The organism is Bacteroidia bacterium (assembly GCA_033391075.1).
Taxonomy (GTDB): domain Bacteria; phylum Bacteroidota; class Bacteroidia; order J057; family J057; genus JAWPMV01.
In genome coordinates, this window is record JAWPMV010000001.1 from 2535790 (window position 1) to 2766475 (window position 230686).

The following is a 230686-nucleotide window of genomic DNA, read 5'->3' on the forward strand; positions in this document are numbered from 1 at the left end:
TAAATTTCTTTCTGGATCCGGGGAGATTTGATGTGTATCATTTCTTTGGGATAAAAGCTTCGGCTGGAGAAGGATTGATGGCTACTTTTGGAAAAGATGGTTATCGTGGAATTTGGAATTATTTAGCTCGGCAGCCCCTGGGGATTCTCTTTTTACTATTTGGAGTGCTGCTAATCAATGGGATAAAGTTTCTCGGGCTTTTGGCTTTCCCTTTTCAGAAAGAAATTCCCCTTAGGTCCCGGCTTTATATTTGGCTTCCTGTGATTTACCTCGCAGCTGTAACTGGAGTCATGGGAGCTTCAAGATTTTCGCTTCCTGTTTTTTTCTTTTTGCTGCTTATGCTTGTCCCTTTTATTGAAAAGTTGCACTCCCTTTATTTGAAGATCAGATCCCAGTAAAAAGAAGGTTTAGAGAGTTCTTTTCGGATATCGAGATTCTCAAACATCATGGTAAACATGGTTCTGAGAGAAGGATTTCGATTGGCTTTGTTGACGATGAAATTGAATAACCAGGGGAAGCGCACCAGTTTTTGCATTTTGTAGCTTAGGTCCAGTTCTTTACCCAGGCGTCTATATACTTCCGCATCATACTTCTGGAAAAAGGAAGAAGATTGATCCTGATCGCTGATCGATTTCTGAGCCCATTCTGCTGCAAATATTCCACTCATCATGGCATTGCTGATACCTTCTCCCGTGAAAGGGTCAATTAAAGAGGCCGCATCTCCCACCAACATATAATTATCTCCTGATATCTTTCTCTTTTTTGAGCCCAGAGGTAATCCAAATCCTTTGATGGAATCCACCATTTCAGCATCCTCAAAGCGCTCTTTGAGATGAGGGTGATTTTCTATTAGTTCATGGAGTTTGCTTTTGAGATTGATCTTGTGTTTGCTCACATGTTCACTGAGCATACCCAGACCCACATTAGCCATATCTTTGTCCAGGGGAAAAATCCATAAGTAGCCGGGAAGTAAATCCTTGAGGTAATGGAGTTCAATGAAGTTTTCTTCATTAAAACCTTTGACTCCCTTATAATAAGCCCGGATTCCTGCGCTATGATGCTTTTTATCCATCTTCTCGTCCGCGAGGAGCTTGCTCAATCTGGACTGAGCACCATCAGCTGCAATTACGATCTTGGCCTGGATATCCTCTTTTCCATTTGATAAGCAAATCTTTCCTGATTCACGTCGAGCTTCCTGGACTTTGAAGTTCTGTTTAATTTGGATATTCTTTTTCTCCTGAATCAATTTGAAGAGAAAACTATCAAACGCTATTCTTTTACTGATGAAACCAGGGGACCTGCTTTCTGCAGTTCGCTTGCTATAGAAAGGTATATCCAGGGCTCTTTTATTCGGGGCAAAGAAGCGAATGCCCCAGGTATCCAGTTTCTCCGAAAATTGATAAAGGGATTCTTTGTAGGAAGGATCAATCATTCTCAATGCGTCCAGCACCTTGCCGCTTAAGGCATCGCCACAAATTTTATCTCGGGGGAAAACATCCTTTTCAAGCAGGATTACGGACAAATCTGTCTCAGCCAATTTAAGGGCTGCTGCTACACCGCCCGGACCGGCTCCTGCAATTGCAACATCAAATTCTTTGGTCATCATTGTTTGAGCACCCAGGCTTGTATACCGGTTTTCTTGCGAAAATCTTTGGCTGCATCACTTGCAAGCTCTTTCGCAGAATAATTGCCAGCACTCACTCTGAAACCTCCTTGTTCATTAGGAAGTACCTTGGTATCATAGCCATCTTTTGAAAGCTCGCGGGCTTTCTTTTGCGCAGATCGATCATTTTGATAACTGCCAACGATAACATGATAGGATTGGGTTTCCAGGGCTCGATTGAGGGCCATTTCCGGAAGCCGGGCATTGCTTGGGTTTTTTTGTTTGCTTTCTTTGCTTGCCAATTGCCTTTGAGGCGCCTGGTTAATTTTATTCGTGTCCGCTTTCTTAAGGGGAGTATCAGGGCTTTCTTCTATGCTTTTTTCCCTGTATACATAAAAAGTGGGATCAACAGCTGTTCTTTTTCTGGGTACATAATAAAAGGAACTGGGTCGTTTTCTTTTCTCCTGTACAGCTGGAGGATTTGAAGCCAGATCCGGAGATTCTAAGGGAATGTCTGCCCATTCATCTTCCAACAAATCTGCATCTTCAAATACCATGATGCTACCGGTATAGCAGGCGACCCAGATGAGTTTGCTTACCGGGTCGAAGGTAATACCAATAGGTTTTTCATGGGTTTTGATATCTTCCAGAACTACCATGCTGTCTGTGGCAACTTTACTCAATTTATCGTCTTCATAATTGACGACATAGAGGTAGTTGGAATTTCCGGAAAGGGTAATGCTCCGGGCTTCTTTACCTGTATTTATTTTTTTTACCAATTCTCTTTTAACCAGATCAATTTTTGCTACTTCTCCCTCTCTACTCAAGCTTACATATAAAAAGCGGTCTGAGGGGTCAAGTATAAGATGTCTGGGCGTCTTTCCATAAGCATCCATCCAGTTCATGGAATAGTCCAGCAGGTTCAGTACTGCAATCTCATCTTCTCCCATAATACTGATATAGGCGAAACTGGATTTTGAATCAATGGCTATACCTCTGGGGTATTTCCCCAGTTTGATCCTGCGTAACTCTTCTTCGGTTTCCAGGTCAATAACACTTAAATCCCCACTGCACCAATTAGAAACCAAGAGGATTTTTCCATTGGGACTAACTGACAGAAACTTTGGTACAGAACCCACCTCTATCATGGATTCTATTTCTAGGGACTGGGTATTTATTTTGTAAATAAAGCTGGGGTCGTAGGTCTCACTGATGACGCAATTATCCTGTCCGGGATTGTTATATCCGGGTCCATACATTTTGTAATTGCTGACATAGGCATAAACTCCTTCTTTATCGAATGCAACTTCTACGGGAGAACCTTTGAGACTGGAGGGTAAGTCTTCCTGCCCCAATTTTTTGGGATTGACCTGATCTCTGATGGTTTTCAGAAGAGTATAGTTTCGGTCATAAACTGTAATGCTATGACGATACATCATGTTTTGGGCGAAAAATCTCCCATTGCCTGAATACACAATAGATTTTGGCCGGATGTTTCCTCTAATGATTTTCTTAAGCTGGAGACTTTGGCTCAATTCGGTTTCTTGCTGATCACTCCAATCCTGAGGAACTGGTACAAAGCCCCCGATAAAAAATATCAATAGTGCAGCTAAAAGAATCCGATATAAGTACATGCAGCGTTTCGTGGAACAAGATTATGGTATGCAAGTTACGAAATAAACAAGGAAAAGGCGTGAATAATTTCACGCCTTATTCCTACAATAGGTACTATTTCATGGGCTTTGTTTGGGTTTCATCAATTTGCTTTTAAACACTAAGCAATTCGCAGGGATTAAACATCCTGCACCTATTCAACCATTCAAAAAAATCTAATTTATTAATTGATCAAGATCGAGGATCGATGGATTTGATTTATCGATCTTGTAAATGACATGGGCATAAATTTCAGCCTCCTCACGTGAAGTGTAATTTCCCAGTACCAATTTATAAACAGGAATCTGGTTCACTTCCTCGGCAAAGACCCACATATTTCCTTTCCACACCCGTTGGAAGCGACTGACCATTTGACGGAGCTGCTTATAGCTGGTGTAGCTTCCAATCAGTAAGCCCAGAGACTGATCTGCTTCTCTTGCTTGCTGTTTATTCATGAGACTATACTCATGCATACCCGGCACATCAAGGTGTAAGAGGGATTGTCCTCGGCTTACTTGCCTTAAAGGAGCCGCTTTGACAGCTTCTTTTACTTCTTGCCCACGTGAGACTGAGTTGTTTGTTGACTTTGTTTGGGTTTGGGACCGACTTACTGAAACAGCAGGCATATTTGGGATCACCTCGCTTTGATTCGAAGCAGCAGGAGCGGCCGCAATAAGAGAGGGGATTTCTACCGTTTCTACCTGTCTTTCGGCAATAAACTTTTCATGCTTCTCCAATATACTTCTGAGGGAAGCTGAAGCTGCAAAACCCTGTACTTTTCCTATCAAATTACCTTCAGGGGTAAAAACCAGGGTAGTGGGAAGTTTGAATACCTGGTGTTTTTGCACCAATTGAGCATCTTTCTTCCCGGAAAATACATTTACTCGACCTACTTGATAGTGTTGGGCCAGATACTTGCGTACCTGTTTATTCGCCCAAGTCTTTCTGAGCATCTTCCGATGTTCCTTGGAGTTGTGTTTAAAAAGGTAAATAAGGAAGGGTTGTTGCTTGCTTGAAGCAATTGCCTGGATCTCCTGGAATGATCCATCTTTAAAAGGCAGGGATTGTCCGCTTGAAAGAACGGTCAGGACAATCGTAAAGAGAGCAAAGAGCGATAAGGTTTTACGAACCATAGAGCTAGGGGTAAAGGTGATAATTGTTTGGTTAACAAAAGCGTAAATGAAACAAAAGCAATTTGTCTTCGACTGAATACTATTCTTCGCACTCAGTCTAACAGGTTAATTCAAGAATGCGCGTTTAAAAACTAAAAAATTAATGACCCCAATCGTGTTTACATGATTATAACTTTATCTATATCGAATTTATTTAAAATCCGACATAATTCCTCCAAATAAAACTTAAAACTTCCTGGCTTTTCCTGTCAATTCCTGCTAATTCCTTACATCAGACCCTTCACGCATACTATTTAGGGCGATTTTTTGCTCAGAATCGTCGTTTTTGACCATTTGCGCAGCTTTTTCGGCAATCATGATAACAGCAGCATTCGTGTTACCTGATATGATTTGTGGCATGATAGAAGCATCTGCAATTCTTATTCCCTCTAAGCCCCTGATTCTCAGCTTGGCGTCAACTACCGACTCTGCTTTATTCCCCATTTTACAAGTACCCACAGGATGGTAGCAACTTTGAACATGCTCGAGTATATGTTTCTTTAAATCTTCGTCGCTTTTATAGGTTTCCGGAAAGGCTAATCGCTTGCGGTTTTGCGAAAATGCCTGGCTAAAGAACAAATCCCGCGCTATCCGTGCTCCTTCTAACATGGTGTCGAAGTCTTTTTTCTCTTCAAAATAGCGTGGGTCTATCTTTGGGGCTGCAAATGGATCATTTGAGTATAGACGAATTTCCCCTTTGCTTTCAGGACGAAGCAGGGTAGGGAAGATGCTACAGCCATCCAGATTTTTCGGAATAGAATCATAATCGTGCATGTCAGTACCAAATGCAGGGCTAAAATGTAGCTGCAAGTCTGGTCGGTCAAGTTCTGGCTGAGTTTTTAAAAAGGCATTGGCTTCTAATGGACCGGAAGCAAGGGGACCTTTTTTGAATAGCAAATATTTCAGGTAGTTTTTTAGGGATTCCTGGGTATTAAGAGAGGACCCTTTGGGTCGAGCAATTATTCCCATTCCTAAAATGAGGTGATCCTGCAAATTTTGTCCTATTCCGGGCAGTTTGTGATGTAGGGGGATACCATGCTTTTTCAGTTCCTCTTCGGGTCCGATTCCGGAAAGCATCAGGAGTTGAGGGGAGGCGAAAGCACCTGCAGAGAGAATTACCTCTTCATTGGCATATGCCCGTTTTTGCTTCTTTTTTTTGTGCAAAAATTCGATGCCTTTGACTTTCTTTCCTTCCAGTATCAGAGCACTGGCATGAGCATGGGTTATAACCGTTAGGTTGGGTCGAGATAAAACGGGTTTGAGATAAGCACTGGCTGTACTCCATCTACGCCCGTTTTTGATAGTGAACTGAAGAAAACCATAACCTTCCTGTTTTTCTCCATTAAAGTCATCATTTGCCTTTAATCCATATTCTTTGCAGGCATCCAGAAAAACGCCACCTAAGGGAGATTGATAGGCGGGATTACTGCCAACATAAAGGGGACCTTCTTTGCCATGATAGTTATCTAAATGTTCGGCATTGGATTCTGCTTTTCGAAAAAAAGGAAGTACTTCTTCATACGCCCATCCTTGATTTCCCATGGCAGCCCAATCATCATAATCGAGGGCATTCCCCCGGATGTAAGCCATCGCATTCGTAGAACTTGATCCTCCAAGTACTTTTCCCCGAGGCTGAAACATGCGACGATTGTTTACATGCTGTTGAGGGACTGTTTCAAAGGCCCAGTCTACTTTAGAGCGATGCAATTTTATGTATGCACTGGGTACATGGATCTCAAACTTTTGATCCTTTCCTCCTGCCTCCAGTAATAATACCTTTGCCTGAGGATCTTCAGATAGTCGATTAGCAAGTACACAACCCGCGGAGCCAGCCCCAACGATTATATAATCAAATGTCATCTAATTCTTTAACTTCTGCTCTGGGTAGAAATGTTTGGAAAATATATGCGAAGATCATTACCGTGAAACATCCCAAAGGAGTATACCAAAGGAAAGCCAGGGCTTTAGGCTGGAAGAAATACATATAAAGTATGATACACTCAGCCAGAATCGCCGCATAAAAAACAGCTGTTCCCTGTATCCTTTTCATAAAAAAGGCAACCATGAAAATCCCCAGGATGGTACCATATACCAAAGAGCCCAGGATATTTACTGCCTGTATGAGGTTTTCAAGTTGATCGGCAAATAGAGAGAAACCTATAGCATATACGCCCCACATAATGGTAAGCCCTTTGGAGGCATTGAGATAATGATTGTCATCCTTGTCTTTCACCAACATGCGTTTATATATATCGACCACGGAAGTTGTGCCCAATGCATTCAGTTCTGAGGAAGTGGAAGACATAGAAGCAGCCAGAATCATGGCGATAAGGAGACCGACTACCCCTACAGGTAGATGATCCAGGATAAAGGTGAGGAAAATTCTATCTGAATCTCGCTTCAAATTATCTTTGAGTTCCTGGATATTTGACTCCGCTTCTTTTAGTTGAAGGCTGTCGACACTATTTGCCAATTGAGACTCAAGAATATATGCTTCTGCTTCTTCGTATTTTGTAATAGATTCACCTGCATTCAGCATTTCTGCTTTTGCAATCAGAATCTTTGCTTTCTCCCGCACTTCACTCAGGTTCTCATCCAGGGATTGAGCCTCTGCTTGCTTTTGCTCAACTGCAGCCTGATCATTATTATCAAGCGCCTCATCCCAGGCTTGTAGGGCATCCCTTTGTCTGGCATGAATAGCCGCATAGGTATTTTCAAGCTGCTTATAAGTATCTGCATACTGGCTATTCTGGACAATTGTCGTAGAAGTCTTATTGAAGTTTATAGGAGGACGTTCAAATTGATAGAAAACAAAGAGCAATACTCCCACTAAGAGGATAAGAAATTGCATAGGTACTTTCACCAAACCATTGAGGAGCAATCCCATCCTGCTTTCGGTAATGGATTTACCTCCCAGATAGCGTTGAACCTGAGATTGGTCTGTGCCGAAATAGGAAAGCATGAGGAAAGTTCCTGCCAGAATCCCTGACCAGACATTATATCGGTTTTCTAAATCAAAATTGAAATCAATGACCTCCATTTTGCCCATTTTCCCCGCAATGCCCAAAGCATTGGAGAAGGAAATATTTTCTGGCAGTTTGAGGACCAGCATCACACCGGCGATCACCATCCCAGCCAGAATCACACCCATTTGGAGTTTCTGGGTTTGGCTAACGGCCTGCGTCCCTCCTAATACAGTATAAGTAGTTACAACTACTCCTATCAATACACAGGCCCAGGTCGTATCCCAGGGAAGGACAGTGGAAAGGATAAGGGCTGGAGCATATATAGTAAATCCAGCTGCAAGACCCCTTTGAATCAGGAATAAGATAGCTGCAACCCCTCTTGTTTTAAGATCAAAGCGTTTCTCCAGAAATTCATAGGCCGTAAATACCTTTAATCTATGATAGAGAGGAATGGCAACAATAGATAATACTACTGCAGCAATCGGCAGCCCAAAGTAGAACTGCACAAAACCCATCCCATCATCATATCCCTGACCGGGCGTTGAAAGGAAGGTGATCGCACTTGCCTGGGTAGCCATGATGGATAGACCAATGGTCCACCATTTCATGCTTTTATTGGCGAGTACATAATCACTGAGATTGCTGGCTCCCCAGCTTTTCCAAATGCCATATGCTACGATAAAGAAGGTCGTTGCCCCCAATACCATCCAGTCGATCCAACTCATGCGTAGTGATTACTAAACAGGTAAAACAAAACGATCAGAACTACCAGTTCGGCGATCACAAAAATGTATAGACTTTTCCAGGTCTTGAAAAAAGGAAGAACTTTCCTCAATTCTTCATCCTGGTTTTCTTCGGGCTTAGACATGTTTTTCTTTTTAGATTATCGGCTCTTTTTACCGAGGGAGATCAGGTTGGCAATAAGCCTGTATGCACCGGGTACACCTGCGGGCAATTCTCTGAACCAGGAAATACCGGAATAGATCATATAACCCTCTCCGTATTTAGCAACCAGGAGAGAGCCTTGCTTAGGCGTTTCTCCTTTATCATTCATTTCCAATAAAGCTGCGTATTCTTCTCCCCATTCATTTGGGAAGTAAAGACCTCTTTCTTGTATCCATCCATCAAAATCCTTTTCAGTGATCTTATTGGGGAAATTGAGGGCCGGATGCTCAGGTAGCAACACTTTCACTGGTGCATCTTCCTGACTCACGCGATCCCGGGAAACTTTTAGTTCGTATGGTCCGGGAGTGAGGGCTGGGCCTCTTCGGGAGGTCGTATTATACTGGACAAGATAAGTACCTCCTTCTTTCACATATTCAAGGATTCTTTCTTCCAGAAAGGGCATTCGCTTGTTGGTATTGTAAACCCGAATTCCCGCAATCACAGCATCATACTGCCTTAGATTATCAAGGGTTACTTTATCATCTTCGAGGATATCTACCTGATATCCAATCTGCTCCAGGCTGACGGGTACCTCATCTCCTGATCCCATTACGTAAGCGATCTTGTTTCCTCTTTTCTCAATATTTACCTGTACCAGTTTCGCCTCAGCTCTTGGGAAGAGCATTTGAGTGGGAATATGATTGTATTCAATACTTTGTAATCCATAGGAGCTTTTTTCTCCATCTATTTCAGCTATCACAGAAAGTGTGCTTACACTTTGCTGAGCCGGAGGACTTACCAGTACCTCTACTATTTTTTCATCCCCATCTTTTTCAAATTCCAACTTCACAACTGGAGGACTAAAACTCCAACCATCTGCCGCCTGAAAACTAATTTCCGCTTGCTGCTTTCCTCCTTGAGATTTGACCAGCATTTTCACCTTCTGCTGCTTTTGGTTAGCAAAGAGATAGACTTTCTCGGCCAAATTGATGGTTACTTTAGGGGTAATCACAAAGGGGCGAAAAAGCTCGCCTATGCCTGGATCAGCATATCTATGGATAGCAGGAATTTCAAAGGGAATCTGCACTCCATCAAAATCAAAGGTAAAAACGGCTGTGAGTGCGGGTGGATTTTCTGGCAATCCGATCAGTTCCTGATTTTTAACCTGAAAAACTCCCTGACTTTCTTTTTCTACCAACCAATAAGGCTGACTTACAGGTAGGCCTTTAAGGTCAAGGGTCTCGTTTATCGTTTCCATTTTTGCATTCGCCTGAAGCTCTTTACCGGCTTCAAACTTAAGCTCTCTGGATGGAAATTCAGTTGAAAGCCATTTGATGGGGAAATTTCCTCTCCTTAAAGCTGAAATTGCAAAATCAGCTTCAGAATCTTTAGCTGCAAAAGGTTTTTTCGAACCTGCTTCAAACCATAGTCCTGAGCAATAAATAATGAGGCTTTTCAATTCCTTCATTTTTACTTCGACCCAGGGATCCTTGAGCTTTTGCATTTCGGTATATGCCTCCAATAAATGAGGCAAAATGGCAGAAGGATCTTCTGCCTGGAATTCTTTATAAGCTTTGGCAAGTAACTGAGCTAGTTTTCCCGAACCCTTTACACGTTCCCAGGAAACATCTACACCCTCCATTGCTTCCTTCTCCGCTTTTTCTCCATGCTCAAGGTCCAGAAATTGCAAAAGGCTTCCTCTCCATTTCAGGGTTCCAAAGGCCTGACATTTATGCATACTGCGGGCTTCTGCTGCAATTTCCCCATAGCTTTTCCCCAACAAAGGATCATAAGCTCCAACGTCAAGTCCGAGGTATTTGGCTTTTTCTTCTTCACTGGGCTCTCCCCTCCATGAATAGGTGTTCCAAAACAATCGCTTAGGTTGCCAGGGTTCAACAAACTTCAGTTGCTCAGGATAGGCTTTAGGATCATTGGATAATTCAAATGCTTCTTCAGCTAATAAATGAGAACTGGTATGATGACCATGACCGCCTCCTCCTTTGTCCATGCCGGGGAAACGGGTTACGATGATATCTGGTCTGAATTTACGGATTGCCCAAACCACATCAGCGAGTACTTTTTCTTTATCCCAAAACTTCAGGGTTTCATCTGGCGTTTTGGAATAGCCAAAATCATAGGCTCGGCTAAACATCTGCTCTCCGCCATCAGTACGTCTGGCCTGGAGCAATTCCTGAGTTCTTAAAATGCCCAGCGCAAATCCTTTTTCATTTCCAAGTAGATTTTGACCTCCATCTCCTCTGGTTAAAGATAGATAGGCAGTTCGGTAGCCTTTCCCTTTGGCATAATAAGCTATGAGGCGGGTATTTTCGTCATCCGGATGTGCAGCGATATATAATACACTGCCCAGAATTTGAAGCTTCTTTAATGCATGTTGGATTTCAGAAGCGCTCTTTGGAGGTAAAGGATCCTGTGCCTTTAGCCCTTGATTTGGAGATAGGATAAAAAGCAGGCAAAGGCAAAGCGCAACTACCGTATATTTCATGTTTTGATGTTTAGGATCAGATGATTGATGTTCGACCTTCGAATATAAACAAGAAAAATTAATTCGCATCCACGATTCGTCGATAATCTTCATCCGTATCGACGTCCCATCCAGCTTCTTCACAAGGGATGAGGATACTTTCTTTTTGGTATTTCTTTAAGATATATTTTGCGCCTGCTTTTCCTTCCAGTTGCAAAATCTCCTGAAAATAAATTTGGGGTATCACTGCAGGGACGCCTACGGACTTTTGATATAGGCTTGTGATTAACTTTTGATTCTCCTTGAATGAATCAAGGAGTTGCTGGTAATGAGACAGGGGAATCAGGGGTTGATCACTCAGGCAGATCAGGACTCCATCAACCTCTTTTTCCAGAGAATTTATTCCTGCAATCAAACTGCTTGACATTCCTTCTTTCCATTTGGGGTTCTCTACGATTCGGGTGTTGATTTGCGTATCCTTGATATGCTGGGATATTTTTTCGAATCTTGCCCCCAATACGGTTATGGGCTTGGAAATTCCCGCTTTTTCAAGTTTATCTATAAGTTGCTGAATAAAAGACTTATTCTTGTATTTTAGCAATTGCTTGGCTCTTCCCAATCTGCTAGAACTGCCTGCTGCCAATATGATCGCCGATATTTTCATGAATATTTAGGGTCTTTGTTTGGGATTATTGTCAAATAAATGCCTAATTTTTGGATTCCAAAAATAGATCTAAACTACATAAACCAGCGTACTAACGCTTTATTATCCTAATCTTACATTTAACCAAAGCCGATTCAAATGAAAAAAATTACTCTTATTTTTTCTTTATTGTTTGTTATACTAAATGTCCAGGGACAGAAACTCTGGAAGGGGGGACAAATTGATTATACACCTCAAAACTTTAAGCAAACTACTTCTACAGCTGAGTTAAATTCTCTTAAAGGCAATATCAAGAATATAGATAGAAGTCTGAATATTGAGAAAACAATAGACTGTAGTACGGATACTTCTTTATTCCCATTATTTAAGGCTACAAGTCTTGGACTGGATGGAATTAGCAATGCTACTAATAGATTTGCAACTGCTTTGCAGAGATATTCTATCCCGCAAGGGGGATCAGCGGTAGTTAATGGATTTGATTTCTATGCATTTTTTGTTTTCGATTCAACGAATGCGTCTCAAATTTCAACTACAGTAAATGCTAATATCTATGCCTCTAATGATGGAGGGGCTCCCAACTATACCAATCCCTTGGCGACTGTTACGGTAACGGTAGATACTGCGGGAACCAATGACCCAAGTGGAAGCATTGCCTTGGCTGATACAAGGTATACAGCTGTTTTCCCAACTCCAGTTGCGGTTACCGACACCTTCTACATTGAAATTGAAGTTACTAACAATGACTTGATAGGACTTTTTAGAAATAATCTAACCGAAAACAATATTGCCGGTGATGGCCGTGGCTTTGAAGATGGCTGGGTAGTATTTGTTACTGCACAAGGAGCTGTACTAACTCCGGCAACCAATATTACTGCTAATAATGGAGCAGTTGTTTGGGATGTAGATTACCTATTGCACCCTTATATAGAATATAGCATCAGTCCTGCTTTCGAGCTCAATGATGCATCTTGTCTCGCACATGGAGAAGCGGCTATTTTTGATAACCAAAGCTCCATTATGACAGGCAATCCCTACTACAATGTTTTCGCTGCAGATGCGCTGATAAATGGTGCTCCTGATTCGACCTGGTTGTGGATTCAGAACAATGTCGATCAAAATAGCCCAACCACCTGGGGTACCCGGGATTATGTGACTGTTTATAACTCCCCACTTACCGAAGCTTTTCCAAGATTAGAGGTTTTTGAGCTGGGATATAGCCGACTATGTCAGGATAGTGCAGTGAACAGGTATGATTCCGGTCCTTTGTCATCAGCAGACTTCTCATTTTCGGTTGATACAAACCAAACGGTCATGTTTACCAATAATTCTACCGGTACTACTTTTGAATGGGATTTTGGGGATGGAAATACCTCAACAGATGTAGTTCCAACACATACCTATGCGGACGGTGGTACTTACATGGTACAACTGGTTGCCAGCCAAAACAATGGTCCTTGTTCTGATACTTTGGTACAAGAAGTAAACGTTGCTACGACTAATATTCAGGACGATCTTCTAAACGCACAGGTAATTGTATTCCCGAATCCTAGTAATGGAGTATTCTTATTGGATATAAACCTGGATAGCCCTGAAGAAGTAAGGATTGAAGTTCGTAATATGATCGGACAAACCGTTTTCGAATCTCCGGCCAGAAATATGCAGGCTGGTGAAATTCAGTTAAATCTGGAAGGACATCAAAGCGGTATTTATCTTATGACCCTTTGGGCCAATGACAGACAGATTACGCGAAAACTTTCCTTGAATAAATAGCAGGAGATTTGCATAATAAAAAAGAGGGACAGATAATTTCTGTCCCTCTTTTTTAATTCCTATGATTAGAAGCTCCACCTCAATCGGATATATCCGCTACTTGCTGCATGCCCATATCCTAAAGTAGGGGCGCTTGCAAATACACTTTGCGCAATCAAATCCAGGTCCCAATTCTCGACGATAGAATAGGTGAGGGTAGGGACAAGGATTGTCAAATCATTATCAGGCGCATAAATCGTAACCATGCTAAAGGTCATCAGGGGATTTATTTGTCCTGATCCCTGACCGGCAAAAGTCCAGGTGGAGGGGAATAGATTCTTGGCCGAAGGAAGTGCCGTGAATAGGTTGGACTGTCCTCCTAATGCATTGGCCCTTTTCGCATTGCTATTATAGAGAATCCCTCCCGTGATATAAATCCCATTATCAAAGGAATAGTCAGCTCCCAGGGAGAAGTTAAGCGAGGAGATAGAATCTGTTGAAGGGGATAAAGGAATGAAGGCAGTTCCTTCCCCTTTAAATCCTACATTCTTTATACTACCTGCCCATCCTCCTCCAAGTGCAAGGTCGCCTCTGAAATAACCTGCCAGAGCCTGAAAGTCATAACCTTTGATATTGAATTTATATAATGCTGCGGCCGTCGAATTTGAAAGAGTATCATCTGGTGCCCAGGCCAATTCCATACTAGAAACTGCTCCTGTATAATACTGAAAACGAATGGCATCACTACCTGGCCTTTCTTCATAATCAAAATCCAGGAAATTCAAGGCATTGAAAAGATCATTGGGATTCCAAAAGGTATTGATTCCCCAGTTGATCCTTTGCCGTCCTACCCTCAACTCCCATTTTTCTGCAGCATAATTGACATATGCTCTGTCAAAAATAGTATGTAAGAGCAAGTCTTTACTATCAGCCCATCGGATAGACAAATCCAATAAGCCAATTTCCGGATCGATTTGATCTCCAAAGCTTGGATCCAACTTTACTTGCTCCCCCCAAAATAAACGATTTCTTGCTTCAACAGCTATGGTCCAGGAATCATTTGCATAATATTTCAGATTCAAACGATTGTGAAAAAAGCTATTTGTCAAGGGGAAAGTGCCTGTCGTATCTCCTCCAGCAAATGTGGCTATTTGTAAATATTTCACATAGCCGCCCAACTGCCATTTACTTTCTTCTTCCTGTGAGAAGCCTGATGTAGATGACAGATTTAGGCAGAGAAATACAAACAGAAACTTGCGGAAAAGGGCGCTAGTTTTTGTGTTCATCAGAAACGATTTTTCCGTCTTCGAGCGTTACGACTCTTTTGGCTCTATCGATTACCCGCTGATCATGGGTTGAGAATACGAAGGTGATGTTTTCTTTCTCATTTAACTCTGCCATGATATCCAGCAATTGGGTGGTCGACTGAGAATCCAGGTTAGCGGTTGGTTCATCTGCCAGGACAAATTTAGGTTTGGATGCCAAAGCGCGTGCAACTGCTACCCTTTGCTGTTGCCCCCCTGAAAGCTGGTTCGGACGGGTATTGATTTTATCTCCCAGTCCAACGGCATGTAGTAATTCCTCTGTTCTTTGCTCTCGTTCAGCTTTAGATCTTTTCTGCATGAGCATTACGAACTCGACATTCTCTTTGGCTGTCAAAACGGGGATCAAATTATAGGCCTGGAATACAAAACCGATATTTTGAAGACGAAAGTCAATCATTTGATTTTGACTCAGAGAGGATATGTCAATTGCATCAACAAGGATATTTCCAGAACTGGGTTGATCCAGACCGCCGATGATGTTGAGTAGGGTTGTTTTTCCAGAACCGGAAGGCCCAACAATGGCAGTGAATTCTCCTTCTGATATCTGAAGGTCAACTCCATTGACCGCATGAACAGGAACTACTCCTTCATATACTTTATGTAGATCGCGGGTTTCTATAATATTCATTGTCTTTTTTGTTAAAGGTTAAATGGCCCGAACTGCTTCGGATGGATTGAGTTGAAGGGCTTTGTAAGCCGGATAGATGGCTGAAAGCAAAGCGGTAAGGATCACCATAATGATGATTTCCTGATAGGAGCTGGTCGGTAGTTCAGGATAAACTATACTACTGAATCCAAATTGCTCGGAACCTTCTGTAAAGACTCCCATATCAATCCCTTTTTCGCCAAAATAGGTAATCAGTCCCCAGCCGGTAAGTAAACCTACCGGAGCACCAACGAAAGTCAGGAAGACCGTTTCCAGCATGATCATGGAGAAAATTTTCAACTTATTCATCCCCACTGACATGAGCATACCTAGTTCACGGGTCCTTTCCAAAACAGCCATAAGCATTGTATTTATAATGCCAAATGCCAAAGCCAATAAAATGATAAACATGACTATGCGGCTACTTGCAGCTATGGTTTCTGCAAAGAATTGGATGTCAGGTGCAATGTCGCTCCAGGTCTCGACTTTTACCCCCTCATTACCGGCTATTGCAGGCAAAGCATTCACCTTGCTCAACTTGTCCTCTATGAATTCCTTTCTATCATCAGTAATCAGGGCAATTTCATGGATTTCTCCCGGTATCTCCAGAATATGATCCACATCCTGTTTACGGATAAAAACCTGAGCTTCTTCCAATAAAGAATTGGCAGTTTTATAAACCCCGACAACCTTTACTCTTAAGGATGAAATTTCATTGCTGGCAGTTTGAAAGCGAAATACAAGCCTTCGTCTGAAATTGTAACTGTCTTCTCCATTTTCATCTGTTATTTTTACCCCAATCTTCTCTGCCAGTTTTCGTCCGACAACTATTCCGACTGACCTTCCTTCCTTAAAATAATCTCCAGCGACCATTCGCTCTTTAAGTAAGGTTAGTTCAGCTTCTTCTTCTGGATTTATACCGATCAATTCTACGCCAAAGTTGCCTTTGCTACTTTCCAGCATTGCAGGGATAAGAATCCTGCCACTGATTGATTTAACATAGGGTTCTTTCGCAAGTGCCTCAAAAACCTGAGGCCCGTTTTCCATTATAAATTTGGTTTCACCTCCTTTTTCGTATTGTGGGTGGTGAAGTTGTATATGAGAGATTTGAGTTTGGATGATGTCGCGCGTACGGCTTTCTAGTATCCCGAATTGGAGGGAAACCATGAAAACGCCAGACACCAGGCCAATAGCAATCGCTAAGCCTACGATGCCGCTTCTGAGCGGATTTCTCCAAACATTCCTCCAGGCTATTAATGGTATCATAAGTGGATAGTTAGGTTCGCATGGCTTTAATAGGATCCAGACGAAGTAATTGAAGAATAGGGTAAATGCTAATGAGGAGAGTAATGATTAAAACCACCAGAGCCTGAGAGGCAATAACGCCCATATCCAAAGCTGTTGGAATGATGGGAGCGATGTTAAATGCTTCATAAGCTTTGGCTGCTTCTCCTTCAAAGGTGATGGGATTGATTTGGAAATAGGTAATAATAGGTATCGCCGCTACAAATCCGGCGATTACTCCCAGGATAGCCATGATAACCATCTCCAGGGTCAGCAATTGGGCTAACTTCCCTTTTTTCATGCCTATTGCTGTCATTACCCCAAATTCATACTGACGCTCATTGATCATCATTAGCGCTGTACCAAATATCCCGAATCCGATAATCACATAAAGGATGGCCATGAATAAATATCCACCTGCCCTGTCTCCTTCAATCATCTTGATGAGATCAGGACTTAGTTCTGTCCAGGGCATAACTTCATATGCTTCGCTATCCAATTCTGCCTTCAATGCCTGAGCGACACTTTCAGATTGCTTGGGATTCTCAACATTGATCGCATAGGAAGTCAGGCGCTCATGTGCGACAAACATTTCTTGGGCCTCTTTAAGAGGAAGAAACATGATCCGCTTGTTGAGCAAAGGGCTGGCGTATTTAACAATCCCAATAATAGGATAGATTTCATTAGCAGAAACCCCATGATATCCCTGTCCCAGAAGAATCAGACTATCACCTACACCCACTTTCAACTTCTCTGCAATTCCCTGGGCGATCATTAAGCCCCGATCATCAGAAGTCAGGTATCTTCCTTCTACAACTTTCTCTGCAAGATTAGTTAATTGATCCTCTTGTTCCGGTTCCGTCCCAACTATTTGGGCGATGTGAGTCTTTTCTCCCGAGGAAATTAACAAGGCAGATTCAATACGGGGAGTAGCAACCGTAACTCGCTGTTCTTCGGAGAGTGCGGTCTTGATCAACTCAATGTCTTCGAAGCTATTGTCCAGTTTTTGTTCATCCCAGTATCCATTTTGATGAATCTGGATATAACCGGAATAAAAACTCACGGCATTCTTGATCATCTCATTGTAACTCCCTTCTTGTAGAGAGCGCATGAAGGTAGACAAGATTACCGCTACAAATATGGAGGCTGTGGTAATCAATGTGCGCCTTTTATTTCGCCAAAGATTACGCCATGCCAATTTTAATAACATGTGTATAGATTATGTGGTTTTGTGAATCGATAGTAGTGAATGCGAATTAACGCACACGTTTCATATTCTGGACGCTGAAAAAGTTTTCAGAAATACCGGTATCAAATTCAATGTTCTGATATTCGATCACAGTTTTATGGCCTTCATCTTCGACAGGAAGCATTTCCAGTTTGGTCGCAAAGGTTTTTCCTCCCAATGTTTTGATATTGGAAGCGACCATAACATTTATCAGGTAGTCGTCTTCGTCATAAAACTCATTTCTCAAGGTGAGATAGTCTTGCTTATCCACCCAAACATAAACTTTGCTCCAAACTACTGCAGCATCATCATGCGGGATCATCTCGATCTTCCAACAAGGACGATCGCCAATGGTTGAATCTCCCAAGACTTTGAGGTCGTAATCCCTTATTAGAGAAGCTTCTCTTACCAGGTCATCATTGGTGAAATCAGAGCCCATCCAGGATTGGGACATCATAGAAGGTGGGAGCTTGATGGTTCTCTCAATGCGAGGCATCCAGTTCCATACTTCCTTTACCCTTTTCAAGGTAACAGTTCCCAAATCTCTTTTTGGAGCTGTAACCAGCATGATGGCATAGTCATCTCCCTTGGACCAACTTTTCATACTCATCGTTCGAGACCAGCTTGGTCTGACAATGGTCATGGTCATTTCCGCTTTAGAACTGGTCGCTCCTCTGCGGACTTCTTCTGCTTTGGTGATGATGTCAACCGCGGATTGAGCCTGTACTTTCCCAAAAGAAAGCAATAAAGCGGCGATAAGAATAGTGAATATGTGAAATTTCATTATTAGAATGTTTTAGTTTCTACTTACAGTACTTTTTTATCAAGTGCTCTTTCAGATCATCCAGGGGCAATTCTTCTCCCAGCACCAGATATTGCATGCCGATCCCGTCAAGGGCAGCAGATATAGTAATAGCTTCTTCTTTTGGATCTTCTGCCCCCAAATCTTCCAGCAGCATAGTCATCAAAGGTAGAGTACCCTTGTACCTTGCCAGGATTATATCCTTCAGTTTGGGGAAATCTTCCATTTGCATTGCCAGACTTACCATTAATTTTGAATGATGTTTTTGGGTGCGAAAATAGTCGAATGAAAAATCTATCAGAAATTTGAAGCGATCCTTTGAGTTTGTCAGTCGCCCCATTTTTTCAATAATTACATCTCCCTGCTTCATTTCTTCAAAGACAATTTGATTCATCAAGTCCTCCTTGTCGGCAAAGTAATTATATATCAGGCCTTTAGATACGCCAGCCAATTTTCGGATTTGTTCGATGGAAGTATTGTGAAAGCCACGACTTGCAAAAAGTTCAAGAGCGGCCTCCAGAATCTTGCTTCGACTCTGTTGCCGGATGACTTCATTTTGTGCAGGAGATTTGGGACTCATATATTTTTGGGTGACCGGTCAGTCAATTATACGGGCCAATTTAGGAAAAAGATATAATTAGGGCTAATTTCAAGTCTCGGATTTTTGAAAAATGCTCCTATAAGCTTGTGAAGAAAGATTTTTTAATAAAAATAGTGCTGGGATTCTCACTTCTCTGGGCGCTTTCCTCCTGTTTTCAGGTAAGGAATGTGGAACCTCCGGGCATTGTGAGTTCGGATTGGATAAGTCCTACTGACTATGAAATTCTTTTGCAAAACCTCCAGCGATCAGTGGGTAATACCAATGTTCAGAATTACCTCCGCTGCTTTAATAATGATTCCTTGAGGTTTACTCCTGCTGCCTCTCTTTTCAATGATAATGAACCGATCTGGTTGGCCTGGTCCATACAGGATGAACAGGCTTATTTTGATAACATGATTCAGAATCTTACAGTTTCGACTGGAAATTCTTTGGTTTTGAGAGAGACAGAATTGCAGAATGTTGATGCTGATTCTCTGACCTATGTGGGAGAATATACCCTGAGAATCAATCACCGGGATACCACTTTGACCACCTTGTTCAAGGGACAAATACAATTATTGATTAAATTGAACGAGTTTAACGAATGGGAGATCAGCCGTTGGCAGGACATTGAATTGATCCAGGACAGCAGTTGGAGCCAGTTAAAATTAAGCTTTGTTCAATAAGATGCAGAAGTTCAGGAAATTCCTCATCCTCATAAGCGCGCTAAGCAGCATAGCTGTTGGCCTGGGGAGTTGTAATCCTTTTGCACCTGCTTATGATCCGGAAGGTCTTGCCAATGTAAATCTTCTGGGAGATCCCACCAATATTGATGGATATTTCCGCTTATTCAAAAACGCTTATGAACTAAGAGATACCTCCTTATATGGTACTCTCTTTGACGCGGACTTTATTTTTGCTTATTACGATCCTGACTTGGGACAGGAAATCCAGTGGGATCGAGATACCGAATTGTCAACTTCCTTCAATCTCTTTCAGTCTGTCATACAGATCAACCTGGATTGGAATTATTATACACAACTGGATACCACCGAAGTAGAAGCTGCCATTATCAGGAATTTCAACCTGAATATTGAGCAGGATGAGCAGAATGTTTTTTCGGGTTCAGGTAGAGCCAGGTTCAAATTACGTCGGGAATCTGTAGGAGATGCCTGGCGCGCATATTTTTGGTTTGATGACTCAGACTTTTAGTTCCCGCCTAAGGCAAAATATTAAAGAATTAGGCCCATTTATGGGGACCTGCTTGCTATATGCATTCGCTCTTGGGGGCTTGCTTATGGCTATGGGTTATTACGACAGTTTTTTATACCTAAATGCCATTCGAACCCCATTTTTGGATGCCTTTATGCCTCACTTTACCCATCTGGGGGAAGGGGTTACGATTGCTATGATCTTTGCATTTTTGATTTTTAATAGAGATCGGGCACTGGTCAATACCCTTATCGTGGCTTTACTGCTGCTGGGCATAGTCTTATGGAGTTTAAAGCAATTTGTATTTGTCGGATGGAATAGGCCCCCCAAGGTTTTTGAAAACCTTACTGATATATACTACATCAGTTTGGGAGGAGAAAAATATAAAAGCTTTCCTTCGGGCCACAGTTCAGCCGTTTGGATGATGATGAGTTTTATGGCTTTTTATCTTCGGGATAGTAAGAAAATCTGGCAGTTTCTGGCAGCAATCATAGCCATCTCAGTAGCTTATTCCCGGGTATATATCGGCGTTCATTTTCCCGGAGACATATTGGCAGGAAGCTTTATTGGAGTCGGATTAGGTTTGCTAAGTATTAGCTTTCATTATCCTCGTATGCAGCTTAGAGAAAGGGAAGGTAGATTAAACCAGGGATACAGAAGCATTGCCTTACAAGGATTTATGGTATTTCTACTTGTAGGAAGTTTAATCCGCATGTACCAGGACTATTACATCTGATGCTAGAATTACTGTTGGAATGGGACCTTGAGTTGTTTCAGCTTATCAACTCCGCAAATCATCCTTTTTGGGATGAACTCATGTTTTACATAAGTGAAAGATTGACCTGGATTCCCGCCTATCTTTTCTGTCTGTATTGGGTAATAAAAAAAGAAAATGCCAAAGGCATACTGCTATTTTTTATAGCCATTGCATTACTCATCGCTTTTGCGGATCAATTTACCTCCGGTTTTATGAAACCTTATTTTCAAAGGTTTCGGCCATGTAGAGCAGAGGCAGCCCTGGATTTTGCCGTGCATATTGTTCATGGTCATTGTGGAGGAAAGTTTGGCTTCGCTTCTTCACATGCAGCAAATTTCTTTGCTTTGGCGAGCTTTCTGTCCTATTATTTTGCCAAAAGAAAAATCAGCATTATCCTCTTCAGTTGTGCAGCAATTGTTGCCTTTAGCCGCGTTTATTTGGGTGTCCATTATCCCGGAGATGTCTTGGTAGGTGCCCTGATAGGCATGCTGGGAGGATTTTTGATTTCCCGCTTACATCTTTTCGCAAAAGATAAAGCCTTCAATCAAAAGATTGAAGGCTCCCATCAGCATGGCAAAAGCCATTAAAGAAAGTAAATTATAGTATCTCGTAATCTACTTGGCCATAGTAAGCTCCGCAATGAAAGACTCAGTCTTCATGCGAGGGCCATACTTACGGCTTGTACTCTTTAAGTGTACTTCAGCGCGAAAAGGCCTAGCGTTAGAGTAAATAATTACTTCCGTCATCTTATTTTCATCCACTGCAACAAAGTGCTGAACGTCTTTTGAGTTGAAAGCTTTGTAGACTTCTCCTTTGCCTTCAAGATAGGATAAACAGCCATTCAGCGCATCCTGGGCATCTTTTAGGCTGGCATAGGATCTTTTATCTTCTACAGCATATAGCTTGTCGGTCTTGAAATAATATTTTATTTCATTGATAGAATCAATTTTACTGCTGAGGATCTCGCCATCCATTTTTTCTACAAGTTCCAGGTAATCTCGGGTCTGAAGAAAGGAGTCAACCCTGGTCGAATTCTGCCCAAAATCTAGAAATAGGACATTTTGCCCGAATGTAGCCAGGGAGCAGAGCAAGAATGTAATCAGAAAAGCAAACTTCATATGGTAGATTTACAAGAATGAGGCCATTTATATATTTAGACGGTTTATTAATTTTTTGTAAATTACGCTTGTTCGTACTAGTTTAAAATCAACAATATCCTTAATTCTTACTTATGCCTCTTAAGGGGCTGGAAAGGCATTTGCTACAATTCCTGAAATTCAATTTCAAATTCTAAAAACAGATTGTACTTTTGCGCTTTCGTAATCGTTTGAAATATAAATGGCTAAAACCACAAAATACATCTTCGTTACTGGAGGCGTAACTTCTTCACTGGGCAAAGGCATCCTCGCTGCCTCTCTCGCCAAACTCCTTCAATTGAGAGGCTATAGTGCGACCATCCAAAAATTTGATCCCTACATCAATATTGATCCCGGCACCCTGAATCCCTACGAACATGGGGAGTGCTATGTGACCAATGATGGGGCCGAGACTGACCTGGATTTGGGACACTATGAGCGTTTTCTCAATGTTCCGACCTCACAGGCAAATAATGTGACTACCGGAAGGATTTATGAAACAGTAATTCGCAGGGAAAGAATGGGGGAGTATGGAGGAAAAACTGTACAGGTAATTCCGCATATTACCAATGAAATCAAAAGGAGATTTGCCCTCATTAATGATGAAAGTAAGTGGGATATCGTCTTAACAGAAATTGGAGGTACAGTAGGAGACATTGAGTCATTGCCTTACATAGAAGCTTTGCGCCAGTTTCGATACGATCATGGCCCTGAAAATTGCCTGGTTATTCACCTCACCCTGGTTCCCTATCTGGCAGCGGCAGGAGAACTTAAAACCAAGCCAACTCAGCATTCTGTGAAAAGTTTACTTCAGAGTGGTGTTCAGCCTGATATCCTGGTTTGCAGAAGCGAAAGAAAGATTCCGGTGGAGGTGAGAAATAAAGTAGCGCGTTTTTGTAATGTGGAACCAGAAGCGGTCATTGAAAATATCAATGCAAGCACCATCTACGAAGTACCTTTTCTTTTGCATAAAGAAAAACTGGATAAGGTAGTGCTAAAGAGACTGGGGCTTACCAATAAGAAAAAACCGGATTTTAGCTATTGGAAGAATTTCGTCAGCAAATTGAAGAATCCTTCTGATGAAGTACATATCGGTCTGGTAGGAAAATATGTAGAATTGCATGATGCCTACTTATCTATCGCCGAATCTCTGATCATTGCAGGTTCAGAATTCGAACTGGAGGTGAAAATCCACTGGATTCATTCCGAAGATATAACCGAAGTAAATTGCCCGAGATTGTTGGGTGCTCTTGATGGCGTTTTGGTAGCTCCCGGATTTGGAGAAAGGGGGATAGAAGGGAAAATTGAAGCCGTGAAGTTTGTGCGAGAGCAAAATATCCCTTTCTATGGGATTTGTCTTGGGATGCAAATGGCAGTCATTGAATATGGTCGCAATATAATGGGGATCAAATCTGCGAATAGTACCGAATTTGCTCCCGATACAAAAGCACCGGTGATTTCTCTTATGGAGGAACAGAAGAAAGTGAGTCAATTGGGAGGAACTATGCGTTTGGGAGCTTACGATTGTAAAGTAGAGGAGGGGAGTCTCGCTCACCAGGCATACGGGAAAGACTTGGTCCACGAAAGACATAGACACCGCTACGAATTCAATAATGATTATAAAGGGAAGTATGAGAAAAAAGGCATGTTGATGAGCGGGGTCAATCCCGATACAGGCCTTGTTGAGATGATCGAATTACCCGAGCATCGCTATTTTCTGGGATCACAATTTCATCCAGAATATAAAAGTACCGTTGAATCTCCGCATCCGCTTTTCCTTTCCTTCGTGAATGCTGCTTATCAGTACAAATTGGAGAAAGCCAAGCAAAGTGAAGTGGTAAGTAGCGACTAAGTGAATTTCTCATTGCATTCTCGCAGAATCAAAAAATAGTATGTACCTTTGTCCCCTGATTTTGGAGAGAAATTTAGGTCTGATAAAGTTTTGTAATTTTTCCAATATACACACGACTAATAGGCCTGAGAATTAAATATACTCATGGATAAAAATGCGATTACGGGATTGGTGTTGATGACGTTGTTGACAATAGTGTATTTCACCTATTTTGCACCCAAACCCCCTCCACCAGAAGAAAATACCTCTACGGAAAGTCAGACAGAGCTGGTCGAAGAGGCTGATATGACGGAAAGTCCGACAGAATCAGTACCAGAACTCGATGCAGTTGCTCAGGATTCCATTAAGAAAGCCCAGAAGCTTGGCAAATTTGGATCATTCTACCAACTGACTGAAGGAGAGGCAAAAAATATCGAAATCAAGACGGATAAATTTGATCTTGGGGTCAATAGCAAAGGAGGAGCCATTAACTCGGCTTATCTGAATGATTACAAAACATTCGACTCCCTGCCTTTACCCATGATTGATCCGAATCTGCCCAATAACTTCGATTTCTCCTTTTACAATGACAATAAGGTTATAGCCAGTTCTGATCTTTACTTTCAGGCCTCTAAAAGTAAAATCAATCTTACAGGATCTGATTCTACTAAATTGGTTCTGACTGCAAAAGTTGATGACAACAAATCGCTGGAGCAGATTTACACCTTTTACGGCGATCGGTATGATATCGGCTATGAGATTCGGATGAAAGGCTTAAAGGATGGACTGGGAAATATCTCTTATTTCGATATCAACTGGACCAATACCCTGCCGAAGACAGAGCTTTCTGTAGAAAATATGCGCCAGAAAACCTTCTTTGCTTATAAAGAAGGCAATAGCGTAGAGAAAGCAACTGCATCAGATGAAATTACCGAAGAGGCCATTAAAAATGGATTTGACTGGCTGGCATATAAGAGTCAGTTCTTTTCTATGGTTCTGATTGGAGAAAAACCTTTCCGTTCTGGTAAAGTAAAAATGGGAACGCCTCCCGTGGATGATGTAAACCGCATCATGGAGTCCAAGGTGAAAGTTGATATTCCTCGTTCAGATGATATCAGCAATAGCTTCCGGATATACATGGGACCCAATGAGTACGCTACCCTCACCTCCTATGATATGGGACTGGAGAAGCAAATGGACCTCGGATGGTGGGTAATCAGTTATATCAATGTAGGTACTACCTATATTTTCAAATTTCTTGAGAAATATATCTCGAATTACGGGATCATTATTATCATTCTGGCCCTTATCATTCGTACCATGGTATTGCCGCTCACCTATAAGAGCTACAAGTCCATGGCGAAAATGCGGGTGCTGAATGCGACTCCGGAAATGAAGGCTTTGGATGAAAAGCACAAAGATGATCCTCAGAAGTTGCAAATGGCCAAAATGGGCATTTATAAGGAAATGGGAGTGAGTATGTTTGGAGGCTGTCTACCCATGCTATTATCTTATCCCTTTCTGATTGCCCTGTTTTTCTTCTTCCCGCAATCGGTAGAGTTGAGGCAACAATCCTTCCTTTGGGCCAATGACCTTTCCACTTACGATAGCATCTTTAACTTCGGTTTTAGTATTCCTGCATATGGAGATCACATCAGTCTCTTTACCCTGCTGATGGCGATATCGACTTTCGTTTATACTTTCTACCAACAAAAATCTCAACCGACAGCAGGTGCCAATCCAGCCATGAAGTACATCGCTTACTTTATGCCTATTGTCCTCCTGATCTTCCTGAACAACTATGCTTCAGGTCTGAGTTTGTATTACCTTACTTCCAACATCATTTCAATTTCTCAAACCCTTCTGATCCGCCGTACGATCAATGATGAAGATCTGCTAGCACAGATGAGAAATACCCAAAAGCAAATGAAAGGCAAGAAAGGGAAAAAGAAATCCAAAAGCCGTTTGGAAAAATGGGTAGAAGGGCAGCAAAAGAAGCAGCAGGATATGATGAAAGACCGCAAAAAAGCTGCAGGTCCTAACAGAAGAAGCAAAAGAAAATAGGTCTTAAATAAGATCCATAGGAGTCTTTATGAGGAGAGGGGTTTCAGAAATGAATCCTTCTCCATATAAAGCTCCCGCTCTATGACCCATATCCCGGGCACGAGCTTCCAGAAAATCCCAGAATCCCTTGCTGGAAATGTAGGTTTGTGGCTCATCCCTTTTACTTTCCGGATCAAAAAATTGGGAACCAAAAGCCTTGATAGCTGTACATTTTCCCTCCCAATAGGGCGTAATATCAACGACGAAGTCAGGTTCGAGGGCATGATCCTGGATATAGAAACAAAATCTTTTGGGTCGCCAGGCTGCTTGTTGCTCTCCATCCATCTCAGTTTTAATCATGCGAAGCCCACTGTAGAAAATAGCATCACGAACGAGTTTGGAAGCTCTTCCATGATCGGGATGCCGATCCTGAGGGGCATTTGCGATTACCAGTTCTGGCTGATACTTTCTGACCATGCGAATGATTTCCTTTTGATGGGCTTCATCCTGGACAAAAAAACCATCACGAAATCCCAAATTCTCTCTTGCACTCAATCCCATGAGCTTGCTGGCCGCTGCTGCTTCTTCCATCCTGAGTTCAACCGTCCCTCTCGATCCCAGGTCTCCTTTAGTTAAATCAATTACTCCAACTTTGTAGCCATTATCTATCAATTTGAGGATAGTTCCTGAACAGCCTAATTCTGCATCATCAGGATGTGCAGCAAATACCAGTACATCTAATTTCATGAGGGATTATTTAATATTTCCTATCAGTAGTTTCTCATTGTAAAGCAACCTTTCTCCTGAGGCATCTTGAACAATATGTTGCCAAATATACAAGCCTGACTGAATATTAGCCGGAATATCGAACTGAAACTTGTCAGAATAGGGCTCGAATGAGCGATATTCATGGATGAGGGCTCCTTTGAGGTCTAATAAGCGAGCCTCGTAAGAGATAACATTCAGTATAGGGTCTATGTTCAAATAGAGTTTTTGGGAGTTTAGGGGATTGGGATAAAGCCTGATAGAAGAAGGGAAGCTTTCTCTTAAGCTAAGGACTACTTCCGAGGTATTGAAAAACTCAGGTCGGATCATGAGGCTACCTCCCAAATTAAAGTTTTTCCATACTCCTGCAGAATCATAATAGCATTTGGCGTCATTGTCATAACTCAGGTCATAGCCGATTCCTATAGGTAATGTATTGAGTTGCTGAATACCTACCCATATCGTACCATCTACCGGGACATTGCTATTAAGGGGAAAGCGCACATAGGTATTTGACTCATCTCCATAAGTAACCTTCATGTCATTTACCTGTTCGAAGAGAATCGAGTCTGGATGAGGAAAGCTCCAGATTCTAAATCGGAAACTCCTTCCTTCCATATAATCTATGGCATTATTGACAGGATTGAAGTTCAGGGTAGGAACGAAACTGATCCAGACTGCAGAAATCGAATCTGCTTGATCCAGATTTACCTCAACTCCCATTCCCAATGGACGATTCAAGCCCAATCCCATGTCAGCTTCTCCATCATCATAAGCCAAAATGGAATCGACCCGAAAACTTTCTCTAAATACATTGTTTTCAGAGCGGTCATCTGAGCTATTGCTATTAACCTCGAGCTGCAGGACAGAAGGAGCGGCCAAGCTTTGGTTGGCAAAAGAGCTGAAATTAATGATGCTATTGCTATTGCTATTGGCTCCCAGACTAAGGTTCTCAGTCTGGCTGAAGGGAGGGGTCAAGGGCGTACTCAGGAAGATCTCAGAGAGGTTTGCATCGACATTTATATTTCCATTTCCAGTACCTACATTACTTATCTCTACATCAAAGCCCAGGCTATTGCCTCCCGATTGCTGAAAATGCTTTAAGGGTACTGCAGAAAAGGGGGCGAAAGGAGAACTTCTCAGGCCAACTGCAGATTGATCGTTTAATCCCAGAGAAGAGCCATTTCTATTAGGGGCCATGTAGACATAATCCAGATGCCAAACGTCAATCGCTCCGTTTAAGGAACCCTTATTCTCAAAAGCAATTTGAAATTCCTCTACAAACCATTGAACACGATTGACAGGAATACTTACATATTGAAAATCTTCATTTCCCCCTGCACGACTATAAACCAGAAACGTATCGCTGGGGGTAAGGAATGATACCCGAAAGGAATCCGTCGCTTCCGGACTTTCGCCTAATCCACCTGCCTGTAAATAAAAGGACAGAAAGATTCCACTCGAAGCAGTAAAGCCACGTAAATCAAGGTAGTGCGTCAAAAGAAGGTCCGCTTTACCGAAAGCCAGAGATCGAATCTCATAGGGACTGCCGTCTGAATTTCGTCCATCAAAAATCAAACTCCCTCTGGAAGGGGGATTAATGGCTGCATTTCTGACTCGATCCGGAATTCCTCGACCTTCCATCTTGGGATCATACCACAGGGCAGGATCCGGCTTTTTACTTTCCGAAGAAAAATCATCGAAAAAAGGCTGGCCGGCTGAAAAACTTAAGGTGTCTGGTCCATCCATCCGACTTTGGATGGGAGCCCTGTCTGGCCTGATCTCTGCCCGATGATTAAGGTCATTAACCAGTACAGGTATTGATTGTGCGAATAAACCGTTGACAAGAAAAAGGGGCAGAATAAAGAGGCGTATAGCCTTTTGCAGGTATAAGGTCATGTCTTTTAGGCTCTGGTAAGGCGCTAAAATAGGAAAAATAGATGGCGGGAAAAACGCTAAATATTTCCCTCTCTCAGAAATGTAAAATGAGGGCTGTTTTATTGGTTTATTTGAATCGCATCATTGAAGAGGAAATAGACCATCAACATCAATACGATCACCATACCTATCTGCTGTGCGATCAGCCTGACTTTTACTGAGGGCTCTTTTCGAGTTACGGCTTCAATAAGGAGAAATACTACATGCCCTCCATCAAGTGCCGGAATCGGGAGGATGTTGATAAAGGCCAATACCATACTCAACATACCCGTCAAATGAATAAAGCCTTCGATGCCCTGGTTTCTGAAAATCTCTAGATAAACTTTGGCAATTTGTATAGGCCCCATGACTGATTTCGAAACTTCGACGCCGGGATTGGTCAGGTTTTTAAAACCCTGGATATTATCCGATAATCCACCAAAGGCCATTTTCGCGCCAGGACCAAATGATTCGAAAAATCCATATTCCAGGGTGTCCAGTTTAAAGAGGCTTTCCAGGGGAGCACTCAAAACACCCAGAATGGGAAGAGAATCCGTTTTTATGATGAAATCCAGGGTATCTGCCCCTCTAGTTACTTTGACCGGAATTTCTGCGAAAGTTTTGTCTTTCATAAAACCGCTTATCTCCCGGAAATAAGTAATAGGAATCGTATCCAGTTGGATGATTTTATCTCCACTTCTCAGACCTGCCGTATGAGCAGGAGAAGGAATACCTGTATCCTCTGGACTAAATTTCATGACTTCTTTTACCTCAACTACAGAAGGGTAGCCCAGGTCAAAAATACTTCGGGAGTATTCCTTGTCATTATAATAGTTCTGGATCGTAGGGGGAACATCTATACGGATGATCTTTCCATCTCTTTTTACTTCGAAATAAGCATCATCTGAAATGATGTTTCCACCATCTCTGTACTCATTGAAGTAGGGGAGGGCTTCCCCTTTGAAAGAAACCAATGAGTCTCCTGATTTAAATCCTATTAAGCTTCCTATGCTTTGCTTCTCACCTTCTCTTACTTCAATTCCATAGCGCACTTCTTCTATGGGCAAAAGGAGATCTCCATAGAAAAACTTGATCATGGAGAAAATGAAGATTCCCAGGAGAATATTCATGATTACCCCTCCAGTCATCACAATCAGTCTCTGCCAAACGGGCTTGGAACGAAATTCATAAGGTTGAGGTTCTGATCCGAGGTAATCGGTATCAAAGGATTCATCGATGATTCCGGAAATTTTCACATATCCTCCCAAAGGAGTTGCACCGATTTGATATTCTGTTTCTCCTTTGGTGAAACTGAACAGTTTAGGCGGGAAACCGATAGAAAAGGTTTCCACTCGCATACCAAAAGCTTTCGCTGTCAGGAAGTGTCCCAGTTCATGTACGGTAACAAGTATACTGATTGCAATCAGGATCAATCCAATCGCACTAAGAATATCCAGAACCAGCTGCATATTGCCAGTTAGGAAACCCAGTAATAGAGCTACCAGGATGATCCCACCGATGATCCCAAGACGCTGAAAGCTTTTATTTCTATTTGAACTCATATAATAAACTGCTCAATTCCCGTAAAAATAACACACACCTTTAGACAAACGAAATATATTCCTTACTTGTTTGGTAAGCGAAAGGAGGATTCATCACTTTTTAGTTTTTCCAATCGGCTACTTTCTCTCAACATCCATTGATCCAGAACTACCATAGCTGCCATAGATTCAACGATGGGTACTGCCCGGGGAACTACACAGGGATCATGCCTTCCTTTTCCTTTCAGGGTGATTTCTTCTCCTTCAGAATTGATGCTTTGTTGGTCTTGCATGATGGTGGAGGTTGGCTTAAAGGCTACTCGAAAGTAGATATCTTGTCCATTACTGATACCTCCTTGTATTCCTCCGGAAAAATTGGTGCGGGTTTTTACTCGATTGTTTTCGGTATAAAACACATCATTATGCTCGGAACCCCTCAATTCTGTACCCGCGAAACCAGAGCCAAACTCAAAACCCTTTACAGCATTGATACTTATCATAGCCGCACTGAGCTGAGAGGAGAGTTTATTATAAATCGGTTCTCCTACACCTGGCGGGATACCCCTTAACCTGCATTTTATCACCCCTCCGACTGAATCTCCTTCTTTTCTAATCTGATCAACGAATTGATACATCTTTTCAGCCATCTCAGCATCGGGACAGCGAACCGCCTTCTGAAAATCCGTTTCCAGTTTTATTGTATCTGGCTCTCCTTCATATTTGAGTTGGTGTATACTTTGTACCCATGCCTCAATTTTAACCTCGGCGAGCTGGTTCAGAACCTGTTTAGCTACAGCACCCCCGATAACTCTGGCAATCGTTTCCCTGGCTGAGGACCTGCCTCCGCCTTTATGATCTCTAGTGCCATATTTGGCGAGATAGGTATAATCACTATGAGAGGGGCGAAAAGCAAAACTCAGATGATCATAATCTGCCGAGCGCACGTTCTCATTGGGAACAAAAAATCCCAGCGGAGTTCCGGTAGTTACATTTCCCACATGTCCGGAAAGCAATTTGAAGGTATCGGATTCTTTCCTTTGGGTAGTGATGCGTGAGGTGCCAGGCTTGCGGCGATCCAGTTCAGACTGAATGAATTCAAGATCCAATTCTACACCTGCCGGACAGCCATCAATGACCACCCCAATTCCTTCACCATGGGATTCCCCAAAGCTGGTGATTTTGTAGAGCGTACCAAATGTGTTGGACATAGTTTCGTCTTATCCCTTACTTATTCCATTTCTTAAACCAGGAAGCCATTTTCATGCGGATTACTCCGAAGATTGCTTCCTTAAATATACCGGGGGACATTTTGGACTCACCCATGGTTCGATCCCTGAAAATAATGGGAACTTCCTTGATTTTGAATCCGTATTTCCAGGCCCTAAATTTCATTTCGATCTGAAATGCATAGCCTACAAATTTTATGGGCTGGGAAAGCACTTTTTCAAGTACTTCTCTTTTGTAACATTTAAATCCTGCGGTTGTATCACGGATGGGCATACCTGTAATGGTCCTCACATAGGCACTGGCATAATAACTCATCAGTACCCTTCCCATGGGCCAGTTTACTACATTCACTCCATTGACATAACGTGAGCCTATAGCCATATCAAAACCCTCTTCCTCACAGGCCTTCAACAAAGAAGGCAGGCTCCTGGGATTGTGGCTAAAGTCTGCATCCATCTCAAAGATATAATCATACTCTCGCTCAATGGCCCAGTTGAAGCCAAACAGATAGGCAGTTCCGAGTCCTTCTTTTCCCCCTCGCTCATGGATAAAAAGCCTTCCTGCGTATTTATCCTCCATCAATTTTTTTACTACCTGGGCAGTACCATCAGGCGAATTATCCTCGACAATAAGCATATGGGCTTTGGGCAAAGCCTCCATCGCCTTGTTGATCAAGGATTCTATATTTTCCAATTCATTGTAGGTTGGTACAATGACCAGATATTTCACCATACTATCTCCACTTGCCATATTGAGGGACAAAGAAATGGAAACCTTTTTTGTATTCAAAGGAAAAAAACGGGAATAGGCTTTCTCAGGCAATTATTTGCGCTATTCTTTTTGTTTCCCAATAAAAAACTTCGGTACTTGCCGCGCAAATTGAAAAAAGCTATGGCACATAAACTACTAGAAGGAAAAACCGGAATCATTTTTGGCGCCCTTGATGAACTTTCGATTGCATGGAAAGTTGCAGAAAAAGCCAAGGAGGAAGGAGCCAACTTTATCCTGACAAACTATGCGCTCGCCCTGCGTATGGGAAAAATCAACGAATTGGCGGAAAAGACCGGTGCTGAAGTTGTTACAGCTGATGCTACCAATATGGAAGACATCAATGCTTTGCTGGATGTAGCAGAGCAGAAATATGGAAAGATCGACTTCGTTCTCCATTCTATCGGTATGTCTCCCAATGTCCGTAAAAAAAGACCATATACTGATTTGAACTATGACTGGCTGCATAAGACTTATGATATTTCAGCTATGTCTTTCCACAAAATTCTTCAGGCGCTCTACAAAAGAGATATGATGAATGAGTGGGGATCAGTATTGGCCCTTAGCTATATGGCCGCTCAAAGAACTTTTAGCGAGTACAATGATATGGCTGAAGCAAAAGCTATTTTGGAGTCTGTCGCTCGTTCTTTTGGTTATTTCTATGGCAAAGAGAAAAAAGTGCGCGTAAATACGATCTCTCAATCTCCAACTCCTACTACTGCAGGCAAAGGTGTTGCAGGTTTCGACAAAATGTTGAGCTATGGAAACAAAATGTCTCCTTTAGGCAATGCAACGGCTGAAGAATGTGCGGATTACTGCGTAATGATGTTCTCTGACTACACACGTAAAGTAACCATGCAGAATCTCTTCCATGATGGTGGATTTTCTATGGTAGGTATTTCCGGAGATATTCTGGAAGACTTTAATGGATAAGAATAAAAGGAAGAACAAGGAACAAGGAACAAGGAATGGAGAAGTAAGAAGTAGGGCTCCTTCTGCATGCTTTTCAAGCTTGTGATTTCTTTCTCGAAAAATATACATAGATTTATCAGGCTTCGGTCCCTAATGGCCGAAGCCTTTTTTTATGCGATTGATTTATTTTCTCATCCTCCTAGGACTTCCCTCGATACTATGTGGGCAGCGACTTCCTTTGTCAACAGAATCTGACTCCGCCTTGTTTTATTATGACCTTGCCTGGGATTGCGTCTTGAATAAAGGAGATTATACCGGATCTGAAAAAGCATTTCGGAAAATGGCCGACTTTGATCCTGACTTTTTGGTAGGGAAAAGTCTCTTGGGCAGGATTAGTACAAAAGCCTCAGAGCAAAGGCGGATGTATGATGAAATCGAAAGAGACCGAGGCGGATTAGCTGCTGATGAAGACAAATTGCTGGATGTATTCCAGGCTTTATTGATGATTAGGATTTTGAGGAATGAGGCTCCTGATAAGGCACCCGCTCAGGTAAAGTTTGCTTTGGAGATGGGAAAGGATAATCTGGGGTATTTGGGAAAAAAGTATCCTGGCGAGTTTTGGTACCAGGCGGAGTTCATCGAAAGTGTCAATTATATAGATGGTCCTCAGGCTGCATTGGATAGTTTGGAAAGCCTTAATCAAGAACCTTTGATTCCATTTCTGATGGGATACAAAGCTTCTCTTCTCATGAAAACGGGTGGCAAGGAGGCTGCAATGAAATTGAGCGATCAGCTTTTTCTGATTTATCCGGATGGCAATATCCCCAAGCCTTTTATGGTAAAAGCAGATTTGTATGAGCAAATGGGAGAGAAAGAGCTGGCAAAAGCTTTTCTTGAGAAAGCCCTGAAACTAGATCCAGGAAATATTGACGGGCAAAGGATGAAGAAAAGACTGGAAGGGGAATAATCGGTTCCGGGGTAAATTAAAAAGCAGCAGTCTTATCGGAGATTGATTTATGCATGGCTTATCTCGTGGAGAGATCAAGCAGTTAGAATTTTTCTTAAGACAAGATTTCTCGGCACACAGTCCTTCTCGCATCCAAGCCTCAAAATGACTAAAATTATTTCAATAAATCCTCGAGATCACTGGCTTCAAGGGATTTATATACTTCCTCATCTACTTGTATAATATCATCCGAAAGCTTGGCCTTCTTTCTCTGTAGATTGAGAATCTTCTCCTCAATGCTATCACGCGTGATGAATTTATAATAGAAGACCGTTCGCGTCTGGCCGATTCTGTGAGATCGGTCAATCGCCTGATTTTCTACTGCCGGGTTCCACCAGGGATCGAGAATGAATACATAATCAGCCGCTGTAAGATTAAGGCCAACGCCTCCTGCCTTTAAACTGATCAGGAATACTTTTATATCCTTGTCATTCTGGAAAGTATCTACGGGGGTCTGGCGGTCTTTGGTGCCTCCATCCAGGTAGTTGTACTTGATCCCTTCTTTATCCAGGTCATTGCGGAGGAGGGTGAGTACTTTTACAAACTGAGAAAAGATCAGCACTTTGGAGCGCTTTTTCCCAAGGATCTGCTTCAGCAATCTTTTTACTTCCTGGTATTTACCTGAATTTTCCAGCTCAAATTTTTCCGGCTCAATGATTCGGGGGTGTATCGCGATCTGACGAAGCTTCTGAAGTCCAGCCAGGATATTGAGTTTATTCTTTTTCCAGGCTCCTTGCGTAATAAGATCCATGAGGTAGTTTCTGTAGGAACTACGCGTGTCTTCATAGAAATCTTTTTGCTCATCGGTCATCTCACAATAATGGAGCTTCTCGATACGTGGAGGCAATTCCTTCTCAACCTGGTGCTTCCTTCTTCTCAGGATATACGGATAGATGATACGGCTCAGTTTTGCTGATTGCTTGGTATCAAAATTCTTCTCAATCGGCTGCACATAAAATTTCTTGAAGAAATTATCTGAGCCCAATAAACCCGGATTGAGGAAAGACATTTGAGACCAAATATCCATGACAGTATTTTCTATAGGCGTACCAGATAGAGAAAGCCTATGCTTGGCTACCAGTTTGCGTACTGCCTTGGCCGTTTTGGATTCTGGATTTTTGATATTCTGGCTTTCGTCGAGGATGATGTAGTTGAAAGGAAAAGTCGCCAGTAATTTGATGTCTTGCCTTACCAAACCATAAGTAGTCAGGATTAGGTCATAATCAGCGAATGTTCCTGCATCCTTGGGACGATTGATGCCCGTATGTGTAAATATTTTAAGAGATGGTGTGAATTTTTTTGCTTCGTTTGCCCAGTTGGGAATCAGAGAAGTCGGGAGGACAATTAAAGAAGGGGTGTCTATTCCATCTTCTTTTTCTTTTAACAGGAGACTTAAAGTTTGAAGGGTCTTTCCCAATCCCATATCATCCGCCAGGATGCCGCCCATATTGTGGGCCTTCATAAAATGGAGCCAATTATAGCCTGCTTCCTGATAGCTACGGAGTTTCGCTTTCAATCCTCTGGGAGTCGGAATTTCGGGGATGCCTTCTGTGTTTTTTATGCTATCAAGCATCTTGGAGTGGCCATTGTTTCCTTTTGAAGGGAAATTTAGCAAAGGGGCCTGGTATTTTTTGATTTTCAGGCTTCCCCCATCAGATTCATCCACTTCAGAAACTTCCAACAGATGACGATAATCCGAAAACCAGTGTTCCGGCAAAATAGCAATGCTGTCATCCGGCAATTTGTACTCTCGATTTCCTTTGAGAATATGGCCCCTGAACTTTATGAAAGGGATTTCAAATTTGCCAATTCGAACGATAGCTTTTATATCAAACCAGTCCCCTGATTCCTGGGTTTTAAGTTCTATCTGAGGAATATCCAGGCTAATTTGATAGGAGGGATTTTCCTGTATAATGTTTACCCCTTTGTCCCGGATGAAATCTGCATGCTCAGAAAACCAGGAAAGGGCCTTGTCTTTTTGAATATATTCCCAGGGGCTAAGGCTATTTTTATTTGGGGTGAATTGCTCAAAAAACTCCAGCATTTCTTTTTCCTGCTGGCATTTTCGTTCAATCCGGAAGAATCGGTATTCTTCCCCGTTTTTTTCCATGATGGACTTTACCTTGCCTTCACTTTCCAAAGGAATGCAGTGTTGACCATATTTTACTTCACGCAAAAAGGAAAAACTGGAAGCATCATACTCTTTTACCTTAAGGATAAATTCCGGATCATAGCGGAGGGTCTTTATTTCAAACCCCTTTGCATAAACATCATATTTCTCAATGATCTGGGTAATAAATTTCCGGTAATATTCCTCTTCTTTTTCTTTGGGGATAGCAATAAAGTCCTTTCTGAGGAAAGGTCTCAATTTCTTTCCATCTACATGCTTTTTGAAGGTAAACAACTCATGATTGAGAAGCATCCAGGCAGGCTCAAGGCAGAGAAGAGCAGCTCCCGTTTTCTGGAACTTCACGATCTCTCCATTGAGTTTTACGGTAGGATAGTAGCGGGTGAAATTTTCTTTTTTGCGAAAGTGAAAGAGAGCGGTTGCTTGCTCATCGAGTATGGTAATTTTTTGCTTGGCTGGATATCCATCATTTCCCATTTCAAAGAGGGCCTTTCCTTTGCATAAAGGAAGAATCCTGGCCATCCTTCTTTGAATGAAATTGGTAACGAGTTTTTTCGCCTGTCCTTCAAATTTTTTAGAAAAAAATTCCAGTTCGTTTCGGGGATCCCCTCCAAATTTCTTTACAATAGCTTTGGGAGTCATTTCTGAAATGAGCTTGACAAGCTCTTTGTCATCCTCATCCAACTCTTGCGAGAATTCGGCTATATTGTGGGGGTATAATCCCTGATGAACAAAACTCAGCTCTCCACTGGGAAGGATTTGAACCACATGCGCTGTCATCAGGTATCCCAAATACTCATGGTGGTAAGTAGAGTATACCGGGCAGAAGGGAAGTGTGGCGTCAACGAGGTGCATGGATGTTCAGAAAATACTTTTAATTTTCCCTAATTCGTTTCTCTTAGAAAAAAAGGCAAGATCAAATGTAATAAGAATTTAGATCACGGATAAAAAAATATTAAAAAAAACGTCATTTCTTTGAGAAAAAAATGCCGAAAACCGTAAAATTTCATCAAATAAGAAAATATGAAGCACTTTGTCGCTATAATCCTCATTTTCAGTGCCTTTCAGCTACAAGCACAGATTACCATTGATAATAATGATATGCCCAGTCCTGGTTATTGGGCGAGATTGAGCGTTGCTGATACGGTCTTTCAGCCTGATTTGCAGACAGTTGGGGCAAACCTAAACTGGGATTTCACCGGAATGAATGCTGTTACCCAAAGGAAGGACACCTTTGGCAGTGTTAATGACATTCCTATCCTGATCAGATTGCTGTTTTTAAGTTCTAATCTTGTTAGAATTCAGGAAACTCCTGATTCTTTGGGAGGAATAGCCCTGAGTGAAGGCTATCAGTTTTTTAGAAAAACAAATTCCCGATATGAAAATAATGGTCTGGGGGGAACGATAAATGGAATACCTTTCGGACTATCTAACAATCCTGACGATATCATCTATCGTTTTCCCTTGAACTACCAGGACGTTGATTCTTCAGAGTCATTGGCTCAATTGAATATTCCTGGAGTATTTTATATAGAACGAAGCGTGAAAAGATGGAATGAAGTTGATGCCTGGGGGCAACTGGAAACGCCCTATGGTACCTTCAATACCTTGCGCGTTAAAACCACGATTCAGGAATCAGATTCTATCGCTGCAGATACGATTTCCTTCCGTATCAATGTGCCCACGAGAAGAGAATACAAATGGCTGGCTAAGGAAGAGAAAATTCCCATCATGACGGTGAATACGATACTAGTTGGGGGGAATGAAGTTCCTGCCGGTATTCAATATGTGGATTCCCTGCGAAATACTGGTGGGACGACTGCTGTCGCTGAGGAGCTAAGCTCTATTGCCAAGATGTATCCCAATCCCACTTCAGACCTGCTTAATCTGGAAATCCTGGAGCAATTGGGAGAAGATGCTCGAATCGAAGTATATGACCTGAGAGGGCAAAAATTGATGGATCAAAACCTGGTTTACGGAATCAATCAGCTTATGCTGGGAAATATGCCCAGGGGCATTTATCACCTTCGGATCATCAGTAAAAAGAAAAGTTATACGGGTTCTTTATTAAGGCGATAAGCACTAAAAGGGAACACTGCTATCTCCGCCTCCACCTCCGCTAGCCGGATCATTCATTTTAGAAGGCAGGGTAATGGTGTTTCCTCCACCTGCATCCATACCAAAGGCATCAAAATCAGAAGTGCCTCCCTGTGTCCAGTCTCCGAACTTACCGTACTTGCCGATAAATTGCATATCGACATTTCCTGTAGGGCCATTTCTTTGTTTGGCTATGATAAGCTCAGCCTTTCCTAAGGTTGAGTTGCCTTCATCATCTGTTTCAAAGCCATAATACTCTGGACGATAGAGGAACATAACGATATCCGCATCCTGCTCAATAGATCCAGATTCCCTCAAGTCACTCAATACCGGGCGTTTGTCTCCTCCCCGGCTTTCCACAGCACGACTCAACTGAGAAAGTGCGATCACACAGACATCCAGTTCTTTTGCCAATTCTTTCAGAGATCGCGAAATGGCTGCAATCTCCTGTTCACGATTACCTCCTTTATTTGAAGGTCCGGTCATCAACTGCAAATAGTCAATGATGACCATGCTGATATTTTTCTCAGCCTTAAGTCTTCGGCATTTGGCTCTAAGGTCCCAAATGGAGAGGGCAGGGGTATCATCAATAAATATTTCGGTCTTACTCAAAGATCCGATTCGAGTAATCAGCTGCTTCCACTCATAATCTTCCAGGCGACCGGTACGAACCTTTTGGGCATCGAGCTCTGCTTCTGAAACAATCAAACGTTGGGTCAACTGAACAGCCGCCATCTCCAGTGAGAAGAAAGCTACGGCTTCTCCAAAACGAAGGGAAGCATTTCTGGCCAGGGTAAGGGTGAAAGCAGTTTTACCCATTGCAGGTCTTGCTGCAATGATTACGAGGTCAGTCTTGTTGAAACCAGCCGTCATTTTATCCAGCTCAACAATACCGGATGGAATACCGGTAACACTGCTGTCTTTTCCCCTCATTTCCTCAAGGCGCTCCAAGGTCTTCATCACCAATTCAGGCATCCCAAGGTAATTTCTCCTCAAGTTGGTTTCAGAAATTTCGAAGAGAGATTGCTCGGTTTGATCCAATAAATCAAACACATCCGTGGTTTCATTGTAGGCATCCTTTACTACCTGATCTGAAACGATGATAAGCTGCCGAAGAATAAATTTCTCAGCGATTACACGAGCATGGTATTCAATATTGGCCGCAGAGGCTACCCGCGAGGTCAATTCTGTAAGATAAAAGGCACCTCCGGCTTCCTGTAGTTTGCCTTCTTTTTTTAAGGCATTTTTGACTGTAAGGATATCAATGGGCTCTGAATTCTGAAAAAGGGCAAGAATCTGCTCAAAAATGACCTGGTTGGCATCTTTATAGAACATATTGGGCTTGAGGATATCCATGATCCGGTGCAGGGCATCCTTTTCCAACAATAGGGCTCCCAACACAGCTTCTTCCATATCCAGAGACTGGGGAGGTAGTTTTCCACCTAAAGGAGAAGTAGAAAGGCTTTGGACCTTACCTTGTGCAGTATTTGGGTTACTGTACTTGCTCGGAGTACGCTTGCTGTTCTCAGCCATAGAGGAATCTATGTTAGATGTTTATTCCAGGACAAAAGGGCTCAAATATACGAAAAGGAATATTCGACAAACAATCCTTTTTCCTGAACGGTTGCTGCATATTTTTATTCTATTACGCATTTTTAAGCAGTCCTCTTTTTTTCCACAAATATTGACTTTGGCATAAGCCGCCTAGCATAAGGAAATTAAGTTCGAAGGAGATTTATTCACAGTAATTCACAAGTCTGGGGAAAGAATGTGGATAAGTATTGGATAAGTATTCTTCTTTCGCCCCCACTCAATCTGCGTGAACGGGAATTTCCTGCTTGCGCTTTATATTGTAGTAAAGATAAGAATATTAGCGAAAGCGAGCTAAATTTATTTACATGTACCCCTAAAAGACAGGCATTATTTTAAGCACTCATTTCGTATATTTGCCTGCCTGTTTTTAAAAAGAGGAAACACTATGTTTAACTTTTTCAATAAGAAAGAAAATAAGGATAAGCTCGACAAGGGCCTGGAGAAGACCAAGGTCGGCTTGATGGGAAGACTTAATCGTGCGATCCTGGGTAAATCCAAAGTCGATGAAGAGGTCCTGGATGAGCTGGAAGAGGTCTTGATTGCGAGTGATGTGGGGGTGAAAACTACAGTTCGAATCATCGAACGTATTGAAAGCCGGGTTTCTGATGATAAGTATACCAGTGCAAAAGAACTGGATTATATCCTGAAAGATGAAATAGAAAAACTAATTCTGGAAAACCATCCGGAAAGTCTCAACTATTTTGAAATACCTGAGATCAGGAATGAAGGCCAAAAGCAGCCCTACGTGATCATGGTGGTGGGAGTAAATGGTGTGGGCAAGACAACCACAATCGGCAAACTGGCGCACAGATGGAGAGATCAGGGGAAATCGGTCTTGATGGGTGCTGCAGATACCTTCCGTGCCGCCGCAGTTGATCAATTGAAACTATGGGCAGATAGAGTAGGAGCTGATTTTTATTCGAAAGGAATGAATACTGATCCTGCCGCTGTAGCCTATGAGTCGGTAAGGGAAGGCCTGAATAAAAATTCAGATGTAATCATCGTGGATACTGCCGGGCGATTACATACAAAGAGGGGCTTGATGGATGAGCTCTCAAAAATCAAGCGAAGTATGGACAAAGTTATGCCCGGAGCACCACATGAGGTCCTCTTGGTTCTGGATGCAAGTACCGGGCAGAATGCGATTATACAAGCAGAAAAATTTACAGAAGCCACAGACGTAACCTCTTTAGCCTTGACCAAACTTGATGGGACTGCAAAAGGAGGAGTAGTCATTGGTGTTTCGGATCGATTCAAAATACCGGTGAAGTTTATTGGAGTGGGAGAAGGAATGGATGATCTCCAGACTTTTGACCCCAAGGAGTTTATTGATTCTATGTTTGAGCTAAAATCCTGATTGAATGGTCAATAACCTTCCCAAATATAAAAAGCGACAACAAGACAAGATCAATGTGATCACCCTGGGTTGTTCCAAAAATCTGGTAGATTCAGAGGTGCTTCTCTCTCAATTGCATGGCAATGGGATGAGTGCTACCCATGAAGCCGAACAGAGTGATGCAAATGTAGTCGTAATTAATACCTGTGGTTTTATAGATAAAGCCAAAGAAGAATCGGTTAATACGATTTTGGATTATGTGGGTCGAAAAGAAGCAGGTGAGATTGAAAAGGTGGTCGTAACGGGTTGCTTGTCTCAAAGATATAAGGATGACCTTAAAGAGGAGATTCCCGAGGTAGATGCCTGGTTTGGTACACAAGACATGCCGGACCTGGTAAATGAACTGGGCGCTGATTTCAAAAAAGAATTGGTCGGGGAAAGAAATACCAGCACTGATTCTCATTATGCCTATTTGAAAATCGCGGAAGGTTGTAACAGGCCTTGTAGCTTTTGCGCCATTCCCTTGATGCGAGGAAAGCATAATTCCAGGAGTATTGAGTTTTTGGTGAAAGAAGCTGAATTTCTGGTAGCCAAAGGAGTAAAGGAACTGATGTTGATTGCACAGGACCTGACTTATTATGGCATAGACTTGTATGGCGAAAGAAAGCTTAATGAACTGTTACTTGCCTTATGTGAGGTAAAGGGACTAGCGTGGATTCGACTCCATTATGCTTACCCCAGTGGCTTTCCAGTAGAAATTCTTCCTACCATTCGAGAACAAGCAAAGATTTGCAACTACCTGGATATGCCTTTGCAGCATATTTCAGATCCGGTTCTCAAGACTATGCGTCGAGGGATCAATTCCAAAAGAACGCGGGATCTGGTGAAGAGAATCCGGGAAGAAGTTCCAGGACTTGCCTTGAGAACTACCTTGTTGGTTGGACATCCGGGAGAGAGTGAAGAGGACCATCAGGAATTGCTGAAGTTCGTTGAAGAAGCCAGATTTGATCGCCTGGGGGTCTTTACCTATTCTCATGAGGAAAACACCCATGCCGGAGATAAATACGAAGATCTCATCGATGAGGAAACCAAAGAACGGCGAATGGAAGAGGTAATGGAGCTTCAGCAAGGAATTTCTCTGGAAATAAATCGTGGTTATGTAGGCAAAACCTATAAAACCATAATAGATAGAAAGGAATCCGGTTATTATATTGGCAGAACGGAATTTGATTCGCCTGAAGTAGATAATGAAGTCATCGTCCATACAGAAAAAGAACTGGAGATAGGCGCATTCTATCAGGTGGAAATCCAGGATGCCATGGAATATGACCTGATCGGCAAAGTCCTTAGCTAAGACCCCCTTCTCTATGAGAAAATTGCTGCTTTTTATCCTACTTGCTTGCACCTTATTTCAGACTCGGGCACAATCCCCATGGGATTGCGCGGTGAAAAAGGGCCTGGACCTGGGCAGTAATACCCGCCTTTTTCTGGCATACAAATCCAGTTCAAACGCAAACAAAGTATTTAAAGCAGATATACGTTTCCGCCCTAAAGGAAAATACCGGGATTTTCTTCGTAAAGAAACCCGTCTGGAAACCCGGGGAGATAAAATATTTGTTTTACCCTTTAGCCTGCCAAAAGGAGAATATGAGGTAGACATTAGTATTGAAGATGTCGAGCTGGGAAATATGTACCACGTCACCCCTGATGAGGTGTATAAGTGCAGAGAGCAGGAGATCAATATCTCAGATATCTACCTTTCCTATAATCCTTCTGCAGAAAGGGCTTTCGAACAACCACTGGTAAATCTAAGCCTTGATAAAGACAAAGAACAGCTATATTATTTTATTGAACTGCAAACAGCTCGCGCATATTCCAACCTAAACATCAGTGCCTTCCTCTTTAAGGATAAGAATTCTGGAAAACTCAATCTCGAACAAATGGATACCTTTGAATCTATTTATGAGACGAGCCAGAACCTGAGTATGTATAAATTACAACAGGCTCAAATATCGGATATGCTGGAAGTAGGCGACCTCGAACCGGGAGAATACTTGCTGAGTGTGGAGGTTTTTAATGGAGCTACGCGTTTGGGAGGAGTTGATTCTCGCTTTGTGATAGGCGGAGATATCAAAGAACTCATGCGTCAAAGGGGCTATATAGATGATGCCATTCTCATGATGGAATATATTTTGCCCATAGAAGAATTGGAAGCCCTCCTGGACAATCCGGATTATGAAGCAAAAAAGGTAGCTTTTGATAAAATCTGGTTAGAGTTATATGGAGAGGAAGCTGATATTATGATGGAAGAATATTACTCCGCTGTAATTACGGCCAATCAATTATACAATGAGGATCTTCCCGGCAGAAAAGGCTGGCAATCAGACCGGGGGAAGATTTTTATTGAATACGGACAGCCAGAGATTAAAAATGTGACTATCAGGGGAAAAGAATATCAAAGATGGATTTATGCCAAGTGGTCTCTATCTTTTTTATTCGAAAAACGCAACCAAGGATATTACCTCATCGAATAAGAAGGGAATGATCGATACTTTTAAAACCTATTTTCAGCGGCACTTTGCTTTTGATAGTCTTTTTGATAGCAAGGAATCGGGCAAGGCTGCAGAGGCCCCTGAAAAATACGGGCTCAACAAGAGCAAGCAGTTTTTTCTATACTTTCTGAGAGTTTCCCCTTTCCTGTGTGGATTGGGTTTTGGTTTGTCTTTTCTGGAGGCATTTGAAACCAATCATCTGTTTACCCTTGATATTTTTGGTTATCCCCTTATCCTCAATTTCGCCGGAATCCTTAAAATTATCTGCGTAAGTGGATTGATCGGTTTTGGAACCAACTATATTGCAATCAAAATGCTCTTCAGGCCGGTGATCAAAAGACCCATTCTGGGGCAAGGACTTATACCCGCACAAAAAGACCGGATTATCTATACCCTGGCACAAGGAATTTACCGACATGTGCTCAATCAGGATTTGATTCGGAAAAGGGTGGAGGAGACAGGATTGGTGAAAAAAGTCAATAGCCTGGTCATGGATGGAGCCGTGGGACTTTTGCAGGATGATGAATTAAGAGAACACATCAAAAGTATCATCGTCGAATCGATGAATGAATATGCAGAAAGAGAGGATGTGAGAAAGGAAATTGCCGAGATGATCGATACCCGTCTAGAGCAAAACCTGGATAAGGGCCTTAAAAAATTCTTACTGCAGACCTATAAAAAATATAACAAAGAGGATTATGAGGAGGTTATTGAGAAAATAGTGAAAGATCTTCCCCAATTGGCATTGGAAGTAATTGAGAAGCTGGAGGACCAATTGGACCGTGCTGCCGCATATATTAGAAAGGAAAAGGAAGAGACCGCGGAGAAGATTATGGACCTCTTTATAGATCTTTTAAATAAATTGGACATCACCGATCTACTGGCCAAGCAAATGGCTCACTTTAATGAAGCAGAATTAGAGCGCTTGGTCTGGGAGTCGACAAATGAACAATTAAGATATATACAATATTTGGGTACAATATTGGGAATGCTGGGAGGATTGCTGATATGGGCACCTGAATTAATGATTACGGTATATGCCCTCTTGATCGGCATCATCGCAGGCCTTGATTCCCTGCTCTTTAGAATTGCTACTAAGTAAAGGCTTTTGAAAACTCCTACACCAAACATCAAGGCAGATTATCTGTCAGGCGCGGATCTCATACGCCCCTTTATCAATTATCCCCTGAATAAACTGGATTTTAAGCAGGTAGTTGCTGATAAATCCAGGGATGATATTGATAGAGCCCTTTTGCAAGAGGTCCTCAAAGAGCAATATAAAGACTTTGAGCCTTCTGAAAAGACGCAGAGAAACCTTGATATCCTTCATAAGGAAAATACCTATACCGTTACAACCGGACATCAACTGGTTTTATTTGCGGGCCCTCTTTATACTACCTATAAAGTCTTAAGCACGGTTAAACTGGCTGAGCATATCAGCAAAGAAGTTGATGAAGTGGAGGTTGTGCCGGTTTTCTGGATACATACCGAAGACCATGATTTTGAAGAGATCAACCATTATTACAGCAGCTTTTCTCAAAAAAATAGCTATCCAGCCAAATTTCAAAGCCTGGTGGGAAATCATGTTCTGAGCGAGGAAATCGAAGCAATTGTTCCCTCCCAGTTCGAAGGCAAATTAAAAGAAGCATATAAAGCCGGCCTTTCTATGAAAGAAGCCTATCGGCGTTTCGTCTTCGAATTGTTTGATGCCTATGGAGTCCTCATTCTGGATGCGAGCGACGAAAGACTGAAGGCTCGCTTTCAACGGGTTCTCAAACTGGAATTGGGGCAATCCAAATCTTTCACCGAAATCAATAAGACTTCCACCCAATTGGCAGGCCTGGGATATCCGCTACAGATCAATCCTCGCGAGATCAACCTTTTTTACATGGATGATAAGGGCAGGGACCGGATCGTGGCTGAGAACGGACATTATGAAGTCCTGAATCGGGACTTAAGATTCCAGCCCGATGAGATGGATAAACTGATTCAGGAAAATCCGGATCGCTTTAGTCCCAATGTAAGTCTGCGGCCACTCTATCAGGAAATGATTCTGCCCAATTTAGCCTACTTTGGAGGTTGGGGAGAAATCCGGTACTGGGTTCAGTTGAAAGGAGCTTTTGATGCTTTCGGAGTAAACTTTCCCTGTGTGCTGCCACGCATGTCAGCAACTTTTGCCACCGCAGATCAGGAAAAAAGATTAGAGGAACTTGGATTGTCGCTGGCTGATATGCTGAAAAGCAGTCAGGAATTGTATAAGATTCGCACTGCAGACCAATGGGATAGCAGGGAGTTTGAAAAACTTCAGGACCAGATCCTGGAACAAATCAATGCCTACAAAATTCATATTGAAGGCCAACTTTCAGAGACCCTGGCTCGCTCAGCAGAAGCCCTCAAAGTCAAAAGTCAGAAATACCTGAAAAATATGCGAAAAAAGGCGGAACGCGTCATTCGCCATAAATATCCCAAAGCCTATAAAGAGATAGATCAATTAAAGTCCGAAATACAGCCAGACGGTTGGGTACAGGAAAGGATTTTGAGTTTAGCTTCTCTCGAAGGGATCATGAGTCCCAAAGATTTTGTGGAATTTGCCTACCAAAAATGTGATCCCTTAAATTTTGATCACCAATTTTGGATTTTGGGCTAAAATCTGTCCATCTTTCGTGTATGAAAAAGAATCCAGGCGCCAAAAAGACTCCCAAGAAAAAAAGTATTGCCCTCACAGAAGATGATCCCTGGTTAGAACCTTACCTGGATGATATTCTTGCCCGGCGCAAAAGGTGCAGAGATCGCCAGGAAGAAATTACCAAAACCTATGGATCTATGCGTGCCTTTTCGAAAGGGCATGAATACTTTGGGATCAATTATGATGCAAAGGCCCAAGGTTGGTGGTATAGAGAATGGGCGCCTGCTGCCGAGAGATTATCTCTGGTAGGAGATTTTAATGAATGGGATAAAGAAGCCCATATATTAGAAAAGAAAGAAGGAGGAATTTGGGAAATATTTTTACCCAAAGAAGTCCTCAAGCACAAAGATAAGCTCAAGGTCCACATCACAGCGGCAAATGGTTCACACGACCGTATGCCAGCCTATATCAAAAGAGCGGTCCAGGACCCCAATACCTATGACTTTGCCGGTCAGATTTGGGAGCCTGAAAAGGAATTCAAATGGACAGACAAGAAGTTTAAAGTGGATCGTTCCAAGGCTCCTATGATCTATGAGTGTCATACAGGAATGGCGCAGGAAAAAGAAGGTGTCGGTAGCTGGAAAGAGTTCGAAGAAAATATTCTTCCGCGCATCAAAAAACTGGGATACAATGCGATCCAGATGATGGCTGTTCAAGAGCATCCTTATTATGGATCTTTCGGCTATCATGTTTCCAATTTCTTTGCACCTTCATCTCGATTTGGAACACCCGAAGACTTAAAATCTCTGATCAATACAGCTCATAAAATGGGTATTGCCGTAATTATGGATATTGTCCATTCACATGCGGTTAAAAACTTTGCCGAAGGGCTCAACGAACTGGATGGCTCAGATGATCATTATTTTCATTCGGGAGGAAGGGGAGAGCACGAAGGTTGGGATTCCAAACTATTCAATTATGGAAAAGAAGAAGTTCAACGCTTCCTCCTTTCCAATGTTGCCTATTGGCTGGAGGAGTTTCATTTTGATGGCTTCCGTTTTGATGGAGTTACTTCCATCCTCTATTTCCATCATGGGGAGCATGTGAGTTTTGATCATTACGACAAATATTTCAAAGAAGGAGCAGAATGGGATGCTATCACCTATTTGCAATTGGCCAATGAACTCATCCATGAAATCCGTCCAGATGGGATCAGTATAGCCGAAGATATGAGCGGCATGCCAGGTGCCTGCAGGACAGTGGAGGAAGGAGGCCTGGGCTTTGATTTTCGCCTGGCTATGGGCATACCAGATTACTGGATTAAAATCCTTAAACATAAGCAGGACGAGGAGTGGAACATAGAGGAGATGTGGCATACCCTCAACAATCGGAGGTATAAAGAAGCCAATATCGCCTATGCCGAATCCCATGACCAGGCCCTGGTAGGAGATAAGACCCTGGCCTTTTGGCTCATGGACAAAGAAATGTATTGGCATATGAGGGTGGATGATCAGCATCCCGTCATTGACAGAGGGATAGCTCTTCATAAACTCATTCGCATATTCACAGCTACCCTGGGCGGAGAAGGCTATCTCAATTTCATCGGAAATGAATTTGGCCATCCGGAATGGATCGACTTTCCCCGAGAAGGAAATGATTGGAGCTATAAATATGCTCGCCGGCAGTGGTCATTGCTAGATAGAGAGGATTTGAAATACCAATTCCTCAACAATTTCGATGCAGCCATGTTGCGTCTGCTTTCGGAAAATGATGTCCTATCTGCTTTGCCTGCCGCTCAATTGAATATGGATGAAAACAATAAGGTGATCATCTTCGAAAGGAATAACCTCATTTTTGTTTTCAATTTTAGCACCTCAGCTTCTGTCCCAGACTATAAATTCTTTGTTCCAAAAGCAGGGAAATATAAAATTGTGCTGAATTCTGATAATAAGGACTTTGGCGGATTTGAGCGGATAGATGAAGCAGTGGAATTCTTTACTGTGGAGGATGAGCACGGCAGTAATCAGCTAAGCATTTATACGCCTAGCAGAACGGTATTGGTGTTTAAGAAAGAGGAATAGAAGTAAGAACAAGGAACAAGGAATGGAAAAGGTAGAAGTGATTATTATCAGATTTCTTCTCCAATCTGCACTCCTTGTTCCTTATTCTGCAATCAGTTCCCCTGTTTCTCCCGATAAATCAGCAATAAGTCTTTCGCAGAAAGTCCCTTTTTTACATCAGCATATCTTTTCCGCAATACTTCTTCAGCAACTCCTTCAATCGGCTGATCAGGATATCCATGTTCCTGCAGGTAATGCACAAGCTTCAATACCTTAAGTCCATTAAACCATTTAAAAAATCGTTTGACAAAAGAAGCTTCATCTCTGACATGCTTCATCATTTCCTCTACATTTGCCTCAAAATCCTGTTCCTGTAAAAAAGTCCTCATCACATCTTCTATCACTGGAGCCTTTCTCCTGTATAAGTCAGGAACCTGATCAATGAAAGATTTGAGTAAATCAAAAATTCTTGGATCATAGGCCGGATAGCTTTTTCTTTCTCCTTCCATCCATTTTATGATTGCCTTTCCTGTACCAAAGGGCACATGATCTGCCGGTCTGGGCGAGGGAAATACACTTGTTGCATTGCATTCGCTAAGCTTGCCATCTACTATATATTTCATCAGGAAGTAAAAATCTTCTCCTGCTTTCCGTCGATTCATTCCATTTTGTTTTTCATAAGCCGATGAACGAACAGCCATAGACGAGCCTATAGTATGAAAGGCATATGGATGACCGGCATATCGGAGTCCTTCGATATAATACCGTAGGAAAAGTTCATAATAGATAATGCCCCGATACACATCCGCTTCAAACTCATTTCCTGAAAGGGGATGTTCAAAGTAAATGGAGCAAGCTTCTGATTTTGGCTTGTTTTGAAAATGTCGATATACCGCTTCGATATAATTCTCCGCTACCGCTGAGTCGGCATCCAGGCAAAGAATAATCCCCTCTTTTTCTTCTGCCAGTTCAAATCTTCCAACAGCCTCGTCCATCCCGATTTTTCGAGCCAGCCCAACTCCTGCATGTTTCTTTGGCAAATCTTCCTTTTTTAGCAAAAAGTAGGAATGGCTTTTCTTTCCGCTTTTGATCCATTGCTCAAACTCCTTTTCCGTTTGCTGATTGAGAGCCAAAACGGCATCGGAAGCATGCTCACCTGCATTCAAAACAATTATGACTTCAGTTTCGAAGTTCTGTTTGGGGTTCTTTTCCAAAGAATTTAAGGTATCCAAAAGCCCCTTTTCTGCATAACAAGGGATAACGATCACGACTTTTAGCCCCTTTTTTGGTGCTTTTTTTAGCACTTGCTTACAAAAGCTGTGTTTTTGCAAGTAAGTTTGGCCTGAGAAAATGGTCATATGCTTGCTTATTTAGACTTGCAAAAGTAACTTGCGCTGATTTTAAAACACACTGATTATAAGATAAATTATCTAATGGCTAAAGCTAATATCAATACTGGCAAAGTTTCTCAGGTTATCGGACCGGTAATCGACGTGGAATTTTCAGCTGAAGGCTCCACACTTCCTAGAATTCTCAATGCCCTTGAGATCAAAAGAGATAGCGGTATGCTTGTGCTAGAAGTACAGCAGCACCTTGGAGAGAACAGAGTAAGAGCCATTGCCATGGACTCTACTGATGGGATTGAAAGAGGAATGGAAGTTGTTGACAGAGGACAGACCATTACTGTTCCTGTAGGTGATTCTATTCGTGGGCGTCTGTTCAACGTAACAGGTACTCCTATCGATGGTCTTAAAGATCCTGAAGCAGAGACTGAATATTCCATTCACGGTTCGGCTCCAGCTTTCGAAGAGTTAACAGTAAATCCTGAAGTACTTTATACAGGTATCAAAGTAATTGACCTGCTTGCTCCTTACCTCAAAGGAGGAAAGATTGGTCTCTTCGGTGGTGCCGGTGTAGGAAAAACAGTATTGATTCAGGAGTTGATCAACAACATTGCACTTGCTCACGACGGACTTTCTGTATTTGCAGGAGTAGGGGAAAGAACTCGTGAAGGAAACGATATCCTTCGTGAGATGATTGAAGCAAAGGTAATTAAGTACGGAGAGAAATTCGAGCATAGCATGGAAGAAGGAGGTTGGGACCTCGATGCGGTTGATTACAAAGAGATGCTTGATTCCAAACTCACCATGGTATTCGGTCAGATGAACGAACCTCCTGGTGCACGTGCTCGTGTTGCATTGACAGGATTGACCATTGCAGAATACTATCGTGATGGAAACAAGGAAGATGCTAGAGGCCGTGATGTACTTTTCTTTATTGACAATATTTTCCGCTTTACTCAGGCTGGTTCTGAGGTGTCTGCACTTCTTGGACGTATGCCTTCTGCGGTAGGATATCAGCCTACGCTGGCATCTGAAATGGGTGCGATGCAGGAGCGTATTACTTCTACCAAGCGTGGATCTATTACCTCTATCCAGGCCATCTATGTACCTGCGGATGACTATACCGATCCAGCACCGGCAACTACCTTTGCCCACCTGGATGCAACTACCAACCTTTCGCGTGCGCTTTCCGCTATTGGTATCTACCCTGCGGTGGATCCATTGGATTCTTCTTCTCGTATCCTGCAGCCTGATGTAGTAGGCCAGGAGCACTATGACTGTGCACAGAGAGTTATCCAGATTCTTCAGAAGTACAAAGAACTTCAGGATATCATTGCGATTCTTGGGATGGACGAACTTTCTGATGAGGATAAGCTTTCGGTTGAAAGAGCACGTAAAGTTCAGCGTTTCCTTTCTCAGCCATTCTTCGTTGCAGAGCAGTTTACCGGTACTCCGGGACAATTCGTTTCTATCGAAGATACCATCCGTGGTTTCAATATGATCATTGATGGAGAGCTCGATCACCTGCCAGAAAATGCCTTCTATCTTAAAGGAGGAATCAACATGGTGATAGAAGATGGAGAAAAAATGATCGCATAAGTAAGATTTCAGGTAAAAATTTAGTAATATATGGCAAGTTTCGAGCTAGAGATCGTTACACCTGAAAGTAAAATCTTCAGTGGATCTGTTGAAAGTGTACAAGTACCGGGCTCTATGGGCAGTTTTCAGGTTCTTGTAAATCACGCTCCGATCATCTCTACTTTATCAAAAGGTAAAGTGAAGGTTGTAACAGAATCCGGAGAAAAACTGGATTATAATACAGAAGATGGCGTAATTGAAGTTTTAAACAACAAGGCCATCATTCTTGTTGAAAGATTATCAGAAGAATAAGATCAATGTATCTATAAAGAAACTGTGTTTGTTTGTTGTAAAAGGGCCGGCCTGCATGGGCTGGCTTTTTCCTTTATATAGGTATAATATTTTTCATGTAAGAAAAAACAAGATTTTTAGCATTTGGGCGTTTGTATAGGGTAGGTTAAAGGTGAATTACCTCCTGTTGTTATTTCAATCCATCTTTTCCTTCAAGACATTACGAACTCAAACCCAAACTGCTTATGGAAAAGCTATACTCCAGCCTTTTTTCCAAGCTATGCGCGCCTATTTTCTTGCTTCTGTTTTCCACGCTTTCTATTCAGGATGTTTATGCTACCCATGGAATGGGGGCAGACATTACTTTCTCTTGCGTAGCTCCCAATATTTATGATGTCAAGTTGACCTTTTTCAGGGACTGCTCCGGGATTGTACCCAATCCGCAGGAGATTTTAGAATACAGTTCTGTAAGTTGTGGAGTAACTGCCACAATAAATCTCACCCAGCCTGTTGGTAGCGTCATCGATGTGACGCCCATCTGTCCTTCGGCTGTGAGTAAATGTGATGACCCCGCTTCAGGGGTTTTTGGTTTTCAACAATACACCTATACCGGCAGAATAACATTGCCCACGGGCTGTGGCAATGACTGGCAATTGGGCTGGTCTAATTGTTGTCGAAATTTTGCTATTACTACCTTAGTTACTCCCGGTAATCAGGATATGTATGTTTCCGCTAGCCTGGATAATACCCTGAGCCCCTGTAACAATAGTCCGATATTCAATAATATACCTACTCCTATTGTCTGTGTAAATCAACCCGTGATCTATAATCATGGGGTTACCGATCCAGATGGAGATAGCCTGGTATTCTCATTGACTTCCTGTGCGCAGGGTGCAGGTGTCCCCGTCAATTATGATCCCACCTTTAATGCAACAATCCCTTTACTGACTTCAGGAGGTGTAAGCATTGATCCCATGACCGGGCAATTGACATTTACTCCAAACACCGAACAAATAGGGGTCATTTGTGTACTGGTAGAAGAATATCGAAATGGAGTTAAGATCGGCCAAACGGTTCGGGATATGCAGTTCAGTGTGGTCAATTGTAATAATCAACCTCCTATAGCAAGTGGAGTAAATGGAAATGCAGGAGTATTCGATTTAGACCTATGTGTAGGAGCAACGACTTGTTTCGATATACAAATCAGTGATCCAGATGGAAATAATGTAACTACCAGCTGGAATAATGGAATTACTGGAGGGACCTTTGCGGTACTTAATGATGGGAGTATGAATCCCAGCGCAACCTTTTGTTGGGCACCGACTGCAGCTGATCTGGGTTCTCATTTTTTTACGGTTACGGTAAAAGATGATAATTGCTTTCTTACTGGAGAGGCTACCTATGCTTTTACCATCAATGTAGTAGGAACCAGCAATGCCCTCAATGCTTCTGTGGATAATAGTATTTGCCTGGGAGATTCCGCAAACTTGAGTTCGAGTGGAACCGGAGCTACCAATTTTGTCTGGACACCTGCAAATGGATTATCAGATCCCAATATTGCAAATCCCCGCGTGTCTCCTTTTGTAACAACCGTATATACCGTTCAGGCACAATATCCGGACGGATGTCTGGGGGAAGCTCAGGTTACGGTGGAAGTAAATGATCCTCCGGCAGTTTCAGTGAGTCCTCCCGTATCTTTTATCTGTCCAGGAAGTTCGGCTACCTTAACTGCTAACTCTCCTACAGGCACTGCCTTTAGTTGGAGTACCACAGCTGTAGGCAATAGCATCAGTGTAAGCCCTGCCAGTTCTGCTATCTATGAAGTGTATGTGGAAGATGCGAACGGATGTAGAGACACGGCCAGCGCAACAGTAAATGTGAATACCCCCGGAACAAATCTATGTAATGTAGTATATGTTAGCCCGGGAGCAACGGGAACTGGTACAGCTGCTGATCCGGGAGACCTTACGACTATGTTAAATCAGGTTACCTGTAATGACGTAGTTGTAAAAATGAATATTGGTTCTTATAACATAGACAATACCATTACTAATGTTCTCGGCAATGTTACGATTGAAGGAGGCTTTGATCAAGCCAATGGCTGGCGAAAGACTAGTCAGGCTGGAGCGACAACTATAAACCGAACAACTGCCAATCCTGATGGCTTACCCAATAACCCCCGTGTATCTGTTTTTGAAATTGCCAATGCCTCTAACTTCCGCATACAAGACCTGACCTTGACTACGGATGATGCCAATCTTCCGGGTATGTCTTTGTATGGCATTCATTTGAGCAATTGCTCTGAGTATGAAATAGTCCGTTGCCAGGTCCTCGTAGGAGATGCGGGTAATGGCTCGGACGGAACTGTAGGAGCAGATGGCTTGGACGGGGAGGATGGAGTAGCAGGTTCTTATGGAGGAATAGATGATAGAGGAAATGCCGGACCTGGAGGTAAAGGGGGAGATGGAGCTGGTACAGCGGGAACCTTTGGGGTAGGTGGTGCAGGAGGAACAGATCAGAATGGAGTGGGTACTTGCTGCCTTGAAGGTGAAGCAGGAGGAGCAGGAACACTTGCAACTGATCCACGCTCAGGAGGAGGAGGAGGAGCTGGAGGTGCCGGAGGAGAAGCTAACTCTGATGGAGGAGATGGTGGAACAGGAGCTGCAAGCCCAACAGCTAATGCTGGAGGCATTGGAGGAGAATTTCATAACAGTAATACAGGAGGACGTTCAGATGGCTCTAATGGCTCCGTAGGAACCGGTGGAGCAGATGGAGGAGATGGAGCCAATGGCACAGCCGGGGCTCATGTGGCTGGATTCTGGAACCCTGGAACCGCTGGAGCAAATGGAGGAGATGGAATAGGGGGCGAAGGTGGAGGTGGAGGAGCCGGTGGAGGTGGCCAGTGGGGATCACTAATGCTCCAGGCTTTTCAAGGCGCAGGTTCAGGCGGCGGTGGAGGTGGCGGCGGAGGAGAAGGCGGCCAGGGAGGTAATGGTGCAACTGCAGCTGGCTCAGCTTATGGCATATACGCCTTTAATAATGGCTTTAATGGAAATATCATCGACTGCTTTGTACAAGTAGGAACAGCTGGAACGGGAGGAACGGGAGGAAATGGGGGAACTGGTGGAGATGGTGGAGGTGGTGGCCTCGGGGATGATACCAATGGTACCCTCTTTGAAGTGGGGCGTGGAGGTGATGGTGGACCCGGAGGAGATGGGGGAAATGGAGGAAAAGGAGGAGATGCAAGTGATGGAGAGGCCCAGGTCTATTATTTCAATGGAGGATTGGCTATGGCAAGTCTTCAGACTTCCTTTAGCCTCAGTACACAGGATGTAATCAATATGGACAACATTTCCTGTGTAAATACCAATGTGGATTTTACTGCAGGCAGTTCCGCAGCCTGGAATCTGGGAGGAGGGGCTGTAAATCCTACGCCCAGTGGGAATGCAGTAGCCAGTAGTTATACCACAACCGGAAGAAAAGATATAGTATTTAATGGCCAATCATATACAGGTTTTGGTAATATATCCCAGGATGATGCAGTAATTCCTGATGCAGATGCCAGTGCTCCTGTCATTAATGGAGTATTCAGAATTTGTGAGGGCGAAAGTGTAGATTTCTCAGCCCTCAATGGAACCAATACCTATATCTATCATTGGGACCTTGATAATGGCGCCATTCCCAATAATTATGATGGTACTACTTTCCAAAGCCTTAACAATATCAGTTTCAATACCGCAGACACCTTTTATATAGAATTGAGGTACGAGACGGATTGCTGTGGGCTATCTGATCCGGATACTGTTACCCTGATTGTTGATCCGCAACCTACTCTTGCCCTTGTAGGTCCGGCTTCGTTTTGTGCAGGAGAAGGGGGAGTTAATCTCACAGCTTCGGGTTCAAGTATTTATACCTGGGCACCTGCCACTAGCCTGAATACCGGAACAGGTAATTCGGTCATTGCTAATCCGACTTCAACTACCAAATATTATGTCACCGGCTTAAATGATAGCCAGACCTGTTCTGTAAGAGATAGTATTGTCTTAACGGTAAATGATTTGCTCCTGGCAGAAAGCTCTACTGATGAAGGCTGTACTCCTGATGGAACGGCAAGCGTAGTGGTAAGTGGAGGTTCTGGAAGTTATGCCTATGCCTGGAATACCAGCCCTGTCCAAACGGGAGCCACTGCAACAGCCCTTGCTACTGGTAGCTATAAAGTAGTGGTAACTGATCAAACGACAGGATGTAAAGATTCAACAGATGTCTTTGTTGATAAAACTCCTGGAAACATTACGGCCTTTACAAATGTCATAAATCCGGTTTCTTGTAACGGACTTTCAGATGGTACTGCAAGTGTTAACCCAAGTGGTGGCTCTGGAAATTATAGTTATACCTGGAGTCCGGCTGGAGGCACAGGAGCTACTTCAGCTCCCCTTGCTGCCGGAAATTACTCTGTGCGTGTAGTTGATATTACAACAGGATGTGAAACAACAGTACCCCTTAGTATACCGGAAGCTCCACCAATAGCTATTTCAGTTCTTTCCTCCACAGATAATGATTGCCAAACCTTTGGCGAAATCAATGTAAATGCCGGAGGAGGAAATGGCCCCTTTACTTATACCTGGAATACAACACCCGCTCAAACAGGGCCTGTTTTGGATAGTGTCGCAGCTGGAGCTTATACAGTAACGGTAGAAGATCAGGATGGCTGTATAAATAATTTAGCAGTCAATATGCAAGGGGCTTCTCCTGTAGCAGTTTCTCTGGTAAATAGCCAGGATGCCACAAGTTGTGTGATCAATGATGGTTCTATTACGGTTTCAGCAGTAGGAGCTGGAACAATCACCTATAATTGGCTAACGACTCCTCCTCAGACTGGTCCAACCATAAGCAACCTATTTCCGGGTTCTTATGAAGTGGAGGCAATTAGTAACAATGGATGTGCAGATACCCTGGGGATTACTTTGGGACCCCTTTGTCCTTTGAATAATAGCATCGTCTTGTTTAAAGCAAGTGCCCTGGAAGCCTCAGCTGCTTTGAATTGGAGAATTGCGCAAGAACATGCAGAATTCAAACTCATTCTGGAACGCTCAGAGAATGGACTTTCATTTGAAGAATTCTCTCATTTTGAATCTAGGGATCAATATGGCCTGATCGATTATAGCTTTGAAGATCATGAGGTCCGAGCAGGTGGCAAATACTTCTACCGAATTATTATGGAAGATCTGGAAGGAAACCGACAGTTTTCTGAAATTCGGGAAGTTAGTTTTAGTAGCGAAGAGGAAATTCAATTGATTCAGCTGTATCCAAATCCAGTACGGGATGAAATTTGGCTACAATTAAATGCTCAGCGTCCTGGAAGTTTGCATGCAGAACTCTATGATATGAAAGGAGCTCGCATATCAAGTTGGACGAAAGAATTAGAAGCAGGAGAGCAGGAACTCAAACTGGATGTAAGTAATGCAGCTTCGGGGGTATATATTCTGATTTTGCATACAAATTCTCATTGGTCAGATAGAATAAAACTTATCAAGGAATAAAGAATTGTGTTGAGGTTTTGGTAAAAGGCCGGCCCTTTTGGGTCGGCTGTTTTATTGAAATATTTATCGAAAAAATAAAATCTAACACTGTTATGGGAGATTTTAGTATTTCCCCAATAATCGTCTGGTAAATCCCGAGTCTCCTGTTATATTGCCGCAGATATTTCCCCTGAATTCTTTCCATGAAATTCGCGCTTACCTTTGTATTGATAAACATAGGGGAGTGGTTAATCAAAATATAGAACATGAAAAATCTTTTCGTCTTTCTTTCAATTGTGATGGGAGTATCTCATATCGCCCTTTCACAAAGTGGTACCAAAGTAAGTTTCAACGGAAAGGAGGTGGATGCAGGCGCTATGCAACATCAGATTCTGTGTCTCCAGCAAGGAGATAAATTCAGCATACAGTATACTCCAGCAAATCCGGATGAAGAAAGTCAGTACGTTATTGGTGGCCTTGAATTCTGGGCGCAGGTAAGTATGGGGCAGCCTAAAATTATCGGCAGATTGGGATTTAGTGAGCCTGCTGCAAAGCCAGTGATCAACTTCACCCTGGCCGACTTTAAAGCTACACAAATGCTCCCTGATCAGACAGATGCTATTCGCGTAAATGTACGTGTAGCACAGGTTCTGAAAGTCCAGGGAAAACGTATGCTGGGCTTTGAGCCCCTGGATGAACAGAAAAGGAGTTGTTCCTTCATGTTAATTAAAAGCTGTCAATAAAGGGGATTCCTCCCACTATGCTCCAGCATTTCCTTAAGTTGGGCATTGAATTCTTTTGCGTCCATCAATTCTTCTAAAGAAAGATGTAATCTATACCTCCAGTAATGCTGAGGGTTGGCAGGAACGTTTATTCTTTCGTCTAAGGGATTTTCTCTACGCAGATTGCCATCTATAGCCAATAAATCCTGTAAGGGGAATATGGCCCACATACTCGGGCTATTCAGGTGCTGATAAATCATGGCTTTCCCTATCTCTGCTTCACAATAGTAAGGCGCAGAACCTTGTCGTCCCAGAGATTGATTGTAAAAGGCCTGGGTTTTATTTCGGTCTTCTTCCCACCAGGCTCGAATAGGAGACATGTCATGGCTGGAAGGACTTACTACACTTAAATAGGGAGCAAGAGCCGGATCTCCAAACTCCAGATGGGTTTCTTTTGGCATGCGCTGTATTTCGAGGCTTAGAAGTCCTAATCCCTCCATAACAGAAGGAACACTATCCGGGACCATTCCCAAATCCTCACCACAAACCAACATCTCTGTAGCATCCACGATTGCAGGCAACTTTACCAGGGCCTGATCTTTCCAAAAGAGATCATGTCTATGATAGAAATACGCATTGTAAATCTCATTTAAGACTTGTTTTTGATGGGCATCCAAATCTCGATAAGATTTGGTGAAATGAACTGCTATACGTGGATGATATTTATGGGCATAATCATGATCTTCTTTGTGAAAAAGAATTTCTCCTACGAGGTTTTCGAGGCCTGTTGATATATCCTGATATTGAGCTTTGCCTTTGAGATAATTTCTCAGTTTCCTTTGACTATCAAAAACTTCTTTAAATTCATAAAAGCCAGGTCGAGTAGGGGAGTCTTGCAGAAATTCAGCTTTGACAGATTGTGCCTGATCTCCAAAATATTCCCACAGGACATGATCCGTTATGTATGCCTTGCAGAAACGTCCTTCATCAAATTGCAGTCCTGCATACCTAAGGTCATCTGCAGAGTAGGGGAGAGCCGGATTAAAGACTCCCAATAAGCCTTGAATTTGTGCATAGGGCACTTGCCAGATGCGGAAAAAACCAAGAATATGGTCTATTCTATAGGCATCAAAATATCGGGCCATATGACTCAGCCTTTTTCTCCACCAGGCATAATCATCCTGAGCCATCACATCCCAATTATAGGTTGGGAAACCCCAATTCTGTCCTTCAATGGCAAAATCATCCGGTGGAGCGCCTGCCTGAAAATTCATATTGTATAATTCAGGTGCTGCCCATGCATCTACGCTGTACCGGTATATTCCGATCGGAATATCTCCTTTCAAAACAACTCCCTGTTCTCTTGCATATTCGGCTGCATCACTGAGTTGTAAATGTAGATGATATTGGATAAAGTAGTGGACAGCTATATCGTCATAATTCTCATGAGAAGCTCTTCCGAATTTAGCAATCTTTTTTTCGTCATATACGGCATGTTTTTCCCATTCCTTGAAGTTTACGCCTTTGTATTTATCCCGTAGAAAAGAGAAGACAGCATAAGGATGTAACCATTCTTTATTTTCCTTTATGAAAGCCTGAAAAGCGTTATCTTTTTTCAGTTGTTCTTTCTCCTGATCATATAATAGCTTAAAGAAGCGGGATTTAAGCTTCATCACGGCCTCATAATCAATTTCTTCAAGCTTATTGAGTTCTCTGGCTTCTCTTCGGAATACCGAAAGGAATTTTTTGTCTTTTAGCACGCCCATTTTTTCGGGAGAAAGGTATTGGGGATGCAAAGCGAAAACGGAAATAGCCGCATAGGGATAGGAGTCTACCCAGCTATGTGTAGCCACTGTATCATTGATGGGAAGGATTTGTACCAGCTTCTGTCCACTTTCTTTTGCCCAATCAATAAAGCTTTTCAGGTCAGCAAAATCTCCTACTCCCCATGAGTTTTTACTCCTCAAGGAAAATACGGGCAAAGCTACACCAGAAGCTCGCCAATTGGCTTCGTCCTGTCTGAATATCTCATCCTGTTGAATGAATAGTTCATTGCTTCCATCGGGAATCAGGCGAATATGCCGGTTTTCTCCGCTTTCCCAGGAAATTACTTTTTTCTCCTTCTTGTCATATATCCCATATTTATACTGAATTTCCCGGGCAGCTCCCTTGAGGGCTAGCTCAGCTTCCCAGTTCGGAAAGTTTTCAGATGACATGATCAGGGCTTTGGATTCCTCCCAACTTCCAATTTGGGGATCACTTCCGATCACACAAAGGGAGCAGTTTTTGGGTAGGCGAGCAGCCATTATGCGAAAGCTCAGAATTTGAGAGTCTTTCTTTCTTTTGATTTTCTCCGTTTTGACCCTGCGATGAAGTACACGGGTGAAGGCTGAACTTAGTAGGGCATAATTGGGATGACTTCTGGATCTCCAGTAATCTCGAATTTGTATACTTTCGAAGCGCCCTTTTTGCAAGACGACCGTTCTTCTGGGGCCCCATTCTTTATCAAAGCGACCAGAATTTTCGTCCTGTAAATAATAATTGTAGTTCAGCTCTTTCTCTTTGCCTGCTGGAATATCAAGGCTGATTCCCCAGGAGCCAGCACCCAGATAATGAAGGGGGATTCCTTTTCCTTCATGTTCAATTGAGCAGTTATCGGCAAGCGATCCTGCTATGAAGAGTCTTTGTCCCCAATGGGTGTAGTAGTGAATTCGAATTGTAAGCGTCATTATCTATTGGCTCCATTAATGTAGGGAGCAAATATATAGCAAAATTCGAATAGGGAAATGCTGAAAAATGAAGATTCTTACCAACTGCCGGAAGCACCTCCGCCTCCGAAGCTACCTCCACCAAATCCTCCGAAACCACCTCCGAAGCCTCCGCCTCCTCCCCAGGATCCACCTCCATTTCCTCCTGGCAGAAAAATCCATCCCCCTCCGCCTCTACGATATCTTCTTCGATAGGTCCCACCGCCTCCATCATTGCCTCCTCCTCCGCTTCCACGGCTAAGGTAAATAAAGACAACAATGATCAAAAGTAAAACGATTAGATTTGAAATATTTGAACTGGGTTCGATATTGCGCCTGGGAGAATAATAATCCCTCAAAGCTGCATCGTCATATTCTCCTTTTACCAAACCAGCCAGAATCTGGGAAGCATTGCTAAGTCCTGTATAATAATCCTTAACCTGAAAGGAAGGTTTCATATACTGCTCCATGATATTTTTGGCAACAATATCGGGTACTGCTCCTTCCAGCCCATAGCCAACTTCTATCCTCATTTTTCTGGAATCCGGATAAACTGCGACCAAAATACCATTGTCATTCGCAGCTCCTCCAATTCCCCAGCTCTCAGCTACCTCAAGGGTATATTCTTCCAGACTTCTTCCAGAAGGCAGATCCATGATGGCTACTGCGATCTCATTTGAGGTGCTTTCCGCAAAATTTGTCAGATAGCTATTGAGCTGTGTCCTTTGTTGAGGACTCAGGATATTTTTATAGTCATTGACAAACCCGACTTCTTTGGGAACCTGAGAAAATAGGAGTACAGGAAATAGAAGAAAAAGAAACCCTATGAGGCGATTTTGCATGTTGGGGTATAAGGAGATATAAGAACTTTATATAAAGATGGGCAGAAAACCCATTGGGTTGGATTTTCTGCCTGATCTTTAGCCTTAATTAAAATTTACATTAGGAGCTTGCTCAGCTCCTTCTGCTGCTTCAAAATTGGCCACTTTACTATATCCAAAGAAATTGGCGAAGAAGCTTGCAGGGAATTTTGTGATATGCACATTATAATCTTTAGACGCATTGATATAGCGTCTTCTTTCTGTGCTAATTCTATTTTCCGTTCCTTCCAATTGTGCCATCAAATCTCTGAAGACTGTATTGGATTTGAGGTCAGGATAATTTTCCGATACAACCAGAAGTCTTGAAAGAGAAGAACCCAGGGAACTTTGAGCTTCCATAAATTCTTTCATCTTTGCTTCATCTGCCAGATCGTCGCTGCTAATGTTGACCTGTCCAACTCTTGCTCTGGCATTGGTGATATTTTCAAGGGTTTCCTTTTCAAACTCACTATATCCTTTCACTGTCTCAACAAGATTTGGAATCAAATCAGCTCTTCTTTGATACTGATTTTCTACTTGTGCCCAATTGGCATCTACCTCACCTCTCAGTTCGGCCAGTGTATTCTGTTGTAAAATTCCACATCCTCCAACGATGGCTGCGAGGATCAGAATGATAATTATTGCTCTGCTCATGTTATTATTGTGTATGTTTTAAGCTAGATATTTCTTTATGGACGCCAAAATATCTAAAAAGTTTCTATTTAAAACCAAATATCTTTCGCAAGTCGAAAGGTATTGCAGTGGGCGTCAACTATATCTCGAATATCCGGGGAATAGCCTCCGCCCAATGATATGACTAATGGGAGGCCTTTTTCGTGACAGCTTTGCATGACAAATCGATCTCTTTCTTTGCATCCAGCTTTTGTCATATTTAGTTTCCCTAGTTTATCACTTCCCAAAACATCTACCCCAGCCAGATAGAATACAAGCTCTGGTTTTTCTTCTTCCAGGAGATTGGCTAAGGTTTCCTTGAGAATGCCGAGATACGTTTCGTCTCCACTATAGGCTGCTAAACTGATATCCAGATCTGATATTTCTTTTTTCAAGGGATAATTTGCTTCACAATGCATACTGAAAGTGAATACCCGACTTTCCTCACGAAAAATTTCAGCGGTCCCATTTCCCTGATGTACATCGAGGTCTATGATCAGGATTTTTCTATATCTATTTTCATTGAGTACACAGGTGCTGGCAATGGCGATATCATTGAGGATACAAAAACCTTCTCCATGATCTGTATAGGCATGATGGGTGCCGCCTGCTCCATTTATGGCAACTCCATATTCTTCTGCATAACCTACATTATCCAGAGTTCCTTGCGCAATCACTCTTCCTCTTTCCAGCAATTGAAGAGAATAGGGAAAACCGGTTTTTCGAATCTCCTTAGGACTGAGTTCTCCTCTGCAAAGTTTTCCCCAATATTCTTCAGTATGGGTAAGGAGAATAAGCTCTTCTTTCATTGCTTCTGGTCGATACAGATTCTCCTCTTCAATAGTTCCTTCATACAGCAATTGCTCGGGAATCAACTCATATTTCTCCATAGGGAATCGATGATTTTCCGGCAAAGGGTGTTTAAATAAAGGCGACCAGGCAATCTTTAGCACAAAAAGGAATTTTTATTGGGAGATTTTTGCTCAATTGAAGGAAATGATGCGAAATTATCAGGAAATCTTCCAACCATGCAAATTGAGAAGACTCTTTTATCCATATAAATCAGCATAAAGCCAGAAATACAAGAAACACCCTAATCATTAAAGAAATACGCTAATTATGAAAAATGTAACTCAGAAGCTCAGTGCAGTGTTTATGCTTGCACTCCTGTTCAGCCTTAATGGCTGTTTTGTGAATTTCGATTCCAAAGAGAAAATGGAAGGAAATGGAGATGTCGTTGAAATGAGTGTGGATCAGGATGATTTCGAAGGATTGAGTGTCAATGGAGTATTTGATGTGCTCTTGCATCCCGGTGAAAGTCATTCGGTAACCATTACGGCAGATGAAAACTTGATGGAACACATCAAAATTGAAATAAAGGATGATGTTTTGCATATCACCTCTGAAAAAGATTTTAAAACCAAAGAAGCGATCAAGGTGGATGTATATGCAGAGGAAATCAACTATGTTAGAATAGGAGGAGCTGCAAATTGTGAATCAACCGGAACCCTTGAATCCGATGAAATAGAAATGAACATTGCAGGAGCCGGAAACATAAAATTAGGCCTGGACACTGAAGACTTAAAAGTAAACATTTCAGGTGCAGGTAATCTGGAGTTGAAGGGAAATGCTGATGAGAGCCGCTTCGGCATATCTGGCGCAGGAAATCTGCAAGCTTATGATCTCAAAACGCATAAGACTACCTTAAAAATGTCAGGCGCAGGAAATGCGGAAGTTTATGCGGATGAAGATCTGAATGTTAGCCTCAGTGGCATTGGTAGAGTTTCCTATAAAGGAAGCCCCGAAAACCTGCAAAAAAATGTGAGCGGCCTTGGCGTCGTTAGCGAGGGATAGCTCAACATCTGTTGAACCCGCGGGCAAAGGCTGTTCTAAATCGAACAGCCTTTTTATTTTTTCGTACACTTAAAAGCGCAACCTTTTACACATTCATTTAGTCTGTAAAAGAAAAATATAACATGAAATTCAGCCACATATTTTCCGCTGTGATCCTATCCCTCTTAAGCCTATCTCTTTCAGCGCGTCCTGCAGTTGATGAAAAGGATAAAAGAGAATACAAAGTCAAGGACTTTCATAGCATAGAGCTTAATGGTAGTTATGAGGTCATCCTAACCCAGGCAGATAAATCAGAAGTTTTGATTGAAGCTTCTGACAAAGTACATGATGCCATTGAGGTTAAGGTAAAAAGAGGGGTACTGGTCTTTAGTATGGATACCAAAAATGCTATTCTCAAAAAGACCAAGATCTATATCAGTAATCCTGAGTTCGAAGGAATTCATATTCGTGGTGCTGCTAATGTATGGAGCACTACTGGTGTGAAAAGCAAGGATTTGCATATTCTGACTTCCGGAGCGGGTGAAGTTGATTTAGATGTAAACGTAGGAAAACTGGATGCTGAAATTCACGGAGCTGGAAATATCAAGTTGCGGGGGCATGCAGATTCTTCTTATATGAATATTGATGGAGCAGGAGGAATCAAAGCCTTTGACCTGGAAGTTGATGAGCTGGATGTGGAATTAAATGGAGCAGGTAGTGCTCAGGTTTATGCAGAAAAAGACCTGGAGGTTGAAATCCGGGGAATTGGGAAAGTAACCTATGAGGGAGATCCTAAATTGCATAAAAACATCAGCGGTTTGGGAAGGTTAAAAAGAAGATAAGTCTTAGTAAAATATATACTGGAAAACCCTGGTAGCAATATCAGGGTTTTTGGTATTTCAGAGATTTGGAATAATTATTATCTTAAGCATGCATTGTAAGAAATCCTAATACCTTAAACTGTGAAAAAAGTACTTCTGCTGATTCTCGGAGTTTTTCTCCTTTCAGCTCAAAGCCAACCTGAAGATCAAATTAAGCCTGAATCTGATCTCTTTACCTCTGATGAAGTTCTCGAAATGGTTATCAAAACCGATATAGGCGCTTTATTTAAAGACAGAGAAGAAGAAAGAGATTATCACCCTGCAGAGATTACTTATAAAGATGGAAATTCAGAAGAAGTAAGTCTCCCCTTAAAAGTAAAGGTTAGGGGAAATTTCAGAAGAAAAGGAGGGATTTGCCGTATTCCCCCCATTCGTCTCAATTTTGCCAAAGCCACTTCTGGAGGAACAATATTCGAAGGAGAGGACAAAATAAAGCTGGTAACCCATTGTCAAAAAAATCCTCCCAAATACACACAGTATTTGCTTCAGGAGTATTTGGTATATCGTATTTATAACCTGGTATCGGACTTTAGTTTTAAAGTTCGTTTGGTCAAGATCCGTTATGAGGACAATACGGGTAAATGGAAGCCGATGGATACTTATGCTTTTATGATAGAGGATGAAGATATGATGGCTGAGAGGCTAGGTGGGACGATCAAAGAACAAGTAATGGTGCATCCTACTGGGGCTGATGCTTTTCAGACTACGCTGATGTCTGTATTTGCTTATTGTGTAGGAAATACTGATTGGTCTATTCCTCAACTTCACAATGTGAAACTTCTCCTCAGAGAAAACCAACCATTGATACCCATCCCGTACGATTTTGATTGGTGCGGAATCGTAAATGCTCCATATGCTGTCCCTAATCCCGCCATATTTGAAGACCTCCCCAATGTTCGTACTCGAAGATATAGAGGCTTTGAACGAGACGAAGAATTATTCCAGGAGGTGTTTAAGGTGTTTAATGAGAAGAAGGATGAGATTTATGCACTTTACAACAATTGTGAAGGCTTGATGGGTTCTCAACGGAAATTGAGTATTAAATACCTAAATGACTTTTATAAAACCATCAATTCTCCCAAACTAGCCAAAAGGAATATCTATAATCGAGCTCGCTAAGGAATTTGTCTAAATAACTAGACAATCAATAAATTTTAGTTAAGTCTAAACAGCTTTCGCATCTCGAGCCTGAGTTCAGGCTTGAGCAATTCTTATGGGTATTGCCAGCTTTTCATATTAAATAAAAATCAAAAGCGGGATGTTTTGGGAATGACTTTCCTTAGGCTATTATTCCAGTCAGATAACTACTTGTAATTAAATCTAACACTGTTATGGGTGATTTTTGAATTTTCTTAAGAATACACCTAAAGGACACATGCTTTTGGCAAGTGAGGTCTTGGAATCTCTGCGGATTAGATCGACTTATGAAAAATGATATGGATCGAGGTATGATTTGGAGAACTTAGGGTACAAAGTGTAAATGCATCTTAAACTCTTTGTCATGTCAAAACTCAATCTACTTTTTCTTAGCCTTTTCTTGCTTCTTGCCTTCCATACCTCTAATGCACAAACCGCAACGGCTAAGAGAGCTCCACTCTTTGAAAATTTACAGAGTCCCAATTCATAGTGGGGTAGTGGTATGGTGCAGGGAATTTAATGTGCTGGGATTTTCGAAGGCAAATATCAAAGCCCTTCCAGCCAGCCAGCCAAATTAAGCAAATGAAGGCTCCTTCAGGCTTAAGGAGATTGATGGGTCCGATTCAACTGCAATGTGAAAAGAGGTGTATGCAGATCGATTTGGCAAAGGAATGCGGAAAAAATTGTTTACTCCTATGGAATGATGCAAATAAAGATGGGAAGTTGAATCCTAAGAGCGAATTGAAATGCTATCATGCAAAAGGGAAAGCTAACTGCGGGATTATAGGAAAAGAGTTGAACTGTGAATAGAAATAGGATCAGAAATAAAAAATAAAAAAGGAGATGAAATCAACTTTTCATCTCCTTTTTACTTTAATGGCTTGCTTCTTTGGGCTTCTTTTTATGATGTCGCTTTCTGTTAAGCCTTCGCTTTAGTTTTTCGATTTGATCTTCACTTATGTGAGGAGCCAATTCAATCGCCATGCTATCTGTTCTAAGTCTTGCCTCATCCCAAAATCTTCTCATATGCTGATGTACACGAGGAGCGTAATCTTCCAGGATAGGTTGGACAGCAGCTTCTTGTTCAGGAGTAATTTCCATTACTCTTTTGAAATATTCTACATGCCCATCCTTTTTGCTGAATTTCTCCCGCATTTCCTTCATGCGGTTATCGTGAAGGGTTTGCCTGGTGATAAAACCTCCCGCAAATCCTATCATAAGGGTTAAAAGGATGAGTAATATGGATGTTATTTTCGGATTCATCCGATTGATTGATTAATTGCTAACTAAATATTCGTTTACGATTTCGTCATAAGACAGGCCGGCAACTCCAAGAAGTCCGTCCAGGCTTAAACTACCTTCAGTTCCCCAAAAAGTGAGGATCCAGATAAATACAGCTACCATAGTTGGTAGGGAGACTCTCATGAATGCATAATTGATGCTGGAAAGTAAACCAAGGGGTTGACGAGTAACGTCAATCTCCTTCATTACCCTGCTTGAGAAAAAAGGCTTAAATCTAAAGTCCTGTGATCTTAAAACATCTCTTAGTTCCAGTAATTTCCGCTTTTCTTCCTGCAATTCACCATCATGCTTCAATGCATCTGAAAGCATAGCTTCCTCTCCACTCTCAAGATTTTCATGTAGAGATCGATGCAATAAGTTATGTAAATGCTTTTTGTCCATATTGATAGATCGGTGTGTGTGTCATTATTTGTTTAAGGGCTCCAGGATTGCTTTCAACTTCTTTTGAGCCCTCGATAATCTTGAGAGCACGGTTCCCATGGGAATATCCAAAATCTCGGCCACTTCTTTGGTAGAGTAGCCCTCAATCATCCTCAGCACAATGATGCTTCTGAATTCCTTAGGCAGTTGGAGTATTCCTTTTTGTACCATTTCCTGTATATCTTTTTGTTCCGGAGTCAAACCATGATCTGGTATTTCTATTTGGTATAATTCTGTATCCTTTGAACGGAAGAGATTCAATCTTTTGCGCTTTTTAATCGCATTTAGAGAAAGATTGATCGCAATCCGGGTCAGATATGTACCTAATGCTGATTCTCCTTTAAACTTGGCCAAAGAACGATAAAACCGAATAAACACTTCTTGTCCTACGTCCTCTGCTTCCTGACAGTTTCCCAACATCCCTACAACTGTCCTCGCGATCTGATACTCATAGCGTTCCACGATTAATTGGAATGCTTGCTTGTTCCCCTCTCGTACTTGAGAGATCAGTTCGATATCTGTAAGGGACTCTGTTTGCACCAATTTTGTAATCGTTTTCTTTTAGACATAAGAAATTCACGATATATTCCAATAACGTCATATTTTTTATCTTAGGTTCAAATCAAGACCATTTTCTTTATGTGTGGCAGATATACCTTTACCGCAAAACCTGATCCTGCATTGGTGATTCAATCCCAACAGCAGCAATTAGACCTTGTTCCCCGCTACAATATTGCCCCTACCCAAATGGCCCTTATTAGTCCTATGCACGATCCGGAGCATATGCACTTTTATCGTTGGGGACTGATTCCTCATTGGGCAAAGGATGTCAAAATCGGGTATAAAATGATCAATGCACGTTCGGAAACCATCCTTGAGAAAGCATCTTTCAAAAGTCCGATGAAGAATCAACGGTGCCTGGTATGGGGGGATGGCTTTTTTGAATGGAAGAAAGAGTTGGGCGGAAAGCAGCCGTATTATATTGGCTTGAAGGAGCATGGCTTATTTGCAATGGCTGGATTGACATCTAGCTGGACTTCACCGCAAGGGGAGGAGCTAAGGACTTTTACGATCATTACCACAGAACCCAATGAACTTATGGAGGATATACATGACCGCATGCCGGTAATTCTTCCTCCTGCTCAAAGAGATACCTGGATGGATGCTAAAAAAGATCCTAAGGATTTATTAGAATTGCTCAGACCTTTGCCGGCAGAATATATGAAGGCCTATCCCGTAGGAAATTCTGTAGGGAATGTACGAAATGACCATGCTCAATTGATTGAGCCATTTAGTCCTCCGCCGACATTATTTGGTTGATTTTATAGGAAGCCCAGTTCCAGTTGAGCCTCTTCTGACATCATTTCTTTGTCCCAGGGCGGGTCAAAGGTGAGCTCAACTTCTACCTCCTCGATATCCTCGATGGTAAGAACCTTTTCCTTGATTTCTTCGGGGATAATTTCTGCTGCTGGACATGCCGGTGCAGTCAGGGTCATGAGGATATGCGTTTTTTTCTCCTCGGGAAATTTAATCTCATAAATCAAGCCCAACTCGTAAACATTTACCGGAATTTCCGGATCGTAAACGGTGCTGATTTTTTCAATTACGGCTTCCTTGCGGTCTAAATCTGTCATCTTATCCAAACATTTTCTTAACCTGATGAATGCCTTCTACCAAACGATCGATTTCCTCGAAAGTATTGTAAAAAGCAAATGAGGCACGGACAGTACCAGGTATATCCATGAAACTCATAATAGGTTGTGTACAATGATGGCCGGTTCTGACGGCTATTCCCAAACGATCCAGAATAGTACCTGCATCATAGGGATGGATATCTCCAATTAAAAATGAGATTAAACTGGCTTTATGTTTTGCAGTACCGATGAAACGGATTCCCTCAATTTCTGACAATTTTTTTGTGCCATAGTCAAGTAATTCCTTTTCGTAGGCAGCTATATTCTTGTATCCTATCTTATGGATATAGTCTATGGCCGCTCCCAAAGCAATGGTGTCTGCAATATTGGGGGTTCCTGCTTCAAATTTATGAGGAAGACCTGCATAAGTAGTTTTGTCAAAACTTACCAGATCTATCATATCTCCACCTCCCATATAGGGGGGCATTTCTTCCAACCACTTTTCCTTCCCGTATAAAATTCCTATTCCTGTTGGACCAAACATCTTATGGCTGGAAAAGACCAGAAAATCACAATCCAGTTCCTGAACATCCAGGCTATCATGTGGAACTACCTGAGCAGCATCCAGCAAAACCGGAATATCCCGCTCATGGGCTTGTGTGATAATGTCTTTTACAGGATTTATGCTTCCCAAAGAATTTGAGATGTAGACGACTGATACCAGTTTGGTACGATCGCTCAAAAGCTTTTGATAAGCTTCCATATCCAGCTCACCTGCCTCGGATATTGGAATAACTTTCAATACAGCTCCCTTCTCCTCACAAAGCATCTGCCAGGGCACAATATTGGAGTGGTGCTCCATGGCCGAGATGATGATTTCATCTCCTTCCTGTATATACTTTCTTCCGAAACTACTGGCTATGAGATTTATTCCTTCAGTAGTACCTCGGGTAAAGATTACTTCATAATCCTTTTTCGCATGGATGAGCTGCTGCACCTTTTTCCTTACCTCTTCATAAGCATCTGTAGCAAGTTGGCTAAGCTTATGAACTCCTCGATGAACATTACTGTTCTCCTCATTATAATAGGTACTCAGTCGATCAATAACGACCTGAGGTTTTTGGGAAGTGGCAGCATTATCAAAATAGACAAGCTCTTTCCCATATACCTTTTGACTTAGGGTTGGGAAATCCTTGCGAATGCTGGATATGTCGAGTTTAGTATGTAGCACTAAAATCTGTTTTCGATCTTTTCTTCAATAAAATCTTTAACCGCATCCATGGAGATATCATCAGCTACTTCCATCACAAAAGAATGAACCAGCATTTTTCTTGCCTGGTCTTTTTTGATTCCTCTGGCTTGCAAGTAAAACATTGCTTCTTCATCCAATGATCCCAGGGTAGCTCCATGGCTACACTTTACATCATCGGCATATATCTCCAATTGAGGTTTGGTATAAATATTTGCCGTATCATCCAGCAGTACATTATTGTTGGATTGAAAGGCATTGGTCTTCTGAGCATCTTGATACACATGTATTCTACCATTGAATACACCCGTAGATTGATCCTTTAGAATCCCTTTGTACAATTCATTGCTATATCCATCGGCATTCATATGGTCCACTTGCGTGTGATTGTCCACGTGCTGTGTACCAGAAAGCATATAGAGCCCTTTGAGTTCGGAAGAAATATTCACTCCATCCATTTTGATGTCGAGATTATTTCTTACCAGTTTACCTCCAAGAGTAATGGTATGAATAGAAAAACGAGAATCTCTGGCTTGATGAACCAGGGTCCTATCAATGCTGGACGCTTCTCCGCTTTCCAATTGGATTTTAACATACTCCAGCCCGGCATTCGCATCTACGAATATTTCCGTAACCTGATTTCTCAGGGTAGGGGAGTCTGCAAGTGAATGATAGCTTTCTACCACTTGAGCTTCTCCATTTCTTCCCACAACAAACATATTTCTATGCTGCATGGTACTGGATTGCTCTTTATTATCTGCCAGATGCAAAATCTGGATAGGCTTGGCTGTGGTTTTGCCAGTAGGTACTCCAATGAATACCCCATCTCCTGCATAAGCTGTATTGATCGCTGCAAAAATATCGAGATCAGGACTTACTGCTTTTCCGAAATAGGTTTCGAAGGCCTCTTTTCCTTTTCCCGCAATATTTCTGAGGTCATTGATGATCAGACTTTCTTCATTATGGCTGATAGAAGAAAGTTCTTCTCTATATCTGCCATTGATAAAAACCAATACATCTGATTCCAGATTGGGAATGAGGTAAGGCTGAATATCAGTAAATGGGCTTTCATGAGCAGGACTAAATTCCTTTTTGACTAAAGCCTTTAAATCCGTGTATTTCCACTCTTCCCACTTTCGGGTGGGGATCTGGAGGTTTTTTAGTGCGGAAGCAGCTATAGCTTTCTGGTCTTCTACAGCCGCTATGCCCTGGCCTGCGTCAAACTGCGCAATAAAAGCCGTTCTTTCTTGTTCCAATTCCTGGATTTTGTTTGCCATGTTTCAGAAAACAGCTTTAGGTTAAACAGCTTCTGCCTCTTTGAGCCAGTCATATCCTTTTTCCTCTAGTTCGAGAGCAAGGCTCTTATCTCCCGACTTAACGATCTTTCCTTCATGCAGCACATGAACTACATCAGGTACGATATAGTTGAGTAAGCGCTGGTAGTGAGTGATTACGAGGAAAGCATTATTCTCATTACGGAGCTTGTTGACCGCATCAGAAACGATTCTCAAGGCATCGATATCCAGACCGGAATCGGTTTCATCAAGAATGCAGAGCTGAGGCTCAAGCATGGCCATTTGAAAAACTTCATTCCGCTTTTTCTCACCACCGGAAAAGCCTTCGTTTACAGCACGCTTGGTCAATTTGGTATCCAGAGCGACTACTTTTTGCTTTTCCTTCATCAATTTGAGGAAAGCACCTGCACTAAGAGGATCTTCTCCGCGATATTCTCTAACAGAATTCAAAGAAGCTCTCAGGAAATTAGTCATACTGACTCCTGGAATTTCAACGGGATATTGAAAAGCGAGAAACAATCCTTCGCCAGCTCTTTCTTCCGGCTCCAGATCCAGGAGATCTTTTCCATTAAATAAAACTTCTCCTCCATCTACTTCATAATCTTCATTGCCTGCAAGCACAGATGCGAGGGTACTTTTTCCTGAACCATTGGGGCCCATGATGGCATGTACTTCGCCGGGTTTTATATCCAGATTCAAACCTTTCAGAATCTGTTTGTCTTCAATTGACGCTTTTAAGTTTTTTATGCTGAGCATTAGAGAAAATTTTCTTTGTTGTACCCTTATTTATTATCCTACACTTCCTTCGAGGCTGATAGAAAGTAGTTTCTGAGCTTCAACTGCAAACTCCATCGGCAATTGATTCAAAACTTCTTTTGCATAGCCATTAACAATCAGGCTTATGGCTTGCTCTTCATCAATCCCTCTCTGCTTACAGTAGAAGATTTGATCTTCGCCTATTTTGGAAGTAGTCGCTTCATGTTCAATTTTGGAGGTGGTATTTCCTCCTTCTATGTAGGGAAAAGTATGTGCACCACACTGATCTCCAATCAACATGGAATCACATTGAGAGAAGTTCCGGGCATTGGTCGCACCTTTCATCATTTTCACCAAGCCACGATAACTATTGTTACTCTTACCTGCAGAAATTCCTTTTGAAATGATAATGCTACGGGTATTCTTTCCATAGTGAATCATCTTGGTCCCTGTATCTGCCTGCTGACGACCATTAGTAACGGCAACCGAGTAAAATTCTCCTTCGGAATTGTCTCCTTTCAAAATTACACTTGGGTATTTCCAGGTAATTGCTGATCCCGTCTCCACCTGAGTCCAGCTGATTTTGGAATTATTTCCTTCACAGATTCCTCTTTTGGTAACGAAGTTGTAAATCCCTCCGGCACCGGTTTCAGGATCCCCAGGATACCAGTTCTGAACGGTAGAATATTTGATTTTTGAATCTTCTGCGGCAATCAATTCGACTACGGCTGCATGAAGCTGATTTTCATCTCTTTGAGGAGCAGTACATCCTTCGAGATATGATACATAACTTCCTTTTTCTGCAACGACCAGGGTTCTTTCAAACTGGCCCGTATTCTGTTCATTGATACGGAAGTAAGTAGAAAGCTCCATTGGGCAACGAACGCCCTCAGGGATATACACAAATGAACCATCCGTAAATACCGCAGCATTTAGAGCTGCATAGAAGTTGTCTGTATGAGGAACTACTTTCCCCATATACTTCTTGATCAGTTCTGGATGATCCTGTATAGCTTCGCTGAAAGAGCAAAAAATAATGCCCAATTCGGCAAGCTTTTCTTTGTAAGTGGTCTTGATAGAAACACTGTCGATTACAGCATCAACAGCTACGCCCGCAAGCACCTTCTGCTCATAAAGCGGAATGCCTAATTTCTCAAAAGTCTTGAGCAATTCCGGATCAACTTCATCCAGGCTATCAAGTTTCTTTTTGGGTTTTGGGGCTGCGTAGTAGTGGATGTTTTGAAAATCAACAGGGGGATATTCGACATGTGCCCAATTGGGCTCCTTCATCTTTTTCCAATGCTCGAATGCTTTCATTCTATACTCAAGCATCCATGCTGGTTCGTTCTTTTTGGAAGAGATTAGTCGAATGATATCTTCATTCAGGCCTTTAGGAGCTTTGTCGGATTCTATGTCAGTAACCCAACCATATTCGTACTTTTTATTAGTAACCTCCTGGATGATTTTTTCATCTTCGGAGAGCTCCTCAACGGCTGCTATTTGATCCTCTGCCATTCCTTATTTAAATTTAGACTGATTCTAATTAAGTAACGAAAAAAAATGCAGCTTGTTCAAAGTGGCATTTTCTTTTTGTCAGACGCCAAAGTTAATCTAACTAAAATTAATTACCTAAAATTAGGTAGATTGTTTAAGGCTCAGTAGAAAAAAGTTAAATTTTTGTAGGCTAGGCGACCGGCCTAGTTATTTTTGCCGGCCATGAAAGCTTCCATCGGCTTAAACTGTTTTGCCTCATCTCCATTTCTGTAAATGCGGACGGATTCAATCACATCGCCTTGTGCAATGGCATTTACTACCTCCATCCCCTGAATTACATAGCCGAAAACGGAATGTTTATTATCTAGCCAGGGAGTAGGTACATGCGTGATGAAGAACTGACTTCCATTGGTATCTGGTCCGCTATTAGCCATTGAAAGAGTTCCTGGTCTATTGTGAAATAGTCCAGGGAAAAATTCATCTCCAAAAGCATATCCAGGAGTTCCCATACCAGTAGCTAGCGGATCGCCGCCCTGGACCATAAAATTGGGGACGACTCTGTGGAAAGTGAGCCCATCATAAAATGGTTCTCCTTTTCCTTTAAAATTATTTTCCATATGCCCTTCAGCAAGAGCAAGGAAATTTCCTACAGTAGTAGGAGTCTGCTTAAAGGTAAGCTGTGTAACGATCTGCCCTTTGTTGGTATTGAACACGGCAAAAATTCCATCTGGATATCCTTCCAGACTTTCCATAGACCATTTGGAGCCACATGAGCTCAAGATTAGGCCTAATACGATTGTTAAAAACAGACTTCTTTTCATTATCATTAATTTTTGGACACCGCAAAAGTAAAAAATGAAGCAGAAGAAATAAAAATGAATCCAAGATTTCTACCACCCCATATGGAAAATCGGCCATTGTATTTGTTTTGAATGGGAATCCTGATCTTCTTTGAAAAATTATGCGTATCCCATTAATTAAATACTTGAATATTGGAGCCCACATCCTTATCTGGGGTACGGTAATCTATTTTTTCTTTCCAGAACCCTATGGAAGAGGCTTATTTAATACCGCTTTTTATGAAGGGAAAGAGGAAATTCCCTTTTTCCTTTACAGCACCATTCTGAATATTATTCTTTTCTATCTTTTTTCTCATGGGATTCTTCCCTATTCATTAAAACAGAATAGTTTCAAGATCTTTCTCTTAAGCAATTTGCTGACTCTGGGGGCTTTTGTTCTGGTCGAATGTGGGTTGGATTTTGCCTACCAATGGTATGTATATAAATTTGAACGAGTCCCAAGTGTATGGGAAGAATTTGGCCTGGGTTATTTTGATTGGATCGAAGGTAATTTGGTCTTTACAGCGGTAATTCTTGCCTTTTCGAATTTCTACGGCTATACCTATGCCTGGTTTAATGGCCAAAGGGACAGACAAATCCTCAAAGAAGAAAAACTCAAAGCAGAACTTTCTGCCCTCAAGCATCAGATCAATCCCCATTTTCTTTTCAATATTCTTAATGGTCTGTATGGGCTCGCGTTTAAAAATAATGATGAGCAAACGGCCAGTGGAATTGCCAAGCTTTCTCAGCTGATGCGCTATATGCTCTATGAGAGTAATGACAATAAGGTACCGCTTTCTAAAGAGATTGAATACCTGGAGAACTATATTGATTTACAGAAACTTCGCTTAAATGGAACCACTAAAGTCAATTTCTCCGTAGATGGAAATATAAAAGGGAAGCAGGTAGCTCCGATGCTATTTATTCCTTTTGTAGAAAATGCCTTTAAACATGGAATAAGCACTGTCAATGCCTCTCAGCTCATCATCAATCTGAAGGTTTTGGAAAGTGAACTGGATTTGGAAGTTGAAAATCCCATCCATCCGAAAAGTAAACATGAGCTGAATCCTTTTGGCGGAATAGGCCTCAATAATGTAAAAAAACGTCTAGATCTATTATACCGGGACAATTATGAGTTGGACATCGACGAAGACCCGGAAAAACATCGCGTTCATTTAAAACTAAAACTATGAAGAAATTGAACTGTATTGCAGTTGATGATGAACCTTTAGCATTGGAGGTGATTAAAAGGTTTGGTGAAAAGATTCCAGCGCTCAATCTGATGGAAACTTTCCAAAACCCTATAGAAGCCGTAGAATTTATTAAAGAAAATCCGGTTGATTTGGTATTCCTGGATATTCAAATGCCCGATCTTACCGGCCTGGAATTCATCAATAGTTTTGCAGAAAAGCCGATGGTTATCTTTACTACGGCCTTTGCGGATTATGCAATCGAAAGTTATGAAGTGGACGCTATCGATTATCTCTTAAAGCCGGTTCTATTTGATCGTTTTTATAAAGCCGTAAATAAGGCCCTTATGAAGGTCGAAGAATCTGGAACAGAAATTCTTGCAGAAGAAGATTTCATGTTTATCAAATCGGATACTCGTATCTTCAAAATTAACTACAATGACATCCTTTACATAGAAGGAATGCGGGACTATATAGCTGTTCATACCCCTAAACAGCGAATCCTTACTCTGATGAGTATGACTCGTATGCTGGATAAACTCCCCAAGAGGAGGTTTATGCGGGTTCATAAGTCCTACATCATAGGAATAGGTCATATTCATATGATTCAAAACAACCGGGTCCTGATCAATCAAAAAGAAATTCCTATCAGCAATTCTTATAAGGAACAATTCCTTAAATTTATAGAGAACAAATAGAACCCACTCAATCCAAAGCTCTATGAAAACTATTACTGCCATCTTTCTGGCCAGCCTGCTGGTCATACTATCTGATATGCTATTCGCTCAGGATCAATTGGGCTATCAAATGCCTCCGCAAGCCATCGCCGACCTGGCTGATGCTGCCCCGACACCAGCTGTAAGTCTTAGTCCCGATGATCAATGGATGTTGCTTATGCAGAGATCGAGTATGCCTAGCATAGCCGAACTTTCTCAACCAGAGCTACGCATCGGTGGTCTTCGCATAAATCCTCGTAATAACGGCCAAAGTCGTACTTCCTATTATCTGGGATTTCGATTCAGATCTATGGACGATCAGGCAGAATATTCAATAGAAGGATTACCCGCTGATCCCCTTATTTCTAATGTCTCCTGGTCAGCAGATGGTAAATTCATTGCTTTCACTCATTCAAAGCAAGAACATATTGAACTTTGGGTATTAGAGGTAGAAAGTAGAAAAGCCAGAAAATTAACGGATGCACATGTCAATGCCGCTATGAGAGGGAGACCCTATTCCTGGATTTCTACCTCACATGACATACTTTTGACAGCTATACCTGAAGGTCGGCAAGCAGCACCTCAGAAACCTGCGACTCCTTCTGGTCCGGTTATCAGTTCAAATGAGGGAAAAGTAGCGGCAGTAAGGACCTATCAGGATCTTTTGAAAAATGGGTTTGACGAATCTCTTTTCAGCTATTTCACCGAGTCTCAATTGTTGTTGGTGAATGCAGAAAGCGGAGTCTCAAAAAAGTTGGGAGAAGAAGGGATTTTCAGAAGTTTTAGCCCCAGCCCTGATGGGCAATACATCTTGATTGAGGAGATTAAAAAGCCCTTTTCTTATTTGGTTCCCTATTATAGATTTCCAAGGTCTGTAGAGATTTGGGATAAATCAGGTAATGTAGTTCGTGAAATGGCAGATCTACCTTCAGGAGAAGATATTCCTAAAGGTTTTATGTCTGTGCAGACGGGTCGACGCTCTTTTAGTTGGCGGGCGGATAAAGCTGCCAGCCTTTACTGGGCAGAGGCCCTGGATGCAGGAGATCCGAAGAAGGAAGTTGAATTCAGAGATCAAGTCTACCATATGGATGCGCCTTTCAAAGGAGATCCTAAAGCTGATATGAAAACGAGCCTGCGATATAGTGGTATACAATGGGGAGATGCTGATTTGGCGATTGTAAACGAATACTGGTGGAATACTCGAAGAAGAATAAGCACTGCATTTTCGCCTGAAAACCCTAAGGAGACCAAAGTTCTCTTTGACCGCTCAACAGAAGATCGATACAATGATCCGGGCAATTTTGAGACAGTTAGAAATGAGTATGGGCGCTATGTGTTACTTCAGGATAAAAAGAAGAACAAACTTTTCCTTTTTGGATCAGGAGCTTCTCCTGAAGGGAATAAACCTTTCGTGGATACCTATGATCTGGAAAACGGCGAAACGGAACGTTTATGGAGGTCAGATAATCCTTATTATGAGTATCCCATAGCCATTCGCGATGTAAAGAAAATGACCGTGCTCACAAGCCGCGAATCCAAAGAAATGCCGGCCAATTTCTATATCAGAAATTTGAAAAACGGCAAACTTGAGCAAGTCAGTGAATTTGGAAATCCTTATCCATCTTTAAGCGGAATCAAGAAAGAGTTGATAAAATACGAGAGAAATGATGGACTTCCTTTAACAGGAACGCTTTATACGCCTCCGGGCTATGATCCTCAAAAGGATGGACCGATTCCTGTTTTGCTATGGGCCTATCCGCGTGAATTTAAAAGTGCCAGCGCAGCCGGACAGGTAAGTGGATCTCCCAATCGTTTCGTGAGATTATATGGAGGAAGCCCCTTGTTCTGGGTGGCTAGAGGTTATGCAATTCTGGATGGACCCAGTATGCCTGTAATTGGAGAAGGGGATGAAGAACCCAATGATAGTTTTGTAAAACAGTTGGTGGCCAATGCTGCAGCTGCAATTGCCAAGTTGGAAGAAATGGGAGTGGCAGATGGGAAGAGAGTAGCAGTAGGAGGACATTCCTATGGAGCTTTTATGACTGCCAACTTATTGGCGCATTCAGACCTTTTTGCTTGTGGAATTGCCCGTTCAGGAGCTTACAATAGAACCCTTACCCCTTTTGGATTTCAATCTGAAGAAAGAACCTTCTGGGAATCTCCGGATATTTACTTTGCCATGTCTCCTTTTATGCATGCTGACAAAGTAAAGGAGCCTATTCTTTTGATTCATGGGGAAGCTGATAACAATAGTGGAACCTATCCGCTCCAAAGTCAGCGTTATTACAATGCCTTGAAAGGTCATGGGGCTACTGCCAGATTGGTCATGTTGCCACACGAAAGTCATGGCTACAGAGCCCGTGAATCAGTCATGCATATGCTTTGGGAGATGGATAGTTTCATGCAGAAACACCTGGGGAAAGGATTTAAACAGAGCTCCAGATAAATCGCATTCATCCGGACCTTTAGATATGTCTGAACAGGGCAAATCTAAAGGTCTGGAAAAATGATTGCATTGCAGCTTTCAATAATTTGAAGTTTCTAATACTCACATGCCCGGTTTCCCTAAACTTATGGGTAATGGGGATTTCTTGTATTTTCATTCGGCTATGACTGGCAAGCCCACTAATGAGGATATTGGGGGCGAAAGTATCCGGGGGGATCTGAGCTACCCCTTCTTCAAAACTGCTCGTTCGCATCAAGCGAAAAGGACAGTTTACATCCCGAACCCCTCTACCAAATAAGAAGCTAATCGCCAATCTGGAAAAAAGGGTGATGAGTTGTCGAATGGGAGGAGAATTTCTGACCCTTTGGCCTACCAGGAAATCTAGACCTTGTTTCTTTCTCCAGAAGGCCCCAAAATCTCTGGGATTTATCTCATCATCCGAATCAATTTGTAGCACCCATTCTGCTAAATGAAAGCCTAATTTGTACCCCCTCAAAAGGGTGGGACCATGCCCTACATTCTTATGGCTGAACGCAAGAATTTTTTCATGTTTATCAGAAAGCTGAGAAATAATCTCATAAGAGCGATCCTTGGAACCATCATCGTATATCAATAAGCGATAATCTCCTATTAGCTCTTTCTCCAGGGTATCCAACCAGTTTTCCACTACCTTTTCGATACAGGCTTCTTCATTGTAAACCGGAATTACGACTGCAAGGCTTAGTTCTTTCACAGCATTTTCTTTTTAGCAACAACAATTTGATGCAATCCCATTATTTGTTCGTACTCCAACAATTCAAATCTTTCTTCCATTTCCGCTTTAAAACTTTCTGATTTAAAATCCTGTACATGCCAATCAGAAAAACCGGATTCAATTCCTGGAAAAAAGACTTTCATCAGACCCAGTTTCTTCAGAATTTTCTTGATTTGATTTTTCAAGCCTTCAAGAGGGACTGTCAGGATTAATAAACTTTCTTCGTCCAACAACTTTTCAATTTGATCCAGGGCTTTTCGGTAATCAGGTATATGTTCCAGGGTTTCTGAGCAGATTATTACATCGGCTTTAGCATAATAGGGGATAGGCAGGCAAATATCTGCTAATATCCATCTGCAGGAATCTTCCGGCAATTTGTCCTGAGCAATCGTAAGCGCATAATCAGAGATGTCTGCACCAACTAATTGAGCATCCGGAAATGCCTGATGCAAGGCCACCATAAGATTACCTGCTTCGCAACCTAGCTCGACAATTTCCAATTCACTATTTGGACAGTATTGCCGAATGGCCTCAATGATTCTTTGAAGCCTTCTTCTTTCTATCCAGCCAGCTATGCCTGTGTAGGGAGTAGGATGAGAAAGAAACATCTCATTATTCCACTCTCTGGAGCCTATATGCTGCATGATTGCTTTTGATTTGAGTTTCATATACTTCAAGGGCCCGGGCTATGGTCGCATCCATATCATAGTACTTATAGTCTCCCAATCGGCCAGAAATGATAAGGTTTTCTTCCTTATCTGCTTCAGCTCGATACAGCTTGACCAACTTTTGATTACGGTGGTCATTGATGGGATAAAAAGGATTTTCCCCATTATCCATTAAAGAGTATTCACGAATGATGAGGCTTTTGTTCGGGTGATAGGAACGTTCCGGGTGCAAGTGGCGAGCTTCATGGATGCGGGTAAAGGGAATGTTTTGTTCCGGATAATTCATGACTGAAGTACCCTGATAATCTTCTACTTCTTTTATTTCCTGTTCAAAGCGAAGACTTCTCCATTCCAGTTTACCGTATTTGTAATCATAATATCGATCGAGGGGCCCACTATAAATCAAGTTTGTATCAGGCGAAATGAGGTCTTTGATCTCGAAAAAATCCAGGTTCAGCTTTAATTCAATCTTTGGGTTTCTTAAGAGCTTTTTGAAGATATCGGTATATCCATGTAAAGGAATGCCTTGCCACTTGCTATCGTAATAGCTCTCATTATAATTTTTCCGAAAGGGTAGGCGAGTCAAAATGGAAGCAGGCATCTCTTTAGGATCCTTATTCCATTGTTTGAGAGTGTATCCCCGAAAGAATGCCTCGTAAAGAGGCCTTCCCATCATAGAAATGGCTTTGTCCTCAAAATTTTGGGGCTCTCCACTTAGTTCAGACTTCGCGATCTCTTTAGCCAGAAATTCATCTACTTCAAAAGGCTTAAGATTTACATCATAAAAGGAATTGATGGTTTCCAGGTTAATGGGAAGTTGGTAAACTTTGTTTTTATAGGTACTAAGTACCTGATGTCTATAGGAATTGAAGGATGTAAATCGATTTATATAGTTCCATACTTTATCATCAGAAGTATGAAAAATATGGGTGCCATAGGCGTGATACTCTATGCCTGTTTGCGGATCTCTTTTAGAGTAACAGTTCCCACCAATATGATTTCGCTTCTCAATCAGCAGGACTGGTTCATTGAGCTCATTTGCGATGCGTTCAGCCATCACAGAACCAAAAAATCCTGAGCCAACGATGATGTACTTAAATTTCCTGTAATCCATGATCACTTATTGCGTGTCAATGAGGAGGAATTGCTCTCCTGAAAATGTATCTCTTATCTTTCGTTTTATTCTAAGATTAAGAGCGGGGTCAAGGGTTACATTTTTACTTAGAACCAGAAAATTGATCTTGTGTTTTTTCAGGAAGGAAAGTTGGCTTTGGGGAAGGGATTTGAAAAGGCCCTCATTTTTTTGCTTTTGGACATATTGATAGAAGAGGCCACTGTTTCTGTTTACCAGATTATTTCTTTGGTTGTGAGGATTGATCTTGATTTCATAATCAGATAGACTTAGACAATCGATTTCATGTTCGAAGTATTGTAAATAATAAGCAGCTGTATAGGCATAGGTGATTTTGCTGAAATCAGAGAAGTAATCCTCTTCTGCCTTCATGGCTCCTCCCAAATCAGATAATTTCCCATTTTCGGCCAGGGTTTTGATTTCCTCTAAATAGCTGGCACTGTAATATTGAGTTGTGTGATGCGAGAAAAGTTTAGGACCTAAAATAGCAGCCTGGTTAAAGATGGATAGAACCAAAATCGCATACATTCCTGTTCTTTTTCCTTGATCTTTCCATAAAAAAAGAAGAGCCAGGATTCCTCCCATATTCAGGCAAACTATAACGGGATTAAAAAACAATTGAATAGCATTTTCGAATTCTCCCAGAAAAGCATAAGCTGCAGCACCAGATAATATTATACCTCCTGAAATGAAGACAAGGTCTCTGAGGGCATGATCCGAAGTCCGTTTGCAGGCAAAGAAGAGTAGTAAGAATGGGAGCAAGAATATGGGGATCAAGCCAGAGAGATGAAGCAAAAACCTCCCCAGGCTTTGAAGTAGGTGGGGAAAACTAAGATAGCCTAAGAGTTCTTGCTTTTCTACACCCATAGATGCTGATAATTGAGGCGCAGGAACAAAAGCATAAAAGCCCAAAAGGGAAATACTTGTAAGCACTATGATCAGGAGTGAAATTCGAAAAGATCTGTCTTTTCTTTTCTCTGCCCATAAACCTATCAGAATGCTGGCTCCCAGCAGGGCAGGAATGCTCACGACTGTAGCAATCATCAACATAGCCAACATTAAAAAGGCTTTTTCTTTTTCCCGATCCAGAAAGTTTAGAATAAAGCCCAGATAAAAGGGGTAATAGACCATCATTTTGGTCCGATAACTTAGGCTGGACAGATTGAATTCAGGAAGAGTTAAGAAGGATATTTTGAGGTAAAGTCCAGAGAAAAAGAAGAACGCCAGCGCTAATCCTAAAGACTCCCATTTCTTATCATACCCCCATTTATCAAGCAGAGAAAGAAAGCCTACTCCCGTGATAAAATATAAACTGGGTTTCACGATTAACCCAAGGCTAAATACATGATTTACTCCCAATAACTGACTGAAAAAGGAACTCAACCAGAGTTCCAGATAATGGTAAGGAGTTAAGCCTTGATAGGCTTTATTCAATCCATTGAGAGAGGCAAAATAATTTTCCTGCCCAAAGCTAGACAGCGATTTTGCTCTTTGTGCATAGATAAAGAAGTCATTTTCCTGTGTGCTCAGTCCATCAGGTACATAGAACCCCAATTCGCCAGCATTGATAAGTGAAAAGAAACACCAGAGAAAGCAGAAGACTCCTAAGAAGAATAGATGGGCTAGCTTTATTTTATTGACTTTGCCTGCTTTTGTATTTCCCCTTCCCAGGTAGAAGTAAGTAGCCACCAGGGGAAGAAATAGCCATTGTACGGTCAGTCCTTTGGTTTGAACAATGGCCCAAATCGCTGAAAGGAGTACGAAACCGAGGAGAAAAAAGTCAAATAAACCCTGGTAGCCGAAAGAAGCAGCTTTTCGTCTGGATACAATTAGATAAGCCAGAAGATAACATAAACTCCAGAGCAAGAAATTTGCTCCTCCATACATCCAAAATAGCTGCAAGGGCTCTGACATGATCGGGAATTTGTCTTAGAACAATATAGATACTTATTTAAGAGCAGGGTTACTTAAGAAGATCTATTTAAACAGAAAATTATGCTCTTAGCCTTAGACATGGGGAATACAGACATCCTGGTAGGATTACACGACGGCAATAGTTGGGTGCAGCAATGGAGAAATCCTTCCGATCAGATAGGAGAACTTAGAAATAAGTTAATTGCTTGGATGAAAGAGGCTAGCTATTCTTTCGACTGGATAGAAAAGAGCATTTTCAGTACTGTGGTTCCTAGCCACCGAAAGGAGATTTCCCATTTATTGAAAGACCTCCTTAAACATGAGCCCATTATCATGGGGCCTGATTTTTACCATAATTTTTCTATCCAAATTGACAATCCTACTGAAATTGGTTCAGATCTGGTTGCAAATGCTTTTTGTGCCTATGAAAAATATGGACAAGCTGCAGTGGTGGTTGATTTTGGAACAGCTTTGAGTTTTACTACCGTTTCTGATTCTGGAGAAATCCTAGGCGTTAGTATCGCTCCCGGATTGCGAACGGCTATGCGAGCACTTTTCAGCAAAACAGCTCAATTATTTGAAGTCCCTTTGAAGATCCCTCCATCGGTGATTGGAAAAAACACTACGCATTCTCTGCAAGCAGGAATTTTGCGTGGATATGTCGGCCTGGTAAATGAGATTCTGGATCAAATTGAAGTAGAGCTTGGCAAGAAACCCAAAGTCATTGCAACGGGAGGTTTGGTTAGCATTCTGACTCCTTTACATAAAAGATTTGATGAAATAGACCAACTACATACAATAGAAGGTCTACGCTTGATCGCAGAAAAATATCAGGGTTGATTTTCTATAAATTCCTCTTCGTCTTCGCCGAACTCTGATCTGTACCAGGCTTTAAACTCTTCAAGATTTAAGGGGAACCAATAATCTTTACAATCCATTTCCGCGAGCATTTTCGGGCTGGGCTTTGGGAATTTCCCATCTTTCAGGTGAGTGTAATCTTCATCCTTAAATGTCTCTCGCATAAAATAGGCCCAAATCGGCAGAGCTGTTGCAGCTCCCTGTCCGGCTGCAAGGCTTCTGAAATGAATACGAGGATCGTCTGCTCCCACCCAGGCTCCTGCCAAAAGACCGGGTACTGAACCAATAAACCATCCATCACTTTGCTCCTGGGTTGTGCCGGTTTTTCCTGCAACTTCGGCTTTAATTTTATACCGCGTTCGAATAGATCTGGCAGTTCCTTCGTCCACTACATCCTGCAGCATGCGATTGATGAATACGCTGGTCTCCGGACTGATGATTTGTTTTTCAGAAAACTGACCCGGATCCTGGTAAATGATCTTGCCATTTCTGTCTTCCATCCGAAGCAAGTAGCGAGGATTTACCACTTTCCCCTGATTAAACAGAATAGCATACATATGTAGCATATCCCTCAGACTAATATCTGCACTCCCTAAAGCAATCGAAGGCAAGGCGGGAAGGTCATAGCTCAGGCCCATACGCCGAGTTAAGTCAACTACTTTCTGCGGGCCTATCTTAAGGATAAGGTTAACTGCTGCTACATTCACCGAATGCGTAAGGGCCCCTCGCATAGAGTATTCTCCTCCATATATATTGTCAGAGTTTCTGGGCGACCAATTATTATAGGTTCGATGGGCTACTTTGTCATTGGGAATATATTCACAAGGCGAAACGCCCTCTTCAAGTGCTGCTGCATAGACCAAAGGCTTGAAAGCTGAACCCGTTTGCCGACGACTTTTTACATGATCAAATTGATAGAATTCATGGTTAAATCCCCCTACCCAGGCACGGATAAATCCATTCTGGGGTTCTATTGCCATAAATGCCCCTTGTAGCATGTAGATATCATGCAAAATGGAATCCTTGGGACTCAAGGTAGTATCTCTGATTCCTTTATGGGTAAAAATCCGCATAGGAAGCTTTACCATAAATACCGAATCGATTTCTTTCTCGGAGAATCCAGCAGTTTGCAAATTTTTGTATCGTTTGCTTCGCTTCAGTTTATCTTCATACAGACCTTTGCTGGCTTTGGCTTTATTATATCCTTTCCAGTGTCGATCAAATTTGCCCTGAAGCTTGCGCATCTGATTATTCATAGATGCTTCTGCATAGCCTTGAAGGCCTGAATGGATACTGGTATATATCTTAAGTCCGTCTTTGTATAAATTATAATGCTTCCCGTCTGCTGCAGGATTTTCTTTGCACCACTGAACCAATTCCAGTCGCATATTTTCCCGTAGATAGGGAGCGATTCCTTCATGATGGGTGTATCGACCATAATCCAGCTCAAGGGCTAAGCCTTTGAGTCTTTCAAATTCTTCGGCACCTATCATACCGTATTTATGCATCTGACTAAAAACCAGATTCCTTCTTTGTTTGGCTCTCGCCGGATGCTGGATAGGACTATAGTAAGTAGGAGCCTTGAGCATGCCTACAAGAAGAGCAGCTTCTTCTGTACTGATTTCCTTTACATGCTTGTTGAAGAAATTTCTAGCGGCTATCTCCACCCCAAATTCATTGCCACCAAAAGAAACAGTATTTAGATAGAGGGCAATGATATCTTCTTTGGAATAAATCTCCTCAAGATCTGAAGCAATAAGTGACTCTTTCACTTTATTTACGGGCAGACTCAAAATGGAAAAGTCTTCCCGGGGATAGAAGTTCTTGGCAAGCTGTTGACTGAGTGTGCTTCCACCTCCGGAACTTTCATTCTGGAAAAGCAGGGTTTTGAATAGAACCCGTATCAAACTTTTACCGTCTATTCCTTCATGTTCATAAAATCGTATATCCTCTGTAGCAAGCAATGCATCGATCAGATGGGAAGGCAAACTGTCGTAAGGGACAGTAATTCGATCTTCCAGAAAGTAGCGACCAATCAAGACTCCATCCACCGTATAAATTTCTGATGCCTGTGGCAAAGGATAATTTATAAGATCATTTTTATCAGGCATTTCCGTCCAAAGGCCCCAGGAAACTGTCTGTATAAATAGGAGTAGAAGGGAAAGGACACTTAGGAAGGCTCCAGAGATGAGGGATGTGCGTGGATTTTTCCGAATAAATCCCCGGAGTTTATAGTAGAACTTTTGGTATGAACTTTTACTCTGTTGCGTGTCTTTATGGCTCATTACCACCAAATCAATCGAATAGCAAGTTACATATATATCTGCTGATTACCAGAAAGCTATGAAAAGAACCGAAATATCGAATTGATTAAAGGGTAAATTTGTAGATTTGTGCGGAAGAGATATGAAAAACCTGATTCAATTATTGCCAGACGCAATAGCTAACCAGATTGCTGCGGGAGAAGTGGTTCAAAGACCTGCCTCGGTTTTGAAGGAGCTTTTGGAAAATGCGATCGATGCAGGATCAAGCTGTATAGACGTTGTCATAAAAAATGCGGGCAAAAGTTTGGTGCAGGTTACCGACAATGGAAAAGGTATGTCTTCACTCGACAGCCGGATGTGTTTCGAGAGACATGCTACCTCAAAAATCAGGAATCAATCAGATCTGTTCAACATCCAAACCCTGGGATTTCGGGGTGAAGCTCTTGCGAGTATCGCTGCGGTGGCTCAGGTGCAATTAAAATCCCGCCAGTATGAAGACGAACTGGGGACCTTGCTGGAAATAGAGGCTAGTGAGATTAAAAAGCAGGAACCTGCGGTTATGCCAATAGGGACTACCTTCCAGGTCAAAAACCTCTTTTTCAATGTACCAGCGAGACGAAATTTCCTTAAATCTAATCCCGTAGAGACTCGTCATTTGCTCAATGAGTTTATTCGAGTGGCAATTCCTCATCCGGAAATAGAAATGAGTTTCAGACATAATGAGACCCAGGTCTATGAATTGAAGAAGGGAAGTATGGAGGAAAGGCTGCATGCCTTGTTCGGCAATGATTTAAAGGGAAAGTTAACTCAGGTACAGGAAGAGACCGGTTATGCAAGACTCTCCGGTTTCTTAGGTACTCCTGATCTTTATAGAAAATATAGAGGGGATCAATTCTTCTTTGTCAATGGTCGATACATCAAGAGCAACTACCTCAACCATTCTATTGTCAAAGCCTACCAGGAATTCATTCCGGAAGACACCTATCCTTTCTATTGCATTTTCATTGAAATTGATCCCGAGCATGTCGATATCAATATACATCCGACAAAGACCGAGGTAAAGTTTGATGATGAACGGACTTTGTATGTACTCTTGCAGGGAATTGTAAAACAGGGATTGGGAGCCCTTCATCAGGCTCCTGAATATGACTTTGAAAAAGGATCCATTCAATCAGAAATATATGGCTCCTCTTCACCCTTACCTAAGACGAGTCCCAAAGATTTTCCTCGCATTCCGGATTTCCCACAAAGAGAAAGGCCCAAAACCGAAGATTGGGATGCATTATATAGGCCTGAAAGTCATACGGAAAGAAAAACTGAGCAACTTCCATTTGAAAGATTTGAGTTGCCGGAGGTTCCGGAAAAGAAAAGTCCTCAGACTTCTTTGCCAATAAGCAATAAAAGCAGCGGAGGAGTAGGGGAAGAGCCCGGCTTTTTCGTGCAGTTTAAAAATCGCTACATTCTGACAGAGAGGAATGGTAAGTTGCTTATCATTGATCAGAAGCTAGCGCATCAAAGAATCCTTTTTGAAAAATTCCTGAATAGTCAGAAAGGGAAACAATTGGCGAGTCAACAATTACTTTTCCCTCAGACAATTGAATTCAACGCTCCGGATTATGCTATGATCCTGGATGCTGAAGATGCCCTACAAAAAATGGGCTTTGAGTTGAAGGAGTTTGGGAGAAATACGCTCATCGTCTATGGTTCTCCTGCGGGGATACCAACTGGACAGATACGCGAGATATTCGACCAGATTCTGGGAGACCTGAAAATTTTAGGCACCAGCCATACACATGAGAAACTTTTTGAAGGAGTTGCAAAATCTGTTTCTGCCAGAAGCGCTGTAACTTCCTCAGGAAAATTGAGTATCATAGAACTAAAACATCTAGTTGAAGATCTCTTTAGATGCCAGGCGCCCGGATATAGCCCTAGTGGCAAACCGACATTCAAAAGTATAAACCCGGAAGAGCTTTCCGAGTTTTTTAGTTAAAGAAAAAGATAATGCTGGATAGACTTACTCCCATAACCAAACATCTTATACTGATCAATGTAGTAGTATTTGTGGCGCTATTGATCATTCCCAATGCACAGTCGGTAGACGAGACCTATTTCGTCTTGAACAAATCAAATGCTTTGGGATTTCGGGGAATTGGCATCTATCAGGGGGAAGAATACCTTACGATGAATGTGAAAGGGCAGGACCTGGCCGTTACGCCGGCAGATGCCTTCAATCCCGTCCAAATTGTTACCTCCTTTTTCAATCATTCTAAAAGGGGCTATGGTGGCAGAATAGAGATTTTTCATATCCTCTTCAATATGTTGGTGCTGGGTATGTTCGGTCCCGTCTGCGAGAGTGTCCTGGGTAGTAAACGCTTCCTCAACTTTTATTTGTTCTGTGGAGTGGTGGCCAGTTTACTCTTGACTTTTCTGGATCCTTCTCCCATACCGGTCTTGGGAGCATCCACAGCAGTCTCGGGTGTTTTGGTGGCATTTGCGATGACCTTTCCCAATCAGAAAATGGGTATAATGTTTTTGCCGATTTACTTTAAATCCCGTGATTTTGTGCTGGGTTTAGCAGCTATTTCGGCGCTTTTAGTCATTTTGCAAGTATTCGGAATAAATATTGGAGGGGGTATATCACACTTTGGCCACTTGGCTGGAATGGTCGCGGGATATTTATTCTTTAAGATTGAAAAATATTTACCTCTACCTAAATAGTGGCTAAACATTATATTCAAATTAGGCTTGTAATAGTATAAGGGAAAAAAGTAACTTTGTTTATGGATTTGAAAGATCAGTTCAATTTATTTATCAGTCGCCATAAAACAATTGCCTGGGTATTGGTTTTGATGGGAGCTGGCTTGCTTTTGCAAGGTCTGCTTTACGTTATTTTCAGTATGACCGGTCAAACACAAATGTATGATGGCCTGATTAAATTACTGGTTTTGCCTTCTGATCTTATCCTGTTACTTCGACAACCCTGGAGTATTATTACCTTCCCTTTCTTCAGTCTCGAGTTTAATATCCTGAAGCTTTTGGTTAATGGCCTTATCCTTTGGGCCTTTGGGCGAATTCATCAACAATTGATGGGAGACCAGAGAACCCGAAGATTATTGATTTTGGCTGTGCCGATTATTGGTATTCTGACAGCGAGCCTATCAAGTTTTACTACAAATCCCTATGTTGAGCAAGTAGCCCAAACAGAGGTAGTCGAAAGCTCTGAAAATCCTGTCGAAAGCTCAGCAACTAGTGCAGATTCAACAACTGAAGCTTCTGCAACAGAGGCAGAGACTGAAAAAGAAAAAATAAAACCCGATCCAGAGGAACAGCAAGTTGCCCAAAGAGGACTTAAAAATCTGTATTTCCCTTCTGGTATGATCGCCATTGTCATGGTCTTGGTTTTATCTTCAGTTACCCTGGTGCCCGCTTTCCAGGTACAACTCTTCTTATTTGGGAGAGTGAAAATATTGTGGATTGGAGTGGTACTGTTATTGCTTGAATTATCCATGGCGCTATTTTATACGCCATTAGCTATAGCCATTGCCATTGGATCATTGTTGGGCTTTTTGCATGTGTACCTGATGAGGAGGGAAATAGATATTACAGAAATGATCTGGTCTTATTATTCGGAAAGCAATCGTCCTAAGATGACAGTTGCTTACAAGTCCAGAAAAAAAGATGATTTGCAAGAAGCTCCGGTAACATCGGCACCCAAAAGCAAGAAGAGCAAAGGTAGTGTGCCGCAGGAAACGGTAGACAAGATATTAGATAAGATCTCTGAAAAAGGATATGAGAGTTTAAGTAGAGAGGAGAAAGAGATTCTTTACAAGGCATCGAGCCAAAAAGAGGATGAATAGGAACAGGAATTTATTCCACTTCATTATTGCTACATTCTATGCGCCCGTTCTGGCCCTGAGTTTTCTGGGTTTAGCGGCACCCTATATTTCTACCTCTGTTTTTTCCTGGATACAACTCATTCCTAATCTTTTTCCCCTCCTGATTGTCTTTCATTTACTGGCCATTTTCCTCTTTTTTAAAAAGTATAAATTCTTAAGCCTGCTTGCTTTTTTGGCTTTATTGGGTAGTAGCTGGGTGATCTCTAAGGATTGGAAAATAGGGGCGAAGAAAGAAATGGCTATTCAGTCAGATCAATCCCTCAAAGTACTCTCTTATAATGTGGGGACTTTTGATTTTAAAGCGGAGAATATTGATACCTCTTCAGAGTTGTTGAAAAGCCTGGAGCCGGATGTAATCACTCTGCAGGAATTTAGGAATCACAAACTGGCAGATGGTTCTTACGCCATCGATTATATGTCCAGGGCTTTGGATATGCCCTATCATCGCTTTGTACATCTTCCGGTTCATATTCATGGTGCAGTCATTTACTCCAAATATCCGATTGTGAATATTGATACTTTATTCATGCCTAGAAAGGAAATCAATAGTGGGATTCTGGCTAGCATAGAAACTCCAGTGGGTATGGTAGGCGTCGGGAATGTGCATTTGAGTTCTTTTCAGATTGCCCAGACCTATAATGAGACGGATGGTTTTTTTGACAAATTAATCGCCATTTTCAGGCGAGCCAGGAAGGTTGTCAAATTGCAAAACGATAAAGTTGATCAAATCCTCAATAAGACAGCAAAATATCCTAACCCTATCATTCTAACGGGGGATATGAATGCGACTCCCCATACAAGAGTCAATTATTTGCTCGCTCAGAAAATGAATGATTCCTTCCGTGAAGCGGGTACTGGAATAGGGTGGAGCTATCCTTTGATGAACAAAATGCTGGGATTACGTATAGATCATCAGTACGCATCCTCAGAATTCGAAATATTGAAACATGAGATCGTACGAGAAGGAGTATCCGATCATTATCCTGTAATAGCCACCTATCGGATACAACCCTAAGTAAAGCGAGATGAAAAAATTTCTCCTTACATATCACTTCTTTTGTTGCCGCCTGGCCGGCTAATTCATTATTTTTTCTCATTTCCCCCTATTTCTTTCCAAAAGGAGAGAAAGTTTTTGATTTCCAGTCGAATAAGATTTGGAAAATGCTTTTGCTAATTTTTATTTGCAAGCCGTATGACACAACTTCAAGTTTATAACAGCCTTAATAGGAAAAAAGAAATATTCGAGCCCATAAATCCTCCATTCGTAGGAATGTATGTTTGTGGTCCTACCGTTTATGGAAATGCCCATCTGGGCCATGCCCGATCAGCGATTACCTTTGACACGGTTTTCCGATTCCTGAAAGATCAGGGGTTTAAAGTGAGATACGTCAGAAACATTACTGATGTAGGCCACCTGGAAAATGATGCCGACGTAGGAGATAGTAAGATTGAAAAGCAGGCGCGGGTCGAGCAATTGGAACCCATGGAGGTTGCACAGCGATACTTCAATGCATATACCGAGGATATGACAGCGATGAACCTCATCCGCCCGGACATAGAGCCAAGAGCGACTGGTCATATCCTTGAACAAATCGAAGCGGTACAACAAATCCTGGATAATGGATTCGCTTATGAATCGGAAGGTTCAGTCTACTTCGATGTTTTTAAATACAATGAGGCCTTTCCTTATGGGAAACTTTCTGGAAGGGATCTCGATAATATCCGCGAAATCACCCGTGATCTGGATGGAGTAAGCGATAAGAAAAACCAGGCGGACTTTGCCCTCTGGAAAAAAGCGGAACCCAATCACATCATGCGCTGGAACTCTCCCTGGGGAGAAGGATTTCCCGGTTGGCATATCGAGTGTACGGTTATGAGTACCAAATACCTTGGTAAGAAGTACGATATCCATGGAGGTGGAATGGACCTTCTGTTTCCGCATCACGAAGCCGAAATCGCACAGTCAAATGCCTGCAATTGCGATTTGCCTGTATCGGAGCAAGATGAAGCGAAATACTGGCTCCATAATAACATGATTACCTATGAAGGGAAAAAGATGGGTAAGTCTTTAGGGAATGCCATCGGACTCCGACAATTCTTCAGTGGGGATCATCCTTTACTGGACCAGGCTTATCACCCAATGGTGATTCGTTTCTTCATACTTCAGGCTCATTACCGTAGTACCCTCGACTTCTCCAATACAGCCCTTCAGGCTTCTGAAAAAGCATTGAAGAGAATGGGAGAGAGCATCAAACGCCTGCAAGCCATTGAGCTAAAAGGAAGACCAGAAATGGTGAATCCCAATATGGAGAGCAATTTGCTCAGCTTTTACGAGGATGCACAAAAAGCCATGAATGATGATTTCAATACAGCTCAGGTTATAGCAAGAATGTTTGATACCCTTGCTGTTGTAAACGAAATTTATCAGAATACAAATAAAGCACTGCCAATAAAAGCAGAAACTTTCGAGAAATTTCGTGAGGATTTTCTTCGAATTTTCACCCAATGGCTGGGCATGAAGCTGGAGATAGATGAGTCTTCCCAAATGGGCAAGACCGTCGATGGCCTCATGCAACTTGTGATTGAATTGCGTGCTCAGGCGAGGGAGGAAAAACGCTGGCCGGAAGCCGATTTGATTCGTGATCAATTGGGTAAACTCAAGATCAAACTTGACGATGGTTCAGATAAGACCGATTGGAGGTTTGAATAATGAAGCATTCATTTTTAACATACAGAACAGGAGGATTGGCTTTGCGGTCAATGCTCCTTTTTTTTCTGACAGCTTTCCTCTTTTTTTCCTGCGAAGACAAACCGAAAAAAACGAGTTTTGATGAACAGGAATTACAGGTGGATATTCCCGATTTTAATGCTGACTCGGCCTATGAGTATGTAGCTAAGCAGGTAGCCTTTGGGCCCAGAGTTCCGAATATGGGGAGTCATATCAATTGTGGGGAATGGTTAGGAAAATTTTTGGAAGATAAAGGAGCCAAAGTATTTCGACAAACGGCGACTGTTACGGCCTGGGATGGTACGCAATTGTCAGCTCAAAATATTATTGCTCAGTACAATCCTGAAGCAAAAAAACGGATACTCCTTTCTGCTCATTGGGATACGAGACCCATAGCTGATCAGGATACAGAGCGGCAGAATGAGCCTATCTTAGGAGCAAATGATGGTGCCAGTGGAGTAGGGGTACTCTTGGAAATTGCCCGACAAATTCAGGCAAAGAAACCTGCAGTAGGTATTGATATTTGCCTGTGGGATGCTGAAGATTATGGGAATCCTGGAACGGTCAACTCCTATAGTTTGGGTACCCAATACTGGGCAAAAAACAAGCATGTCCCTAATTATAATGCCCAATTTGGGATAAATCTCGATATGGTTGGGGCAGCTGGGGCTCAATTTTTCAAAGAAGGAAATTCGATGACCTATGCACCAGCGATCCTGGAGAAAGTATGGTTATCTGCAAGAAGGCAAGGCTATGGCTCTTATTTCTCTCATGTAAGAAGCAATGCCGTTACTGATGACCATTTCTATGTGAGTAAGCTGGCGGGGATTCCCTGCATAGATGTGATAGACCAAAAAAGCGGGGCCGAATTTTTTGATCAATGGCATACCCATGGCGATGATATGTCGGTCATTTCTAAAGAAACCCTGAAGGCAGTTGGGCAAACGGTTCTGGATGTAATCTACCGAGAGTAATGCTGGCCCTGATCCTCTGCTCTGCTGGAATATATTTACTGATTCAAATCGGTTTGGCCATTGGCTGCTTTCGTATAAAAAATCCTCAACTAGCTTACAATCAGGATTTTCATCCAGTTTCCCTCATTATTGCAGCGCATAATGAGGCAGAAAACCTCAAGAAAAATCTCAAAAACTGGTTGGAATTAGATTATTCTGAATATGAAGTATTAGTTGTACTGGATAGATGCTCGGATGAATCTGAAGAAATTCTGAAGAATTTTAAAGCTCAATACTCCCATTTACGTTACCTGAATATTGAAGAGCTTCCTGAAGATTGGGCTGGAAAGAAATGGGCTTTGCAGAAAGGAATAGAAGCCAGTAAACATGCATTTCTTGCTTTCACAGATGCAGATTGCGAACTGGAAGAAAAGTTTTTATTACACTTAAATGCCTTTTATACCCAAGGGAATGAGGTGATTCTTGGACAGGGTTTATATATAAAAGAATCAGGCTTCCTCAATCAATTTATTCGCTTTGAAACCCTTTACACATCTTTCCAATATCTCGGCTCAGCAAAATTAGGGTTTCCTTATATGGGAGTTGGTCGAAATCTTTCTTATACAAAAGCTTTTTATTTGGATAGCCAGGGTCTGAAAGAAATAAGTTCGAGAATCTCAGGAGATGATGATTTGTTGATCAACAAATATGCCCGTCCACAAACTACCGCATGTATGATAGGGAAGGGGACTAGAAGTTTTTCAGAAGCAAAAAAGGATTTCAAATCCTGGATTAATCAAAAATTGAGGCACTTAAGCGCTTCCCCCGCCTATTCTCTAAGCTCAAAGCTTTTTCTTTCTGCCTTTCACCTCTCACACACAGCCTTTTACCTGGGACTTATACTTTTTCTCATCTTTGATCGAACCTTATGCTTATTCTGGGCGTCTTATATAGGACGGATTGGAATTAGTTGGTTGATTTTTCTTCTTGTGAAGAATAAATTGGAAGACAATAGCCAGTTATACCTATTTCCCGTCTTGGATTTGTTGTATTTTATATACAATTTATCCCTCGTTCCGATAGGACTTATTCAGAAGAGGACGGCATGGAGTTAAAACCAAAAGTTTCTAAAAATACTAAAGAAGATAGGGAGCTGGTCGCAGCAGCACAAAGAGGAGAAAACAAAGCATTTGAGACTCTGCTTAAAAAATACCGCAAATCAGTCTACTATTTGTTGTTAAAAATGGTTAAGAATGCGGATGATGCAGAGGATCTCACTCAAGAGGCTTTTGCTAAAGCTTTCAACTCCATTGAAAAATTTGATTCCAAATTTGCTTTCTCAACCTGGTTGTTTAGGATTGCTACCAACAACTGTATCGACTTCATTCGTAAAAAACGTGTTCAAACCATTTCCATTGATTCTTCTATAGAAGGAGATGATGGCAGTTCTATGCGTTTTGATGTGAAGGATGAGAATCTGGATCCTAATGAAGCTATGCTTAAGCAGCAGCGTAAGCGCTATCTGAATATGGCCATCGAAAGGTTGCCAGAGAAATACAGAACATTGGTTGAGTTGCGTTACTTCCGGGAATTATCCTATGAAGAAGTGGCTACGGAATTAAGTATTCCATTGGGGACAGTGAAGGCTCAGTTATTCAGAGCCAGAGAATTGCTCAACCAGGAGTTGAAGAATCTAAAATCACAAATGTGATTTTTCCACTATTACTATTACAAGACTTTCCCGCAAATCCATGATCAAAATTGGATTATTAGGTGTAGGCCATCTCGGCAAAATTCATCTTAAACTCTTACAGGAGATAGAAGCTTTCGAGCTTGTCGGTTTTTTTGATCCCAATAAAGAATTGGCTGAAAAAGTTTCTGCTGACAAAGGGATTCCCTTTTTTCAGTCAGAAGAAGAACTCCTTGAACAAGTAGATGCTATAGACATCGTAGCCCCAACCCTGGCTCATCATAGCTGCGCTATTCGTGCACTTGAGAAGGGAAAGCACATCTTTATAGAGAAACCGCTTACAAATACCCTGGCTGAAGCCAAGGAGCTCCTGAAATTTAGTGAGCAGCATCCCAATCTTAAAATTCAGGTTGGCCATGTCGAACGTTTCAATCCTGCTTTCCTTTCCGTATCACATCGGGATTTGACGCCCATGTTTATAGAAGGACATCGGCTGGCTCTTTATAATCCCCGAGGAACAGATGTTTCAGTAGTTCTTGACCTCATGATCCATGACCTGGATATCGTATTGTCTGTAGTGAAGTCGCCTGTTCGGAAAGTAAGTGCCAGTGGAGTTGCTGTCATCAGTGAATCTCCGGATATCGCTAATGCTCGAATCGAATTTGAGAACGGATGCGTTGCCAACCTCACAGCCAGCAGAATTTCAGTAAAAAATCTACGTCGCCTCCGTTTCTTCCAAAAAGACACTTACCTGGCTGTTGACTTCCTGGAAAAGAAATCTGAAATTTTCAAACTCAGCCAATCTCTTGATGAGGTTCCTGATGGTGTTCATCCTATTAAAATGGAATCTGGTCAGGATACCCGATACCTTTATTTCGAAAAGCCCGAAATCCACCCGGTCAATGCTATTAGAATGGAGTTGGAAGAGTTCGCGGCGGCAATTAGAGGGGAGGCTGCAATTCGGGTTTCTCTGGAAGATGGATACAGAAATCTTGCCCTGGCTCATCAAATACTTCAGGAGATAGAAGATCTCGCTGGCAGGGTTCAGATCCCCTAATTGTTTCAGATTATCAAAACTTTTACTACTGCTAAGAACCCAAAATTAGCAGCTAGCTCCCCCTTATCTGCCATTCATGGCTTTTTACTAAGTTTTCGGGCGAAAAAGGCATAACTTTTGAACCTGATTGAGAGTTGAATTCTCGTTTGGGGTTAATTAATTCAAGTACAAAATAAGAGGTCAGTCTTTGACTGATTCTGATGATTTTTTTTGAACTGTTTTGGTTAACATTACCGACGTGGAGTTCAACTTAATTTAATTGATAAAAATTACTGTTTACCCCAATTTATCTTGACTGTTCTTTTAGCACTATGAGGTTAAATTCTACTAAATCTTCCTTGCCTATCTCCTTTTCTGGCAAAGACGTTGCAACTATTCAAGCAAAAAACAAGCTATTTTCTTTTCTATTTCTACTTTTTTTCTCTTTATCGACTATCCAGCTCGATGCACAGATTAGTTTTAATTCAGCGAACCTGGATTTAAATGGAGTGGTTACCATCTCCAATGCTACTTCTCTGGAATTTGGTCCGGATAATCGTTTGTATGTAGCTGAGAGATATGGAAAGATTAAGGTGTTGGATATTCAGCGCATCGGATCAGCAAATTATCAGGTTACTGCTGCTGAGACGATCTTACTGGTTGAAAGCATTCCTAATCACGATGACGATGGAAGTACTACTTCTCAAAATCTAAGACAAGTAACAGGTCTGATCGTTGAAGGGACTCCAGCAAATCCTGTCATCTATGTTGGCTCTAGCGACCCCAGAGTAGGGGGTGGTGGTAGCGGTGGTGATAAAGACCTGGATACCAACTCTGGTATGATCACTCGAATTACCAAAAGTGGTGGAAGCTGGATAGCAGTGGATATTGTAAGAGGACTCCCCAGATCTGAAGAGAATCACGCCAACAATGGGATGGCTTTTACTTCTTATGGAGGAAAAGATTACCTCATGGTGACTTCTGGAGGAAACACCAATGCAGGTGCACCTTCTAACAACTTTGCATTTATTACTGAATATGCACTGGCAGCAGCTGTAATAGCTGTTGACCTGACTGCAATTGAAGCCATGCCTATCCTCACGGATGCTAGCAGTGGCAGAAACTATATATATGACATACCTACCCTGGACGATCCTACCAGAGCCAATGCCAATGGAATCACAGATCCTGATGACGGAGGTTATAATGGTATCGATGTTGGAGATCCCTGGGGAGGAAATGATGGATTGAACCAGGGGATGTTGATGCCCGGAAGTCCGATCATTATGATTTCTCCAGGTTACAGGAATACCTATGACCTCGTTATAACAGCAAGTGGTGGTCTCTATGTTACAGACAATGGGCCAAATGGTGGCTGGGGTGGTTTCCCGGAAAACGAAGCTTCTGCCAGTGTTACCAATAACTACCGTTCCGGCGAACCGGGAAGTGATCCTACTCAGCAGGATAATGGAGAAGACGGAGTTCAAAACCAGGACCACCTTACCTGGGTAACCGATGATATCAGCACCTATGTTGCAGGTAGTGTATATGGGGGACACCCTTGTCCAGTTAGGGCGAACGTAAATGCAGGTCTTTATACAGTGGGTAGCCATTCTAGTGGTGGAGCTTTCTTTAGAACGGTTACTTATGATCCAAATGGATCAGGAGATGAAACAGATCCTTCAAAGGCTTTGCCAGCAAACTGGCCTCCGGTTGATCCTAGTCTGATCGACGTAAGAAATGCAGACTATAGAGATCCTAATAAAACCAATCCAGATGGTGATGATGATTTTTACATGACCAAATTGCAAAACAACTCAAATGGAATTGCAGAGTACACAGCTTCAAATTTCAGCGGAGCTATGCAAGGAGATTTGATCATAGGAAAGAGTGGGGGAAGTTTGCACAGACTTATCCTTAATAATGATGGCTCTTTCAATGCAATAGAAAATAATAAGTTCTCTACCGGAGGAGGTAATCCATTAGGAATTACCTGCCAGGGAGATACAGATGTATTTCCCGGAACCATTTGGGTAGCTACTTTTGATAATAGGGTTCACCTCTTTGAGCCCGCAGGATTCATTTCCTGTATCCTGCCTGGTGATCCCGGCTACAATGCTGCCGCGGATAATGATGGTGATGGATATACCAATGGAGATGAAGATGACAATGGAACAGATATGTGTTCCGCTGCATCCAAGCCCAATGACTTCGATTCTGACCTCGTTTCAGATTTGAATGACCTGGATGATGATGGCGATGGAATCAATGATGATAGCGATCCCTTTCAAATGGGGCAGCCTTTCGATATTCCTCTGATCAATGAATTATTCTCTGATAACCTTACGTTAGGAGGGTATCTTGGACTGGGACTTACAGGTCTTATGAACAATGGAGATCCCAATCCTAACTATTTGGATTGGCTTGATATTCCAGGAGAAGCAGGATCACCAATCAATGATATTATGGGAGGTGCTATCGGTGCAGTTACCATTTATCAAACAGATGGTGATGCTTTCAGTGATGATCAGGAAAAAGCCTACCAATATGGAGTTAATGTAGATAATACTTCTGGGCAATTCATTGCAACAGCTCGTATGATGCCTCCTTTCCACAATCATACGGGAGGAGAATCAAATGGTATGTTTATCGGAAATGGTTTCCAGGATGATTATATCAAACTTGTTGCCTATTCTGGTGGCTTAAAAGTAGAAGGCGAAAGTGGCGGAACAACTATAGCAGGACTTCCAAGTGGAGCGCTAGGTGGTACTCCTACCAATAATCTCGATCTCTTTTTGGTTGTTGATCCGGTTGCAGGTACTGTACAGGCTAAATATGCAATAGACAATGGAGCAAGTATCAATTTAGGAAGTCCTTTTTCAGTAAGTGGAGCATTATTGACTGCTATCCAGTCCAATACTACGCCTATGGCGGTAGGACTGATTGGAACCAATGGTGGTAATGCCGAATTTGCAGCCAATTACGATTATCTGAATGTAGTTACGGATAAGCCTTTTGTAACACAGGTACTTCCTGATGTAGAAAGACCTACCAGTTCTCCTCAGGAAACCACCAATCTTGATAATTATTTCGATGATAATGATGGCGTAGGAAACTTAACCTATACCGTAGAGAATAATACAAATCCTGCGGTTGGAGCGACTATCGCATCTAATATTCTGACCTTGACCTTTCCAGCAACTCCAGCAGAAAGTGATATTACCATAAGAGCTACAGATGGAAACAGCCTCTTCGTTGAGCAAACCTTTAAGGTTACTGTCAGCGATGCTCAAACGATCTTATATCGCGTGAATTCAGGAGGAGTTCAGGTAAATTCTATAGATGGAGAAATGAACTGGGGAGAAGATAGTCCGGGTACCAATAGTCCTTATTTGATTGATAATGGATCTAACCATACTTCGGGCACAAGCATGAACTCCTATGATTCTTCGGTAGATGGAGCAACAGTTCCTACTGGAATTTGGAGCAATGAAAGGTCTGACTTTGATGGAGGCGGTTTGATTGAATACCAATTCCCTGTGAGTCAGGTTGGTGCTTATGAAGTTCGTTTATATATGGGGAATGATTGGGGAGGATCTAATGATCCTGGTGAGCGTGTATTCCATGTACAAATCGAGGATCCTATTCCATCTGTTTATTCAAATGTTGACCTAAGTGATCAATTTGGACATAAAGTAGGTGGGATGATTTCCTTCACTACTCAAGTGAGTGATGGTAATCTGAATATCAGATTCCTACATGGTCCTGCGAATAATCCACTCGTTAATGGCGTCGAAATTCTCGAAGGTAAATTCGGAAGCAATCCGATTGCTGTAAGCAGTGTGGCTGACCAGACTTCTGCTGAAGGAGAGAATGCAAACGTAACGGTTTCAGCTTCAGGCGGAACAGGTAATCTGGCCTATAGCGCCACAGGTTTGCCTCCGGGAGCGACTATAGACCCTACCAATGGACTGATTGGAGGTACAATTTCAGCAGGAGCATCCTCAGGTAGTCCTTATACGGTTACTGTTACCATAGATGACTCAGATGCAGCTTCTGATGATATTCAAAACATCCAGTTCAGCTGGACCATCAGTGGAGCTATCTTCCCTGTAGAATGGTTAAGCTTTGATGTAAGAGAATACCAGGGTAATGCAGTCTTGAACTGGGAAACTGCCAGTGAAATCAATAATGACTACTTTGAAATTCAGAGATCATTGGGAGGTGGCCTTTATCAGACAGTTGGTAGGGTAGAAGGTACTGGAAATAGCAGTACTACGACTTCCTATTCATTTGTGGACGAAGACATCCTTTCCCTTAATGTGACCAACTTCCTTTACAGACTTAAGCAAGTTGACTCTGATGGAGTGTTCAATTTTAGTCCGCAGGTAGAACTCACGATTGATGTTCCATTTATGGGATATCCTGTTCCTTTCAGCAATGAATTGAACATTCGATATTTCCCCTACAGATTTGACAATCCTCAAATCAGGATTGTAAGTAGTCTGGGACAGGAAATGTTCCGTGCAGACATTATGGATACTTCAGGAATTCAGTATGTGAATACAGAATCCTGGCCAAGCGGTATATATTTCATCCACTTGAAATCCAACCGACCTAATCAGGTTTTTAAAGTGATAAAAGAATAAAGAATCAAGATAAATTGAGATGTGTAGTCCCTGTCGATCTATGGATTGGCAGGGATTACTTCTTTCTGAAGAAAATATTGATAGGTGTTCCTGAGAAATCAAAATATTTTCTCATCTGATTTTCCAAATATCTTTTATAAGATTCCAGTACGTGATCCGGATGATTTGTGAAGAAAAGGAATGTAGGAATAGCTGCCGGAATCTGGGTGATGTATTTGATCCGAATAATTTTGCCTCTATGTGCCGGAGGGTGGTGTCTTTCTATAGCTGCCAGCATCACTTCATTCAATTCATTGGTAGATACTTTTCGCTCTTTATTCTCAAATACCTGGGCGGCAGCCTCTAGTAATTTCAGGAGTCTTTGTTTGTTGATCGCTGATACAAAAATAATGGGGACATCACTGAAAGGCGCCAGTTTTTCCCGAACTTTTTCAGCATAATCTCTGGCCGTATTGGTTTCTTTCTCCAAGAGGTCCCATTTATTTACCCCGATCACTATCCCTTTATTACTTTTTTGGATTAGGCTAAAAATAGCCATGTCTTGTGCTTCGATTCCCAGGGTAGCATCTATCAGGAGGATGGCTATATCACAAGCTTCAATTGCTTTGACCGTTCTAAGGGTGGAATAGAACTCAATATTTTCCTCTACTTTGGCTTTTTTTCTTAAGCCGGCAGTATCGACCAGAACCAAATCATTATCAAATGCGGTAAAACGAGTATGAACACTGTCCCTCGTGGTTCCGGCTATAGGTGTTACGATATTAACATCTTTGCCTACCAGGGAATTTATCAGACTGGATTTTCCCACATTAGGACGGCCAACTATCGCAAATTTTGGAATATCTCCATAGCCATCATCTTCAATTTCTTCTGGCAAGAGTTCAACAATTCCATCGAGCAAATCTCCCGTACCTCCTCCATTGGCAGCAGAAATACCAATCACATCGCCTAATCCCAGTTCATAAAACTCATATACTTCATGGGCTTGATTGCTGCTGTCCATTTTATTGGCAGCCAGAATCATTTTCTTGGTACTTTTTCTTAATAGTTGGGCGAAAGTTTTATCCAGGGGAGTTAATCCGGCCCGACAATCGACAACAAATATGAGGACATCTGCCTCTTCCATCGCGATATGTACCTGCTCTCTTATTGCAGCCTCAAAAACATCCTCTGAACCTGTTACATAACCACCCGTATCTATAACCGTAAATTCCCGTCCGTTCCATACAGCTTGTCCATAATTTCTGTCACGAGTTACTCCGCTGTGATCATCGACAATGGCCTTCCTTTCTTCAATCAGGCGATTGAAGAGGGTAGATTTACCTACATTGGGTCTTCCTATAATTGCTACAATTCCGCTCATGCCTCTAGAGATGTTTCCAATATTTTGAAATGGGGCGCAAGCTACGAATTTTAACGCGCATCCAGCAACAATCCGTCAAATAACCAATTCGCAAGGAGTTTTCTATTGCCCTCTATCACTAATCTTCCCTGATCATTGCGGTTTTTGATATTGCCTAATTCAATAAATACGGCAGTAGGATCCGTTTCGCGAAGCATATGCAGATCTCGGGAAGTTACAGAGCCGTTATACCCTCTGTCTTTGCGGTACTCATCATACTTCTGGCGCATAGTCTCCTGTAATTGTACGGCCAGTTTCTTGCTTTTATTGTCACCAATCTTATGGTAAAAGTATACATCAGTTTTTTCCCCCTTGCTTTTAGAATCCACATGAAGGACCACTAATCTCTGATAATTCACTCCCTGCCGCTTGTTCTTTTTATAAAGCATATTTATCGCGTCAGAACGTTGTGCCAGGCGAAGTTTCTGGCTCTCTGGTATATCTTTATCTACCCAGCAGGTTTCATCTTTATCGCAGGGCAAAATTTCCCCTGAACGAATTCCATCATCTTCATCCCTGACTATCAGATAGACCGTAGCTCCATGAGATAGAAGGTTCCATGCAAGTCGCAGCGAAATATCATAGGCATATTCATCTTCACAAAGACTTTTTCCATAGAAAACACCTACTGCACCTGGATCCGGACCTCCATGACCTCCAACAATGTAGTAAACTCTTCCTCGCAGTCTTGTGCTGTATAAAGGGACCCTTTCTTCTTCTTTCCCGAAGATAGGGTAGGTGCCTCTAAGCGGGGTTCTGCCCGGGCGTGTGCCGCTGCCTGCACCTGCTGATGGTCCGCTGGGCATGCCAGGTCTAGATGCGGAAACTCCAGCACCCAAAATCGGTAGCTTTTCCGAACGACAATTCATCCTGCTATATGGAACCCATAGCTCTCTATCCTGACGGTAATCCCCTCTCTTTATCCCGGCCTGATGCATCATCTCATTGTATTTTTGGATGCTTTCAGCCCATTCGAGATCGTTGACCCCTGTAGTTGAGCGAATGCTTTTTCCATTATATACATAGAGATAAATGGGGAGTTTGTAGGTTTTACCCAGAACAAGACCCTGACGGGGCCGCATGCCATTTACCTGCCGGAAGTATTTCTGGTTACAGGCAGTATTTACTTCATAGTTTCTGAGTATGGCTAACATTCCTTCGCCTTTTTGGGCGGTAACTTCCAGATGCTTTCTGGATTGGCCATTTAGATTGGCACAAAGGATAAGTGCCAGTATGAGAAGAAAAGATCTAGTAGAGTACATAAAACGGTACAAAATTGACTTTGGACGAATATACTAAATTCCTAATTGAAACGATTTTTTCAGGAAAAACTTGTTTTCAACCTTTCCCCAATTTTAGCATCTTTATAAATAAGGTTCCAAAAAGCGTGAATATCCATATATGAAATGGTTTAAAAAGACGATAGCATTTCTGTTTCAAATTTTCCTAATGGCCATTTTGCCATTCTGGCTATTCTTACGTGGATCCATTTGGTTGTATGAATCTTATAATTGGTACCACTGGTTTGCTGTCATAGCCATGTTTGCCCTGGTTTTTGTAATCCTGCTGGTTTATGTAGCGATGATATGGGATGCTGTTTTTGGAGCCAATAAAATCAGTAGAAGGAGTTTGAAGGGGAAAGTAGCGTTTGTTCTCATCCTGATGAGTTTTTATGCGGGTTATGCCTTGTTTTCTCTTTCTTCCGGCAATGCCAAGTCTGAAAAAGTTCATAATGAATATCTTTCTCTGCATCCATTTATGAGAATCGCCTCTGGAACCCTGATCTTTCTGGACAATGACCTCATGATTACCAGTGCATCTCGGGTGAAAGAAGATTATAAAAATATGGGACTAAAAACCCTTAAGAATTCTCTTCATTACAAGCAAAGTGATGGCTATGTTCACGCCCTTGATTTAAGGACCAAGGGGAGGAGCGAATTGAGAAATACGCTTACTATCTGGTATTTCAAAATAATGGGATTCAATACCCTCAGACATGTAGGAACGGCTGACCACTTACATGTATCTCTTTCCGTAAAAGATAAACCTGGCGCTATATAGCCAATCTCTTTCTATAACCATTATATCCAGATTGTTTTGTACAGCAAAGTTCATGGGTCAATGACAAATCCAAAGCAGGATTTGAGCTCACTACTCACTTGGCATATTCCTTTAAATAAGAAAAGGCAGGCCTATAGGCCTGCCTTTTCTTTTCATGTAGACAGCCAGGATTATTTCTTCTTTAAGAATCCTTTTGCCTGTCCAACCCAGTCATCTCTATCCATATGTCCTTCTGTTAATTCTATCGCATCATTGACCAAAGCTACGTCGCGATTGGTAAGTTTGGATAGTTGTTGGAAGGTATAGATTTCCAGTGCATTGAGTTTGTCTTCAATAAAAGGACCGATCCCATTGATCTTCTGCAGATCATCTTTATCAGCTACACTTGCCAGGCCGATTCTATCATAATTCAACCAGGATTTTCTTCCTTTAACTCGAGTAAGGATGAGATCTTCTTCTGATATCAATCCTGCCTGACGTTTAGATTCAAGCACCCAGCCGGATTTTTGGAATTTATCTTTTGGAAGGTCCAGCAAGCCATTAAGTTTTGCCTGATCTCCTTCCGTCAAATTCGCAATCTGCAGGAACTTATAGATACCTAATGCGTTGAGTTTCTTCTCTAATAAAGCTCCTAGACCCGGTAAGCGTTTAAGATTATCCTTATCATCAGGACCTCCAGATCCAATTCTTCCCAGATCAATTACTCCTCTTTGAGCCGAGAGAGAGGCAAGTAAAGCTTCTTGTTTTCTCTTTCTTTCAGCTGCAGCATCAGAGCGTCCACTACCGGCTGAAGCTTTCAGATTACTAATCTGACCTTCCAATTGTTTAATTCTTGCCTGTAAAGCAGCATCGGCATTAGCCGAACCAGAGGCAGAACCCTGTAAACTCAGGTATTGAGTATTTAGGCTTGAATGTTCTTTCTCAAGAGAAGAATACTTTCCTTTGAGAGAATTCAGTTCAGCGCGCAAAGAATTCGCAGCGCTATTGTCTACTACTGTCTCTGTATTTGTTACAGATTTTTTACCAAAGATACGCCCAATGAGGTATCCCAGGAGTGCGGCCACAGCCATGAGGCCTAGTATGGTTAAAAAGCATGACATTCCGTCGCAATTCGCTAACATGATGTTATATATTTTTTGTGTGTTATTCGATTATAATAATTTCAGCTCGGCGGTTGGCTCTACGACCATCGTCCGTTTCATTAGTTGCAAATGGTTGGCTTTCTCCTTTACCACTGCTAATGATTCGATTTGCATCGAAACCGCTTCTCACTAACCAGGCTTTGGTTTCTGCTGCCCGGGATTTACTTAAAGTCATATTTCGTCCAGGATCTCCCTGACTGTCCGTATGTCCGGTTACAGAGAGCTTTGCCGCTGGAACTGCATCCAGATAGGTTTTGGCATCCTTCAAGAATTTTCGTTGAGCATCTGTTCGGATGATTATAGTAGAACTGGTTTCGAAATAAACTTTTTGAGCTGCCCCTTTCAGTCTTTTGCCTAATTCTTCCAATGCTTTGGCAGCATCTGCATCACTGCTTTCTCCCTTCATCCTATTGATGATTTCGAAATAGGCACCATCAAATGTGATCCCATCCCGGAATACCATATCGCTGGACATAATAGAAGACAGTTCCATAGAAGCTTCGGGGAGCCCCAAACTCATCAGGTAATTCTTCAAGGTATCTGCTCTCGCAAGTCCCAGATTTTCGAAGGAAGACTTATTCGCTTCAGATTCTTCGTAATAGCCTGTGACGGAAAGGACCTTATCGGGATTCCCTTTCAGGTAATCTGCTATTCCTTGAAAAGCAGCTGTGACTTCAGAAGGTATTTCTGGGACAAAAGACGAACGAGGGAAACTAAAATCCTCGACCGAACCGATGGAAAATTTATCTCCATCACTTAGTTCAAATCGATAAATGTCTGTTGATGTTTCCGGAGTTCGTGTTTGTGGTGTTTCCGGCTCACTTACCTCAGGAGTAGTTGCGACTCCTTCTGTGGTTTGGGCCGTAGCTGTAGGTTCGCATGCACAATAGCGATTTTGGTACCACCAGGGCCCCAATATCAAGCTTATCAGCAATAGTAAAACCCATAGCCAAAGTAATCGACTCATGGTATATATGTTGATTTAATTGAGAATGTAGTTGCAGCTCTATATATGTAATTTAATATATACAAAAATATAATAAATTTCCTAAGTATGAAATATCTAAAAATTGAAAGGTTAGTTAATAAAAAACTTTGCTATATGTCCTTTCACCTGTTTAGATGGGAGAATGGCGTTCAGGTAACATTGAAAAATAGAAATTCCACAAAAAAATATATTATGAATCAGGAAGTAGCAGGGCAAATAAAAAAAGGCCGGTATAGCTACCGGCCTTTTTGATTTATATTTTGAAGAATTATTCTCCGATTTCGTCAATTCTTTCTTCCATGGTTCCGTCCATGTTTTTAAGAACGATGTCTTCATAAACTGCATAGTTTACGCAGTAAACAAATCCGACATAAATCAGCATTCCTGCCAATCCGGCTATAACGGTAATGGCGATAACAAGAAAGTTACCACTTGCACCTGCTATAAAACCGAGAACTCCCATTCCCACTGCAATAGATCCTATCAGTACTAGCATAAGCAGAATGAAGCTCAATACCTTCTGACTTACAATCTTTCTACTAACCTCCATAGCATCCCAAAACTTTAATCTTCCAAATAGGATATTAGGCTGAGTAAATGAATATAAAGTGGAAATAACGATTGTCAGAACCAGACCTAATCCTCCGTACATAGCTATCTTAGGGCCCATAGTGGTTAGTTGAGCCATGAAATCTTCAGAATTTTCGGTAAAGGCCATAGGATTTTGCATATCTGCTATCCATTCAAAGAGATTTGAGCCAACAGCTAAATACACTCCAATTAACATCGGCAAAGCTGCCAACCATCCGGCCACTAGATTGCCCAGCCAAAGCTGAACCATGTCTTTTAGGCCATCGAAAAAGTTTCCAAACTCTACTTCTTGATTCTGTGCAATTCTATGCGCTACCAGGATAAATCCTGCTCCAAGGCCTACTGTAGGAATCGCTGCAACCTGTCCGAGAATGAAACTCAAAAAGGCATTGCCGAATCCCAGCATTTGTGCGATAGTACTAATAATCATCGAGAGGATGATGTAAATGATTATATAACCGATAAAGCCACCGGCATTTTCTTTAAAGAGCTCCCAGCCTCTACTGAGATAGTCTCCCAATCGGAATTCATACCCAGATTGTATGATCCCTTCGTAATCTTGTGGATTTCCATCGTATGTTGCCATAATTGTCTGTTTTATTTTATAAGGTTAAGTGTGTGCCAATATCTAATAGATGGAGGGTTTTTCCTGCATCGGTATATGCTTGCCTGGCTGCGTCATGATCAATTTTAAGTACATCCATGGTATCATAATGCATACCAATGACTCGATCACATTTTATAAAGTTGGAAGCAATAAGGGAGTCTTCAACTCCCATCGTAAAGTGTCCCCCTATACAAAGAATAGCGAAATCTATTTTATGCATTTCGCCAATTAGTTTCATGTCATAATGCAGAGAAGTGTCTCCTGAATAATAAAAATTAACTTCATCACTTTCTACAATAAACCCACAGGGATTACCTGCGGGGCTCCCATCAGGCAATGTGCTGGAATGAATTGCCAATACCATTTTTACTTTGCAATATCCCAGGTCTATTACTCCCCCAAAGTTCATCCCGATTCCTCCTTCTACTCCCTGAGTTTCCAACCAGCTAACAATCTCGTAATTTGAGATCACCGGTGCAGAGGTTCTTTTACTGATTTCCACTGTATCCCCCAAATGGTCGCCATGGCCATGAGTGAGGAGGATGTGATCAGCAGGAACGCTTTGATGGTCAACATGAGAGGCAGGATTGCCACTAATAAAAGGATCGAATAGTAGGTGTTTTCCGTTAATTTTCACTCCAAATGCAGAGTGGCCATAGAAGCTTATTTTCATAAATTCAGTAGTTTTCCTATGTTGTAAGATGCCGTTTTTTCGAGCAAAAGACAAGCTTTCTGAAGAATTTGAGGAAGCTTGAATTGTCGGCTAAAAGATAAATGAACTTTTCATCCTATAGTATGTTTGTATTGGAATAGTAACATTTATTACACGATATGAAAGCGATTTGGAATAATCAGGTATTAGCCGAAAGTGATGAAACGGTAGTGATCGAAGGGAATCATTATTTCCCTGCTGATTCTTTGAAAAAAGAATTTTTCAAAGAAACCGAGCATGAATCTGTTTGCTTTTGGAAAGGAACGGCCAACTATTATAGCCTTGAGGTAGATGGTCAGACAAATGAAAATGCTGCATGGGTATACCACAAGCCCAGCGATGCAGCATCACGAATCAAGGATCATGTAGCCTTTTGGAAAGGGGTAAAAGTAGAATAACCAATTATTTTGCAGTATAAAGCCGAAGTGGAGATGTCTTCACTTCGGCTTTATGCTATTCCAGCAATTCTCTAGCCGCTGAGATTGATTCCTTTATAAAGGTTTCTATGATTTCCTTCTGATTGTCAATTCCTGCAAATTCCCGGGCATTCAATAGCGTGCCTACCCAACCTTCCGTATTCCATTTTCCATGACTCAAGTCAGGAAGACTAACTTTTTCCGTGTCAGGATATGGCCACATATTGATATAAATATAGGGGAGGGTAGAAGATCCATCTCCTGGACTCATCCCAACTCCTATAGATTTTCCTTCCCCCAGATCCAGTAGGCTGGCAATATCGAAATGATGAGGCCAGCATCTTATTTGCGAGGCTTCTGTACTTTCGGACAATAGTTCTGCCAATAGGGCATGTGTATTCCCAAAATAAGCACCTAGCACCTCAAAAGCTTCTGAATCTCCCAGGTCAAACTCCTGTTCATAGGTCTGAAAATCAGGGAGGTCATCTTTATAGGGTTGGTCCAGGGAAAGCTTGTCTTTATCAAATCCTCTTTCCGAAAGGGTTTCTACCACTTTATTGAATAGGCTATTCCAGTTATTTCCTTCAAGGGGAATCTGGGAACTAAAAGATTCTTCCAGAATCAAAATCCCGGCTGGATTGAATTGAAGAGCAATAAATGTTGTTCCTGAAGGTCCCGACAAGGGATGAGATACGAGGGAATTGATTTCCGTCGCCCAGCCCAGGTTTGCATGTACATCTTCATGATGGCCCCCCAGATAGGATCGCGCTATGATCGCAGGGATCTGAGCAGCATGATGCAAATTAAGTCTGGCAATTTCTAATTGAGATTCCGTGAGGCTGGGGATATTTTTCCAGGGCATAAATAGATGGACTAATGATGAATATTGCTCAAGTATATAACACAAGGTAGAAAAGACATGACTAAAAGCCGACACAGTTTGGTATTTCCCGGGATAAAGATCATAAAATTGCTGGTATGTCGATAAAATGAGAGTCGTGGTCTAAAATGAAAGCGATCCTCCAACAAAAGCAATATCTTCTGATAAGATTGTAACACACACATAATTTCTATTGAAAAAATGATACAGAAGATTTTCGCTATACTACTCATTCTTTTTGTATTCTATCCGAGTCTAAAGGCTCAGGATTCTGCCGAGGATGAAGTGAAGGCGGCCATCATGCAAATGTTTGACGGGATGAGAGCCGGAGACTCTTCCCAGGTACATTCAGTCATCTCAGATGATGCAGAATTTTATACTTCTGCAACTCGTGAAGGTAAACCTATCTTATTCAATGGTTCGCTGGAGAGATTTCTGAAAGGAGTAGGAACTCCTCATGAAAAAGTATGGGATGAGCGCATATCAAACTTACATATTCAGGTAGATGACAATCTCGCTACCGCCTGGATGAACTACAGTTTTTATGCAGGGGATAGTTTTTCTCACTGCGGCGTAAATACCATGACTTTCCATAAAGGAGAAAATGGCTGGAAAATAATTTTTCTGGCAGATACCCGACGCAAAGATCAGTGTGATTAAAGACATAAAACTACTAGCTACTCGAAACACGGCCCGCTCTCTGAGCGGGCTTTTTGTTTAAGTATTTAATAGAAAAAGTGAACAAAAAATTCAACAAAAAACTCTCAATATAAGAGTTTAATTTTTTATTTAAAATGTCAATTATATAAATAAATTTCTTTTCATGAAAATAATGCTATTTCGCTATGAACTATTCGCAAAATTGAAAATTAATGACTAACATGTAATAACTGTTTAATCTAATTAACCCAATTTGCCTATGACATAAACCTCTAAAAACCACCCTCATTTAATCGCTCATCAGAGCATTTTTTACACTCGTTATATTACACTATCTAAATGGATCTATCATGAAAAAGACCTTTTCATTTATTTTCATATTACTTTTCGTTACTACTAACATTTTTGCTCAAACATCTCGCCCTGAGATTCGTAAAGAACACCCCGCCTTCATAAGCCTGAATAAGGACCAAATTTATCCCAAAAGTCAAAGTCAGATTCTTCTTCAACAGGTTTTCAATATGACGCCTGCTGACGAATTGCGTTCGATGGGAACCTTTACTGACAACATGGGACAGGTTCATGAAAAATTCCAACAATACTACAATGGAATTAAAGTAGATGGGGCTATTTACTCCCTTCACTACACAGCTGGAAAAATCACCCATATGTCGGGAAACTACCAGGATATTCATAACCTGAATGTAACTCCCAAAATAGATGCACAAGCTGGCTTATCTAATGCTTTGGGCCATATTGGTGCTACACAATATATGTGGCAACAAACAGGACCTGCTGCCAATGATCATATTGAGTATGTAAAGCCACAAGGAGAACTTGTTGTATTGAGCATTGAAAACTACCCAAAAGCAAGGCTTGCTTTTAAATATGACATTTACGCAACTCAGCCACTTTACAGAGCAGACGTTTATGTAGATGCTCATACTGGTCAGGTACTTTTTGAAAATAATCGTATTCATCATGCGAATGTTGCTGCAACGGGTAACTCCCTTTATAATGGTAATGTGAGTTTCAACGCTGACTTGACGGGAGGAACGTATCGCCTTCGTCAAACGGTTGATGGTAATGGTGTCGAAACCTATACCCTCAATGGAAGCACGAATTATGGAAATGCCCAGGATATTACCAGTGGCTCTTCCAATTTTACTGGATCAGAAACCGGTGTTCAAGCACATTGGGGAGCCGAAAAAACTCATCAATACTATTCCAGTCAGCATGGGAGAAATTCCTTTGATGGCAATGGTACCGTATTGCGCTCTTACGTTAGCTATGATGTAAATTATGTCAATGCTTTCTGGGATGGCAGTAGAATGACCTATGGCGATGGCGATGGCGTAAGCTATGGTCCGCTTGTATCTTTGGATATTGCCAGTCATGAGATTACGCATGGAGTAACCGAGTTCTCGGCTAATCTGGTTTATCAAAGAGAATCAGGTGCATTGAACGAATCTTTCTCCGACATCTTTGGAGAAATGGTCGAATATCATGCGACGGGTAGCAATGATTGGCAAATGGGTACTGATATCGGTATCGGTGGTTCAGGAGCTATTCGTTCTATGGACAATCCCAATGCATTTAGTGATCCGGATACCTATGGTGGAACTCATTGGTACAATCCTAATTGTGGTACTCCAACTCGTTTCAATGACTATTGTGGTGTACACATCAATTCAGGAGTTCAAAACAAATGGTTCTATATCCTTTCTGTAGGCGAAAGTGGTACCAATGACATTGGCAATTCCTATAATGTAAGCGGAATCACCAGAGAAAAGGCAGCTGCCATTGCTTACAGAAACCTGACTGTTTACCTTTCTACGAACTCTACTTTTGCTGATGCAAGAGCAGGAGCCATTCAATCTGCTGAAGATTTATATGGAGCAGGTTCAAATGAGGTAATCCAAACGACTAATGCATGGTATGCAGTGGGAGTAGGGGGACAATACGGAACTATCTCATACTGTTCGTCTGCCAGTACCAATATTAATGATGAATACATCGGTCGTGTTCAATTGAATACCATAGACAATGCTTCAGGAGGTCAATTTTATACTGATTTTACAAGTGTTTCTACTGATCTAAGTAAAAATACGCAGTATACGATTACTGTAACTCCTACCTGGACAGGTACAGTTTATTCGGAAGGTTACAGTGTCTGGATCGACTATAATGGTGATGGAGACTTTGCGGATTCTGGAGAACAGGTTTGGACGCAAGCTGCGACTCAAACTAGTCCTGTGAGTGGATCTTTTACGGTACCAGCATCTGCTTCAGATGGAGCTACACGTATGCGTGTATCCATGAAGTATAATGGAATTCCTACTTCCTGCGAAACCTTCACCTATGGTGAAGTGGAAGATTATACCGTCAACATTGGTTCCGGTGGCGGTGGAGACACCGAGGCGCCTAGTGATCCAACAGGTCTGACTGCTTCAAATATCCAGGAAACTACCGCAAGTTTGGGCTGGACCGCTTCTACAGACAATGTAGGCGTAACTGGCTATAATGTATATATCGGTGGAACGAATATTGGAAGTGTCACAGGTACTTCAGCCAATCTCACAGGTTTAACAGCAAATACTAGCTATTCTGCCTATGTTACAGCTGTAGATGCTGCTGGAAATGAGTCTGGTGCGAGTAATACAGTTAACTTCACTACTCAGAGTGGTGCGGATACAGAAGCTCCAACTGCTCCTGGCAGTCTTTCGGCTTCTAATACTACTCAAACCACAACGGACTTGAGTTGGAATGCTTCTACGGATAATGTGGGAGTTACTTCTTATAGTGTTTATGTAGATGGAAATCTTGATGGAACAACCGCTAGTACAAGCTATACGGTTAGTGGTTTGACGGCCAGCACAACATACAGCATGTATGTCACGGCTTCAGATGCAGCTGGAAATACTTCAGGTCAAAGCAATTCCATCAATGTAACTACGCAATCTGGCGGAGGCGGTGGTACAACAACTGTATTCGCTCACTTCTTTGAAACCGGATTAGACGGATGGGTCGATGGTGGTAGCGATTGTGCAAGAATCAGTAGTGCTACCAATTCTTATGAAGGTTCCTTCTCTGTAAGAATCAGAGATAATTCAGGAACAGCTTCATCTATGACGCTCAACAACCTTGATTTGAGTGGATTTAATGAAGTTAGTCTGGAATTCTATTTCCGTCCGGTAAGTATGGAAAACGGAGAAGATTTCTGGGTACGCTACAATGATGGAAGTGGATGGCAAACCGTTGCAACCTATGTTGTAGGCAGCAATGGAATCACCAATAACTCCTTCTATGTAGCAACAGTTACCCTGAACGCTGCGGATTTCAATCTAAGCAACAATGCCAGCCTACGTTTCCAGAATGATGCAAGTGTAAACAATGATCGTGTTTATATTGATGCTGTAACCCTTACCGGTACCAATTCAAGCGTCGCTGGATTTAGTGGACAAAGCATAACTGAAATCGGTGGTGGACAAGGATTCTTTGGAAATGCAGGGGAGGAGAGTGGATTAGAACTGGATCTAATAGTTTATCCTAATCCTTCTCGTCAATTCATCACTGTTGAAGCTGATGATCCAATCCTGTCTCTGAAGATATTTGATATCGCCGGAGCTCTGGTACTGGATGTGAAGCAGGTGGATGGAGAAATAAATGTCGAAGCTCTTAGCAGCGGTATTTATGTAATCCAGGCCATAACAGAAGAAGAAGTTATTCAAGGAAAATTCACCCGTGAATAGAGATTGAATATTACTCAATAAAAAAAGCCCTCCAATTTGGAGGGCTTTTTTTTATTTTATTCGAATAATAGTTCGTAATCAAGGAGATTGCTTCGCTGGAGATTCTGAGAAGGTATACTTTTTCAAGTACTTATTTTGTTTCAAGAATGTGCAAACCACATTCGGTTTTTTCTTTTCCGGCCCAGCGTCCTTCCCGTCCCTCGCCGCGTATTGTACACTGCTCACATCCCACAGATCCAAATCCTTTTTCCTTCAAAGGATGTTGTGGAAGTTCGTACATAAGTTTATACCATTCTGCTTCCTGCCCATCCATATCAATCAAGGGATAGAAGCGCATAATATCTCCACTCCGTTTGAAAATCTCTTTTGTCTTTCTGTTTTCATTTGTTCCCCCAATCATCCCGGAAATCCAAATGTCATGTCGAGATTTCAGATCATCTAACGGCATGACCTTATTAAAATGGCAACAAGCATCGGGATCTTTGGACCAGGTATAGTTGAGGGCCGTAAACGTATTCTCATTCCTTTTTGGCAGAACCTCCTGCACATTCAAATTCCATCTTGCTTCCAGTTCTTTTCTATAGAGATGTGTCTCTTTGAAAAGGTATTTGGTATTGATGAAATGAATGGGATGATGAGGTTTTACCTGATGGAGGAGGTGAAGAAAAATCGAGGAGGTGGTACCAAATGAAGAGGTGACCAGAACCCGATCAAAATCTTTAAATATCTGCTTCAGACGAGCTTTGGGCTCTAAATCTGAATAGCGTTTGTTTAAGGAATTAACATCCATAAAGACTAATACTTAGGTAAAGAGGAATCTATTTCCTCTATGTACGCGAGTAGTCCTCCTTTCAAGTTGCAAATGTGGGTAAATCCGTGTTCGGATTCAAGCATTTTCACCACTTTCGCGCTTCTTGCCCCACTTTTGCAGTGAACGATGACAGCTTTGTTACGCGCAATGCGATCTAAATGTTTCGAAATCTCTCCTTTAGGGATCAATTCGCCCCCTAAATTAACAATTTCATACTCATGAGCCTCACGAACATCAATTAATTGAAAATCTTCCCCCGATTTTTTCATTTTTTCCAATTCCTGCACAGATATTTCTTGTATACCTTCTGCCTCAACAGGAGCATCTCCCATAGCAGGAACGCCACAAAACTGCTCATAATCGATGAGTTCTGTTTGGATGGGCTTGTCTCCATTCAGGGGATTATCGGGATTCCTGGAGAGTTTTAGGATGCGTGTAGTAAAACTCAGTGCATCGAATAATAGCATGCGACCGCTCAGAGGTTTCCCTACGCCACTTGCAAGTTTTATGACCTCAAGGGCTTGCATGCTCCCTATTATGCCCGGAAGAACGCCTAAAACACCTCCTTCGGCACAACTAGGCACCATACCCGGAGGAGGAGGGCTAGGAAAGAGGTCTCTGTAATTTGGTCCAATATTTCCCTCCTTGTCTTCATAGTTGAAAACCGAAACCTGCCCTTCAAACTGAAAAATGGATGCATAAACATTTACTTTCCCTAATAATACGCAGGCATCATTTACCAAATAGCGTGTAGGGAAATTATCGGTTCCATCCGCAACAATATCATACTCTTCTATAATCTGTAAAGCATTTTCGCTGGTGAGGATATCCTGATAAGTCTCAACTTCAATATATGGGTTGATATCTTCTATTCTTTCACGAGCTTCTTCCACTTTGGGTAGTCCTACTGAGCTTTGTCCGTAGAGAACTTGCCGCTGCAAATTACTTTCATCTACCACATCCGGATCAATAATTCCAATTTTTCCTACACCAGCCGCTGCAATATATTGAAGCAGTGGACTCCCCAATCCGCCAGCACCTACCACGAGTACCCGGGATTGTTTCAATCTTCTTTGGCCTTCAATATTAAATTCGGGAATGATGAGGTGTCTGCTATATCGAGCCAACTCTTCATGGCTCAAGGCGATTTTATCCATACCCAAAATTAAAAAAAAATGCCCCAATTGCTTGGAGCATTTTTTATATCCTTATTTGATTGTATGCTAGTTGGAGCGCAGACCTAAAGAATCGGCTTCGCTTTTAAACATGCGCAATTCTACTCTGCGGTTTTGTTTTCTACCTTCTGCAGATTGATTGTTGCTGATCGGAGAAGCATCTCCGTAACCGTCAGAAGATATTCTGGCCATTCTGATACCTTTTTGATATACAAGGTAGTATTTAACCTTAAAGGCTCTTTTTACAGAAAGTACCTTATTGTCTTTTGTCTTTCCGGTATTGTCAGTGAAGCCATGGACCTCAAGGCTATGGTTGGGATACTTAGCCATCAGATCTGCTATCTGATCCAGAACCGGATAACTGTCATAGGTAAGCTCATCGCTTGCCGGCTCAAAAAGGATGTTTTTCATAGCCGTATTCAGAATGCTCTGATCGGCACTTGAAATTCCCTGACCTTCAGTAAAGGTGTTTTCCTTGTAGGTATCCTGTTCTGTATAAATCTCAGCCGGAGTCTCCTCATAATTTTCGATTTGAGCTGGTTGAGGCTTATTGTCCTCTACGATGCTTAGACCTCCAGATTCTTGCGTACTTTCCAATTCAGGGTCTTGTGTAACTGCAATATCTGAGGGCTTTTCCTCTTTGGCATTTTCATCCTCTGGACAACCCAGGAACATAGCTCTTCCGGGCTCATTGGGACAAAGATCATCTCTATCAAGTACACCATCATTGTCGGCATCAGCATTGGAAGCGATTGGCATCTCTTCTTTTTTGCTTGGCTTTTGCGGTTTTGGTGGAACTTTTTTAGGATTAGCGGGAAGTGCAAATACAAATCCAGCGGAGTAGGTGAGGGGTTGGAAATTTCCTTGCCCGATCCCATACTTATACATGCCTTCAAAATTGAGGGCAAAATTCTTGCTCATTCTCAACCTGATCCCAAAAGCTCCGGGAACATAAAGACGGAGATTATTGCTAGCCGTATTCAAACCAAAACCCAGAGAGAGATAAGGTGCAAAGAAAGCTTCCTCCTGAAAAATCGTTCCATTGGATTTAAGTTGTAATAAGGCGTTTACATCTATGAGGGAAGTACCTATCGTTTCCGTTTGAGTTACCGGGTAGGTAGTCTGAGGAACGAAGGTAGTATTTAAACCAAAATTGAGTGCTTCACTTAAAAAAGCATTTGCACCTATAGTAATACCAGGGTTAAAGGAATTAAAATCGGTATAATTACCGGTTAAGGGTCCTTGGTAATCAAGAAAACTTGCTGACAAGCCCGTGGTAACAGGAGTCTGACTGGTTTGCGCATGTACCTGGAAACTACTAAGAAGTAGAAAAACAAGGATAACAATCGAAAAACGGAGATTCATGATTTAAGGTTTGGTGTTTTTTAGTGTACAAATATCTAGCCAGAATCAATATTCAATTGCGTGAAAAATCAAAGGGTGACATATTTAGGACGAAATAATCGCGTTTTTCGTATATGATTAAAGATTTTTGCGCGAATAATCTCGAGCCTCATCTAATTACTTTAAAGTCCACCCGTCTGTTTCTTTCTCGGCCAGTGTCTGTGTTGTTGCTTGCTTTGGGTTTGCTTTCTCCAAAGCCCTCTGAGTCAATTCTATTTTGTCTAATGCCATGCTCATAAACGAGGTAGTATTTTACCTTATGGGCACGTAATACCGAAAGCACCTGATTGCTTTTATCTGCCCCAGTAGCATCTGTATGTCCTTGCAACTGGAGCTTACTGCTTTTACAAGCCTGGAGTAATGCTGCGATCTCATCAAGCTTTTGTTTGGCTCTGGCAGGCAAATCGGCGCTTGCATGTTCAAAATAAATGGAGAAATCTGTACTGGTTAAACTGAGATTGCAAGGAAGTTTCTCTTCCTCAGCAACTTCAGTATGAGTATTATTCTTCTGAGGACTGTAAAGAGGTTCAGGAGATGATTCAATCTGCACTTCTCTTTGGGCTAGTTCTTCCTGGGCAGGAGGGATAGCTTTAGCTTTACTATGATCCTCTACAAGGACTTCCTCTTTTTCTTGTTGTATAGGGATTTTTTGCTCTTCCGCTTCCTCTTGCTTTACTTCAGGGCTTCCTTGCGGAAGTTTTTCTGGTTGCGCATCTGTTTCTTCTGCTATATTTTCCTCTTCTTCTTCTTCCGGACAGCCAAATAATCTTTCTATTCCCGGGACTTCCGGGCAGAGATCATCTTCATCTGCAATTCCGTCTTCATCTGCATCCTTAGGTTTAGTTTCTTCTATAATCTTCTCCTCATTTATCTCCTGCTTTGGATATTTCTCCTTTGCTTTACCTACATTATAGTGAACAGATAAAGCATGAGCTGTGTGCTGGTAATCTTTATTGACAGAGAATTTACGGGTGGACTCCAATCTTATGTCCAAACGATCCGAAAGACGAAACTTCAATCCACCTCCCAATGGAATGTAAACATCGGGATTCATCTGTACATAACTTCCTCCCAATCCAAATAGGACATAAGGGCCTAAAAAGGCATCCTCTTTCATAAACACCCCATTATTTACTTTGAAACCCAGAAGGTAACTCATATCCACCAATTGAGTATTGATGGTATTTGAAGGTGTTTCATCAAGAGGAGCGGGAAATTCTATATTATTAGCATAGGTGATCTGCGTTCGAAAATCGAAAGCACCCCCTAATCTTTTAGAAAGGCTCAATTGATAAGCGGACTGAAAAGCTGCAGCTTGCAAGGCTGGTAGGTCAGCAGGAGCTTTGTATTTCAATAAAACAAAGCCACCACCAACAGCCCATGGATGCTGAAGGTTTTGCCCTTTGGAAATTGGCGAAAGAATACAGAAGAACAAGGATAAAAAGATAGCAAGGCTAGCTTTACGCATATATCCTACCTAATTAAAGGACCCCAAACAACAAGGTACTAATTATTACAAAGTACAGGTATTATCTTGTATGAACAATACGAAAACCTGCATAAACAGACACCTTGTTTGTCCCGTCAAATATAACTGATCAGACAAAAAAAATAGTATAGGGTATAAAGCTAAGTAGGACCTGAGAAATGTAAGATTATTTCACTCGTTTGTAAATATGGTCAATATCGACTCCATCTACTTGATATACGAGTACCAATTCTCCTTCAGACAGGCTTTTGATGCTTTGCGAAGTATCCCAAAGATCAGAAGAGAGCATTTCGTCAATTCTTGTGAATTCAAAAGATTCCGGGTCAAATCCGTCCGATTCAGAAACCAGGGTTCCATCTGCTTTGAATTCAAGGGTAGATTCATCATTTTCAAGCATTTCCAAGACTTGAACTCCCATTTTTCTCTCGACAAGTTTCCATTTTCCCATCAAACTAATTCCGGTATCCTCGGTGGGAGGGGCAAGTGAACGGCTGTTATCCAAACTTTGGGATAAACTGTCTATTTCCTCACTGATCTGCTCAGCGTCCGCAGATTTTGATTCTTCCGTACAGGAAATTTGGCTTGTAAGGAAAAAGGCAAAAAGGATAAAAAATAGACGCAATTTATTCATTTTCAATTAATTGTATTCGTTTTTGGTCAAAGAGATTACAGCTGATTTATAGCGAATCTATGAGAATTTGTTAAATAATCATAATAGAAATACGCTTCAGGATGCCAGATATTTTTGAATTTGGGTTAAAAATTCTGCCGGTTTCTCTGCGTGCACCCAATGGCCTGCTCCTTCCAGTTTATAGAAAGTGGCCTCGGGGAAAATCTCCTGAATCGGACTTTTATCTTCTTCCTGCAAATAAGGGCTTTCTCCCCCATGAATAAAGAGAGTGGGAAGGTCAACTTCATCCTCAAATTTGATTTCATCCAGCACCCGTTCATAATTATCATAAATCACTTGCAAATTGAATTTCCAGCGAAAAGACTTTTCCTCATCTCTGCCCAGACTCTTCAAGAGAAATTGAATTACTGAGGGGTCCTGGATTCTTTCTTCGAGTTTTACTTTTGCATCTCTTCGGCTTTCCAGTTTCGAAAGGTCAAGAGAAATCAGGGTTTCCAGAATTTCCGTATGGTGTGGGGCATATTGTTTGGGGGTCATATCTGCCACAATGAGCTTATCAATCATTTCGGGATAATGTCGGGCAAACTCCATGACAGTTTTCCCTCCCATCGAATGTCCCAATAGATGGGCCCGATAAATTCCCAGTTGGTTCATGAACTCAAATAGGTCTTCTGCCATCACTGGATAGTTCCAATCATTTTCATGTGGAGACTTTCCATGATTTCTCTGGTCCAAAAGATAAACGGAATAATCTTCGGCCAAAGAACGGGCGTGGCTGACCCAATTATCGAGTGATCCGAAGAGTCCATGTAGAATAATAAGGGCTTCTCCCTGACCGTACACCTTATAATTTAGCTCAATCATGCTGCAATTTTACTGACTTACTTACATTTTTGGATATTCCAGTTAATTTTTCCTTTCCCGAATTTATCATGGCTTGGTTTTTGGTCAAGTGATAACCGTGGCCAGGAGTTTTCTACGTCCTCCATGGTTTCGAAATTCACACAAATATATACCCTGCCAGGTACCTAAGTTTAGGCGGTAGTCGGTTATAGGAATGCTAACGGAAGAACCTACTAGGCTGGATTTCACATGAGAAGGCATATCATCACTGCCTTCATAGGTGTGAGTGTAATAGGGTTGGTTTTCAGGCACAAGTCGATTGAAGATCTGTTCGAAGTCAACCCGCACACTAGGGTCCGCGTTTTCGTTGATCGAAAGCCCAGCCGAAGTATGCTGAATGAAGACGTGCAGAAGGCCTTTTTCAGGCATCTGCCCAATTGAAGATAGCACGTGAGGGGTAATCAGGTGAAAACCCCGTGTATATGATGGTAATGTAATCGAAAACTGTTGAATCATGGAAAACCTAATGGAAAATTTAGAGGCAAAAGTAGCAAGAAGAGTAGAACTGGAAAATCAGATTAAGGATATTATCCTTGAGGTATCTGATAAAAGCATTCGAGATTACTCTGAAAATGCTCAATTCAAATCAGATCTGGGACTTGACTCTTTGGATATGGTAGAATTGATCATGATTTGTGAAAAAGACTTCTACATCACCTTGCCTGACTCGGAGTGGGAGGGACTGAGAACTCCTTCTGAGTTGATCGACCTTATTAGTTCTAAGGTGTGATCACTAATACTTGTAGGCATAATAGAGGAGTTTCAGGTATTCGTTTGTAACGAAGATCATACCTGACTCTTCTAGCCACCAGGTATCTGTTTCATAATCGATGGGATCAGCTCCTCTTATGATCACTTCGACTCCTTTCTCCCGAAATTTCTTTCTGAACACTTTCTGAATCCTGCGTGTATGAAATTTTGAGCTGATGATCATGACTCGCTTAAAATCCTCCGCTACTGAGTATCCCAAAATTTCTTCAGACTCCTCATAGGTGCTCGTTCCCCTCTTCAGGACTCGTATATCTGCAGTATCTGCCCCCATGTTTAATAAAGCTTGTTGGGCCAATTCCGCATCAGTTCGTATCTCTCCAAAAGCTTCCAGGTCTGCACTAATAGTTTCCCCCATGCAAATCAGGAGATCCGTATCCAGTTTATATACTTCCATGGCCTCGCGGCTTCTTTCCATGACAGAACCCGAAAGTATGAAAGCTGCGTCGACTGACTGGGTCGTGTCTTCCACTATCAGCAAATTGCCGATCCCTCTAAGGATAGGTACTCTTGCCAAATAAAGTGCAGCTAGCAGGAGGATGCCTACTATCAGGAAACGAGTCAGTCGACGCAAGAACTTTTTCATAATTCTCAAATTACTTGCCCATTTTGGCAAAGTGCTGATGAAAGCGAGGAATGGTTTCGATTCCTTTCAGATAATTAAAAATCCCGTAGTGCTCATTGGGGCTGTGGATGTCATCTGAATTTAATCCAAATCCCATAAGCACAGTCTCCGTCCCTAATACTTTTTGAAATAAAGCGACTATGGGAATAGAACCTCCTTCACGGGTAGGGATAGGGACTTTGCCGAAAGCATCTTCCATTGCCTTGGCAGCAGCTAAATACCCAGGGTTTTGGGTACTTACTACAGCGGCTTCTCCGCCATGATGAGGCTTTACCTTAACTTTAACTGTAGCAGGAGCAATTTTCTCAAAATGCTCTGTAAACATACGCGTAATCTCTTCAGAGCTTTGGTTAGGTACCAATCTCATAGAGATCTTGGCGAAAGCACTGGCAGGTAGTACCGTTTTTGCTCCTTCTCCGATATATCCTCCCCAAATTCCATTTACATCCAGGGTCGGACGGATAGAGGCTCTTTCCGTCACAGAGTAGGCTTTTTCTCCTCCTGTACCTCCAATTCCAAGATCATCCTGGTATTCATGGAGGTTAAAGGGACGTCTGGCCAGATCGTTTCTTTCCTCCTGACTCAATTCGACGACCTTGTCATAAAAACCCGGAATGGTGATCTGACCGTTTTCATCCTTGAGGGACGCGATCATTTCACAAAGCACATTGAGAGGATTTTCAACAGCTCCTCCATATACTCCCGAGTGCAAATCTCTATTCGGGCCGTGAACTTCTACTTCGACATAGGAGAGGCCTCTTAAGCCTACAGTGATAGAAGGTGTATCATTGGCCAGCATAGAGGTGTCAGATACAAGGATGATGTCGGCACTGAGTTTATCTATATTAGCCCTTACAAAGTCTTCCAGATTGTCGCTGCCTACTTCTTCTTCTCCTTCTATAAGAAACTTCACATTACAAGGAAGTTCTCCCATTTCATTTAGGGCTTCTATTGCTTTCATGTGCATATACATCTGCCCTTTGTCATCACAAGCGCCTCGGGCGTAGATTTTTCCATCCTTGATCACCGGTTCGAAAGGAGGGCTGTCCCATAGATCGAGGGGATCAGGGGGCTGCACATCATAATGGCCATAGACCAAAACAGTCGGCAAGTCAGCACTTATAATTTTTTCAGCAAAAACAATCGGATGTCCGGGAGTTGCATGTTTCTCTACCGTTTGCAAACCCAATTTCCCAAACTGATCAATTAACCAGTCTGCAGCACGGTCTACATCAGCCTTGTAGGCTGAATCAGCACTGATACTAGGTATTTTCAGGAAATCAATAAGTTCCTTAAGGAATCTTTCCTTATTACTATCAACAAAGTCTTTTATTTGATCCATATAGCATTATTCTTGGATCAAATGTAGTATAAAAATAAGGGCTTTGGAAATAGAAGATCAGGCTCTGCCCAATTTCAATTTGAAGGGGATGGGTTCATATTCCCGTTCCATATTAGAGGCCAAGACCAAAATGCGATCTCCCAGGTATTTATCTATCAGATCGAGGATTTTTCGTGCGTTATCCTTATCCATATTACTGGTTGGTTCATCCAGCATAAGGACTTTTGATTGGGTAAAGATGGCCATGCCTACTTTAGCCCGCTGAAGCATACCTGAAGAATAATAATTCAGAAGTTTATCCTTATCATCCCAAAGATCAAGTACTTTGATCATTTCCTCAATAGAAGAGAGTAGGGGAGTTTTAAATTTGAAGTGAAGCCGGAACTGTTCCTCTAGGCTTAACTCAGGAAATACCTCAATATAAGGCCCCATCCAGCTGATATACTGGTAGGCCTGATCAAGGGGAATTTTCTTCCCATCAATAAAATATTGGACTTTTCCTGTGCTGGGACTGCTTTGTGCAGCAATGATCCTCAAGAGAGTAGATTTGCCGGAACCATTGGTTCCGACTAATGCTATCTTTTTATGTTCTCCCAATGAGAGATCAAGGTCTTTGAATAACCAGTTTCGATTAAACTTCTTACCAACTCCCTTTAAGGCTATGTCAAAAGCGCCTGGCATCTCATTCTTCCTTTGTCCCACTTTCTTCTGAACTACCAGAGCTTGAAGTATAGCCTCTGATGATACCCCTGGAGGCATTTCTTACAAAGGTAATGACTTCATCTCTTTCTTCAGTAGGTGGAAGATGAGCTTCTATATAATCGAGTGCTTTAGAATTATTCATACCAGAAAGGAATAGTTTTCGGTAGATATTCTGAATCTCGTGGATCGTTGCATTGTCAAAGCCACGTCTTCTCAGTCCGATAGAGTTGACACCTTCATATTGCACAGGATATCTTCTTCCTGCCTTTACAAATGGTGGAACATCTTTACCGACCAGAGAACCTCCGGAAAGGATTACATGTCTTCCGATCTTTACAAACTGGTGAACGGCTGACATACCACCAATAATGGCAAAATCACCGACTACTACATGGCCGGCCATATTTACTGCATTGGCGAGAATCACATTATTTCCCAGCACACAATCATGTGCCACATGAGAATATGCCATAATCAGGCAGTTTTTGCCTACGATGGTTTTTCCCAGATAATCCGTTCCTCTATTGAGGGTAGCGCACTCGCGGATGGTTGTATTTTCTCCAATTTCCAGGGTAGTTTTTTCCCCGTGAAATTTTAGGTCCTGAGGAATCCCGGAAAGAACAGCCCCGGGAAAAATTTTGCAATTTTTTCCGATTCTTGCTCCATCAAAAATGGTCACATTCGAACCGATCCAGCATCCTTCCTGAATACTGACGCCCCCTCTGATCGTAACAGAAGGTTCGATATGCACATTGTCGTGAATGCTGATTTTTGGATTCAGGCTGGTAGATGCCTGTTCTTTGTTCCAGAATTCCAGGTCGCGGATTTCTGGCGAAATAACTGTCCCAGAGGAAATATTTACATTTTTTCCAATACTTACACCGGGATGAATTACAACATTGCTACCTATTTTGGACCCCTCACCGATCTCAACATCTTCATGGATAATACTAAATGGACCAAATTGAACGCTTTCATGGATTTTTGCCTTTGGGCTGAGGAATACTTGGGCGGTGTCTTGGTCAGGATGCTTTATAGTCATAGTTTGTCTTTTGGTACAACGCTCGCAACTAAATCTGCGGAGGAGACGAGCTGCCCATCTACATAGGCTTTTCCACTCATTTTACATATACTCCTACGAAGTGCCGTCATTTCCAATTCTAAAATTAGGGTATCACCTGGAATAACTGGTTTTTTGAAACGAACGTTGTCAATTGCTACAAAATAAACCCAAATTGATTTGGGATTGTCTATCGTGTTGAGCAGTAGTATCCCTCCTAATTGTCCCATCGCCTCAACTTGTAGTACGCCTGGCATGATCGGGTTTCCGGGGAAGTGACCTTGGAAAAAAGGTTCATTGAATGTTACATTCTTAACTCCCCTGATCGTACTTTCTGTAAAATCTGTAACCTTATCTACCAGCAGGAAGGGATATCTATGAGGTAGTATTTCATGAATCGCATTGATGTCAAAAATCACCCCGGGTTTCCCTCCTTTTCCTTTAGAGAACTTATTAGCTATACGTTGTTGTTTAATTTTAGATTTAATTTTTTTCGCTAATTCTACATTTGATTTGTGTCCGGGCCGAGAAGCGATGATTTTTCCCTTCAAAGGCATGCCTACAAGCGCCAGATCCCCCAATAGATCCAATAACTTGTGTCGGGCAGGTTCATTTGGAAATCTAAACCCATTTTTATTTAAAATCCCAGCCTTTATTTCTACATCACTTACCCCAAAAATATTTTGTAACTTTCTTATTTCTTCTTCCTCCTCGTCTTTGTCCATTATTACAACTGCACTATCCAAACTCCCTCCCTTTATTAAACCTGCCTGATGTAAGGCTTCCAGTTCGTGGACAAAACAGAAAGTTCGGGCACTTGAGAACTCCTCTTTAAACTGAGAAATGGACTTCATGTTTGCATGCTGAGCTTCGATCGCCTTGGATCCAAAATCGATGAAAGTATTCAGCTCGAAAGACCTGGCAGGAAAAGCTGCCAACGTTATATCATTCGCCTCATCGCTGTAGGTAATAGATTCATCAATCTCAAAATAGATACGTTCAGCATCTTGTTCATCCAATCCTGTTTCCAGCAATTTCTCAATAAACTCCCGAGAGCTTCCATCCATAATAGGAGGTTCTGGTCCATCCAGGTCGATCAGGGCATTGTCTATCCCCAATCCCATAAGAGCAGCCATTACATGCTCTACGGTATGAACTTTCGCTCCATTTTCCTTTAGGGTAGTCCCTCTTGAAGTATCCACAACTAAATCGACATCAGCATGGACCAAAGGTTGCCCCTCGATGTCTGTTCTTCGGAAAATTATTCCATGATCAGGCTCAGCCGGATGAAAAGTCATCGTTACTGGCACTCCCGTATGAAGGCCCTTACCACTTATCGATGTCGCAGATTTAATTGTGTGTTGTTTTTCCATCTCCATTTCGATCTCAAGATCTGTTCTTTAATTCGTTTTCAAGTGCTTCTATCCTTTCGTCCATGCTTTTCAGTTTTCTGAAAAACAATTCGGATCTCAATTGATCTCTAAAGGGTTGAATAGGTGATCCCCTGAACGCCTGGCCTTCTTCTTTAATGGATCGGTTTACCCCTGACTGAGCATCGATCTTTGTTCGATCGGCTATATTCAGGTGTCCTACGATCCCTACCTGTCCTCCAATCAAGATGTTAGCACCCAATTTAGTGCTTCCTGATATTCCTGATTGAGCAGCTATTGCCGTATGATTTCCCACTTCTACATTGTGGGCGATCTGTACCAGGTTGTCAAGCTTGGCACCTTTGGTAATCCGCGTACTTCCAGTTGTCGCTCTATCTATACAGGTATTAGAACCTATTTCAACTCCATCCTCAAGGATTACGTTGCCTATATGATGAATTTTTTTAAAGCTTCCGTCCGCTTGTGGAGCAAATCCGAAGCCATCACTTCCTATACGACAGCCTGCATGCAGGATACATCCCTTGCCAATTTTTGACTGAGGGTATATAACTACCTGCGGATACAATAGGGTATTGTCATCAATTTCTGAATAGTCTCCTACATAGCAGCCCGGAAAAATCTTCACATTATTCCCGATTTTTACCTCAGCACCTATGTAGGAAAAAGCTCCAATATAGGCTCCTTCACCAATTTCGGCAGAGGAATCGATAAAACTCGGTTCTTCTATCCCGTTTTTTTGAGCTAGTAAGACCTTTTGTGCTTCTTCAAGAAGCTTACTGAAGGCAGAATATGGATCGTCAACTTTTAGCAGGGTAGGGGTGTAGTCTCCTTCTGCTTCGAAATCTCTAGCTACAAGGAGAGCAGAGGCCTGAGTACTGTTGAGGTACTTTTTATACTTCATATTGGCCAAAAAGCTAATGCTCCCCGGACCAGCTTCTTCAATCTTGGATAGGGTGCTTATTTCCTTGTCAGGATTCCCTATTACTTCCGCTTGAAGTAAGGCTGCTATCGTGCTAAGAGAAACGTTCATTTCTGCTTTATTTTTTTCAGGCGGCCAAGTTACATATTCTTTATTTGCCAAACTAACTTAGGGAAAAGTAGCGATTTCCTTTGATTACGCCGAGAACTTTACCCTTCATTTTGCGCCCAATCAAGGGACTATTTTTGGCTCTGGACGGAATTTGATTTTTGGTAAATTCCCACTCTTTTTTCGGATGAAAGATCGTAAGATTTGCTGACTCTCCTTCTGTCAATTGTGGAAAGGGAATATCCAAAATTTGTCTGGGTCTCAGGCTGACAAGTTCAATCCATTTTTCAAGATCTATAAGGCCTGATTCTATCAAGTGCTCATTGGCCAGAGAGAAAAAACTCTGGAGGCTCAACATACCTGGCTCAGCCTGTTCAAACTGTAGATTTTTTTCTTCCATTCCCTGGGCTTGGTGTGCAGAGGTTAAAACATCAATAGTGCCTTTTTGAAGAGCCTTCTGCAAGGCTTTTACATCTTTTCTGGACCTTAATGGAGGGAAAAGTTTATAATTGGGATCAAAACTCAATAGTTCCTCATCGCTCATGCAGAGGTATTGAATTGATGTTCCTACACTCAAACCCTCATGTTTACGTTTGGCAGAGCCTATCATATTAGCAGCTTCAGGCGTACTCAGCGGTTGTACATGAAAACGACTGGGTGAGTAATCCAAAAGTTGTAATTGACGGCTTAGGGCAATTGTCTCGGATAGAGAAGGAATCCCTTTCATTCCCAATTGAGTTGAAATGGGCCCCTCATGCATTTGGCCGCTTCCATTTAGGCTCATATCCATAGGGCAATCTATGATGAGGCCACTAAATGAACGTGTGTATTGCAAAGCTCTCAGCAATAAGCCAGAATCCTGTACAGGATGCGATCCATCTGTAAAAGCCAGAGCTCCGGCATTATGCATCTCAAACACTTCTGCCAGATCTTTTCCATGAACTCCTTGCGAAAGAGCACCGGTGAAATAAAAATCAACCGGCAGTTGGTCGGTTTGCTGAATCAGAGAACGTAATACCTGGCTATTATCTACTACGGGATCCGTATTTGGGTAGCAAAGCAATCCGGTAAATCCTCCACGAATCGCTGCTTTATTTAATTCAGTAAAAGTTTCTTTGTACTCAAATCCAGGGTCAGAAAGGTGGACTTGCATGTCAAACCAGCCCGGAGAAACATAGGCTCCTTTTTCCTCTATGACTTCTACTCCTTTAGAATGTTTGAGCTGTATAGACTTGTCTATTTCTTTAATCTTTCCGGATTCGATCAGGATATCTACCTTCTTCTTGTGAAATTTACTCCCAGGGGCTAACAACCTGACTTGTTGGAGGAGAAAAGACTTCATAAAATAGATGAGTTAAGCGCTTTAGACGAAAATTCCTGCAATTTCGCTTAGCTTTCTCTCATTTGCAAAAGGAGAATTTCAATTAAGAAAAAAGCAAGCGCCGCAATGATGAAATATTTCCATAAAGGCACACCTTCTCTTTCACTTTTTATCTGACTTTCCAATTGAGCTAAATCAGGTTCAACAATTTCTATTTCCCCTAAACCAGCCGAATTTAAACGATCTTCCAGTCGATTTCCTCTAAGGAATGTCAATTGAGATTCCAGGTCCGAGATATTAAAAGCAATCTTTTCTATCAATTCTCCTTCCTGAACAATGTCATAAATCCCTTCTTTAAGTTCCATATTATCAAAAACCAGGGTGATTCCTCCGGCTTTTTGAATCTGGTCCGGGCTAACCGGAATACTGTCTGACCCTATCAGGCTAATGTTGGATCTCTTTTCTGTACGGATAAACTTCGGTTCATAAAACCCAATTTCCTGACTGGATTGAACCCGTTGAGATTGATTCATGATCTGGGTAGACCTGAAAAGAAGAGGGGTGAAAATGGTTTTGACATGTAAATCACTCCATTCGTCAGAGGGGAAAATGCTAAAAGTAAATACCCGACCTTTGAGAACTTCAGATTCTACCAGTATGGGTTCCTGATTTTCCAAGGAAAGGATTCTATTCTGAATCAATCCATTTCTGAGGCGAAGTGGGTAGTATTTAAATACCTGAGGAGCATCAAATTGCCGATTTTTCTGATCTCGTGTGAATATTCCTTCGAATATAGGGTGCAAGAGTTCAACCTGATTGGCTGGGACCCCTGCCTCAATTTCTTTTGCCGGCTCAAATGTCCCTATTCCCAATTGCTGGTAGAAAGTGTTGATGCTATTGATGCGGGTATTCTTTCCGGGAAAAAACATCAAGCTATTCCCCTGGTCCAAAAAGTCTCTCAGGCGGTTAGCCAATCCTGAACTTATATCCGTAACTCCCAATAGAACCAGAGAACGATAGTTAGTCAGGTTGGTTGTTGAAAGATTTCTGGCAGAAACAAATTCCGTATCGAATTGGGAGAAAAGTGATTCGTATAAAATCCGAATGCTCTCGGATCTTTCCCCTTCGGCAATCAATACCTTCTCTTTATCAGGTACGTAAACAGAGAAGAACCTCTTATTATCGAAATCAATAGGATTGTCATCCAGTTCTATATAAGCTCCCAACCAGCCGCTTTTTTCCGGGGTAAAATTCATCTCCAGTTCTTCGCTTTGATCTGCAGCCAGGTCTTTGCTGTTTATACCCGCAACTTTTCCTTCTACCATAATGCGAACACTCAAATCTCTCAGGTCCTGATTTCCATCATTTACGAGGGACATAGTCATGTTTACCGGGGCATCCTTTTCAATGATCCGGGAATCTATATTGTGAGATTTTACATATACATTGCTTTGCTCCCGAGTGGCTAAGGGAAGATAATAAACCTGGAGATTGCTATCCGGAGCTATAATCTTCTGACTATCAGTAAGAACTGTAGATTCCTGAAAATCACTCAAGAAGTAAAGGACCTGAGCAGAATTAGAAGACCGGGCAAATATCTCTTTCTGGAAAGCCAGAATTTCTCCATGGCTTCTGATACTTTGTTGGATTTTCAAGCTCTTAAGGTCATCGGTAGCTTCCTGTTGTGAGAGGAAGTTTCCATTAAGAATCAGGTTTGAGCTGGTCATAACCTGAAATTCATCGTCTTCCGAATAGTTTCTGATAATATTTCTGGCCAGAGAAAGTGCCTGCGGAAAAAAGGCTCCCTTTTCATTACTGGCATTCATACTATAGGAATTGTCTATAACTATAGAAACGGAACGATTTCCCTGTGCAATTGAAGAACCTTGCTCCTTGATAACCGGATTTGCAAAAGCAAAAACTAAAAACAACAAAGCAAGAAGTCGCGCCAGAAGTAATAGCCATTGTTTGAATTTCACCCTGCGGACCACAGTTTTCTTGACCTCTTTTACAAAGGAAACATTACTAAAAAGTACTTCTTTGGGTCTTTGGAGGTTGAAAAAATGAACAATAATCGGAACGGACAGAGCCAGTAGTCCCCATAATACCGCAGGATTTAGAAATGCCATTTACTATTATTTATGGATTTAAATGAGCCAGGAAATATTTTGTAAAAAAAACTACTGATATTTCCAACAAAGTATTGATCTGTGCGTTCAGACAGTAAATATAGATCAGAAAGCTTAATTCTCTAAGTATAGGGACGATCTATTGAAGATAATAAGGTTTACTTTGTAGAGAAATTCTTAAAAAAAAGCCTTTTTATTCTGTGAAAATATTTATATTAATATTAAGGAAATTACGTTGAGTAAACTATTTCAGTTAAGCTCAGATAAAGTATTGACTATTAATTTATTTCTAATATCTTTGCGACAATTTTTTAACAGCGAAGCACTATGTATTGGACACTCGAATTAGCCGTATATTTGGAAGATGCGCCTTGGCCAGCGACTCGCGATGAGTTGATTGACTATGCCTTACGCTCTGGCGCACCGATGGAGGTGGTGGAAAATCTGCAAGACCTTGAAGAGGAAAATATCCAATATGAAAATATAGAGGAGATTTGGCCAGATTATCCCACGAAAGACGACTTCCTTTTTAACGAAGACGAATACTAGGTATTTACTCTTTAGTTAACTGTGAAAATGAAATAATATGGGAGCAGCAATGTTCCCATTTTTATTTTTCTCTCCAACGTGAGATGATTTCCTCTGCCAGACTATCAGGTGAGCGGTCAAAATTATCTAAAGATTTTTCTGCCTCAGTCAGGGCGTTCCGCATTTGCGGATCTTCCCAGAAGCTATCCAGGATATAATTTTCTATCCTGTCCTTGAGCCATTTTTTGGCTTGACCTTTCCTTCTATTTGACCATCCTCCACTTTTTAGCTCTTGCTCTCTAAATTGTTGGAGGTGATTCAGGCAGATATCTAAACCCGTTTTATGAAGACCTGATCCGGTCATTACCGGAACCAGGGTCGATCGGTTGCTATGCATGAGCCTCATTGCCTGAGAATATCGGGTTTTGGCTCTTTGGGCTGCTTCCTGAAAATCACCATCTGCCTTATTAACAAAAATGGCATCGGCCATTTCCATGATTCCCCGCTTAATGCCTTGTAGTTCATCTCCTGCATTTGGCAGCATGAGTAAGAGAAAGAAATCGGTCATTTCTTTTACCGCCAATTCCGACTGTCCGACTCCCACGGTTTCAACCAAAATCATTTCATAGCCAGAAGCTTCACAAAGCAGGAGGGACTCACGGCTTTTTCTGGTAACTCCACCGAGGGTACCGCTATTGGGAGAAGGTCTGACGAAAGCTTTGGGGTTTTGGGAAAGGAATTGCATGCGGGTCTTATCTCCTAGAATACTTCCTCCGGATTGTGCACTGGATGGATCTACTGCCAGGACTGCAACCTTATTGCCCTTTTCAATTAAATATTCACCAAACGCATCGATGAAGGTACTTTTTCCAACTCCTGGCACACCAGTAATCCCTATTCGATAGGCATTGCCTGTATAAGGCATACATTTATCCAATAAAGCTCGGGCCATTTGCCTGTCAGTCTTTAATTCACTTTCGATCAGGGTAATGGCTCGGCCCAGGATAACTCTGTCTCCACGAATAATTCCCTGGAAATATTCATCAAGGCGCAAGCGATTTCTTCGTCTTCCAGTCATCAATGCTTTTCAAGATTTTGTAAAGAATCATTAAGGCTCGAGTCCTGAACTACTTCCGGGAGAAATAGGGTGTCGCTGCTCAATGAATCTAATGGAAAGAGCGGGTGGGGGAGTTGGTAATATTGTCTTACCATACCATGTCTTCCCTGAATACTAAGAATCAGGGTATCTTTATAAATAGTATCAATGTGATAACGAAAGAAGAGATTCTGGAGGTCCTCATTTATTTCTATCCCATTTCTATTTTCGTAGATAAAGCCGAGCTTACTTTTTTCTTTATTTAAATACCACTTGCCTCTGCTTTTATTTTCAGCATCAAACTCATTGAAGGACCCATCTCCCATCAACCGAAGGTATCTATAGTTCGTAGAATCTTTCAGGATAGTATATCCTTTATTATAAGGGTCATAGGTTTTGACTAATTTCCAGGTGATACTATCTGATTTCCTTGCGCCTAAAAGAATTTTATTGGCTTTTCTTTTCCTTAAGGGAGAGGTAGATTTGTCCTTACAGGAAAAGGCAAGAAAAATAATCGCCATCACAATAGTCAAAAACCTCATTATCTTCTAATTTTAAACAAATATAAACAGAACTTGTATGGATTCGGTAGAATTGATAGCTGATGTATTAAAATACGTAGTACCTGCACTTTTAGTCTTATTAACTGTTCGTTTCATGCGAGACTCCTACTTACAACAGGATAGGGACTTGAGCAGCGCTCGCATGAAAACCGAATTGGTAAAGGAAAGGATACCTTTGAAATTAAATGCTTATGAGAGAGCAATACTTTTTTTGGAGAGGATCAATCCTGAAAATTTGTTGATACGCATTCATCCTTTGGATAAACAGGTAAGTCTATATCATCAAGAGTTAGTCCATGAGATCCGGACTGAATATGAGCACAATCTCAGCCAGCAGTTGTATATGAATAATCAGGCCTGGGCTAGCCTGGTTAATGCCAAAGAGGAGATTTTGAGCATTATACATACTAGTGCAAAGGAGCTGGGCAGGGAGGATTCTGCCCTGGAATTAAGCAAAAGGATCCTCAATAAATGGCTAAGTATGGAAGTATCGCCTACACAAAAAGCCATTTTTGTGATAAAAAATGATGCCAATAGCCTCTTTTCTTAGCAAAACGAAATCTTTGCGATTTTTTTTAGCAAGGTACTACCCGTTTGTTGCCCGGTCACTTGCTAAGTGACTGTTCTAATTTCCCGAAAAAATGAGAATTAATGATTCCTCAAAGAACTAGTACGATCTGTCGTATATTTTTATTCTGAATGGATGGAAGATGTTACGAGAAATTGAAACAAGGATATAAGTTGTTGACAAACAATGAGTTGTATGTAGAATTGGAGCAGATTTATATTTTTAATGTATGTTTAAAAACCCTTCAAAATCGCTAAAAATCGCGTTTTTTGGATAAAAGCTTGGTATTCAATTAAATACATATATTTCGAGAATTCTGCCTAAAAAACATATAAGTCAAGTTTTTTTTTACGTTTATTTTTCTGAGTTTTAACCTTACGTCCAAGGCAAGAATATTGACTTATTAGCGTTTTTAATCAAGTAAACAAAAAGATTTAGCAAAATCTCGCATGACAACTACACACGTTGACATATGGAATGAGTGTCTGCGAATTATTCAAGAAGAAATCGCACCGCAAAGCTTCGAAACCTGGTTCAAGCCGATCAAACCGATTAGAATCGAAAACAGTGTTTTGACTATAGAAGTGCCAAGTCAATTCTTCTATGAATGGTTGGAAGAGCATTACCTTGGGATGCTCAAGAGAGCCATTCACCAAACACTCGGTGCTGAGGGCAGGCTGGAATATTCCATTGTCATTGAAAACAGCGTTTCGCAATCTGCTTCAACCATTCGGATGCCAACCGCATCCCACAACTCATCCTCTACTACTAATAAATCACTTAGTAATCCTTTGAATGTAAATCGTCCCGTTCCGAATCCCTTTGTAATTCCAGGCATTCGAAAGTTCGAGGTAGAGTCAAATTTGAATGCCAATTATACATTTGAGACATTCATTGAAGGTGATTGCAACCGTCTTGCTCGTGCTGCAGGATATGCAGTAGCAAACAAGCCCGGCATTACCGCTTACAATCCACTCTTTATATTTAGTGGTGTAGGGCTGGGAAAAACTCACTTGCTACAGGCTATTGGAAATGAGATAAAAAGTAACTTTCCAAGAAAGGCCGTTCTGTATGTATCCTCCGAACGTTTTATCAATCAGTTTATCGAGGCTGTCAGAAAAGGAACTGTAAATGATTTCATGAATTTCTACCAAATGATCGATGTCCTATTGGTAGATGATATCCAGTTCCTTTCAGGTAAAGAGAAGACACAGGAAAACTTCTTCCACGTTTTCAACCACTTGCGCCAATCCGGAAAACAAATCGTTTTGGCTTCCGATAGACCCCCTAATGAAATTGAAGGAATCGAAGAGAGACTTCTCTCCAGATTTAAGTGGGGCCTAAACACCAGTCTTCAGGTACCTGATTATCAAACCCGCAAACAGATCTTACAAAGCAAGATGTATCAGAATGGTATCCAACTTCCTGCAGAGGTTGTTGAATACATAGCACACAACATTAGCTCGAATATCCGCGAATTGGAAGGTGCCCTGATCAGTCTACTTGCACAAAGCTCTCTCAATAGAAGAGAGGTTGACATCGAACTCGCTAGATCAATGCTCCAAAACTTTGTAGAAAGTGTGAGCAGAGAGATCACCATAGAATCCATTCAGGAAATCGTTGGAGAACATCTGTCAATTGAAGTTGAGCAAATGAAAGCCAAGACCCGTAAAAGGGACATTGTTCAGGCCAGACAGATAGCCATGTTCTTCGCTAAAGAGATGACCCGCCACTCTCTGAAATCGATCGGCATTCATTTTGGAGGAAGAGACCATTCTACAGTAATCCATGCTCTGCAAACAGTAAATGACCTTGTTGCAACGGATAAATACTTTAAGCAAAGTGTATCAGAAATTCGTAAGAGAATTTCTTTGGAATTGAACTAAGCTAAAAACTAGAAAGAACTTAAAAGGGGAGTAGCAGTGCTGCTCCCTTTTTGCTTTTTACAGCAGTCTTCTGAGGCTGAGAGATTTAAGGCAAAATGGAATGGTAATTTTGATCTTTTTCATGTAATTTTATTTACGAACCTGAAATGATTACAAAAATGAATAAAAGAAAAACTATACTCCTCGGTTTATCCATAGCTTTTATCCTTGGATTATTTGCACCCGCCTGTGCGATGCTTAAAGGCGATCCTCGCAAAAACTGCAATCATCCCAAGCATGGAGAGTACATGAAGGAAAGGCAACAAAAACAATTCAACAAAAAGGGATTTAAACTGTAAAGGTATTCCTTCGAAAATAGCCGCTCAATCACTTGAGCGGCTATTTTTTTGATTTAGTTTATATTTTTAGGCAAGGCTAAAAATAAAATTAGGGAATTTTAAAAAAATACTTTTACTTTGTTTCGAACAACGGACCCTATATGAAAAAACTATACCTCCTGTTATGCCTGAGTATCTGTCTTTGCCTGATTGGGAAAGCACAAATACCCAAGATGAAAGTAGTTGCAACAACTACTTTTCTGGCGGACCTCGCAAAAAACATTGCCGGGGATAAAGCAGATGTTATTTCTCTCATGCCCACAGGTGGAGATCCTCATTTATATGACCCCATTCCGGGAGATGCTAAAAAGATAGCCGAAGCAGATGTGATTCTGAGAAATGGGCTTACCCTTGAAGGCTGGCTGGATGAGTTGATTGAGAATTCCGGAACCCGTGCCAAGATTTATACTTTGACTGAAGGGATCATCCCCATCAAATCAGTCGTTTATGAGGATGCCCTGGATCCTCATGCCTGGATGGATGTAAAGAACGGAATCATCTATACAGATAATATTCTCCGGGCACTAATCGAATCTCAGCCAACTGATCAGGATTACTTTGAGTCGCAGCACGCAGCATATAAAGCTATACTGCTTGCATTGGATGTAGAGATAAAAGAACAAATCGCACAAATCCCTGCCAAGAAAAGAGTATTGGTTACTTCTCATGATGCCTTTCGTTATTACGGAAACGCCTATGGTTTGGAAGTGGTATCTGCCATGGGAACCAGTACGGATGCAGAGCCCACCCTGGAAGATTTGGCACATCTGTCTGAACAGGTGAAAGAAAATGATATCCCAGCCATTTTTATTGAGTCAACAATAAATCCTGAGATCATGGAGCAAAGAGCCAGTGATTTGGGAATCAGGATAGGAGGAAAACTCTTTGCGGATTCGCTGGGAGATGAAGAAAGCGGGGCAGATACCTATGTGAAAATGTTGCGGCAAAATACCCGCCTGATTCTGGATGGACTTGCCCGCCTAAGTGGAACCAAAGAAGCAGAAGAAGATTACAATTTCCTTTTTGTTATTCTGGGGATTTTTGCCCTGTCTTTTGTAGTAGTTGTGGTAAAATTGAGAATCCCTTCCCGAGAAGATTTGAAATGGGAAAACTACAAGATTGATATTTCAGGTTTGAGTGTTTCTTATGATCGTAAATCCGTTCTTTCCAACATTCATTTGACACTGGAGCCTGGATATGTATACGGTTTGCTAGGAGGAAATGGATCGGGAAAATCGACCATGTTCAAGTCTATCTTAGGGCTTATTCCTACTGATTCAGGATCTATTAGCATACATGGAGAGGAGGTGGAAAGTGTGCAAAAGTTCATTTCCTACATTCCCCAAAAAGAAGAAATTGACTGGAGTTTTCCGGCTACTGTTTTTGATATCGTCCTCATGGGAAGGTATCCTCATCGCAAAGTCTTTGAACGCCTTTCTCGTGAAGATCATGAAGTAGCCAAAGAATCCCTTCGGATGATGGGGATAGAAGATTTGGCTCCCAAGCAGATCGGTGAATTAAGCGGAGGTCAACAACAACGAGCCTTTATAGCCAGAGCTCTTTGTCAGGATGCTGAGATATACCTATTCGACGAACCTTTTGTAGGAGTTGATATAACCACGGAAGCCAAGATCATTGAAATTGTAAAGAATCTTGCAAAAGAAGGCAAGCTGGTAGTTATCATCCACCATGATTTGGCGAAAGTCAACGAATACTTTGATAAAGTCATCATGATCAATCAACGTCTGGTAGCCTTTGGCGATACAGAAGAAGTCTTTACAGATGAAAACATCAAAAAGACCTATGGAGGTCGCCTGACTATTCTTCAACAAACAGAAAATCAACGTCAATAAGCAGGAGCAGAGAAATGGAAAAGATCATCGAAATATTTCAGTATGAGTTTGCCATACGAGCCCTGATTGCCTCTTCTATGGTAGGGGTAATGTGTGGGATTTTGGGCTGCTTTATTGTTTTGCGGAATATGTCTCTCATCGGAGACGCCCTTTCACATGCCATCCTGCCAGGTGTAGTTGTGGGTTATTTAATTGCAGGATATAGTGTGCTGGGTTTCTTTACAGGATCTGTTATCGCCGGCTTGATGGCTGCCATTATGATCACCTGGATACAGCGAAATGTAAAAACCCAGGAAGATGCGGCCATAGGAATTGTATTTACCTCCATGTTTGCCCTGGGGGTAATGGGAATTTCCTGGCTGACCCATCAGGAAGGCGTTCACCTTGATCTCAAGGATTTCCTCTTCGGAAATGTCCTCGGCATTTCTAATCAGGACCTGATAATGACCGCTCTGGTCCTGGGCTTTACCCTGATTTGTGTGATCGCTTTTTATCGATACTTTTTCATTACAACCTTCGAATCTGTAATTGCCCAGACTTTGGGGATTTCGGTGAGTACTATGCATTATTTCCTGATGCTTTTACTCTCTTTCGCAGTTGTAGCATCTTTACAATCCGTGGGTGTAATTCTGGTGGTGGCAATGCTGATTACACCAGCCTCCACGGCCTATTTGCTGACCTATCGACTGGATAGAATGTTGGTGATAGCAGCTGTGGTCGGTTTATTATCCAGTATTCTAGGGCTGATGTTGGCCATCGTTTTTGAAACCACTCCCGGACCTGCCATGACGGTAACGGCTACCCTCTTTTATCTGTTGGCTGTCTTTTTCTCTCCGAAAAGAGGTCTGGTAAGTATATACCTGAAGCGCAGGGAGATGAGAAGACAGATTCTGCGAGAAGATGTATTAAAACAAGCCCTGAAATTGCAAGAAGAAAGTGGAGCAAATCCAGGACGGATAGCTGCTGATCTTGGTTTGAGTGAACAGCAGGTAGGAACTTTGCTCAAGCACCTGGAACGAAAGGGCTTTTTAGCCTTCAAAGGAAAAGAAATAGAGCTAAGTGAACATGGGGTGCGAAGGGGATATGAACTGATTCGTGCACACAGACTCTGGGAAACCTATCAGGTAGAAATGATGGGCCTGAATGCAGATCAAATTCACCTCGAAGCAGAAAAATACGAGCATATCCTTACAGAGGCTTTGGTGGAAGCTTTGGCCAAGGAATTGGGATATCCTGAAAAGGATCCACATGGGTCACCTATTCCAAAGATCGAAGAATAAGTCCCGAAAGATTGCTAATTTCATAGGCTAAAGAACACATTTGCTATGAAATTACGGATCAGTTGCCTACTACTAATGACCCTATTGGGTCTGTCTTCCCTTTTTGCCCAAAATAAAGTCGGTAAAGAGTATTTTCTTCCACAGGATATCACATATGATGAAGGCATCCCCAGTCCTTCAGAAGTCCTGGGCTATGAGGTGGGAGAATGGCATGTCAGTCATGACCAATTGCAATTTTACATGAGGACTTTAGCGGCAGCTTCAGACCGAATCAAACTTGAGGAGATCGGGAGGACCTATGAAAACAGGCCTTTACTCAATCTTATCTTTACCTCTCCGGAAAACCATAAGGATCTGGAAAGTATCCGGCTTAAGCATCTGGCAAATACAGATCCCATTAAATCCAAAAACTTAAAAAGTGAAGAAGTTCCCATGGTACTATACATGGGATATAGTATTCATGGAAACGAGGCCAGTGGTTCCAATGCCTCCATGATGGTTGCCTATTATTTGGCGGCGGCTCAAGGAGAGCAAATAGAAAATATGATGGAAAATTCTGTCATTATTCTTGACCCTAGCTATAATCCTGATGGTCTCCATAGATTCTCCACCTGGGTAAATAGTCATAAAGGGATCAATGTTGTAAATGCTGACCCCCAAAGTCGCGAACACAATGAAGCCTGGCCCAGAGGGAGAACCAATCATTATTGGTTTGACCTGAACCGAGACTGGCTCTTATTGCAACATCCCGAATCCCGCGCTCGTGTGGCTCAGTTTCATAAATGGAAACCGAACTGGTTGACAGACCATCATGAAATGGGCTCAAATGCCAGCTTCTTTTTCATGCCTGGTGTTCCTTCCCGTAACAATCCCCGTACGCCAGAGAAGGTATTTGACTTGACAGGAAAGGTTGCTGAGTATCACGGAAAAGCATTAGATAAAATTGGATCGCTGTATTATACCAAAGAAGGCTTTGATGATTTTTATTATGGCAAAGGCTCGACCTATCCAGACGTAAATGGATCGATTGGGATTCTTTTTGAGCAGGCATCGAGTAGGGGACATTCGCAGGAAACTATCCATGGAAGGCTAGACTTTCCTTTTACCATAAGAAATCATTTTACGACCAGCCTTTCTACCCTCCAAGGCACTTATGAGCTTCGAAATGAACTTCTTAGCTTTCAAAGAGACTTCTTTAGCTCTGCACTCAAAGAAGCAGCCAAAGATCCTGTAAAAGCCCTGGTCTTCGCCGCAGAAGAAGACCGTAGTCGTACCCATAATTTCGTAAAGATCCTCGAGCAACATGATATTGATATTTATCATCTGGCTTCTGATCTAGAGACTAATGGACACAGCTACGCAAAAGAAAGTGGCTTCATTATTCCCTTAAATCAGCGCCAATACCGACTGATCAAGGCCATTTTCGAGCAACGAACTACTTTCACAGATAGCCTTTTTTATGATGTATCAGCCTGGACCATGCCACTGGCCTTTAACCTGCTTTATGATGAGCTGGATCAAAAGCAAATGAAATCCAGCCTATTGGGTGATCCTTTTAATCCGGAAGAAAAGCCTAAAGGAGAGTTATTGGGTGGAAAATCAGCCTATGCTTATGTATTTCAATGGCATGAGTATTACAGCCCCAGAGCCCTGAACAGATTGCATACTGCTGGTTTACGAATAAAAGTAGCCACAAAGAAATTCAGCAATAGGGCAGGGCAGGAGTTCGATTATGGAAGCATACTGATTCCGGTTGAAGGACAGGATCTCTCTCCAGACGAAATTCATCAAATTATGCAAACTATTGCTGATGAAGATCGGCTAACCGTATATGCAATGGGTACAGGTATGACTGAAGGAATCAGTTTAGGGTCAAATAGTTTTCGTCCTTTGCGGAAACCCAAAATTGCACTACTTGTTGATGGAGGGGTTAGCTCCTATGAAGCAGGAGAAGTTTGGCATCTATTAGACCAGCGATATCATATGGATGTGAGTTTAATCCAGGCCGATCGCTTTTCTCAAATCGATATGGATAAGTACAATACCCTTATTATGGTGAATGGGAATTACGGTCGACTGGATGCTGCCAAGCTCAAGCAATGGATCAGCGGCGGAGGAGTAGTGCTGGCCTACAAATCAGCCATCAATTGGTTGGGAAATCAGCAAATGGGCAATCTTGAATTCATTCGCACAGCAAGAGATACAACAGAAACCGATTTAGAATATGTAGACATGCAAAACAAGAGAGGAGCACAAGTGATAGGAGGTGCGATATTTCAAGTAAAGATGGATATCACCCATCCTTTAGCTTATGGATATACCCGACCTTATATGAGCGTGTTCAGAAATTCCAGCTTGTTCCTCAAAAAGACCAATACTCCCTACAGGCATCCCATTGTTTATACAGAAAATCCGCTTCAAAGTGGCTACATCTCTGAAAGAAACCTGGAAAGTCTGTCCGGAAGTGCTGCAGTAAGCGTATCCCGTATGGGAGGAGGAAGGATCATTGCCTTAACAGATAATCCCAATTTCCGCGCATATTGGCATGGCGGCAGCAAAATGTTTATGAATGGAATCTTTTTCGGGAGTATTATCAATTGATATCCATTCCCTTAAACAACTTTTACTCTACCTACCAGCTCGAGGAGAACGTCATAGTATTTTTGGCCTGTGAGGTAGGATTTTAGCCATCCATAAAAGATTACTTCCTGTAAATCTTCTTTTTCCATGGGAAGAAAATCGAAGGAAGCACGCGCTTTCTGGTAGAATTCAATCTGCGCCTTTTTGTCGGTCTGGCTGATCAGTGTTTTTACCAAATTTATATATACCGGGACTTTTTTATATTGATTTATATTAAAGAGGTCCCGGTAATTTTGTTCTATATAGGCGACCTTATTCAGGGCCAAATCATAGTTTTTGAGATGAACCTGTAAGAGGGCTTCGCATAACAATTTTTTCATGGTCCATTCTCTCCCCATCTTTTTATCCAACCATTTATCGGATTGATATACATCCAAATTGCATCGAACAGTTTTATCGTATTCTTCTCTTAAAAAATAAAAGACAGCCAGACTAAACAAGGAATTGAGTTTGTCAGCCAGGTTAACTTGAAAACCAGCATTATAGATCAAATCATCGAGAAGAGAAACGCCTTTTTCGCTTTCATTAAGAAACATATAATTGGCCGAAAGCAGCATGGCATATTTGGGATAAAAGCGATTGCGATAAGCACCTTTGTACTCCAACATTGCCTCGTGCATCAATTCCAGATATGAGACAGAAGACTCAAACTTTTTATTCCTATAGAGTACATGGGCAATCATATAAAGCAAGCGAATCTTGTAAACATGATGTTGAGATGAAATGCCTTCATTGCTGGAAAGGTTTTGGTACATGCCAATCACATAGGGCTCAAAAGCATGAAAATCTTTTTGGGCCAAAATTGCTTTGCGGGTAATAAACATAAAGCGATAAAGCAGGCGTGGGTTTTTATTGAGTGCCTGCGATAGACCGTATTTTGAAAGGGTTTCCTCAATCAGACCATATATATTTTCTTTATCTCCACTGAGTTTAAGTGCTCCCAGTTTCTTGTTGATAAGGGCATAGGCGATTTTTGCCCGTTCTTCCTCATCTGCTACCTGCCGATTTGTTTCTTTTTTCTCAATAATGGATTCGAGCTCATCGGCATATTCACTATCCGCATGTTCTATTTGCAGGTTGTAAATATTGTTGAGGAGTTCGTACTGCTCATGCTTGCCAGCAATGCGTTCGGCTTTTTTGCTATACTCCCAGGCCAGTCTATCCAGGTTTTTGCCAAAGAGGTAATGGGAAAGGGAAATCAACCCCATCACAGTAGATGCAGAAGTAGGATCATGTTCTGTACGTTTGAGCGAAACGAATGAAATCAACTGCTTATTCAGTCTTTTTCTTAAGGCATGATAGGCAGGCATATTCAAACTTTCCGGATATAATTTTTCCAATAAGTCTTTATCCTTCTCATTGCCATTTTCTATCAAGTATTGGCAGAGTTCGAGATCCTTGCGGTTCTTTTTCTTCTTTTGTCTTTGCAGAAATTGAACGAATTCTTTCTGCTCATCAGAAGATAAACTATTGAGAATGGTAGCTAGTTTGTCCATGTTTCGTGAATAGCATTTCTCTCTTTTACCCCAAAGTTGTACATAAAGTTTTGTATTAACTACAATATTTAAAGTCCTTTTTTGGAAAGATTTTAATCATTTAAAGACCGGATTCATAGATATAGCTTTCATTTATAAGTCCTTTTATTCAAAAAACTGCTGTAGCGATATCCTTTTCTCTCCCGTAGATTGATGAAAAACATATTACATGAAAAAGTCACACGCATTTTTTATTCTATTGCTTTCGGCAATGCTATTTAGTTCTTGTCAAAGCTTGTATTTTAGTCAGCCTCAGCCCAAAGGCGTAGCAGCTTTAACCCATATGCCGGCAGAGCTCCAGGGAAACTATCTTTCTTTAGGTGAGCAGGGAATAGGGGAAGAAATCATTTATCATGTTCACCAGGATGGCTTCGTTGTATTTGAGGAATATGAGGTAGAGCTACACCTGGATTCCCTGAAAAAGGAAGAAGGCTTTGAGTTAAGGGACTCTCTTATTTTTATCGAAGACTTGCCTATAGAGGAAAATGGTTTTCCTTATATCATAGAAAGAGATAGCATCTTTTTTAGCTACTATCGGTGGGATGAACAGGAATTAGGTAAAAATCTTGTAATCAGTGAAGATAAAGGATACTATTATTTAAGTACCCGAGATGAAGAGGGTAAAGGATGGGAAGTCATGCAGCTTGAACGTCTACGGAATGGCGATCTTGCTATTTGGATGGTAAATGTAAAAGAGGAAGAATCCCTCATGCGAAATGTCCTTGGAGCCCAAAAACTTGAGGAAAAGAAAGATCCTGATTGGACAGCGAATCCCAGCAAAGGGAAACTTCGCAAATATGTCAAACAGGGTGGCTTTGGCGAATTGGCTTCCTTTCTCCACAAACTTGATGAAGGAGATTTGCCCAAACTTCTTACGAGTCTACTAGAAAACAATTGATCAATTGTCCAGATCAATCAACTCCCAGGTATGGTCGGCCAGTAAGCGGACAGCTGAAACAAAATGGCTAAAAGGCTTGCTGCGTCCCCATTCCTGCGGGGCGATCATGGATAACACCCAGCTTCCATCATTTCTTTCATAGAGATAATAGAGATGGGAGATCAGGGGTTCAAATCCCATATCCGCCAGGTAGATCTTTTCTGAAATTTCTATTCGATCCTGAATGGCTTTTGCCTGGGTAGCTAACAACTCTATCTGTTCTTTGATCTGCTCCATCTGCATATGGGTTTGTTGTTCCATTGCAGCCAGGGCTTTGCCTTTGGTTCGGCCTTTATCGATGGGCTTAATGACAGAACTCCCTACGTGATGGGCGTAGGGCAGGGTAGAGGGGGTTTCGGTAATTTTATCCTTGTCGATCGGATTATGGTCCATAAATCAAAAATAAGACTTATCCTCGGGGCAAAAAAGTAAAATGCCCTTCAGCTCTTTATATAGAAACTCAATCCGTGCAAAATAGTTCCTAAAATTAGCTGAAGGGCGATAAAAAAATGCTATCCTCTATGGCCTCATGCCATAACGGTTGCAGCTGCCTTTTCAAGGTGTATGGGGGGATTTAAACCGGATAGTACCGCTAGTACTCCGTTCATCCCCAGGTTACAATCAGGATCATTGCTATCATCAAAGGTTGACATAAATGCTCCGATCTTATCGGCTTGACGGCCGGAAAATCCTGCTTCTAGTTTAATCACCTCCTCTACACTAAATCCTGAATTGCTTATGATTTCCAATCCTTTGGCAAATTCCTTGGGATTGGTGATTTTAAATTGATGGTCAATGGTACCAGTCCTGGGATGAATGACATTCATCCATGCCATGCTTCCTCCCAGAATATGAGTTACGGCGCAAGCCCCTTTTCCATTGTGGCTTACTTTGCCCTGAGCGTATGCGATAATGAGCCTGGTTACTGCGTCTTTGTAACGTTGGATATTCATTTCCATCTACTAGGTTTTTGGGTCATGTTTTGTTCTGTGCATTCTTTTAAAATTGAATGCCTCATAAAAGTATAGACTCCATGCTTAATTTATTCGCCAATTGTCTGAATTTTCTCTCCCTTACTAATTGAGATTTAGGCAATTCCACCTTCTTAAATCTCCCTCTATTCGTGTAAGGTTATTTGCTCCTTCTTAATCCAAATTCCAGAAAAAAGGCCTCTATTTGGTGTATATATATCATTTATCATGCCAGATAATAATTTCTGTCATGAAAGAAATATTTCATGTAGAAATATTTTTTCTATAAGGAGGCTTAAAAATATTACACGTTTATCTCGTCAAGCTTAAGATAATTGAGACCTAAATCTTGCCTCTTTGAAATTCCAAAGCTTAAAAATGCATGCTTTATAAAAGCTTTAATAGCTGTAAGAAAGGGCTAAACTTTTGACTTAAATAGATATTCAAAGTTTTTACATTTGAAGTGTTAAGCTAACAGATAATCTTTCACCCGATCGTTCTCACTAAGCATATGTCTGATTTAATCCAACCTATAGACCATAAGTCATATCTAAATAATGATACCCTTGATCTTCTATTTGATCTCATGGATGGAGATTCAGAAATGATCGTTGATCTGGTTGATACATTAATTGATACGACACCGGAACTGCTGGATGATCTGAAAAGCGGGGTCTACAGCAAGAATCCGCAAAAAATCAGAGACTCGGCGCATGCGTTAAAATCCTCCAATGCACAATTGGGTGCGGAGTCATTTGCAATGCTGTGTGAACAAATGGAAAGCAAAGCCCGACAAGAAGATGTCGATGAGGTGGATCAATTATTAGACCTTATTTTAGCTGAGTTTGAAAAAGTCCGGGCCGCATTGGGTTCCTGGAAAAATAGTTTAGCATAACTCCTTTCTGTTTCCCGTTTTGATTTTCTTTATGCTTAAGATATTTTGCACAAAAATATCTTAATGAAAACTACTAATACCTTTCTTATTCTCCTTTTTAGTCTTTCTCTGATCAGCTGTTCAGAGGGCAAAAAAAAGACAGAGACTCCTGCAGAGAAAAATCCTTCTGAAACTGTATCTGATCATGTCCAGGTTCTATTTGATGGAAGCTCTCTGGATGCATGGAGGAATTTCAAGGCAGATACTCTGTCGCACTTATGGAAAATCGAAGACGGAAGCATGACCCTGAGCGGAAAAGGGGGAGGGGATATTGTTACACGCGATTCCTACGAAAGTTTTGAATTGGAGCTTGAGTGGAAAATCTCCCCAAATGGAAATAGCGGCATATTTTTCCATGTCAGTGAAGCCGATTCTTTAAAGAAGGTGTACCATTCAGGGCCAGAGATTCAGATTTTGGACAATGATGGGCATCCAGATGGGAAAATTCCTATGCATAGAGCAGGGGACAACTATGATTTACAGGCATGTTCTGAGGAAACGGTAAAGCCAGTCGGGGAGTGGAATCAGGTGAAAGTTGTGGTGAATGATGGAAATGTCGAGCAATGGCTCAACGGAACTCTTGTAGTAGCATACAGCTTGAATAGCCCTGAATGGGAAGAACAATACCAGAAGAGTAAATTTACCCAATGGCCTGCTTATGGCAGAGCGGGTAAAGGGCATATAGCTCTCCAGGATCATGGAGATCCCGTTTGGTTTAGAAATATCAAAATTAAAGCATTGTAAAAATGCTGCAAAAAAAGGCCAGCTATGGAGCTGGCCTTTTTTTGTATTTAACTTTCAGTAGTTATGACTCAACTACTGCCAATTATTTTATATCGTCCAACTGACTCCTCCGGTATCGGACAGAGGGATACAGCCTTGAAACTGACCCGGAACCGGATCCCATTTCAAGACTTCTTTACCAACTTTTTCTGAACTAAAGTATCCTAGTAGGGCAAGCTCTTTAGCCGCGATGAAAAAGTGCTTGGGCATTTTCGAATCTCTGTTCAATTGTCCCAAAGCTTTCATCTTTTCATCTGCTTCAGTAGCGAGCTTTGTAAGAATAGCATCTTTGTCAGCATCCGGAATACTGGCAAAAGGTTTTTGGTGTTGATCCTGACTTCTTTTGTCTATGTCCGTCAGGCCTTCCATAAAGGCATCAACGTCCTCTTGTTTCATATAATTTCCGAGTAAGACATCGATAAATCTATCCACGAAAACATCCTTTGCTCCGGGAGTAGAGGTTCGAGGAACAATTCTTTCTGAAATTTCAGCAACAAGATTGGCTTGTTCCGGGCTCAGGAAAGAGGGTTGCCAGCTTGCTTCCTGGCTCACCTCACATCCAGCCATTACTGCAGAAGCAGCAGAGGCTGAAACTGCATAGCCCATAAGAAGGGCAGTTTGTCTAATAGCGTCTCTTCTATTCATAATTATGGATAATGAGGTGATTAAAGATTACCAGCTTTCAGTTCATTGACTGCATAATCGGCAGCACGTGCTGTCAGTGCCATATAGGTCAATGAAGGATTTACACAGGAAGCGGAAGTCATACATGCTCCATCAGTTACGAAGACATTTTCACAGCCATGTACCTGGTTCCACTTATTCAATACTGAGGTCTTTGAATCTTTTCCCATGCGAGCAGTACCCATTTCATGAATACCTAAACCGGGAGCTCCCATACTGTCGTAAGTAGCTACATTTTTCAGGCCACAAGATTCCAGCATTTCTGCAGCAGAGGTTTTCATGTCTTCCCTCATCGTGATTTCATTCTCCTTGAACTCAACATCGAAGGTTACAGTAGGTTGACCAAATTTATCAAGCTTCTCATAATCAAGCGTCATTTTGTTCTCATGGTAGGGGAGGCATTCTCCAAAACCACTGAGTCCCATTTGCCAGGGACCCGGAACGATAAGCTCATCTTTCATATCAGCTCCAAACTTGCTCATCTCACGTACATATCGCGTCCAGTTGGAACGACTGGCACCTCCCTGATATCCAAATCCTCGCAGGTAATCCTGTTTGCTGGACTTATCAAGATTTCTAAAACGTGGAAGATAAATTCCTCCAGGACGACGGCCTTTATAGTATTTGTCTCCAAAGTCATCTGATATTCCGGTAGCACCTACACGGAAATGATGGTCCATCATATTGTGCCCTAATTCTCCGCTATCATTTCCCATGCCCTCCGGGAAACGGTCTGACTTGGAATTGAGAAGAATAGAGGTAGAGGCGACTGCTGAAGCACATAGGAAAACGATGTCGGCGAAATACTCATGGGTTTCCAGGGTTTCGGTATCTACAACTCTTACGCCTTTGGCTTTATTGGTGTCTTTGTCGTAGATAACTTCAGTTACAATAGAGAAAGGACGAAGCGTCATATTGCCAGAAGCTGTGGCAAATGGTAGGGTAGAGGCAACTGAGCTGAAATAGCCTCCGTATGGACATCCTCTTATACATCTGTTTCTACTAACGCAGCTAGCTCTGTTTGGCCCATGAACATCTCTTTTCTCTGTTATGTGAGCGATACGCCCCAGGGTCATTACCCGACCTCCAAAATTCTTTTTTATTCTTTCTGCTACCTGTGATTCTAGGCAATTGAATCCAAAGTTTGGTAGAAATTTTCCATCTGGCAATTGAGATAGGCCTTCCTTCTTTCCTGTCAACCCGGCAATCGTTTCCACATAATCATACCAGGGCTCTATGTCTTTATAGCGAATCGGCCAATCTACGGCGACGCCATCTTTGGCATTTGCTTCAAAATCCAGATCACTCCAGCGATAAGAATGTCTTCCCCACATAATAGAACGCCCACCGACATGGTAGCCCCTCATCCAATCAAAACGTTTGGTTTCATTGTAAGGATGATCTATGTCATCCACAAACCAATGCGAGGACTGAGGGTGAGTAGTATAGCCGGTACGATTTTGTTTGGGTTGGCGCTTTAAAGTTTCCAAAGACTTACGTCCTCTACCTTCAAAATCCCAGTTTTCTTTATGGGCAGTAGGGTAGTCCCCGTGCTTTACATCTCTACCACGCTCCAAAACAAGGGTTTTGAGGCCTTTTTCGGAAAGCTCTTTAGCCGCCCATCCACCACTAATACCCGAACCAACTACTATGGCCTGGTAGGTGTTTTCCTCTTTACCATCATTAATTATGTACATAAAAATTGAGTAGTTTTTAGATTAATTCTACTTCAATTTAGAGGCTAAAGGAAGTATTTCCAAATCATATTTTTTGACAGGAAGATATCTTGCCATTAGTAAAAATGTATGGCAGAGGACAGGAATCCAGTCTGACAGATACACAATGTGTCTGAAATAATTATTAGATCAGTATGACAAATATTTGAATGATTATAATTATATTTCAATGCCTAAAAAAAATATTCTCTCCTCAACAATAAGCTCAAATCCAATTTTTTAATATAAAACATTGATTATGAGCAGGTTAATATCGAGCCTAGTATTTCTTTTTTTTCTAATTTCGGTTACATATGGACAAAGCTGTGCCGGATGCTCTGAAGGCCAAAGTAGGGGAGAGGTTGAATGGAGATCTATTCCCCCAGGTAACGGACAAGAATTCACAGGTAATTTCAGAAGTGTTAGTTCCATGTACTTTGTCCAGTTTGCCGTTTATCCTTCTTCAATTGCCTGCTATAAAATCAAAGCGCCTCAGGGACTGGGAATGATTTGGTTGATCAACCATCCAGGAACCAGAGTTAAGGGGCAATCCAGAGCTGGTGCTTTTTATATCGTTAAAGCATTTAAGAGCAAGTATCAGGCGCAGCTTCATGTTAATGAATACAAACGTTCTGGATTTGAATGTTGGTACAATCCAGCCTTAACGGGTAGCAACTTCCACATTGAACGAATATTTATGTAGAAACCTGAATCCGGGTAAAAGAATAGGCAAACTACACACAAGTTAACATAACATAAATTATTGAATAAAATGTCTAGTCGCAAAATAGCTTGACAGTCCTACATTATGTTAACTGAAATGAAACGATTAAAAAGAATCCAGGAGCATTTGCGACAAGAGACAGAGTTTTCTGTTGGTTTTAAACGTCGCATCGTAGAAAGATTACGTATGGGTCTCTCTAGCGAAGCAGAAATTTGTAAACAGCATGAGATATCAGTAAACTTACTAAGAGACTGGCAGCGCTGGTACGAAAGGCATTTTCTTCGTTACAATCAACTCTCCAGGAGTATGGCCTACAAATCTCATTCAAAAGATCCTGAAGCGATCATCGCTGAACTTCAAAAAAAGCTGGCGGAAACTCAGCAGGCTCATCAAGATGCAGAGCTCAGGGCTGAGGCCTGGAAGATTATCATACGCATAGCGAGCGAAGAACTGGGAATCGATCTGGAAAATTCAGGTGTTCAAAATAGTATACCACTCCCCTATTAAGCTCCTGAAGTCATTTTTTTTATGGATAACTTGCTTCCTTTTTAAGAACTAAATACCTCCCTAAAATAATTATTTTCTGGATAATTTCATACTTTGCAACAGTCTAAATATCACCATTCAGACATGCTCAAATCCATGTTTTATGAAGATTCGCATTAACATTCCAGACAGTAGGTTAATATTTAATAAGCAGCTATTAGTTACTTTTCTAGCTGTGATAGGTTTTTCCTTGTCTGTTTCTCTATTTACGTCTGATGTCCACCATCTAACACTTGAAGAAAAGGAAAAACAAGAGATGGTATCTGCAGATAGTGATGAAAATACAGGGCCATCTAAAGAATTATCGCCTGAATCAGGAAAGAAGAGCAACCCTGATTGGAATAAAAACCCGAAAATTCTCGTTTGGATTTTAGTTGTTTCAATCTTGACAGCCTTCTCCTTCGCAATAGTTTTAACTACCATTCAAAAGCTTTCAAAGCTAACCAATACGTATAAAATAAGCCTGTTTTCAAAAATCTCATATGCTTTTTTTACACTTGCATTAATAATTTCGCCCATCCTATTCCAAATCAGTTTTGGAACAGGAGTGAATATAGCTGACGTAGTCGAAGAAAAAGGTGTGTTATTTCATAATCCCCGCCTGGTTTTTTCAGGTTCAATAATATTTTTTTCTTTGTTTGTTTGTCTATGCCTAGCAGGTGTTTTCCTTGTAAACTATGCTTTAGAAAAAACCTTTGACAGAGACTACTTTGATCAGAATAAAGAAAATTCTGGACTATTAATTCGATGCCTTTCTCTCAGAAAAGAACTGGATTACTATTTCCTGACCATAATGGTTTATTTGACATTTTTGATTTTTTTTCTGGCGATAAATAGGCAAATGATTGTAGTTGCCCTGAGTGAGAAGGAAGCATTTTCTCAGGATTTCGTCTACTTGCTATCTTTTTATTACTCCTTTTTCGCTGCCATAATTTACCTCCCTGTTTATTTCAATTTTAAGCAGAAAATTAACCGCCAAATCTCAAAAATGAACCCTAATCCTTTAAACAAAAGCTCCCGGGATTCTGAGAAATCATTGGCCGAAAGACTCATTAATTGGAAGGAAATCCAAGAAAAATTAGAAGAGACCTATAGTGTAAACAGTTCTCTAAGAGAGCTCTTGCAGGTAGGAATCCGCATTTTATCTCCAATTATTGTTGGTTATTTGACAAACTTCTTTACAGGAGGATAATATTAGCTCCCCCATTTTAGCCGTTTAACTGAAAGCGGTAAAATTGTAAAACTATTTAACCCATAATTTTCCAATTGCAAGGATTCCTTCATAGCTCCAAACCTTAATTATCAGTAAGCCTGCGGCAATCTGGTCTCGATTTAATTCTATAGCGTTTCCATTGATTTTATATGAGAGATCAAATCGCTTGCCCGATACATCATAAGCCTCTACCCTATCGATTGCCTGTTTGGCATCAATTTTAAGAATGCTATGCGTCTCCATAGGGTTTGGTGAGATTGAAATAGAAGCCAATTTCTCAGGATCTATGGAAGTCAGATTTGGCGTTTTTGCTAAAAATGAAAGGGTATCAGGTTGGAAAGAAAATTGGGAGAAAAATGCTCCTCCTACGTACAATTCACCATTTACGCTAGTAATAGCTTTCACCGTAGAGTCTAAATCAGCAATTGGCTCGATCAGAGGATAATCAGGATAATCTCTAAATTTTGCTATCCCACCACCAAAAATACCAACGACAGGTGCCATCTTGAAATCCCCTGCAAGCAGTATCTTTCCCTCATGGAGAATTAATTTACTGATCACTCCCCTACCATCCATTAAGACGCCATGGTCCATCAATCTTTCCCAGCCAGAATTTCCAAGGCGCGCAAAACAAAATGTCGCTTCATCATTTTCCCCTACACAATCTCCACCCGCATATAGGAAGTTCCCATCAGAAACAAGGCTACGTACAGGAGCATCAAGGCGTTCTAAATGATGCGTGGCGGGCTGCCAGTTATTTCCATTAAGGATGCGTACATAGGATTGTGCAAATCCATCCAAAAAATCTCCTCCCAGGTATATGCTCCCCTGATGCATAGTTATACAATATGCCGGGCCGGGCAGGTTTCCATTCCCTATCCAAACACCATTTTCTTTTTTCGCAATAAAATCAGGAGGCTGACTTTGTCCAGAAGGATAAACAAAATCCCCTGCAGCAAGCAGGCTATTCCCCTCTATTTCCAAATCATAAACCGTACCTTTTCCTAGCTGTTCATGGTTCCAGTTTTGCCCATCCCAATAGGCAATATTAGAAGAATCTGAGAATAAGCCTCCCAGGTATATATTTCCTTCAAAACTGATGATATCCTTAATGATGCCCTGCACCCCATTTCCAAGTGGGGCAAAATTTCCGTTTTCATAAACGCCTACCTGATTACAAGCAATCCCATTCAAGCTAGTAAAGTTTCCAGCCAGAATAAGTCTTTGATTCGCTTCATCTCCATAGAGGGCGCTTACTTCCCCATCAGCTCCAGTACCCAGACTTTCCCAGCTTACATTCGGACTATAGCCCGGTTGAATCAAAGCCAATTCTTCTTTGCTAAATCCATGCTGCTCTGCCCACTTACCGATTTCCGGATAAGGCATATCTAAGAGATAGGCATAATTCATTTCCTGAGAAACCCTCTTAGCAAAATCCTGATGGCCACTTTTTTGGATCAAATGCCCAACTGCACAGGCAGTACCAAAGTCATCAATAAAATAAGGGCGCCTGTAGTTATGGTATAGATTTACTGGAAATTTTTGGGCTTCCTGATAGATACGCAATAGATCCAATAACTTTGATCTATTATATTTTTGTTCAGGGGAAAGAGTAAAGGTTTCCTGCTGTCTGAGGTACTTTTCGACACTTTCTAAATGCTGAGCAATTCGGGCAATATCATTGGGGAAACTGACTTCTTCGAAAAAACTTTCATCCGAAATATCTACATACTGCCATCGCTGATTTACTTCCAGCAAATGCTCAATTAGCGGGGCTTTTTTATCAGGAGAAAGGGCAAATAACTGGCTTGCAAACAAGCACAGTGAAAGTAGAAATATAGCTCTCATAACAGAAAAGTTAGGTGTTTGTAGAGAGACGGAAGAAGAAGAGCAATTGCTGCATCCTGGAGGCTTCAATTCCGTTGAGATTAATTTAAGGTTCTCCCCTACTCTCTCTGCCTACATAGGCTTAGCACAAAAAAAATGGGCTCAATAATTGAGCCCAAATATATTTATACTTATTAAATCATTGCTACTTCATTCCCAGCTCGCCTATGGCTTTATGACTGATTGTAACGGCCTCTAACGGACTGATGCCGAAGGTTCTGTCTTGTTCAACAAAGAAATGCTCCATCCCTGATAAGTCTCTCTTTTCCAGAATCTTAGCAAAGTCAATTCCTCCTTTACCAACAGGTGCGAATCTACCTTCTGTATCCATATCCTTCATATGCCAGGATTTAAACCTTCCAGGAGCCTTCTCAAAATAAGCTACAGGATCTACACCTGCTTTGGTGGCCCAGTAGAGATCCAATTGGAACTTTACATGCTCGGGATTGGTATTTTCGATGAAATAGTCCATAGGGACTATGCCTTTGGAATTTTCTTTAAACTCCATATCATGATTGTGGTAGAGCATCACAAGACCTGCAGCACTACACTTTTCACCAATGGTATTCAGGATGCCATTAATTTCTTCTACCTCTTCACTCATACCCAAACTTCCGTCTCCATTTACTTTGAAATGGCCCATAGGTGGAATTGGAACTACAAAATAAGTGAATCCGGCTGCCTTTACATCTGCAATCATTTGATCTACATTGTCCAGGCTCACACTTCCGTGATGGGAACTAACGGGCTCCAGGCCTATTTCAGCAAGATAAGCCTTGAATTCATCCGGTGTCATTCCGTAGAATTTTCCATCTGCATAACCGGCTGCTTCTATGTATTTGTAACCAATATCTGCAACTGTTTTTAAGACCCCCTTAGGATTTACAGCCAGGGTATCTCTTAAGGTATACAAAGCCAGTCCTCCGAAGGACTCCTCCATTTTCGTTTCCTCTTGTGAAACTTCCTTAGATTCTGGTTGGGTAGACGTACAGGCTATGGCCAATAATAGTAGTAAAGTGCTTAGGTATCTCATGTGAGTGTTAATAGAGTAAATATTTATTCGGGCAAATTTAAGAACAAATTATGTCCATGCCTAGCAATCACTTGATTGCCAAATTTTCCGCATTGCCTCCCTACCCTATTTGTAATGCTATTATTTTAAAATAACTGCTTAAGTTCAAATTCTGGAGAAGCCTCAAACAATTCATCTAAAATCCATTTATGAGCATTTCCATAAATAATCAGGGTTCGTTCTGATTTAGACTGGGCAAGATTACGGGCACTGACAAATAGCCTTGTATTTCTTCTGTACCAATGCCCTGTCAAATCTGCCCCAACAAATCGATCTCCATTCCCCAAATTCACCAGGCCTGTCAGCCATAGTTGTTTGGATCGTTTGGCAAATTCCGAACTATTGAGGTAGCTCAGATATTCCCAAACATCTAATTTATTCTGCAAATCATCATTATAGGAGTTAAATGCCTGATTGAGTTCATCATATTCATGCCAGAGATCCTCTTGTTTCATTTCGCGCGCATATTCATCCCAATCATCCAAACTCACAACTGTTTCGGGTTGAGGGGGACGATTATCTATGCAATGTATGCGGTTTAGCTCCATTTTTTTCGCTACTCGAAAGCCTATTTGAAATGCCTCATGCAAGCCTAATTCCCAGCCGCCACCTTTGTACTCCTGATATAGAGAGTCGAAAGTCGCCTGATTTTCTGGTCTCCATTCTACAGCGATGATGCTAGGCTTGAAATCTTCTGCAATTCTATCAACTATTTTGTCAATCTCTTCTTGATTTTCTGGAGAACGAACATCCATATGATGTTTGCCTACAACATCACTCCCATCTCTGGCTCGATTGAAATGAAAGCTTCCCAGAATCATTACTTCATGTCGATATCCAAGATCTGCTTCTGGCATTGCCTGGACTAGCTTTGACAAAATGGGATTACTCTTTTTTTCTACTTTCTGCTGATCTTCAGAGGATGAACAGGAGGAAAAAATAAGCAAAAGGCTTAGGGCAAGCCCTTTTAATAGGGACTGTAATTGAGTGTTCATAATGCTTGTATGTATTTTCTTTTGGGCCGAATGTTAAGTCTCGATTCTCAGCCAGGAATCTTATGATTTATTTGACTTTTACAGCTAGATTAAAAGCAGCAAATCTTAGACGATATGAAGAGAGGAAAAGTTGTCAGTGTTTTTTCAAATTCAATTACGGGCTTGATGGTTCTTTTTAAAATGCCTCAATCAAGGGAATTCCCTCTACCGTTCCATGCCAATCCCCAAAGCGATGGGTATGTATGTTAATCACAGCAGTAAAAGCCTGCTTATTTTTCACTTGAAGCGATAGCGCAGCATCCCATAAGTTCATGGGCTGATCATTGAAATATACATCCAGAATTTGATTTTCAGGGCAAGCTCTGGGATAGTGATAATTCAGATCATCGCTGCATTTTTTAAACACAAGCTCAAAACTATCGCCTGTATCCAATAAATAAGTCAAAGTGTAAAGATCTCCTTCTTCCCAAACGATTGCGGCACTTTCAATGTAGAAGGTCTCCCTGGGGCCGTCGTTCTGGACGCTGATTTCTCCTTCCGCGAAACGAGCTTCATTTGGATGACTAATTTCAACCTCTTTGCATAGGCTGCATGCATCGGTTTGCAATAGAAGGTTTGTATTAAGACCTATCAGGAGGAATGGAAGAATGATTTGAAAGAGATTAAATTGCATGTTTGTTGTTTTAGCTCAAAATAATGCTGGTTTTTAACAATCATTTGATGAATGCCGAAAAATTTCCCACTAGCCTCTTTTGACTATTTTACCTTCACGTTTGAGTTTTCTTAAGGTCCGTTTTCTATTCTTTACAAATTGATTCGCAATACGAAAAAATGCTTCTGGATTCGAAAACCAGGGATCATGGCAGGATCCTTTAATATGAATCAAAACAGAATTTGGGATAATTTCTGCATACTCATTGACCGCTCTAAAGTAATTGCAAGGCTGAGTTCCATTGTAAATCAAGGTCGGAATCTTAATCGAAGCAAGGCTATCAATTTTAGGACCTGTTTGTAAACTTGCCATTGCCTGATCGGTACTGTATCCATAATAATGGGTTACTTGTTTCACGATCTCCTCTTTATATTCAGACTCTTCTCCCGAGGCAGTTACTTCTCTTCGTATTCTGTTTTCTTCCATTTGTATAAAGCCTACTTTGGGGCCTTTGTAATCGGGATGTTTATCCAAATAATCAGATTTGTAGGTTTTTAACTGGGGCCATTCTCTCCCTCTCCAGTCAACCAGTCCAGATAAAATCAGGCCTTTAATATCTTCCGGATGATTATAGGCATACATCAAAGCCAACAGACTTCCCCACGAAGATGAAGCGATAAATACTTTTTTGCCTTTCGCATGATGCTTTATCACTCGCTCTAAATCAGCCATGTGATCCCAGTAATAATAACTAAGTCTTCCCTGATCGCTTTTCCCACACCCTCTTTGGTCATAATAGATAACTTTCGCTACTTCCTTGAGCCGGTCAAATTCGGGCCTTAAATAACTATGCTCAACTCCTGGCCCACCATGCAAGACAATCACAACTTCAGACTTTCCTTCAAGTTCCCAATAGGCAAGTTTTGCTTCGCCAGGAATAAAGCCTGTCTGAGACATAGCAGATAAGGTGATCATTGATAAGAGTAGAAATGCAATAGTTCTCATAGCTTTTTTTAGGATATACAGCGCTTAGGCACTTGAGGTTGCGCCGAGATAAGGATCCAGACCTCCTCTCAGCTATCAGGCCAGGAAATTCGTAAAGCTTATCTCCAGATTTGAGAGCCTTTTCTCAATATGAGAAGAAATATCGGACACTCGTAAATTGTAAAATACTCACAATCAGAAGGTTAAAGGATCCGGTCCTCTACTTGCATTAATGTTCAATACATAAGGCAAGTATTTTTAACATAAAAGCATTTTACAATGAAAAGTTCACAGCCCCGTCCACATCTCCATAAGTTTCCAATGAGTGGTTATATGTTATCTGAGGATTCTTATGAGCATTCCTGGCGTCCGGGAGATGAAAAAATGGATCAGAAGAAAGATCATTCCAATGATCAGGGATTTACCTATTCTCCCTGGGTCAGGAAATCCATCGGTGGCTGGTACCTGTTTTCATAAGCGTTAGATTAGAGTATTAAATGGCAAAGGCCCATGAATTTTTATTCATGGGCCTCATTTTTTAGCAATGCACCTGGCAAGTGCTATTTTCCTAAAAAGGACCTATCGATTTGTCCGCAAAGTAAAAAGGAAAGATCAAATTCAAGTATCAAGTTCGAATTCATAGAAAGACTCTTGTATGGCTCAGAGCTAGATTTGAATTTGATCTTTAAATTTTCAATTCTCTGTTATTTTTGACTCTATAGATTCTTCTTCTGATGAGTTGCCTTGTTTCGGATTGAGTTTAAATTCTTTAGCCAGCATTCCATCCAGCATTTTCCCCGGTAAGTACTGAAGGAGTACTTTGTCGGTAAATGGAGTGGGACTGATCATATATCGATTTTTAGGCTTTTTGCTTTCAAAAATCTCTCGCACCAAAGAAGCTACTTTAGAGGGATTCATTCCTTTTTTGCCTTCCTCTGCAAATGCCTTTAAAAAGGCAATAACAGATTCTTCATATGCAGTGTTTTCATATCCACTGTCTTCCGGACTGGGTGCTTTGTTCCAAATGGGGGTTGCAACTGCTCCAGGTTCTATGATACTCACTTTAATCCCAAACAACATCAACTCTCTGCGCAAAGCATCACTAAGACCCTCAATCGCATGCTTGGTAGCACAATACATTCCAATAAAAGGCATAGAAACTTTTCCTCCCACTGAACTCATATTCAAAATCCTGCCTGGCTCTGAAGTATAATATGGATCTGCTCCTAATAAAGGGAGAAAGGAACGGGTAACTCGAATGACTCCCATCACATTGATGTTGAGCATCTCTTCAATATCTTCGATGGGTTGGTGCATAATCGGGCCTGACAGAGCGGTGCCAGCATTGTTGAATAAACCATAAAGACCTTTCCCTCCTAACCTTCTTTCTACCTCTTTGACAGCTTTATCAATAGCTGCCTGGTCACGTACATCAAAAATCAGGGGAAAGCAGTTTATTCCAAACTCACTAAGAAGGCGTTTTGCATCTTTTTCTTTTCTGACATTGGCAAAAACTCGATAGCCGTTATTGATTAATTCCTGGGTTGTGGCGTACCCGATACCGGTTGAGGCTCCCGTTACTAGGATAGATTTCATATTTGGGTCGATTAGAGGTTAAAGTAACAAGAACAAGCATTGTTTCGCAAAAGGTACAAAAAAGGAGCTAAGCAAAACTCAGCTCCACAGACAGTTTTAGCCTTATTCTAACATCATAATTCGGACAGAACTTCATCGATTTGAGCCTTGTGCCTCATACTGTGTGCAGCTATCACCAAAAAGAGTTGATAGCTGTCAGCGGGCCCATAAGGGGATTTTCCAATATGTCCCCGCAAGGGAAGGCTTTCATCCTGCAAAAAAGCCCTTATTTGTTCCCTCGAATTTTTAAACGCTTGCAAGGCTTCTTCTTTCGTCATGATCTCAGGCTGTTCCGGCAAAGGAGTTTTAACTTTTACACCTCTGTCAGCTATTTTTCCGATAAGCCAGGCATCTTGCGATCTCAGGTCTTCTTTAAAATTTGAAGGGCTCTTGAGTAGCGCCTGGATATTTCTGAACAAGCCCCGTTCTGCCTGTAGAACATGGCTCATGCACTGAGCAGGAGACCAAGTGTCTGGATTTGGCGAATGCTTCCATTGTTCTTCTGTAAGAGAAGTAAGGCTAGTCAAAAGCTCTTCCTCGCTGGCTTGAAGGAAATTTAGCAGAAAGCTACGCTCGCTCGTATCGATTTTGAAGTCCTGTCCGACTAAACGGATACCCATAAGCAAGAGGATAAAGCAGATTAAAATTTGTCTCATGTATTTAGTATTGTTGATTCAAAACCGAAACTACCAAGAAGAATATGCTATGAGGTGGGGTGAATCTGCCTCTTTTGTTGGGGAAATTGGCCAGCTTTAAATTCCTGTCCTTAAATGATGTATAATAGCTCAAAATAGTCCATATGAAGAAACTGGCTCTATTGATCCCCGAAGGTAAAAGCAGTCCTTTAGCCATAACCGGAGTAAGTACCATTTGCAAATTGGGGCAGCAATATGGTCTAGCTATAGATTATAAAATTCTTTCGACCCAAAAAGAGGCGCATTTGGATGCAGGAAAATTCATCCTTAAATCCGATGAACGGATAGAGCAAGGTGCATTCTATGATTTCCTTATTATCCCCTCTATCATTGGGCCCGTTGATGACTCTCTTCGATTGAATAAAGATCTCTGTGCCTTTGTTAAAAATTCCTATGAAAAGGGAAGTAAGATTATATCGATGTGTACAGGAGCTTATTTATTGGCGGAGACTGGCCTCCTGGATGGATATGAGGCTTCCTCTCATTATGCTGCAATAGATGACTTGAAAAATCGATTTCCCCAGGTTCACTGGAAAGCTGATAAAATTATCACAGATCAGGATGGACTCTATACGAGTGGAGGTACACTTTCTTCTTTTAACGTCCTGATTTACCTCATGGAAAAATACTTTGACAAGGAAATCGCCTATAGCATTGCCAAGGTAATTCAGATGGATTATCCCCGAAATAGCCAAAAACCCTTTTATATTTTTAGCAATCAGAAAAATCATGAGGATGAACTCATTCTAAACATCCAGAATCATCTTGAGAAGACCCTGGACCAGCAAATTAGCCTACATCAGATTTGCCATAGATTTGGGATCAGCAGAAGGAGTTTGAATAGACGATTTAAGCAGGCAACGGGAGAAAACCCACAAATCTATATTCAGAGAATCAAAGTAGAACAGGCAAAAAGATGGCTGGAAAGCAGCGGAAAACATATCAATGAGATCACAACTAATCTGGGATACCAGGATTTGGAATCCTTTCGAAAAGTCTTCAAGAAAATAAGTGGTCTGTTACCAAGTGAATACAGAAGAAAGCTTAAATCAAGCTCCTAATCCTCTTCTTTTTCGTCTCTTGTAAGCATGCCATTGAAAAGCAGATCATTGATGATGTCAGCATGCCTTTCTACTTCTTTCTCATCAAATGGATTCAGATTATATAGCGTCTCCATTTGATAGGAACGGGAAAACAGGGTTGTAATGGAACCAATTACAAAGCTTGTCATATTTGGAGAAGGGATCTCCTTGATTCTTCCTTTCTTTTGTTCCTCAACTCTTACCGTATCCATATAGTGATAAATCTTACCCAGAAGATTTTCAATCAACCATTTGGATCTATCAGATTTGGAAAAGACTTCCTGAACCACGATCTGTTGAAACTCAGGATAGCGGGCAGAAACATAAACAATTTGTTTATTGAAAAGCTTCATCTGTTGAATCCCATCCAAATCCTTGATTAGGCGTGAAAGATTATCCAATTCCTTGATGATCTCCCCTCCTATCAGATTCAGAGCGCTCTTCCAAAGTTCCTCCTTGGACCCAAAATGATAATGCAGGTTAGAATCCGCTACTCCTACTTCCTTTGCCAGGCTATTGAGGCTAACCCCTCGAAAGCCATTTTTTGCAAATGATTTGAGAGCGGTCCTCAAAATTCCATCCAGATTCACACCTTGTTTCTCGCTAGGCCTTCCTGGCTTCCTTTTATTTGGTTTCTCGTCCATGCTTTTCCACTAATTATACCTCTAGCTACACAATTATTGTGAATTGTCTCAATAATTCCTCAAGAAATTTAGGCCTTTGTGTACAATATCTGACTAATTCTTTATAGCATCCTCACAATATTAGGTTGAGTTCTAAATATTATTGGAAAGTTACTTCATAAGCTATACTTTTGTGTTTGTTAAAAACAGAATTTACTCAATTATCGTACAATACTAAGAGCCCTTAAAAAATAAATAAAAGTCATGGCGCAAGTTGAAATTCTCATTCCCAAAATGGGCGAAGGTGTAATAGAAGCTACCGTGCTTAACTGGCTTAAGTCTGTGGGAGATGAAGTAGAAGAAGATGAGACCCTCCTTGAAATTGCCACAGATAAAGTTGACTCCGATGTTCCTTCTCCTGTCAGTGGAAAATTAGTTCAGATTCTGGCTGAAGCAGATGAAGTTGTAGCCGTTGGGAAAGTCATAGCCATTATAGAAACCCAGGCAGCAATTCCTGCCAGTGAAACTGCTCCTCCGGTTCCCGAAACAGTAGAAATTCCCAAGCAAGAAGCTGCATTAGAAAGTCTTGCAGCAGCAGAAACCCTTGTTCTCACAAAAGAAGAAGGCAGAAGGAATTATTCTCCCCTCGTTCGTAGCATAGCAAAACAGGAGAATATCGGGATAAATGAACTGGATACTATTCAGGGTACAGGAGCAAAAGGAAGAGTTACCAAAAAAGATATCCTCGCTTATCTGGAAATTAGAAAACCGGAGATAAATGTACAGGAGCTTATGCCCCCACAAGAGAAAGTAGCTCCTTTAACTTCCACTACTCCCATCCAATCTTTGCCTGTCAATGGAAATAGCCATAAACTAAATGGACAGGGAACTTCTGATGAGGTAATTGAAATGGACAGAATGCGAAAAATGATCGCAGATCATATGGTCATGTCCAAACATACCTCTCCGCATGTTACCTGCTTTTTGGAAGTAGATGTAACTGATATGGTAGAATGGCGGGCAAAAAATAAAGATTCTTTCCAGGAAAGAAATGGAGAGAAACTAACTTTTACCCCTCTTTTTATTCAGGCGGTTGCAAAAGCGATCAAGGACTATCCCCTGATCAATGTATCTGTTGATGAAAATAAGATCATCAAAAAGAAGCAAGTCAATATAGGGATGGCTACTGCCCTGCCCACAGGTAATCTTATTGTACCTGTAATCAAACAGGCTGATCAGATGAACCTGGCAGGTCTGGCCACCACAGTAAATGATCTTGCAAATCGGGCCCGAAACAACAAACTAAAACCAGATGAAATCCAGGGAGGAACTTTTACGGTTTCCAATCTGGGTGCTTTCCGAATTGATGCAGGTACGCCTATCATCAATCAACCGCAAGTAGCCATTTTGGCGCTTGGGAATATTGTGAAGAAACCCGCAGTTGTCAGCACAGAGATTGGAGATGTGATCGCGATCAGGCAAAAGATGATGCTCTCCCTCTCTTTTGACCACAGAGTGGTGGATGGATTTCTGGGAGGATCATTCCTCCGAAGACTGGGTGATTACATCGAGCAATTCACCCAAACTGTTTAACGCTAAGTTATATTCAATTAGCCCTCCCCTCTATGAAGAATACGAAAGCAAAATATAACAAAGAAGACGTCCTCAAGGATTTTACTATCTGCTATAAAAGCAGACTCGCAAGCAACTCTATGCGCAAAGAAGCCTTAAGCGGAAAGGCAAAATTTGGCATCGAAGGTGGTGGAAAGGAACTTCCCCAGATTGCACTGGCGAAGGTTTTCCAAAAAGGTGATTATTACTCTGGCTACTATCGAGACCAGACATTTATGCTTCGCAAAGGGATTTCAAACGTGGAACAGCTTTTCGCTGCCCTCTATGGGGACGCTGTCCATGATCCCTTTTCCGGTGGACGTCAAATGAACAACCACTTTGCCACTCCTTTTATTGATAAGGAAGGCAATTGGATAGATCAGACAGAACAGTACAATATTGCTTCGGCCCTCGCTCCACTTGCTGGCAATGTAACTCATGCACTAGGCCTTGCTTTGGCCTCAAAAAAATATAGAGAGAATCCGGAACAAACAGATGCGCAGCTTTTCTCAAAAAACGGAAATGAAGTCAGCATTTGTACAGTGGGAGATGCAACAACCTCTGAAGGCGTATTCTTTGAAGCCTTAAATGCAGCCGGAGTCATGAAAGTGCCTTTGGTCTATGTTATTTATGATGATGGGCATGGAATCTCTGTTCCCACCAAATACCAAACAACCAAAGAGAATATTTCTGAGATTCTCGAAGGATTTAGAATAAATGAAGCAGGAGAAGGAGCCTATATTTATACCGCTAAAGGCTGGGATTATGAAGGCCTGATTGCGACTTTTGAAGAAGGAATTGCCAAAGTTCGAGCAACCCATAATCCTGCTATTTTCCACATCCAGGAATGCACCCAGCCTAATGGACATTCCACCTCTGGATCTCATACTCGATATAAGTCCAAGGATAGACTCCAATGGGAACAGGATGCAGATGGAATTGCTGCTTTTCAAAACTGGATCATAGAAAATGGCTTCGCTAGTCTGGAAGAAATCCAGGAACTCAGAAAGTCTTGTGAAACAGAGGTAAAAGCAAATATCAAACATGCTTGGAAACAACACATAGATCCGGTAAAAGCAGCTATGTCAGAATTGACAGGCATCTATGCAAAGTTGAAGGAGGAAGCGAAGGATGAGTTTGAATTGATTACTTATCTAGCGGAAATTAATGAGCTATATTTCCCGGTATTAAGTGATTTGATCAAGCATGCAGAAACTGTCCTCATGTTGGCGGCAGGAAGAGAGTATTTAGACCCAGAAGATTTGAATACCTGGTATGAGAGCAAAAGAGCATTGATCGAAGAAAGATATGAAGGGCAACTCTTTAGTGAATCTAAACTTTCCCCACTAGCTGCAGAAGAAGTAGAAATTGAATATGGAGAAGATGCCGAATATGTAAATGGATCTGAGGTACTGAAAGCGAATTTTGATGCCCTCTTTGATAAATACGACAATCTCTATGCATTTGGAGAGGATTTAGGAAAGATTGGAGGAGTAAATCAGGCAATGGCTGGATTGCAGGCTAAATATGGAGAAGAAAGAGTCTTCGATACGGGTATCAGGGAATGGACCATTGCTGCACAGGCAATCGGAATGGCCATGAGGGGACTTCGCCCAATCGCTGAGATTCAATACCTGGATTACATCCATTATGCAATCGCACCTTTGGCCGATGATCTGGCAACTCTCCGCTATAGAAGCAATGGATTACAAAAATCTCCAGCAATCATACGGACACGAGGACATAGACTGGAAGGCATTTGGCACTCGGGTTCACCCATTGCTATGCTGCTTCATTCTATGAGAGGTATACATATCTGTGTGCCACGAAATATGACACAGGCTGCCGGCCTTTACAATACGCTCTTAAAAGGTGATGACCCGGCTTTGATGATCGAGGTACTTAATGGGTATAGAAAGAAGGAATTAATGCCCAAAAATGTGGGCGAGTTTAACATTCCTCTCGGCCAGGTAGATATCTTGAAAGAGGGAGAAGATGTGAGCCTGGTAACATATGGAGCATGTGTGGAAGTGGCAAAACACGCAGTCACTATCCTCGAAAAGAAAGGCATTTCTGTAGAACTTATAGATGTACAGACCCTCCTACCCTTTGACTTATCTCAGGACATTTTAAAAAGTCTCAAAAAGACCAATCGAATTGTATTCCTCGATGAAGATGTTCCGGGAGGTGCTTCAGCTTATATGATGCAGGAAGTCATTGAAAAACAAGGAGGATTCCCATACCTTGATTCTCCCCCCAAAACGATTAGTGCCAAACAAAGTCGTCCTCCTTATGGAAATGATGGAGACTATTATTCTAAACCCCATCCCATGGACGTCTTTAAGGTAATTTATGAAATGATGCGTGAAGCTGCGCCTACGAGATTCAGCCGACCGCTCAACTCTTTACCCGAGATACCTACTTATTAATAGGACAGATTAAACTTGTTCCCCATAAAGCAGTTTTGTATTAATAGATAATTGCTTGTATTCATTCTATTGGGAATAAATATTTGATGGAAAAAATCGCAGCTTACAAAGCCAAAAACAAAATACGCATCCTGACTGCCGGTTCACTCTTCGACGGTCATGACGCGGCTATCAATATCATGCGCCGGATCATCCAACGCTCTGGAGCGGAGGTTATTCACCTCGGACATAATCGTCCAGTTCATGAGATTGTTAATGCAGCTATACAGGAAGATGTTCAGGGCATAGCCATTACCTCCTATCAGGGTGGGCATAATGAATTTTTCAAATATGCCTATGACCTTTTGCAGGAAAAGGGTGCCGGTCATATCAAACTATTCGGAGGAGGTGGAGGTACCATCCTTCCTTCAGAAATTGATGACCTTCACAAGTACGGTATCACCCGTATCTATTCTCCGGATGATGGTCGTTCGCTGGGATTGCAAGGGATGATCAATGATCTATTGGAAAAGTGTGATTATCCATTAGGCATCAACCTCAATGGACAGCTGAAAAGAATACCGGGCAAGGACCACGTTTCTATAGCTCAGCTCATTTCTGCAGTAGAAAATCAACCCGAAGAAAATCAGACCTGGATTAATGAAGTCAAAGCGAAAGTAGCTGATTCAGAAATCCCCGTTTTGGGAATTACAGGAACAGGTGGTGCAGGAAAGTCTTCCCTGGTAGATGAATTAGTCCTACGCTACCTTGCAAAATATCCGGAAAAGACCCTGGCCATTATTTCCGTTGATCCTTCTAAAAGGAAAACCGGGGGAGCACTCCTGGGAGATAGAATCAGGATGAATGCTATTTCATCAGATCGAGTATTCATGCGATCATTGGCCACCCGTCAATACAATCTCGCCCTGAATAAGCATATCGATTCTACGATCGCGATTCTCAAGCATTCGGCTTTTGATCTGATCATATTGGAAACTTCTGGAATCGGTCAGTCAGATTCAGAAATTGTAGACCATGCCGACCTATCTGTCTATGTCATGACTCCTGAGTTTGGCGCAGCCTCACAATTGGAGAAAATTGACATGTTGGACTTTGCGGATGTGGTAGCTATCAATAAGTTTGACAAAAGAGGTGCCCAGGACGCACTTAGGGATGTTAAGAAGCAGTACCAAAGAAACCATGAACTTTGGGATAGAAAACCGAATGAGATGCCCGTCTACGGATCTATCGCTTCTCAGTTCAACGATCCGGGCGTCAATCAGTTGTTTGAAGAGATTTTTGGACGGATCTGGAAAGGGGATACAAAGAAGGAAGTAGAAGGTGAAAGCAAAAAGCAATATATCATTCCACCTGCCAGAGTACGTTACCTTTCTGAAATCAGCGAAGGAATCCGATCCTACAATAAAGAGACTGAGACACAAAGTGAAGTAGCTCGCAATCTCTTTGCGCTCGAAAGATCCAAGAAGGTTTTGGGCGCTGAAGCAGGTCCTGCAATCGAAGCGCTTGACAAAGCAAAGACAGACTTAGAACAAGACTTAAGTCGTGAGAATAAAGCCATACTTGATGGATGGGAGGGAAAAAGAGAGGCCTATGGGCAAGATACCTTTGTGTATAAGGTTCGGGATAAAGAGATCAAAGTGGAGAATTTTACCGAAACTTTGTCCCACAATAAAATCCCCAAAGTAGTCCTTCCCAAATTCAAAGACTGGGGAGAAATATTGAGGTGGAGCCGACAAGAAAATGTGCCGGGAGAATTTCCTTACACTGCAGGTGTATTCCCTTTCAAAAGAAAAGGAGAAGATCCGACTCGTATGTTCGCAGGAGAAGGCGGACCAGAGCGTACCAATAAGCGTTTCCATTATTTGTCTATGGGAATGCCTGCAAAACGCCTGTCCACTGCCTTTGATTCCGTAACGCTTTATGGAGAAGATCCCGATCACCGACCTGATATCTATGGAAAGGTTGGGAACAGTGGAGTAAATATCTCCTCCCTCAATGATGCCAAGAAACTTTATTCAGGTTTCGACCTTTGCAACCCAAAGACTTCTGTTTCCATGACCATCAATGGTCCGGCGGCAACTATTTGTGCATTCTTTATGAATGCAGCCATCGACCAACAATGTGAACTCTATATCAAAGAGCAGGGTCTGGAACATCTGGTTGAAGCAAAACTCAAAGAAGTTTATGATGACAAAGGCCTTGCCCGTCCTCAATACAATGGAGACATACCAGAAGGTAATGACGGATTGGGGCTGATGTTGTTGGGCCTTACAGGTGATCTGATACTTGAGCCGGAGGTTTATGAACAATTGAAGGCCAAAGCCCTAAACTCTGTTAGAGGAACCGTTCAAGCGGATATTCTCAAAGAAGATCAGGCTCAGAATACCTGTATTTTCTCTACGGAATTTTCCCTCAAGCTCATGGGAGATGTGCAGGAGTATTTCATCGGGCAAAAGGTAAGGAACTTTTATTCTGTTTCTATTTCGGGTTATCATATAGCAGAAGCAGGAGCCAATCCCATTTCTCAATTGGCCTTTACCTTATCGAACGGATTTACTTTTGTAGAGTATTACCTCTCCAGAGGAATGAATATCGATGACTTTGCCCCTAACCTATCCTTTTTCTTCTCTAATGGAGTTGATCCGGAGTATGCGGTAATTGGCAGGGTAGCCAGAAGGATTTGGGCGAAAGCAATGAAATATAAGTATGGTGCAAATGCTCGTTCTCAGAAGCTGAAGTACCATATCCAGACTTCCGGAAGATCACTTCATGCCCAAGAGATAGATTTCAATGACATCCGCACTACCCTACAGGCTCTTTATGCGATTTATGATAATTGCAATAGTCTACATACCAATGCCTATGATGAGGCAATTACTACGCCAACAGAGGAAAGTGTAAGACGGGCAGTAGCCATTCAGATGATCATCAATCATGAGCTGGGACTGGCCAAGAATGAAAATCCCTTGCAAGGAGCATTCATCATTGAAGAATTAACGGATTTGGTAGAAGAAGCGGTTCTGCTTGAATTTGATAGAATCACAGAACGTGGAGGAGTGCTGGGAGCAATGGAGACTATGTACCAAAGAGGAAAGATACAGGAAGAATCCCTGTATTATGAAACCTTAAAGCATACGGGAGATTTTCCAATCATAGGGGTAAATACCTTCCTTTCATCTAAAGGTTCTCCGACCATTCTTCCCAAAGAAGTGATACGGGCAACTGAAGATGAGAAGCAATTGCAGATCAGCAATCTTGAGGACTTGAAGAAGGTGCATGACAGCCATTCAGCAAAAGCGCTGATGGATCTTCAGGAAGCCGCTTTAAATAACCATAATGTATTTGAAGCCCTGATGAAGGCGGTGAAAACTTGTTCTTTAGGACAGGTTACGCACGCTCTCTTTAAAGTAGGAGGTCAATATCGTAGATCTATGTAAATAACATTGCTTTGGGTAATTGTTACCCAAAGCAATATTATCTGAAGTATAACCCCAGTATATAGTCGGGTTAATAGGTCATTAGCCTCTCATTCGAAACTTACCAGTCAAATTTTTTGGACATCCAGTCTGTAAATTCAGCCCATACTTCTTCATAGGGTTTTGCCATGACATTCTCTAACAATTCCTCATTTGTTGCAAACTCTTTAAAGCTTGGATGGCCATACTGATAATCAATAAAAGCCTTGATTACGATGTCGAGTTTACCTATTTCCTGTAAATAAAACATGAAATATCTGGCAGTCGCATGATTCAAATCTCGTTGGTCTCTTTTTAATACTAAGTATTCCTCTGTACGTTCTATAATCCCATTAAACTCATCCCATCTCATCATAATCAAATTAGCGGGTAGATCATATTTAGGAACTAATTTGAAAGAGCCTTCAAAAAATTTTGATCTCCAATTATCAGTTCCTTTGACAGGTTTTGCTCCATTGTTTCTGCTTTCCTCAAATAGAGCGGGTAGACCTTCTGCTACCCAGGGAGGCAAATGCGGCGCATTATAATTGAGCAGGATGTGCATCAACTCATGTACGAGAGTACCCTTAAATTCATTGGGATTTCCTGGCATATAGGCAATCATGCTAAAATTATGGATGCTGGAATATCCTACATGAGAAGAAGAGATATCAAAGCCAAATACCATACTTGCCTGAGAAGTATAGGTAAGGGAATCCTCTCCAATATGTACACTGATGAACTTATCAGGAATTTTCAGATTGAATCTTTGTGAAAATTTTTCCATGTAAACATCAAGAAGCATTTTAAACTTAGCTAAATTCCTTCCTGAAATAGTATTACCCGAAAACAACAAAAAGTAGTCAGAGTTTGAATCACCTTTGTATTTCAACTCTTTTTGTTTGTACAAATCGGAGAATAATTTTAGAGCGTTTTCTTTTTCTTGAGGATTTCTTAAGAAGGTTTTTTCTACTCCTGAATCCAGCTGTCCCCTATGCGTTTGAGGGCTTAGGAATATTTTTTCTATCTCCGGACCCTGTTTTATTTCAAGGTCCTTCCCACTTCCTCCTTCCCTGGGCTCAACCGAACTAAAGGAAGGTTCTCTCATCATGGTAATTTGGACAATCCCTACATTTCCAGTTACACATTTGGTTCTTATTTCCTGTATTTCCCCCTGCTGGGTCTCATCCAAAATGTAGTTCTGCATCATCCTGTCTAAAGTCCCTGGATCTCCATCCAACACACATTCGCATGTCCCAATAATGAGGTCAATCCAGGCTCTTTTTTCTCCCATTAAATCATCTCGTTTAACAATTGCCTTTTCCAGGGCTTCTTCATAATTCCCAGCTTCGAGCAATGAATCCAGATTCGCCAATTCCTGGGCGAAAACGAAATTGGGAATTAGCATGAGCAGAATAAGAGACTTTTTCATAAGGCTTTTTGTGATTGTATTACTGGTTTCTGACAACTCTAAATCCCAAATTTTGGTACTTGCCACTTTGATCAAATTTAGCCCTTCTTTCAATTTTACTTCTCCGATAATTTGAATCATAATCTCCTCCTCTTACACTTTTTAACTTCGAAATATTCAGTAGCTCAACAGAATCCAGCCCAAGGGTATTCTGTTCATAATTGTCATTTGTAAACTCCAGCACATTTCCGCTCATATCGTAAAGGCCCAATCTATTGCATTTCTTCAAGCCAACTCTTTGTGGGGTTTTCACTTTGTCATTTCTTGTCCAACCCACACTATCAATAGAATTGCTCCCTGCATAAACAAAATTCTCAATTAAACTGCCCCCCCTTGCCGCATATACCCACTGCTTATCTCCAGGTAAATCATAAGAATGTCCTGTTTGCAAGGATAACCAACTGCAGTAATCTTTTGAATCCAGCCAACTCACATTTACTTGCGGTAATAAACCTTTACAACCCCATTTAGGGCAGCTATTTGTTATACCTTTACTCTGTGTATAAAGTTTGTACTGAAAACCCGTAATCTCATACCTACCGATTTCGTAGCTTTTTCTGGGAGAGAGAGTATCATTCTCGACAACTTCAACCCAAACCATTTCAGGATAATATTTACTTTCTAATTCTATTCTTCTTAGCTCCGATAGAACTGCCATTTTATTGTTAAGTACAAATTCCAGGCTATCTCCTTCAAGAGGAAAGCCAGGCAAAGAGCTGGTAAAAAGTCTTAACTTTTCATAAATCCTGATTGCATTTTCGTCCTTAGCCTCAACATAAAAGAAGTATAATTCTTCCAAAGGAGGCAACAAAAATGTTTCAGCCTTTTGAAAAGCACTTGATAATACTGCCAAAAATACCGGGGGATCGAAATCCTGGAGATTCTCCCCGATCAATAAGGCTCCCTCTAAATTCAAGTTTGCTGCTTCATAATCCAATTGATAGATCGAAGCATTAATATCCTCTATTTTGCTCTCTAATAGTGCAAAACTGGCTTTGCGCAGATCGATGTATTTGACTATTGAAAATACCGCCAGCAATAGGATGAGGGTGCTGACAGCAAAGAATATCGCTCTTCGTCTTCTTGAAATTTTCTGGAGATTTCTCCTCTCTTCATCAAGAAAATCAACGTACTGATCTTCCATATTTATTTGTTTGAGGAAGGGTTTGATATACTCCAGGTCTTCCTCAGACATGCGGATTCCTTCTGTTTCCCTTAATTGGAATTTGTCTTTAACATACCTTTCTGCCTTCCTTCTGGCTTGAGAGTCAAGAGAAGCTTTTGAAAAGACCAAATTGGCCAATGTGTCATGAATAATTTCGTATCGCACAGATTTTAGAGCCAGGGCGTTCTATTCAATATACAATAATTTTAAATTGACCGGAAATTATTTTAATTAAGATTAAATCTCGGGTTAAATCGTTTAGCTTTTTTTAGCTAAAAGTAAAGGCAAAGCAATCAAACTATGTGTACATAAGGCTAAAAACAGGAAGAGACTAAGTAGATCTTGATGTTCAAAGTAAAGAAGAAAAACAGCACATGATCCTACCCCTAAAGAAGCCCAGAGGATAGCTGAAATGTTAAAACCTTCTGACATCGACCCTAATAAAGTTGTGCCAATGAATATGGTAAGGAAGAGGCAAAACAATTCTAATTGGCTCCAAACTCCAGATACAGCTACATAGAAAATGAGAAATAATAGTAAAAGAAAGGTTCCCAATCCTATATAAATACCAGAATATGATATGCGCCTAGAAGAATTTCTTTTCTTTTTGGAAAATAGTCCAAGCGAAGACATGACAGGCCTCAAATTTACCCAAATAGGATTATAGGGATTGATCTTATCGGCAGTACCATAAACAATATCTACCTCTGGATCTTTTTGCTTAAAGGTGCCAAATATCCGATCCCAAAACACGAAGGTTCCTCCATGATTCTTATCTACATATTCGGGATTGCATCCATGATGCACCCTATGTAATTCTGGTGTGATGAAAATCTTGTCTAACCAGCCTGAGTTTTTGACGACTTTATTGTGGTTGTAGAATTGTACAAAAAGGTTGATTCCGGCAACAGCCAGAAACAGCTCAGTAGGAATCCCTACAAAAGCCAGGGGTAACATAAAGGGGGCTGAGCTCAGGGTATGAAACCAGGAATGACGAAATCCCAGGGATAGATTGAAATGCTCAGCCTGGTGATGTACATGATGGATGTTCCAAAGGAAAGGAATCTCATGGTGTAAACGGTGAGACCAGTAAAAACCAAAATCCCATAACACCAAAGCAATGAGCCACTGAAGAATTTCAGGCAATTCAACAAAATACTCCCAGCCAAATTTCTGAAAAATGAAGCTATAGGCAATAACGGTAGCTCCTCTGAAAATCAGTAAAAGTAAATGCCCGGAATTGAGGTTTGAAGCCATCTCATTCCAGTGAATCTTTTCCTTTTTAACAAGGCTGGAATAAAGTATCTCTACGAGTATAAAAAGAAGCAGGATCAAAAGTCCTTTCCCATATTGAAGATCCATAGGTTTTCTGTTTAATTCCAGAACAAGTATAAATTACATTTCGCCTTTTGCCATATGGAATCGTATTTTGAAAAAATGAATATTTGGGATTTTCCGCAAATTGTCTACATATCCTGACAAAGATTATGAAAAAATCATTGCCCTTAGGTATTCAACTTACTATTGTGATTGAAAATTCCCAAAATTTATAATAATGCATGAAAAGTCCTTTTTTCAATGGCTTTTCTTCCTCATAAATTCATAAGCAGGAAATAATTCAGTTCTTTATCTATCAAGGTTTTACTCAGGCTTAGGCCAAAGCAAACATAGCCCTTATGAAGAAATTCAGGATTAGAGCGATAAGTAAATATTTACCCGGAGCCCCCATCAGTCATCAACAAATAGAACGAAAGGCCGGGATCAGAGAAGGTTGGGTAGCAAAGAATTCTGGCGTAGTAAGTCGCCATTTCGCCAGTAAAAAAGACAGCATAGCCTCCATGTCTGCTAAAGTTCTCGATTGTAATCTGGATAAAAGCAATTTGACTTTGCATGATCTGGATTTACTGATATGTGCAGGCGCAACCTATGACTACCCTATTCCTTACAATGCCTGCATGGTAAAAAAGGAAATGAAAGCATTCGATGCCCAATTTCACTGTTTTGATGTAGATGCGACCTGCCTGAGTTTCATTGTTGGTTTGGATGTAGCCCTTTGCATGATGAATAGCAAAAACATCAAAAAAGTAGCTATTACGAGTGCTGAGATTTCCTCTCGTTCTTTAAATCCCAATGACCCCAAAACCCTTTCCCTATTTGGAGATGCTGCAGTATCTATTCTAATCGAAGAAGACCCTCAGGGAATTGAAGTATTAGGAAGTCACTTTGAGAATCACTGTGAAGGGGCTGAACTGGCTATGGTTCCCGCAGGAGGGAATAAACTCTTGGGATTCGATCCGGAGGCCCGGCAGGAAGATTTTTATTTTCATATGCAGGGGAAAAAGTTGATCAAAATGACCTTTGCGAATCTAGCAGCTTTCCTCGATAAAATGGAAGAGGCAACAGGCGTAAATCTACATGAGTATGATTACATCATTCCTCATCAGGCTAGCAAATTCGGCAATGAATATTTTATCAAGAAATACCAGGTTGATCCCAATAAAGTATTTCAGGGATTGACGGATTATGGCAATTGCATTTCAACTTCCGTTGCGCTTGGATTGGAAACCCTATACAATTCAGGCAAAATCAAGAAAGGCCATAAAGTGCTGGTTGTAGGAACGGCCGCAGGGCTCTCTTTGGGAGGAATAGCTCTTCAATTTTAGTATATGAAAGTTGTGGTTAGTGGTGCCTCTGGTTTTCTGGGTGGCAGGTTGATTAAATACCTGGCGACCAAAGAATATGAGGTCTTTGCCCTGAGCAGAAATCAAAGGCGTAAAGAGGAATTCGAAGCTTTGGGAATTCAGCTCATTAGCAATGATCCTTATTCGGATGGAAATTTAGGTAAAACTTTGTCGGGGAAAGATATGCTGGTTCATTGTGCAGCTTTATCCTCTCCCTGGGGAAGATTTGAAGACTTTCACCAGGTCAATGTTGGCTTGACCCAAAAACTCCTGAAGACTTCCAGAAAAGTTGGCATACAGCGCTTTATAAATATCTCATCTCCAAGTATCTATTTTGATTTTAAGGATCGGATAGGAATAAAGGAAAAAGACCCTTTGCCGGAACAATTTGTCAATGCTTATGCAGAAACAAAGTTATTGGCAGAGGAATGGGTGTTGAGTCAGCATGGAAAGAGAATCGAAACCATTTCTCTCAGGCCTCGAGCCATCATTGGAGCGGAGGATCAGGTTCTGTTTCCCCGTTTGATGCGGGCCTATGAAACCGGAAAACTTCGAATCATTGGAGATGGAAAGAACCTGGCAGACTTTACCTCTGTTTATAATCTGGTACGGCTTATAGAGGCTTGCTTGCATACTGAGTCTTCAGCATTGGGACAGAGCTACAATATCAGCAATGGAGAAGCCAGTCCGATGTGGGAAGAAATCAATTACCTGATTGAAGCTTTGGGAAATCCTCCCATTCGAAAAAAGCTCCCCTACTCTATGGCTTTGGGAATCGCGGGCATATTGGAATGGAAAAGCAAATACCTTGGAGGAGGTGAACCCAAACTTACACGCTATGGTGCAGGAGTATTGGCAAAAAATTTCAGTCTGGATATTAGTAAAGCCAAAGCAAATTTAGGCTACAAGGTCGAAATGAGTACCCGCGAGGCCCTGGAAGAATTTATAACTTGGTACAAAACAAATTCATGAGTGTTAAGGTTCAGCTAGAAATTTTATATACCGGCTATTGTATGGCACCCGAAGCAATTGCCATTAAATCCGGCAAAAGAAAATCTATCCGATTTCATGCAAATGTAGCTTTGATTCAACATCCGGAACACGGATATATTCTCTTTGATACAGGCTACGCTCCCCGTTTTTTTGAAGTTACAGCTAAATGGCCTGAAAAGATGCAGGCATTATCTACACCGGCTGTCATTGAAAAAGAATGGAGCGTAATCAGCCAGCTAAATAAGAAAGGAATTAAGGCTAAAGACATTTCCCATTTGGTGATTTCACATTATCACGCAGATCATATTTCCGGATTAAAAGACTTTCCGCAAAGTCACTGTTACTCCATGAAATCCGGCTATGACCAAATGCTTCGCCATAAAGGATTTTCAGGCGTGAGAAGAGGATTGATTCAGAAATTGATGCCGAAGAATTTAGAGCAAAGAATAAGCTTTTTTGACAAGTGGGAGCCGGAAGAAAGAAGTGATGAATTTGATTATCACTATGATATGTTTGGAGATGGGAGTATTAAGATAGTTCAGCTTCCGGGACATGCAAGAGGGCAAATAGGTTTATTGATAAATGAAGGAAATGAGCAGGCTGTATTTTTGGCAGCAGATGGATTTTGGTTAACGAATTCTTTGGACCAGAATGTACTGCCCAATAGCATCGTGAAATTATTTTTTGACGATTGGAAGGCCTATAAAGAAAGTTTTCAGAAGATTCGAAGCTATAGATCCGAGCATCCCAATACAAGAATCATCAGTTGTCATTGTCCTCGAGTTTTTGATGAGACTCCCCAAAAAGCTTACGATTGATATGTTTAAACTTTGGATTATCTATTATTGGTTGGGGATTAAACTCAGGGGAAAGTTTACTTCCCGGGAAAAGCTTTTGAGATATCAACAGAAAAGACTCAAAAAATTTCAAAATCAGGTCCTGCAGAAATCCCCGTATTACCGAGCTTTGATAAAGCAGGGATATGACATAGACAGTTTCCCTCTGATTGGGAAAAAAGAATTTGTAGAATCCTTTGACCAAATCAATACTGTCAGACTTAAGGCTAAAGAATCCTTTGACTTTGCCATCAAAGCAGAACAAGACCGAAATTTTTCTGGCGAATTAAATGGGATAACAGTTGGGCTCTCAAGCGGGACTTCCGGCAATCGATCCTTGTTTCTGGCTTCTGCTAAGGAGCGAGCAAAATGGGCTGCAAATGTATTTTCCCGAGTTGTCAGTCCAAGATTTCTACAAAAACAGAAAGTAGCCTTTATCCTGAGGGCAGATAGCAATCTCTACAGCTCTGTATCCTCCTCTGCCTTTCAGTTTCGCTTTCTTCATCTGGCCACTCCCCTGCCCGACTTGATCCAGGAGCTAAATGCCTATCAGCCGGATATCCTGAGCGCTCAACCTTCCCTCATGGTTTTGTTGGCTCAAGCCAAAGTCTCGGGGAACCTATTCATTTCCCCCAAACAAATCATATCCTATGCAGAGGTACTGGATGAGATGGATCGAAGGCAAATCGAGAAAGCTTTTGGAAAGATCATTACTGAGGTCTATCAATGTACCGAAGGTTTTCTGGGGCATAGTTGTGCAATTGGAAATATTCATCTGCATGAGGATTTGGTAAGGATTGAAAAAGAGTATATCGCTCCCGGAAAATTCCAGCCTATTGTTACGGATTTCAGTCGCTCCTCCCAGCCTGTGGTTCGCTATAAAATGAATGATATCCTGGTAGAATTGGAGGAGCCTTGTTCTTGTGGCTCTCCCATGATTGGTCTAAAAAGAATAGAGGGAAGAATGGATGAAGTTCTGGAATTTGAAGATCAATCAGGTGAACGAAGACAGATTTTCCCTGACTTTTTGAGGAGAACACTGATCATGGCTGACGATAGTGTCGAGAATTATCAAATCATCCATTCAGATGATAAAGAAGTTGAAATATACCTCCAGGGTTCGAAGATGGATTTCAAAGAAAGCAAAAGGCGACTTAGCCAAGCCTTTACAGAATTATTCGCCTCCTATGAGCTGATAGATGTAGAACTGATTTTCTTTGACACCATCCCGCCTAAGCATGCACTCGACAAAATGAAAAGAATTGTATCCCTGAAACCTGAAAGAAAAAGGGCTAAAGCATAACTTTAAATAGCCATACCTTAAGCCCTGATAATTAGATGTTAAAATATATTTTTAAGAGAACATTGATTGAAGCTTCATAGCTACTCCCATATCTCCATCAATTTTCATTTTGCCACTCATCATGGCATTCATAGGATTCAATTTGCCCGCTATCATGGATTGAAAATCATCAAAGCCAAGACTTACCGTACAATCCGCATCGATATTCTCCGTACTGACTTTATTTTGATCTCCGCTCCCATCAATCAATAATTGCGTATCGCCAAAGTCAAACTTCAAGGTATTGCCGATGCTTTTTACAGAGCCCGCTTGTTTTTGAATTGCCTGAACCAATTGCTCCAGGCTTTTGCCATTTCCATTAGAGGAAGCTCCATTTGATGTGCTGGCATTTTTACTGGTTGGAACTTTGTAGTCGCTTTTCGCCGCTTCATATCCCACATTGTCTATGAGGATCTTGGACAGAATATTTAGCATAACTTCAGATGATCCCCCACCTATGGTTCCTACCCGGCAATCTCTATAAAATCTCGCCATGGGGAATTCTTCCGTAAATCCATATCCACCGAAAAACTGGATGCATTTATTGGCGACTTCATTGGTTTTCTCGGCCACTAGAAGTTTACCAATCGAACAGAGCTTCACATCATAGACATTATCCGCATAGAGTCTACAGCATTGATAGGTGAAAGATTTGAGCGCCTCAACTTCCGAAGAAAGCTGAGCAATCCTATGACGCAGGACCTGAAAGCGATCCAGAGATCGGCCAAAGGCCTCTCTTTCTGACATATACTTAACACTTTGTGCTAGGGCTTGCTCCATGGCTACGATTGCAGCAGGCAAGCCTATAATGCGCTCTAATTGGAGGCCATTCATCAGGTAATAAAATCCTTGTCCCTCTTCTCCTACCAGATTTTCTACCGGTACCTTCACATGATCAAAACTGAGCTCAGCAGTATCTGAGGCCCACCAGCCCAATTTCTTGATCTTACGGGCAGATACTCCTTCTGCATTTCTATCAATCACCAGAAGACTCACACCAGCTGGACCTTTATCCGGATCTGTTTTGACCACTGTTACGATAAAATCGCCATAAACTCCATTGGTAATAAAAGTTTTGGAACCATTGACTATGTAATAATCACCTTCCCTGACTGCGCGAGTTTTGATGTTTGCAGCATCGGAACCTGCACTAGGCTCAGTAATCCCTATCGAGGCTAATTTCTCTCCAGAGATAATTCCCGGCAGGTAATTTTCCTTTAGTTTTTCACTTCCATATTTCAGGATATATGTTGAGGACATGTATTGGGTTACCTGCTGGGCAATGGCAAATCCTCCGGAATTGAGACGACCTAATTCCTCATTAAAAACGATATCATAATAAAAGTCCAATTCCTTCCCTCCATACTTCTTGGGATAGCCTAAGCCGAGGAAGCCCATATCTCCCATTTTCTTCCAAATGTCTTTGGGAGTTCTTCTATCTGCCTCCCATTTTGGGATATTCGGAACGGCCTCTTTTTCAAAGAAATCTCTCAGACTTTGACGAAATAATTCATGCTCTTCAGAAAATTTGATGATACTGCTTTCGCCCTCAGGCTTTCCTTCCAGAACAGAGTCGTAGGATTTATTGTCAATGATCATTTTAGAAATGATCTCCCTCATAATTTCACTCGATCCCCCTCCAATTGGGCCTAAACGATTGTCGCGATACATACGGGCCATGGGAAACTCCTCTGTAAATCCATATCCTCCAAACATTTGGAGGCATTCGTCAGAAGCTTTGAGCGCAAGTTCGGTTGCCAGCAACTTAGCCATGGCCGCTTCTTTGACAATATATTCTCCCTTATCATAGCGCTTGCAGAGATCGTAATTGAAGATTTTCAAGGACTCAATTTCACTGGCAATCATGGACATCCGATGACGCAAGACCTGAAATTTGTTGATCGGTCTCCCAAAGGCTTCGCGCTCAGACATGTACTGAAGTGCTTTCTCCAGAGCTAACTCAGCAGCAGCGACGCCTCCCACGGCCATAACGAGGCGCTCTAAGGCAAAGTGATGCATGATATAGAAAAAGCCTTTGTTTTCCTCTCCGAGCAAATGTGGAGCGGGTACGCGTACTCCATCCAGAGAGATATCTCCTGTATCGGAAGCATGCCAGCCAAGTTTTTCAATATTTGAAGCACTGAGTCCGGCAGAATTTCGATCCACAATGAACATACTGATGCCATTTGCACCTGCATCAGGCTGGGTTTTGGCAGCTACTACAAGAAAGTCTGACTTCACTCCATTGGTGATAAATATTTTTGATCCATCAAGGATGTACTCATCGCCATCCTTAGTCGCTTTCGTCCTAATCCCTGCCACATCAGATCCAGCTCCTGGCTCTGTAATGGCTAGGGCCCCTATCAGTTCTCCGGCTATACCGGGCACCAGGTATTTTTGCTTTTGCTCTTCATTTCCCTGGGCATTGATATGATTGAGGGCCAGGAATGAATGACTTCCCATGGCTGCATTGAATCCTCCGGAATTAGGCCGAATCATTTCCTCCAGTAAAACCACAGAATAAAAGAAGTCTACTTCCATTCCTCCATAGGCTTCGGGAAACATCAGGCCGAAATAGCCCATCTCGCCAAATTTCTGAAAGATACTTTTTGGTATGTCTCGCTTTTCTTCCCATTCATCTATAAAAGGAGTCACTTCTTTGGCAAGAAAATCCCTGATTGATTCTCTAAAAAGGTTATGTTCATCTGAAAAATAATATCCTTGGAAAGCCATATGCTATATTTTTTATTTTCTACTAGTTATTCTTGTCTATAAAAATTTATATTATTCTTGTTCCGGTGCTTTTTTGACTAAAGTCCGTGCCTAACTCATTTAAATAGCCTTCTCCCAACACATTCTTCAAGGCTTCCCTCCCCTTTTCTGTGAAATAAGGAATGAGCATACACCAGGTAGCTTTCTCTTTTTCCTCAAAAGTTTTCTTGCCTAGCACCATCTCTCTGGGGTACCAAAGAAACATCAACATCCAGGTATTGATAGACAGGTTTTCATATACTCCGGGATATGGTTCCTTTTTCATGGTTCCTATCTCAAGGGCAAAAGCAATGGCAGCATCAAAATCTCGTATGGCTTCTTTGGAAAAGGATTTTACAGTCCCACTTACTGCAGGATGCTCGAGGACATAGGGATCAAGTAGTATGCACTTAAAATCCCTTTGCAATTCAAAATAAAAGCGAAGGTCTTTGCGGAGATTGCTAAAGGTAGGCAATGGAGCTTTGGATAAGCGATACTCCTTTAGACGATCTGCAAATTGCTCCACCATATCTGGAAGAAGATCAGCCTTGTCAGGAAAATGATAAGATAAATTTCCCCTGCTCATCCCTAATTCTTTCGCAAGATCCTGAAGACTCACATGGCCATAACCCTTTGAGTTAAAGAGTTTAATAGCTGCGCTCAGGATTCGTTCTCGGGTATTCTTTTTCATATTTGACTACAATTTAGTCATTTTCTCTAATTTTCTAGTTCTTAATTCTAATGAATTATCCACAATTTTCTTTTCTCTTTTAGGGTGAATTCCATTTGGATATTACTAGAGATACACTATGTCAACTTTACACTACTAACCTAAACACATCTACCATGAAAAGCTTACGCACATTAGCCTACCTGGCGATTCTATTTTTTTCTTTTTCCCAAAATTGTTTTTCCACCCATTTACTGGGCGGCGAATTGAATTATCAATTAATCGATAGCAGCACCCTCACCTATGAGGTTGAACTCAGGGTTTACAGAGATTGTATAGTTGGTCAGGCGCCTTTCGATTCTACTATCAGCCTATTTATTTTTGAAAAAGGGAGTGCTGTGAGTCAGACACAAACTATTGCTTTGGGCAATGATCCTAATATTAGCCTTCTACCTGATTCATTGATCCTTTGCAGCATAAGCCCCTATTATTTTTGTCTGGAGAGTCGAGTTTACAAAACACAAATATCTCTGGCTCCCTCAAGTTTGGGATATGATGTCGTTTGGGCAAGATGTTGTCTTACAAATGCATTGGTAAATCTTGTAAACCCTCTGGGAGGAGGCCTAACCTATTCGGCTTCTATTCCTCGAAATGACAGTATACTAAACTCCAGTCCTGCCGCTTATAATCAGTTGTATGACAATCATTGCAGCAATGCGCCATTTAGCTTCGACTTTTCGACGACAGATCCGGATGGCGATTCCCTGGTCTATGTATTGAGTGAGATAAAAAGTGGATTAAACACATTGGGATTAGGAGCCGGAAATCCCATGCAGGGCGGCCCCAATCCTACTGTCGATCCTTTTAATAACCCTATGGGCACTCCTCCTTATGCTCTCCTCCCATTTCTGGCTACTTACAATTCCCAAAACCCGTTAAATGCAAATTCTTTGCAGCTTGATCCGGAGACTGGAGTTTTATCTGGTGATGGAGTACTTACCGGAATATATTTAATCGGGATAGAGATTCAGGAATATCGAAATGGGAATCTTCTGTCGAACTCTCAAAGGATTGTACCGCTTTCTTTTACCAGCTGCCTCAATTCCGGACTGCAAGCTTCCCTGGATTTTTTAGGACAGGAAACCCTTGTCAATGGTATTCCGGTACTGGATTATCAGGACAGTACGCTGCTTTGCATCAGTCTTTTGGCTAATTCTCCTGACAGCAGCGATGTTATCAGAATCTTTCAGAGAAATTCCACTCCTGGTCTCAGGATAAACCCCGCCAGCGGCAGCTCTCCTTTCCAGGCAGATATTTGCTGGAGGTATGATTCTGTTGGATTGGCGGATACTTGCTTTCTGGTTGAGCTAATCGTAGGATCGGATATTGCCTGCCCCAATACCGAAAGGTTTGAATTTAGCTTTGCCGTATGCTATGATTCAGCCAGGACAGCCTTAAGTATTGAGAGACAGTTAACTGAAATTCCTGTAATTCTTTATCCAAATCCTGGCAAAGATTACCTTGAGTTGGAAACTGAAGCAGATTTCTTCAACGATCCACCAAATATCCGTTTGCTATCTCTCGATGGGCGACTTCAACTTGTACGGAAATTTCTTACACCTGCAAATAAATACAGACTGGACACTTCGAGCCTATCGGCTGGTGTCTACATTCTGGAATTCAATACTTCCCGTGGAAGATCGATCAGAAAATGGATCAAAGAATGATAATTTCGCCTATACTTTCGCAGCTAGATAGGCCGCTTCGTTGATGGCTTTCTTGGCATCCAATTCTGCAGCTACGTGTGCCCCACCAATCAAGTGTACGGATTTACCTGCAGCCTGGAGCTCCTCATACATATCTCTGAGGGGTTCCTGGCCTGCACAAATGACCACATGGTCTACCGCAAGTACTTTGTGCTCGCCATCGTGCTCAATGTGTAAGCCCTGATCATCCACTTTTTTATAGGCTACATTGGCGATCATTTTCACTTCTTTCATGGCCAGACTTGCACGATGAATCCAACCCGTAGTTTTGCCAAGTTTCTTGCCATGCTTGCCGCCGGATCTCTTTAGGAGAAAGATCTCTCGAGGCGAAGGAGAAGGTGCGGCCTGAGCCAAAGCTCCTCCTTTTGCATAGGACATATCTACGCCCCATTCTTCCATATACAATTCTGTATTCAAACTTGGAAGTTCGCCTTGATGTGCCAGGAATTCTGCCATATCGAAGCCAATCCCTCCAGCTCCTACGATAGCTACTGATTTCCCAACAGGCTTATTTCTATATAGAACTTCTGCATAGTCCAGGACCTTTTCATGATCTGCTCCTTCAAAATCAACTTTCCGAGGACTAACTCCACTAGCGATTATGATTTCATCATAGTTCCCTGCCAACAATTGCGCTTTATCAACCCTTGTATTAAGGTGAAGATTTACGCCGGTCAATTCGATTTGTCGACCATAGTATCGGATGGTTTCAGCATAGTCTTCCTTACCCGGAATGACTTTCGCCATATTGAACTGGCCTCCAATCTCTTTTTCCGCTTCAAAGAGATCAACTTCATGCCCTCTTTCTGCAGCTAATGTGGAGAAAGCGAGACCAGCAGGCCCAGCACCGACAACCGCAATTTTCTTCCTATTTTCAGTAGGATGGAAATTCAATTCTGTTTCATGGCAAGCCCTTGGATTTACCAGACAAGAAGAAATCTTCATGGTAAAGGTGTGATCCAGGCAAGCTTGATTACAGGCAATACAGGTATTGATTTCATCTGCCCTGTTTTCCATGGCTTTTAAGACCAGGTCGGCATCCGCCAAAAAGGGACGGGCCATGGAAACCATATCACAACAACCGTCTTGCAAAATTTCTTCTGCTATACCCGGCATATTGATTCGATTGGTGGCTATCAAAGGAATATTAACTTCTCCCATCATCCGCTTTGTCACCCATGCGAATCCTCCTCTAGGCACAACCGTACCAATGGTAGGAACACGGGCTTCATGCCAGCCGATGCCGGTATTGATGATAGTTGCACCTGCCTTCTCAATTGCTTTTGCTAATTGGACTACTTCTTCCCAGCTACTTCCTCCTTCAACCAAATCCAACATTGAGAGGCGGTAAATGATGATGAAGTTCTCCCCTACTCTTTCGCGTACAGCTTTGACTATCTCCACCGGAAATTTCATACGGTTCTCATAAGAACCTCCGTATTCATCTTCTCTATGATTCGTTCTTTTTACAATAAACTCATTGATCAAATATCCTTCTGAACCCATGACTTCGACGCCATCATAACCAGCTTCCTGGGCGAGTTTGGAACAGCTCGCATAATCATCAATGGTTCTGTGAATATCCGCTATGGTCATCTCTCTGGGTACCATGGGATTTATAGGTGCTCGCAAAGGAGATGGAGCGACTCCTTTATTGTGATAGGCATAGCGACCGGAATGCAAAATCTGCATACAGATTTTTCCTCCTTCCGCATGTACGGCTTCGGTGATCAATTTGTGCTGAGCCACTTCCGTCGCATTGGTCAGCATAGCAGAATGTGGAGCTACCCTGCCTTCTTCGTTGGGTCCAATACCACCTGTGACTATCAAGCCGACCTGGCCACGGGCCCGTTCTGCATAATAGGCAGCTGCACGTTCAAATCCATTAGGCGCTTCCTCCAGCATGGTATGCATGGAACCCATTAAAACACGATTTTTCAAGCTGGTAAATCCCAGGTCAAGGGGAGAGAGTAGTTTTTCGTACATCTTATACTAGTCTAGGTTCTGTATAGAAACCCAAGTTTATTAATATTGAAATCCTGCACCAATATACAGGTTTAATTTCTGCAAAAATTGGCTAAATCAGGAAGATGATAAGCTCAGTCTTTTTCTGATTTTTGAAAGTCCGACGGGAGTAAGTCCGAGATAGGAAGCAATGAGGTATTGAGGAACTCTTTGGATGAGGTCGGGTCTTTTCTCCATGATCCTAAGATAGCGCTCCTCATTGCTGAGATTATTCATTTGAGCGATTCGTTTAGAAAGGTTGATAAACTCAGCCGTAACGAATTTACGACCAAAGCGCTCGAGTGCATGGGACCTGTTCCAAAGGTTTTCATCATCGTCCCGATTGATGGCATAGGCTACAGTATCCTCTGTTGCCCAGATATTGGTATTGGTAGGTCTTCTTTCCAGGTAGTTGAGCAAATCCACACAAAAGTGCCCCTCCGTGAAGAACTCGATTACCTGTTTTTGCCCTTTCCTCAAAGAATACAGGCAAAGACAACCACCATCAACGAAATACATTTTTCGTGAAACCTGACCTTCTTTCAATAAGAAGTCTCCTTTTTTTACTTCTACCTTTTTGAATAAAGTGAGCGCATAATCCAAATCATTGGGCTCAATTGTAGCGTAGGATTGTATAGTTTCGCGGAGTCTGTCCATCAACTGCAATTTCGTAAATATCGGCAAAAGGAAAAATTCCGACTGCTTTGTTTAACAATTATTCTCTTTTACTTTAGATAGAAACCATAATTATGAGATATCGTTTACAATTTTTTCTGTTTTTTTCATTAGCCCTTTTACTGTCTTTTTCTTCTTGTGAAAGTACCCGCTCAGTGAGTCAAAGAACACCAGCCAATTCCGTGCAGGAGTATTTACAGAGAGTCCCGGGCCTGATTGTCAGTAAACAAGGACTTTTGTACCAAAATCAGCAACCGATTATCGTATTGGACAATCGAATTGTGGAGTATAGTGACTTGCTGGGGATGGTAAATGTGCAGTCCATAGCCAGTGTTCGCCTTTTGAAAGAACAAACCGATATAAAAAGGTGGACCAATGCACCGGCTTCTGCGGTGGTGCTTGTCAAAACCAAAGCGAATTGAAAAAGGGCCCCGATTGGAGCCCCTCTTTTTTATCTTACTTTTAATATTCCTCGCATCGTAATGTGATGGCCGGCCATCGTGCATACAAAGGGATAATCGCCCGGCTTATCCGGTGCTATAAAATAGATATCCTCTGTTGTTTCAGGTTCCAGTAGTTTGGTGTGGAATATCACATTTTCGGTTTCGGGTACATAGTTTTTCGCTGGTCCTTCAATTCCCAACTCAATAGCAGCCAGCCCTACCTCATCTATGCTTCCTTTTTTCACCAGGACCCAATTGTGCTGCATATCGTCATCATTATTAAAGGTCAGTTTGACTTTGCTACCTGCTTTTACCTCCAGGACTTCTTTATTAAAATACATACCCGGTTTCGTCGCAATCTCTATACTTTCATCTGCTTTCCCATTCCAGTTTACCGGCATACTTGTGATTCTTTTGCTAGAAGCAGAGCTGGTATTGCTGCCGGTACTGGCTGCTTGCTGATTTCCTCCTCCCCCGGGAATTTTGTTAAGAGTATAGTAGGCGAAATCATGCAATAATTTTTTGCCCAATTGATTTTTTACATCATTTAACCTAATCTCATGCACAAAACCTTCTCGGAGATTATCCACTTTCAGGTATACAGATCCTCCCTCATTCCCAACAATAGCTTCGCTAACCTCACAGGTCTCTATATTGATTGCAGGGCTCCCGTAGGTCGAATGGTAGTGATAGGTAAAGCTTTTGATAGAGAATTTGTCCATGTTGCGGACAGTTGCTGGATTGATTTTTTGGGTAAAGAATATTTCAAAGCCATCTGGACGGGCTTCTATTCTTTGCATCTCGAAGGGAGTCTTTCCATTATACTTCAATCTTTGGATGCCGAAAGGTGCTCTACCAGTTGAGGCCCATCCTCTATTGGTCATTCCAACGAACATGGTTCCATCTTCTCCCCAGGCCTGTCTTAGTACTCCAGATGAAAAGCCTTCTGTAAAAGGGAAAAGTGCAGCCTGGTAGCTACCTTCTACTTTCTCTAATTGCATCCGCATGATTTTGGATTGGCCCTGATCTCCGATAAACATCTGGTTTTCAAAAGGACCGAATTTCCCTTCGGTATTGTCCAGCAAAATTGCGGAGGTTGAGATTCCCATTACCCCATGTGGAAACCAGGCAGTAGGTTCTTTGATCCCATCTACTTGCATAGCCTGGGTGTATAAGGTTCCCATAGAGTCCGCAAACATATCAAAGGTCAATTCCACAGGAGAACCTTCTTCTTGAGCCCATTTCAAACCCTGAGGATTTCCCACAAAATCGCCTTTTGACACATGGGTAACTCTACCAGATCCTACCCAGTCTCCCTGATTATCCGAATAAAACAATTCTCCATCCGCATCCAGACCAAACCCAGCGGGCGAACGCATGCCCGTTGCATAAGGCATAATTTCTCCTTCAGGGGTAATTTCCAACATCCATCCTCTCCATTTCACCAAACTTGCCCCGTAACCAATCCAGGAGAGGTTAAGAGCGACCATCATATTACCATTAGGTAATAATAGAGGCCCGTATCCATAATCATGGTAATTTCCAGATAAAGGCCACTTGGCTATACTTTCGTAGCTGTCCGCCTTTCCGTCTCCATTTACATCTGTCAATTTTGTAAGTTCTCCTCTCTGCACAGTCAATAAAGAGCCATCCTTATAGGCAAGTCCCAGGGGTTCGTGTAAACCGGAAGCAAAGCGAGTAAAATTGGCAGGGTCAGCGCTTGTAGCATAAGGATCTTTGATGATCCAGACTTCTCCCCTACGGGTACAAACAGCCAATGCTCCATCCGGCATAAATGCCAGACCTCCTACCTCCAGGATTATTCCTTCAGGAATCGGGAGATCCTCGATTTGATAGTGAGGATTTTCCTGAGCCAACACAGAGCTGCCCAGAATCAGTATGAGTATATAGAAAAAATATCTTTTTACCATGTCAGGCTATAGCTTATAGTTGAATTGGGTGAAAGAGCCATGATGAGTTCCTGGCCGTGGGTGGTTTGTCTGATTTCCGGCTTTGCATTTCCTTCTACCGCCAGATAGTAGTTAAAGTTATCCACGCCGTAAAGACCATGTGGGCCTTCATGGATTTCCATTCCTTTGGCTAACAAGATATAAGCTTTGCTTTCTTTGGAATCATTCAAACTTATGCTTCTTTTCAAACTTCTTCCACTTGTTGAAGGGAGAATTTGATCCTGAATCTCTCCTCCTTCTAACGCATATCTAAATACGGGCCCACCATTTTCGCTTATGTTGTAGCCTTTGAATTTCAGAGGACCATCATCGCTCAGCTTCTCAGGCCAAGTACTATTCTTTTTGGGTAAAACTGCAAAGTTGGGCAAACCAGAATGAACGATGGCAGCTCCCATAGGTACTGCTAATTGCTCTGCTCCTCGGCCCACCCACATCTGCCGTACATCCAGAAATTCACCTCCCCACATTTGCAGCAGGCTGGCATTATCCAGGTCATAGCTATAATGAATCCCATCAGGATCTCCAATAGAAATGGCGTGGGTCAATTTTTCATCCTTATGCATCAGATAGCTTCTGTGCAAGCTTCCTTTTTCCTCCGCCTTCAAAGCATAGGGCTCGGGTTTTGCTCTTTTATATACAGAACCTTTGCTATGCAAGGGCATTTTCTCAATTCCTGGTCCTTCCACAAAGAGTCCCAGTCCGAAGCGCCAGTGCATATGTTCTTTGCGATAAAGAAGTTTGAAGTCATGATCCCCGGGAGTCAAGCTAATATTGGAAAACTTTGAATCCTCTTCATAATTGGTTTCCCCATCATGATTGATCAGTTCCTTTCCATCAATAAATAAGATAGCACCTCCCTGGACTCGAAGTTCAAACATATATTCTCCCTCGGTGGGGACATTGAGTTTTCCTTCAAATGTCAGGGCGTAATTTCTTCTTTCTTCCGTAACCTGCCAGCTCAAAGTGTCTGATTTTCCACTGTCTTTGACTTCAAGCGTGCTAAAATCCGGAATGGAATCGGGAGCAGTGGTTCTCCCTTCTATTTCGTAAAAATTATAGCTAAGATCGTCCAGAAAGGGAAGTTTGTCTTCGTACAATTTGTATCCAATATTTCTAAAAGCCATTGCTCCTTTCTCTACGAGAAACTCAAGTGGGGCTGCCTCTGGATTGGTAGTACCCATAGCCAGGTTTTCCTGTACCAAATATCCATTGAGCTCAATCTTGTCAAATACAGGTCCTCCTTCCGTATTGTGGTAGAGGACTCTGAGTTTTTGCCAAAGACCTGGCGCCAGAGAGGCATCAGCCATAGGAGGATCATCGTCGATCTTTCCGGCTGCATTGGCAAGTCCATCAGCTCCCCAATTGTCATTTAAATGAATCATATGGGCTCCTTGCAAAAGGATTCCTCCTTCTGCTCCTTTGGATGTCATGAATTCAATATCCAGTTCAATGTTTTGATGTGAAAAGGGACTACTATAAGTTGCGTTTCCATCAGCTTCCAGAAGAAGTGTTTCATTTCCTTCCAGGGAAGTGATCTTTTCTCCACTTATAGGAGTTTCTAAATATGCCTTTCCTACCCATGCAGCTGATTCACTTGCTTCCAGTTCCTGGAAATCAAGTTCTGTAGGAATAGCTATTTTGGGAGGACTGGACTCTGGTAGCCCTTCTTCCTCACATGCATATAAGGATATGAGGATCAGAAGGACGAAAGGGATTAGCCTGTTCATTATGTAATAGTAATAGTCAGATTGAGTATAAATCTAGAAAAAATTTGAATTTTAGTAAATTCAAGCTTCAATCTACAAAAACTACTTACTATGCTTAGCAAAAATCTCAGCCTTTATTTAGTCCTTCTTATTTTATTTTCCGGTTGTCAAGCTCCGATTAAAGAGAATTCAATGGAAGAGGTAAAAGCCCCTTCAAAAGAATTTTATGAACTCAGAAATTATGAATTGTCAAGCCCGGAACAATTTGAGGCAGTCGCGACTTTCCTGAAAGATGCAGCCATACCCGCTCTGAAACGTCAGGGAATTGGGCCTATTGGTATGTTTAGCCCTTTAGATACAGCTAAAGATGGAAACTATATCAGTTTGCTACTCCCGTTCAGCAACCTGGATGTTTTCGCAGAACTACAGGATAAAATGATGCAAGACCAGGCATACCTGAGTTCAGGTGCTGCTCATTTGGACATGGCTCATCCCGCCAAAGCTTTTGAAAGAATTGATAGTCGGCTTCTGATTGCTTTTGACAGCATGCCCAAAATGGAAGTTCCGGCAATTCACAGCAATCCGGATCGAGTGTTTGAATTGAGAAGTTATGAAAGCTATTCTGAGAAAAAAGGAATTGCCAAGGTCAAAATGTTTGATGCAGGCGGAGAGGTTACGATCTTTAAAGATCTGGGATTTTATCCGGTATTCTTTGCCCGGGCACTCACAGGAGATGAGCAACCCAATCTCATTTATATGGTTTCCTATAAAGATGCCACTGAAGAAACCCGCAAAGCTCAATGGACCTCATTTGGAAATGATGATCGCTGGAAGGCAATCAAGGATTTGGAGGAATATGCAAATACGGTATCCAAGATTCATAGCATTATGCTAAAACCACTTCCGGGTTCAGAAATCTAGTTCATGAATCTATTAAAGAAAATTGGGATTGTTCTGGGAGCAATTTTGTTCCTGCTACTTTTTAGTCTGCTTTTCCTGTCCAGGTGTCATGTTGATCTTTCCGCTTATGATGAATATCTGGCAGAGCCTTCAAGTTTAAATGATAGCAGTCTTTATGTACAGTTTGCTGGAATCAGTACACTCTTAATATCTGATGGTGAAACCCAAATATTAACGGATGGATTTTTCAGTCGCCCGAGTATGTCCCGTATTTTATTAGGGGAAATTTATCCAGACACCCTGGATATTGCCTGGGCTCTGGACAAATTGGAAGCTTCTAAGCTGGATGGCATTTTTGTACTTCATTCTCATTTTGATCATTCGATGGATGCACCAGAGGTGGCCCGGATAACAGGAGCGAATTTGTATGGATCTGCTTCCACAGCTAATGTCGGCAGAGGATGGGGACTTCCTGAAAATCAAATCAAGGTTTTTGAAAGCGGTGAGTCTTTACAAATCGGAAAATTCAGAATTCAGCCCATACTGACCCAACACTATGAATTTCCCAATGCTCTCTTAAAAGAAAGAGCCCTGGAAGGAAGTCAGAATATTGATCTGCCCTTAGTCCCACCAGCCAAAGCCTTTGACTATAAAATGGGAGGAGCATACTCCTTATATATAGAACATCCCCAGAGCAATTTTCTGATACATGGCAGCGCCGGATATATAAAAGATGGTTTTTCCAAAATCAGACCGGATATTGTTTTTTTAGGCATAGGTGGATTGGGGAAACAAAAGGAATCCTATCAGGTTCAATATTTTGAAGAGTTACTTGACAAAACTGAGGTAAAGAAGGTTTTCCCTATTCACTTTGATGCTTTCGCTGGATCCATTCGAAAGTCCTTGCAAGGACCGACTTACCTAAACAATATCATGATGGATACAGAAGGAAGTTTACAAGCAACACTTGATGCATGTAGAAGTCGTTCTCTCGAAGCAGAATTATTGCCTCAATGGGAAAAAGTAAAGTTGTCCGATTAGCAGAAATATGTAAATTGTAAAAAGAATTTAAATCAGAACATATGCCCACTACTACACTCGAATATTTCACGGAAAGATATCCGGATCTGTATTCAGATCTTAAAACTCAATTAGACTTTATTTATCGTTGGGAAACAGAAAAAGCAAATGAGACCTTTCTCCGTCAACCTTTTGGAGATAGCTGGAAAGAAATGACATGGGGGGAAGCTATGAAGGAAGCCAGAAAGATGACTTCGGCTCTTCAAAGCATGGGATTTAAAGAAGGAGATCATATTGCCATTGTATCCAAAAACTGTTATCACTGGATACTTGCCGATCTGGCTATTATGATGGGAGGTTATGTATCAACTCCTTTTTATGCCAATCTATCTTCGGAACAAATGACAGAAGTATTGGAAAAGAGTGATGCTCGAGCTGTCTTTGTGGGAAAACTGGATACCTGGGACAATATAGATGGAGGCATACCCAAGGATTTCCCCATCATCAAATTTCCTCATTACAGTGGAAATGCGAAAGTCACCCGCGGAAAAGACTGGGATGAGTTGGTAAAAGCACATGATCCTATCGAAGGACAACCTAAGCCGGATATTGAAAGTAACTGGACTATACTCTTTACTTCAGGGACTACCGGCACTCCCAAAGGAGTAGTTCATACATTTAAGAATGCGGCCTTGATTATGAACGGAGAGGTTATCAATGATACATTGAAAACCCTTTCAACCCCCAATCCTACTTTCTTCTCTTTTCTTCCTCTAAATCATATTGCCGAGAGAACAGCAGTTGAGATTGGGGCGCTATTATCAGGAGGTAGCATATCATTTGCGGAATCTTTAGATACCTTCGCAAAAAATCTTCAGGACACCCAGCCTACCCTGTTTTTTGCAGTTCCCCGTATATGGACCAAATTCAATTTGGGGGTATTAGCGAAAATGCCTCAGAAAAAACTCAATACCTTCCTCAAAATTCCCATCCTTAGTTGGCTGGTAAAAAAGAAAATCAAGAAGAGTCTGGGACTTTCAAGGGCTACTCTGATTATGACAGGAGCTTCTATTACTCCTGAGAGTTTGAAGCAATGGTACAGAAGTTTAGGGATCAATCTTCGAGAAGTCTATGGCATGACAGAAAATTTTGGTGGGTTTTCTCTAATGCCAGAATTTGGGCACAAAGCGAATACAGTAGGCAAACCCATGACCTATTGTGAAGGGAAAATTCATCCGGAAACGGGAGAGATTATGATGAAACTGCCCTGGATGATGAAAGGTTACTATAAAGATGATGCCTTGACTTCGAAAGTTCTGGTTGATGGATGGCTGCATACCGGAGATAAAGGCCAGATAGATGATGAGGGATATATCAAAATTATTGGTCGGGTTAAGGATGCCTTCAAAACCAGTAAGGGAAAATTTGTTGTACCTACAATACTAGAAGATAAGTTCAGCGAGAATTCAAATATCGAGCAAATTTGCGTAGCAGGATTGGGCGTTCCCCAACCTATTGCGCTGGTAAATCTTTCTGAAATTGGACTGGCTGAAGAGAAAGAGGCTATTGCTCAAAACCTGACAAATCATTTAGCAGGGGTAAATAAAAGTCTTCATGGACATGAAATAATTTCAACCATAGTGATTATTGAAGAAGCCTGGAGCCCGGACAACGAACTCCTCACTCCTACCCTCAAAATCCGGAGAGGAAAAATCGATGAAAAATATATGGAATCTTATGCGCAATGGCATGCAGATGATGCAAAAATCATTTGGGTATGATTAAAAAAAAGGGCTTCCAGAAGGAGGCCCTTTTTTTTGAGAGAATGATTTCTCTTAACCGATTTGTCATTTTTTTTTGATTCTTTTTACCAGGGATAAATAGGCGTTATTATGCTTATTCGAACTAAAAATGAGGATTTTTATTATTTCGAAAAATGAACTAATCACTTGGAGGTCAAATTTTTAGGAGCGGATTATTTTTATTACTTAAATATTTATTTACCTTTAACGCAATCCCAAACAACATGTAGAAACGATTGAGGGTCAATAATTGACCGTTCACTCAATTTCAGCTTAATTATCGCTTTAATAATTTTTTGTTAATTCGGTTTTTGGTACCTTGAAGGAATTCTTAATAAGCCAGAATTAGTAGCTTCCTTAAGTTCAAATTTTCGCTTTTTTCGAAGAGCTCCTTTCTGCATGCTGAAAACCTGTTAACCGATAGAGAATAAATAGTTCTAACGACAGCACACACTATATGACAGGTTTCACATAAATAACACTACCTACTTACTCTTTCTTTACTAACCATTTTAAGTCAATTATGATTTGGGGTACTAGATCCATCTAGTCCATTAATTATTGCGTTTTGCCATTTTAATTTATCCTCTATGAACTGGATGATTTACAAATTGGCCCTTGGGAAAAGCTCAGAACGATTCAAAGCCTCAACTTTGAGGGCAAGCTTCTTATCTTTTTCAAGGGCAAAAATAATTCCGGGGAAATACCTTGGAGTTTTAACTGCCTTGTTTTTATTATTCTCTTTTGGGACTCCTCTGGAAGCGACCAATGGAGAAATTCCTGATTCTCCTCCTACCATATCAGCGGGCGGAGATTACATGCTTGATTTTAGTGCAGGTGATCCAGAATTATACCCACGCCTTTTTACCTCTCAAATTTCCCCACCCTCTGGTAGGGCATCTAATCCAATTGCGGGAGCAGATCAAGCAACAACTGTTGAATCCCTTGCACCGGAAAATATGGCCTTGGGTCAGATAGTCCCCTTTATTATTGAGATTAAAACAGATGCCGGAGGGGCATGTAGTGATGATTGCATTACGATAGAGGCTGGTTGGGAGACCGAGACTACCAATGGAGGTGCTTTTGGATATGATCCAACTGTTGGAAGTAATGGAATTTATGCTGCCTTCGTTGATGGAGGGGATGCAAGTGCAGTTGAAATTGATACCGACGCAACCGTTACCTCTTTTTCAGGAGCACTAGTTGGCTCCGAAATCCAGGGGACCTTTGAAATTTGTGGAATTGATCCAGGTGAGACGGTTATTTTAGAGATTTGGTTGGTACTTCAATCCACCATCCCTCCAGGTATAGGAGGAAATGTTCAATCCAGGTTAATCGATGCCACCACAAGTGGCACCTGCGAGACAGGAGAGACAATAAGCACGGGTAATCAGACAGTTCCTTTACTACGCGCAAGAGAGTTTTTCACCAGCGATGTAGACATTTCTGTTACAAAATCTGATTCTCAGGACCCTGTTGTTCAGGGAGATCAGCTTACCTATACCTTAGTAGTCAATAATGCGGGTCCATCAGTGGCCAATGATGTTGTCCTTACTGATATTCTTGATGCAAATACGACCTTCGTAAGCGCAACAATCACAGATACAGAAGGATACATAGTAAATGAAGCTGCAGATTGTACGATAAGCGGGAGCACATTTACCTGTGATCTTCAATTTTTAAATCCAGGTGAAACTATAACAATTACGATTACAGTTGATGTAAGTGCAACAGCGCCAACAGGAAACGGAGGGGGGACGGATTGTGCACCTGGTACAACCTATGATCTAACTAATAATGTTTCTGTCACTACTATTAGTGATGATACCGATAGTTCAAATGATTCTGATTGTGAACCTACAGACGTAGATCCAGCTTGTGATATAGCTATAACATCGGTTGACACAGATGATGAAACTTGTGTAGATGAAGGCGATGGTTCTATCACCATTAATGCGACTTGTACTACTTGTACAAGCATTGAATACTCTATAAATGGGGTTGATTACTTCCCTTCGAATGTATTCAATTCTCTGGATGATGGTGCTTATACCGTTTATGCCAGAGACAGTGGAGATCCGAGCTGTAATGCAACGGACAATGCTACAATAAATGAAGGAGCACCTAAGGATGATGCTGGATTTACTTATCCAGCTACTGCATGTATTAATGATGATACCGATCCTGTTGCTACGGTAACTGGACTGGCAGGTGGTACTTTCTCCGTAGATGGCGGTGCTACTATCGATCCAACTACTGGTGCACTCGATTTGAGTACGGTTACAGCCAACACTACCTATACCATTACCTATTTGACCAATGGACCTTGTCCTGAGTCTTCTACTCAGACAATTGACATCAAGCCTGCGGATGACGCAAGCTTTACTTACCCAGCTATGGTATGTATCAATGCTGATACGGATCCTAGTGCTACGGTAACCGGTCTTGCAGGTGGTGCTTTCTCTGTAGATGGCGGTGCTACTATCGATCCAACTACTGGTGCACTCGATTTGAGTACGGTTACAGCTAATACCACTTATACTATCACTTATCTGACTGCTGGCGATTGCCCTGAGTCTTCTACTCAGACAATTGACATCAAGCCTGCGGATGATGCAAGCTTTACTTACCCAGCTATGGTATGTATCAATGCTGATACGGATCCTAGTGCTACGGTAACCGGTCTTGCAGGTGGTGCTTTCTCTGTAGATGGCGGTGCTACTATCGACCCAACTACTGGTGCACTCGATTTGAGTACGGTTACAGCTAATACCACTTATACTATCACTTATCTGACTGCTGGTGATTGCCCTGAGTCTTCTACTCAGACAATTGACATCAAGCCTGCGGATGATGCAAGCTTTACTTACCCAGCTATGGTATGTATCAATGCTGATACGGATCCTAGTGCTACGGTAACCGGTCTTGCAGGTGGTGCTTTCTCTGTAGATGGCGGTGCTACTATCGATCCAACTACTGGTGCACTCGATTTGAGTACGGTTACAGCTAATACCACTTATACTATCACTTATCTGACTGCTGGTGATTGCCCTGAGTCTTCTACTCAGACAATTGACATCAAGCCTGCGGATGATGCAAGCTTTACTTACCCAGCTATGGTATGTATCAATTCTGATACGGATCCTAGTGCTACGGTAACCGGTCTTGCAGGTGGTGCTTTCTCTGTAGATGGCGGTGCTACTATCGATCCAACTACTGGTGCACTCGATTTGAGTACGGTTACAGCTAATACCACTTATACTATCACTTATCTGACTGCTGGTGATTGTCCTGAGTCTTCTACTCAGACAATTGATATCAAGCCTGCGGATGATGCAAGCTTTACTTACCCAGCTATGGTATGTATCAATTCTGATACGGATCCTAGTGCTACGGTAACCGGTCTTGCAGGTGGTGCTTTCTCTGTAGATGGCGGTGCTACTATCGATCCAACTACTGGTGCACTCGATTTGAGTACGGTTACAGCTAATACCACTTATACTATCACTTATCTGACTGCTGGTGATTGCCCTGAGTCTTCTACTCAGACAATTGACATCAAGCCTGCGGATGATGCAAGCTTTACTTACCCAGCTATGGTATGTATCAATTCTGATACGGATCCTAGTGCTACGGTAACCGGTCTTGCAGGTGGTGCTTTCTCCGTAGATGGCGGTGCTACTATCGATCCAACTACTGGTGCACTCGATTTGAGTACGGTTACAGCTAATACCACTTATACTATCACTTATCTGACTGCTGGTGATTGCCCTGAGTCTTCTACTCAGACAATTGACATCAAGCCTGCGGATGATGCAAGCTTTACTTACCCAGCTATGGTATGTATCAATTCTGATACGGATCCTAGTGCTACGGTAACCGGTCTTGCAGGTGGTGCTTTCTCTGTAGATGGCGGTGCTACTATCGATCCAACTACTGGTGCACTCGATTTGAGTACGGTTACAGCTAATACCACTTATACTATCACTTATCTGACTGCTGGTGATTGTCCTGAGTCTTCTACTCAGACAATTGACATCAAGCCTGCGGATGATGCAAGCTTTACTTACCCAGCAATGGTATGTATCAATGATGATACCGATCCTAGTGCTACGGTAACCGGTCTTGCAGGTGGTGCTTTCTCTGTAGATGGCGGTGCTACCATCGATCCAACTACTGGTGCACTCGATTTGAGTACGGTTACAGCTAATACCACTTATACTATCACTTATCTGACTGCTGGTGATTGCCCTGAGTCTTCTACTCAGACAATTGACATCAAGCCTGCGGATGACCCCGGATTTACGTATCCAGCTACCGCTTGTATTGTAGGAAGCAATCCTACTGCAACCATTACTGGCCTGGCTGGAGGTACATTCTCAGTTGATAATGGTGCTAGTATTGACCCAGCTACCGGTGAGCTTGACCTAAGCTCAACTACTGCAGGGCAGATGTATACCATCACCTATTTGACTGCAGGTGATTGTCCTGAGTCTTCAACTCAGCCAATTACTATCCAGTCGGCTGGAGATGCCTCTTTCACCTATCCAATGATGGCTTGTATCAATGCCGATACAAATCCTTCTGCTACGATTACTGGTGATGCTGGCGGAACATTCTCCGTGAGCGGTGGTGCTACCATCGATCCAACTACTGGTGAACTTGATTTGAGTACAGTAAGTGCGAATACAACATATACCATTACTTATCAAACAGCTGGTAACTGCTCAACTTCAACTACCCAGCAGATTGAAATTAAGCCTGCGGATGATGCAAGCTTTACTTACCCAGCTATGGTATGTATCAATGCTGATACGGATCCTAGTGCTACGGTAACTGGTCTTGCAGGTGGTGCTTTCTCCGTAGATGGCGGTGCTACCATCGATCCAACTACTGGTGCACTCGATTTGAGTACGGTTACAGCTAATACCACTTATACTATCACTTATCTGACTGCTGGTGATTGTCCTGAGTCTTCTACTCAGACAATTGACATCAAGCCTGCGGATGACGCAAGCTTTACTTACCCAGCCATGGTATGTATCAATGCTGATACGGATCCTAGTGCTACGGTAACTGGTCTTGCAGGTGGTGCTTTCTCCGTAGATGGCGGTGCTACTATCGATCCAACTACTGGTGCACTCGATTTGAGTACGGTTACAGCTAATACCACTTATACTATCACTTATCTGACTGCTGGTGATTGCCCTGAGTCTTCTACTCAGACAATTGACATCAAGCCTGCGGATGATGCAAGCTTTACTTACCCAGCTATGGTATGTATCAATTCTGATACGGATCCTAGTGCTACGGTAACCGGTCTTGCAGGTGGTGCTTTCTCTGTAGATGGCGGTGCTACTATCGATCCAACTACTGGTGCACTCGATTTGAGTACGGTTACAGCTAATACCACTTATACTATCACTTATCTGACTGCTGGTGATTGTCCTGAGTCTTCTACTCAGACAATTGACATCAAGCCTGCGGATGATGCAAGCTTTACTTACCCAGCCATGGTATGTATCAATGATGATACCGATCCTAGTGCTACGGTAACCGGTCTTGCAGGTGGTGCTTTCTCTGTAGATGGCGGTGCTACCATCGATCCAACTACTGGTGCACTCGATTTGAGTACGGTTACAGCTAATACCACTTATACTATCACTTATCTGACTGCTGGTGATTGCCCTGAGTCTTCTACTCAGACAATTGACATCAAGCCTGCGGATGACCCCGGATTTACGTATCCAGCTACCGCTTGTATTGTAGGAAGCAATCCTACTGCAACCATTACTGGCCTGGCTGGAGGTACATTCTCAGTTGATAATGGTGCTAGTATTGACCCAGCTACCGGTGAGCTTGACCTAAGCTCAACTACTGCAGGGCAGATGTATACCATCACCTATTTGACTGCAGGTGATTGTCCTGAGTCTTCAACTCAGCCAATTACTATCCAGTCGGCTGGAGATGCCTCTTTCACCTATCCAATGATGGCTTGTATCAATGCCGATACAAATCCTTCTGCTACGATTACTGGTGATGCTGGCGGAACATTCTCCGTGAGCGGTGGTGCTACCATCGATCCAACTACTGGTGAACTTGATTTGAGTACAGTAAGTGCGAATACAACATATACCATTACTTATCAAACAGCTGGTAACTGCTCAACTTCAACTACCCAGCAGATTGAAATTAAGCCTGCGGATGATGCAAGCTTTACTTACCCAGCTATGGTATGTATCAATGCTGATACGGATCCTAGTGCTACGGTAACTGGTCTTGCAGGTGGTGCTTTCTCCGTAGATGGCGGTGCTACCATCGATCCAACTACTGGTGCACTCGATTTGAGTACGGTTACAGCTAATACCACTTATACTATCACTTATCTGACTGCTGGTGATTGTCCTGAGTCTTCTACTCAGACAATTGACATCAAGCCTGCGGATGACGCAAGCTTTACTTACCCAGCCATGGTATGTATCAATGCTGATACGGATCCTAGTGCTACGGTAACTGGTCTTGCAGGTGGTGCTTTCTCCGTAGATGGCGGTGCTACTATCGATCCAACTACTGGTGCACTCGATTTGAGTACGGTTACAGCTAATACCACTTATACTATCACTTATCTGACTGCTGGTGATTGCCCTGAGTCTTCTACTCAGACAATTGACATCAAGCCTGCGGATGATGCAAGCTTTACTTACCCAGCTATGGTATGTATCAATTCTGATACGGATCCTAGTGCTACGGTAACCGGTCTTGCAGGTGGTGCTTTCTCTGTAGATGGCGGTGCTACTATCGATCCAACTACTGGTGCACTCGATTTGAGTACGGTTACAGCTAATACCACTTATACTATCACTTATCTGACTGCTGGTGATTGTCCTGAGTCTTCTACTCAGACAATTGACATCAAGCCTGCGGATGATGCAAGCTTTACTTACCCAGCCATGGTATGTATCAATGATGATACCGATCCTAGTGCTACGGTAACCGGTCTTGCAGGTGGTGCTTTCTCTGTAGATGGCGGTGCTACCATCGATCCAACTACTGGTGCACTCGATTTGAGTACGGTTACAGCTAATACCACTTATACTATCACTTATCTGACTGCTGGTGATTGCCCTGAGTCTTCTACTCAGACAATTGACATCAAGCCTGCGGATGACCCCGGATTTACGTATCCAGCTACCGCTTGTATTGTAGGAAGCAATCCTACTGCAACCATTACTGGCCTGGCTGGAGGTACATTCTCAGTTGATAATGGTGCTAGTATTGACCCAGCTACCGGTGAGCTTGACCTAAGCTCAACTACTGCAGGGCAGATGTATACCATCACCTATTTGACTGCAGGTGATTGTCCTGAGTCTTCAACTCAGCCAATTACTATCCAGTCGGCTGGAGATGCCTCTTTCACCTATCCAATGATGGCTTGTATCAATGCCGATACAAATCCTTCTGCTACGATTACTGGTGATGCTGGCGGAACATTCTCCGTGAGCGGTGGTGCTACCATCGATCCAACTACTGGTGAACTTGATTTGAGTACAGTAAGTGCGAATACAACATATACCATTACTTATCAAACAGCTGGTAACTGCTCAACTTCAACTACCCAGCAGATTGAAATTAAGCCTGCGGATGATGCAAGCTTTACTTACCCAGCTATGGTATGTATCAATGCTGATACGGATCCTAGTGCTACGGTAACTGGTCTTGCAGGTGGTGCTTTCTCCGTAGATGGCGGTGCTACCATCGATCCAACTACTGGTGCACTCGATTTGAGTACGGTTACAGCTAATACCACTTATACTATCACTTATCTGACTGCTGGTGATTGTCCTGAGTCTTCTACTCAGACAATTGACATCAAGCCTGCGGATGACGCAAGCTTTACTTACCCAGCCATGGTATGTATCAATGCTGATACGGATCCTAGTGCTACGGTAACTGGTCTTGCAGGTGGTGCTTTCTCCGTAGATGGCGGTGCTACTATCGATCCAACTACTGGTGCACTCGATTTGAGTACGGTTACAGCTAATACCACTTATACTATCACTTATCTGACTGCTGGTGATTGCCCTGAGTCTTCTACTCAGACAATTGACATCAAGCCTGCGGATGATGCAAGCTTTACTTACCCAGCTATGGTATGTATCAATGCTGATACGGATCCTAGTGCTACGGTAACCGGTCTTGCAGGTGGTGCTTTCTCTGTAGATGGCGGTGCTACTATCGATCCAACTACTGGTGCACTCGATTTGAGTACGGTTACAGCTAATACCACTTATACTATCACTTATCTGACTGCTGGTGATTGTCCTGAGTCTTCTACTCAGACAATTGACATCAAGCCTGCGGATGACGCAAGCTTTACTTACCCAGCCATGGTATGTATCAATGCTGATACGGATCCTAGTGCTACGGTAACCGGTCTTGCAGGTGGTGCTTTCTCTGTAGATGGCGGTGCTACCATCGATCCAACTACTGGTGCACTCGATTTGAGTACGGTTACAGCTAATACCACTTATACTATCACTTATCTGACTGCTGGTGATTGCCCTGAGTCTTCTACTCAGACAATTGACATCAAGCCTGCGGATGACCCCGGATTTACGTATCCAGCTACCGCTTGTATTGTAGGAAGCAATCCTACTGCAACCATTACTGGCCTGGCTGGAGGTACATTCTCGGTTGATAATGGTGCTAGTATTGACCCAGCTACCGGTGAGCTTGACCTAAGCTCAACTACTGCAGGGCAGATGTATACCATCACCTATTTGACTGCAGGTGATTGTCCTGAGTCTTCAACTCAGCCAATTACTATCCAGTCGGCTGGAGATGCCTCTTTCACCTATCCAATGATGGCTTGTATCAATGCCGATACAAATCCTTCTGCTACGATTACTGGTGATGCTGGCGGAACATTCTCCGTGAGCGGTGGTGCTACCATCGATCCAACTACTGGTGAACTTGATTTGAGTACAGTAAGTGCGAATACAACATATACCATTACTTATCAAACAGCTGGTAACTGCTCAACTTCAACTACCCAGCAGATTGAAATTAAGCCTGCCCCGGTTGTAAATATCACTGGCGACAATGAATATTGTGAGGGTTCTGGAGGAGTATTACTTGACGCTGGCGCTGGTTTTTCATCTTACTCGTGGTCTCCAGGTGGTGAAACTACCCAGACCATTACTGCAACTGATGGTTCTTATACTGTTACTGTTACCGATGCAAATGGATGTTCTGGAACATCTCCAAGCTTTGTAGTAACAGAGAATCCAACCAATACAACCAATGTTGCAGCTACTACCTGTGATCCAAGCCAAGTAGGAGTTAGTCAACAAGTTTTTGCCAACCAATTTGGTTGTGATAGTGTAGTAATCACCACAACAACTCTGTTGCCAAGTGATACAACTAACGTAGCAGCGACAACTTGTGATCCTGGTCAGGTTGGTGTTAGCGATATAGTTTTAACCAATCAGTTTGGTTGCGATAGTGTAGTAATCACCACAACAACTCTGTTGCCAAGTGATACAACTAACGTAGCGGCGACAACTTGTGATCCTGGTCAGGTTGGTGTTAGCGATATAGTTTTAACCAATCAGTTTGGTTGCGATAGTGTAGTAATCACCACAACAACTCTGTTGCCAAGTGATACAACTAACGTAGCGGCGACAACTTGTGATCCACAGGAGGCAGGCGTTACACAGCAGACTTTCACCAATCAGTTTGGTTGTGATAGTGTTGTCATTATAACTACGGTTCTTCAAGTCGATGAAATCGTGTGTGATGCAACCAACCACTCCGATGACAATGGCCCTATTGTTTCTGCCCTCAACCATGCCTTCTGGCTGGAGAATTTCCCAGCAGCTCCAGGCATGCAGCAGAATGATCGATTCATTTGGGCTCCGAATACAGGGCAATTTATTGAAGATGTGGCTACAGGAACAGCTACCATTACGGGTCAAATCATTAACAAATCTGATCCAAATGTCATCTTTGATGTGAATGTGCTACTGGTCAACAAAATGGATTGGGCAACCTGGAGTAGTCTGGGAAGATTGTACAAGCATGACAATATTCTCAATCCTGTTGGCAATGAATACCTCAACTGGTATTTCTTCGAACTGGACCCAGCAAGTACCCTAACGGGTGCACCAGGTTCGACTTATGATGGTGATGTATTGACATTGACTCATCGCCCAGCTGATATGACTTACGGTCCTCAGCTAGGTATCGGGGCCAATGACATCGATGATAGTTATGGATTTGCTACCTGGTTCTTCTGGTCAGGTACACTTGCAGGCAGAACCTATACACATGAGGCAGGTGATATCAACATCGACCTTGATTGTGAGCCTTCTCCATGTGAAGATGATGAAGTTGTACTGGCCGCTCGCGCATTGCTCGAAGGTCCCTACAATGAAGCTGCAGGCATGATGAATGACGATCTGCGTTCTATGTTACCACTCTTTGAGCCTTATACAGGCCTTGGGTTTACTCACGTAGGTCCTGGCGGCGGAGAAAACATTGATAATGCAGTCCTAAGCGTAACTGGTTCTAATGCCATCGTAGACTGGGTATTTATTGAACTCAGAGACGCAATCAATAACACCCAGGTAGTCGCAACTCGCTCAGCACTCTTACAACGTGATGGAGACATCGTAGATCTCGATGGATTCTCAAAGCTCAGCTTCAATGGTGTATCTGCTGGTAATTACTACATAGTAATCCGCCATAGAAACCACCTGGGTATGATGAGCTTGAATGCAATTTCGTTGAGCGAAGTTTCAACTACTGTTGACTTTAGCGATGGAAGTACCAATACTTGGGGAACTCAGGCCCAAAATGATTTAGGAGCCTCAGGCAAAAAGGGTATGGTTTGCGCTAATGCCAATGGTGATGGTGTAATCGATGCACTCGACCGTGGAATCTTCTGGAACTTTAGAAGTACCAGCGGATACGATCTCCACGATGCCAACTGTGATGGTGTTACGGACGCATTAGACAGAGGTGCCGGATGGAATAATCGTAGCCGTTCTGAGCAAGTACCTTACTAAATAAATGACCGAGGGCAAGGATGAGCCTTGCCCTCCTTTTAACAAGCATATTATGGTAAGATCATATATAAAACTTATACTTTGCGCCCTGCTGTTTGTAGGTCTCAACTCCTTTGCAGTTGCTCAGGTTAGCGCAGTAGTAACCATTGCTAATGAATCAAGTTCCGGAGCAGATTACTTCTTTGATATTTATATCCATGAAGCCAATGGTTCTTCTGGCGCCGTATATCTGGGAGATTCTCAATTTCGTCTCTCTTTCGATAACAGCAAATTTACCAATCCTGGAATCCATCAGGTAAGTAATCCCGGATCCTTATTCGGACAAGAAGATGGCTATAGCACATTTATTCCGACAACCACAGACGGAGGCTTCAATGATGCTATTACCCGAAACAATTATTACAATGCACTTTCTGTTGAGATTCCCAATGGGAAACCCAATATCCTTAACATCGAACTTAATGGTCCTGGGCCCGGTAATCAAACAGCTTTTGATACTCGCGTGGCGAGAATTGATGACAATCAATTCACTCACAGATTAGGTAGATACCGAATTTCAGGTTATAAAGGTTCGGGAGATCCAAGTATAACAGTTGTTACTAGTGGTAGTTTTGCTACGGCTCTACTCACTTACGCTTCTACCTCTCCATGGGGAACCTCAGTTGTAAGCCTTTCTTCAGGTGCTTTGCCGGTGGAATGGATGAGTTTTACCGCCGAAGCGACAGAGCATCAGGAAGTACAGCTGGAGTGGATCACGGGTGCTGAAATTAATAACGATAGATTTGTGATTGAGAAAAAACTCAAACATGGCGAGTTTACGGATATAGGAGCTATTCAATCCAAAGGGAATTCAACAAATCCTCAGATGTATAGTTTCTTCGATAATACCCCTATGACCAATGTGGTGTATTATCGCATCCGTCAAATTGATCTGGATGGAACCACTGATTATTCCAATACCCTTGAAGTAAAGTTCGAATGGGGAGGAGATAATCCCTATGTGGTTTTTCCAAGTCCTGCTGAGGATGAAATCACTATCGAAACTTATATCGAAGAAATGATGGATCACGAATTTTGGATTCTCGATTTGCAAGGCAAAGAAATTTCCAATGGAATGATCGAAGCTGGAAAAGCATTCCAAAAAGTTGATATCACAGAACTTTCAGAAGGTAATTATTTCATCAAAGTCCAGGGACCAAATGAAAGTATTCATCACCTGAAGTTCATGAAAAAATATTGATTAGGCATTCTTAATCAATTGGAAACAGAGGCTGTCCCATAAAGGGATGGCCTCTTTACTTTTGCCCCCCCTCAAAAGGTAATGACCATTACCTCTCAGCATTAAAAAATCACCGATAAAACAGAAGAAATTGCTATTATGACGATTTTTCGTAATTTTTATTAAATGAAATAAGGCCGCATTATCTATACTGAAATTTGCTTCTTTTCTATTTTTCCTGAACAGATTTCTTTCGAATTTATAAGCCTTTCCTTCCTGAGGCATTTACATCTTTTCTAATCAAGCTATGAAAAAACTTTACCTTAAAATTTTTCTTATTGCATTTATAGTATTTACTGGAGGCTTCAAATTAGGATTCTCTCAGGTAAGTGCTGTGATTACAATTGCTAATGAAAATATTTCAGGATCTGACTATTTCTTTGATGTTTACATTCATGAGGGAAATGCGTCCTCTGGGCCCGTTTATCTGGGAGATTCTCAGTTTCGAATTTCATTTGACAATAGCAAATTTACCAATCCCGGTTTGCACCAACTAAGCAACCCTTCTTCCTTATTTGGGCAAGAAGATGGATATGGCACCTTTGTTCCTAGCAATACGGACGGAGCATTTAATGATGCTATAACTCGGAACAACTATTACAATTCTATTTCAGTAAGTATTCCCAACGGTCGTCCAAATATTTTGAATATAGAACTCAATGGTCCAGGGCCGGGCAATCAAAATGCATTTGATACACGTGTTGCAAAAATTGATAATAATCAATTGACACATCGACTGGGAAGGTATAGAATTTCCGGTTTTAAGGGTTCCGGAGATCCCAATCTAAGCCTTGTAACTACAGGTAGCTTTTCTACAGCTTTGCTGAGCTATGGATCTAGCTCTCCCTGGAATACCTCCCTGGTAAGTATCAGCGCAGGCACCTTGCCGGTTGAATGGATGAGCTTTACAGCGACAAATACCAATAACCAGGAAGTCAAGTTGTTCTGGATTACAGCCTGGGAGATTAATAACGATCGCTTTGTGATTGAAAAGAAGTTGGAGCATGGAGATTTCACAGATATCGCAAGTTTAGCCTCTAAGGGGAATTCAAATAGTCCTCAATCCTATACATTTTATGATAATTCCCCTATGACTGAAAGAGTCTATTATCGAATTAAACAGATTGATTTGAATGGAACTGCAGATTATTCAAACACTTTGGAAGTACAGTTTGATTGGGGGAAAGATCAAGCCTACATCCTCTATCCTAGTCCGGCAGAACATAAGGTTTCCATAGAAACCTATATTCAGGAGGAAAGGGATCACGCATTTTGGGTGCTGGATTTAAGAGGAAAAGAAATGATCAATGGAAAAATCAAAAAAGGAAATTCTATAAAAAAACTAAATATTGAAGAACTTCCGGCAGGGAACTACTTCGTAAAAATTCAGGGACCAAATGATAGTATTCATTACCTGAAGTTCACAAAAAAGAATTAATTATAATTGTCAATCATTTGGTTCAGAGACTGTCTCAAAAGGCAGTCTCTTTTTATTTCAGAGGCTCACAAACGATCCATTCCCTGGTAAATAAGGCGAAATCCTCTGCTGAATGAAATATTGATGAAAAAACTTATCTGTAATTCTCCCTGAGTATAAAGAAAAAAGGAGTTGGTTAAATTGGGATTCCCCGGACAAATCCACTGATCCAGCAAGACATATGAGGCCAGGCGAAATTCGGGAACAAATCCAATCTTTTTGTCCTCAAATAAATGTCCAGGAAAATGGAAGGAACACTCCCTGATTTCCATTGATATGGGATTTTTCGGAACTAAATCAAGAAACTCTCTATCCAAAAACCACCACAAAAAGGAATTAACCTCCGGAGGAAAATGAAGCTGACTTCCTTCCAACCGAATCGGATAGCTTTTCACTTCATTGCCCCAAGCCAGACTTTTAATGGGCGAAGCCTGTGTAAAGCTTTCCTGATAATACAAAGCCCCATTCTTCTCTATAACTTCCAGCAAGAGGGTGTCTCCCGTGCTTTTATAGCTTGATGTGCAAGCCATAAACATTTCGTAACGAGAAACTTGTCCGGGTTTAGGATTGAGCAAATCCACTCTTTCCTGTTGCGGACTCACGCTAAAGTTGTTTGAGAAATTTGTACAGGCAGAGAGTAATATCCCTCCTATTACGGAGAAGTGTAGGCCTTTCATAGCATCTTGCTTGAAGATAAATTAAGATGCTTGCCTCGATGTTTCTAACACATATGAATCTAAAAGTCTTCGCTGTATTTCCCTTTAATTGCTACTACTTCTTTCCAAAGAAGAGTTTTGTGGCAGATCAGCATTGATAAGTTTAAATCCTTTTCTTCCAAAAGCATTTAAATAATAGCTCATTTCCAGCTCTCTATGGTTGTAAAACAGATATGAGTATAGGTAGTTTGGTTCGCATGAAACTACATGCTGATTAGCTAACACATATGGGCCAATCTCAAAGCGATCAATATAGCCCGTTTCATTGCCTGTAAAAATCTCATTCCCCAACATTACCAAACAGCTTTGTTGATACATAGATATAGATTCCTTTGGCTTTAAATGAAGATAATCGCTTTCATAAAACCAGAACAATTTGGATCTATTCCGCTCAGGTAGATATAGCTGATTTTTAACACTATATAAAGGATATTCAACTATCCTTCTTCCAGATACAGATTTTCTAATTGGAGAATTTTTTGTAAATGATTCTCGGAGGAATAACACGCCTTCCTTTTCCGTAATTTGAAGTTTCAAGGTATCACCTGTTAATTCGAAACTCGAAATACATCCCTCAAACCTTTCATAATAAGAAATTTGTCCAGGAATAGGATTACTTAAATCGATACGGTACCACTCAGGCGAAAGTGAATATGATTCCTCATAATTAACACAAGCGCTAATACTAAATAGGAGTATGGCAAGAAATAACAGTTTGAAGTAGTTTTTCATGTTTTCGTAGTTTTTAGAGAATAGCCTTAATTTAGTAACGCCAAAATCAAACTCCAGTTGCCTGGAGACCAAAACCAACTTATTGATAATGAGATACTTAATTATTTTTCCAGTATTAATACTCCTGCTTAGCTGCCAGGGGATAGAAAAAAAGAGTTCGCAAAATTCCCTAAAAGCTCAATTTGAGAGTGATTATGATCCTGAAGCAAAACTTAAAGAACTGGGGATAGAACTTAGCACACCCGGAGCACCTGTGGCCAATTATGTAAATGCTGTACAGACAGGAAATCTGCTTTTTCTGGCAGGAAAAGGCCCAAATAAGCCTGAGGGAGGCTATGTAACAGGAAAGGTTGGACAAGACATAACGGTGGAAGAAGGCTATGAAGCAGCCAGACTTACGGCAATCAGTCAGTTATCTGTTCTGAAAGTAGAATTGGGAAATCTGAATCGAGTGAAAAGGATAGTTAAAGTATTGGGCATGGTCAATTGTGGGCCAGATTTCGGTAATCAACCTGAAGTTATCAATGGTTTCTCTGATTTGATGGTAGAGGTTTTCGGAGAAAGAGGGAAGCATGCCCGTGCAGCGGTCGGCATGAATTCACTACCCAGGAATACCTCTGTTGAGATTGAAATGATTGTTGAAGTAGAATAGTTCTTACTTAGTTGTTTGTCTGGGTTTCTTTTCCATCTTTTTTAGAAAAAGATGGAGTCAAAAATCGCAGAGCCCAAAGCCAGCCGCACCTGCCGCCCCTTTTCCCTATGGGCTCTGCAGGGCCAGCGCACCGAATGATAGGTGTTTGGGCATTTGAGTGTTAGGGTGTTAGCGATTGTAATTTACAGGTTCCTCTTCAACTCCAACACACTAATACCCTAACACACCAACACTTTCCCTTTGCGCGACGGGGCCTCGCTGCTGCATCGGGTGCGGGGGTCGGACTAAGCGCTGGATTTGCAGCAGCTTGATTTTTTGTTTCTTTTTCATCTAAGGAAAAAGAAAACAACTATTAATGTGCCTCAGCAGGACCACCTGATCCTCTGGGAATTCTAATGCTTTCAACCATATCCTGAATTTCTTCAGATGGAGCAGGAGTCATACGGGATACTACAATTGTGATCACCAAATTGATAAGCATACCCAGGGTTCCTATCCCTTCAGGGGATATTCCGAACCACCAGTAGTCCTCTGCGCTTGCACCAGCAGGAGCTTCAAATACAAATTTGAAGTAAATGATATATATGGCAGTAAAGAGAATGCCTGATACCATACCTGCGATGGCCCCTTGTCTGTTGGTTCGTTTGTCGAATATTCCCAAAAAGATGGCTGGGAAGAAGGAAGAGGCTGCTAAGCCAAAGGCAAAAGCTACTACCTGAGCCACAAAACCCGGAGGATTTATTCCTGCTATTCCTGCAAGTATTACGGCCAGACCTGCTGCGATACGGGCATACATCAGTTCTTTCTTATCGCTAATATCCGGCATGAAAGTTTTCTTCAGCAAATCATGTGAAACAGAAGTAGATATAACCAGCAGCAGACCTGCAGCTGTGGATAAAGCTGCTGCCAATCCCCCCGCTACCACCAGGGCAATCACCCAATTGGGCAAATCGGCAATCTCGGGATTTGCCAAAACCATAATATCGCGATCCGGCGTAAACTCATTGCCTTTCCAGCCATTGGCTTCGGCCGTTGCAGCAAATTCCGGATTTTTATCATTGTAGTACTGAATGATGCCATCGCCATTTTTATCTTCCATAGTGATCAAGCCTGCATCTCTCCATTTTGGTACCCAATCCGCTACGTTTTCATAAGACTTTCCATGTACTGTATCGATCATATTTGCGCGGGCGAATGCTGCCACTGCGGGAGCGGTCGTATAAAGGATAGCAATGAATAAAAGGGCATAGCCAGCGGACATTCGGGCATCCTTGACCTTTGGAACGGTAAAAAAGCGAACTATCACATGCGGTAGCCCGGCTGTTCCCAGCATCAGAGCTGCTGTAATAAAGAATACATCAATTTTGGATTTGGTTCCAGAAGTGTATTCTTCAAAGCCCAGATCAACATTCAATTGGTTCAGTTTAGTCATCAGGGAAACGCCTTCTTCCTTAAAGTCTCCCATGAATCCGAGTTGTGGAATGGGATTTCCTGTAATCTGAATAGAGATGAAGATGGCTGGAACCAGGAAGGCGAAAATCAATACACAATACTGGGCCACCTGGGTATAGGTAATCCCTTTCATTCCCCCTAAAACCGCATAGAAAAATACTATCCCTATACCGATGAGAACTCCTAATTCAAAGGGAATTTCCAAAAAGCGGGAAAAGGCTACCCCTACCCCTTTCATCTGCCCTACGATATAGGTAAAAGAAACAAAAAGTGCGCAGATCACAGCTACCAATCGAGCCCAATTGATCCTTGCGGAGCTATCATCTCCCGCATAGCGAGAACCGATAAAATCTGGAACGGTAAATTCCCCAAATTTTCGAAGATAAGGAGCCAGTAAAAGTGCAAGAAGCACATAGCCTCCTGTCCATCCCATCAGGTAAACCCCGCCATCATATCCCATAAAGGAAATCAGACCGGCCATAGAAATGAAAGATGCTGCTGACATCCAATCAGCTGCCGTAGCCATTCCATTTGCCAGAGGAGAAACTCCTCCTGCGGCTACATAAAAATCTTTAGTAGAGCGCGCCCTCGACCAAATGGCAATGCCGATGTATAAGAGAAAAGTAAGCGCAACTATTATATAAGTCCAGACTTGCAAAGACATAATTCGAAATTCTTGAAGGTGGTAAAAGGGAAAAGACTATTCTTCGTCAACATCATATTTTTTGTCCAGGCGATTCATCAAAAACACGTAGACAAAAATCAATACAACGAATACATAAATGGAGCCCTGTTGGGCGAACCAAAAGCCCCATATACCCAATTGTTCCTTAAAGAGGATCCCCAGGCCAAAGGAAGAAACAAACCAAATGGCAAGCAGGATCAGCAGATAACGAATATTGGTCTTCCAATACTGTTTTACATCTTTCATTATAGTAGTAGTATAGGTTTAGGAAGCGCCTTAAAGCGCTCCCTCTTTTATCACATCAACAACGCTGGGATCCAACAAAGTAGAAGTATCTCCCAGATTCGAAGCAGTTCCATCTGCTATCTTTCGAAGAATCCTTCTCATAATTTTACCGGAACGCGTTTTGGGCAGTCCTGGGACCACCTGTATTTTATCCGGTTTGGCAATAGGTCCAATCTCTTGGGTTACTACCTGGCGAATTTCATTTACAATCTCTGGATTGTTTTGGGCTGCCTCAGAACAAATCACATAGGCATAAATGCCTTGACCTTTGATATCGTGGGGATAGCCCACGACTGCAGATTCGACCACATCAGCATGCTGATTGATGGCGTTTTCAACTTCCGCCGTACCCATTCTATGACCGGAAACATTGATCACATCATCAACCCTGCCGATAATCCGATAGAATCCATCGGCATCCCTCCTACATCCATCTCCTGTGAAATATTTGTCTTCAAAAGAGGAGAAATATACCATGCGGCAGCGTTCATGATCTCCATAAGTAGTTCGAATCATAGAAGGCCAGGGGAATTTGATACATAAAAGTCCTTCCACATCATTTCCTTCTATTTCTGTTCCCTCCGAATCTACCAAAACCGGCTGTATGCCCGGCAGCGGTAAAGTGGCAAAGCATGGTTTCAAAGGAGTAATTCCTGCAAGAGGAGAAATCATCATTCCCCCCGTTTCTGTTTGCCACCAGGTGTCGACAATAGGCAATCCTTTAGCTCCAATATTATCATCATACCAGTGCCAAGCTTCTTCATTAATCGGTTCTCCTACCGTTCCCAGAACTTTAAGCGCACTCAGATCATATGGAGTTACATATTCTAATCCTTTAGCTTGAAGGGCTCGAATGGCAGTTGGAGCTGTATAAAAATGACTTACCTTATGCTTCTCACAAATTTCCCAGAATCTCCCTGCATCCGGATAAGTAGGTACTCCTTCGAACATCATGCTGGTTGCACCAGCCAGGAGAGGTCCATAAACTATATAAGAATGGCCGGTGATCCAGCCAATGTCAGCTGTGCACCAATAAATATCATCTTCATCGTATTGGAATACATTTCTGAAGGAAAATTCGGCATAGACCATATAGCCTCCGCAGCTATGAACTACTCCTTTAGGCTTCCCGGTAGAACCTGAAGTATAAAGGATAAAGAGCATGTCTTCAGAATCCATGGCTTCCGCTTCACAAGTATCAGCCACTCCGACCAATTCCTCATGGATCCACTTATCTCTTCCTTCCTTCCAGGAAACCTCCGCTCCTGTTCTTTTCAAGACCAAAACCGTTTCAATGGAAGTCGTATGTTCAAGGCCTGCATCGACTACATCTTTAACAGGTATATTTTTCTTTCCTCTGTAATTGCCATCCGAACAAATCACCATCTTACAAGTGGCATCATTGATCCGATCTGCAAGAGCGGTTGCTGAGAATCCTGCAAATACAACCGAATGAATCGCCCCTACCCTCGCACAGGCCAGCACACAAATGGCCAGCTCAGGAACCATAGGCATATAAAAGCACACACGATCTCCTTTGCCGATGCCATTTTTCTTGAGGACATTGGCCATTTTGCAGACCTCGTGATAGAGTTCTTTATAGGTATAGGACCTTGCTTCTTCTGTGGGATCATTGGGTTCCCACAAGATGGCTACTTTATCCCCCCGGCTTTCCAGATGGCGATCCAGGCAATTTTCGGTGATATTTAATTTGCCTCCCAAAAACCATTTCACATCAGGCGTACGAAAATCCCATTCCAGGACTTTGTCCCATTTCTTTTTCCAACTAAAGCTCTCTGCCTCTTTTGCCCAAAATGCTTCCGGGTCTTCTACGCTTCTTTTATAAACTTCCTGATATTCAGAAAAGCTTTTAATTCTAGTAGTCATAGTTATAGTTCCTTTTCTCTCAAATTAGTATTCTTTTTTATTTTTTCAGCTCTTCCCAGTCGAGGCCTCCAAAATTCCCTGATGACATCATCAGAAGAACATCTTTCTCTACTTGGAGGCTGGAAAGCGCAGATAGCAATTCATCAGAATTTTTTACATAGATAAGGGAGTCATCTCCAAATCCCTGAACGAGATCTTCTTTGCTGATAGGCTCCATCTTGCGCTTCTCTGTCGCATGGGGATCAACAAAGACAATCTTATGATCTGCATCCTCAAGGGTATCCTTATAATGAGGCAGGAATTTTTGATTGAGGCTGCTGAAGGTATGTAATTCCACGCAGGCAACCAGCTTTCTTTCTTTGAACTTTTCTCTAACGGCATGAACGGTAGCCTGTACTTTGGCAGGAGCATGGGCAAAATCTTTGAAGATGATGCGTTTTTCCTCCTCATGCACTAGCTCCAGGCGAGAGCTGGCTCCTTTGAAGTCAGCCATAAAGTTTAGGAAATCACGGATTTCAACTCCCAATAATTGACAAACCATCCAGGCAGCCCGGACATTTTGCATATTATGTTTGCCGATTATCGAAAGGAGTTGCTTCTCCCCTTCCAGTTCAATGCTAAATCCCTCCTGGCCAATTTCATATTTTGGGGTGGTGAAGTCATAGACATACAGACTTTCGTCCTGTATATAGTCTTCAGCCATGTTCGCCAGGATTTCGTCCTCTTTATTATATATAACAGTACCTGCTTTCTGGATACAATCCAATAAGTCTTTGAACTGCTTATGGTACTTCTCTTCTGTTTCAAATACATTGATGTGATCCCAGGAAATTCCGTTGATAACTACCATATGTGGTTGGTAGAGCAAAAATTTTGGACGGGGATCTAATTTGGAAGCCAGGTATTCATCTCCTTCCAGAATGATGACAGGAGCGTCTTCGGACAATCTCACCGAATTGGTCAATCCTGGAAGAGAGGCCCCCACCAGAAAATCAAAGGCCCTTCCTGCTTTCTCCAGTACATGAATAATCATGGAAGTAACAGTGGTTTTCCCATAACTTCCTGCAATAACTATTCGGTGTTTATTGCGTGAATGTTCATAAATGAATTCAGGAAAAGAATAGGTTGCTATACCCAATTCTTTAGCACGAGCCAATTCTGGATTGTCATGATAAGCATGCATACCCAGAATTACGGCATCGATATCTTCCGATATTTTTCCCGGATGCCATCCTTCCTCTTCCGGAAGAATTCCATGTTTTTTCAATTTTGATCTGGCTGGATCGTAGATCTGGTCATCGGAGCCGCTCACGGTATGGCCCGCTTCTTTGAGCGCAATGGCCAGACTATGCATGATGCTTCCTCCAATAGCAATAAAATGAATCCTCATATTTTGTTTTCAAACCGCGGCAATGCAGGCAAATCTAATCAATATTCATCGAAAAGTCATTTGGAAAATCATAGAGTGCGTGGTTTCTTTAGGGCCACATGGCACGAATCATAATCGTATCCAATCGCTTGCCCGTAACGATCGACAGAAAAGAGGGGCAACTCATCTATTATCCCAGCGCAGGCGGCCTTGCAACCGGATTAAATTCGCTAGACAAATCCATAGATAAATTGTGGATAGGTTGGCCGGGGAAAACAGTTGAAGATGGATATGAAAGAGATACGATCAGTCTTCAGTTTCAGCAAGACGATATGTATCCGGTCTTTCTCTCTCAGAAAGACGTAGAGCTTTTTTACGAAGGCTTTAGTAATAAAACCATTTGGCCTCATTTCCATTATTTCACTCAATTTACCAGCTATGAGGAGATGTATTGGGAATCCTATGTTGAGGTCAACAAAAGATTTGCCCTGGCAGTCGAACAAAATCTCCAGGATGGAGATATGGTTTGGGTTCATGATTATCAATTGATGCTGGTTCCCGGTATGTTGAGAGAAAAATACCCTTCTCTTTCTATCGGATTTTTCCTGCATATCCCCTTCCCTTCCTATGAGATTTTCCGGACCCTGCCCTGGCGTAATGAAATCCTGACAGGAATTCTCGGTGCAGATCAGGTAGGCTTTCACACCTTCGGCTATATGCGGCATTTCCTGAGTGCGACCTATCGTATTTTGGGACATGAGCATAATTTCGGGAAAGTGGTTCTCCCCAATCGAAGTGTCAGTATTGATACTTTTCCTATGGGGATTGATTATACAAAATATGCCAGTCCAAAATTGGAAGGAGAAATATCGGAAGAGGTTCAGTTTATCAAAGACTATGGACAAAGAAGGAGATTGATCCTTTCCATAGATAGACTTGATTATTCAAAGGGCATTCCCGAGCGGATTTACAGCTATGGCCGCTTTCTGAAAAACAATCCGCAGTATCAGGGAACTGTAACTCTCATTCTGGTAGTTGTACCTTCTCGTTCCAATGTAGAAGAGTATAAGGAACTAAAAGTAGAAGTAGACAAACGGGTAGGTCATGTAAATGGAGAGTTGGGAACCTTCAATTGGATTCCTATACGATATTATTATCGCTCCTTTCCTTTTGACAGCCTTTCCGCTATGTATAAAGCTTCTCATATCGCATTGATAACTCCTTTGCGGGATGGGATGAATTTGGTGGCAAAAGAATTTATTGCCAGCAAGGAAGATTCAAAAGAGGGCGTTTTGATCCTGAGTGAAATGGCTGGGGCTTCTGAAGAATTACAAGAGGCCATTTTGGTAAACCCTAATGATACCAAGGACGTAGAAAAAGCCCTGGTTCAAGCCATGGAGATGCCCCTCGAAGAACAAAAAAATCGACTTGAGGAGATGCAAAAGAAACTCAAGCGATACGAAGTAAGACATTGGGCCAACAGTTTTATCCAACAACAAATGGAAATCAAAAAATTCCAGGAAGAAAGAAAAACCAAGCTCCTTTCTACTGAAGACAGAGAGAGGATCTTTGAAAGCTATAAACAGGCTAAAAAACGCCTATTGCTCTTAGACTATGATGGAACATTGGTCGGATTTAAGAATGATCCCAATGCTGCCTCTCCAGATGAGGAGCTATATGGAATTGTTGCCCGTCTGGTGGGAACCGAAGGAACCAAATCTGTGATTATCAGTGGTAGAGACAGACATACGCTGGGAGAATGGTTTGGTGATCAAAATATAGAAATGGTTTCCGAGCATGGCGTTTGGTTGTGGACAAATGGAAAGTGGCAACTCAATGCTGCGGTTGTAGATAATTGGAAAACCGATGTTCGTCCGGTTCTGGATAATTTGGTCGAACGTACACCTGGATCCTTTATTGAAGAAAAAGATTTCACCCTGGCCTGGCATTATCGAAAAGTAGATAATGAACTGGGGGTAAATCGGGTACGTGAAATTCGGGATGAGTTGATCTATTTCACCGCCAATCACAACCTTCAGGTACTAGAAGGAAATAAGGTAGTGGAAATCAGAAATGCTGGAGTTGATAAAGGCAAAGCAGCTGCTCTATGGCTGAATAAGCAAAAATGGGATTTTATCCTGGCCATTGGGGATGATCATACTGATGAAGATACTTTCGCAGCACTCCCACCTCACGCATATGCGATAAAGGTAGGCTTGAATAAAACGGAGGCAAAGTATAAAGTCAGTTCTGTGGAAGAAGCCCGAAAATTACTGGATGAGCTTTCGCATATCTAAACTGGTTGAGGGTCTTGCATTCTGAGCTTTCCTTTTATCCATGATCTGAAGGAAACTTCTTTTAGGGAAGCCAATTCGCTTTCCAGCTTCTGTATTTCGTCCATAAACTCCTTATCCTCCAATCGATAGCGTTTCATGCTAAGTCGGGATAATTTCTTTATCATCAGAATGAAATTCAGGTGTCGATTGTAGTGGAGTTTCGGAATAGATTTATTCCGTTTCAAATAAGCCTGGAAGGCCTGAGAGACATACCGAACAGAATCATAATCTCCTGTCTCAAAGAATATCTTCAACAGAGTAGCCCGGGCCGACACATTATAATATACGTCCGTAAACTCTACCTGCTGCAATAAGCGCATAGCTTTGGGGAATTGCTGGGTTTCATAATAATAAGTAGCCAGGTTATAGGAATGCGCATTCTCCCTTACGGCCAAATGAAGCTTACTCTTATAGTTTTCTAAAAAATCGAATACCCAATCGTATTTTTTGAGCATCAATCCCAGGGTAGTGATATTCTTATAATGCTCATGAGGAAATTCTCCATTGTCGTTATTCAGCAACTCTGCATCCAGCAAAGCTTCATACAGCTCAAAGAGTTCTTCGTAAAAATGGGTATTGGCTTTATTTACCTGCCTAATGCAATAGTTTTGAGCATAGGCATACATCACCGTTGCTTCAGATTTTTGGAAGGAAGAAGCATATTTCGAAAGTAAGGCCTTCAAATCTTCATAATGCCTGATCTCTTCCGGTTCCAGTAAATTGAGGAGAATTTTATAGTAGATCGAAATGGTAGGCACTTCCAAATAGGGATTCCCTTCTTCTTCCAACTGTGCTCGAATCTCTTCTATCAATTGCTTATTGAATTCGATATCGATTTTGGCAATGCCGCTTCGATTTAATATTTCGCAAGCATATTGAAGACTCGAACCCAAATAAAAAGTCTTTAAGGAAGTGAGGATTTCGGAGAAATTATGATGCTTGCCTCTAATCTGCCTTTGGTCGTGAAATTCTGCTTGCCTTTCCAACATCTGAAAATGACTCAGAAAAAAATCCGGGTTTTTGTTCTCTACCTTACTCAGACGTTCTTCCATACGGCGATAGACCCTTTGGAACTGTTTATCAAGATTTCTCTGTTTCAAGGCATCCAATAAATGAAGCTCCGCTTTTTCTGACTGCTCTTTCAATTGAAGTTGGGCGAGGAAGCCTTCAAACAATTTGAGGAGTTGGGAAAGTTGATCATGAATCTTTTGATCTTCGAAGTTTTCTTTTGAGCCGTAAAGCTTTTTGAAAAGGATTTCTTTGCTGATGAGTTTCGGAGGAAAATCCGGATACAAGCTCGCCAGATAATTAATCAATTTGACCAGACGCGAACTTTGATTGAAGAAAGGAGAGTTCACATACAACACAAATTTGTTGAACTCGCGCTTATTCAGACTCTTAAGCAAAACAATAATCCGATTATTTTTCATACCCTATTTTCCATTTTATCCAGAAACACCCTAAGAAAGCGTGTATAAGTTGCTGGTTTTCAGATTTCAAATTTCATATAGACAACACTTTGTATCCATTTTTGTTAAAGTTTGTTCAAAAAAGTTTTAAACAAAAAATTGATATTGTCGATTAATAAGACTGAAACCTTAAACATTCTGTATCCTCAATTATGAAACAGCTGCTAACTATACTTGTTTTTTCTTTGAGTCTGATGATAGCGGGTGCCAGGATTGCAGTTGCCGACTCATTGTATGTCAATTTCCCCCTTGATACACTTAATGTCTGTTTGAATGAACCTCTCAACCTCTCACCTAGCTATGGAGGGGGGCAGGCTCCTTACACTTTTAGTTGGAGTACGGGAGACACGGGCTCACAGGCGGACCTTATTCCTACACAGAATTTCACAACTGTTTATGTAAGAATTCTTGATCAGGCAGGAGGGACTTTTAGAGATTCAATTGTACTGAAAGGATTTCCCGAATGTGTATTCCCTGGAGATGGAAATGGGGATAGAGCGGCCAATAATTTGGATGTGCTGGCTTTGGGGCAAAGTTTTAACTCAGCTGGTGCTTTGCGTCCGGATCCCCATCTTGCATGGGTAGGACAGCCTGCTGACAAATGGCTTCAGAATCTAAATTCAGGAGTTGATTATGTCCATAGCGATACAGATGGTAATGGTACAGTTGATGCAAATGATCTAACAGCCATTGACCTCAATTATTCAGGTCCTCAAGTACTCCCGGGTTTAAGTGGGAGTAATAATGGAGTTCCTCTTTATATAGATGTGCTTTCGACCAGTTTTCAGCCTGGAGATACCATAGAAGCGGCCATTATGCTGGGGACTTCTGCTCAGCCTGTAGACTCGGTATACGGCCTGGCATTTAGTGTAGATTATTCCTCGATTTTTTTAGATGAGGAAAATCTGTGGGTTGACTTTTCTGATTCCTGGTTGGGGAATGAGGGGGTGGATATGATAGCATTGGATAAAAACTTTGCCAATCTCGGCCAGGTAGATATCGGCATCAGCAGGACCGATCAGTTGCAACTCAGTGGTTATGGTCAAATCGCTAAGATCATTGTAGTCATAGAAGATATCAGCGGAAAGAAGGAAGGAGAAACGACCATTGAATTTAGTATAGATAAAGTCTCTGCTATGTTTGCGGATGGTCATATCCTCCCGGTTGAAACCAGCGGCCTGAGTGTGGGGATTTTGTTAAGCAATGGTCCAAGTTTTGAAGAGCTGGGTTTCAATCTTTATCCCAATCCCTCAAATGGAACTTTTAGAATTGAGTGGAATGAGCCTTCTATTCAGTTAGAAAATATACAAATGTTTACCCTCTATGGTCAGGAAATCGCCCTGAGGACAAAAGCAAAAGGAAATAGTTATTCTGTCAAAAGTCAAAACACGCTCAGTTCCGGAATCTATCTCCTACGCGCAATTTCCAATGGCAAGACCATAAGTAAACGAGTTCTTATTTATTAACCCAAACCTAAAACAAACACCCGGGCAAGATTGCCTTTTTTACCTTAAACCTTAATCTAAAAACATGAAGAAGATTATTACTCCCATACTTATGGGACTAGGCTTACTTATGCTAAATGTTAGCCTTTATGCCCAAACTGCGAATGTGCAAATTATCCACAATGCGGCGGACCCAAATGCAGCAACCGTTGATATATATCTGGACGCCGGAGCGGCTCCTGCAGTCGATGATCTGAATTTCAGGGAAGCCACCAATTTCATCGCTTTACCAGCAGGAGTCTCAATCGATGTTGGAGTTGCTCCCGGAACCAGTACAGGACCCTCTGATATTTTGGCAACAATAACTCTCCCTCCTTTGACAGCAGGAGAAAACTACATTGCCATGGCAACTGGCGTCCTGGTTCCAGCTCTTTTTGATCAAACAGCAAATGGAGCAGACATTGCCTTCAAGCTTGAAATTTTAACACCGGCAAGACAGCTAGGAACAAGTACTGACGTTGACCTGGCAGTATTTCACGGTGCGACGGATGTCGATTCTGTTGATATCCTTGTTGCCAGTGCGGGTGGAGCTACTTTGATTGATGATCTTGCTTATGGCACATTTCAGGGATATGCTGCTGTAGCCCCTACAAAATACATCCTTGACATCACTCCTTACAATGATAATTCGACTGTAGTTATTTCCTACTTTGTAGACTTAAGTACCTTGGGAGGTGGAGCAGCTACTGTATTTGCATCTGGTTTTCTGAATCCCGCCAACAATCAAAATGGTCCTGGTTTTGGAGTCTTTGCTGCTTTGGCAGATGGTACCGTTTTGCCTTTAACAGCAACGGGAGATACAGCAGATGTACAGGTGATTCACAACTCTGGTGATCCTGCAGCTGATTCAGTAGATATCTATGTGGATATTCTAACTGATACCATCAAACTGGACAATGTAGCATACAGAACTGCTACAGGCTTCCTGACTTTGCCTGCTGGATATCCTATAGATATTGTCGTAGCTGCCAAAAACAGTACGAGTATCGCTGATGGTTTGGCAAGCTTCACTCCTACCCTGGTGGCAGATTCCAGAAGTTTAGCTATTGCAAGTGGTGTATTGAATCTCCCTGGCAGTTCATTCGCTGCTAACCCGGATGGCGTTGACAATGGATTTACCCTTTTGTTGACAGAAGGAAGAAATGCAAGCGCCAGTGCTACTGATCTTGATGTAACCGTAGTACATGGTTCTACTGATGCTCCTTCTGTAGGGGTAAATGCAAATGGAGGAGCCTTGCTGGACAGTGTAGCCTATCAGGATATTTCCGGATATGTCACAATCCCAGCTGCTCAATACAGAATAGATGTAACAGCAGCTAATGATCCTGCAAGTGTACTCTTTCCTTTTTACTTTGATGCAAGCGGACTTGGCGGAGGTGCTGCAGCTATCCTAGCTTCTGGATTCCTGACACCTGCGGATAATGAAGATGGAGCTGGATTTGGCCTATTTGCCGTATTGCCTGCAGGAGGGGACTTTGTAGCCCTTACTCCCGTTGGTGCCGCAAGGGCTCAGGTAATTCACAATGCTGCTGATCCGGCTGCTGACACAGTTGACATTTATGTAAATACCTTCGCAGGGATCGTCAAAGTAGATGATTTCGCTTTCAGAACTGCGACTGGATTTATAGATCTCCCTGCTGGATATCCCGTAGATATTGTAATCGCTGCTCCAACAAGTGCAGACATTACGGATGGTGTCATCGCGACCATTCCTTTGACTGCTACTGATGCTGATACGCTTCACATCATTGCAAATGGCGTACTTGATCCTTCAGGATTTGCAGCAAACCCGGAAGCTATTTCAACAGCTTTCAACCTATACGCTATTGGTGGAAGTAGAGAAGCAGCTAGAGATGCTGGAAATGTAGATCTGAGAGTATTCCACGGTGCTACTGATGCTCCTGCAGTTGATGTTGTAGCTTTCGGTTCTGGGGTAATTGTAGATAGCGCAGCTTATACAGATGCAACAGGATACCTCGAACTTCCAGCTGCTTCTTACCAGTTGAATGTAACTCCTGAAGGAGCTAACTCTACTGTTGTAGGTTCATTTATCGCTGATGCCAGCGGACTGGGTGGTGGATCTGGTATCATAGTAGCATCCGGTTTCCTTACTCCAGCTGACAATGCTGATGGCGAGGCTTTCGGTTTGCTTCTCGTACTTGCTGACGGTACGGCTATCCTCTTAGACAATGTAACTTCCAGAGACAGAGATCTGGGTCAGAATAATGCACTTTTGAAAACTTATCCTAATCCATTTAGAGGAAGTGCGACGCTTGAATATAGTGTTGATACTCCCGGAGAAGTTTCTTTCCAGATTCTGGATATGAGTGGAAAAGTGCTGAGCGAAAAAGTAATCTCGAACCAATTTGTTGGAGAACAAGAATTGAATTTGTCAGCAGAAGAACTTGGTAGTGGCATGCGTCTGATTATCATGCGCACCGAAACTTCAAGAGCTGTACAAAAGGTTTTGGTTTTAGAGTAAAGGAGTTTCGTTAATAACGAATCTTTTACCGTAATGACAGGGGCAGCTTCGGCTGTCCCTGTTTTTTTGAGGATTTACATAACCCATTTTTGGCCAATCTCCCCGATACTTTCTCAATAGAAAAAGCAGCTAATTGGAACTATAAAAACAAATAAGTATTCTTCCTTTTGATGCTTGAAAACATCATTTTTCAACTAATAGGGGCAGTTCGTAGAATCTTCTCCATTTTACGCCCTTTTGCTAATTCATCAACCAACTTATCCAAATACCTACATTGCCGATACAATTCAAATTCATCCGCTATGTCTTCAATCCGATACCCACAAACGACTCCTTTAATCAGGTGTGCGTTGGGATGTAGGTTTGCCTCTTGAAAAAATGTCCCAAAGCTTACTTTCTTTTCAATGAGAGCCTGTAATTTATCTTCATCATAACCCGTTAGCCATTCAATTACCTGGTTGAGTTCTTCTTTTGTTCTTCCATTTTTCTCCAATCTATTTACGTAATGGGGATAGATAGAAGCAAATATCATATTGGCAACTTTCTCATTTTTTTCTGCTGTAACTTTCATAGTCTATAATGATTGTAAAAAGCTCTTCTTTATTATACGCTCTTGCATATTGAATATAAGAAGATTGCCGATCAATTTAATCCTTACAGGATTCTTTCAGGGATCATTTAACCTTCCTTCGGATATCATGTCTGTAGCTGGATTGTCTATCCTATTTTATCTATTAATTTACTAAATCATGGGAATGATTCATGTTCCTGGTTTCTTCTTAACCATCTTCCCGGTTTTTTTCCGCTTAGCTCTTCATCCTTGATTACAATAGTTCCATTAACGAGCAGATGCTTGATGCCTCTGGGAAAATGATGAGGATCAGTATAGCTTGAACGATCCTCAATCTCCTCAAGATCAAAAACGACTATGTCGGATATAGCCCCCTCTTCTATCCTGCCGATATCTTTTTGCCCAATTTTCTCAGCTGCCAAAGAAGTCATGCGCCTGATCGCTTCTTCCAATGAAATAAGTTTCTTATCTCTGACATAGGTAGACAGAATTTTGGGAAATGTCCCATAACATCGAGGATGAGGATGTCCCAATCCTGGGGTAAGTAAATCCCCATCCGAATCAAACATTATTTCAGGATCGCTTATAAAATTCTCAAGATCCTCTTCAGACATCGCATGAAAAATTCCGATAAATCCTCCTTTGAGCTCAAGCTCTAGCAAAAGTTCAACACCCGTTTTGAGTGTAGGAGCCAGGCCTAAGGATTCGGCATAATCTTTCATGGTTTTACCATCAAAAGATGCATCATAGGGAAAGGCTCTAAATTGAATTTTGGAGAGGTCCTCCCCTCCTCCAGTACTGAGAAACAATTGTTCCATTCCCGATTTTATTCTTTCCAAGCTATCTGGATTCCTGACACGCCTCTTTAATCCTTCTCTCCCACCAGCCATAGCCCACTGCGGAATAAGAATGGAGGAATAAGTACTAAATGCAGTATATGGATATATATCCGCATGTATTTGGATTCCGGATTCTCTTGCTGAATCGATGAGTAATAAGGCCCGTTCAGACCATGTCCACTGATTTTGCCCGGCTGCCTTCAGGTGATTTATCTCTACAGGAATATTTGCTGCTTTGCCAAGCTGGATGGATTCGCGAATGGATTCCAGAAGCTTTGATCCTTCATTCCTCATATGGGTAAAATAAACCCCATTGTATTTGGCAGCCACTTTTGCCAGTTCGATAATTTCATCTTCAGAAGCATAATTTGCGGGAACGTATTCCAATCCGGTCGAAAGTCCAAGAGCACCTTGTTGCATACTTTGCTCCACATAATCCCTCATGCGATCCAGTTCTTCTGGGGAAGCCTGGCGATTTTCCAAACCGAGGACTTGTTTTCTAATCCAACTATGCCCGGCAAAATATCCGATATTAGGAGCGATCTCTAATTGACTGGCATAGGCTCCCAGCGGATAGGCCTGATCCCCGCTATGCAAACTTGCCATGATAGAGGTAATACCCTGTCGAATGAAATTCTCCGCCAATGGGTAGTCCTGGATGTTTACTTCTACATTGGTATGCATGTCAATGAATCCGGGCGATACGATATATCCCTTAGCATCTATCAATTCCCCTCCATTTTTCAGCTTCAATTGGCCATTTGATATTTTGACTATTCTATTTCCCACAATCCCAATATTGGCCTCATAGGAAGTTGCACCTGTACCGTCTACGATTCTTCCTCCCTGAATGACCAGGTCATAACTTTCTTGTGGGCTACAACTAAAGAAGAAAAGCAAAAAGATAATTGTCCCTGATTTCAAGGCTTTAAGCATAGGATCGCAACTGAGATTATTTGATTTTTATAAATTGTAAGTTTCTAATCCTTCTATCATGAAGAAGGAATGAGTCTGGCTTGCCATCCACTCGTTTAAATTGAAAGCCCAGGATGTTTTTACCAAATACATCAGGACTTAGCTGATCCAGAAGATATAGATCTTCTTCTCCTCTTTTGACTGATAACTGTTTTCCTTCGGCTGATATCGTATAGCTCACGCCTACTTCTTTGCTATAATAAATACCGGCATAAGGAGCTACATCATCGAGGGCTTCAAAAGGTTGGGTTCGCTGGCTGCTTAACTTTCCTAAAGGCTCATGGATTACGGGTGCATGATCCGCTTGATTAAAATCAAATTTCATATAGGAAATACTTGCATGTTGAAATTCGCCCTGGGCAATGGGAATCAGAGTAGCGCTTTGCTTTTTCCAAAATAGATGCACTTTCAGGCTATCATTCTCTACATAGGTTCTAAATCTTTTGTGAGGCTCAGTTTTACCTTCAAATAGTCCTTCATATTTTTCAAGTGTCTCCAGGCTTGGCTGATAACGTCCAAGCTCATTTGTTTCTGTTTGTTTTGAAGAGGATTGTTGAGAAGGAAGGAGCCCATCCAGGATGGCATATATGCGTTTGAGTGATCCCGTTGCTCGATAATTGGAAAGAATCAGCATACTGCTACGAAGTTCTGGAAATCGGTAGAAAGCAGCTACGAAGCCTCCCCAGGAACCTGTATGATGAACCAAACGAAAACCTTTGTACTTTTCAATAAACAGGCCTCCGGCATAGGTCGTAGTATCTCCATTATTCAATATTCCTCGCTGGTGAAGGCGATCTAATAATTGGGTTCCCCCTAGCTTGGGTTCATAAAAGTTTCTGTCCCATAATAATAGATCCTCAGTCGTAGTATATATTTGCCCATCTCCTCCAATGGCAAAGTTCCTATAATGCAGTTCCTCAATCGAACCATTAGGCAGACGGGTATAAGCTGTAGCTCCATTTTTTATGACTCTATTGGGATTTTCCAAAATGAAGGTATTCTTCATTCCCAAAGGCTCGAAGATATGCGAAGCAGCAAATTCACCGATAGACATTCCACTCGCTCGCCTGATAATAACAGCAAGCAAAAGATAGCCTCCATTATTGTACATCAAGCGTTCTCCAGCTTTGAAATTGGGTTCCGATTGCCGAGACATGATATCTAATCCCATGTCTTCTGTGAACGTATTACTAAAGGGAGTGCCTGCGTAGGCCATGATTTCTACATAATCCCTCAGCCCACTCGTATGATTGATGAGATGTCTTATTCGTACACTGTCTCCATCATAAACGGGCATTTCCGGCAGGAATTTCTGGATGGGATCCTCGATGGATAATTTCCCTTGCTGCTCCAAAAGGAAAATACAACTAGCTGTAAATTGTTTGGAAATGGAGCCTATATCGAATACCGTTTTTGCTTGTATAGGAATTTCAAAGTCCAGGTTGGCCATTCCATAGCTTTTGCTAAAACTGATCTCTCCATCTTTATAAATTGCTACAATAGCTCCAGGGCTTTCGGAAAACTCCCCATAGTGTTCATCAACAATTGCTTCTAATTGGGGAAAGCAATTTAAGGTGGAACATAAAAAGAAAAGGAGGAATGGCAATCTATACATAAGGCTCCAGAATAAATGCTTTGTTTAACCCTCAAAGCTCGTCTTTTTATTTCAGTAGTGTTACAAATACGGGATTTTTTTTCAGATAAAGATTGGCTTTTACTTTATTGAAGTATACCCGCTTCAGTTAAAGTTATACTACCAAAATCTTCTCATAAAGAGCTTCCCTTCCCAAATTTTTTTAAGGCATCTAGTTTATGTTTCTCCTTAAAATCAGGGAATTTTGCGCGTTCGTAATACCCAAAACTGTCTATAATTATGGATAAACCTAAAACATCGAACAGCCTGCTTTTCTCTTCTTCCTCTAAGCTTTTCCTTTGCTGATAAGCGAGGACAACTTGCCATATAATTTTTTCGGGCATTTCCCTCTATAGAATTGGGCAACAAGACTGCGCATGTATTGCTGAAACAAATGGCAAGTGCCTTCCGTTCCTCTTTTACCTTCTTTTAATTCAACAACTCGCTTCGCTTTAGCATGTGATCAAATCAACCTGGCATAATTCCTTTTTCCTTCGAAATCAGATGCTTTCTTATTGCTTGACAATTTTCTGAAACTCAACAAGATCATGAAACTTGCTGGAAATCTTTGCCAGATAGACGCCAGAAGGTAAAGACGATATGTCAATCGTTTGCTTGGTTCCTGTAAGCAGGCTCCTTTGATGAAATTGCCCCCTCATGTCAAATATTTCAATCTGGTACTGATTTAAGTTCCCTTCAATAGTTAATATGTCCTGAACAGGGTTTGGAAATAATTGGACAAAGTTTTCCTTACCCAAGCCATCATCTATAGAGGTTGTAGCATTGGGGTCAAAAAATCCAAAATCAACGGTATTATTCCCACTAGCATCATAATTGAAATAGCAGTTAAATGGATCTCCATCTTCCAGAGGTTCCTGACCAGGAGTTAAGTTAACAATGCCGGACATAATATCCGTAAAAGGCTGACCAAAACCATTATTATCCAAATCCACATTGTTATCAGCATTTGCCACAAAGCCATTTGTTGACTGGAATCCATGCAGAGGCTCGCCAACTGCCCAATTATCTACGCTCCAAACAAAAACTACATGATTTCCAGGTGCTAAACCGGAGAAGCTGTAATAGCCTGCACTATCTGTCACCTGAACGCCAAGGAAACCTTGAGAATCCGGGATATCATCCCCGTCTGAATCCCTCCAGGCCACAAGTGAAACTCCCGGAATGCCTGGTTCATCTGGATCATTTATTCCATCCTGATCATAGTCATTCCATACCCTATTTCCAATTGATACTATACTCGGTGTTATTTGCTGATCATTACATTCCTCCCCATAACAATAGGCCATATCATTTAATGCCAAAATCATCTCATCTCCCATTGCTTTACCAATGTTCAGGTAAGTAAGGGCATTGTTGTGGAAATGATGTATCGCGTTTTCAGGAGATTCTGCTTGTTCCCGGTAAAATTGTTTGGTTTGTACAAATCCTACTTTCCCTCCATAGGCAGCATCATCACAGCCTATATTTTCCTGCGCAACGGAAACGACATTTTGCATACTTTGAACCCAGAGATCAGGACTTTGTACAAATCCCCCATGACCAGAATTAGCGATAATCACAGGAAGATTGGGATTGCCAAAATCGTTTCTTACATCCACTACTAAATGGGAAAGATTGCTTTCGTATTCACTCAAAAAGCCATCTGTTGCTCCATCATTCCATCCTTGAAACCAGGCAAATCCTGATATTTCATAGTCGCTGATTCCGATATTGGGAAACTCTGTACTCAGGTTTTGGGTAACATCCGATACAGCCTGAATCATAGCATGGTAAAAGGGTCCTGTAGTTCCTCCTGCAGAAGGTGGACGAAAATCCTCAGCCAAACTCTTCCCTCCCCAGGCAGTTTTTATGATTAATACCGGGTCCTCATAATATTCATCCAGTTGATGAGCAAACATCAATTCAGGACCAATTAAATTGGGATTTGCCCCCTGACCCACCGTTACATTAGATCGAATCGTATCCCCATCATTTGCAAAATATAGAGAGGCTCCAGCCAGGGTATTCCAGTTTCCCGCACTCCCAATTTCTGCCCACTCTCCATCCACATCATTTTGAATGACATCAACTAAACTTCCCGGATCATTTTCAGGATCATTGATGGTGCCATATCCTTCCATATTTGACTGTCCTGCCAGGACAAATACCCTGACTTTAGGTGCAGATTGTTCCTGTCGGCTAACTATAGGGACATAACCAATCTCGAAACCTGGAGGTGGTGTAACCAGAGCAGCCGGATCCAGGGTAGCAATTTCACCAAAACTCGGAGGAGCTATATATTCATCTGTATGACTCCAGTTGGAATGGATTAACTCTACCCTCCTTTGCATCTCATTTCTGATACTCGCAGGTAGATTCGCATGGACAATGGCTGGTTGGTCCACAAAGCGGTACCAATAATAGGTCAGGGTTGACCCATCTCCTAATTCGGCAGTAAAAGGACCGGCCGAAGGACCAGGACTATTCCAGGGACCATTGGGATCTTGCCATTGACAATCTGGATCTAATGGAGTCAGATAAGTGATCTCAGGCCTGGGAGTTACGGGCACCTGGCTATTCAGCAAATTGCTTGAAGCAGGGAGGGAAGATTCAGTGATAGGATGCCATTTATTATCTGATTCTAATTTGAAATATTCAGGTAGAATGAAAAGGCCATCCTTTTCAGAAACCGTATTTACATCAAATTCAAATCCCATGATGTCCGAATTGAGCAGGATATTATCCATGTAGCTCAATTCAATTTCATTATTGAGTCCAGATCCATGAATTTCTCCTATCATAGAACCCCCACCATTCACCATAGAAACCGGACGAATTCCCGACTGTGTAAGTCCAGCAGGCACTACAGCTCCTCCATTGAACCAGGATACCATATCATTCCAGAGGGCATCCTGAGAATAGACAGTGAACTGATTCATGAGGATGGAGTTATCTTCTGTACTGGCAGGAAATTGTAGCCTCTCTATTTTGGCATAGGGAATGCCATTGGCATCTGTGGAGACTAAGGCTGGTGATTCTGCATGTTCAATTCCTGTATTAACATTTGGATCTGAAGGTCTCGAGTCCAGAAACAATCCCTCTAATGTAGGATCGAGGACCACAG

At 41.8% G+C, this 230686-nt stretch carries 175 protein-coding genes and 2 pseudogenes (2 of these 177 running past the window's edge); 78 read left to right on the plus strand and 99 right to left on the minus strand.

Going from position 1 to position 230686, the window contains the following annotated elements; all coding sequences use genetic code 11:
- Nucleotides 1–398 carry the 3' end of a glycosyltransferase family 39 protein gene (locus R8P61_10285; GenBank protein MDW3647443.1) on the plus strand. The gene continues 925 nt to the left of window position 1, outside the view, so only the last 398 of its 1323 coding nucleotides appear in the window; its start codon lies beyond the left edge, outside the window; its stop codon occupies nt 396–398.
- On the opposite strand, the gene R8P61_10290 is transcribed toward R8P61_10285, so the two are convergent.
- The 8 genes from R8P61_10290 to R8P61_10325 all read right to left on the minus strand — a co-directional run bounded on the left by R8P61_10290 (nt 374) and on the right by R8P61_10325 (nt 11425).
- Complete coding sequence (locus tag R8P61_10290; protein MDW3647444.1) at nt 374–1606, minus strand: geranylgeranyl reductase family protein; 1233 nt, start codon at nt 1604–1606, stop codon at nt 374–376. The two genes, R8P61_10285 and R8P61_10290, sit on opposite strands and share 25 nt — an antisense overlap.
- A complete protein-coding gene (locus R8P61_10295; protein MDW3647445.1) occupies nt 1603–3237 on the minus strand; it encodes a beta-propeller fold lactonase family protein in 1635 nt (544 codons plus the stop codon). The genes R8P61_10290 and R8P61_10295 overlap by 4 nt, the downstream gene beginning before the upstream one ends.
- Nucleotides 3238–3432: 195 nt before the next feature.
- Nucleotides 3433–4389 (minus strand): hypothetical protein, encoded by a 957-nt coding sequence (locus R8P61_10300; protein ID MDW3647446.1) that lies wholly within the window; start codon nt 4387–4389, stop codon nt 3433–3435.
- Nucleotides 4390–4647: 258 nt separating this feature from the next.
- On the minus strand, nt 4648–6288 hold the full coding sequence (locus R8P61_10305; protein MDW3647447.1) for a GMC family oxidoreductase N-terminal domain-containing protein: 1641 nt from the start codon (nt 6286–6288) through the stop codon (nt 4648–4650).
- Complete coding sequence (locus R8P61_10310; GenBank protein MDW3647448.1) at nt 6278–8119, minus strand: sodium:solute symporter; 1842 nt, start codon at nt 8117–8119, stop codon at nt 6278–6280. The genes R8P61_10305 and R8P61_10310 overlap by 11 nt, the downstream gene beginning before the upstream one ends.
- Nucleotides 8116–8262, minus strand: coding sequence for a hypothetical protein (locus R8P61_10315; GenBank protein ID MDW3647449.1), 147 nt, complete (start codon nt 8260–8262; stop codon nt 8116–8118). The genes R8P61_10310 and R8P61_10315 overlap by 4 nt, the downstream gene beginning before the upstream one ends.
- Nucleotides 8263–8277: 15 nt before the next feature.
- Nucleotides 8278–10782, minus strand: a complete 2505-nt coding sequence (locus R8P61_10320) for a PIG-L family deacetylase (GenBank protein MDW3647450.1) — start codon at nt 10780–10782, stop codon at nt 8278–8280.
- A gap of 58 nt (nt 10783–10840) precedes the next feature.
- Nucleotides 10841–11425, minus strand: a complete 585-nt coding sequence (locus tag R8P61_10325) for a nucleotidyltransferase family protein (GenBank protein MDW3647451.1) — start codon at nt 11423–11425, stop codon at nt 10841–10843.
- A gap of 138 nt (nt 11426–11563) precedes the next feature.
- On the opposite strand from R8P61_10325, the gene R8P61_10330 reads away from it, so the two are divergent.
- Complete coding sequence (locus R8P61_10330) at nt 11564–13195, plus strand: PKD domain-containing protein (protein MDW3647452.1); 1632 nt, start codon at nt 11564–11566, stop codon at nt 13193–13195.
- Between the two features lie 65 nt (nt 13196–13260).
- On the opposite strand, the gene R8P61_10335 is transcribed toward R8P61_10330, so the two are convergent.
- Genes R8P61_10335 through R8P61_10360 form a run of 6 tightly spaced genes read right to left on the minus strand, consistent with a single transcriptional unit; the run spans nt 13261 to nt 19039 of the window.
- Nucleotides 13261–14460, minus strand: coding sequence for a hypothetical protein (locus R8P61_10335; protein ID MDW3647453.1), 1200 nt, complete (start codon nt 14458–14460; stop codon nt 13261–13263).
- A complete protein-coding gene (locus R8P61_10340) occupies nt 14444–15127 on the minus strand; it encodes an ABC transporter ATP-binding protein (protein MDW3647454.1) in 684 nt (227 codons plus the stop codon). Before R8P61_10340 ends, R8P61_10335 begins: the two co-directional genes overlap by 17 nt.
- An 18-nt stretch (nt 15128–15145) precedes the next feature.
- The gene (locus R8P61_10345) at nt 15146–16411 is read right to left on the minus strand and encodes an FtsX-like permease family protein (protein MDW3647455.1); all 1266 of its coding nucleotides are present in this window, start codon (nt 16409–16411) and stop codon (nt 15146–15148) included.
- Nucleotides 16412–16421: 10 nt separating this feature from the next.
- Nucleotides 16422–17639, minus strand: coding sequence for an FtsX-like permease family protein (locus tag R8P61_10350; GenBank protein MDW3647456.1), 1218 nt, complete (start codon nt 17637–17639; stop codon nt 16422–16424).
- A 46-nt stretch (nt 17640–17685) separates the two neighbouring features.
- Entirely contained in the window at nt 17686–18441 is a 756-nt protein-coding gene (locus R8P61_10355) for an outer membrane lipoprotein-sorting protein (protein ID MDW3647457.1), read from the minus strand.
- A 19-nt stretch (nt 18442–18460) separates the two neighbouring features.
- Nucleotides 18461–19039, minus strand: coding sequence for a TetR/AcrR family transcriptional regulator (locus R8P61_10360; protein MDW3647458.1), 579 nt, complete (start codon nt 19037–19039; stop codon nt 18461–18463).
- Nucleotides 19040–19146: 107 nt separating this feature from the next.
- Here R8P61_10360 and R8P61_10365 point away from each other — a divergent pair, with 107 nt between their 5' ends.
- Genes R8P61_10365 through R8P61_10380 form a run of 4 tightly spaced genes read left to right on the plus strand, consistent with a single transcriptional unit; the run spans nt 19147 to nt 21595 of the window.
- Complete coding sequence (locus R8P61_10365; GenBank protein ID MDW3647459.1) at nt 19147–19725, plus strand: hypothetical protein; 579 nt, start codon at nt 19147–19149, stop codon at nt 19723–19725.
- 1 nt (nt 19726) lies between these two features.
- Nucleotides 19727–20251 carry a hypothetical protein gene (locus R8P61_10370; GenBank protein ID MDW3647460.1) on the plus strand — a complete coding sequence of 175 codons (525 nt, stop codon included), beginning with the start codon at nt 19727–19729 and terminating at the stop codon, nt 20249–20251.
- Nucleotides 20208–20987: a phosphatase PAP2 family protein gene (locus R8P61_10375; protein ID MDW3647461.1), complete on the plus strand. Its 780-nt coding sequence runs from the start codon at nt 20208–20210 to the stop codon at nt 20985–20987. Before R8P61_10370 ends, R8P61_10375 begins: the two co-directional genes overlap by 44 nt.
- On the plus strand, nt 20987–21595 hold the full coding sequence (locus R8P61_10380) for a phosphatase PAP2 family protein (protein MDW3647462.1): 609 nt from the start codon (nt 20987–20989) through the stop codon (nt 21593–21595). Before R8P61_10375 ends, R8P61_10380 begins: the two co-directional genes overlap by 1 nt.
- Nucleotides 21596–21622: 27 nt before the next feature.
- Here R8P61_10380 and R8P61_10385 read toward each other — a convergent pair whose 3' ends face one another.
- A complete protein-coding gene (locus R8P61_10385) occupies nt 21623–22126 on the minus strand; it encodes a hypothetical protein (protein ID MDW3647463.1) in 504 nt (167 codons plus the stop codon).
- A gap of 220 nt (nt 22127–22346) precedes the next feature.
- Between R8P61_10385 and R8P61_10390 the strand changes: the two genes are divergently transcribed.
- Both R8P61_10390 and yidC read left to right on the plus strand, forming a co-directional pair.
- Nucleotides 22347–23996, plus strand: a complete 1650-nt coding sequence (locus tag R8P61_10390; protein MDW3647464.1) for a CTP synthase — start codon at nt 22347–22349, stop codon at nt 23994–23996.
- A 144-nt stretch (nt 23997–24140) separates the two neighbouring features.
- Nucleotides 24141–26039 (plus strand): membrane protein insertase YidC, encoded by a 1899-nt coding sequence (gene yidC / locus R8P61_10395; GenBank protein MDW3647465.1) that lies wholly within the window; start codon nt 24141–24143, stop codon nt 26037–26039.
- A 3-nt stretch (nt 26040–26042) separates the two neighbouring features.
- Here the strand turns inward: yidC and bshB1 are convergent, their stop codons facing one another.
- From bshB1 to R8P61_10420, 5 genes are all read right to left on the minus strand, one after another.
- A complete protein-coding gene (gene bshB1, locus R8P61_10400) occupies nt 26043–26765 on the minus strand; it encodes a bacillithiol biosynthesis deacetylase BshB1 (GenBank protein ID MDW3647466.1) in 723 nt (240 codons plus the stop codon).
- Between the two features lie 6 nt (nt 26766–26771).
- Complete coding sequence (locus R8P61_10405; protein ID MDW3647467.1) at nt 26772–28682, minus strand: hypothetical protein; 1911 nt, start codon at nt 28680–28682, stop codon at nt 26772–26774.
- A 98-nt stretch (nt 28683–28780) separates the two neighbouring features.
- Nucleotides 28781–30262 carry an RIP metalloprotease RseP gene (gene rseP, locus R8P61_10410; protein MDW3647468.1) on the minus strand — a complete coding sequence of 494 codons (1482 nt, stop codon included), beginning with the start codon at nt 30260–30262 and terminating at the stop codon, nt 28781–28783.
- A gap of 62 nt (nt 30263–30324) precedes the next feature.
- Complete coding sequence (aroC, locus tag R8P61_10415; GenBank protein ID MDW3647469.1) at nt 30325–31449, minus strand: chorismate synthase; 1125 nt, start codon at nt 31447–31449, stop codon at nt 30325–30327.
- A gap of 16 nt (nt 31450–31465) precedes the next feature.
- Entirely contained in the window at nt 31466–32218 is a 753-nt protein-coding gene (locus R8P61_10420) for a polyprenol monophosphomannose synthase (GenBank protein MDW3647470.1), read from the minus strand.
- 141 nt (nt 32219–32359) lie between these two features.
- On the opposite strand from R8P61_10420, the gene R8P61_10425 reads away from it, so the two are divergent.
- A complete protein-coding gene (locus tag R8P61_10425; protein MDW3647471.1) occupies nt 32360–33169 on the plus strand; it encodes an SDR family oxidoreductase in 810 nt (269 codons plus the stop codon).
- A gap of 151 nt (nt 33170–33320) precedes the next feature.
- Entirely contained in the window at nt 33321–34115 is a 795-nt protein-coding gene (locus R8P61_10430) for a hypothetical protein (protein ID MDW3647472.1), read from the plus strand.
- A gap of 154 nt (nt 34116–34269) precedes the next feature.
- Here the strand turns inward: R8P61_10430 and R8P61_10435 are convergent, their stop codons facing one another.
- A complete protein-coding gene (locus tag R8P61_10435) occupies nt 34270–37137 on the minus strand; it encodes a DEAD/DEAH box helicase (GenBank protein ID MDW3647473.1) in 2868 nt (955 codons plus the stop codon).
- A gap of 168 nt (nt 37138–37305) precedes the next feature.
- Here R8P61_10435 and R8P61_10440 point away from each other — a divergent pair, with 168 nt between their 5' ends.
- Nucleotides 37306–38361 (plus strand): T9SS type A sorting domain-containing protein, encoded by a 1056-nt coding sequence (locus R8P61_10440; GenBank protein ID MDW3647474.1) that lies wholly within the window; start codon nt 37306–37308, stop codon nt 38359–38361.
- 3 nt (nt 38362–38364) lie between these two features.
- Here the strand turns inward: R8P61_10440 and dnaB are convergent, their stop codons facing one another.
- Nucleotides 38365–39912 carry a replicative DNA helicase gene (gene dnaB / locus R8P61_10445; protein MDW3647475.1) on the minus strand — a complete coding sequence of 516 codons (1548 nt, stop codon included), beginning with the start codon at nt 39910–39912 and terminating at the stop codon, nt 38365–38367.
- Nucleotides 39913–40357: 445 nt separating this feature from the next.
- Here dnaB and ftsY point away from each other — a divergent pair, with 445 nt between their 5' ends.
- The 6 genes from ftsY to R8P61_10475 are packed head-to-tail and all read left to right on the plus strand — an operon-like array spanning nt 40358 to nt 48567.
- Nucleotides 40358–41329: a signal recognition particle-docking protein FtsY gene (gene ftsY / locus R8P61_10450; protein MDW3647476.1), complete on the plus strand. Its 972-nt coding sequence runs from the start codon at nt 40358–40360 to the stop codon at nt 41327–41329.
- Between the two features lie 4 nt (nt 41330–41333).
- The gene (gene rimO, locus R8P61_10455) at nt 41334–42662 is read left to right on the plus strand and encodes a 30S ribosomal protein S12 methylthiotransferase RimO (protein MDW3647477.1); all 1329 of its coding nucleotides are present in this window, start codon (nt 41334–41336) and stop codon (nt 42660–42662) included.
- Nucleotides 42663–42675: 13 nt separating this feature from the next.
- Nucleotides 42676–43842 (plus strand): GWxTD domain-containing protein, encoded by a 1167-nt coding sequence (locus R8P61_10460; GenBank protein MDW3647478.1) that lies wholly within the window; start codon nt 42676–42678, stop codon nt 43840–43842.
- Nucleotides 43843–43849: 7 nt separating this feature from the next.
- Entirely contained in the window at nt 43850–44962 is a 1113-nt protein-coding gene (locus tag R8P61_10465) for a DUF445 family protein (protein ID MDW3647479.1), read from the plus strand.
- A 6-nt stretch (nt 44963–44968) separates the two neighbouring features.
- Entirely contained in the window at nt 44969–46507 is a 1539-nt protein-coding gene (gene bshC, locus R8P61_10470; GenBank protein ID MDW3647480.1) for a bacillithiol biosynthesis cysteine-adding enzyme BshC, read from the plus strand.
- 20 nt (nt 46508–46527) lie between these two features.
- Nucleotides 46528–48567, plus strand: a complete 2040-nt coding sequence (locus R8P61_10475) for an alpha amylase C-terminal domain-containing protein (GenBank protein ID MDW3647481.1) — start codon at nt 46528–46530, stop codon at nt 48565–48567.
- 92 nt (nt 48568–48659) lie between these two features.
- Here the strand turns inward: R8P61_10475 and R8P61_10480 are convergent, their stop codons facing one another.
- Nucleotides 48660–49904: a glycosyltransferase gene (locus R8P61_10480; protein MDW3647482.1), complete on the minus strand. Its 1245-nt coding sequence runs from the start codon at nt 49902–49904 to the stop codon at nt 48660–48662.
- Between the two features lie 75 nt (nt 49905–49979).
- Between R8P61_10480 and atpD the strand changes: the two genes are divergently transcribed.
- The 4 genes from atpD to R8P61_10500 all read left to right on the plus strand — a co-directional run bounded on the left by atpD (nt 49980) and on the right by R8P61_10500 (nt 58020).
- Nucleotides 49980–51488, plus strand: coding sequence for a F0F1 ATP synthase subunit beta (gene atpD, locus R8P61_10485; GenBank protein MDW3647483.1), 1509 nt, complete (start codon nt 49980–49982; stop codon nt 51486–51488).
- A gap of 30 nt (nt 51489–51518) precedes the next feature.
- Nucleotides 51519–51779 (plus strand): ATP synthase F1 subunit epsilon, encoded by a 261-nt coding sequence (atpC, locus tag R8P61_10490; GenBank protein ID MDW3647484.1) that lies wholly within the window; start codon nt 51519–51521, stop codon nt 51777–51779.
- A gap of 224 nt (nt 51780–52003) precedes the next feature.
- Nucleotides 52004–57298: a T9SS type A sorting domain-containing protein gene (locus tag R8P61_10495; GenBank protein ID MDW3647485.1), complete on the plus strand. Its 5295-nt coding sequence runs from the start codon at nt 52004–52006 to the stop codon at nt 57296–57298.
- Between the two features lie 245 nt (nt 57299–57543).
- Nucleotides 57544–58020, plus strand: a complete 477-nt coding sequence (locus R8P61_10500) for a hypothetical protein (GenBank protein ID MDW3647486.1) — start codon at nt 57544–57546, stop codon at nt 58018–58020.
- On the opposite strand, the gene R8P61_10505 is transcribed toward R8P61_10500, so the two are convergent.
- From R8P61_10505 to R8P61_10520, 4 genes are all read right to left on the minus strand, one after another.
- Entirely contained in the window at nt 58014–60728 is a 2715-nt protein-coding gene (locus tag R8P61_10505) for a 4-alpha-glucanotransferase (protein ID MDW3647487.1), read from the minus strand. The genes R8P61_10500 and R8P61_10505 overlap by 7 nt on opposite strands.
- A 77-nt stretch (nt 60729–60805) precedes the next feature.
- Entirely contained in the window at nt 60806–61588 is a 783-nt protein-coding gene (locus tag R8P61_10510) for a TPM domain-containing protein (protein ID MDW3647488.1), read from the minus strand.
- A gap of 84 nt (nt 61589–61672) precedes the next feature.
- Nucleotides 61673–62260, minus strand: a complete 588-nt coding sequence (locus R8P61_10515) for a LemA family protein (protein ID MDW3647489.1) — start codon at nt 62258–62260, stop codon at nt 61673–61675.
- A gap of 68 nt (nt 62261–62328) precedes the next feature.
- Complete coding sequence (locus tag R8P61_10520) at nt 62329–63231, minus strand: histone deacetylase (protein MDW3647490.1); 903 nt, start codon at nt 63229–63231, stop codon at nt 62329–62331.
- A 166-nt stretch (nt 63232–63397) separates the two neighbouring features.
- Between R8P61_10520 and R8P61_10525 the strand changes: the two genes are divergently transcribed.
- The 3 genes from R8P61_10525 to R8P61_10535 all read left to right on the plus strand — a co-directional run bounded on the left by R8P61_10525 (nt 63398) and on the right by R8P61_10535 (nt 66111).
- Nucleotides 63398–64132, plus strand: a complete 735-nt coding sequence (locus tag R8P61_10525; GenBank protein ID MDW3647491.1) for a head GIN domain-containing protein — start codon at nt 63398–63400, stop codon at nt 64130–64132.
- Nucleotides 64133–64254: 122 nt separating this feature from the next.
- A complete protein-coding gene (locus R8P61_10530) occupies nt 64255–64953 on the plus strand; it encodes a head GIN domain-containing protein (GenBank protein MDW3647492.1) in 699 nt (232 codons plus the stop codon).
- Between the two features lie 120 nt (nt 64954–65073).
- Entirely contained in the window at nt 65074–66111 is a 1038-nt protein-coding gene (locus R8P61_10535) for a hypothetical protein (GenBank protein MDW3647493.1), read from the plus strand.
- An 891-nt stretch (nt 66112–67002) separates the two neighbouring features.
- Here the strand turns inward: R8P61_10535 and R8P61_10540 are convergent.
- The 3 genes from R8P61_10540 to R8P61_10550 are packed head-to-tail and all read right to left on the minus strand — an operon-like array spanning nt 67003 to nt 68391.
- Nucleotides 67003–67392 (minus strand): hypothetical protein, encoded by a 390-nt coding sequence (locus tag R8P61_10540; GenBank protein MDW3647494.1) that lies wholly within the window; start codon nt 67390–67392, stop codon nt 67003–67005.
- Nucleotides 67393–67404: 12 nt separating this feature from the next.
- Nucleotides 67405–67785 (minus strand): hypothetical protein, encoded by a 381-nt coding sequence (locus R8P61_10545; GenBank protein MDW3647495.1) that lies wholly within the window; start codon nt 67783–67785, stop codon nt 67405–67407.
- A 51-nt stretch (nt 67786–67836) separates the two neighbouring features.
- Complete coding sequence (locus R8P61_10550) at nt 67837–68391, minus strand: sigma-70 family RNA polymerase sigma factor (GenBank protein ID MDW3647496.1); 555 nt, start codon at nt 68389–68391, stop codon at nt 67837–67839.
- 99 nt (nt 68392–68490) lie between these two features.
- Between R8P61_10550 and R8P61_10555 the strand changes: the two genes are divergently transcribed.
- Complete coding sequence (locus tag R8P61_10555) at nt 68491–69171, plus strand: SOS response-associated peptidase (GenBank protein MDW3647497.1); 681 nt, start codon at nt 68491–68493, stop codon at nt 69169–69171.
- Between the two features lie 2 nt (nt 69172–69173).
- Here the strand turns inward: R8P61_10555 and R8P61_10560 are convergent, their stop codons facing one another.
- From R8P61_10560 to R8P61_10585, 6 genes and pseudogenes are all read right to left on the minus strand, one after another.
- Complete coding sequence (locus tag R8P61_10560; protein MDW3647498.1) at nt 69174–69485, minus strand: iron-sulfur cluster assembly protein; 312 nt, start codon at nt 69483–69485, stop codon at nt 69174–69176.
- A gap of 1 nt (nt 69486) precedes the next feature.
- Nucleotides 69487–70716, minus strand: coding sequence for a cysteine desulfurase (locus tag R8P61_10565; protein ID MDW3647499.1), 1230 nt, complete (start codon nt 70714–70716; stop codon nt 69487–69489).
- Nucleotides 70716–72011: a Fe-S cluster assembly protein SufD gene (sufD, locus tag R8P61_10570; protein MDW3647500.1), complete on the minus strand. Its 1296-nt coding sequence runs from the start codon at nt 72009–72011 to the stop codon at nt 70716–70718. The genes R8P61_10565 and sufD overlap by 1 nt, the downstream gene beginning before the upstream one ends.
- 21 nt (nt 72012–72032) lie before the next feature.
- A complete protein-coding gene (gene sufC / locus R8P61_10575; protein MDW3647501.1) occupies nt 72033–72785 on the minus strand; it encodes a Fe-S cluster assembly ATPase SufC in 753 nt (250 codons plus the stop codon).
- A 33-nt stretch (nt 72786–72818) separates the two neighbouring features.
- Nucleotides 72819–74300, minus strand: coding sequence for a Fe-S cluster assembly protein SufB (sufB, locus tag R8P61_10580; protein ID MDW3647502.1), 1482 nt, complete (start codon nt 74298–74300; stop codon nt 72819–72821).
- A 203-nt stretch (nt 74301–74503) separates the two neighbouring features.
- A pseudogene (locus R8P61_10585) lies at nt 74504–75031 on the minus strand (peptidylprolyl isomerase).
- Between the two features lie 209 nt (nt 75032–75240).
- On the opposite strand from R8P61_10585, the gene R8P61_10590 reads away from it, so the two are divergent.
- The 3 genes from R8P61_10590 to R8P61_10600 are packed head-to-tail and all read left to right on the plus strand — an operon-like array spanning nt 75241 to nt 79470.
- Entirely contained in the window at nt 75241–76311 is a 1071-nt protein-coding gene (locus R8P61_10590) for a histidine kinase (protein MDW3647503.1), read from the plus strand.
- Nucleotides 76308–77006: a LytTR family DNA-binding domain-containing protein gene (locus R8P61_10595; protein MDW3647504.1), complete on the plus strand. Its 699-nt coding sequence runs from the start codon at nt 76308–76310 to the stop codon at nt 77004–77006. The genes R8P61_10590 and R8P61_10595 overlap by 4 nt, the downstream gene beginning before the upstream one ends.
- Before the next feature lie 22 nt (nt 77007–77028).
- The gene (locus R8P61_10600) at nt 77029–79470 is read left to right on the plus strand and encodes a prolyl oligopeptidase family serine peptidase (protein MDW3647505.1); all 2442 of its coding nucleotides are present in this window, start codon (nt 77029–77031) and stop codon (nt 79468–79470) included.
- A 19-nt stretch (nt 79471–79489) separates the two neighbouring features.
- Here R8P61_10600 and R8P61_10605 read toward each other — a convergent pair whose 3' ends face one another.
- From R8P61_10605 to R8P61_10620, 4 genes are read right to left on the minus strand one after another with little or no spacing between them, the layout of a single operon-like run.
- Nucleotides 79490–80203 (minus strand): glycosyltransferase family 2 protein, encoded by a 714-nt coding sequence (locus R8P61_10605; protein ID MDW3647506.1) that lies wholly within the window; start codon nt 80201–80203, stop codon nt 79490–79492.
- The gene (locus tag R8P61_10610) at nt 80200–80868 is read right to left on the minus strand and encodes a class I SAM-dependent methyltransferase (protein ID MDW3647507.1); all 669 of its coding nucleotides are present in this window, start codon (nt 80866–80868) and stop codon (nt 80200–80202) included. Before R8P61_10610 ends, R8P61_10605 begins: the two co-directional genes overlap by 4 nt.
- On the minus strand, nt 80837–82006 hold the full coding sequence (gene glf / locus R8P61_10615) for a UDP-galactopyranose mutase (protein MDW3647508.1): 1170 nt from the start codon (nt 82004–82006) through the stop codon (nt 80837–80839). Before glf ends, R8P61_10610 begins: the two co-directional genes overlap by 32 nt.
- A 6-nt stretch (nt 82007–82012) precedes the next feature.
- On the minus strand, nt 82013–83938 hold the full coding sequence (locus R8P61_10620) for a hypothetical protein (protein MDW3647509.1): 1926 nt from the start codon (nt 83936–83938) through the stop codon (nt 82013–82015).
- An 81-nt stretch (nt 83939–84019) separates the two neighbouring features.
- Here R8P61_10620 and R8P61_10625 point away from each other — a divergent pair, with 81 nt between their 5' ends.
- Nucleotides 84020–84778 carry a type III pantothenate kinase gene (locus R8P61_10625; GenBank protein MDW3647510.1) on the plus strand — a complete coding sequence of 253 codons (759 nt, stop codon included), beginning with the start codon at nt 84020–84022 and terminating at the stop codon, nt 84776–84778.
- On the opposite strand, the gene R8P61_10630 is transcribed toward R8P61_10625, so the two are convergent.
- Entirely contained in the window at nt 84769–87081 is a 2313-nt protein-coding gene (locus R8P61_10630) for a transglycosylase domain-containing protein (GenBank protein MDW3647511.1), read from the minus strand. The two genes, R8P61_10625 and R8P61_10630, sit on opposite strands and share 10 nt — an antisense overlap.
- Before the next feature lie 121 nt (nt 87082–87202).
- Here R8P61_10630 and mutL point away from each other — a divergent pair, with 121 nt between their 5' ends.
- From mutL to R8P61_10680, 10 genes are all read left to right on the plus strand, one after another.
- Nucleotides 87203–89050 (plus strand): DNA mismatch repair endonuclease MutL, encoded by a 1848-nt coding sequence (gene mutL / locus R8P61_10635; GenBank protein ID MDW3647512.1) that lies wholly within the window; start codon nt 87203–87205, stop codon nt 89048–89050.
- 11 nt (nt 89051–89061) lie between these two features.
- Nucleotides 89062–89778, plus strand: coding sequence for a rhomboid family intramembrane serine protease (locus tag R8P61_10640; GenBank protein ID MDW3647513.1), 717 nt, complete (start codon nt 89062–89064; stop codon nt 89776–89778).
- A gap of 62 nt (nt 89779–89840) precedes the next feature.
- Nucleotides 89841–90917: a DUF6576 domain-containing protein gene (locus tag R8P61_10645; protein MDW3647514.1), complete on the plus strand. Its 1077-nt coding sequence runs from the start codon at nt 89841–89843 to the stop codon at nt 90915–90917.
- Nucleotides 90910–91971 carry an endonuclease/exonuclease/phosphatase family protein gene (locus R8P61_10650; GenBank protein ID MDW3647515.1) on the plus strand — a complete coding sequence of 354 codons (1062 nt, stop codon included), beginning with the start codon at nt 90910–90912 and terminating at the stop codon, nt 91969–91971. Before R8P61_10645 ends, R8P61_10650 begins: the two co-directional genes overlap by 8 nt.
- A gap of 177 nt (nt 91972–92148) precedes the next feature.
- Nucleotides 92149–93666, plus strand: a complete 1518-nt coding sequence (gene cysS / locus R8P61_10655) for a cysteine--tRNA ligase (protein ID MDW3647516.1) — start codon at nt 92149–92151, stop codon at nt 93664–93666.
- The gene (locus tag R8P61_10660; protein ID MDW3647517.1) at nt 93666–94658 is read left to right on the plus strand and encodes a DUF4910 domain-containing protein; all 993 of its coding nucleotides are present in this window, start codon (nt 93666–93668) and stop codon (nt 94656–94658) included. The genes cysS and R8P61_10660 overlap by 1 nt, the downstream gene beginning before the upstream one ends.
- A complete protein-coding gene (locus R8P61_10665) occupies nt 94658–95752 on the plus strand; it encodes a glycosyltransferase (GenBank protein MDW3647518.1) in 1095 nt (364 codons plus the stop codon). The genes R8P61_10660 and R8P61_10665 overlap by 1 nt, the downstream gene beginning before the upstream one ends.
- Nucleotides 95743–96348, plus strand: coding sequence for a sigma-70 family RNA polymerase sigma factor (locus R8P61_10670; protein ID MDW3647519.1), 606 nt, complete (start codon nt 95743–95745; stop codon nt 96346–96348). The genes R8P61_10665 and R8P61_10670 overlap by 10 nt, the downstream gene beginning before the upstream one ends.
- A gap of 40 nt (nt 96349–96388) precedes the next feature.
- Nucleotides 96389–97384, plus strand: coding sequence for a Gfo/Idh/MocA family oxidoreductase (locus tag R8P61_10675; protein MDW3647520.1), 996 nt, complete (start codon nt 96389–96391; stop codon nt 97382–97384).
- 338 nt (nt 97385–97722) lie between these two features.
- The gene (locus tag R8P61_10680; GenBank protein ID MDW3647521.1) at nt 97723–102012 is read left to right on the plus strand and encodes a malectin domain-containing carbohydrate-binding protein; all 4290 of its coding nucleotides are present in this window, start codon (nt 97723–97725) and stop codon (nt 102010–102012) included.
- 55 nt (nt 102013–102067) lie between these two features.
- On the opposite strand, the gene der is transcribed toward R8P61_10680, so the two are convergent.
- Nucleotides 102068–103375, minus strand: a complete 1308-nt coding sequence (der, locus tag R8P61_10685) for a ribosome biogenesis GTPase Der (protein MDW3647522.1) — start codon at nt 103373–103375, stop codon at nt 102068–102070.
- Between the two features lie 50 nt (nt 103376–103425).
- Nucleotides 103426–104676 (minus strand): N-acetylmuramoyl-L-alanine amidase, encoded by a 1251-nt coding sequence (locus R8P61_10690; GenBank protein MDW3647523.1) that lies wholly within the window; start codon nt 104674–104676, stop codon nt 103426–103428.
- Between the two features lie 139 nt (nt 104677–104815).
- Between R8P61_10690 and R8P61_10695 the strand changes: the two genes are divergently transcribed.
- Nucleotides 104816–105475 (plus strand): hypothetical protein, encoded by a 660-nt coding sequence (locus R8P61_10695; GenBank protein MDW3647524.1) that lies wholly within the window; start codon nt 104816–104818, stop codon nt 105473–105475.
- Nucleotides 105476–105645: 170 nt separating this feature from the next.
- Here R8P61_10695 and R8P61_10700 read toward each other — a convergent pair whose 3' ends face one another.
- From R8P61_10700 to R8P61_10715, 4 genes are all read right to left on the minus strand, one after another.
- Complete coding sequence (locus R8P61_10700; protein ID MDW3647525.1) at nt 105646–106575, minus strand: hypothetical protein; 930 nt, start codon at nt 106573–106575, stop codon at nt 105646–105648.
- 43 nt (nt 106576–106618) lie between these two features.
- Nucleotides 106619–107584 (minus strand): OmpA family protein, encoded by a 966-nt coding sequence (locus R8P61_10705; protein ID MDW3647526.1) that lies wholly within the window; start codon nt 107582–107584, stop codon nt 106619–106621.
- Between the two features lie 289 nt (nt 107585–107873).
- The gene (locus R8P61_10710) at nt 107874–108782 is read right to left on the minus strand and encodes a hypothetical protein (GenBank protein ID MDW3647527.1); all 909 of its coding nucleotides are present in this window, start codon (nt 108780–108782) and stop codon (nt 107874–107876) included.
- A gap of 16 nt (nt 108783–108798) precedes the next feature.
- Nucleotides 108799–109476, minus strand: a complete 678-nt coding sequence (locus R8P61_10715) for a metal-dependent hydrolase (protein MDW3647528.1) — start codon at nt 109474–109476, stop codon at nt 108799–108801.
- Between the two features lie 158 nt (nt 109477–109634).
- On the opposite strand from R8P61_10715, the gene R8P61_10720 reads away from it, so the two are divergent.
- On the plus strand, nt 109635–109913 hold the full coding sequence (locus tag R8P61_10720; GenBank protein ID MDW3647529.1) for a DUF427 domain-containing protein: 279 nt from the start codon (nt 109635–109637) through the stop codon (nt 109911–109913).
- A gap of 55 nt (nt 109914–109968) precedes the next feature.
- On the opposite strand, the gene R8P61_10725 is transcribed toward R8P61_10720, so the two are convergent.
- Nucleotides 109969–110793 carry a hypothetical protein gene (locus R8P61_10725; GenBank protein ID MDW3647530.1) on the minus strand — a complete coding sequence of 275 codons (825 nt, stop codon included), beginning with the start codon at nt 110791–110793 and terminating at the stop codon, nt 109969–109971.
- 219 nt (nt 110794–111012) lie between these two features.
- Between R8P61_10725 and R8P61_10730 the strand changes: the two genes are divergently transcribed.
- Together R8P61_10730 and R8P61_10735 are read left to right on the plus strand one after the other, a co-directional pair.
- The gene (locus R8P61_10730) at nt 111013–111471 is read left to right on the plus strand and encodes a nuclear transport factor 2 family protein (GenBank protein MDW3647531.1); all 459 of its coding nucleotides are present in this window, start codon (nt 111013–111015) and stop codon (nt 111469–111471) included.
- 350 nt (nt 111472–111821) lie between these two features.
- Nucleotides 111822–115223 (plus strand): M4 family metallopeptidase, encoded by a 3402-nt coding sequence (locus tag R8P61_10735; protein MDW3647532.1) that lies wholly within the window; start codon nt 111822–111824, stop codon nt 115221–115223.
- 130 nt (nt 115224–115353) lie between these two features.
- Here the strand turns inward: R8P61_10735 and R8P61_10740 are convergent, their stop codons facing one another.
- From R8P61_10740 to R8P61_10770, 7 genes are all read right to left on the minus strand, one after another.
- Nucleotides 115354–116013: a phosphoadenylyl-sulfate reductase gene (locus tag R8P61_10740; GenBank protein ID MDW3647533.1), complete on the minus strand. Its 660-nt coding sequence runs from the start codon at nt 116011–116013 to the stop codon at nt 115354–115356.
- A gap of 5 nt (nt 116014–116018) precedes the next feature.
- A complete protein-coding gene (gene moeB, locus R8P61_10745; protein ID MDW3647534.1) occupies nt 116019–117191 on the minus strand; it encodes a molybdopterin-synthase adenylyltransferase MoeB in 1173 nt (390 codons plus the stop codon).
- A 66-nt stretch (nt 117192–117257) separates the two neighbouring features.
- On the minus strand, nt 117258–118574 hold the full coding sequence (locus tag R8P61_10750) for an OmpA family protein (GenBank protein ID MDW3647535.1): 1317 nt from the start codon (nt 118572–118574) through the stop codon (nt 117258–117260).
- Nucleotides 118575–118722: 148 nt separating this feature from the next.
- Complete coding sequence (locus R8P61_10755; GenBank protein MDW3647536.1) at nt 118723–120081, minus strand: OmpA family protein; 1359 nt, start codon at nt 120079–120081, stop codon at nt 118723–118725.
- A 187-nt stretch (nt 120082–120268) separates the two neighbouring features.
- Nucleotides 120269–120733: a hypothetical protein gene (locus R8P61_10760; GenBank protein MDW3647537.1), complete on the minus strand. Its 465-nt coding sequence runs from the start codon at nt 120731–120733 to the stop codon at nt 120269–120271.
- Between the two features lie 96 nt (nt 120734–120829).
- On the minus strand, nt 120830–121597 hold the full coding sequence (locus tag R8P61_10765; protein ID MDW3647538.1) for an alpha/beta fold hydrolase: 768 nt from the start codon (nt 121595–121597) through the stop codon (nt 120830–120832).
- A gap of 84 nt (nt 121598–121681) precedes the next feature.
- Nucleotides 121682–122092 carry a secondary thiamine-phosphate synthase enzyme YjbQ gene (locus tag R8P61_10770; GenBank protein ID MDW3647539.1) on the minus strand — a complete coding sequence of 137 codons (411 nt, stop codon included), beginning with the start codon at nt 122090–122092 and terminating at the stop codon, nt 121682–121684.
- On the opposite strand from R8P61_10770, the gene R8P61_10775 reads away from it, so the two are divergent.
- The gene (locus R8P61_10775; GenBank protein ID MDW3647540.1) at nt 122091–122366 is read left to right on the plus strand and encodes an acyl carrier protein; all 276 of its coding nucleotides are present in this window, start codon (nt 122091–122093) and stop codon (nt 122364–122366) included. The genes R8P61_10770 and R8P61_10775 overlap by 2 nt on opposite strands.
- A 3-nt stretch (nt 122367–122369) precedes the next feature.
- On the opposite strand, the gene R8P61_10780 is transcribed toward R8P61_10775, so the two are convergent.
- From R8P61_10780 to R8P61_10820, 9 genes and pseudogenes are all read right to left on the minus strand, one after another.
- Entirely contained in the window at nt 122370–122990 is a 621-nt protein-coding gene (locus tag R8P61_10780; protein ID MDW3647541.1) for a YdcF family protein, read from the minus strand.
- Nucleotides 122991–123000: 10 nt separating this feature from the next.
- Nucleotides 123001–124371: a dipeptidase gene (locus R8P61_10785; GenBank protein ID MDW3647542.1), complete on the minus strand. Its 1371-nt coding sequence runs from the start codon at nt 124369–124371 to the stop codon at nt 123001–123003.
- Between the two features lie 57 nt (nt 124372–124428).
- Complete coding sequence (locus R8P61_10790) at nt 124429–125130, minus strand: ATP-binding cassette domain-containing protein (protein ID MDW3647543.1); 702 nt, start codon at nt 125128–125130, stop codon at nt 124429–124431.
- The gene (gene lpxA, locus R8P61_10795; GenBank protein ID MDW3647544.1) at nt 125054–125854 is read right to left on the minus strand and encodes an acyl-ACP--UDP-N-acetylglucosamine O-acyltransferase; all 801 of its coding nucleotides are present in this window, start codon (nt 125852–125854) and stop codon (nt 125054–125056) included. Before lpxA ends, R8P61_10790 begins: the two co-directional genes overlap by 77 nt.
- A gap of 63 nt (nt 125855–125917) precedes the next feature.
- Nucleotides 125918–126115: pseudogene (locus R8P61_10800) on the minus strand (hypothetical protein).
- Entirely contained in the window at nt 126112–127506 is a 1395-nt protein-coding gene (locus R8P61_10805; protein ID MDW3647545.1) for a bifunctional UDP-3-O-[3-hydroxymyristoyl] N-acetylglucosamine deacetylase/3-hydroxyacyl-ACP dehydratase, read from the minus strand. The pseudogene R8P61_10800 and the gene R8P61_10805 overlap by 4 nt, the downstream one beginning before the upstream one ends.
- 13 nt (nt 127507–127519) lie before the next feature.
- A complete protein-coding gene (gene lpxD / locus R8P61_10810; protein ID MDW3647546.1) occupies nt 127520–128554 on the minus strand; it encodes a UDP-3-O-(3-hydroxymyristoyl)glucosamine N-acyltransferase in 1035 nt (344 codons plus the stop codon).
- Between the two features lie 52 nt (nt 128555–128606).
- Nucleotides 128607–129893 carry a dihydroorotase gene (locus R8P61_10815; GenBank protein MDW3647547.1) on the minus strand — a complete coding sequence of 429 codons (1287 nt, stop codon included), beginning with the start codon at nt 129891–129893 and terminating at the stop codon, nt 128607–128609.
- A gap of 47 nt (nt 129894–129940) precedes the next feature.
- Nucleotides 129941–132001 (minus strand): BatA domain-containing protein, encoded by a 2061-nt coding sequence (locus R8P61_10820; protein ID MDW3647548.1) that lies wholly within the window; start codon nt 131999–132001, stop codon nt 129941–129943.
- A 327-nt stretch (nt 132002–132328) separates the two neighbouring features.
- Between R8P61_10820 and R8P61_10825 the strand changes: the two genes are divergently transcribed.
- Nucleotides 132329–132550, plus strand: a complete 222-nt coding sequence (locus tag R8P61_10825) for a DUF2795 domain-containing protein (GenBank protein ID MDW3647549.1) — start codon at nt 132329–132331, stop codon at nt 132548–132550.
- A 61-nt stretch (nt 132551–132611) separates the two neighbouring features.
- On the opposite strand, the gene meaB is transcribed toward R8P61_10825, so the two are convergent.
- Together meaB and R8P61_10835 are read right to left on the minus strand one after the other, a co-directional pair.
- Nucleotides 132612–133607, minus strand: a complete 996-nt coding sequence (gene meaB, locus R8P61_10830) for a methylmalonyl Co-A mutase-associated GTPase MeaB (protein MDW3647550.1) — start codon at nt 133605–133607, stop codon at nt 132612–132614.
- Nucleotides 133607–134167 carry a hypothetical protein gene (locus R8P61_10835; protein MDW3647551.1) on the minus strand — a complete coding sequence of 187 codons (561 nt, stop codon included), beginning with the start codon at nt 134165–134167 and terminating at the stop codon, nt 133607–133609. Before R8P61_10835 ends, meaB begins: the two co-directional genes overlap by 1 nt.
- Nucleotides 134168–134204: 37 nt before the next feature.
- Between R8P61_10835 and R8P61_10840 the strand changes: the two genes are divergently transcribed.
- The 6 genes from R8P61_10840 (at nt 134205) to R8P61_10865 (ending at nt 142753) form a co-directional block, all read left to right on the plus strand.
- Nucleotides 134205–134738 carry a hypothetical protein gene (locus tag R8P61_10840; GenBank protein MDW3647552.1) on the plus strand — a complete coding sequence of 178 codons (534 nt, stop codon included), beginning with the start codon at nt 134205–134207 and terminating at the stop codon, nt 134736–134738.
- 467 nt (nt 134739–135205) lie between these two features.
- Nucleotides 135206–136642 (plus strand): chromosomal replication initiator protein DnaA, encoded by a 1437-nt coding sequence (gene dnaA, locus R8P61_10845; protein ID MDW3647553.1) that lies wholly within the window; start codon nt 135206–135208, stop codon nt 136640–136642.
- Between the two features lie 158 nt (nt 136643–136800).
- Nucleotides 136801–136980: a hypothetical protein gene (locus R8P61_10850; GenBank protein MDW3647554.1), complete on the plus strand. Its 180-nt coding sequence runs from the start codon at nt 136801–136803 to the stop codon at nt 136978–136980.
- 140 nt (nt 136981–137120) lie between these two features.
- A complete protein-coding gene (locus R8P61_10855) occupies nt 137121–138872 on the plus strand; it encodes a zinc ABC transporter substrate-binding protein (protein MDW3647555.1) in 1752 nt (583 codons plus the stop codon).
- 14 nt (nt 138873–138886) lie between these two features.
- Nucleotides 138887–140152 carry an iron chelate uptake ABC transporter family permease subunit gene (locus R8P61_10860; protein ID MDW3647556.1) on the plus strand — a complete coding sequence of 422 codons (1266 nt, stop codon included), beginning with the start codon at nt 138887–138889 and terminating at the stop codon, nt 140150–140152.
- Between the two features lie 45 nt (nt 140153–140197).
- Nucleotides 140198–142753, plus strand: a complete 2556-nt coding sequence (locus R8P61_10865; protein ID MDW3647557.1) for a M14 family metallopeptidase — start codon at nt 140198–140200, stop codon at nt 142751–142753.
- Between the two features lie 11 nt (nt 142754–142764).
- Here R8P61_10865 and R8P61_10870 read toward each other — a convergent pair whose 3' ends face one another.
- Complete coding sequence (locus tag R8P61_10870) at nt 142765–144288, minus strand: hypothetical protein (protein MDW3647558.1); 1524 nt, start codon at nt 144286–144288, stop codon at nt 142765–142767.
- 208 nt (nt 144289–144496) lie between these two features.
- Between R8P61_10870 and R8P61_10875 the strand changes: the two genes are divergently transcribed.
- Nucleotides 144497–145225: a hypothetical protein gene (locus tag R8P61_10875; GenBank protein ID MDW3647559.1), complete on the plus strand. Its 729-nt coding sequence runs from the start codon at nt 144497–144499 to the stop codon at nt 145223–145225.
- Here R8P61_10875 and R8P61_10880 read toward each other — a convergent pair whose 3' ends face one another.
- Both R8P61_10880 and R8P61_10885 read right to left on the minus strand, forming a co-directional pair.
- Nucleotides 145226–145657, minus strand: a complete 432-nt coding sequence (locus R8P61_10880; protein ID MDW3647560.1) for a DUF2452 domain-containing protein — start codon at nt 145655–145657, stop codon at nt 145226–145228. It abuts the gene before it with no gap.
- Between the two features lie 134 nt (nt 145658–145791).
- The gene (locus R8P61_10885) at nt 145792–146223 is read right to left on the minus strand and encodes a hypothetical protein (protein MDW3647561.1); all 432 of its coding nucleotides are present in this window, start codon (nt 146221–146223) and stop codon (nt 145792–145794) included.
- A 523-nt stretch (nt 146224–146746) separates the two neighbouring features.
- Here R8P61_10885 and R8P61_10890 point away from each other — a divergent pair.
- Together R8P61_10890 and R8P61_10895 are read left to right on the plus strand one after the other, a co-directional pair.
- Nucleotides 146747–147130, plus strand: coding sequence for an Hpt domain-containing protein (locus R8P61_10890; GenBank protein ID MDW3647562.1), 384 nt, complete (start codon nt 146747–146749; stop codon nt 147128–147130).
- Between the two features lie 63 nt (nt 147131–147193).
- Nucleotides 147194–147913, plus strand: coding sequence for a DUF1080 domain-containing protein (locus R8P61_10895; protein ID MDW3647563.1), 720 nt, complete (start codon nt 147194–147196; stop codon nt 147911–147913).
- An 87-nt stretch (nt 147914–148000) separates the two neighbouring features.
- Here the strand turns inward: R8P61_10895 and R8P61_10900 are convergent, their stop codons facing one another.
- Nucleotides 148001–148597: a gluconate 2-dehydrogenase subunit 3 family protein gene (locus R8P61_10900; GenBank protein MDW3647564.1), complete on the minus strand. Its 597-nt coding sequence runs from the start codon at nt 148595–148597 to the stop codon at nt 148001–148003.
- A 20-nt stretch (nt 148598–148617) separates the two neighbouring features.
- Nucleotides 148618–150333, minus strand: coding sequence for a GMC family oxidoreductase (locus R8P61_10905; GenBank protein ID MDW3647565.1), 1716 nt, complete (start codon nt 150331–150333; stop codon nt 148618–148620).
- A 277-nt stretch (nt 150334–150610) separates the two neighbouring features.
- On the opposite strand from R8P61_10905, the gene R8P61_10910 reads away from it, so the two are divergent.
- From R8P61_10910 to R8P61_10920, 3 genes are all read left to right on the plus strand, one after another.
- Nucleotides 150611–151054, plus strand: a complete 444-nt coding sequence (locus tag R8P61_10910; GenBank protein MDW3647566.1) for a hypothetical protein — start codon at nt 150611–150613, stop codon at nt 151052–151054.
- Between the two features lie 117 nt (nt 151055–151171).
- Nucleotides 151172–151582 (plus strand): hypothetical protein, encoded by a 411-nt coding sequence (locus tag R8P61_10915; protein MDW3647567.1) that lies wholly within the window; start codon nt 151172–151174, stop codon nt 151580–151582.
- Between the two features lie 142 nt (nt 151583–151724).
- The gene (locus R8P61_10920) at nt 151725–152813 is read left to right on the plus strand and encodes a hypothetical protein (GenBank protein ID MDW3647568.1); all 1089 of its coding nucleotides are present in this window, start codon (nt 151725–151727) and stop codon (nt 152811–152813) included.
- A 51-nt stretch (nt 152814–152864) separates the two neighbouring features.
- On the opposite strand, the gene R8P61_10925 is transcribed toward R8P61_10920, so the two are convergent.
- The 5 genes from R8P61_10925 to R8P61_10945 all read right to left on the minus strand — a co-directional run bounded on the left by R8P61_10925 (nt 152865) and on the right by R8P61_10945 (nt 158445).
- The gene (locus R8P61_10925; protein MDW3647569.1) at nt 152865–154682 is read right to left on the minus strand and encodes a T9SS type A sorting domain-containing protein; all 1818 of its coding nucleotides are present in this window, start codon (nt 154680–154682) and stop codon (nt 152865–152867) included.
- Between the two features lie 184 nt (nt 154683–154866).
- Nucleotides 154867–155754, minus strand: coding sequence for a sugar phosphate isomerase/epimerase (locus R8P61_10930; GenBank protein MDW3647570.1), 888 nt, complete (start codon nt 155752–155754; stop codon nt 154867–154869).
- A gap of 125 nt (nt 155755–155879) precedes the next feature.
- Nucleotides 155880–156788 (minus strand): DUF5694 domain-containing protein, encoded by a 909-nt coding sequence (locus R8P61_10935; protein MDW3647571.1) that lies wholly within the window; start codon nt 156786–156788, stop codon nt 155880–155882.
- A gap of 175 nt (nt 156789–156963) precedes the next feature.
- Nucleotides 156964–157461 carry a hypothetical protein gene (locus R8P61_10940; protein MDW3647572.1) on the minus strand — a complete coding sequence of 166 codons (498 nt, stop codon included), beginning with the start codon at nt 157459–157461 and terminating at the stop codon, nt 156964–156966.
- A gap of 69 nt (nt 157462–157530) precedes the next feature.
- Nucleotides 157531–158445, minus strand: a complete 915-nt coding sequence (locus R8P61_10945) for an alpha/beta fold hydrolase (GenBank protein MDW3647573.1) — start codon at nt 158443–158445, stop codon at nt 157531–157533.
- A 258-nt stretch (nt 158446–158703) separates the two neighbouring features.
- Here R8P61_10945 and R8P61_10950 point away from each other — a divergent pair, with 258 nt between their 5' ends.
- The gene (locus R8P61_10950) at nt 158704–158901 is read left to right on the plus strand and encodes a hypothetical protein (protein ID MDW3647574.1); all 198 of its coding nucleotides are present in this window, start codon (nt 158704–158706) and stop codon (nt 158899–158901) included.
- A 216-nt stretch (nt 158902–159117) separates the two neighbouring features.
- On the opposite strand, the gene R8P61_10955 is transcribed toward R8P61_10950, so the two are convergent.
- Both R8P61_10955 and R8P61_10960 read right to left on the minus strand, forming a co-directional pair.
- The gene (locus R8P61_10955; GenBank protein MDW3647575.1) at nt 159118–160020 is read right to left on the minus strand and encodes an SDR family oxidoreductase; all 903 of its coding nucleotides are present in this window, start codon (nt 160018–160020) and stop codon (nt 159118–159120) included.
- A gap of 113 nt (nt 160021–160133) precedes the next feature.
- On the minus strand, nt 160134–160715 hold the full coding sequence (locus R8P61_10960; GenBank protein MDW3647576.1) for a DinB family protein: 582 nt from the start codon (nt 160713–160715) through the stop codon (nt 160134–160136).
- 143 nt (nt 160716–160858) lie between these two features.
- On the opposite strand from R8P61_10960, the gene R8P61_10965 reads away from it, so the two are divergent.
- Nucleotides 160859–161815, plus strand: a complete 957-nt coding sequence (locus tag R8P61_10965; GenBank protein MDW3647577.1) for a helix-turn-helix domain-containing protein — start codon at nt 160859–160861, stop codon at nt 161813–161815.
- Here R8P61_10965 and R8P61_10970 read toward each other — a convergent pair.
- Nucleotides 161812–162480, minus strand: a complete 669-nt coding sequence (locus R8P61_10970) for a TetR/AcrR family transcriptional regulator (protein MDW3647578.1) — start codon at nt 162478–162480, stop codon at nt 161812–161814. The genes R8P61_10965 and R8P61_10970 overlap by 4 nt on opposite strands.
- 243 nt (nt 162481–162723) lie before the next feature.
- Here R8P61_10970 and R8P61_10975 point away from each other — a divergent pair, with 243 nt between their 5' ends.
- From R8P61_10975 to R8P61_10985, 3 genes are all read left to right on the plus strand, one after another.
- The gene (locus R8P61_10975) at nt 162724–164052 is read left to right on the plus strand and encodes a dihydrolipoamide acetyltransferase family protein (GenBank protein ID MDW3647579.1); all 1329 of its coding nucleotides are present in this window, start codon (nt 162724–162726) and stop codon (nt 164050–164052) included.
- 32 nt (nt 164053–164084) lie between these two features.
- The gene (locus R8P61_10980; protein ID MDW3647580.1) at nt 164085–166499 is read left to right on the plus strand and encodes a thiamine pyrophosphate-dependent enzyme; all 2415 of its coding nucleotides are present in this window, start codon (nt 164085–164087) and stop codon (nt 166497–166499) included.
- An 86-nt stretch (nt 166500–166585) separates the two neighbouring features.
- Nucleotides 166586–169936 carry a methylmalonyl-CoA mutase family protein gene (locus R8P61_10985; GenBank protein MDW3647581.1) on the plus strand — a complete coding sequence of 1117 codons (3351 nt, stop codon included), beginning with the start codon at nt 166586–166588 and terminating at the stop codon, nt 169934–169936.
- 100 nt (nt 169937–170036) lie between these two features.
- On the opposite strand, the gene R8P61_10990 is transcribed toward R8P61_10985, so the two are convergent.
- The 3 genes from R8P61_10990 to R8P61_11000 all read right to left on the minus strand — a co-directional run bounded on the left by R8P61_10990 (nt 170037) and on the right by R8P61_11000 (nt 173952).
- Nucleotides 170037–171386 carry a hypothetical protein gene (locus R8P61_10990; protein MDW3647582.1) on the minus strand — a complete coding sequence of 450 codons (1350 nt, stop codon included), beginning with the start codon at nt 171384–171386 and terminating at the stop codon, nt 170037–170039.
- Between the two features lie 19 nt (nt 171387–171405).
- Nucleotides 171406–172755 (minus strand): SUMF1/EgtB/PvdO family nonheme iron enzyme, encoded by a 1350-nt coding sequence (locus R8P61_10995; GenBank protein MDW3647583.1) that lies wholly within the window; start codon nt 172753–172755, stop codon nt 171406–171408.
- A 93-nt stretch (nt 172756–172848) separates the two neighbouring features.
- On the minus strand, nt 172849–173952 hold the full coding sequence (locus R8P61_11000; GenBank protein ID MDW3647584.1) for a sterol desaturase family protein: 1104 nt from the start codon (nt 173950–173952) through the stop codon (nt 172849–172851).
- 314 nt (nt 173953–174266) lie between these two features.
- Here R8P61_11000 and R8P61_11005 point away from each other — a divergent pair, with 314 nt between their 5' ends.
- The 4 genes from R8P61_11005 to R8P61_11020 are packed head-to-tail and all read left to right on the plus strand — an operon-like array spanning nt 174267 to nt 178403.
- A complete protein-coding gene (locus R8P61_11005; protein MDW3647585.1) occupies nt 174267–175253 on the plus strand; it encodes a 3-oxoacyl-[acyl-carrier-protein] synthase III C-terminal domain-containing protein in 987 nt (328 codons plus the stop codon).
- 3 nt (nt 175254–175256) lie between these two features.
- Nucleotides 175257–176243, plus strand: coding sequence for an NAD-dependent epimerase/dehydratase family protein (locus R8P61_11010; protein MDW3647586.1), 987 nt, complete (start codon nt 175257–175259; stop codon nt 176241–176243).
- Nucleotides 176240–177082 (plus strand): MBL fold metallo-hydrolase, encoded by an 843-nt coding sequence (locus tag R8P61_11015; protein ID MDW3647587.1) that lies wholly within the window; start codon nt 176240–176242, stop codon nt 177080–177082. Before R8P61_11010 ends, R8P61_11015 begins: the two co-directional genes overlap by 4 nt.
- 1 nt (nt 177083) lies before the next feature.
- Complete coding sequence (locus R8P61_11020) at nt 177084–178403, plus strand: adenylate synthase (protein MDW3647588.1); 1320 nt, start codon at nt 177084–177086, stop codon at nt 178401–178403.
- A gap of 51 nt (nt 178404–178454) precedes the next feature.
- Here R8P61_11020 and R8P61_11025 read toward each other — a convergent pair whose 3' ends face one another.
- Together R8P61_11025 and R8P61_11030 are read right to left on the minus strand one after the other, a co-directional pair.
- A complete protein-coding gene (locus tag R8P61_11025) occupies nt 178455–181175 on the minus strand; it encodes an acyl-CoA dehydrogenase family protein (GenBank protein MDW3647589.1) in 2721 nt (906 codons plus the stop codon).
- 46 nt (nt 181176–181221) lie between these two features.
- Nucleotides 181222–181884, minus strand: coding sequence for a TetR/AcrR family transcriptional regulator (locus R8P61_11030; GenBank protein ID MDW3647590.1), 663 nt, complete (start codon nt 181882–181884; stop codon nt 181222–181224).
- 155 nt (nt 181885–182039) lie between these two features.
- Between R8P61_11030 and R8P61_11035 the strand changes: the two genes are divergently transcribed.
- Nucleotides 182040–183590 carry a T9SS type A sorting domain-containing protein gene (locus R8P61_11035; GenBank protein ID MDW3647591.1) on the plus strand — a complete coding sequence of 517 codons (1551 nt, stop codon included), beginning with the start codon at nt 182040–182042 and terminating at the stop codon, nt 183588–183590.
- A 9-nt stretch (nt 183591–183599) separates the two neighbouring features.
- Here R8P61_11035 and R8P61_11040 read toward each other — a convergent pair whose 3' ends face one another.
- A complete protein-coding gene (locus R8P61_11040) occupies nt 183600–185615 on the minus strand; it encodes an NADPH-dependent 2,4-dienoyl-CoA reductase (GenBank protein MDW3647592.1) in 2016 nt (671 codons plus the stop codon).
- Between the two features lie 96 nt (nt 185616–185711).
- On the minus strand, nt 185712–186290 hold the full coding sequence (locus tag R8P61_11045) for a Crp/Fnr family transcriptional regulator (GenBank protein ID MDW3647593.1): 579 nt from the start codon (nt 186288–186290) through the stop codon (nt 185712–185714).
- 92 nt (nt 186291–186382) lie between these two features.
- Between R8P61_11045 and R8P61_11050 the strand changes: the two genes are divergently transcribed.
- The gene (locus R8P61_11050) at nt 186383–186730 is read left to right on the plus strand and encodes a hypothetical protein (GenBank protein ID MDW3647594.1); all 348 of its coding nucleotides are present in this window, start codon (nt 186383–186385) and stop codon (nt 186728–186730) included.
- 29 nt (nt 186731–186759) lie between these two features.
- On the opposite strand, the gene R8P61_11055 is transcribed toward R8P61_11050, so the two are convergent.
- Complete coding sequence (locus R8P61_11055) at nt 186760–188682, minus strand: plastocyanin/azurin family copper-binding protein (protein ID MDW3647595.1); 1923 nt, start codon at nt 188680–188682, stop codon at nt 186760–186762.
- Nucleotides 188676–190448, minus strand: a complete 1773-nt coding sequence (locus R8P61_11060) for a PA14 domain-containing protein (GenBank protein MDW3647596.1) — start codon at nt 190446–190448, stop codon at nt 188676–188678. The genes R8P61_11055 and R8P61_11060 overlap by 7 nt, the downstream gene beginning before the upstream one ends.
- Before the next feature lie 90 nt (nt 190449–190538).
- Between R8P61_11060 and R8P61_11065 the strand changes: the two genes are divergently transcribed.
- From R8P61_11065 to R8P61_11090, 6 genes are all read left to right on the plus strand, one after another.
- Entirely contained in the window at nt 190539–191348 is an 810-nt protein-coding gene (locus R8P61_11065) for an NIPSNAP family protein (GenBank protein MDW3647597.1), read from the plus strand.
- Nucleotides 191349–191351: 3 nt separating this feature from the next.
- Complete coding sequence (locus tag R8P61_11070; protein MDW3647598.1) at nt 191352–192368, plus strand: MBL fold metallo-hydrolase; 1017 nt, start codon at nt 191352–191354, stop codon at nt 192366–192368.
- Nucleotides 192369–192409: 41 nt separating this feature from the next.
- Nucleotides 192410–194128, plus strand: a complete 1719-nt coding sequence (locus R8P61_11075; GenBank protein ID MDW3647599.1) for an AMP-binding protein — start codon at nt 192410–192412, stop codon at nt 194126–194128.
- 611 nt (nt 194129–194739) lie between these two features.
- Nucleotides 194740–205218, plus strand: coding sequence for a hypothetical protein (locus tag R8P61_11080; GenBank protein ID MDW3647600.1), 10479 nt, complete (start codon nt 194740–194742; stop codon nt 205216–205218).
- Between the two features lie 52 nt (nt 205219–205270).
- Nucleotides 205271–206458: a T9SS type A sorting domain-containing protein gene (locus R8P61_11085; protein ID MDW3647601.1), complete on the plus strand. Its 1188-nt coding sequence runs from the start codon at nt 205271–205273 to the stop codon at nt 206456–206458.
- A 286-nt stretch (nt 206459–206744) separates the two neighbouring features.
- Entirely contained in the window at nt 206745–207935 is a 1191-nt protein-coding gene (locus tag R8P61_11090) for a T9SS type A sorting domain-containing protein (protein MDW3647602.1), read from the plus strand.
- 65 nt (nt 207936–208000) lie between these two features.
- Here R8P61_11090 and R8P61_11095 read toward each other — a convergent pair whose 3' ends face one another.
- Together R8P61_11095 and R8P61_11100 are read right to left on the minus strand one after the other, a co-directional pair.
- Nucleotides 208001–208651, minus strand: a complete 651-nt coding sequence (locus tag R8P61_11095) for a hypothetical protein (GenBank protein MDW3647603.1) — start codon at nt 208649–208651, stop codon at nt 208001–208003.
- Nucleotides 208652–208735: 84 nt separating this feature from the next.
- Entirely contained in the window at nt 208736–209422 is a 687-nt protein-coding gene (locus R8P61_11100; GenBank protein MDW3647604.1) for a hypothetical protein, read from the minus strand.
- An 88-nt stretch (nt 209423–209510) separates the two neighbouring features.
- Between R8P61_11100 and R8P61_11105 the strand changes: the two genes are divergently transcribed.
- Nucleotides 209511–210074: a RidA family protein gene (locus R8P61_11105; GenBank protein MDW3647605.1), complete on the plus strand. Its 564-nt coding sequence runs from the start codon at nt 209511–209513 to the stop codon at nt 210072–210074.
- Between the two features lie 352 nt (nt 210075–210426).
- On the opposite strand, the gene R8P61_11110 is transcribed toward R8P61_11105, so the two are convergent.
- From R8P61_11110 to R8P61_11125, 4 genes are read right to left on the minus strand one after another with little or no spacing between them, the layout of a single operon-like run.
- Nucleotides 210427–212190 (minus strand): sodium:solute symporter family protein, encoded by a 1764-nt coding sequence (locus R8P61_11110; protein MDW3647606.1) that lies wholly within the window; start codon nt 212188–212190, stop codon nt 210427–210429.
- 36 nt (nt 212191–212226) lie between these two features.
- Nucleotides 212227–212457, minus strand: a complete 231-nt coding sequence (locus R8P61_11115) for a DUF4212 domain-containing protein (protein ID MDW3647607.1) — start codon at nt 212455–212457, stop codon at nt 212227–212229.
- Between the two features lie 30 nt (nt 212458–212487).
- Nucleotides 212488–214383, minus strand: a complete 1896-nt coding sequence (gene acs, locus R8P61_11120; protein MDW3647608.1) for an acetate--CoA ligase — start codon at nt 214381–214383, stop codon at nt 212488–212490.
- A 37-nt stretch (nt 214384–214420) separates the two neighbouring features.
- Nucleotides 214421–215773 (minus strand): Mur ligase family protein, encoded by a 1353-nt coding sequence (locus R8P61_11125; GenBank protein ID MDW3647609.1) that lies wholly within the window; start codon nt 215771–215773, stop codon nt 214421–214423.
- Nucleotides 215774–215871: 98 nt separating this feature from the next.
- Between R8P61_11125 and R8P61_11130 the strand changes: the two genes are divergently transcribed.
- Nucleotides 215872–218049: a bifunctional alpha,alpha-trehalose-phosphate synthase (UDP-forming)/trehalose-phosphatase gene (locus R8P61_11130; GenBank protein MDW3647610.1), complete on the plus strand. Its 2178-nt coding sequence runs from the start codon at nt 215872–215874 to the stop codon at nt 218047–218049.
- On the opposite strand, the gene R8P61_11135 is transcribed toward R8P61_11130, so the two are convergent.
- Complete coding sequence (locus R8P61_11135) at nt 218046–219518, minus strand: hypothetical protein (GenBank protein ID MDW3647611.1); 1473 nt, start codon at nt 219516–219518, stop codon at nt 218046–218048. The two genes, R8P61_11130 and R8P61_11135, sit on opposite strands and share 4 nt — an antisense overlap.
- A gap of 191 nt (nt 219519–219709) precedes the next feature.
- Here R8P61_11135 and R8P61_11140 point away from each other — a divergent pair, with 191 nt between their 5' ends.
- Together R8P61_11140 and R8P61_11145 are read left to right on the plus strand one after the other, a co-directional pair.
- On the plus strand, nt 219710–221023 hold the full coding sequence (locus tag R8P61_11140) for a T9SS type A sorting domain-containing protein (GenBank protein ID MDW3647612.1): 1314 nt from the start codon (nt 219710–219712) through the stop codon (nt 221021–221023).
- Nucleotides 221024–221087: 64 nt separating this feature from the next.
- A complete protein-coding gene (locus R8P61_11145; GenBank protein MDW3647613.1) occupies nt 221088–223544 on the plus strand; it encodes a DUF4397 domain-containing protein in 2457 nt (818 codons plus the stop codon).
- 190 nt (nt 223545–223734) lie between these two features.
- On the opposite strand, the gene R8P61_11150 is transcribed toward R8P61_11145, so the two are convergent.
- The 4 genes from R8P61_11150 to R8P61_11165 all read right to left on the minus strand — a co-directional run.
- Entirely contained in the window at nt 223735–224115 is a 381-nt protein-coding gene (locus R8P61_11150) for a DUF2200 domain-containing protein (GenBank protein MDW3647614.1), read from the minus strand.
- 176 nt (nt 224116–224291) lie between these two features.
- Nucleotides 224292–225890: a D-aminoacylase gene (locus R8P61_11155; GenBank protein MDW3647615.1), complete on the minus strand. Its 1599-nt coding sequence runs from the start codon at nt 225888–225890 to the stop codon at nt 224292–224294.
- A gap of 16 nt (nt 225891–225906) precedes the next feature.
- Nucleotides 225907–227544, minus strand: a complete 1638-nt coding sequence (locus R8P61_11160) for a serine hydrolase domain-containing protein (GenBank protein MDW3647616.1) — start codon at nt 227542–227544, stop codon at nt 225907–225909.
- Between the two features lie 530 nt (nt 227545–228074).
- Nucleotides 228075–230686, minus strand: partial view of a sialate O-acetylesterase gene (locus tag R8P61_11165; protein ID MDW3647617.1) — the 3' portion only. Its footprint extends 688 nt past the window's final position; the window shows 2612 of its 3300 coding nt (coding positions 689–3300); the start codon falls outside the window, past its right edge; its stop codon occupies nt 228075–228077.

What these genes read in the sequence shown, in the direction of transcription:
- R8P61_10320 (MDW3647450.1), bottom strand. Translation starts at nt 10,782, where the DNA reads ATGAAATATACGGTAGTTGCGCTTTGCCTTTGCCTGCTTTTTATCCTA.
- R8P61_10900 (MDW3647564.1), bottom strand. Translation starts at nt 148,597, where the DNA reads ATGAATAGAAGAGACGCTATTAGACAAACTGCCCTTCTTATGGGCTAT.
- R8P61_10970 (MDW3647578.1), bottom strand. Translation starts at nt 162,480, where the DNA reads ATGGACGAGAAACCAAATAAAAGGAAGCCAGGAAGGCCTAGCGAGAAA.
- R8P61_11055 (MDW3647595.1), bottom strand. Translation starts at nt 188,682, where the DNA reads ATGGTAAAAAGATATTTTTTCTATATACTCATACTGATTCTGGGCAGC.
- R8P61_10760 (MDW3647537.1), bottom strand. Translation starts at nt 120,733, where the DNA reads ATGAATAAATTGCGTCTATTTTTTATCCTTTTTGCCTTTTTCCTTACA.
- R8P61_10310 (MDW3647448.1), bottom strand. Translation starts at nt 8,119, where the DNA reads ATGAGTTGGATCGACTGGATGGTATTGGGGGCAACGACCTTCTTTATC.
- R8P61_10700 (MDW3647525.1), bottom strand. Translation starts at nt 106,575, where the DNA reads ATGTCATGCTTTTTAACCATACTAGGCCTCATGGCTGTGGCCGCACTC.
- R8P61_10590 (MDW3647503.1), top strand. Translation starts at nt 75,241, where the DNA reads ATGCGTATCCCATTAATTAAATACTTGAATATTGGAGCCCACATCCTT.
- R8P61_10385 (MDW3647463.1), bottom strand. Translation starts at nt 22,126, where the DNA reads ATGAAGTTTGCTTTTCTGATTACATTCTTGCTCTGCTCCCTGGCTACA.
- R8P61_10375 (MDW3647461.1), top strand. Translation starts at nt 20,208, where the DNA reads ATGCCTGGCGCGCATATTTTTGGTTTGATGACTCAGACTTTTAGTTCC.
- R8P61_11155 (MDW3647615.1), bottom strand. Translation starts at nt 225,890, where the DNA reads ATGCTTAAAGCCTTGAAATCAGGGACAATTATCTTTTTGCTTTTCTTC.
- R8P61_10405 (MDW3647467.1), bottom strand. Translation starts at nt 28,682, where the DNA reads ATGACCTTATACCTGCAAAAGGCTATACGCCTCTTTATTCTGCCCCTT.
- R8P61_11100 (MDW3647604.1), bottom strand. Translation starts at nt 209,422, where the DNA reads ATGAAAAACTACTTCAAACTGTTATTTCTTGCCATACTCCTATTTAGT.
- R8P61_10860 (MDW3647556.1), top strand. Translation starts at nt 138,887, where the DNA reads ATGGAAAAGATCATCGAAATATTTCAGTATGAGTTTGCCATACGAGCC.
- dnaB (MDW3647475.1), bottom strand. Translation starts at nt 39,912, where the DNA reads ATGGCTGAGAACAGCAAGCGTACTCCGAGCAAGTACAGTAACCCAAAT.
- R8P61_10460 (MDW3647478.1), top strand. Translation starts at nt 42,676, where the DNA reads ATGAGAAAATTGCTGCTTTTTATCCTACTTGCTTGCACCTTATTTCAG.
- R8P61_10720 (MDW3647529.1), top strand. Translation starts at nt 109,635, where the DNA reads ATGAAAGCGATTTGGAATAATCAGGTATTAGCCGAAAGTGATGAAACG.
- R8P61_10725 (MDW3647530.1), bottom strand. Translation starts at nt 110,793, where the DNA reads ATGCCCTGGAAAAATATCCCCAGCCTCACGGAATCTCAATTAGAAATT.
- R8P61_10905 (MDW3647565.1), bottom strand. Translation starts at nt 150,333, where the DNA reads ATGTACATAATTAATGATGGTAAAGAGGAAAACACCTACCAGGCCATA.
- R8P61_11090 (MDW3647602.1), top strand. Translation starts at nt 206,745, where the DNA reads ATGAAAAAACTTTACCTTAAAATTTTTCTTATTGCATTTATAGTATTT.
- R8P61_10480 (MDW3647482.1), bottom strand. Translation starts at nt 49,904, where the DNA reads ATGACCATTTTCTCAGGCCAAACTTACTTGCAAAAACACAGCTTTTGT.
- cysS (MDW3647516.1), top strand. Translation starts at nt 92,149, where the DNA reads ATGACACAACTTCAAGTTTATAACAGCCTTAATAGGAAAAAAGAAATA.
- R8P61_11145 (MDW3647613.1), top strand. Translation starts at nt 221,088, where the DNA reads ATGAAGAAGATTATTACTCCCATACTTATGGGACTAGGCTTACTTATG.
- ftsY (MDW3647476.1), top strand. Translation starts at nt 40,358, where the DNA reads ATGTTTAACTTTTTCAATAAGAAAGAAAATAAGGATAAGCTCGACAAG.
- R8P61_11125 (MDW3647609.1), bottom strand. Translation starts at nt 215,773, where the DNA reads ATGAGGATTCATTTTATTGCTATTGGAGGAAGCATCATGCATAGTCTG.
- R8P61_10870 (MDW3647558.1), bottom strand. Translation starts at nt 144,288, where the DNA reads ATGGACAAACTAGCTACCATTCTCAATAGTTTATCTTCTGATGAGCAG.
- R8P61_10715 (MDW3647528.1), bottom strand. Translation starts at nt 109,476, where the DNA reads ATGAAAATAAGCTTCTATGGCCACTCTGCATTTGGAGTGAAAATTAAC.
- bshB1 (MDW3647466.1), bottom strand. Translation starts at nt 26,765, where the DNA reads ATGAAATTAGATGTACTGGTATTTGCTGCACATCCTGATGATGCAGAA.
- R8P61_10645 (MDW3647514.1), top strand. Translation starts at nt 89,841, where the DNA reads ATGGATTTGAAAGATCAGTTCAATTTATTTATCAGTCGCCATAAAACA.
- R8P61_10595 (MDW3647504.1), top strand. Translation starts at nt 76,308, where the DNA reads ATGAAGAAATTGAACTGTATTGCAGTTGATGATGAACCTTTAGCATTG.
- R8P61_10780 (MDW3647541.1), bottom strand. Translation starts at nt 122,990, where the DNA reads ATGAAAAAGTTCTTGCGTCGACTGACTCGTTTCCTGATAGTAGGCATC.
- R8P61_10420 (MDW3647470.1), bottom strand. Translation starts at nt 32,218, where the DNA reads ATGGCAAGTGGAGATAGTATGGTGAAATATCTGGTCATTGTACCAACC.
- sufC (MDW3647501.1), bottom strand. Translation starts at nt 72,785, where the DNA reads ATGCTCAGCATAAAAAACTTAAAAGCGTCAATTGAAGACAAACAGATT.
- R8P61_10440 (MDW3647474.1), top strand. Translation starts at nt 37,306, where the DNA reads ATGAAGCACTTTGTCGCTATAATCCTCATTTTCAGTGCCTTTCAGCTA.
- R8P61_10325 (MDW3647451.1), bottom strand. Translation starts at nt 11,425, where the DNA reads ATGAAAATATCGGCGATCATATTGGCAGCAGGCAGTTCTAGCAGATTG.
- R8P61_11130 (MDW3647610.1), top strand. Translation starts at nt 215,872, where the DNA reads ATGGCACGAATCATAATCGTATCCAATCGCTTGCCCGTAACGATCGAC.
- R8P61_10770 (MDW3647539.1), bottom strand. Translation starts at nt 122,092, where the DNA reads ATGATTCAACAGTTTTCGATTACATTACCATCATATACACGGGGTTTT.
- R8P61_10295 (MDW3647445.1), bottom strand. Translation starts at nt 3,237, where the DNA reads ATGTACTTATATCGGATTCTTTTAGCTGCACTATTGATATTTTTTATC.
- R8P61_10820 (MDW3647548.1), bottom strand. Translation starts at nt 132,001, where the DNA reads ATGGCATTTCTAAATCCTGCGGTATTATGGGGACTACTGGCTCTGTCC.
- R8P61_10465 (MDW3647479.1), top strand. Translation starts at nt 43,850, where the DNA reads ATGATCGATACTTTTAAAACCTATTTTCAGCGGCACTTTGCTTTTGAT.
- mutL (MDW3647512.1), top strand. Translation starts at nt 87,203, where the DNA reads ATGAAAAACCTGATTCAATTATTGCCAGACGCAATAGCTAACCAGATT.
- R8P61_10610 (MDW3647507.1), bottom strand. Translation starts at nt 80,868, where the DNA reads ATGCAGCATATAGGCTCCAGAGAGTGGAATAATGAGATGTTTCTTTCT.
- R8P61_11065 (MDW3647597.1), top strand. Translation starts at nt 190,539, where the DNA reads ATGCTTAGCAAAAATCTCAGCCTTTATTTAGTCCTTCTTATTTTATTT.
- R8P61_10825 (MDW3647549.1), top strand. Translation starts at nt 132,329, where the DNA reads ATGTATTGGACACTCGAATTAGCCGTATATTTGGAAGATGCGCCTTGG.
- R8P61_10730 (MDW3647531.1), top strand. Translation starts at nt 111,013, where the DNA reads ATGATACAGAAGATTTTCGCTATACTACTCATTCTTTTTGTATTCTAT.
- R8P61_10840 (MDW3647552.1), top strand. Translation starts at nt 134,205, where the DNA reads ATGGATTCGGTAGAATTGATAGCTGATGTATTAAAATACGTAGTACCT.
- R8P61_10885 (MDW3647561.1), bottom strand. Translation starts at nt 146,223, where the DNA reads ATGGAAATGAATATCCAACGTTACAAAGACGCAGTAACCAGGCTCATT.
- R8P61_10355 (MDW3647457.1), bottom strand. Translation starts at nt 18,441, where the DNA reads ATGAAATTTCACATATTCACTATTCTTATCGCCGCTTTATTGCTTTCT.
- R8P61_11020 (MDW3647588.1), top strand. Translation starts at nt 177,084, where the DNA reads ATGTTTAAACTTTGGATTATCTATTATTGGTTGGGGATTAAACTCAGG.
- R8P61_10835 (MDW3647551.1), bottom strand. Translation starts at nt 134,167, where the DNA reads ATGAGGTTTTTGACTATTGTGATGGCGATTATTTTTCTTGCCTTTTCC.
- atpD (MDW3647483.1), top strand. Translation starts at nt 49,980, where the DNA reads ATGGCTAAAGCTAATATCAATACTGGCAAAGTTTCTCAGGTTATCGGA.
- sufB (MDW3647502.1), bottom strand. Translation starts at nt 74,300, where the DNA reads ATGGCAGAGGATCAAATAGCAGCCGTTGAGGAGCTCTCCGAAGATGAA.
- R8P61_10950 (MDW3647574.1), top strand. Translation starts at nt 158,704, where the DNA reads ATGAAAAGTTCACAGCCCCGTCCACATCTCCATAAGTTTCCAATGAGT.
- R8P61_10330 (MDW3647452.1), top strand. Translation starts at nt 11,564, where the DNA reads ATGAAAAAAATTACTCTTATTTTTTCTTTATTGTTTGTTATACTAAAT.
- R8P61_11075 (MDW3647599.1), top strand. Translation starts at nt 192,410, where the DNA reads ATGCCCACTACTACACTCGAATATTTCACGGAAAGATATCCGGATCTG.
- R8P61_10785 (MDW3647542.1), bottom strand. Translation starts at nt 124,371, where the DNA reads ATGGATCAAATAAAAGACTTTGTTGATAGTAATAAGGAAAGATTCCTT.
- R8P61_10495 (MDW3647485.1), top strand. Translation starts at nt 52,004, where the DNA reads ATGGAAAAGCTATACTCCAGCCTTTTTTCCAAGCTATGCGCGCCTATT.
- R8P61_10630 (MDW3647511.1), bottom strand. Translation starts at nt 87,081, where the DNA reads ATGAGCCATAAAGACACGCAACAGAGTAAAAGTTCATACCAAAAGTTC.
- R8P61_11080 (MDW3647600.1), top strand. Translation starts at nt 194,740, where the DNA reads ATGAACTGGATGATTTACAAATTGGCCCTTGGGAAAAGCTCAGAACGA.
- R8P61_10980 (MDW3647580.1), top strand. Translation starts at nt 164,085, where the DNA reads ATGAAGAATACGAAAGCAAAATATAACAAAGAAGACGTCCTCAAGGAT.
- R8P61_11015 (MDW3647587.1), top strand. Translation starts at nt 176,240, where the DNA reads ATGAGTGTTAAGGTTCAGCTAGAAATTTTATATACCGGCTATTGTATG.
- meaB (MDW3647550.1), bottom strand. Translation starts at nt 133,607, where the DNA reads ATGACTGGAAGACGAAGAAATCGCTTGCGCCTTGATGAATATTTCCAG.
- R8P61_10305 (MDW3647447.1), bottom strand. Translation starts at nt 6,288, where the DNA reads ATGACATTTGATTATATAATCGTTGGGGCTGGCTCCGCGGGTTGTGTA.
- aroC (MDW3647469.1), bottom strand. Translation starts at nt 31,449, where the DNA reads ATGTCCAACACATTTGGTACGCTCTACAAAATCACCAGCTTTGGGGAA.
- R8P61_10370 (MDW3647460.1), top strand. Translation starts at nt 19,727, where the DNA reads ATGCAGAAGTTCAGGAAATTCCTCATCCTCATAAGCGCGCTAAGCAGC.
- R8P61_11040 (MDW3647592.1), bottom strand. Translation starts at nt 185,615, where the DNA reads ATGTACGAAAAACTACTCTCTCCCCTTGACCTGGGATTTACCAGCTTG.
- R8P61_10425 (MDW3647471.1), top strand. Translation starts at nt 32,360, where the DNA reads ATGGCACATAAACTACTAGAAGGAAAAACCGGAATCATTTTTGGCGCC.
- R8P61_11005 (MDW3647585.1), top strand. Translation starts at nt 174,267, where the DNA reads ATGAAGAAATTCAGGATTAGAGCGATAAGTAAATATTTACCCGGAGCC.
- R8P61_11035 (MDW3647591.1), top strand. Translation starts at nt 182,040, where the DNA reads ATGAAAAGCTTACGCACATTAGCCTACCTGGCGATTCTATTTTTTTCT.
- R8P61_10710 (MDW3647527.1), bottom strand. Translation starts at nt 108,782, where the DNA reads ATGGCAACATACGATGGAAATCCACAAGATTACGAAGGGATCATACAA.
- R8P61_10530 (MDW3647492.1), top strand. Translation starts at nt 64,255, where the DNA reads ATGAAATTCAGCCACATATTTTCCGCTGTGATCCTATCCCTCTTAAGC.
- R8P61_10650 (MDW3647515.1), top strand. Translation starts at nt 90,910, where the DNA reads ATGAATAGGAACAGGAATTTATTCCACTTCATTATTGCTACATTCTAT.
- R8P61_10940 (MDW3647572.1), bottom strand. Translation starts at nt 157,461, where the DNA reads ATGCAATTTAATCTCTTTCAAATCATTCTTCCATTCCTCCTGATAGGT.
- R8P61_11110 (MDW3647606.1), bottom strand. Translation starts at nt 212,190, where the DNA reads ATGTCTTTGCAAGTCTGGACTTATATAATAGTTGCGCTTACTTTTCTC.
- R8P61_11060 (MDW3647596.1), bottom strand. Translation starts at nt 190,448, where the DNA reads ATGAACAGGCTAATCCCTTTCGTCCTTCTGATCCTCATATCCTTATAT.
- R8P61_10620 (MDW3647509.1), bottom strand. Translation starts at nt 83,938, where the DNA reads ATGTCAGAGCCCTTGCAGCTATTTTGGATGTATGGAGGAGCAAATTTC.
- R8P61_11095 (MDW3647603.1), bottom strand. Translation starts at nt 208,651, where the DNA reads ATGAAAGGCCTACACTTCTCCGTAATAGGAGGGATATTACTCTCTGCC.
- rseP (MDW3647468.1), bottom strand. Translation starts at nt 30,262, where the DNA reads ATGAGTTCAAATAGAAATAAAAGCTTTCAGCGTCTTGGGATCATCGGT.
- R8P61_10390 (MDW3647464.1), top strand. Translation starts at nt 22,347, where the DNA reads ATGGCTAAAACCACAAAATACATCTTCGTTACTGGAGGCGTAACTTCT.
- R8P61_10660 (MDW3647517.1), top strand. Translation starts at nt 93,666, where the DNA reads ATGAAGCATTCATTTTTAACATACAGAACAGGAGGATTGGCTTTGCGG.
- R8P61_10540 (MDW3647494.1), bottom strand. Translation starts at nt 67,392, where the DNA reads ATGAATCCGAAAATAACATCCATATTACTCATCCTTTTAACCCTTATG.
- R8P61_10790 (MDW3647543.1), bottom strand. Translation starts at nt 125,130, where the DNA reads ATGCCTCCAGGGGTATCATCAGAGGCTATACTTCAAGCTCTGGTAGTT.
- R8P61_10960 (MDW3647576.1), bottom strand. Translation starts at nt 160,715, where the DNA reads ATGAGACAAATTTTAATCTGCTTTATCCTCTTGCTTATGGGTATCCGT.
- R8P61_10640 (MDW3647513.1), top strand. Translation starts at nt 89,062, where the DNA reads ATGCTGGATAGACTTACTCCCATAACCAAACATCTTATACTGATCAAT.
- R8P61_10930 (MDW3647570.1), bottom strand. Translation starts at nt 155,754, where the DNA reads ATGAGATACCTAAGCACTTTACTACTATTATTGGCCATAGCCTGTACG.
- R8P61_10345 (MDW3647455.1), bottom strand. Translation starts at nt 16,411, where the DNA reads ATGATACCATTAATAGCCTGGAGGAATGTTTGGAGAAATCCGCTCAGA.
- R8P61_10665 (MDW3647518.1), top strand. Translation starts at nt 94,658, where the DNA reads ATGCTGGCCCTGATCCTCTGCTCTGCTGGAATATATTTACTGATTCAA.
- R8P61_10990 (MDW3647582.1), bottom strand. Translation starts at nt 171,386, where the DNA reads ATGAAAAAGTCTCTTATTCTGCTCATGCTAATTCCCAATTTCGTTTTC.
- R8P61_10805 (MDW3647545.1), bottom strand. Translation starts at nt 127,506, where the DNA reads ATGGAAAAACAACACACAATTAAATCTGCGACATCGATAAGTGGTAAG.
- R8P61_10500 (MDW3647486.1), top strand. Translation starts at nt 57,544, where the DNA reads ATGAAAAATCTTTTCGTCTTTCTTTCAATTGTGATGGGAGTATCTCAT.
- R8P61_10755 (MDW3647536.1), bottom strand. Translation starts at nt 120,081, where the DNA reads ATGCGTAAAGCTAGCCTTGCTATCTTTTTATCCTTGTTCTTCTGTATT.
- dnaA (MDW3647553.1), top strand. Translation starts at nt 135,206, where the DNA reads ATGACAACTACACACGTTGACATATGGAATGAGTGTCTGCGAATTATT.
- R8P61_10315 (MDW3647449.1), bottom strand. Translation starts at nt 8,262, where the DNA reads ATGTCTAAGCCCGAAGAAAACCAGGATGAAGAATTGAGGAAAGTTCTT.
- der (MDW3647522.1), bottom strand. Translation starts at nt 103,375, where the DNA reads ATGAGCGGAATTGTAGCAATTATAGGAAGACCCAATGTAGGTAAATCT.
- R8P61_11140 (MDW3647612.1), top strand. Translation starts at nt 219,710, where the DNA reads ATGAAACAGCTGCTAACTATACTTGTTTTTTCTTTGAGTCTGATGATA.
- R8P61_10935 (MDW3647571.1), bottom strand. Translation starts at nt 156,788, where the DNA reads ATGAACACTCAATTACAGTCCCTATTAAAAGGGCTTGCCCTAAGCCTT.
- R8P61_10815 (MDW3647547.1), bottom strand. Translation starts at nt 129,893, where the DNA reads ATGAAGTCTTTTCTCCTCCAACAAGTCAGGTTGTTAGCCCCTGGGAGT.
- R8P61_10740 (MDW3647533.1), bottom strand. Translation starts at nt 116,013, where the DNA reads ATGGATGTTAATTCCTTAAACAAACGCTATTCAGATTTAGAGCCCAAA.
- R8P61_10625 (MDW3647510.1), top strand. Translation starts at nt 84,020, where the DNA reads ATGCTCTTAGCCTTAGACATGGGGAATACAGACATCCTGGTAGGATTA.
- R8P61_10675 (MDW3647520.1), top strand. Translation starts at nt 96,389, where the DNA reads ATGATCAAAATTGGATTATTAGGTGTAGGCCATCTCGGCAAAATTCAT.
- R8P61_10695 (MDW3647524.1), top strand. Translation starts at nt 104,816, where the DNA reads ATGAAATGGTTTAAAAAGACGATAGCATTTCTGTTTCAAATTTTCCTA.
- R8P61_11150 (MDW3647614.1), bottom strand. Translation starts at nt 224,115, where the DNA reads ATGAAAGTTACAGCAGAAAAAAATGAGAAAGTTGCCAATATGATATTT.
- R8P61_10975 (MDW3647579.1), top strand. Translation starts at nt 162,724, where the DNA reads ATGGCGCAAGTTGAAATTCTCATTCCCAAAATGGGCGAAGGTGTAATA.
- R8P61_10985 (MDW3647581.1), top strand. Translation starts at nt 166,586, where the DNA reads ATGGAAAAAATCGCAGCTTACAAAGCCAAAAACAAAATACGCATCCTG.
- R8P61_10880 (MDW3647560.1), bottom strand. Translation starts at nt 145,657, where the DNA reads ATGGACCATAATCCGATCGACAAGGATAAAATTACCGAAACCCCCTCT.
- R8P61_10380 (MDW3647462.1), top strand. Translation starts at nt 20,987, where the DNA reads ATGCTAGAATTACTGTTGGAATGGGACCTTGAGTTGTTTCAGCTTATC.
- R8P61_10925 (MDW3647569.1), bottom strand. Translation starts at nt 154,682, where the DNA reads ATGAGAGCTATATTTCTACTTTCACTGTGCTTGTTTGCAAGCCAGTTA.
- acs (MDW3647608.1), bottom strand. Translation starts at nt 214,383, where the DNA reads ATGACTACTAGAATTAAAAGCTTTTCTGAATATCAGGAAGTTTATAAA.
- R8P61_10920 (MDW3647568.1), top strand. Translation starts at nt 151,725, where the DNA reads ATGAAGATTCGCATTAACATTCCAGACAGTAGGTTAATATTTAATAAG.
- R8P61_10525 (MDW3647491.1), top strand. Translation starts at nt 63,398, where the DNA reads ATGAAAAATGTAACTCAGAAGCTCAGTGCAGTGTTTATGCTTGCACTC.
- R8P61_10915 (MDW3647567.1), top strand. Translation starts at nt 151,172, where the DNA reads ATGAAACGATTAAAAAGAATCCAGGAGCATTTGCGACAAGAGACAGAG.
- R8P61_10505 (MDW3647487.1), bottom strand. Translation starts at nt 60,728, where the DNA reads ATGACGCTTACAATTCGAATTCACTACTACACCCATTGGGGACAAAGA.
- R8P61_11105 (MDW3647605.1), top strand. Translation starts at nt 209,511, where the DNA reads ATGAGATACTTAATTATTTTTCCAGTATTAATACTCCTGCTTAGCTGC.
- R8P61_11115 (MDW3647607.1), bottom strand. Translation starts at nt 212,457, where the DNA reads ATGAAAGATGTAAAACAGTATTGGAAGACCAATATTCGTTATCTGCTG.
- R8P61_11135 (MDW3647611.1), bottom strand. Translation starts at nt 219,518, where the DNA reads ATGAAAAATAATCGGATTATTGTTTTGCTTAAGAGTCTGAATAAGCGC.
- R8P61_10955 (MDW3647575.1), bottom strand. Translation starts at nt 160,020, where the DNA reads ATGAAATCTATCCTAGTAACGGGAGCCTCAACCGGTATCGGGTACGCC.
- R8P61_10865 (MDW3647557.1), top strand. Translation starts at nt 140,198, where the DNA reads ATGAAATTACGGATCAGTTGCCTACTACTAATGACCCTATTGGGTCTG.
- R8P61_10515 (MDW3647489.1), bottom strand. Translation starts at nt 62,260, where the DNA reads ATGAGCAGAGCAATAATTATCATTCTGATCCTCGCAGCCATCGTTGGA.
- R8P61_10705 (MDW3647526.1), bottom strand. Translation starts at nt 107,584, where the DNA reads ATGAGTCGATTACTTTGGCTATGGGTTTTACTATTGCTGATAAGCTTG.
- R8P61_11030 (MDW3647590.1), bottom strand. Translation starts at nt 181,884, where the DNA reads ATGAAAAAGAATACCCGAGAACGAATCCTGAGCGCAGCTATTAAACTC.
- R8P61_10855 (MDW3647555.1), top strand. Translation starts at nt 137,121, where the DNA reads ATGAAAAAACTATACCTCCTGTTATGCCTGAGTATCTGTCTTTGCCTG.
- R8P61_10555 (MDW3647497.1), top strand. Translation starts at nt 68,491, where the DNA reads ATGTGTGGCAGATATACCTTTACCGCAAAACCTGATCCTGCATTGGTG.
- R8P61_11085 (MDW3647601.1), top strand. Translation starts at nt 205,271, where the DNA reads ATGGTAAGATCATATATAAAACTTATACTTTGCGCCCTGCTGTTTGTA.
- R8P61_10750 (MDW3647535.1), bottom strand. Translation starts at nt 118,574, where the DNA reads ATGAATCTCCGTTTTTCGATTGTTATCCTTGTTTTTCTACTTCTTAGT.
- R8P61_10765 (MDW3647538.1), bottom strand. Translation starts at nt 121,597, where the DNA reads ATGATTGAGCTAAATTATAAGGTGTACGGTCAGGGAGAAGCCCTTATT.
- yidC (MDW3647465.1), top strand. Translation starts at nt 24,141, where the DNA reads ATGGATAAAAATGCGATTACGGGATTGGTGTTGATGACGTTGTTGACA.
- R8P61_10340 (MDW3647454.1), bottom strand. Translation starts at nt 15,127, where the DNA reads ATGAATATTATAGAAACCCGCGATCTACATAAAGTATATGAAGGAGTA.
- R8P61_11010 (MDW3647586.1), top strand. Translation starts at nt 175,257, where the DNA reads ATGAAAGTTGTGGTTAGTGGTGCCTCTGGTTTTCTGGGTGGCAGGTTG.
- R8P61_10475 (MDW3647481.1), top strand. Translation starts at nt 46,528, where the DNA reads ATGAAAAAGAATCCAGGCGCCAAAAAGACTCCCAAGAAAAAAAGTATT.
- R8P61_10560 (MDW3647498.1), bottom strand. Translation starts at nt 69,485, where the DNA reads ATGACAGATTTAGACCGCAAGGAAGCCGTAATTGAAAAAATCAGCACC.
- sufD (MDW3647500.1), bottom strand. Translation starts at nt 72,011, where the DNA reads ATGGCAAACAAAATCCAGGAATTGGAACAAGAAAGAACGGCTTTTATT.
- R8P61_10300 (MDW3647446.1), bottom strand. Translation starts at nt 4,389, where the DNA reads ATGGTTCGTAAAACCTTATCGCTCTTTGCTCTCTTTACGATTGTCCTG.
- R8P61_10435 (MDW3647473.1), bottom strand. Translation starts at nt 37,137, where the DNA reads ATGCACCTCGTTGACGCCACACTTCCCTTCTGCCCGGTATACTCTACT.
- R8P61_10360 (MDW3647458.1), bottom strand. Translation starts at nt 19,039, where the DNA reads ATGAGTCCCAAATCTCCTGCACAAAATGAAGTCATCCGGCAACAGAGT.
- R8P61_10290 (MDW3647444.1), bottom strand. Translation starts at nt 1,606, where the DNA reads ATGATGACCAAAGAATTTGATGTTGCAATTGCAGGAGCCGGTCCGGGC.
- atpC (MDW3647484.1), top strand. Translation starts at nt 51,519, where the DNA reads ATGGCAAGTTTCGAGCTAGAGATCGTTACACCTGAAAGTAAAATCTTC.
- R8P61_10890 (MDW3647562.1), top strand. Translation starts at nt 146,747, where the DNA reads ATGTCTGATTTAATCCAACCTATAGACCATAAGTCATATCTAAATAAT.
- R8P61_10350 (MDW3647456.1), bottom strand. Translation starts at nt 17,639, where the DNA reads ATGTTATTAAAATTGGCATGGCGTAATCTTTGGCGAAATAAAAGGCGC.
- lpxD (MDW3647546.1), bottom strand. Translation starts at nt 128,554, where the DNA reads ATGAACGTTTCTCTTAGCACGATAGCAGCCTTACTTCAAGCGGAAGTA.
- glf (MDW3647508.1), bottom strand. Translation starts at nt 82,006, where the DNA reads ATGGATTACAGGAAATTTAAGTACATCATCGTTGGCTCAGGATTTTTT.
- R8P61_10510 (MDW3647488.1), bottom strand. Translation starts at nt 61,588, where the DNA reads ATGCAAAATCGCCTCATAGGGTTTCTTTTTCTTCTATTTCCTGTACTC.
- R8P61_10670 (MDW3647519.1), top strand. Translation starts at nt 95,743, where the DNA reads ATGGAGTTAAAACCAAAAGTTTCTAAAAATACTAAAGAAGATAGGGAG.
- R8P61_10895 (MDW3647563.1), top strand. Translation starts at nt 147,194, where the DNA reads ATGAAAACTACTAATACCTTTCTTATTCTCCTTTTTAGTCTTTCTCTG.
- R8P61_10735 (MDW3647532.1), top strand. Translation starts at nt 111,822, where the DNA reads ATGAAAAAGACCTTTTCATTTATTTTCATATTACTTTTCGTTACTACT.
- R8P61_11070 (MDW3647598.1), top strand. Translation starts at nt 191,352, where the DNA reads ATGAATCTATTAAAGAAAATTGGGATTGTTCTGGGAGCAATTTTGTTC.
- R8P61_10775 (MDW3647540.1), top strand. Translation starts at nt 122,091, where the DNA reads ATGGAAAACCTAATGGAAAATTTAGAGGCAAAAGTAGCAAGAAGAGTA.
- R8P61_10910 (MDW3647566.1), top strand. Translation starts at nt 150,611, where the DNA reads ATGAGCAGGTTAATATCGAGCCTAGTATTTCTTTTTTTTCTAATTTCG.
- R8P61_11000 (MDW3647584.1), bottom strand. Translation starts at nt 173,952, where the DNA reads ATGGATCTTCAATATGGGAAAGGACTTTTGATCCTGCTTCTTTTTATA.
- R8P61_11045 (MDW3647593.1), bottom strand. Translation starts at nt 186,290, where the DNA reads ATGGACAGACTCCGCGAAACTATACAATCCTACGCTACAATTGAGCCC.
- R8P61_10875 (MDW3647559.1), top strand. Translation starts at nt 144,497, where the DNA reads ATGAAAAAGTCACACGCATTTTTTATTCTATTGCTTTCGGCAATGCTA.
- moeB (MDW3647534.1), bottom strand. Translation starts at nt 117,191, where the DNA reads ATGGATAAAATCGCCTTGAGCCATGAAGAGTTGGCTCGATATAGCAGA.
- R8P61_11025 (MDW3647589.1), bottom strand. Translation starts at nt 181,175, where the DNA reads ATGGCTTTCCAAGGATATTATTTTTCAGATGAACATAACCTTTTTAGA.
- R8P61_10335 (MDW3647453.1), bottom strand. Translation starts at nt 14,460, where the DNA reads ATGAACACAAAAACTAGCGCCCTTTTCCGCAAGTTTCTGTTTGTATTT.
- R8P61_10690 (MDW3647523.1), bottom strand. Translation starts at nt 104,676, where the DNA reads ATGTACTCTACTAGATCTTTTCTTCTCATACTGGCACTTATCCTTTGT.
- R8P61_10965 (MDW3647577.1), top strand. Translation starts at nt 160,859, where the DNA reads ATGAAGAAACTGGCTCTATTGATCCCCGAAGGTAAAAGCAGTCCTTTA.
- R8P61_10600 (MDW3647505.1), top strand. Translation starts at nt 77,029, where the DNA reads ATGAAAACTATTACTGCCATCTTTCTGGCCAGCCTGCTGGTCATACTA.
- R8P61_10850 (MDW3647554.1), top strand. Translation starts at nt 136,801, where the DNA reads ATGAATAAAAGAAAAACTATACTCCTCGGTTTATCCATAGCTTTTATC.
- R8P61_10945 (MDW3647573.1), bottom strand. Translation starts at nt 158,445, where the DNA reads ATGAGAACTATTGCATTTCTACTCTTATCAATGATCACCTTATCTGCT.
- rimO (MDW3647477.1), top strand. Translation starts at nt 41,334, where the DNA reads ATGGTCAATAACCTTCCCAAATATAAAAAGCGACAACAAGACAAGATC.
- R8P61_11160 (MDW3647616.1), bottom strand. Translation starts at nt 227,544, where the DNA reads ATGTATAGATTGCCATTCCTCCTTTTCTTTTTATGTTCCACCTTAAAT.
- R8P61_10430 (MDW3647472.1), top strand. Translation starts at nt 33,321, where the DNA reads ATGCGATTGATTTATTTTCTCATCCTCCTAGGACTTCCCTCGATACTA.
- R8P61_11050 (MDW3647594.1), top strand. Translation starts at nt 186,383, where the DNA reads ATGAGATATCGTTTACAATTTTTTCTGTTTTTTTCATTAGCCCTTTTA.